This window comes from Streptomyces sp. ITFR-21, from assembly GCF_031844685.1.
In the GTDB taxonomy this organism is placed as follows: Bacteria; Actinomycetota; Actinomycetes; order Streptomycetales; family Streptomycetaceae; genus Actinacidiphila.
On record NZ_CP134605.1, the window covers coordinates 515,993 to 746,678 of the forward strand.

Genomic DNA, 230,686 nt, shown 5'->3' on the forward strand with positions numbered 1-230,686 from the left:
CGGACGCGTGGCAGCGGCACCTGGAGATCCACCTGGCGGGGCTCCGGTGCACCCGGCCGCCCAGCGCCCGCCCGGCGGTCAGCCGCGCGGAGCTGGCCCGGATCGACCACGGGCCGACCGGGCCCGAGGCGGCCCGCTGACCGTCCCACCCGGCCCAACGGCCCCCTGTACGGCCTCGTGTGGCAGTCCGCCACGCGAGGCCGCCAGTTTCCCGCCTGTCTCGATTTTCCCCGCAATTGGTCTAGACCCCAGCTGGCACAGCACGGCATAGTGGCACCCGCGCGCAAGATCCAACGGCCGGCCACCGCCCCCCGTGCCACGAAAGAGGTCCCGACTGTGCGAGTCCCCACCCTGCTCGGCCTGGCCGCCTGCGCCGCCGCCACCACCGGCGCGCTGGCCGTCGCACCCGCGCAGGCCGCGCAGCTGCCGTGCTTCCTGTCCGGCAGTGGCAACTCCGCGTCCGCCACCTGCTACAGCGGAGCGCCCTACACCTGGCGGCTGGTCGTCGACTGCCAGGACACCCGCACCATCAAGTGGCCGGTCACCGTGACCACGCTCTACGGCGCGTACATCACCGGTGACGGCACCGAGACGCTCTCCTGCGGCTCCTACCGGGCGCAGGGCCGTATCGAGGCCCGCTGACCGGGCACCGGCCGGTCACGACCTGACCGGCGCGTGCCCCCGCCGCGGCACCGCACCGGCGTTTTTTCCGGGCGCGGTGCCGCGCGTGTTCCCGTCGCCCGTCCGCCGAGCGGCGTCCCGGCCGCCGGCCGCTCAGCGCCTGGTGCCGCAGTTCGGGCAGAACGCGGCGCCCTCCGGCAGCGGTGTCGCGCACGACACGCAGTTCTGCTCCTGTGCCATCCGGTGGCCGCAGCCGGGGCAGAACGGTGTGCCGTGCGTCTCGGTACGGCACTGCGGGCAGACCAGCTGCCGGGGCGCGTTCACGTCGAACCGCCCGGCCGACTGCTGGCCGGCGTCGTACGCCCGCTGCGCCACCGCGTCGTTCAGGCCGCGCTGCTGGGCGGCCAGCGCCTCGGCCGCGGTGTCCGGGGCGCAGTTCAGGCAGATGCCCTGGCCCGCGTTCCAGCAGCGGTTGCAGACGTAGTGGGTGCACCGCGGGCAGCGGTTGAAGTGGCCCTGCGCGTTGCTGATCGCCCGCTGGAACGAGGCGTCGCGGGCGCTGCCGTAGCCCATGCCGGCCAGCCCGTCGGCCGCGCTCGACACCCCGTACCCGGTCCGGCCGAGCACGCTCCAGGCCGCGTTGACCCCCTTGTCGACCCAACTCGCCGCCCGGCCACTGGTGTACGCCTCGAACGGCGACCGCCAGGTGTCGTAGCACCGCCCGCAGGAGAACTCGAACTGGAAGCCCGCCCCCGTGCCGTGCTCCTGACACAGATCGCGGTAGTTGTTGCTGAAGTAGATCTCCGCACTCATTGCACGCCTCCCCGAGCGCCGCGCGGTACGGCCCCCTGCCGCACCGTCCTCTCACCGGAAGTGAACGCCGCGGGCGCCCGGCCGGTTCTGCCCGCCACCGGCGTGCCGGCCGGGCGAGAAACACCCTCCCATACCGGTTGGGGGGCGTGTCGCTTGCCCCCCCTGGGGGATGGTCAGGGGTCGAAGGGAGCCGGCGGAACGCCGGGGCGAGCAGCGGAACCCCCTCGGGGAGGGCCCCATGGACACCGCCACCACTCCCCCGGCCGTCGCCCGCTGCCTGCTGGCCGCCGACAGGCAGGACGCGCGGGCCTGCGCCGGCTGCTCACGCCGGACGGCACCGTACTGGACGAGGGGCAGACCTACCGGGGCCGGGACGAGATCGCCGCCCGGCGCACCGCGGTGGCCGACCGCTGGACGCACACCAGCACCGTGACGGGCGTCGAGGAGCCCGGCGCGGACGGCGAGTACCGGCCGCGGGTGCACGTGGCCGGGGACTTCCCGGGCGGGCAGGCCGACCTGCGCTTCGGTTTCACGCTGCGCGACGGCCTCATCGCGGCACTGCGGATCGTAGGAGCGGCGCCGCGCACCCCGGCAGCGGCGGCTTGCGCCCCCGACCGGCCATGATGGCGCGCAAGGGGGCGGCCGACGACAGGAAGGAGGTGGACCGGATGGCCGCACGGGTGCCGATCGGGGCGTTCCCGGTAATGACCGGGCTGAGCAGGAAGACCCTGCGGCACTACCACGAGGCGGGGCTGCTGGAGCCGGCCTCGATCAACCCCTCGCCGGGATACGGGCACTACGACACCTCGCAGGTGCGCACCGCCGGGATCATCCGTTGCTTCCAAGCGCTCGACATGCCGGTGGCGGAGGTCAGGGCGGTCCTGGCGGCGCCGGACGCCGTCACCCGCGACGCGGTCATCGCGGCGCACCTGCGCCGGATGGAGGCCCGGCTGGACCAGACCCGGCGGGCGGTCGGCGCGCTGCGCGGCCTGTTCGACCCGGGCGCCGCGTACCGGCCCGCGGTCGCGGTGGAGTTCCGTTCGGTTCCGGTGCTGCGGGCCGCCGCGATCAGCGCGTCGGTACGGCACGACGAGGTCGGCAGCCGGTGGCGTACGGCGATGGAGGAGCCGTACGCGGCGGTACGGGCGGCGGGCGCCGTCCCCGCCGGGCCGCCGGGCGGCCTCTACGCCACCGAACTGTTCGCGGACGACGCGGGCGCCGCCACCTTCTACCTGCCGGTCGGCGCCGACCTGCCCTCCTCCGGCCGGGTGGCGACGGAAGAACTGCCGGCCGCCGACCTGGCCGTCACCGTGCACGAGGGGTCCCACGAGGACGTCGGAGGCACCTACGCCGAGCTCGGGACCTTCGTCGCCGAGCGGCTCATCGCGGTGGACGGGCCGGTGCGCGAGCGCTACCTGGTGGGCGGACCGGACACGCCGGAGGACGGCCGGCGTACCGGGATCTGCTGGCCGGTACTGCGCGCGCCGGCTGAGCGTGGCTCGGCCGGCTTCACGGGGCGCCGTACGGCCGCCGGAGTCGGCCAGCCGTACGGGGACGGGTACGGGGTCGCGGGGTCAGCCCTGGCGGGCCTTGTTGCGCGGTTCCTTGCGGTTGATCACGTAGACCTTGCCGCGGCGGCGCACTACCTGGGCCCCCGGGCGGTTCTTCAGCGACCGAAGCGACTTACGGACCTTCATTCGGGGCACCTTTCCGCTCGTATTTGTCTTTTACGCACGTCAACCGCTACGGATCCCCGTTCATTCCGGGCGCCGCTGGGGCCGCGCCCTCGAGTCGCTCGGCGAGGACCCGTATCCGGCCGGGCAGCCGGGCGCCGCGGACATCCAGGGCATCCAGAGCCAGGGCCCGATGGCCCAGGTGAAGCACTACGCGGTGTACAACCAGGAGACCAACCGCAACAACGCCTCGGACAACGCGATCATCTCCGACCGGGCCGAACGGGAGATCTACACCCAGGCGTTCGAGGCGGCGATCCAGCAGGGCCAGGCCGACTCGGCGAGGTGCTCGTACTTCGCCGTCAACGGCCCCTTCGCCTGTGAGAACCGGCCGCCGCAGAACGGCACCCTCAAGGGTGACCTGGGCTTCACCGGTTTCATCACCTCGGACTGGGGTGCCGCCCACTCCACCGTCGCGTCCGCCGACAACGGCCTGGACTTGGAGATGCCGGGCCAGGACTACTACGGCACGGCGCTGACCAACGCGGTCAGCAGCGGACAGGTCCCGCAGGCGACCCTCAACGACCACGTCCGGCGGATCCTGGTGTCGATGTTCCGCCAGGGCCTGTTCGACTACGCCAACACCGGCAATCTCGACGCGGTCCTCACCTCGCCCGCGCACGCTGCGGTCGCGCAGCAGGTCGCCGAGGAGGGCAGCGTGCTGCTGAAGAACGCGGGCCCGGTGCTGCCGGTGGCCTCCTCGGTGCACTCGCTCGCGGTGATCGGCGACGACGCGGGAACCGACGCGATGACGCGGGGCGGCGGCAGTTCGCACCCGGTGCTGCCCCGCGCCGGCTGGACGGCGACCGCCTCGGCGACCGGCGGCGGTGACGTGCCGGCCCGCATGCTGGACGGCGACGCCGGCACCCGCTGGAGCACCGGCACCCCGATGGCCAACGGCCAGACGGTGACGGTGGACATGGGCGCCTAGCACTCGATCAGCCGGATCACCATGGACCCGGCGGCCAGCACCAACGACTACGCCGACGGGTACTCGGTGGCGCTGTCCGCGGACGGGGTCACCTGGACGGCCCCGGTGGCGACCGGTACCGGGACCTCGGCCCTGGTCACGGCGTCGTTCACCGCGCCGCCGGCCCGGTTCATCCGGGTGACCCAGACCGGCAGTTCGACGTCGTGGTGGTCGATCGCGGAGTTCGACGCGTTCAGCTGACACAGCGTCGGCTCGACTGCGAGCAGGCGGTTCAGCGGCGGCCCGGGGCCTTCGGGGTGCGGGCCGCCGTGCGTTCGACCGCGCTCGCGACGGCGGCCGGCGCCGCGCGTCCGGTTCCCACTGCCGCCGGTAGGGGGGTACGTCCGCGTACCGTCCCGCGGCGAGGTCGACGAGGGTTGCCGGCGGCCGGCTGGGCGACGGGCGGTGGGCCGGGCCGGGACGCTCGGGGACACGCGGGGGATCCGTACGGGCGCCGGCGCCCGGCCACCTGATCGTCAACGCCGCTCATGCCGGGTAGGGATCATGAACTGGCCTGACGGCCGCGGATGATCTTAGTCTCGGTGCATGCCCTACGTTCTCGTCGCCGCCCTGGCGGGTCTCGGTACCGGTCTGTCCCTCATCGTCGTCATCGGCGCCCAGAACGCGTTCGTGCTACGGCAGGGCATCCGGCGCGAGCATGTGGCGGCCGTGGTGGCGATCTGCGCGGCCTCGGACGCGGTGCTGATCACGGTGGGCGTCAGCGGGGTCGGCCGGGTGGTGAAGCAATGGCCGTCGGCGCTGACCGTGAGCGCGCTCGTCGGCGGCGCCTTCCTGGTCTGCTACGGCCTGCTCGCCGCCCGCCGCGCGCTGCGCCCGGGTGCCCTGACCGCGGACAGCCCCGACGGTCCGGCGGGACCCGGCGGCAGCGCCGGCGGCTCCCTGCGCGCCGCGGTGCTCACTTGTCTCGCGATGACCTGGCTCAACCCGGGCGTCTATCTCGACACCGTGCTGCTGCTGGGTTCCGTCTCGACCGGTTACGGGGGCGCCCGCTGGACCTTCGGCCTCGGCGCGGCCACCGGCAGCGTGCTCTGGTTCACCGCGCTCGGCTACGGCGCCCGGCTGCTGCGCGGCCCCTTCGGCCGGCCGGGTTCCTGGCGGATCCTGGACGCGGTGATCGCCTGCACGATGATCACGCTGGGCGTGGTGATGGCCGCTCGGGCCTGACCGGGCGGCCGGCGCGGGACCCGTTCAGACCGCCGGGCGGCCGGCGGCCACCGGCCGGAACCCGATCACGGCGGCGTCGTCGCGGCGCTCGCTGACCGCGGCCAGCAGCTGGGCGCACAGCGTGGCGAGGGAGACCCCGCAGTCCCGGGCGGCGCGGGCCTGCACGGCGAGGTCAGCCATGCCGTCGGCGAGGTCGGTGCCGGGGATCTCGATGAGGCCGTCGGTGTAGAGCAGCAGGGTGTCGCCGATCCCCAGCTCCTGGTGCCAGGTGTGGCGGCGTTCGGCGGGCGCGACGCACAGCGGCAGGTCGGGGCCGTGGCCTTCGAGGTACCGGGGCGGGCCGGCCGCGGGCAGCAGCAGCGGCGGAGGGTGGCCGGCGTTGGACCAGGCGGCGTGCCAGCCGCCGTCGGGCGCCGGGACCAGGCGGGCGTGCACGGCGGTGACCAGGGGCGCGATGGACAGGCCGTCCGCCACCCGGTCAAGCTGGGCCAGGCTCTCGGCGGGGTCGGCCGGGCGGGAGCGGTCGAAGGCGATGACCCGCAGCATGCTGCGCAACTGGCTCATCGAGGTGGCGGCCTCCAGGTCGTGGCCGGCGATGTCGCCGATGGTGAGGGTGACCGAGCCGTCGGGCAGCAGCAGCGCGTCGTACCAGTCGCCGCCGACCTCGGCGGTCCTGCTGGCCGGCTGGTAGTGCGCGGCCATCTCCGCGCCGGGCACCTCGGGCGGGTGGGTGAGCAGGGCCCGCTGGAGGGTGAGGGCGGTGCGCCGGGTGCGCTGGAGCTCCATGGCCTGGCGCAGCGGTTCGCGCACCTCGTGCAGGACCTCGACGAGCAGTTCCACGTCCGCGGGGCCCGGCGGCGGACTGTCCTGGCAGCCGGCCGCGCAGGCGAAGGCGACCACCGTGGAGTCGATGAGGATCGGCACCAGGGCGAGGCTGGTGGCCCGAGCCTCGCGCAGCCACTGCGTCGACACGTCCGGTACGGCTCCGGCCGGCGGCTCCCCGCCGGGGAAGACCAGCAGCTCGGGCCGGCCGCTGTCGATCACCCGCCGGGCCAGCGGTCCCACCGGGCGCATCTCGCCGCTGAGCGGGGGCAGCGGCGGCAGTCCCGGCCGGGCGTTGGAGGCGACCCGCCTGACGGTCAGCGTCCCGTCGGGGGCGGTGGTGCCGGTCAGCTCGGGGCTCGGCAGCATGAACACCGCGCAGGTGTCGGTCAGCTCCGGCACCACCGCGGCGGCGACCGCGGCGAGCGCCTGCGGCACGTCATGGGCGGCGGTCACGGTGGCGACCCGGGCCAGCAGCCGTTCGCGGAGCCGGTTGTGCCACTGGTCCTCGACGTCGGTGGAGGAGCCGATCCACTCCTCGGTCACCCCGTCGCGCACCACCGGCACCGCGCGCGACTGGACGTGCCGGTACTCGCCGGAGACGGTCCGCATCCGGGAGGTGCACACGAAGAAGGTCGGCGGGTCCTCGGCCGCCTCCTTCCAGGTCCGCACCAGCCGGCCCCGGTCGTGCGGGTGGACGGCGGCCAGCCACTCGGCGTCGATCACCGGCCGCCACGCCGTGCCGGTGAACTCCTCGAAGCCGCCGACCAGCTCGGTGATCTCTCCGTTCGGCTTCATCAGCCAGATGATCTGCGGGACGGCGGACATCAGCGCCTCGTAGCGCTGGAGGGCGCGGTGCCGCTCCTGGGACTGCTCCTCGGCCCGCCGGGCGGCCTCCACCTGGGGGGTGGTGTCGACGGCGATGGCCAGCACGCCGGAGCCGTAGCGGGAGACGACCGGCGAGCAGCTGTAGACGAAGTGGCGGCGGCCGGGGGCGCCGGGGTGGGTGCCCTCGGTGGTCCTGGGGCTGGTGGCCTGGCGGGCGGTGTGGTCGCGGAAGACGCCTTCCAGCATGCGTATGAAGCGGGCCGCCCTGGGCTCGTGGAAGACCTCGGCCGCGGGGGCGCCCAGCCGGCGCGGGCCGAACAGCCGGGTGAAGGCGTCGTTGTAGTAGACCAGCCGGTGGTCGGGGCCCGCGGTGAGCACGACGGCGACGATGGCCCGGTCGAACACCTCGGGTTCGAACTCGGACATGTTCGCCTGGCTGCCGCTCGGACTCATCCTCCGATCATCGCGTGCCCGGCCCGACCGGGCGCGCCGAACGTCCTGAAATCCACTCAAGTGACCAAATCGGTGCGATTGTCCGCTCAGCAGGCCGCGAGAGCGCTCTCCCGACGGCGCTACGGTCACCGGCAGCCACCGGCGACCGCCCGGTACCACCGCGGCGCCTGTCAGGCGGAGGCGCGCAGGACCAGCCGGGTCGGGGTCACGATCGAGGACAGCGCGGGCACCCCGAGCGGGTCGGCCGCCGGTCGCAGTGCCCGCAGCAGCAGCCGGGCCATCAGCCGGCCCATCTCCTCGATGTCCTGCCGGACCGTGGTCAGTGGCGGGTCGGTCCACTCCGCTATGGACACCATGTCGTCGAAGCCCACCACGGCCACGTCGTCCGGCACCCGGCGGCCGGTGCCGCGCAGCACCCGCAGCGCGCCGGAGGCCATCACGTCGGAGGCGGCGAAGACCGCGTCGAGGTCGGGAAAGCGCTCCAGCAGCTCGGTCATCGCGCGGGCGCCGCCCTCCGGGGTGAAGTCGCCCTCGGCGATCAGGGCCGGCGCGGTGTCCGGGAACACGTCCCGGAAGCCGTCCAGCCGGTCCACCGAGGCCGGCTGGTCGAGCGGCCCGGCGATGTGCGCGATCCGGCGGCGGCCGAGGCCCTGCAGATGCCGTACCGCGTCCCGCGCGCCGCCGCGGTTGTCGCAGTCGACGTAGAGGGTCCGGCGGCCGGTGCGGTGCTCCGCCCAGGTGGGCCGGCCGCCGACGACGATCGGCACCTCGGCGCCCCTGGCGAGCGCGGTGAGCGAGTCGTCGGTGTGCAGCGAGAAGATCAGCGCGCCGTCCACGTGCCCGCCGGACAGGTAGCGGCCGACCCGTTCGTAGTCCGAGGTGCCGTTGCTCAGCAGCAGCACCAACTGGTTGTCGTAGGTGCTCAGTTCACGGCTGATGCCGCGGATCTGGCGGGCGAAGAAGGGGTCGGTGAAGAACCGGGCCTCGGGTTCGGCGACGATCACCGCGATGGCGTCGTTGTGCCGGGTGACCAGAGTGCGGGCGGCCTGGTTGGGGACGTAGCCGAGCTCGTCCACCGCCTGGCGGACCCGCTCCACCAGCGGGCCGCGCACCCCCGCTCCGCCGTTGACCACTCGCGAGGCGGTGGCTCTCGACACCCCCGCCAGGGCCGCGACGGCCTCCAGCGTGGGACGGGACACGGGGCTCGGCTGGGACAACGCGGGCCTCCTTCACGCCGGGCGCGGACCACGGGCGGAACACGGCGCCGGACACAGGGCGGAACACGGGCGCGGCAGGACACGGAGCGGATCTGGGCACAGCGTAACCGCTCCCATCCTTACGTGAGAGCGCTCTCCGGGACCCGGTGGAAAAGCCGGCCGGCCGAAGCGGTGTGGCGGCGGCCGGGGCGGGCAGGCGATAGACGGCCGCGAAAGTCGCCAGCACGGCGCGACGAAGACCCGCCCGCCCGCCCACCGCGGCCGCCATCGCAGGTCAGGCGGGTGCTGCCCAGCCAGTGGCAGCCGACAGGAGAACGTACGGGCGGACGCCGTACGGACATCGCGTACGGACACATGGCCGACCGAGCGAGGAAGTCGCGGACATGAGCCAGATCCCCACCATCACCCTCAACAACGGCACCGCCATCCCGCAGCTGGGGTTCGGGGTGTTCCAGATCGAGCCGGCCGACACCGGGGCGGCGGTGCTCGCCGCCCTGGAAACCGGTTACCGGCACATCGACACCGCGGAGATGTACGGCAACGAGAAGGAGGTGGGGCAGGCCGTCCGGGAGTTCGGGGTGGCCCGGGACGAGGTGTTCGTCACCAGCAAGCTCGACAACGGGTACCACGCCTACGGTGACGCGCTCGCCGCCTTCGCCCGCACGCTGGACGATCTGGACCTGGAGTACCTGGACCTGTTCCTGGTCCACTGGCCGCTGCCCGGCGTGGGCGACTTCACCGAGACCTGGAAGGCGCTGGAGGAGGTCTACCGCTCCGGCCGGGTCAAGGCGATCGGCGTGTCCAACTTCAACCCGCACCACCTGGAGCGGCTGTTCCAGAAGACCGAGGTGGTCCCCGCGGTCAACCAGATCGAGGTGCACCCGTACCTCACCCAGGACGGTGTGCGGGCCTTCGGCGCCGAGCACGGCATCGCCACCGAGGCGTGGTCCCCGATCGCCCAGGGCAAGGTGCTCGGCGACCCGGTGATCGCCGCCGTGGCCGAGCGGGTGGGCCGGACCCCGGCCCAGGTCACCCTGCGCTGGCACATCCAGCGCGGCGACATCGTCTTCCCCAAGTCGGTGACCCGGGAGCGGATCGAGGAGAACTTCCGGCTCTTCGACTTCGAGCTGACCGCCGACGACCTGGTGGCGATCACCTCCCTCGACCGCGGCGAGCGCACCGGCCCGGACCCGGACACGCTCGACTACGTGCCCGGCTGAGGCGCCTCACGCGAGCGGGGGCCCGGCGGCAGTCGCCGCCGGGCCCCCGCCGTGCCGGGTGCCGCGGGAACTCAGCGCCGGTGCCGGCGGACCGCCTCGCCGACCGCGGCGGCGGCGCCGACCAGGACCGCCGCGGCGGGCAGCGGATGGCGGGCGGCGAGGGTCTGGTACGAACGCGGCGCGGACCGGTCGTCGAAGCCGCCGTGCGCGCCGTGGTCGGTGCCCGCCTCGTCGTCCACCGGGTGCCAGAGGTTGTCCGGGCGGCCGTCGTCGGCGACATCGGCCGTCTGCTGGGAGTCGTAGCCGGTGCGGGCCAGGTAGCGGTCGAGCAGTCCGGCGGCGACCTTGTTGCCGAGGATGGTCGCCACCGTGGACGCCCCGACGTAGTACTGCTTGCGCTGCGGGTGCGCGGCGGCGTGCGCGACCGCGCGGGCGGCCACCTCGGGCTGGTAGATCGGCGGGACGGGCTGGGGGTCGCGGGGCAGCCGGGACCGCACCCAGGAGAACTGCGGGGTGTTGACGGCCGGCATCTGCACCAGGGTGATCCGCACCGCGCTGTGGTCGTGCATCAGCTCGGTGCGGACCGCCTCGGTAAAGCCGTTGACGGCGTGCTTGGCACCGCAGTAGGCGGACTGCAGCGGGATCGAGCGGGAGCCGAGCGCGGAGCCGACCTGGACCACGGTGCCGTGGTCACGCGGGCGCATCCGGCTCAGCGCGGCGCGGGTGCCGTTGACGAAGCCCAGGTAGGAGACGGCGGTGACGCGGTCGAAGTCCTCCGGCGCGATCTCGGCGAAGGGCGCGAAGACCGAGGTGAAGGCGACGTTGACCCAGACGTCGATGGGTCCGAACGCCTCCTGCGCCGCGTCGGCCGCGGCCTCGACCTGCCGGTGGTCGGCGACGTCGGTCGGTACGGCCAGGGCCCGGCCGCCCAGCTCCTCGACCTCGGCCGCTGCGGCGTCCAGCCCGGCGTGGCCGCGGGCCAGCAGGGCCACGCGGTCGCCCTGTTCGGCGAACAGCCTGGCGCTGGCCCGGCCGATCCCCGCGCTGGCGCCGGTGATGACGACGGTCCGGTTCATGATGGCGGTGCCCTTCTTCTGCTCTGCCCGGGGGGCGGGGTTGTCGGTTCCGCTCAGGGGCCCGGGGCCCCGCAGGACCCGGCCGTCGGCCCGGTTTCCGCGGGACGCCGAACGGCCCCGGATGCGGTGCGCCTGCCCGCGCCGGCCCCGGTGAATCAGCCGTCCGGCGGGTATCGGGGCGCAGGTCCGCGCCGCGGCCGGGCCTTCCGGCGGCGCCGGGGCGGATCACCTCGCCGGAGGGGTTGCGGGCACCGGCGAGGAGCGGGTTCTCGATCCGGACAAACCGGCCGGTCAGGGCCTGTCGGGTGGATCTCCGCGGGTGGCGGAGCGGGTCCGGTGCATGCGGCTACGAGGCCGAGGCGGCAGGCGGCGAAGGTGTGTCGCCGGCCGGCGAAGCCGCGACGGACGTGCGGGCCGGGCCCCGCGACGCCGCGCGGATCCACCCGGCGGACTTCAGGCCCCCGCGCCGGGCCGGTCGTCGCGGTGGTGGCGACCGGGCAGCAGCTCCTGCACCTTCGCCTTGAGGCCCTGCCGGACCATGCCCGCGCGGTCGCTGTCGCCGTGCAGTACGGCCGAGGCGACGGCCTCGGCCTGGTCGAGGCCGGCGTGCGGCGGGATCGGCGGCACCGCGGGATCGGTGCGTAAGTCGATGACGAACGGCCGGTCGGCGGCCAGCGCCTGCTGCCAGGCGTCCCGTACCCCGCCGGGCTCCTCGACGCGGACACCGCCGAGGCCGACGGAGCGGGCGAAGTCGGCGTAGCGCACGTCGGGGATCGACTGCGACGGCAGGAACTGCGGGGCACCGGCCATCGCCCGCATCTCCCAGGTGACCTGGTTGAGGTCCTGGTTGTTCAGGACGGCGACGACCAGCCGCGGATCCTGCCAGCCGCGCCAGTACTTGGCGGCGGTGACGAGTTCGGCCATGCCGTTCATCTGCATGGCGCCGTCGCCGACGAGGGCGATGGCGGGCCGGTCGGAGTGCGCGAACTTGGCGCCGATGACGTACGGGACGCCGGGTCCCATGGTGGCCAGCGTCCCGGACAGCGAGCCGCGCATGGCGCCGCGCATCCGCAGGTGGCGGGCGTACCAGTTGGCGGACGACCCGGAGTCGGCGGCCAGCATGACGTTCTCCGGCAGGAGTTCGTCCAGGGAGTGCACCACGTACTCGGGGTTGATCGGGTCGGCGTCCACCGCGGCGCGGCGCTGCATGACCTCCCACCAGCGGGCCGTGTTCCTCTCCACGGTCCTGCGCCAGTCGCCGTGCTGCTTCGCCTTCAGCAGCGGCAGCAGCCGCTTGAGGGTGCCGGCCGCGTCGCCGACCAGGTTGACCTCGAAGGGGTAACGCATGCCGATCATGAACGGGTCGTTGTCGATCTGCACCGCGCGGGCCTGGCCGAACTCCGGCAGGAACTGCGTGTAGGGGAAACTCGATCCGATCACCAGCAGCGTGTCGCAGTCGCGCATCATCTCGTACGAGGGGCGGGTGCCGAGCAGGCCGACGGAGCCGGTGACGTAGGGCAGGTCGTCGGGGAGCACGTCCTTGCCGAGCAGTGCCTTGGCGACCCCGGCGCCGAGGGTGTCGGCGAGCTGCTCCACCTCCGCGCGGGCGCCCCGGGCGCCCTGGCCGAGCAGGATCGCCACCTTCGCACCGGAGTTGAGGACCTCGGCGGCGCGGGCGACGTCGCCGTCGGCGGGCACCGGGGCGTAGTCGGCCAGGCCGAGGCTGGAGGGGACCATCTTGAAGGCGTGCGTCGGCGGGGTGTAGTCGAGTTCCTGCACGTCGGCGGGGATGATGACGGCGGTGACGGTGCGCTTGGCGTAGGCGGTGCGCATCGCCCGGTCGATGACGTTGGGCAGTTGCTCGGGGACGGTCACCATCTCGCAGTAGTCGGAGGCGACGTCCTTGAACAGGCTGAGCAGGTCCACCTCCTGCTGGTAGCTGCCGCCCATGGCACTGCGGTTGGTCTGGCCGACGATGGCGACGACCGGCACGTGGTCGAGCTTGGCGTCGTACAGGCCGTTGAGCAGGTGGATCGCGCCGGGACCGGAGGTCGCCGCGCAGACGCCGACCCGGCCGGAGAACTTCGCGTAGCCGACGGCCTCGAAGGCGGCCATCTCCTCGTGCCGGGCCTGGATGAACTCCGGCCTGTTCTCGGCGCGGCCCCAGGCGGCGAGCAGGCCGTTGATGCCGTCGCCGGGATAGCCGAAGACGTGCTCCACGTCCCATTCGCGCAGCCGCTGCAGTACGTGGTCGGACACCTTGACGGACACAGGGGTTCCTCTCTCGCGGACGGTACGGGCGCCGGTCCCCGGGTCGGTCCGGCGGGCGGGGCTCGGTTCGGGTACGGCGGTGGACGAGCGCGTATGCGGCGCCCGCGGCGGTGGCCGCGGCGGCGAGCGCGGTCCCGGCGGCCGGCCGGGACGGTCGGGTGAGGGCGCGGCGGGCGGGCGGCGGCCTTCTCCTGGTGGTCGTCGGGCGGGCCGCCGCCGTAGCCGGTCGGCCCGTAGCCGGTCCGGGCGGGCCGGGCCGCCGCGCTCCGGCGGCGGTCCTGCCACCTCGCGGCCCGCCCCGGTGCCGCAGGCGGTGCGCGGCGGGGCGGCCGTCAGCGTCCGAGTGCCTTGCTGAGCTGGGCCTTGGACATGGTGGAGCGGCCCTTGATACCGCGCTGCCGGGCCTCGTTGTAGAGCTGGTCCCGCGTCGGACCCTGCGCGCCGGAGTGCGAGCGCTGTCCGCCGCGCCGGGACGAGGGCATGTCGCGCGTCGAGGTGCGGCTGGCGGCCTTGGACTCGCCGGAGCGGGCGCGCTCTTTGTTGACGGTGCGCGAGGCGATCTCCTTGGCGCGCTTGTCCGACTCACCGCGGTCCTTGGCGCTGTCCTTGATGTGCTCGTACTGCCGTTCGCGCTTGGCGTTCGATCCGCTGGGCATGGTGCCCGCCTTCCTGAACTCGTTCGGCCGGTGTGCTCGTCGCCGTGCCCGCCGCAGGCGGTGCGCCGGCCTCCGGCTCCCTGCCGTCGAAGGGCGCCTGCCCGGCCGCGGCGCGGGCACGCACGCCGTTCCAGTGTCGGCACCCGGTGACCGCCGGCGCCCGCTCCGCTGGTCCGTTCGGTGGCCGCCGGGCGTGGTCCGCGGCTACGTCGGGCGCATTATGGACCTTGTGGTCCAGAGTCGTGTTACGGTTTTTCTGAACCGCACGGTCCACTATGGAAGAGGTCCACGGCATGACCGCACGACTGCAGGGCAGGACCGCGCTCGTCACGGGCGCGACGAGCAACATCGGGCAGGCGATCGCCGTCGCCTTCGGGGCGGAGGGCGCGCACGTGGTGGTCTCCGGCCGCAGCACGGCCCGCGGCGCCGAGGTGGTGGCCGGCATCAGGGCGGCGGGCGGCAGGGCCGACTTCGTCGCCGCCGACCTCGACGGCGGCGCGGCGGCCAGTACCGCGCTCGCCGCGGAGGCCGCCCGGGTACTCGGCGGCCGGATCGACGTCCTGGTCAACAACGCGGGCATCTTCCCCGGGGACGTCACCACGGCCACCGACGAGGCCACCTTCGACCAGGTGTACGCGGTCAACGTGAAGGCCCCCTTCTTCCTGACCGCGGCCGTCGCCCCGGCGATGGTGGAGGCCGGCGGCGGCGCGATCGTCAACCTCGGTTCGTGGGTCGCCCGGCTCGGCCTGCCGGTCGGCGCGCTCTACAGCTCCACCAAGGGCGCGGTCGAGACCCTGACCAGGGCGTGGGCGGCCGAGTTCGGCCCGTCCGGGGTGCGGGTCAACGCGATCTCGCCCGGCGTCATCCGCTCCCCCGCGCTCGGCGACCGGCCGCACCCGGCCGAGGTGATGATGAGGGGCACCCCGGCCGGCACCACTGGCTCGCCCGAGGCGATCGCGCAGGCGGCGGTCTATCTCGCCAGCGACGAGGCGGCGTTCGTGCACGGCACGGTGCTGGACGTGGACGGCGGCCGGGTCGGGGTCGCGGTGGTCAGCGGGACGTGAGCCCGGCCCGGCGGGGCGGGCGGCGCGGCCGGCGGCGCGCGGTCCCTGGCGTACGACCGACGGCGTACGGGCGACGGCGCAGCCGCCGGGCCCGTACCCTTGGACCGGGAAGTCCAGTCGTTAGGGAGGCGGAAGCGTGCCGCAGGGGCTGACGAGCAAGGGCGCCGCCACCCGGCAGCGCATCATCGACGGCGCGGCGGTGCTGATGCGGCAGTCGGGCGGCGGCGTGTCGCTGGACGAGATCCGCGAGGCGACCAGTACCAGCAAGAGCCAGCTCTTCCACTACTTCCCGGACGGCCGGGAGCAGCTGGTGCTCGCGGTCGCCTCCCACGAGGCCGACCAGATCCTGGCCGACCAGCAGCCGTACCTGGACGATCTGACCTCCTGGCGGTCCTGGCACGCCTGGCGGAACACCGTGGTGGCCCACTACAAGCGGCAGGGCCGCCAGTGCCCGCTGCGGGTGCTGCTCGGGCAGCTCGACCCGGAGGACACCGGCGGCCAGAGCGTGCAGGCCCGGCTGATGGACAGCTGGCACGGCAAACTGGCGGCCGGGGTGCGGCATATGCAGGATCAGGACCTGATGACCCGCGGGCTGGCCGCCGACCGCGCCGCCGACGTGCTGCTGGCCGCGGTCCAGGGGGGCGCCGTCGTCCTGATCGTCACCGGCAGCACCGGTTCGCTGGAAGCCGCCGTCGACCTGACGCTGGACCAGCTGCGCGTGCACCCGTAGCCGCCGGTTAGGGTGGACCGACAGGTTGCCCCCGGACGCAGGCCCGGGGCCGTCGCTCCGGAGGGGTACGTGACACACGGTCGGCTGGTCCGCGGCGCGGGTGTGCCGGCCGCGCTGCTCACCGTCGCCGCGGCGATCACCCTGGCGCTGCTGACCACCAGCGGCTCGGCGGTCGAGAGCCGCCCCCGGCCGCCGTTCCCGGTCCGGGTGATGCCGCTGGGCGACTCGATCACCTGGGGTCAGGGCAGCACCGGTGACGCCGGCTACCGCAAGCCGCTGTGGCGGCTGGTGGCCGGGCAGTCCCGGTACGCCGTGCGGTTCGTCGGCTCCGAGCGCAACGGCGATCTGCCGGAGCCGGCCAACGAGGGGCACCGCGGCTGGACGATCGGCCAGGTCCGGGGCAGGGTCGACGGCTGGCTGGCGGTGTCGCGGCCCGATGTCGTCCTGCTGCACCTGGGCATCAACGACCTGCGCCACAACGTGGACGTCGCCCGCGCACCGGACCGGCTGGCCGAGCTGGTCGACCGGATCTACGCCGACCGGCCGGGCGTCTCGGTGGTGTATATGGGCCTGCTGCCGGTCGCCTCGCACCAGCGGACCCCGCTCACCACGCGGCTGCGCGCCGAGGTCGCCGCGTTCGACCGGCGGGCCGCCGCTCTCCAGGCCGCCGAGCGGCGGCGCGGTCGCGCCTTCTGGTACGTCACCCCGCCCGACCTCACCGTCGCCGAGATGAGCGACGGCGTGCACCCCGACGACGCGGGCTACCGGCGGATGGCCGAGGCGTTCTTCCCGGTGCTCGGCAAGGCGGTGGCCGAGCGGATGAGCCGGCCGGCGCCCTCCCCCTCCCCGCCCGCCGCCTCCGCGCCCGGCCCGCCCGCCGCCCCCTCCGCCGGGGCGAAGGCCGCCAGGGCGAAGGCCGTCGGCGCGGGGGCCGGCTGACCGGCCGGCACTCAACCGGGCGCCGGCAGCTCGCCCGATCCGCGTACCACCAGCCGGGTGAGCAGCACCACGTCCCGGGGCGCCGAACGGTCGCCGGCTATCCGGGAGAAGACCAGGTCCGCCGCGGTGCCGCCGAGCGCCGCCGGGTCCTGGCTGACCACGGTCAGCGGTGGGCTGAGCCGTTCGGCCAGCGGCAGGTCGTCGAAGCCGACGACCGCGATCCGCGCGGGGTGGTCGAGTCCGTCGAGCACCCCGAGGGTGATCAGGTCGTTGCTGGTGAACACGGCGGTCGGCGGCTGCGGCAGTTCGCGCAGCTCGGCCAGCGCGGCGCCGGCCGCGGCGCGCGAGCGCAGGCCGTGCCGGACCAGCGGTTGGTCCTCGGGTATGCCGTGTGCGGCGAGCGCGGCGAGATAGCCCGTGTAGCGCTCCCTTTGCGTCCATATCTCGTACCGGTCGCCGAGGTAGGCGATCCGGCGGTGGCCCCGGTCGAGCAGGTGGGTGACGGCGCGCTGGGCGCCGGCCCGGTTGTCGACGGTGACGGTGTCCACGTCCAGGCCCTCGGCGGGGCGGTCCACGCACACCACCCGGGTGCCGGCCGCCATGGGCTGTTCGAGGAAGCCGTGGCCGCCGACGGTGGGCACGATGATCAGGCCGTCCACCTGGCGGGCGGTGAAGGCGGCGATGACCTCGCGCTCGCGGCGGGGCTCGTCGTTGGTGCTGGCGACCAGCACCACATAGCCGCGGCGGTGTGCCTCGTCCTCCACCGAGCGGGCCAGCAGGGCGTAGAACGGGTTGGCGAGGTCGTCGACGACCAGGCCGATGGTGGCGGTGCCCGGGCGCTTCTGCCGCAAGTGGCGGGCGTTGTCGTTGCGCTGGTAGCCGAGCCGGCGGACCGCCTGCTCGACCTTCGCGGCGGTGCCGGGGCTCACTGCGGCCTCACCCGAGACGACCCGGGAGACGGTCATCGGGCTGACGCCCGCGGCGCGGGCCACGTCCTTCATCGTCGGGCGCCTCACGGGCCTCCTCGTCCTCCTGCCGGGCCGCGGCGGGGGCCGGCCGCCCCCTCGCACCGATGATGGCAGGCGGGCCCGGCGGGCGGGGCGCCGGCGACGTGCACGGCGGACCGGGTGCGGTACGGGCGACATGACGGGGGTGTGGGCGGGTCTTGCGGCGTCCGGCGGCGGCAGCGCCGCTACGCTGCGGAGCGGCCGCCCGACCGGCCGGCGCCGCCCGCGGTATGTGCCGGCGGCCTGGTCCGGACCCTTGACATCCGTCAGGTACACATCAAAACTGCTCCCTTGCCTGGTAACGTTCACACGCTTCGCGAGCCCGTGCCCCCCTCAGCCCCCCGGCGCCTGGACGACGCGGGGGCCTTCCGCGAGAAGGTGGTTCCTCCGTGCTTCCTGCCGTGTTCCGCTCCCGAACCGCGGGCGCCGTCAGCGCCCTGTTACTGGCCGCGCTCGGTGTCGGCGGCCTCGCCCAGGCCCCGGCCCACGCCGCCGCGCCCCACCCGGCGCCGGCCCGCGCCGCCTCGGCCCCGGCCCTTACCCAGTACGCCGACCCGTTCGTCGGCACCGACGACAGCTCCGCGCCGAACCCGGTGCCCGGCGGCGCGGGCGGCAGTACGTACCCGGGCGCGGTGGTGCCCTTCGGCGGGGTGCAGTTCAGCCCGGACACACCGACCGGCTCGCCCTCCGGCTACCGCTACTCCGACACCTCCATCGAGGACTTCAGCCTCACCCACTTCGACGGCGCCGGCTGCCCCAACGACGAGGACCTGCCGCTGCTGCCGATCACCGGCGGTGTCGGCACCTCGCCCGGCAGCGACTGGACCGCGTACGCGTCGCCGTACACCAAGGCCAACGAGACGGCGGTGCCCGGCTACTACCAAAACCGGCTGGACAGGTACGCCACCGGCGTGGAGCTGACCGCCACCACCCGCACCGGCATGGGGCGGCTGACCTACCCGTCGTCCACCTCGGCCGGGCTGCTGATCAACACCAGCCGCAGCGCCACCGGGAACCGCGCCGGCTCGGTGCAGGTCAACGGCTCCGAGATCACCGGCAGCGTCACCGCCGGCGGCTTCTGCGGCTCGTCGAAGACGTACCCGATCTACTTCGACATCCGCTTCGACCGCGCCCCGACCGCCCACGGCACCTGGAACGGCGGCACGGTCAGCGCGAACTCGGCGAGCACCAGCGGGACCAACACCGGCGCCTGGGTCACCTTCGACACCACCGGCTCGGCGACCGTGCAGTTCAAGGTCGGCCTGAGCTACGTGAGCACGGCGGGCGCGCAGGCCAACCTGACGGCGGAGAACAGCGGCTGGGACTTCGGCGCGGTCCGCAGCGCCGCCGACGGCGCGTGGAACGCGATCCTCAACCGCGCGCAGGTGAGCGGCGGTTCGACCACCGACCTGAAGAAGTTCTACACCGCGCTCTACCACGTCTTCCAGAGCCCCAACATCTCCAGCGACGTCAGCGGCGACTACCGCGGCTTCGACAACGCGGTGCACAACTCCTCCCGCCCGGTCTACCAGAACTACTCCGGATGGGACATCTACCGCTCCTGGGCGGCGCTGATCGCGCTGATCGCGCCGGCGGAGGCGAGCGACATCGCCAACTCGATGGTGCTGGACGGCCAGCAGGGCGGCCTGCTGCCCAAGTGGTCGCAGCAGACCAACGAGGACTTCGTGATGACCGGCGACCCCGGCCCGATCATCGTCAGCAGCCTCTACGCCTTCGGCACCCGCGGCTTCGACACCGCCGCCGCCCTGTCGCTGATGGAAAAGGCGTCCAACGGCGGTACGACGCAGGGCTCCCCGATCCGCGGCAACCAGTCCTCGTACACCGCTCTGCACTACCTCAGCGGCGCCCCCTCGGACTCGCTGGAGTACTCGGCCTCCGACTTCGCGGTGGCGCAGTTCGCCAAGGCGCTCGGCGACACCGCCGGTTACAGTACGCACATGACGCGCGCCCAGTGGTGGCGCAACACCTACGGCGCCGAGTCCGGCTACGTCCAACCGCGCAACTCCGACGGCAGCTGGGTCTGGCCGCTGGACCCGGCCGGCCAGAGCAACTTCACCGAGGGCAACGCCGCCCAGTACACCTGGATGGTGCCCTACGACTACGCCGACCTGATCAACGACATGGGCGGCCGGCACACCGCGGTCCAGCGGCTGGACCACCACTTCACCCAGGTCAACGCCGGCCAGACGCTGCCGTACTACTACATCGGCAACGAGCCCGAGCACGGCGTGCCGTGGGCCTACGACTTCGCCCGCAACCCGGCCGGCGCCTCCGACGCGGTCCGCAAGGTGATGTCCGAGTCCTACACCACCGGGGCCGGCGGCCTGCCCGGCAACGACGACCTGGGCGCGACCTCCGCCTGGTACGTGTGGGCGGCCCTCGGCCTGTACCCGGTGACTCCCGGCGCGGACACCCTCGCGGTCAGCGGCCCGCAGTTCCCCTCGGTGCTGCTCCAGCGGCCCGGCGGGAACATCACGGTCAACGCGGCGGGCAGCGGCACCTACGTCCAGGGCCTCACCGTCAACGGCACGGCCACCAGCCACAGTTACCTGCGCTACCCGGACGTGGCGGCCGGCGCCACGCTCGACTTCACCATGGGCGCCACCCCCGGCACCGCCTGGGGCACCGGCGCCTCCGACGTGCCGCCCTCCTTCCAGGACGGCGCCACCGCCGTGCCGGCCGCCCCCGAGCCGGGGACCGACCTCGCCCAGGGCCGGCCGGTGACCGGATCGGCGAGCTGCGCCACCGCCGAGTCCGCGGACAAGGCGGTGGACGGGTCGCTGAGGAACAACAGCAAGTGGTGCTCCAAGACGGCGAACGCCACCCTCCAGGTCGACCTGGGCTCGGCGCAGACCGTCTCGTCCTTCGTCGTCGAGCACGCGGGCCTCGGCGGCGAGAACACCGGCTGGAACACCGGTGCCTTCCAGATCCAGACCAGCACCGACGCCGCCACCTGGACGACCGCGGCGACGGTCGCCGGGTCGCGCTCCAGCCGCACGTACAACACGGCGTCCCCGCGGCAGGCCCGCTACGTCCGGCTGGTGGTCTCGCAGCCGGCCAACGCCGCGGGCACCGGCTCCGACGCCGCCCGGATCTACGAACTGGAGGTCTACGGCGGCGGCCAGAGCGATCTGGCGCTCGGCCGGGCCGCCACCGGCTCCGACCCGTGCGGCAGCACCGAGACCGCGGACAAGGCGGTCAACGGCAGCTACTCCGGCGGCACCGGCGACAAGTGGTGCTCCAAGGCGGCGGGCACCAAGACGCTGACCGTCGACCTCGGCGCCTCGCACACCCTGTCGTCGCTGACCGTCCGGCACTCCGGCGCCGGCGGCGAGGACCCGGCGTGGGACACCAGGGACTTCGACCTGGCGGTGTCCCCCGACGGCACCGCCTGGACCACGGTCGCCCAGGTCCGCGGCAACACCGCCGACAGCACCACCAGCCAGGTGGGCGCGAACGCCCGCTGGGTGCGGCTGTCGGTGATCACACCGACGCAGAACGGCGATCCGGCGGCGCGGATCTACGAGTTGGAGGTCTACGGAAGCTGAACCGGCCGGCGGCGGCCGTTTCCCCGGGGTGCCGGGTGGGATTGCCGCCGCCTGGTCGGGCCGCAGGGCTCACTGCACCCGCTGCCCCTTGCCGAGGGCGATCACGCCACCCGGCGAGACGGTGTAGAGCTGGCCGTCGCGGTCGGGGTTGACGCCGATGGTGGCGCCCGGCGGCACGTCCACGTTCTTGTCCAGCACCGCGCCCCTGACGATGGCGCCGCGCCCGACCCGTACGTTGTCGTGCAGCACCGAGCCCTGGACGACCGCGCCGACGTCGATCACCACGCCGGGTGACAGCACCGAGCGGGTGACCTGCCCGCGGATCACGCAGCCGGGGCTGACCACCGACTCCCCCACGATGCCGCCGGCCGCGATCTTGGCCGGCGGCATGCTGTTCTGGTGGGTGTAGATCGGCCAGCGCCGGTTGTACAGGCTGAAGGCGGGCTGGTCGGAGATCAGGTCCATGTGCGCCTCGTAGTAGGCGTCCAGGGTGCCGACGTCCCGCCAGTAGCCGTGGTCGCGGCTGGTCTCCCCCGGTACGTGGTTGGTGTCGAAGTCGTAGACCTGCGCGACACCCTTGGCGGTGAGCCGGGGCAGGATGCTGCCGCCCATGTCGTGCACGGACTGCGGGTCCTCGGCGTCCTCGTGCAGCGCGTCCAGCAGCGTCTTGGTGGTGAACAGGTAGTTGCCCATGGAGGCGAAGACACGCCCGGGGTCGTCGGGCAGCCCCGGCGGGTCGGCGGGCTTTTCCAGGAAGCGCTCCACCGCGACGCCGTCGCTGGCCGGGGTGATGACGCCGAACGCGGCGGCGTCCGCCTTGGGCACCTTGATGCCGGCCACCGTGACGCCCGCGCCGTGCTCGATGTGCTGGGCGAGCATCTGCCGGGGGTCCATCCGGTAGACGTGGTCGGCGCCGAACACCGCGACGTAGTCGGGCTGTTCGTCGTGGATGAGGTTGAGCGACTGCAAAATCGCGTCGGCGCTGCCGAGGTACCAGCGCGGGCCGAGCCGCTGCTGGGCCGGCACCGGGGTGACGTAGTTGCCCAGCAGACTCGACATCCGCCAGGTGGTCGTCACGTGCCGGTCCAGGGAGTGCGACTTGTACTGGGTCAGTACGCAGATCCGCAGGATGTCGCCGTTGACGAGGTTGGACAGCACGAAGTCCACGAGCCGGTAGGTGCCGCCGAACGTCACCGCCGGCTTGGCCCGGTCGGCGGTGAGCGGCATCAGCCGCTTTCCCGCACCACCGGCCAGCACTATGCCCAGCACCGAAGGTCCACCACGCATCGAAGCCCCCTCAGATCGTGTCCGCTCGCCGGTGTCCGGCGGTCGCCGCCCGGTTGCCCTCGCCCGCCCGTCGGCCGGGCCCCGCCGTCCGGCCGGGGCTCAGCCGTCCTTCAGCACCGTCTGGTAGAGCTCTGTGGTGCGCCGGGCGACGGTGTCCCAGCCGAACTCGGTCACCGCGCGCTCCCGGCCGGCCTCACCCATCCGGGCGGCCGTCGCCGGGTCGCCGACCAGCCGGTCGATCGCCTCGGCCAGCCCGGTCTCGAACTCCTCGGGACGGCTCTCCCGGTAGGGCACCAGCAGCCCGGTCCGGCCGTCGTCCACCACCTCAGGGATGCCGCCGACCGCGGAGGCGACCACGGCGGTCCCGCAGGCCATCGCCTCCAGGTTGACGATGCCGAGCGGCTCGTACACCGAAGGGCAGACGAACAGCGCCGCGTGGGTGAGCAGCTGGACGACGGCCGGGCGGGGCAGCATCGCCGGGATCCAGTGCACCCCGTCGCGTACGGCGCTCAGTTCGTCGAACAGGGCGCGGAACTCGCGGTCCAGGGCCGGGGTGTCGGGGGCGCCGGCGCACAGCACCAGCTGGGCGGCCGGGTCGATCCGGCGGGCGGCGCGCAGCAGGTGCGGTACGCCCTTCTGCCGGGTGATCCGGCCGACGAAGAGCACATACGGGCGGTCCGGGTCGATACCGATCCGGTCCAAGACGTCGGTGCGCGGGTCGGGGCGGTAGGTGGCGGTGTCGATGCCGTTGCGGATCACGTGGACCCGGTCGGGGTCGAGCGCCGGGTAGCTGGCCAGGATGTCGCGGCGCATGCCGTCGGAGACGGCGACCACCCCGTCCGCGGACTCCATCGCGGTGCGCTCGGCCCAGCTCGACAGGGCGTAGCCGCCGCCGAGCTGCTCGGCCTTCCAGGGGCGCAGCGGCTCCAGGGAGTGCGCGGTCAGTATGTGCGGGATGCCGTAGAGCAGCTTGCCTATGTGGCCGGCGAGGTTGGCATACCAGGTATGGGAGTGCAGCAGCTCGCGGCCCTCCAGGGCGGCGGCGATCGACAGGTCGACGGCGAAGGTGCGCAGCGCGTCGTTGGCACCGTCCAGGGAGGAGGGCGCGCGATGCCGGATCACCGCGTCATCGGCGCCCTTTCCCCAGCTGTGCACTTCGAGGTCCACCAGAGCGCGCAGCTCGCGGGCGAGGAACTCCACATGGACCCCGGCTCCGCCGTACACGTCGGGCGGATACTCCCGGGTCAGCAGCCCCACCTTCACCGCGCCCTCCCATCCCTTCGGCAACCGCATCGGTCAACCGCGGTCGTTTCTTGCTTTCCCCGTTCGGGGAAGGCATATCACGCCGAGGCGGCCGAATCCCGGTCAGGGGGTGATCGGGTTGTTACGAGGTGACCAGGTCGAACTGTTCCCAGGCGCCGATGGCGGCCCGGTTGGCGATCAGCGGCTGGTCCCCGGCGTTCTCCGCGGTCACGTACAGGTTGTCGGCGCGGGCCCGCAGGCTGACCACGGTGCCGCCGGGGGGCGTGGTGTCGCCGCCGATGGTGGTGGTGGTGGTGACGGGTGGGGTGGGACGGGTGGCGGTCAGCGCGATCTGGCCCTTGAGCATCCGCCCGCCGTCACCGGCCAGCCGCAGGTAGTAGTCCGAGGAGCACGCCGTACCGTCCTCGTCCAACGCCGAAAACCCCGAATTCGTCGGCACCCACGCCAACGACTCCGCCGTCTTCGCGATCTGGTTCCCCTCGTTGAACTCGTTGAACTCGTCGAACATCGGGATATAAACGCCCTGCACCCCGCCCGCACCATTCTGCTGCAACCACAGGAAACGCGTGTCCACCGTCTGCTGGTCGTACGACGAGAACAGGTCCGCCGGCTGCCCGTTCCCCAGACTCGCGTACCCCGTGTGATACGTCCGCGCGTAGTCCCGCACGTCCGGCCACGCCACAATCCCCGTGTTCGACGGCGACGGCGCCTGACCCGCGTTCGCCGACCAGTGCCACCACGCATATACCGGTGCACCGTCACCGACCGCCGCCAACCACCCCTGACACCCCACCGACACCTTCCCCACCACATCCCCCGGACCACTCACCGCCGCAACACCCCCCACAGCAGACGCAGGTACGGCCACACCCAACGCAGCCAACCCCACAGCAGCCGACCCACCGGCCGCCGTGCCCAAGAACGAACGACGTGACACACCCATGGAAAGCTCCGATGTTCAACAGCTGAACTCAGCGTCCCCGTGGCAGGCCATGGGTGATCGGCAACGGCATGGCGAAGGCTCCGCCTGATCTGCGCAGGCTTGCGGTGGGGGAGGCGTGCACCGGCTCGCGGTGACGCCTCGCTGAGCACTTCCGCATAAGCGGTTGAGGTCTGCGAGGATTCAACTGCTGAAAGAAACATGCCGTCAAGGGCCTGGACCAACGAGGCTCTTTGTCCTCGATGCGGTGGTTTCCCGCACCGAGTACCGCATGAGACCACCCATGACGGGCGCGAAAGATCGGATGACCTGCTTCACTGCTTGTGCGCGACAGGCGCCGGGCGGCCCCCGACCGGCCGGTTCGTGATTCGGCCACGATCCACCGGGGGGCACGGCCCGCCGCCCGGGTCGGCGGCCCGGCCGCGTCGCGCACCCGCTGGGACACCGGTGCACCCGGTGGTGCCTGGGACGCGGCGGCGCCCCGGCGGCCCCCGGCGGACGTACCGGTGTCAAGCACATACCCGGCCGCCAGGTGGCAATACGGCCGTTCTCACGACTTCGGGCCGTCCCGGGATTGACGCTTTATGGACGGCTGCAACGTACCCGACCGGGCACACGTAGGAGAGACAAGAGCGTGACGACCACCCCCCACGCCACCGCCCCCGTTCCACTGCGGACCGGACAGCGGCTGGCTCTGACCCTGGCAAGAGAAGAGATGATGCAGGACTACCACCGATGGGAGACCGACCCGGCGACCATCGTCGGTTTCGGTGCCCGCTGGCCGGTGTCCTGGGAGGTGTTCCGGGCCCGCTTCCGCGGCGTCCACACCTCCTCCCACTACCAGCTCTTCGAAGTGATCACGACGGCGGGCGCGACTCCGGTCGGCACCACCTCCCTCAACGTGGACCAGTCGGTCAACAGCGCCGAGTTCACCTTGGTGATCGCTCCGGAGCACCGCGGCCTGGGTTACGCGGCCGAGGCCACCGCACTCACTCTCGACTGGGCGTTCACCATCGCGTCACTGAACGCGGTGTGGCTGCAGGTGCTGGCTCCGCACACCCTTGCCGTGAACGCCTATCTCAAGGCCGGCTTCCGTACCGCGGGACGGTTGCGGGATGCCGCGCTGTGGCATGGCAAGCGCGTCGACAAGCTCCTGCTGGACTGCCTGCCCGACGACCTGGCAGCAGAGAGGAGGTGATCCGAGATGTCCTGCCCCGACGTGAACTGCCGCAAGGGCGGCTGCACCACCGAGCCCGGCCGTAACCGGCCCGCTGGTGACAGCACCCCCGGAAAAGCCTGAACCACCCCCGGCCCACCGGCCGGATGTCCCGCACCGAAGGCCGCGGCGCGCGCCGGACGCGCGCCGCGGCCTTCACCGCCCCCGGGAGGGGAGGCACCGGCTCACGGCGTAGTGTGCCTACGCCGTACGCGGTAGCCGCGCGCAGAGGTCACCCGTGCGGCGACCGCACCGGCCGGCGGGGTGCTCGCGCAGGTCATCCGCCGTGCCCGGCGTCCGCGGCGGCTCGGCCGCGGGTCCGGGCGGGCGGCTGCGAGGAAATCCGGGACGGAAGAGGCATACGTCCGGACGGCCAGGGCAGGCGGGCGGCGAACAGTCGGATGAGTGCGAGGCGATGACGTGACCGCAATGGTTCAGCAGTCGGAAGACACGGACGCCACGGCGACGGGCGAGCGGCAGTCGGGTGCGTCACAGGACGCGACCGGTGGGCTGCCGTGGATCGACGACGCGACGAGCGTGGCGCCCCAGGACGCCCGGGTGTTGTCGAAGCTCTTCTTCGACCGCCTCCAGGAGCTGGAGGAGGGCACCCACGCCTACAGTTACGCGCGCAGCACCCTGATCGAGATGAATCTGGCGCTGGTGCACTTCGCGGCGGGCCGCTACCGCAACCGCCCCGCCACCGACCACGAGGAGATCGTCCAGGTCGGCACGATCGGTCTGATCAAGGCGATCGACCGGTTCGACCTGTCCCGTGAGACGGAGTTCACCACTTTCGCCATCCCCTACATCGTCGGCGAGATGAAGCGGTTCTTCCGCGACACCTCCTGGGCGGTGCACGTGCCGCGGCGGCTGCAGGAGCTGCGGGTCGAGCTGAGCAAGGCCAGGGAGCAGCTGTCGCTGCTGCTGGACCGCGACCCGACCGTCGCCGAGCTGGCCGCGCACCTCGACCTGAGCGAGGGCGACGTGATCGAGGGCCTGGTGGCGTCCAACGGCTACACCGCGGGCTCGCTGGACACCCCCTACAGCGACGCGGACAGCGGTTCCGACGGTGAGGGCCGCACCCTGGCCGACACCTTCGGGGCGTGCGACCCGGCGCTGGAGCTGGTGGAGGACTTCAACAGCCTGGCCCCGCTGCTCTCGCAGCTGCCGGCGCGCGACCGCCTGCTGCTGCAGATGCGGTTCGGCGAGGAGATGACGCAGGCGCAGATCGGCGAGGAGCTGGGCTACTCGCAGATGCACGTGTCGCGGCTGCTCGGCAGGACGCTCAACAAGCTGCGGGCGGGACTGCTCGCCCAGTCCTGAGGTCCGGCGCCGCGCACGGCGGCCGGACCCGCACGACGGCACACCACCTTCCCCCTGACCCGAACCGACTGTTCGGATCCGACGGCCGTGGCCCGGAATCCCTTCCGGGCCACGGCCGTCGTCCGTCGTTCCCGCCACACGGTCAGGGGGTGGTCACGTCCGCGCCGGTCAGTGTCACATCGGCCGGCCGGCCTCGCGCGGCAGCCGCTTGCCCGGCAGCCGCTTGCCCGGGAGCCGGGCGGCCACCATGGTGGAGCCGCCGCCTTCGCCCGCGCCGTACGTGTGTCCCGGTCGGGCGGCGGTACGCATCCCGGAGAAAACCGGAAGGAAGACGCCGTGCAGACCCCCTTTCAGACCACGTTCCGCGAGGCGCGCGACACCCTCGTCCCCGATCCGGCCGGGCCGCACGGTCCGCTGCCGCCGCTGCTGTTGGGGCTGACGGTGGTCACCGGTCTGGTGGACGCCTTCAGCTATCTGTCGCTGGGCCATGTCTTCGTCGCCAACATGACCGGAAACGTCGTCTTCATGGCGTTCTCGCTGGCCGGCGCGAGCGGCTTCTCGGTACTGGCGTCCGTGCTGTCGCTGCTGTCGTTCACGGCCGGGGCGGCGGCCGGCGGGGTGCTCGCACAGCGGGTGACCGCGCACCGGGCCCGACTGCTGCTCGGGGCGACCGTGGCCCAGGTGGTGCTGGTGCTGGCCGGCTGGGTGATGAGCCGGCTGGTCGACCTGCCGGCCGGCGGCGGCGACCGGTGGACGCTGATCCTGCTGCTGGGACTGGCGATGGGCCTGCAGAACGCGGTGGTACGCCGGTTGGCGGTACCTGATCTGACCACGACCGTGCTGACCTTGACCATCACCGGCATCGCGGCGGACGCGCGGTTCGCGGGCGGCGCGTCGAGCAGGTCCGGGCGGCGGCTGCTGTCGGCGCTGGCGATGTTCCTGGGGGCGCTGGCCGGGGCCGCGCTGATCGGCCACGGCCACGCGGATCTGCCGCTGCTGCTGGGCGCGGTGGCGCTGGCCGCGGTGGCGGCGGGCCTGCTGCCGCACCGGCGGTCGGCGGCGGCCTGGACCGGGTGAGGCGCCCGGCTCTCTCCGCTCCCCCGCTTCCCCGCCCGGCCGGCGGGGACCGGGACCCGCGGCTCTTTCGTGACGGAATGTGACCGGGCGGCGTACGGCGGACGCGCGCCGGGGCCGGGGCAGGCGTGCCGGCCCCGGCCCGGCTTCCTGGCCTCCTTACGGGCGTTTCTTTCGGCCGTGCGGGACAACCGGCGCCGCCGGGGGAAGAAGGAGAGGGGCACGCCTCCGTGCCCGCCACGCTCCGACCGACTACGAGGTGTGAGGTCCCGCCGTGCGCCAGCCGAGCATCCCTCCTGAGCCGAGGACCCCCCGCACCGCCCCGGCCGCCGCGCTCTCCGGTCCGGCGGCCGCGCGCGCGGCGGCCCGCCGCCCGGTGCTCTGCGCGGTCGCCCTCGGCGTGCTGGTCGCCGTCGCCGCCTGCGGTAACGGCGGGGGGACGACATCGGCGACCTCCACCCCCGCCGCGCCCTCCTCGTCGGCCACCGCAGGCGGCACCCCCACCACGACGGGCTCGACCACCACCGCCTCCGATACCGCCGCCCCGTCCCCTTCGGCCTCCGCGTCCGGTGGCGCGACGCCGGTGCCGCCCGTACCGACCGCCTCCGGATCCGGCTCCACCGAGCCCGCGGCGAACTGCGTGGACCGGGCGGTGGCCGCCATGTCGCGGGCCCAGCAGGTCGGGCAGCTGTTCATGACGGCGGTGACCACCTCGGGCCTGACGTCCGCCGAGGCCACCGCGATCACCCGGGGCCGGGTCGGCGCGGTCATCCTGATCAGGCACACCGCCGGGGGAACCGCCGCGGTCAAGCCGGTGGCCGAGCGGGTGCAGACGCTGGCCCCGCGGCTGGAGGGCGGCGTCACGGTACGGATGCTGGTCTCCACCGACCAGGAGGGCGGCCGGGTCCAGGTACTCAACGGGCCGGGCTTCTCGGCGATCCCGAGCGCGGTGTCCCAGGGGACGTGGTCGGCGTCCCGGCTGCGAAGCAGCGCGGCCGGCTGGGGGCGGCAGCTGGCCGCCGCCGGGGCCAACATGAACCTCGCGCCGGTCGGCGACACGGTGCCGCCCGGCCTGAAGGACGTCAACGCGCCCATCGGCAGGCTGGACCGCGAGTTCGGCGACGACCCGGCGACCGTGGCCTCGCACAGCACCGCCTTCCTGCGCGGCATGCTCCAGGCCGGGGTGATCCCGACCGTCAAGCACTTCCCGGGCCTCGGCCGGGTGACCGGCAACACCGACCTCACCGCGGACGTGGTGGACGGCACCACCACCCGCACCGACCCCTTCCTGCGGCCGTTCCGCGACGCGGTGCACGCCGGGGTGCCGTTCGTGATGGTCTCCTCGGCCGTCTACACCCGTATCGACCCCGGACACCAGGCGGTCTTCTCCACCGCGGTGATCCGCGGCCTGCTGCGCGGCTCGCTCGGCTTCAAGGGCGCGGTCATCTCCGACGACCTCGGCCAGGCCGTCGCGGTCAGCGACCACACCCCGGCCCAGCGGGCGCTGGACTTCATCGGGGCCGGCGGCAACATGGTGCTCACCGTCAAACCGGGCGACATCGCGCCGATGACGGCCGCGGTGCTCGGCCGGATGGCGGACAACGCGGCCTTCCGCAAGGACGTGGCCGACAGCGTACGGCGGGTGCTGACCGCTAAGCGGAACGCGGGACTGCTGACCTGCGGCTGACGGCGAGGGACCGCGGCGGGCGGAGGCGGGCGGGCAGAGGCGGGCGGGCGGCGTGGCCGCCGCAGGCCGGTGACGGCAGGTGGCGGCCCGGCGCGACTGGCTGCCCGCGCACCTGGTCTACGAGCGGATGGGCGCCGCCTACGACACCTTCGGTGACGCGGACGGCGCGATCAACGGCACCGTCGCGCTGGGCCCGGAGGCGGTCCACGACCCGGCTTCACCGGCTTCCACCGGCTGGAGTAGGGGCTGTGGCACGGGGAGTGCGCGAAGGCGCTGCGCGCCCCCGCCGACCGGCTGGCCAAGGACACCGGCGCGCTGCGGGACGGCTGGTCCGACCAGCGGATGGACCCGGCCGACATGGGTCTGCGGGCGCACGAGATCATCGAGAACGCCGAGCAGTTCGAGCTGACCGGCCGCACCGACTACGGCAGCGGTACCAACCTGGCCACCGCGAGTGCCAACATCGACGGCACCCGGCAGATCCTGGCCGAGCTCACCTCCCTGCTGGTGCCGCGCGACGCCGGCCTGGCGCAGCTCGACGCCTCGCTGGACCGCGCCCAGCAGGACCTGGACGCACGGCACCACGGCGGGACCTGGACCCCGCTGGCCGAACTGACGCGCGCCCAGCGCGAGCGGGTCAACGCCGACTTCGGCGATCTGCTGGAACGACTCGCCCCGGTGGCGGCGATCTTCGAGGTACGGAGGACGGCATGACCGACACGCACGAGCCGACCGGCACCGGCGACCTGCGACGGCGCGGGTTCCTGCGCGGCGCCGCGCTGGGTGTGGGCGCGGTCGGCGCGGTGGCCGGCGGCGCGGCGCCGCTGGCCGGCGGTACCGCCTCCGCCAGCGCCCCCGCGCCGTCCGCGCGGCGCGGCGCCGACTTCCACGGGCCCCACCAGGCCGGTATCGCCGAACCGGTGACGCGGTCCACCGCGTTCCTGTCCTTCGACGTGACCGCGGCCGACCGGCGGGAGCTCACCGAGCTGCTGCACACGGTCACCGACCGGGCCCGTTTCCTGGCCACCGGCGGCACGCCCGCGCAGCTCGGCATCACCGACTCCCCGTCGGACAACCGCCAACGGGGCCGTCCGCCCGGCCTCGTGACCGCGCCCTGACGGCGCGGTGGGCCCCCGCCCGCGGGTGGGACCCCACGCACCCGCACGGCCGAGGGGCCGCCCCGGCAACCGCGGGGGCGGCCCTTCGGATGACCGCCCGTCACACCGGTCCCACCCGGCCGTCGTGCTCTTGCGTTCACGATCTGAAGACATGCCAACGCCCAGCCGGACGGCACGACCTCTTTGCCGGAATTGGTGAAGCTTCTCCGTTTCCCGGATCCCGCCTTGTGCACAACTCTTGACATGGATGAAACACAGGGAGAAACATCACGGTGTGCATGGGGAGAGCGCTCTCACTCGGCAACCGGAGTGTGCTCGCCCACAGTTCATCATGATCACGGCATCTCGCCGTTCCACCGGTCACGGCGGAACGGTTATCCACTTCTGCCCCCACCTGTGGAACCAGGAGAGTTGCTCATGCTCGCTCCCCCCACCGACTCGGCGGCACCGAGACCCTCGGTGCTGACGGGCCGGCGAAACGTCGTAGCGGCAGTGCTCACGGCGCTCGTCGCCTCGCTGCTGCTCTTCGTGCCGATGCGCTCGGCGCACGCGGCCGACACCCTGCTCTCGCAGGGCAAGACCGCGACCGCCTCCTCCGCCGAGAACGCCGGCACCCCGGCGTCCGCGGCGGTCGACGGCGACAACGGCACCCGCTGGTCCAGCGCCGCCGCCGACCCCCAGTGGCTCCAGGTCGACCTCGGCGCCACCGCGCACATCGGTTCCGTCACCCTCAACTGGGAGGCGGCGTACGCGAAGTCGTTCCAGATCCAGACGTCCGCCGACGGCACGAACTGGACCGGCATCTACTCCACCACGACCGGCACCGGTGGAAACCAGACGGTTTCCGTAAACGGTTCCGGGCGTTATGTCCGTCTCTACGGGACGGTCCGCGCCACCCAGTACGGCTACTCCCTCTGGGAGTTCCAGGTGTTCGGCACCGTCGACGGCAGCACCACGCCGCCGGCCGCGGGCACCCTGCTCTCGCAGGGCAAGACCGCCAGCGCATCCTCCACCGAGAACGCCGGCACCCCGGCGTCCGCGGCGGTCGACGGCGACAACGGCACCCGCTGGTCCAGCGCCGCCGCCGACCCCCAGTGGCTCCAGGTCGACCTCGGCGCCACCGACACCATCAGCCAGGTGGTGCTCAACTGGGAGGCCGCGTACGGGAAGTCGTTCCAGATCCAGACGTCCACCGACGGCACGAACTGGACCAGCGTCTACTCCACCACAGCCGGCACCGGCGGCGTCCAGACCCTCAACGTGACCGGCTCCGGCCGCTACGTGCGGGTCTACGGCACAGCTCGCGGCACCGGGTACGGCTACTCGCTGTGGGAGTTCCAGGTCTTCGGCACCGCGGGCAGCGGTGACACCGGCGGCACCGGGCCGACCAGCCCGCCCACCGGCCCGATCCAGGGCGGCGGCGACCTCGGCCCGAACGTCAAGGTCTTCGACCCGTCCACCCCGAACATCCAGGCCCAGCTGGACCAGATCTTCGCCCAGCAGGAGTCCAACCAGTTCGGCACCCAGCGCTACCAGGTCTTCTTCAAGCCGGGCACCTACGACGGCCTGAACGACCAGGTCGGCTTCTACACCTCGGTGTCGGGCCTCGGCAAGAACCCGGACGACGTCCAGATCAACGGTGACATCACCGTGGACGCCGGCTGGTTCAACGGCAACGCCACCCAGAACTTCTGGCGTTCGGTGGAGAACCTGGCCATCAAGCCGGTCAGCGGCACCGACCGGTGGGCGGTCGCACAGGCGGCCCCGTTCCGCCGGATCCACGTCGAGGGCGGCCTGAACCTGGCGCCGAACGGCTACGGCTGGGCGAGCGGCGGCTACATCGCCGACAGCAAGATCGACGGCACCGTCGGCCCGTACTCGCAGCAGCAGTGGTACACCCGCGACAGCTCCATCGGCGGCTGGGTCAACGGCGTGTGGAACATGGTGTTCTCGGGTGTCCAGGGCGCTCCGGCGCAGGGCTTCCCGAACCCGGTCTACACGACGCTGAACACCACCCCCGAGTCGCGTGACAAGCCGTACCTGTACCTGGACGGCAACAACTACTCGGTGTTCGTGCCGAACCTGCGCACCAACGCCAGCGGCGTCGACTGGCCCAACACTCCGGGCACCTCGATCCCGCTGACCCAGTTCTACGTGGCGCACCCCGGTGACTCCGCGGCGACCATCAACGCCGCGCTCGCCCAGGGGCTCAACCTGCTGCTCACCCCGGGCATCTACCACGTGGACCAGGCGATCAACGTCACCCGCGCCAACACCGTCGTCCTCGGCCTCGGCTACGCCACGGTCATCCCGGACAACGGCGTGGACGCGGTGAAGGTCGCCGACGTGGACGGCGTCAAGCTGGCCGGCTTCCTGATCGACGCCGGTGCCGGCAACTCGGCCCAGCTGCTCCAGGTCGGCGCGCCCGGTTCGAACGCGAGCCACGCGGGCAACCCGACCACCATCCAGGACGTGTTCGCCCGGATCGGCGGCGCGGGCCCGGGTCAGGCCCAGACGGCGTTCGAGGTCAACAGCAACGACGTCATCATCGACCACACCTGGCTGTGGCGCGCCGACCACGGCGCGGGGGTGGGCTGGACCACCAACCCGTCGGACTACGGTCTGCGGGTGAACGGCAACAACGTTCTGGCCACCGGTCTGTTCGTCGAACACTTCGAGAAGTACGACGTGGAGTGGGCGGGACAGAACGGCAAGACGATCTTCTTCCAGAACGAGATCGCCTACGACGCGCCCAACCAGGCGGCCATCCAGAACGGCAGCATCCGCGGGTTCGCGGCCTACAAGGTGGACGACAACGTCACCACCCACGAAGGCTGGGGACTCGGCAGCTACTGCAACTTCACCGCGGACCCGACGATCATCCAGGACCACGGGTTCGAGGCACCGACCACCGCGGGCGTGAAGTTCCACGACCTCTTGGTGGTCTCGCTCGGCGGGATGGGCCAATACGCCCATGTCATCAACGACACCGGCCCCGGCACCTCGGGCACCGGCACGACCCCGTCGACGGTGACGTCGTACCCGTAAACGGCTGACGGCGGCGGCGCGGTGACGCGCCGCCGGCAGGGCCGGGTAGTACCAGCATGAGGGGCCGTCGCCCTGCCAAGGGCGGCGGCCCCTCGGCATGTCCGGACCAGGAGGCTGATTCGGGATCGTACATAAACCACGGGGATGCGGTGCTCATGACCCACCGCGGCAGCCGGGTTCAGGCACGGTCGTGGTGGTCAACAGCGGTTCCGCGGTGACCATGCCGTGGGCCAACGGCGTCCGCGGCATCATCGAGAACTGGTACCCCGGCCAAGAAGACGGCACCGCCATCGCCCGACTCCTCCACGGCGACGTCAACTTCCCCGGCAAACCCCCCGTACCCCTCCCACAGAGCCTGAACGACATCCCCGCCCACACCACCCCCCAGTGGCCCGGCCAGAACAACACCGTCCAACACACCGAAGGCCGCAACATCGGCTACCGCTGGTACGACAGCCAGAACAAAACCCCGCTCCACCCCTTCGGCTACAAACTCTCCTCCACGACCTTCGACTACCCCGCTCTGACCGTCTGCCAGCCGGACACGAACGGAAACGTCACCGCCGCCTTCGACATACAGAACACCGGCACCAAAACCGGCACCGAAATCACCCAGGCCTACCCAGGACAACCGGCCACCACCGGCAAACCACCCAAAAACCTACGAGACCTCCAACGCGCCACCCGCAACCCCGGCCGAACCCGGCACATCACCCTCACCCTCAACGCCCGCAGCCTCCAGTACTGGAACAACGGCCGGACCAACGCCACCGGCACCGACACCGTCTCCACCGGCTCCTCCTCCCGCGACATCCGACTCACCGGCACCACCACGATCCCCACAAGCGGGGGCATGACGCCGCCCGGCCAGACCACCCCGATCACCTTGCGGGCGCACGCCAACAACCAGTACGTGACGGCCGAGAACGCGGGCGCCGCCGCGCTGATCGCCAACCGCACGGCGATCGGCCCCTGGGAAAAGTCCGACCCGATCCACGACTGACGGTCCACGCACAGCCGGCCCCCTCCCCGTACCGCGGTGGCCCCGTCCCCCCGGACAGGGCCACCGCCCCTGGCACGTACAAGAGTTGTACGGGAGGCAGGCGCCCGGCGCACGGCCCGCGCTCCGCGGCGGGCGGGAAGGTGGTGCCTAGGGCCGGTCGGCCGGGCGGTCCATGCCCTCGGCGGAGCGGGCCGCGAGGACGGCCGGGGCGCCGGCGGGGTGGACGGGCGGGTCGAAGTAGCAGCGGATCGCGGTGCCGTCAGGGCCGGTGTACTGGCGTACCAGGTCGGCGAGCTGGTGGACCATCAGCAGGCCGCGGCCGCCCGGCCGGCCGGGCGGGGGGACTTCGCGGCCGGCCAGCGGGTCGCCGATCCGGCCGCCGTCGCGGACCTCGCAGGCCAGCCGGCCGTCCTCGGCCCACAGCCGGATCACGCCCGAACCACCGCCGTGCAGCACGCTGTTGGTGGTCAGTTCGGAGACCGCGAGCGCCACGTCGTCCAGCCGGGTCCCCCGCAGCCCCAGCCCGCCCGCCACCCGCACCGCGAACTCCCGGGCGCCGCGCAGCCCTTCCCGGTCGAAGGTGAGGCGGTCGGCGTACGGCGGTACGGCCAGCGGGGTGTTGTAGGACGCGGCAGCCCGCTCGGGCGCGTACCCGGCGCTGGTCCGCTCCCGGCCGCCCTCGATCACCGCCGGGTGGGTGGCGCGGGCGTCGGCGAGCGCGCGGGCGGTGAGCCGCTCGGCGTCGTAAGGGCACAGGATGGTGACCGGGCAGCCGTGGAAAGCGGCGTTGGTGAGTGCTTCGTGCTGGACGCAGGCGGGGTATTCGAGGTCGGTGCGGCCGGGCCACACCGGCTCCCCGACGATCCGTATCCGGCGGCCCGGCGGCTGGGCGTCGCAGAAGGCCCGCAGCACACCGGGGATGATCCGGCCGGGGTTGCGGCCCGCCGCGGCCATGTCGGTGAAGCGCACACCGGCCGCGTCGGCGCCCAGTGCGGCGCGCAGCAGCGCCAGCCGGTCAGGCGGTACCGCCGCCGCGACGGGTTCCCCGACGGCCAGTCCGGCGCGGACGAAGGCGGTGGTTCCGGCCAGGTACTCGGCGTCGCCCCGGTAGAAGAGCGCCGGATGAGCGAAGGCAGCGGTCATCGCGTCCCCGCGACGGCGGCGACCGCCGCTGTACCCCGTGTGTCCCCGGTCACCACTGCGTCGGCCCCTTTCGGACATGTGTGCTGACGCCGCCAGTATGCGCCTGCCCCTGACCACGTCGACGCCGGGGACCGACGCCGCGGTTGCGGCACCGTGACGGCGCCGTCACGGTCCCGGGCGCCGTGGCCGCGCCGGCGCCGCGGCCCGCGCCCCTCCGCGCCGGTCCAGGACCCCCGCCGCCGACCGCCGCCCCGGCCGCTCACCGCTCACGGCTCACGGCTCACAGCTCACAGCTCGGCGATGGCCAGGAACGCGGCGGCGAGGCTCTCGCTGTCCTCGCGGGTGACCGCGCGGTCGATCGCGGGGACGAGGTCGCGGCGCTCGTGCGACAGGTACTGGTACATCGTGGTGAGCGCGCCGTCCACGGTCAGGGTGCGGGTGTCCTCGGGGTGGCGGTCCATGAGGGCCCGGTCCAGGATGCTCTGGATCAGGTCGCCCTCCTGCCGGTCGCGCTCGACGAGACCCACGGCGACGTCGTGCCGGAGCAGCACCTTGCGGACCGTAACCTCCTTGGCGGCGCAGTGCCGGGCGAAGGTGTCGGCGAGCGGCCGCAGCTCCTCCGGTTCGACGGTGCCGCGCATCCGCACGTCCTCGACCATGGCCAGCAGCATTCCGCCGGAGGTGGTCAGGCTCGCGCCGAGGCCGGTCGGCACCCGCTCCCCGTTGCGGCCGTAGACGGCCTCGGGGGCGGCCGCCGCGCCGGGGTCGTCCCGGTGCCGGCGGTGCGGCCAGGGGAAGGTCCGCCCGCGCGGACGGTCCGCCGGCCCCGCGGCCGGCCTCTCCTCCCGCTCCGCAGGTCCCGCCCGCTCCGCCTGTTCCCGCCGCTCCGGCCGGCCCGGCTGCTCCGGCCGACCCGCGGCCGGGTCCGCCGACCGCTTCCCGTCCGCCGACCGCTTCCGACCGGCCGGCCCGGCCTCGTCGGCCGGATCCAGCCGCCGCGCGCCGCCCGGCCGCTCGCAGCGGTCCCGCAGGCGGCCCCTCAGCCTGCCCCGGCCGCTCCGGCCCGGCTCGTCGCGTTCGCTCGCTGCTGCCATCGCACCGGCTCCTTCCGTACTCGTCCGCGGGTGCGGTCCCGTGGGGCGGCTGCCCCGGGGACGCGCCCCCGCCGTCCGTGCCCGCCGTCACTGCCGGTCGCCGTCAGTGCCAGTCGTCCTCCCCGGCTCCCGGCTCGTCCGGGTCGCCGACGACGTGAACCGCGGCCTCCTCCGCGGAGGCGGCGCCGCCGTCGATGCCGATGTCCTCGCCGCTCACCCCGTCCAGCCTCTGGTGGGCGCCCTCGTCGGGGCCCACCAGCCGGCCGGAGCGGCGGTCGCCGACCTCGCCGTCGAGCAGTTCGCCGTCGCTGTCGCTGCTGTCGCCGAGGTCGTCGCCCTCGTACGGCTGCTCGTCGGGGATCTCCCGCCGCAGCCTGTCGTCGAGGGACTCGCCGCTGTGCTGCTCGTCGGCGGTGGTGCCGGTGTCCTCGACGCCGAGCGGCCGTTCCGGCGGCGAGTAGCCCTCGTCGAGGACGTCGTCCACACCGCGGTCGTCCAGCGTGTCCTCCGGTTCCAGCGGCCCGGCGTCCTCGCGGATCTCGCTGTCGTCCGGCTGGTAGACGTCGTCGCCCATGCCGAAGTCGGCGGACCGGTTCATGTCCTCACCCCCACTTCCCGCAGTACCGCCCGGTTGAAGGCGTCCAGGTCGTCGGGCTTCCGACTGGTGATCAGCGTGTTGGGCCCGTTGTCGCAGACCACGACCTGCCGGTCCGTCCAGTCGCCGCCCGCGTTGCGGATGTCGGTGCGCAGACTGGGCCAGGACGTGAGGCTGCGGCCGCGCACCACGTCGGCCTCGATCAGGGTCCACGGCGCGTGGCAGATCGCCGCGACCGGCTTGCCCGCCTCGAAGAAGGCGCGGGCGAAGGCCACCGCCTTCGGGTCGGTGCGCAGCGCGTCGGGGTTGGCGACGCCGCCGGGCAGCACCAGCAGGTCGAAGTCCTCGGCCGCGGCCCCGTCCACGGTCAGGTCCACCGGGAAGGTGTCGCCCTTGTCCAGGTGGTTGAACGCCTGGACCGTGCCGGACGCGGTGGACACCAGTCGCGGGGTCGCACCGGTCGCGGCGAGGGACTGCCAGGGGGAGGTGAGTTCGATCTGCTCGACGCCCTCCGGCGCCACCAGGAATGCGGTTCGCACGGACGATCACGTCCTCTCGCGTGTCGATCGGTCGTTCGGAGCAGGGCCGGACCCGCCAGGGATTCCCGGCCCTCCCCCGCTACGGGCGGCGCCTACCCGGGCCGCCTTACCGAAAACGGGCCCGGTGGATCACCCCTGTCGTCCATCATCTGCCGTCCGCCGGGACTTCGCCCGGCCGGACGGACACGGCCCGGCGGACACGGCCCGGCGGACACAGCCCGGCGGAGACGGCCGGGGAACGCGGCGCAGAGGGTCGCGAGGGCGGTACGGCCGCGAGGGCGCCGGCCGGCCGACGACGGGTACGGGGCCGGCCGGCGCCCGGCTCAGCTGTCCTCGGGGTTGCTGCGGTGCCTGGCCCACAGCGGCAGGGCGAACCAGCACAGCGCGAACCAGCCGACCATCGCGCCGACCAGCCACGCCGCCCAGGTGTCACGGACGGCCACCCGCAGCACCAGCAGCAGCGACGACGCCATGGTGCACAGCAGCAGCACCAGGCCGAGCACGGTCAGCCGGGACGCCAGCACGACCGTCTCCGGCTTCAGCCGGCGGCCGGTGAGCAGCCGGTGCATGGCCACCGGGCCGATCAGGGCGCCCGTGGTGGCCGCACCCAGCAGCACCGTGACGGTGTAGAGGTGCCGGTCGGTGCCGGACAGGTCGGTGAAGCGCTGCTGGAAGACCACGGTCAGCAGGAAGCCGAAGAGGATCTGCACCCCGGTCTGGGCCACCCGCAGCTCCTGGAGCAGGTCGCCCCACCGCCGGTCGGCGCGCTCCTCGGAGGTCTCGTGGCGGCCGGCGTCCTTCCACCGGTGCGAGGCACCCCCGTCGTCGCCGTGCTCCGTCATCGTCGCCGCGCTCCCTCCGGGACGCCGGGAACGGCGTCGGGTGTCCGCGGTCCGGGCGCGATCAGGTCCAGCAGCGCGTCCGGCCCGCCCGCGGCCAGGGCGCGCCGCTGCCGGGCGGCCCCGGTGCCGTCGGTCAGCAGCCGCTCCACCCCGGCGCCGATCCGTTCGGTGTCGCCGAGTTCGGCGAGCGCCGGGCCGATGTGGCCGAGCAGGGCGCCCACCACGTCGGCCGCCGGGGCGGGGGTGCCCTGCCGGGGGTCCACCAGGCCGTCGGCCAGGCCGTGGCGCGCGGCGTGCCACCCGGCCGCATACAGGACGCTACTCGGCGGGTCCAGCGGGCGCGCGCCGCGCCGCGACTCGCGCAGCGCGGTCGCCACCAGGGCGCGGGCGATCCCGGCCAGGGTGACCGCGCTGTCGACGTCGAGCTGGACGTCGGGGGTGCGGACCTCCAGCGTCGGGAACTCCTCGGACAGCCGGGCGTGCCAGTAGAGCTGGTGCCGGTCCCGGATCACGCCGGTGGCCAGCAGCGCGCCGACCCGGCGCTCGTACTCCACACCATCGGCGAAGAAGGGCGGCGAGCCGCTGACCGGCCAGCGGCCGAAGACCACCGTGCGCCAGCTGGCGAAGCCGGTGTCGCGGCCGTCCCAGAACGGCGAGTTGGCGCCGAGGGCGACCAGCACCGGCAGCCAGGGCCGGAGCCGGCCGAGCGCGGAGGCGCCCGCCGAGCGGTCGGGTACCGCCACATGGACGTGCATGCCGCAGATGAGCTGCTCGTCCACCAGCCGGCCCGCGTCGACCCGCATCTCGCGGTAGCGCCGGGTAGGGGTGACCGGCACCAAGGTGCCGTCGCTCAGCGGGGCGCCCCCCGTGGCGGCGAGTCGGCAGCCGGCCCGGTCGGCGGCGGCGCCGACCGCCTGCCGGAAGCGCGCCAAATGGCCGGTCACCTCGTCCAGGCCGGTGCACACCGGGGTGGCGACCTCGATCTGGGCCAGCAGCAGCTCGTTGTCCACTTCGTCCCGGCCGAGCACGGGTTCGAGGTCGGCGGCGGCCTGCACCTGCGCGGCGCGCGGCGCGGGCAGTCCGGTCTCGCGGTCGAGCAGCAGGTACTCCTCTTCGACGCCGAGGGTGGCGGTCGGGATCGTCGTCATGCGGGTGGCCTACCCCGGATCCCCGGCGCCACCGGGCTGGCGGCGCCCGCCCTGCCGCAGGCGGCAGGCATGACCGGCGGCGGCAACGGGCACCCGTCTGTGCGTATATCCGCCGGAGCCGGGAGAAAAGGACCGCACCGTGGGCTCAGCGCAGACCTCACCGTCCCAGCCGCAGGACCCCGGTCCGCCGACCGGTCCGCGGGACCGGCCGCGAGGCGGCCGGGACCGCCGCTGGCCGGCCCTCGCGGTCTGCCTGACCGCGAGCTTCATGACGCTCCTCGACGTGAGCATCGTCAACGTCGCGCTGCCGTCGATCAGGACCGGTATCGGCGCGTCGCAGAGCGGTCTGCAGTGGGTGCTGTCGGGTTACGCGCTGACCTTCGGTCTGGCGCTGGTGCCGGCCGGACGGCTGGGCGACGTACGGGGCCGGCGGCCGGTCTTCCTGACGGGTCTGGTGCTGTTCACCGCGACCAGCGCGCTGGCGGGCGCGGCGCAGAACGAGACGTGGCTGGTCGTCGCGCGGCTGCTGCAGGGCGCGGCCGGCGGCGTCCTGGTGCCGCAGGTGTCGGGCTTCATCCAGCAGATGTTCCGCGGCGCCCAGCGCGGCCGGGCGTTCGGCCTGCTCGGCGCGACCATCGGGGTCTCCACCGCGGTCGGCCCGCTGCTCGGCGGCCTGCTGATCCAGGCGTTCGGCACCCATGAGGGCTGGCGCTGGGTGTTCTACGTGAACCTGCCGATCGGTCTGGCGGCGCTGCCGGTGGCGCACCGGCTGCTGCCGGCCCCGCCGCGGCCGGAGCCGGGCCGACAGCGGGCCCGCAGCGACCTGGACCCGGTCGGGGTGCTGCTGCTGGGCGCGGGCACCGTCGTGCTGCTGCTGCCGTTCGTGCAGGAGCAGCAGTGGCCCGGTCCGCAGAAGTGGCTGCTGGTGCCGGCCGCGCTGCTGGTCCTGGCCGGCTTCGTGAGGTGGGAGCGGCGGTACGCGCGCGGGCACGAGCCGCTGGTGGACCTGGCGCTGTTCCGGCAGCGGTCGTACGCGTTCGGGGTGCTGCTGTCGCTGCTGTACTTCGCGGGTTTCACCGCGGTCTTCTTCATCCTGACGCTGTACCTGCAGAACGGGAAGGGGTACACCGCGCTGGAGGCGGGCCTGTCGATCATGCCGTTCGCCCTGGGGTCCGGTGGGGCGGCGGCGGTGGGCGGCCGGGTGGTGACCAGGATCGGCCGGCCGCTGGTGGCGGCGGGGCTGGTGATGGTCGTCGTCGGGCTGCTGGGCGCCGCGCTCGCGGTCCATCTGGACGCCGCCCGTTCGGTGGGCTTCGTGACGGCGGCCCCGCTGCTGCTGGCCGGGCTCGGCAGCGGCCTGGTCATCTCGCCGAACCAGACGCTGACCCTGGCCGAGGTGCCGGTGGCGCGGGCGGGCAGTGCGGGCGGGGTGCTGCAGACCGCGCAGCGGATCGGGTCGGCGGCCGGCATCGCGGCGGTCGGGTCGGTCTTCTTCAGCCGGGTCGACGGCTCGCACGCCGACTGGTCCGGCGGCTTCCAGCTGGGTCTGCTGACCGCCGCCGGGCTGGCGCTGCTGGCCCTGGCCGTGGCGCTGGCGGACGTCTTCACCGCCCGCCCGGACACCCCGCGGGGCGGGGCGCGGGGGCCGGGCGCCGGGCGGCGCTGAGGGCCCGCTACGCCACCCCGCGCGGCCGGAACTGGACACTGATCCGGCCGCCGACGTCCGCCCGGGTCTTGGGGACCGCGTGGTCCCAGGTGCGCTGGCAGGAGCCGCCCATGACGATCAGGTCGCCGTGGCCGAGCGGTGTGCGGACGGTCGCCGGGCCGCCGCCGCGCGGGCGCAGCAGCAGCGGGCGGGGCTCGCCGAGGGACACGATGGCGACCATCGTGTCCTGGGCGCCGCCGCGGCCGATGCGGTCGCCGTGCCAGGCGACGCTGTCCCGGCCGTCGCGGTAGTAGCACAGGCCGGCCGACACGAAGGGTTCGCCGAGTTCGGCCGCGTAGTGGGCGCAGAGCCGGGCGCGGGCCTCGGTGAGGACGGGGTCCGGCAGCGCGGCGCCCGGGGCGTAGTGGGCGAGCAGGCGCGGTACGGCGACGACGTTGTCGTACATCCGGCGCTCCTCGGCCCGCCAGGGCACCTCGGCGGCCAGCCGGTCGAAGAGGGCGTCGGCGCCGCTCAGCCAGCCGGGGAGGGTGTCGATCCACGCGCCGCGGCCGAGTTCGGTGCGGCGCAGCCCGTCCAGGGTGCCGAGCGCGGGGGCCCCGGTGCCGAAGAGGGACGCTTGCTGGTGGTGCATGAGTGCCACCTTACCGCACGGCTCGTACATTCGTTCGAATAACCGTCGGACAGGGGGCACGACCGGGCGGCGCGCCGCAGGATGGAGCCATGCTCTTCGCCGACGTCGCCCGGGTGTCCCGGGAGATCGCACGGACCTCCGCGCGGTCCCGCAAGACCGTGCTGCTCGCCGAGTTCTTCCGGGCCGTCGAGCCGGCCGACGTGCACGTCGCCATCGCGTACCTGGCCGGCCGGCTGCCGCAGGGCCGGCTCGGCGTCGGCTGGGCCGCGCTGCGCGACCGTCCCGCGCCCGCCGCGCAGCCGGCGCTGACCGTGGCGGCGGTGGACGAGGCGCTGACCGCCGTGCGCCGGGCGGCCGGCGGCGGCTCCCAGGCCACCCGCAGGACGCTGCTCCGGGAGCTGTTCGGCGCGGCGACCGGGCCGGAGCAGGAGTACCTGCTGGGGCTGCTCACCGGCGAGGTGCGGCAGGGCGCGCTGGACGCGGCGGCCGTGGCGGGGCTGGCCGCGGCCACCGACGCGCCCCCGGCGGACGTGCGCCGCGCGGTGATGCTGGCCGGCGCCCTGGAGCCCGTGGCGGTCGCGCTGCTGGCCGGAGGGGCGGCGGCACTGGACGACTTCGCGCTGACGGTGGGCACCCCGCTGCTGCCGATGCTGGCGGGCAGCGCCAAGAGCGTGGCGGAGGCGGTCGCCAAAGCGGGCCGCTGCGCGGTCGAGGAGAAGCTCGACGGGATCCGGGTGCAGGTGCACCGCGACGGCGCCGGGGTGCGGATCTTCACCAGGACGCTGGACGAGGTGACCGCCCGGCTGCCGGAGATCGTCGAGGCCGCCGCCGCGCTGCCCGCCGAGCGCTTCGTCGTCGACGGCGAGGTGCTGGCCTTCGACGGCGCCGGCCGCCCCCGGCCCTTCCAGGAGACCGCGGGCCGGGTCGGCTCCCGGGTGGACGTGACGGCGGCGGCCAGCGCCATGCCCGTGCACGCGGTCTTCTTCGACGTCCTCGCCGTGGACGGCCGCGAGCTGCTGGATCAGCCCTACGACGTCCGGCACGCGGCGCTGGCGGCCCTGATGCCGGCCGAGCTGCGGGTGCGGCGGTCCGTCGTCACCGACCCCGCGGACCCGGCGCAGCTCGCCGCCGCCGAGGACTTCTTCACCGCCACCTTGGACCGCGGCCACGAGGGCGTCGTCGTCAAGGCCGCCGGCAGCGGGTACGCCGCCGGGCGGCGCGGCGCCGCGTGGCTGAAGGTCAAGCCGGTGCACACCCTGGACCTGGTGGTGCTGGCCGTGGAGCGCGGGCACGGCAGACGCGCCGGCCGGCTGTCCAACCTGCACCTGGGCGCACGCGACGAGGACGGCTCGTTCGTGATGCTCGGCAAGACCTTCAAGGGCCTCACCGACGCGCTGCTGGACTGGCAGACCGAGCGGCTGGGCGCGCTGGCGGTCGACGACGACGGGTACACGGTGACAGTCCGCCCCGAACTGGTGGTGGAGATCGCCTACGACGGGGTGCAGACCTCGCCGCGCTACCCGGCCGGGCTGACCCTGCGGTTCGCCCGGGTGGTCCGCTACCGCGAGGACAAGACCGCCGCGGAGGCGGACACCGTGGCGGCGGTCCGGGCGGCGCACACCGGAGGCTGACCGCCGGGGCGACCCGAAGGCGGTTGCCCGCGGGCCTTGCCGGGTACCCGAAGGGTCGACCTGCGACAGGAGGCGAATCCCATGGCCCCGACACAGCGCGACGTGGTGCGGACCCTGCTGGACGACCACGGACACACGTACGCCGAGGAAGCGGGCATCACGCTCAAGGACACCCCGCAGCCGCTGTACCGGCTGCTGGTGCTGGCGAGCCTGCTCAGCGCGCCGATCCGGACCGGTGTGGCGGTGGCCGCGGCGCGGGAGCTGGACCGGGCGGGCCTGCGCGACCCGCGGCGGATGGCCGGCGCCACCTGGCAGGAGCGCGTCGACGCGCTCGGCCGCGGCGGCTACCGGCGCTACGACGAGCGCACCGCGGCCCAGCTCGGACAGGGCGCGGAGCTCACCGCCGAGCGCTACGGCGGCGATCTGCGGAGGCTGCGCGAGCGGGCCGCCGGGGACCTCACCGAGATGCGCCGCGAGCTGCGGGAGTTCCCGGGGGTCGGCCCGGCCGGCGCGGACATCTTCCTGCGCGAGGCCCAGTCGGTGTGGCCGGAGGCCGCCCCCTACCTGGACTCCAAGGCACTGGATGGCGCCCGCCGGCTGGACCTGCCCGACGCCCCCGCCGCGCTGACCCGGCTGGCGGACGGCGCCGAGCCCGCGATCCTGGCAGCGGCCCTGGTCAGGGTGACGCTGGACAAGGGCGCGGCGGGGAAGGTCCTGGAGCACGCCGGCCGCTGAGCGCGGCCCGCCGCCGGACCCGGGCGGCCCCCGGAGTCCGGGGGGCGGCTACATCTGGGCGCCGACCGCCACCAGCAGCACCGCGGGACCCACGGTGAGCCAGGTCAGGTAGTCCCCGAGCAGGCCCGAGTGCAGCCGCCGGAGCGGGACGACCAGCCGCCGGTCGCCCGCGACGGACAGCGCGGTCCCGGCGGTGGCGGCCGGGCTCAGCAGGCTGAGGCCCAGCAGCCACAGCCCGGTGTGGGCGATGGTGGAGAAGGCCAGCAGCCGCTTGAGGTGCCGCTGCTGCCAGCACATCACCGCCCCGGTGAGCGCGGTCAGCACGCTGAGCGCGGCCATGGTGCGGGTGAAGTCCGCCGCCGGTACGCCGCCGGGGCCGCCGAAGACGGAGAGGTAGACGCGGGCGACGCCGTACCCGCCCAGCTCCACCATCACCCCGGACATCAGCATGCACACCGGGGTCGGCGCCACCGCGTGCGCGTCGGGCAGCCAGAAGTGGAACGGCACGGTCGCGGACTTCACCAGCATGCTGGCCATGACGAGCACGAAGGCGGTGACAGTGAGCGCGTCGGCCCGGTGCCCGGCCAGCGCCGCGCCGGTCTGGGTCATGCCCAGCTCGCCGGTGCGCGCGTACAGCAGGCCGATGCCGAGCAGCGAGACGTACGCGGCCAGCGAGTTGACCACGCCGAAGGTCAGCGCGCCGTGCAGCGGGCGGGGGTCCTCGATGCGGTAGCCGGTCAGCGCGTACGCCACGACACCCATCAGCTCGCAGAACACGAAGGCGTTGAACAGGTCGCCGGTGAGCGCGAATCCGCACATGCCGGCCTCGAAGAGCAGCAGCAGCGCGGGGAAGGTGCCGCGGTGGCCGGCCGGCGGCTCGTCGAAGTACCGCCAGGAATAGCCGAGTACGGCCAGCATCAGGGCGGCGACCAGCAGCGCGAGGCCGATGCCGAACCGGTCGCCGACCAGGACGACGCCGACGCCGTGCCCGTCGTGCAGGGCCCAGCCCCCGGCCCAGGACACCACCCCCTGGTCGCCCTCCTCCGCGCGCCCACAGCAGGCCGAGGTTCGCGGCGGTCAGCGCGGCGAACGCGGTCGCCAGGGCGTCGTTGGCGCCGCGCGGCAGCAGCTTGCCGCCCACCACCAGCAGCGCGGCGCCGATCAGCGGGACGGCGACGGTCAGCGGGAGCAGGTCCGCCGTCGTCGGCACGGGCGCCCCTCAGCCCCTCAGCTCGGTGAGCTCTTCGGGGTCCACGGTCCCGGCGCGCTTGCGGATCTGGATCACCAGACTGAGCAGCAGCGCGGTCACGGTGGCGCCGACCACGATGTCGGTGAGCACCAGCGCCTGCACCACCGGGTCGACCACCGGGGTGCCGACCGGGATGTCGGAGAAGACCGGCGCGGTGGCGCCGCGCCGGTAGCCGACGCCGAGCAGCAGCACGTACCTGGAGGACTGGGCGACGGCCAGGGAGCCGACGGCGTGCACCAGGTTGCGGCTGGTGACCATTCCGTAGACGCCGACCAGGAAGATCCAGCCGGCCGCGAGGAAGGGCAGTACGGTCACGGGCCGGCCTCCGGGTCCGGGCTCGGCCGGTCGTCACCGGGCGAGACGATCTCGACCGCCTGGTCGAGGAACCGGGCGATCAGCACGATCACGCCGGAGGCGACCTCGATCCCGACGGCGGCGTTCACCAGCGGCACCAGCCCGGCGGACGACAGCTGGTTGAAGGTGCCGAGCGGCAGCACGTCGCGCAGGTAGGCGGCGCCCGCGACGAGTCCGGCCAGGCCCAGCGCGCGGAAGGCGCCGGCGCCCACCGCGTCCAGCGCGGAGAAGACGGCGAGCGGCCGGACCCGGCGTCGAGGGCCAGGGCGAGGCAGACCAGCGGCACCCCCAGGCTGCTGGCCGGCGCCAGCGCGTGCAGCCGCGTGTACGGGGTGGGCGGCGTGACCACCGCGACCGTTGCCAGCAGCAGGGCGGCCCCGCCGCACACCAGCAGGGCCAGCGCGGCCTCGTGGCGTACCCCCATGTCAGCCCCGCCCCCGTTCCTGCGCGCGGCGCCACGCGCACAGGGTGCGGCCGCCGCCGCCCAGGCAGCGGGCGAAGACGAGAGCCGCGCCCACCCCGCATCCGGGCCTGCGCCCGGTTATACCGGGCGGTCCCGGCCGGGTCCGCGTCCCGGCCGGGACACGCCGGCCCGTGCCACTCCGATGCCACGGGCAGCGTCTGTCCCGGACTCCGCCGCCGAAACGCACCGGCTCCGGCGGCTCACCGCCCGCCCGGCCGCCGGGCCGCGCGGGGGGCGCTCGACGGTTGCCGGGCCGCGCTCACCGGTTGTCGAGCCGGAGCCGCGCCTCCTGTTCCTGGTCGCCCGCCGCCGTGCCGACGACCTGTACCGCGAACGCCTCGGCCAGGCTCTCCCGCAGTCGGTCCACCGCCCGGTAGCCGCCCTGGGCGGTGACGGTGACCGGCTCGGACAGCCGGGCCGGTCCGGGCAGGCCGATGGTCCGGGAGACGTCGTAGGTCGCGGTCCACACGGTGGGCAGGCCGCTCTTGTCGTCCGCGGGCTCGTGGTCCAGGGCCCGGTCGGACGGGAAGCTGGCGCTCAGCGCGGTGAGGACGGTCTGCGCGTCCTCCTTGGCGCAGCTGTCGAGGGTGACCGCCACCTGGGCGGCGGGGTCTGCTGTCTGGTCCTGCGCGGTGGTCACGATGGTTCCTTCCGGAAGGCACAAGGGGAGGGGCCGGGGGTGGGACGGGTGGGGGGCGAGGGGGCGGGAGCGGTCACAGGGCGTCCCGCAGGGCGGGCAGCAGCGTCGTCTCCGCCCACCGGATGAACGGCTCCTGCTGGTCGCCGCCGACCTGGATGAGGGCGATCTCGTCGAACCCGGCGGCGGCGTACGGCCGTACCGCCTCGACGAAGGCGTCCACGTCGTCGCCGCAGGGGATGGAGGCGGCGACGTCCCGCGGGGTGACGGACGCGGTGGCGCCGGCGAAGGAGGCGGGGCCGGGCAGTTCGGAGTTGACCTTCCAGCCGCCGCCGAACCAGCGGAACTGGTCGTGCGCGCGGGCCACGGCGGCGCCGTGGTCGGTGCCGTAGCTGACCGGGAGCTGGCCCACCCGGGGTTTGCCCGTCCCTCCGTACCGGTCGAACGCCTCGATCAGCTCGGCCGCGGGCTGCACCGCGATCACCAGGTCGGCCTCCCGGCCGGCCAGCGCGCAGGACCGGTCGCCGGAAACGGCGACCCCGATCGGCGGCGGGATGTCGGGCAGGTCCCACAGTCGGGCGCCGCGGACGTCGAAGTGCCGGCCGCGGCGGGTCAGCTCCTCGCCGCCGAAGAGCGCGCGGATGATGGCGACGGCCTCCTCCAGCTTCTCCAGCCGGACCGAGGCGGCCGGCCAGCCGCCGCCGACCACGTGCTCGTTGAGGTTCTCACCCGAGCCGAGGCCGAGCCGGAACCTCCCCTCGGACAGCAGCTGCACGGTGGCGGCCTTCTGCGCGACCACGGCCGGGTGGTAGCGGGTCGTCGGGCAGGTCACGTACGTCATCAGCGGGATGCGGGTGGTGGCCTGGGCGGCGGCGCCGAGCACACTCCACGCGTAGGGGGCGTGGCCCTGCGAGGCCAGCCAGGGGAAGTAGTGGTCCGAGGTCACGGAGAAGTCGAAGCCGGCCCGTTCGGCGGCGACCACATGGTCGACGAGGTCGCGGGGTCCGGACTGCTCGGTCATCATCGTGTACCCGATTCGCACCATGGTGAGCGCATTTCCGGTTCGGGCCGGGCAAAACCCGGGGTTGCTGCGAACGGGGGTGCCGATCCGCCCGGGTGCGGGCCGACCGGGTGACGCGGGTCCGGCAGAATCGGGGGATGCCCCGGAAGTCTTCGCGTACCCCAGGTCCCGCCCCGCACTCCCGTGCCGGCGCCCCCTGCCCCTGCGGGCTCGGCGCGCCCTACGGCGAGTGCTGCGGCCCCTTCCACTCGGGGCGGGCCGCCGCGCCGACCGCGGAGCGGCTGATGCGGTCGCGGTACAGCGCCTTCGCGGTGGGGGACGCCGGGTACCTGCTGCGTACCTGGTCGGCGGGAACCCGGTTGGGATCGCTGGACCTGGACCCGCGGGTGCGCTGGACCGGCCTGGAGATCCTGGGCACGACCGGCGGCAGCGCCTTCCACCGCGAGGGCACGGTGGAGTTCGTGGCGCGCTGCCGGGTGGGCGCCGAGACCGCCGAGCAGCGGGAGAACAGCGCCTTCGTCCGCGAGGACGGCCGGTGGGTCTACGTCGGCGGGGCGGGCTGAGCGGGAGGCGCGCTCAGGCGACCGGGTCGCGGGCGTCGTAGCGCGGGAAGCCGCGCTGGAACAGGCCGATCAGGGTGATCGCGAGGACGCAGGCCAGGCCGCCGCCGACCACGGCGGCGGTCGGCGTGAACAGGTCGGCGGCCGAACCGGCCAGGAAGTCGCCGAGCCGCGGGCCGCCGACCACGACGACGAGGAAGACGCCTTGGAGCCGCCCGCGCATGTCGTCGGGGGCCGCGGCCTGGAGCATGGTGTTGCGGAAGACCATGGAGACGGTGTCGGCGCAGCCGGCCAGCGCGAGGAACAGCAGCCCCAGCCAGAGGTCGCGGGTGAGGCCGAAGACCGCGACGGCGGCGCCCCAGGACCCGATGGCGACCAGGACCGCGAGCCCCTGGTGGTGGACCCGGCCGAGCCAGCCGGAGAAGACGCTGCCGAGCAGCGCCCCGACGGCGGGCGCCGCGGCGAGCAGCCCGACCGTGCGGGTGTCGCCGCCGAACCACAGGCCGGCCACCGCGGGGAAGAGCACCCGGGGCTGGGCCAGCACCATGGCGGCGAGGTCGGAGACGAAGGTGGTGCGCAGGTTGGGGCGGGCGCCCAGGTAGCGGAGCCCTTCGACGACCGAGGGCCGGCGCCGTACCGCGGGCGCCCCGGGCCCGGCACCGGCGGCGGGCCGGGCCTCGGGCAGCATCGCCGGCAGCCGCCACATCGCGTACAGCGAGGCGGTGAACGCCGCGGCGTCGATCAGATAGGCGGCCTGGTAGCCCCAGAAGCCGACGAAGACGCCGCCCAGCATGGGGCCGGCCATCTGCCCGACGCCGCCGGCCAGCGAGGCCAGCGCGTTGGCGGCGGGCAGCTGCTCGGGCGGCAGCAGGCGGGGGATCATCGAGGACCGGGCCGGGGCGTTCATCGCGAAGAAGACCGCCTGGAGGGCGACGATCGCGTACAGCACCGCCACCGACCTGAGGTCGGCCACCGCCACCAGGGCGAGCGCGAGGGACAGCAGCGTCAGCGCGGTCGAGGTGGCCAGTCCGAGCCGGCGCCGGTCCACCACGTCCGCGACGGCCCCGCCGTACAGCCCGAAGGCGATCAGCGGGACGAGGGAGAACAGCCCCACCAGGCCGACGTAGAAGCTGGAGCCGGTGATCGCGTAGACCTGGAGCGAGACGGCCATGGCGGTCATCTGCTGGCCGATGTACGAGACGGTGTTGCCGAACCACAGCCGGCGGAAGTCGGCGTGCTCCCGCAGCGGGGAGACGTCGGCGAGCACGCGCGGGAGCCGGGACCCCCGTCGCGCGGACCGCGCCGGGGGCACCGGATCGGGTATGCGGGAGCCGGATGGCGCGGGGTCCCCGCGGCGGTCCTTGTCACTGTCGAGCACGGGGAACCTCACTGTCGGGCTCGGGGAACCGTAGCAATCGCGCCACGCCGCACCGCGTCCGGGGGCGTATCCGCTGGGTGCGCGGCCCGCGGCCAGGCGGGTGAGTCGTCCGTAAACCGGCTGGTGACGGCCCGCGCCCGGGCATAGGCTGGCCGGGACGAGCAGGCTCCAGGGGAAGTACCGGGCCCCGTAGCCCGTCCCGGAACGAGTCGCACCTCGGCCACGCTTCCGGCGCAGAACCGGCGCCACCGCGTCCGCACCGCCCGAAGTAGACAAGCCCCCGGGCAACGGCGCCCCGCCCAAGGCCGTGCCAGGGGGTCCCCTGTGCCGAAGGCCGGGGGGAGCATCCGGCCAACGCGACGTAAGGAGTGTGCGGTGTCAGCAGATCCGCTCAAGCGCCAGGACAAGACCGCGGAACGAGGCGGCGACGGAGCCTCGCTGTTCGGCGAGGAGCATCCTTTCGACACCTGGGCGCGCAGCGCGCCGATCCGGCTCGCCGGATACGAGGACGACCCGTCGGAGACGCACATCCTGCGCAGTATCGATTAGTCACCCCGCAATTAGTCACCCCGCAATTAGTCACCCCGCGATCGGACACCCCGCGGTCAGGTATCCGCGGTCGGACACCCCGCCCGGCCGGGCCGGCACACCGTCGTGCCGGCGGACCGGAGCGGCCCCGGATCGGCGCAGCCGCCGGGCGGCGGAGTGAGGCGCGGCGCGGCGCACGCAGCGGGCCCGCCCGGACGCATGGCTTCCGGGCGGGCCGTTTTCCCCGCCGCGTTCTCAGGTGCACCACGCATGCATCGGAGCGGACCGGGCAGACGCGCCTCGACTTCGCCGAACACCAGAGGAGTACGACGATGCTGATGGCCCACCCCACCGTGCTGCGCACCCTGGTGGACCGCTACGAGGCGCTGCGCGCGCTCGCCGACCGGACCGTCATCGGTGGCACGGACGGCGGCGAGGAAGGCGGCGGGGGCGTCGACCCGCGCGTGGAGCAGCAGTTGCAGGACACGGTGTACACCCTGTGCGTGTCGACCGGGACCCGGGAGATCGGCCCGGCACTGGCCGCCGCCCGCGCGCACATCGACCGCGCCGCGTTCGGCGGGGATTCCGCGCTGGAGCGCGGCGTGGCCGCCTGACCGGGCGGCGCCGGTACATGGCGGGAGCCGTCAGGACGTTTGCCCGGGGCGGTCGTTGTCGCGGGTCCGCAGCGTCGGCCGGTGGAAGGCGCGGTGTCCTGCGGTGCCGGGGACGGCGGCGCCCGGCACGCTCACCGGAGTCTCGCGGAACGCCGTTCCCCGGGCGCGGGATTCCGGCGGAAGCGCCGGTCGGAGCCGTTTCGGGCGGCCCTGCGGCAGTCGGCCGGGTGGTCACCCGTTGGGATGAACTCCGCTGTCGGCATGTCCTGATCGGCCCTCCCAGGCGTTGTTCCGGTTGCGGACGTACGGTCCGCGAGTGAATTCCGGAAGGCAGGGAGCGTATGAACAGGGTCGCCCGAAAGGGGCTCGTCACGGCCATGGTCGCCGGGGGCGTGCTGGCCTCGGCGGGATATGCCCAGGCGGATGCCACGGCCGGCGGTGACACGGTGGGGTCGCCCGGGGTGCTGTCCGGCAACGCGGTCCAGGTGCCGGTGGAGATCCCGGTGAACGCCTGTGGGAACAGCATCAATGTGGTCGGCCTGCTCAACCCGGCCTTCGGCAACAGCTGCGCCAACGTGTCGGCGTCCCCGGTCACCCCGGCGCCCGCGCGGCCCGGCGGCTCCGCGGCGGCCGGCTACGGACACCCGGCCGCACAGTCCGGGTCCGCCGCCGTCGACCCCGGCGGCCCGCGCAGGGCGGGTTCGTCCCCGGCCGGCGCCCTGAGCTCCGGCGGCGGCGCGCGGGCGGCGGGCAGCGCCGACGGCTCGGCGGGCATCCTGTCCGGGAACGGTCTGGGACTGCCGATCCACCTCCCGGCCAACCTGTCGGGAAACTCCGTCGACGTGGTCGGCATCGGCAACCCCGTCTTCGGCAACACCGCGGTGAACGGGCAGACTCCGCCGCCGGCCGCCAGCACACCGGCGCCGCCCCCGCACCAGCCGATCCCGGCGCCGCCCGCCGACACCGCGCGACCGCCCCGGTCGCCGGCCCCGGCCCCGATCCCGGCCCAGTCGCTGGCGCACACCGGCTCCGACGGCGTCGGCTGGACGGCCGCGGGCGGCGCCGGTCTGCTGCTCGGCGGCTCGCTGCTCTACCGCAGGTTCCGCCCCGGCCGCGGCTGACGGCGCGGGGTCAGCGCGGCGCACGGCGCGGGCGGGTGTGAACGGAGTGGTGCGGCGCGGCCGTTGCGGCGGCGCTCAACCGGTCAAGCCGTTATCCGTACCGCTCCCACCTGCGGCGACACCGACCGGGCCGGATACCGCGGGGCATCCGGGCTCTAGGGTGTATGCGTACACATGAGCGTACCGGCGCGAGGACGCGTGGCAGCGTGTCTCTGCGACCGGCGCGTCCGTGTGCCGCCGTACCGATGAGATCGCCGTCTGTGTCGCGAAGACGTGATGCGAGGAGCCCCGCAATGGCGTTGCCGGAAGGCACGCTCAGCCACCGCTACCGTGGCGAGCACCCCGTCCGTACCCTCCGATACCTCTTCCATCCCGACCGCGGCCGGGTCGCGCTCGCCGTGCTCGCGTTCCTCGGCAAGCACACGCCGGTGTGGCTGCTGCCGCTGATCACCGCCAACGTCGTGGACGTCGTGGTCCAGCACCGGCCGATATCCGTCCTGTGGTGGAACTCCGCGATCCTGCTGGTCATCCTTCTGCTCAACCTGCCGCTGCACCTGGCCTACGTACGCTGCATGCAGGGCTCGATCCGCCGTACCGGCACCCGGCTGCGCACCGCGCTGTGCCAGCGCATGCAGCAGCTGTCCATCGGCTACCACTCCCGGGTCAGCGCCGGGGTGCTGCAGGCCAAGGTGATCAGGGACGTCGAGAGCATAGAGACCGCCGCCCAGCAGACCGCCGACAACGGGCTCGCCGCCATCGCCACCCTGTCCGGCGGGCTGGTGGTGATCGGTATCCAGGCCCCGGCGTTCCTGCCGGTCTTCCTGGTCGTGGTGCCGGCCTCGGCGATGCTGGTGGTCAAGCTGCGCCAGCGGCTGCGGGACCACAACGAGTCGTTCCGCCAGCAGGTGGAGGTGCTGTCGTCCCGGGTCAGCGAGATGACCACGCTGATCCCGATCACCCGGGCGCACGGCCTGGAGAACACCGCGCTGCACCGGGTGGACCGGACGCTGGGTGAGGTGCTGCACGCCGGGCTGCGGCTGGACCGGCTCAACGGCTGGTTCGGCTCGATCGCCTGGATCCTGCTCAACGCCATCGGTGTGGCCTGCCTGTCCGGCTCGGCGCTGGTGGCCTACTACGGCTGGCTGAACGTCACACCGGGCACCGTGGTGATGCTCAGCGCCTACTTCTCCAGCCTCACCGCGTCGGTCACCACGCTGCTCACCCTGACCCCGCAGATCGGCAAGGGCCTGGAGTCGGTGCGGTCCATCGGCGAGGTGCTCCAGGCGCCCGACTTGGAGCAGAACGACTGCAAGGCCGAGGTGACCGGCGTGGTCGGCCGGTTCGAGTTCCGGGGCGTCGGCCACACCTACCCGGAGAGCGAACTGCCGTCCCTGGTCGGCTTCGACCTCGACGTCCGGCCCGGCGAGACGATCGCGCTGGTCGGCGGGTCGGGCGCGGGCAAGTCCACGGTGCTCAACCTGGTGATCGGCTTCCTGCGGCCCACCGAGGGGCGGATACTGCTCGACGGTGTCGACATGGAGACCCTGGACCTGCGCGGTTACCGCAGTTGGCTGTCGGTCGTGCCGCAGGAGTCGATCCTGTTCGAGGGCAGCATCCGGGAGAACGTCACCTACGGCATGACGGACGTGCCTGAGGAGGCGGTCCGTGCCGCGCTGCGCGACGCCAACGCGCTGGAGTTCATCGACCGGCTGCCGCTCGGCCTGGACACGGTGGTCGGGGAGCGCGGCGCGCGGCTGTCCGGCGGGCAGAAGCAGCGGCTGGCCATCGCCAGGGCGCTGATCCGCGATCCGCGGGTGCTGGTCCTGGACGAGGCGACCTCGGCGCTGGACTCCCGCTCCGAGGCGCTGGTCCAGCAGGCGCTGACCCGGCTGGTCCGCGGCCGTACCGTCTTCGTCGTCGCGCACCGGTTGTCCACGATACGGAACGCGGACCGGATCGTGGTCCTGAACGAGGGCCGGATCGAGGAGATCGGCTCGCACGCGGAGCTGCTGCGCAGCGGCGGCGCGTACGCGGGTCTGCAGGCCGCGCAACTGGCCTGACGGGCGGCCTGCCCCGCGGCGCCGCCCGGCCGGTCGTCGGCCGGCCGGGCGGCGCCGCGGGGTACACGGCCGCGCGGGAGGCCCGCGGTCAGCCCTTCAGCGCCTCGGAGACGATCGACTGCGCCTCCTGCTGGACCTTCGCCAGGTGGTCCGCGCCGAGGAAGGACTCGGCGTAGACCTTGTAGACGTCCTCGGTGCCCGACGGGCGGGCGGCGAACCAGGCGTTGTCGGTGCAGACCTTGATGCCGCCGAGCGCGGCGCCGTTGCCGGGCGCCTCGGTCAGCACCGCGGTGACCCGCTCCCCCGCCAGCTCCTCGGCGGGCACCTGACCGGGCGACAGCTTCGCCAGGACCGCCTTCTGCTCGCGGTCGGCCGGCGCGTCGATCCGGGCGTACGCGGGCGCGCCGAACTCGGCGGTGAGGCCGGCGTAGTGCTCGGAGGGGGTGCGGCCGGTGACCGCGGTGATCTCGGCCGCGAGCAGCGCCAGCAGGATGCCGTCCTTGTCGGTGGTCCACACGCCGCCGTCGCGCCGCAGGAAGGACGCGCCGGCCGACTCCTCGCCGCCGAAGGCCAGGGTGCCGCCGAGCAGCCCGTCGACGAACCACTTGAAGCCGACCGGCACCTCGGTGAGGGTGCGGCCGAGCCCGGCGACCACCTTGTCGATCATCGAGGACGACACCAGGGTCTTGCCGACGGCCAGGTCCCGGCCCCACTGCTCGCGGTGCCCGACCAGGTAGGAGATGGCCACCGCGAGGTAGTGGTTGGGGTTCATCAGGCCGCCGTCGGGGGTGACGATGCCGTGCCGGTCGGCGTCCGCGTCGTTGCCGGTCGCGATGCCGTACTCGTCCTTGCGGGCGATCAGCGACGCCATCGCGTACGGCGACGAGCAGTCCATCCGGATCCTGCCGTCCCAGTCCAGCGTCATGAAGCGCCAGGTGGGATCGGCGTAGGGGTTGACCACCGTCAGGTCCAGCCCGTGTGCCTCGGCGATCCGGCCCCAGTAGCCCACCGAGGCGCCGCCGAGCGGGTCGGCGCCGATGGTGAGGCCGCTCGCGCGCACCGCCGCCAGGTCGAGCACCGACGGCAGGTCGTCCACGTAGCTGCCGAGGAAGTCGTAGCGGCCGGTGGTGTCGGCGGCCAGTGCCCTGCGGTACGGGATCCGGTGGACGCCCTTCAGGCCGTCGGCGATCAGCGCGTTGGCGCGGTCCTGGATCCAGCCGGTGGCGTCGGAGCCGGCCGGGCCGCCGGTCGGCGGGTTGTACTTGAAGCCGCCGTCGGCGGGCGGGTTGTGCGAGGGGGTGACGACCACGCCGTCGGCGAGGTCCGCGCCGCGGCCCCGGTTGTGGGTGAGGATGGCGTGCGAGACGGCCGGGGTCGGGGTCCAGCCGTCGGCCTGGTCGATCAGCACGGTGACGCCGTTGGCGGCGAAGACCTCCAGGGCGGTGACCCGGGCGGGTTCGGACAGCGCGTGCGTGTCGGCGCCGAGGAAGAGCGGCCCGGTGGTGTGCTGCCCGGCCCGGTACTCGCAGATCGCCTGGCTGGTGGCGGCGATGTGGTCCTCGTTGAAGGCGGTGGCCAGCGCCGAGCCCCGGTGCCCCGAGGTGCCGAAGGCCACCTTCTGGGCGGGCTCGCCCGGGTCGGGGTGCAGAGCGTAGTAGGCGGTGACCAGTCGGGCGACGTCCACCAGGTCGTCCGGCCGGGCCGGTGTTCCGGCACGCTCGTGCGGCATCCGCGTCTCCTTGTGTCTGCGTGTGCGGGTCTGTGGTGCGACTGTGGTCGGTACGTGTGCGCGCGTGGCTGTCCGGCTGCGGGGCCGCCGGATCCGCGCCGTGCGGTCGGTTCGTCTTGTGCGTTCCCCATTTTCACGCGTCGGCGCCTTTCGCGGTGGGGGGTGCGGGGGTGTGGCGACGTTAGGGTGGTCACGCTTCGACGGCGGCGGACGTCCGGCCCGTCGTTCGGGAGAGGCGGAGGCGATGACCACGGCTGAACCGCCCGCCGCCGCGGGCGTGCGGCTGGCGTCGCCGGCGGGCCGGTGGGTGCTGGCCTGTTCGGTGCTGGGCTCCGGCATGGCGATGCTGGACGGCACCGTCGTCAACATCGCGCTCCCCCGGCTGGGCGAGGACCTGGGCGCGTCGCTGGCGGACCTGCAGTGGACCGTCAACGGCTATCTGCTGACGCTGGCCGGGCTGATCCTGCTCGGCGGCGGCCTCGGCGACCGCTACGGACGGCGGCGGGTGTTCGTCACCGGGGTGGTCTGGTTCGCGCTGGCGTCCGCGCTGTGCGGGATCGCGCAGGACAGCGCGACGCTGATCGCCGCGCGGGCGCTGCAGGGCGTGGGCGGCGCGCTGCTGACACCGGGGTCGCTGGCGCTGGTGCAGTCGTCGTTCCGGCAGGAGGACCGGGCCAAGGCGGTGGGCGCCTGGTCGGGACTCGGCGGGGTGGCGGGCGCGGTGGGCCCCTTCCTGGGCGGCTATCTGGTGGACGGGCCCGGCTGGCGGTGGATCTTCCTGATCAACGTGCCGATCGCCGCGGTCGTGGTGGCCGTCGCGGTGCGGCATGTGCCGGAGAGCCGGGACCGCAACGCCGCCGGCTCCTTCGACGTGGCCGGCGCGGCGCTGGCCGCGCTGTGCCTGGCCGGGATCACCTACGCGCTGATCGCCGCCTCCGGGCACGTCTCGCTGCTCACGGTGGTCGCGCCGGCGCTCGCGGGAGTGGTCTGCGGGGTGGTGTTCGTACGGGTGGAGGGCCGGCGGGCGCGCCCGATGCTGCCGCTGTCGGTGTTCGCCTCCCGGCTGTTCACCTCGATGAACCTGGTGACGCTGTGTCTGTACGCGGCGATCGGCGGGGTGTTCTTCGTGCTGCCGGTGCAGTTGCAGATCGCGGCCGGCTACAGCGCGCTGCGGGCCGGGATCGCCACCTTGCCGGTGACGGTGCTGATGCTGCTGCTGTCGGCGCCGGCCGGCGCGCTGGCGCAGCGGATCGGGCCGCGACCGCTGCTGACGGCGGGCCCGCTGCTGACCGGGGCCGGGCTGCTGCTGCTCACCCGGGTCTCGCCGGGCTCGTCGTCCTACGTCGCGGACGTGCTGCCCGCGGTGGTGGTGCAGGGCCTGGGGATGAGCATGTTCGTGGCGCCGCTGACCGCGACCGTGCTGGCTTCGGTGGAGGTGGACCACTCCGGGGTCGCCAGCGGCGTCAACAACGCCGCCGCCCGGGTCGCGCAGCTGCTGGCGGTGGCCGCGCTCCCGTTGGCGATCGGGCTGTCGGACCAGGCGTACCGGTCGCCGCACGCGGTGGACACCGCCTTCAGCAAGGCGATGTGGATCTGCGCCGGGCTGTGCGGGCTCGCCTCGCTGCTGGCGGCGCTGCTGGTGCCGTCGGGGGCGCTGCCGGGCGTCGGCGACGAGGCGGCGCCGCGGGCCAGGCCGGAGTGCCGGACCCACTGCGGGTTCTCCGCGCCGCCGCTGGAGCCGGGGACGCGGCGGCCGGCGCGCTGAGCGGGCGCCTCAGGGGGCCGGCTCCCCCTCCCGCGGGCCGGGCTCGGTGAGCAGCTGCTCCAGTACCGGCAGCGCGGCCCGCAGGGTGCGGCTCTGGTCGGGGGTGAGCCGGGACATCCGGCGGCTGAGCAGTTCGGAGCGCTCACGGCGGATCCGTACCAGCAGGTCGGTGCCGGCCGGGGCGATGCTGACCAGCCAGGAACGGCCGTCGGAGGGGTCGGGGTCCTTGCGGATCAGCCCGGCGGCGGCCAGCGGGTGGACGGTTCGGGTCAGCGAGGGCGCCGCGACCTGCTCGTACGCGGCCAGCTCGCCGAGCCGCAGCGGGCCGTGCTCCTCGATCCTGGCGAGCGCGGAGAGCTGGGCGAAGGTGAGGTTGAGGTCGCCGCCGGACGCCTGGGCCATCTGCCGGTACAGCCGGGCGATGAGCAGCCGCAGCCGGGCCACGTCGCGCGACGAGGGGGCCGGGCCGTCGGCGGGGAGGGAGCCGGCGGCGGGGTCGGCGGGGGGCGGTGGCGGCGCGGCGGAAGGCGTCCCGTGGCCGTCGGCCTCGGCGGTCATGACGGGGCGCCTCCCTGGTGCTGTGCTGTGCTGTGCTGTGCCGTGCTGCGCCGTGCTGTGCTGCGCCGCGTGCCGCGGTCAGTTCTCGGCGGCGGTGCTGCCGGCCGGCGTGGTCGCCGCGCCGGCGGTGCCGGTGACCGGGATGCCGGCCGCCGCCGGACCGGTGGCCGTACCCGTACCCGTCGTCGTCCCGCGGTCGGGGCGGCTGCGGATCAAGGACGCGCCTGCCGCGACCAAGGACATCACGATCGCCAGGCCGAACACCACCACAAGGCCGTCGTGGAAGGGCCCGGAGATCAGGTGCGGGAAGAACTCCCGGCCGGTGAGGGTGTGCGCGTCGGCGGTCGGCAGCTTGTCGAGCAGGTCGGGGCCGAGCAGCTGCTGGATCGGGTTGTAGCCCAGGAACGCCGCGAACAGGGTACCGACCGGTGGCAGCGTGGCGACCTGGTGGGCGTTGGCCGCGGGTACGCCCTGCGCCATGAGGCCGGTGCTGAGCGTGTTGGGCAGTGAGCGGGCCAGGCCGGCCACCATCAGCGAGAAGAACACGCCGATGGAGAGCACCATGCCGGCGTTCTGGAAGGTGGCCCGCATGCCGGAGGCGGCGCCCCGGGCCTCGGCCGGCACGCTCGCCATGATGATCGAGGTGTTGGGCGCGGCGAACAGGCCGCCGCCGAGGCCGTTGAGGCAGATCACCACCGCGAAGACCCAGTAGTTGAAGTCGGTGGGCAGCAGCAGCAGGCCGCCGAAGGACGCGGCCATCACCACGAAGCCGGCGGCGGCGAACAGCCGGGCCCCGTACCGGTCGGAGAGGTAGCCGGCGATCGGGCCGGCGGCGAGGAAGCCGATGGTCAGCGGCAGCAGGTAGATGCCCGCCCACAGCGGGGTGTCGTCGTAGTTGTAGCCGTGCAGCGGCAGCCAGATGCCCTGGAGCCAGATGATCAGCATGAACTGCAGGCCGCCGCGGGCGATCGAGCCCAGCAGGGTGGCCGCGTTGCCGCCGGCGAAGGTCCTGCTGCGGAACAGCTGGAGCGGGAACATCGGCTCGGCGACCTTGGACTCGACCACACAGAACACAACGAGCGTGGCGGCGCCGCCGATCAGCCCGGCCAGCACCCAGGGGTTGGTCCACCCCATGGTGTGGCCGCCGTAGGGCTGGATGCCGTAGGTGATGCCGGCCAGCAGCGCGGTGAGGCCGACGGCGAAGGTGATGTTGCCCCACCAGTCCATCCTGGCCGGCCGGCGGACGCCGGTGTCGTGCAGCGAGCGGTAGGCCCAGACGGTGCCGATCAGGCCGATGGGCACGTGGACCCAGAAGATGGAGCGCCAGTTCCACTCGGCGAGCAGGCCGCCGAGGACCAGGCCGATGAAGGAGCCGGCGATGCCGGCCACCATGTTGACGCCCAGGGCCATGCCGCGCTGGCGGGCCGGGAACGCGTCGGTGATGATCGCCGCCGAGTTGGCCATCAGCATGGAGCCGCCGACGGCCTGGGCGACGCGCCAGCCGATCAGCCACAGCGCGCCGCCGCCGCCGTGCATCGGGTCGACGGACAGGATCACCGAGGTGATCGTGAAGATCAGGAAGCCGGAGTTGTAGATCTTGACCCGGCCGAGGATGTCGCCGAGGCGGCCGAGGGTGACCACCAGGACGGCGGTGACGAGCATGTAGCCCATCAGCATCCACAGCAGGTAGCTGACGTTGCCGGGCTGCAGCGGGTCGAGCCGGATGCCGGTGAAGATCGCGGGCAGCGAGATCAGCACGATGGAGGAGTTGATCGTGGCGATCAGCATGCCCAGTGTCGTGTTGGACAGTGCCACCCACTTGTAGTGCGGATGGTCCGCGTCGATACGCGGTGTCCGCCGCGGTATTCGTGTCGCGTCGTCGGTCGCCATGGGACGGGTCACACCACCAGGAGGAGAGTTACTTAACTTAGGTTAAGTAACTCTAACATCGCGGATCCGCCCGCCGCAGTCCGGGCACGGAGGCACGAAGGGCGCGCGGCCGGGGCCGCGCGCCCTTCATCTCGCTCCAGGGGTGCCGTGGGGAGTCCGCCGCGCCGGCGCCACCGGCTCAGCGGCGGCGCGCCTCCGCCGGGCCGCCTCCGCCGGGCCGCCTCCGCCGGGCCGGTGCCGCCGGGCCGGTGCCGCCAGGTCAGCGGCGGCGCAGCAGCAGGCCGCGGACGAAGGCGGCCTGGCCGACGTGCTGGAGGTCGTCGCCGATCACGCTGATCAGGCGGACACCGAGGGTCACCGGCGGGTTCCAGCGCTTGTCGACGATCCGGTCCAGGTCCGCTTCGGCCAGCTCGGCCACATAGCCGAGGGTGCGGTCGTGGACGGCGTCGTAGTAGCCGGTGAGCAGGTCCGGCCCGACCCGGACCGCGGCGACGTCGTCCGACCCGTGGCCGAATCCGGTGGACGCGGCGGGGAAGGGCAGGGCGAAGCGGTCGGACCAGCCCTGCGAGGTCCACACCTGGTCGTGGCCGGCCACCTCGGCGACGTGGTCGTCCTGGATCCGGGTGAGGTGCCAGACCAGCCAGCCGATCGAGTTGGCGTCGGGGTCGACGCGCTCGGCGAGTTCACCGGCGGTCAGCCCCTCGACGGCGCCGTGCACCTCCTCCCGGATCCGGCCGAAGGCGTCGGTGAGAAGTTCCGCGCTGTTCATGGAGCTCCTTGGCAGGCGTTGCGGTGCCGCCGCGTCCGGGCCGGTGCGGTCCGGCGGGCGGCCTGATGCCGGCATTCTCCCCGGTCCACCACCCCCTCCACCGCTTCCCCCGCACACCCGGCCGAGCTCAGCCGACGCCGGCTGCTCGCGCTCGGCGCGGGCGCCGGACACCCCGGAAAGCACCGGTCCCGGGCGGGTGCGAACTCCCGGCCCGGGACCGGTTCGTAGGTCCGGCCGCCGCCGGCCTCCGGTGTCAGCCGACCGTCAGGACGGCAGCGTCCACTGCTGGTTGGTGCTGCCGAAGCAGTCCCAGATCTGCAGCCGGGTGCCGTTGGCCGAGCTGGGCCCGGTCGCGTCCAGGCAACGGCCGGAGGCGTCGTTGATCAGCGTGCTGCCGGACTTGTGCCACTTCTGGGCACCGGTCCCGTTGCAGTCGTACAGCTGGATCGTGGTGCCGTTGGCGGTGCCCGCCGCGGTCACGTCCAGGCACTTGCCGAGCGCCTGCAGCGAACCGTCGGAGACCACCGTCCAGTTCTGCGCGGTGGTGCCGTTGCAGTCGTACAGCTGGATGGCCGTGCCGTTGGCGGTGCCCGCCGCGGCGACGTCCACGCACTTGTCGGCGTAACCGGAGTGGATCGGGCCGGTGGCGCCGCTCGGCGCGGGCGGCGGGGTGGTGGTGCCGCCGGTGATGCCGTTGGTGATGCTGGAGAACTGGTACTGCGACTGCGAGGTGCCGCTGCACGAGTCCTGCGCCGAACCGCCGTTGCTGGCGCAGGCCTTGTCCCGGCCGAGCGACCAGAAGGAGAGCTCCTGGATGCCGTTGGTCTTGGCGAAGTTCGTCAGGTCCGTGGCGTCGGAGGTGGAGAACACCTCGCTGGAGGTGTCGTTCACGCCGATCATCGGCGTGTTGCCCTCCATCGCCCACAGCTGCGCCGAGGTCTTGGTGTTCCAGATCTGGCCGAGCTGGGTGTGCAGGCCCTGGGCGGCGCTGATGGCGGCGTTGCCCATGTCCATCGCCGAGCCGTAGTCCATCGTCATGATGTTGACGAGGTTCACGTTCAGCCCGTGGCTCTTGGCGTTGTTCAGGAGGCTGAGCGAGTTGGACTCCAGGCCGCTCGGGTCGACCGGCAGGGTGTAGTCGACGTCGAGCCGCTTGCCGGCCGCCGCGTACTGCTGCTGCAGGTCGGCCAGCGCCTGGTTGCGGCGGTCGTTGGCGGTGGTGTTGTTGAGCGCGCTGCCCTCGATGTCGAAGTCCAGCCGGGTCAGGTTCAGCCCGTCGATGACCCGCTTGTACTGGGTCTCCAGCGCCGAGACGGACGTACAGGAGATGCCGATCTCCGTGCCGGAGGCGCCGCCGAACGAGGCGATGACGTCGCCGCCGCCGGACCGCAGGCTGTTGATCGCCGACGTCCAGCCGGAGTCGGTGATCGAGGTGTCACCGTTGAAGGTGGCGTTGCAGCCGCCGCCGTCGATGACGAAGGCGAGGGTGAAGTACTTCAGCCCGGTGGCGTTCTTGACCGTGGCCAGCGCCGACGGGGAGTTCCACACCTCGGCGTAGGGCGCCGAGTAGTGGGCCGGGAAGCCGGGGCCGGGGTTGGCGGCGGCGTGCGCGTTGCCGCCGGCGGCCAGCAGGACGCCGGCGGCCAGCGTCGGGGCGGCAATGAGGGCGCCGAGCGCCTTGAGCCGGAGACGCGGTTTTCTCATGGGGGGAGGGGCCTTCCGGTTGCGGGCAGCCTTGCCCGTCGCATTCAGATGAATGAACGGGGGACGACGACGTGACTGAGGTCGCCCGAGGCGACGGTAGGACTAGACCAATACCGAGTCAAGACCCCGCGTTCGGCAACTGAACGCACCCGCCGCCGCGTTGTTCTGTGATGTTCTGTTGTTTCCCCTGTAACGCACGGGGTGCGCCCGCGTTCAGCAATCGAACGCGGGCGCACCTCAGGCACTGCGCATTTCTGTGTTCACTTCCGCGCGGTCATGTGCCGGCGATCGCGCCTCAGTTGTTGACGCTGATGGTGAAGTTGGGTGTGGTGTTCTGGATGTCCACCGCGTTGTCGCTCTCGTGCAGTCCGTTGAAGGTCACGGCACCGACGGCCGGCCCCTGGCCCGCCTCGGGCTGCGGGTTGGCCCAGACACCGAAGCCGGACTTGGCGTCGTAGGCGTCACCGCTCTTGTGGGCGCCGCTGATGTTGATGTTGGTGAAGACCGTGTCCTGGATCGGGTTGAGCGAACTGCCGCCGTTCCACTTGGTCTGGAACATGATCCCGGAGTAGGTCGGGTCGCTGATGTCGACGTTGCTGATCCGCAGGCCCTGGAGCTTGAACTCCGCGGAGTAGACCCACAGGCCGGGGAACGTCTGGCCGCCCCAGAAGTGACCGCCGTCGCGGACCAGCGAGATGTTGTTGAACGTGGTCTGCGGGGTGGCGTCAAAGCCGTTCGCCGGGATGCCGCCGAACGCCAGCGAGCCGATGGTGATGCCCGAGTACGTCAGCGTGTCCGCGATGTACAGGTTGCTGAAGGTGTTGCCTCCGCCGCCGTACACCGCCAGACCCGCGGCACGCCACGTGGTCTGCACCGACAGGTTCTGGAAGGTGTTGTTGACTTCCTGCTCCGAGGTGTGGTCCGTGGCGGGGAACAGCGCGAAGCTGTCGTCACCGGTGGTCTTGGCCTCGTCGTTGCTGATCAGGTTGCCGCTGCTGCCGTTGGTCAGGTTCAGGCCGTCGGCGAAGGTGTCGCGGATGCGGAGGTTGGTGAACGTCGAGTTGTCGACGTTGGTGCCCCAGACTCCGCAGATGGTGTGCTCGACCCACAGGTTGTCGATCGTGAGGTTCCCGATGCCGGTGATGTCGAACACCTTGCCGGGACCGTCGATACGGCTGGTGTAGTTACCGAAGAAGCCGAATCCGGTGAAGGAGGAGCCGCCGGAGCCGGACTGCAGCGAGAAGCCGCCGTCGGTGTTCTCCTGGGTCTGCGGGGTGTAGAACCGGGTGAACCAGGGACCGGCGCCGACCACCTTGAGCGCCCGCCCGTAAACGGTGAACTTGTTGGCCGTCTGGTAGTCACCGGCGGGCAGGTAGACCCCGAGCTTGGTGGTGTCCTGCCGCGCGGTGTCCAGCGCGTTCTGCACGTCCTGCTGGGTGAACCCGGCCGGGACCACGTACTTGGTCGGGTCCGGGTTGGCGATCGCGGTCGCCTGCTCCAGGTTGACGTAGTCGATGTTGTAGTAGGCCGCGGTGTTGGCCGCGTCCTTCTCCAGCTTGATGGTGTGGCCGGCCGGGACGGTGGTGCCGAGCAGCACGTTGGCCTCGTCGTAGATGTGGCGGGGGGCGCCGGATCCGGCCGAGTTTCCCGGGCTGGTCTCGTCGCCGTACAGCCACTCGTACTTCGGGGTGAGGCTGATCGCCTTCAGGAACGTACCGTCGACGTATACGTTCAGCGTCGAGTCGGTGCCGTCCGGGATGTTGAAGCGGGTGACCAGCGTGTTGGTGCTGGCGCGGGTGGTGAAGGACACGGACGCGCCGTTGGCCGCCAGGTGCACGGCCTTGCGGCCGGACGCCTCACCGGCGGGGTCGCCGATGGTGCGGTTCGGGCCGAGCACGGTCGCTCCGCCGCCGAGCACGCCGTCCTCGGCCTCGTAGGTGTCGTAGGGGAAGTTCGCCCCACGGCCCACGAAGAAGGACTGGTTGCCCGTGTTGTTGGCCTGCTTGGTGGACACCTCGTTGGTGTCGACCGCGACGACCGTGCGGACGGTGTACTTGCCGTTCACCGCGGTCCAGCTGCCCAGGCCGACCGGGGCGCTGGTGGCTCCGGGCGCGAGGGTTCCGGTGTAGGTGCCGGTCAGCGTCTTGACGACGCTGCCGCTTGTGGCGTCGAGCACCGACAGCGTGATGCCGTGGGCGCCGGCCGCCGAGGCGACGGTGCCCTGGTTCTTGACCGCCACCGTGAAGGTGACGGTGTTGCCCGCCGACGGGTTGCCCGGCGACCAGGCCGTCACCGGCACCAGGTCGGAGGTGTCGACCGGACGGACCACCAGGCCGGTGGGGTTGGTGTAGCTGTTGTTGGTCTCGTTCTGCTCGACGACCGCGTTGGCCTCGTCGACCTTGGCCGTCAGCTGGTACGTCGCCGCGTCCTTGGCGCCGATGTTCAGCGAGGCGGTCGCGGTGGCGCCGGCGGCGAGGGCCGCGACGTTGGCGCTGCCCACCTTGACGGTGCCGAGGTAGAAGTTGACGCTGGTGGCCGCCGCCGCGTTGGTGCCGATGTTCTTCACCGTCGCGTTGAGCGTGATCGGGTCGGTCTCGACCGGCGACGCGGGGGACGCCGTCAGCGCGCTGACCGTCAGGTCCGGGTTGGGTCCGGGCACACCGATGACCTGGACCTCGGCCGCCTGGCCGCCGCCCGCACCGGAGTTGTTGCTGAACGTCAGCCGCACGTCGGCGACCCGGCCGGAGACCGGGATGGTGACCGAGTTGCCGGTGGCCGGGTCGAAGCTGTACTGGGTGGCCGGCGACAGCTGGGTGAAGGTGCCGGCGCTCTGCTCCCGGCCGTCGACCGCGATGGTCTGGGTACGGGGGCCCCAGGCGCTGCTCGGGTTGAGCTTGACCACGATGGAGCTGGTGTCCACGTTGGCACCCAGCTGGACGGTCAGCGTGCTGGTGCCGGTGCCCTCCCAGTAGGTGGTCACGTCGTCGTCGTCGGCGTTGGCCGCGACGAACTGCAGCACCGTGGAGGAGGCGGTGATCGGCTTGCCGACCGCCTGGTTGGTGCCCCCGGTGGGCGGCGTGCTGCCGTTGCGGGTCACCGTGTTGCTGTTGCCCGACTCGTTGCCCGCCGCGTCCTTGGCCCGGACGAAGTAGGAGACGGTCGCGGTGTCCGGCTGGCTGTCGGTGTACGTCAGCACGTTGCCGGCGACGGTGGTGCGCAGCGCGCCGTTGGCGAACACCTCGTAGCCGGTGACCGCCGTGTTGTCGCTCGCCGCGTTCCAGGTCAGCTTGATCTGACCGGAGGCCGGCAGGGTGTAGGCCAGACCGGTCGGCGCGGTCGGCGCCTGCGTGTCACCGGAGGCACCGGTGCGGGTCACGCTGTTGCTGGCCGCCGACTGGTTGCCTGCCGCGTCCTTCGCCTTGACGGTGTAGGTGACCGTCGCGGTGTCCGGCTGGCTGTCGGTGTACGTCAGCACGTTGCCGGCGACCGAGGTGCGCAGGGTGCCGTTGGCGTAGATGTCGTAGCCGGTGACGGCCGTGTCGTCGGTCGCCGCGCTCCAGGTCAGCTTGATCTGGCCGGAAGCCGGCTGCGTGTAGGCCAGGTTGGCCGGCGCGCTCGGCGCGGTGACGTCACCGGTGGTCGGCCCGTACACCTCGAACTCGGAGATCTGGCCGGCCGGCCAGCCCGTGTTCCCGGTGATGTTGAGCCGCACGTAGCGGGTCGTGACGGTGTTGAAGGGGATGGTCACGGTGTTCGCGGAGGACGGGTCGAAGACGTAGCCCGCCGACGCGACGATGGTGGTGAAGTTGTTCCCGTCGGTGCTGCCCTGGACGGAAAGGGTCTGCGTGCGGGTCGCCCACGCGGTGGCCGGCGGCAGCTTCAGCACCACCTGGTTGACCGGCACGGCGCTGCCGAGGTCCACCCGGAGGGTCTGCGGGAAGGCGTTGTTGGTGCTCTCCCAGTAGGTGTTGGCGTTGCCGTCGACCGTGTTGCCCGAGGTGTAGACGTCGGCGTGGCCGGAGTCCAGGGTCGGGCGGTTCGCGGCGAGGTTGACGGTCGAGGCGGCGGCGGCCTGGACGGTCAGCTCGGACAGCTGGGCGGCCTTCGCGGCGGAGTTGGCCGTCACGTTGGCCCGTACGAACCGGGCCTGGGTCGCCGGGAAGGAGATCTTGACCGTGTTGCCCGACGCCGGCTTGAAGAAGTACGTCGCCGAACTGGTCAGGGTTTCGAAGCTCGTTCCGTCCGCGCTCGCCTGGAGCGAGAGGGTCTCGGAACGGGCACTCCACGCGGCCGGCACCTTGAGCTGCACCTGGTCGATGCGGGTGGTCTTGCCCAGGTCCACCTGGGCCCACTGCGGGAGGCTGCTGCCCGAGCTCTGCCAGTAGGAGCTCTGGTTGCCGTCGTTGAGGTGGGCGGCGGTGTTGCCGCCGTCCGTGCTACTGGCCGAAACCGCCTTGTCGGTTGCCAGGTCCGATCCCCCCGCGGCTATCGCGGGCACGGCCTGAACGCCGAGGAACAGCAGACTGGCCGCGATCACCCCCGCGGTCAGCTTCGGTGCGGAGCGCTTCAATCTCATAGCGTCCCTCTATGTCGTGGTCCGGATGATCAGGAGACGAACTGCTCGACAATCTGGAACGTGCGGGTTGAGCAGATGAAGTTGCGCTCTTCCCATACGGATCCATCGCTGTTCTGCTCATAATTTGCGCGCGTGTTGGCAGAGTGTTACAGACGGGCTACGGCGCCGTCTACGCCTCGGAAGGCAACGATTCATGTCCCGGCAAGGGAAGTCGCGGCGTCGGGCGGCTCGACCGGCGCGTTCTGCGCGCAGTGGCGGAAAACGGGCGGCGGCCCGGCACGGGGTGCCGGGTGCCGGGTGCCGGTACCGGGTGCCGGGGCCGGGTGCCGGGGCCGGGTGCGTGGCCGGGTGCGTGGCCGGGCCGGCGCTGGGCCGGCGCCGGATCACCTGAGCCGGTGGTGCGGGCGGAGCACCGGGTGGCGGCCCGGCGGGGGCGGGGGCGGGCGCGGGTCTACCGGAAGGCGTCCCGGACCGGGGGCGCGGCACGCCGGTAGACCCGGCTGCCGGTCAGCCGGCGCCTGAGCATCTGGAGCCGGGGGTGGCGGTCGTTCATCTCGCCGCCGTAGCGGTCCAGCTCCTCCACCAGGCGCTCGGACCGCTTCTCCACCGTCAGCTCGTCCAGGATCCGGTCCACCTCGGCCAGCAGCGCCCCGTGCAGCTGCCACTGCCGGGGGTGCCGCTGGACACCGGCCAGCAGCAGGTCGGCGGTGCGGTTCCGGCTGGCCGCGCTCTCGGTCAGCGCGCTGGCCAGCCGCTTCTCCGCCTCCTCGGCGTTGGCCGCCACCTGAGTGGTGATCAGCTCGGCGAAGCTCTGGATCGCGTCGGCCACATGGCCGAGCAGGTTCTCCAGCTCCGCCGCCACCTCGTCCGGGAAGAGCTCCTCCTCGGTCCGGTGCTTGGCGAGGTCGGTGAGCGTACGGGAGAGCACCCGCATCACCACCGCGCAGATCTCCAGGGTGTCGAGTCCGGTGCGCAGCACGATCCGGGAGAGCAGGCCCTCGCGGACCCGCGGGTTCCAGCGCAGGCTGTCCTCGGCCTGCCGCAGCGAGGCGTCGACCTCGACGATGGCGTGGTCCACCCGGCGCGCCTCGTGCAGCCGGTCCGCCGCCTCCGCCACCGTCAGGTGCCCGCCGACCTCACCGGCCATGTCCCGGAACAGCCGGGCCATCCGGCGGGCCAGCGAGTCGATCGAGCCGCCGGCCGACTGGACCCACACCGGCGGTGCGAACAGCAGGTTGAACAGCAGCCCGACGGCGGCGCCGATCAGCGTCTCGTCCACCCGGTCCCACGCGGTGTGGGCCACCTGGCCGACGCCGAGCACCAGCATCGCGCTGATCGCCACCTCCACCACGAACTCGCCGACCCGTACCACCCGGCCGACCAGCAGCGCGGTGAAGATGGTCAGGCCCAGGCTCCACCAGCTCAGGCCGACCAGCGCACTGAAGCCGATGGCGATCAGCACCCCGACCACCACCGAGTTCACCCGGCGGATGCCGGTGGTGAGGGTGGAGTAGAGCGTCACCTGGACCACCAGCAGGGCGGTCAGCGGCGCGGTCAGCGGGGCCGGCTGCGGGGTGAGCCAGACCGCCACCTGGTAGGCGATGACAGCGGCCGCGGTGGACCGCAGGATTTGGACGGCGGCCGGTTCGGTGCTCCACCGGACCAGCTTGACCATGGGTTCTGGTACGTCGGGCATCTCATGCCCTTTCCCGTTCTCGGCGATCCGGCCCGCTCCGGCGCACAGCGGGCCGCGGCACACCGCCCGCGGCGACCCACACCCGCCGGCGCCACACTGTTCACTCCCGCACCACGCTGCGCACAGCCTAGAGTCGACGCGCACGGGAAGAGGCGGTGGCGCGGCGCGTCCTGGCGGGTTCCCCCATTCACTCCCGGGCACCGCGCCGACGTGCCCGCCGCCCGACTGTGTGATGGGCTTTCTCCCGTCCGCCCCTTGCCGCCCCGTCCGCCCCCGGCTGCCCGCCGTCCGGCCGCACCCGTACGCCCGTACACCGTCACCGGTTACGTCACCGGTTACGTCCCCGCCCGTCCGTCTGGGCCGTACGACCCCGGCCGTCCGCCGCCCATCGCCTGCCGCTTCCGTCCGCCGCCGTCGCCCGTCCGCCGCCGTGCCGCCCGCTCGGGCCGCGCGCCGCGCCCACCCATCGGAGTCGCACATGCCGCCGCACCGCCGCCGTCAGCCCGGGGCCGTAGGACCCGTCCCCGGTTCCTCCCCCGGGCCGGCCGCAGGGCCCGGTCGCGCGGAGCCGGCCGGCGGGTCCGGCGCCGGGCTCGGCGGCGGGGCCGCCCGCCGGCGCGGAGCCCGCCCGGCGCTCCGCCGCCGGCTGACCGCCGCGACCGCCTCGCTCGCCTCCGCCGCGCTGGCGGCCTGCGGCCTCGCCGGAGGCGCCGTGCTGGCCGGCGCACGACCGGCCGCCGCGCTCGACAACGGCCTGGCCCGTACCCCGCAGATGGGCTTCAACAACTGGAACTCCACGCACTGCCGCGCGGAGTTCGACGAGTCGATGGTCGAGAACATCGCCGACCTCTTCGTCACCCAGGGCCTCAAGGCGGCCGGCTACACCTACGTCAACATCGACGACTGCTGGGCGCTGCCCACCCGCGACGCGCGGGGCGACCTGGTGCCGGACCCGGTCCGCTTCCCGCACGGCATCAGGGCCGTCGCCGACCACGTCCACGCCAAGGGCCTGAAGTTCGGCCTGTACTCCAGCGCCGGCACCAAGACCTGCGACGGCCACGGCTTCCCCGGCGGTCTCGGCCACGAGCAGCGGGACGCGGACCTGTGGGCGTCCTGGGGTGTGGACTATCTGAAGTACGACAACTGCAACAACACCGGCACCGACGCCCGCGCCCGCTACCGGGCGATGGGCGACGCCCTGGAAGCCACCGGCCGCCCGATCCTCTTCAGCGTCTGCGAGTGGGGCACCGCCCAGCCGTGGGACTGGGCGCCGGCGGTCGGCAACTCCTGGCGTACCACGTACGACATCGCCGACTCCTGGTCGAGCATGATCGGCATCGTCCACCAGAACCAGCCGCTCGCCCCCTACGCCGGGCCCGGCGCCTGGAACGACCCGGACATGCTGGAGGTCGGCAACGGCGGTATGACCGACACCGAGTACCGCACCCACTTCAGCCTCTGGTCGCAGATGGCCGCACCGCTGCTGATCGGCAGCGACCTGCGCGGCGCGAGCGCCGCGACGCTGGCGATCCTGAAGAACACCGACGTGATCGCGGTCGACCAGGACCCGCTGGGCAGGCAGGGCACCGTCGTGTCCGCCGCCGGCGGACTGGTCGTCATGTCCAAGCCGCTCGCCGACGGCAGCCGCGCGGTGACCCTCACCAACGAGACCTCGGCCACCGCGACCGTGGCCACCACCGCGCGGGACACCGGCCTCGGCGACGCCGACTCGTACACCCTCAAGGACCTCTGGTCCGGTGCCGCCACCACGACGGGCGGCCCGATCGGCGCGGCCGTGCCCGCCCACGGCACCGTCATGTACCGCGTGACGCCACGACGCCCCGACGCCTTGAAAGCGCTCCCACGGTTTGCGGTACTCGGCGCCGGGAGCCGGCCGGAGCACCGCGGGAGCATCGCCGCGGCGCCGGCCGAGGCGGTCGAGGAGCGGGATCCGGCAGGTTAGACCGGGGTGTGCCCGGCCACCAGCGCACTGGCCAGCCGGGACAGCTGGGAGCGCCGCGCCTCGCCGAGGTGCGCGGTGAGCTCCTGGATCCGCCGGCCGGCGTCCGCCGCGCCCGCGCGGGCCAGTTCACTTCCCTGCTCGGTCAGCGACACCCGTGCGACACGTCCGTCGTGGGGCGCGGGGGCGCGGCGGACCAGGCCGCGGCGCTCGGCCCGGGTGACCAGCCCGGTCATGCTGGACTTGTCGAGTCCCAGATGCCGGGCGAGTTCCCGCATCCCGGGCTCGCGGTCGCGCAGCGCGCCGAGCAGGCGGAGCTGGACGACCGACAGTCCGTGGTCCGCGGCGACACCGCCCAGTACGGCCTGCACCAGGAACGACAGCCGGGCCAGGCTGTCGACGATCCCCAGGTCGGGGGGCGGCGCCGGGTCGGGCGCCGGCGCCCGCTCCCCGGCGCCCGGCACGCGCGGCGTCCCCTCTTCGGTGGCGTCCGGGCGCCGCGCGGCCGAGTGGGCGGCGGACGCTGGGTGCTGGGGCATGCCCTGATCGTACGTGCCGTTGGTACGTGGCACCAACTAATTTAGTTGGTGCCACGTACCAATGCTGGTGGTCGAGCCGTCCGGGCCGGTCCGCCGTGCCGAAGGGGTCGCCATGCACGCCGCCGCCATCCGCTCGTTCGACCGTCCGCCGCGCTACGAGGAGTTCGCCACGCCGCAGCCGGCGGGCGGACAGGTCCTGGTGGACATGCTCGCCGCCGGTCTGCACCCCCGGGTCCGACGCGCGCCGCTTCGCGCGGCACCCGCCCGTCCCGCCCGCTCGCGTCCGCCCCTCGGACAAGCGTCAAGCTCTTGCATACAGCAGCCAATACCATAACTCACTTACCCACCCAAAGCGTTCGTGCATTCTTCGGTTGTCGACAGCGCCGGCACCACCCGGTGAATCAATGATGCGAATCCTGTTCACTTTCTTGACGTGTCAGCAACAGCGCCGTAATCATCGCACCATCCAGAGAGCGCTCTCTCAATCGGCGACGACACCCAGGAGACGCCGTGACTGGCATCCCCCCACGCCTGTCCCTCAGACACCCCCGACCGCTGATCCTCGCCTGCGTAGCGGCGCTGATCGCCACCATCGCCCTGGTGGCCCTGCAGACCCCGGCCCGCGCGGCGGGCACGCCGCTCTCCCAGGGCAAGACGGCCACCGCCTCCTCCACCGAGAACGCCGGCACGCCCGCCTCGTCGGCGGTGGACGGCGACAACGGCACCCGCTGGTCCAGCGCCGCGGCCGACCCCCAGTGGCTCCAGGTCGACCTCGGCGCCACCTCCACGATCACCCAGGTGACCCTCAGCTGGGAGGCCGCGTACGCGAAGGCGTACCAGATCCAGACCTCCGGTGACGGCCAGAACTGGACGACGGCGTACTCCACGACGACCGGCGCCGGCGGCACCGAGAACCTCACCGTAAACGGTTCCGGGCGTTATGTCCGTATCTACACGACCCAGCGCGCCACCCAATGGGGCGTGTCCCTCTGGGAGTTCCAGGTGTACGGCTCGACCGGCACCGGCACCGCGGCCTGCTCCACCGCCAACGCCGCGCTGAACAAGCCCGCCACCGCGTCCTCCACCGAGAACGCCGGCACCCCGGCCTCGTCCGCGGTCGACGGCGACAACGGCACCCGCTGGTCCAGCGCCGCCGCCGACCCGCAGTGGGTCCAGGTCGACCTCGGCTCCTCGCAGAACATCTGCGGGGTGAACCTGGTCTGGGAGGCCGCGTACGCGAAGGCGTACCAGGTCCAGGTCTCCGCCGACGGCCAGAACTGGACGACGGCGTACTCGACCACCACCGGCCCCGGCGGCACCGAGCTGATCACGCTGACCGGCACCGGCCGCTACATCCGGGTGTACGGCACCCAGCGCGCCACCCAGTACGGCTACTCGCTGTGGGAGTTCCAGGTCTTCACCGGCGGCAACGGCGGTACCACCACCGGCGGCGGTACCGGGGGCACCACCACCCCGCCGCCCGCAGGCGGCGAGACCCTGCTGTCGTACAACAAGCCCGCCACCGCCTCGACCTTCCAGGACGCCAACAGCTGCGTCGGCTGCACCCCGGCCAAGGCGTTCGACGAGGACCCGGCGACCCGCTGGGCCACCAGTGACTCCAACGGCTGGGTGGACCCGGGCTGGATCTCGGTGGACCTCGGCGCGACCGCGCACATCACCAAGGTCGTCCTCCAGTGGGACCCGGCCTACGCCGTGGCATACCAGATCCAGACCTCGCCCGACAACACCAACTGGACGAGCGTCTACTCCACCACCACCGGCAAGGGCTTCAAGGAGACCCTGACGGTGGACGGCAACGGCCGCTACGTGCGGATGTACGGCACCGCCCGCAGCAACGGCTACGGCTACTCGCTGTGGACCTTCGACGTCTACGGCACCGGCGGCAACCCCACCGCGCCGCCCGCCCTGCCGCCGAACCCGGGCAACCCCGAACACCTGGTGTGGAGCGACGAGTTCAACGGCGCGGCCGGTACCAAGCCGGACACCGGCAAGTGGACCCAGGACACCGGCGCCGGCCAGAACGGCGAGCTGGAGACCTACACCAACGGTGACAACACCACCATGGACGGCAACGGCAACCTGGTCATCGAGGCCAGGAAGGAAGCCAACGGCCAGTACACCTCGGGCCGGATCAACACCTCGGACCACTTCAACTTCACCTACGGCCACGTCGAGGCGCGGATCAAGGTGAGCGGAACGCAGGGTCTGTGGCCCGCCTTCTGGATGCTGGGCTCGAACTTCAAGACCGGTACGCCGTGGCCCAACTCCGGTGAGATCGACATCATGGAGCACGTCGGCAAGGTCCCCGACGCGGTGTACTCCACCCTCCACGCCCCGGCGTACAACGGCGGCAACGGCTACGGATCGCCGTACACCCTCGCCGGAGGCGACTTCGCGAACGACTTCCACACCTACGCGGTGGACTGGGACTCCAGCCACATGACGTTCTCGGTGGACGGCCACGCGTTCTTCACCGCGGACAAGGCGACGGTGGAGTCGACGAGGGGCCCGTGGGTGTACGACCACCCGTTCTACATCATCCTGAACAACGCGGTCGGCGGTGACTGGCCCGGCGCTCCGGACGCCACCACGGTCTTCCCGCAGCGGATGCTGGTCGACTACGTGCGCGTGTCGCAGTAGAAAGGCGAACTCGAAGATGCTGCATTCGTGGCTCGTCCCTCCACGGCTCAGGGAACGGAGCGCCGCCCGCAGAAGGCGGCACACCACCGCCAACCGGTCCCGGGTCGCCGCGCTCGTCGGTTTCGTGCTGGTCGCGGCGCTCGCCCTGGTCGCCACACCGCACCTGGCCGGCGCCGCCGATCCGGTACTGCTCTCGCAGGGCAAGCCCGCCACCGCCTCCTCCGCCGAGAACGCCGGCACCCCGGCCTCGGCGGCGGTGGACGGTGACCCGGGCACCCGCTGGTCGAGTGCCTTCAGCGACCCGCAGTGGGTCCAGGTCGACCTCGGCTCCAGCCAGTCGATCTCCGAGGTCGTGCTGACCTGGGAGGCGGCCTACGCGACGGCCTTCCAGATCCAGACCTCGGCCGACGGGCAGAACTGGACCTCCGTCTACTCCACCACCACCGGGACCGGCGGCACCCAGACGCTGAACGTCACCGGCACCGGCCGCTACGTGCGGGTGTACGGCACCGCGCGGGCGACCGCGTACGGCTACTCCCTGTGGGAGTTCCAGGTGTACGGAGGTTCGGGCACCACGCCCACGGTCTGCGGTACGACGACCGCCGCCGTCGGCAAGCCCGCCACCGCGTCGTCCACCGAGAACGCCGGCACCCCGGCGTCCGCGGCCTTCGACGGCAACACCGGCACCCGCTGGTCCAGCGCCGCCGCCGACCCCCAGTGGCTCCAGGTCGACCTCGGCACCTCGCAGTCGATCTGCGGGGTGACCCTCAACTGGGAGACCGCGTACGGCAAGGCGTTCCAGGTCCAGACCTCGGGCGACGGCCAGAACTGGACCACGGTCTACTCCACGACCGCGGGAACGGGTGGCACCGAGACGCACGACTTCACCGCCACCGGCCGTTACGTACGGATGTACGGCACCGTCCGGGGCACCGCGTACGGCTACTCGCTGTGGGAGTTCACCGTTCTCACGCCGGGCGGCACCACCACCACGCCGCCGCCGGGCGGCGGCGACGGCAACTGCCCGTGGGTGAACTCGACCGCGCCGGTCGCCACCCGCGTCTCGCAGGTGCTGGCGCAGATGACCCAGGCGCAGAAGATCCAGATGCTGCACGGCAACGGCGGCACCCAGCCGTACATCGGCGACATGGACGCGATCCCGTCGCTGTGCATTCCGGCGATGGGCTTCCAGGACGGGCCGAGCGGCGTCGGTGACGGCCTCGGCGGCGTCACCCAGCTGCCCGCGGCGGTCTCCTCCGCGGCGACGTGGGACACCGCGCTGCAGAAGAGCTACGGAACGGTGGCCGGGGCCGAGTTCAAGGGGAAGGGCGCCGATGTGGCGCTCGGCCCGACGATGAACATCGTCCGCGACCCGCGCTGGGGCCGGGCCTTCGAGACCTACAGCGAAGACCCGTATCTGAGCGCCCAGATGGCCACCGCGAGCATCCAGGGCATCCAGAGCCAGGGCGTGATGGCGCAGGCCAAGCATGTGGCGGTCTACAACCAGGAGACCAACCGCAACGGCCCGGCGGACAACGCCGTCGTCGACAACCGCACCTTGCAGGAGATCTATCTGCCGGCCTTCCAGGCGGCGGTGAGCAAGGGCGCGTCGGCGTCGGTGATGTGCGCCTACAGCACCGTCAACGGCGTGTACGCCTGCCAGAACGCGTACCTGCTGAACAACGCCCTGTACCAGCAGGCCGGGTTCGGCGGCTTCGTCACCAGTGACTGGGGCGGCGCGCACTCCACGGTGGACTCGGCGAACAACGGCATGACCATCGAGATGCCGAACGGCTACTTCTACGCCGACTTCCTCAACCAGGCGCTCGCCAACGGCACGGTGAGCCAGGCGACGCTCAACACCATGGTGAGCCGGGTGCTGACGCAGATGTTCGCGTTCGGCCTGTTCGACCACGCCAAGACCGGTGACCGCAACGCCGTGGTGACCTCCGCCGCCCACCAGGCGACGGCCCGTCAGGTCGCCGAGCAGGGCAGCGTGCTGCTGAAGAACACCGGCATCCTGCCGCTGTCCACCAGCACCACGAAGACCATCGCGCTGCTCGGTCCGGACGGCGGGGCCGGTGTCCGCAGTGTCGGCGGCGGCAGTGCCACGGCGACGAGTTCGGGTACCGTCTCGCCGCTGACCGCGCTGCAGAACCGGCTGGGCACGGCGGGCAGCGTCACGTACAACGACGGCACCGACGTCAACGCGGCCGTCACCGCGGCGCGCAACGCCAACGTGGCGATCGTGTGCGTGGGTTACGGCGAGGACGAGGGCACCGACCTCACCAGCATCGACCTGCCGAACAACCAGAACCAGCTGATCCAGCAGGTAGCCGCCGCCAACCCGAACACGATCGTGGTGCTGAACACCGGCTCCGCGGTCACCATGCCCTGGCTCTCCTCGGTCAAGGGCGTACTGGAGGAGTGGTACGGCGGGCAGGAGGTCGGCAACTCGCTTGCCGCGCTGCTGTTCGGCGACGTCAACCCGTCGGGCAAGCTGCCGGTCACCTTCCCGGGCAGCCTGAACGACGTGCCGGCGCACACCACCGCCCAGTGGCCGGGCAACGGCACCAACGTGCAGTACAGCGAGGGCCTGAAGGTCGGCTACCGCTGGTACGACGCGCAGAACATCACTCCGCTGTTCCCGTTCGGGTTCGGCCTGTCGTACACCTCGTTCTCCTTCTCCGGCCTCCAGGTCGGGGCGCTGGACGGGAGCGGAAACGCCACGGTGAGCGCGACCGTCACCAACACCGGCAGCAAGGAGGGTGCCGAGATCGCGCAGCTGTACGTGGGTGACCCGGCGTCCACCGGTGAACCCGCCAAGCAGCTCAAGGGGTTCCAGCGGGTCGACCTCCAGCCGGGGGCGAGTGCGCAGGTGACCTTCCCGGTGACCGCGCACGACCTGGCGTACTGGAACACCAGCGGCAACAACTGGACGACTCCGGCGGGCAGTTACCAGATCCTGGTCGGTGACTCCTCGCGCAACCTGCCGCTGACCGGGACGCTGAACGTGGCGACCGCGATGACCGCGAAGACCGTTGACGCGGCGGGCACCGCCGCCGCCTCGGTGACCGTGGACAACCCGCACGGCATGAGCAGCCTGGCCGGCAGGGCGGTCCGGCTGCCCGTCACCGCGAAGGCGTCGGCCGCGGGTCAGCAGCTGACCTTCACCGCGACCGGGTTGCCGGCGGGGCTGTCCATCAGCCCGTCCGGGGTCATCTCCGGTACGGCGGGGACCGCCGGGACCAGCACGGTGAGCGTGACCGCCGCCAACGGCCACGGTGCCAGCGACACGGCCAGTTTCGTCTGGACGGTCACCTGAGGGTGAGGTGACCGTGCCGGACGGCCGGTGACGTGGTGTGCGGGTCGGCCGCCGGCCCGCACACCGCTCGGATGTCCGCCTTCCCGTGGGTGATGACGGCTCGCCACGGGAAGGCGGACGCATGTCCGGGGGAAAGTCCACCGGCCGTCGGAGCGCCGCCGCCCCGGCCCCCTGTTGTCAGGGGCGCGTCAGACTCGTACAGTGACGCGCGTAGCTTCCGGCACCTCCGCACCGTCCGGCTCCCCTCTCACTTCTGGACGTGACATGACGCGACGCCGTCGTACGCTCATCGCCGCCTGCGTGCTGGCCGTTCCGCTGGCCAGCGCGCTGCTCCCCGCCGCCGCGGCCGACGTCCCGCCCGAGCACGCCGTCGTGGTGTGCCAGAGCGCAAGCTTCTACGCCAACTACGACAGCGCGAGCGGCCCGACCGGGCTCAAGCGCGTGCTCGGCTACGGCAACAAGATCGGCCACACCCCCGGCTCGCACCCGGTCTACAACGGATGGGCCGCCAGCTTCGACTACGGGCCCAACGACTGGGGCTACCTGCGGATCGAGTGCATCGGCGGATACAACTCCTGGTGATCCCGCCCGGGTCCGCCCCGCCGCACCCCATCCCGCCAGCCCCTTCCCGCCAGCCCCTTCCCGCCAGGCCCCTTCCCGGCACGCTCCGTCCTGACCAAGGGAGTCGACCCATGCTGCGTACCGCATCCGTCAGTGCCGTCTGCGCCGTGCTGACCGCCTCCGCGCTACTGGCCGTGGCCGGCCCGGCCGAGGCGGCGGGCGGCACCGTCGGCGTCCGGGAGACCGTCTGTGCCCAGGACCTGTACGTCCGCACCGAACCGGTCGGCGCCTGGATGGGCACGCTCTACCAGGGCGAGACCTTCCTGGTGGAGGAGGTCGACGGCTCCTGGGTGTACGGCTTCGCCTACGGCCGGATCAACCGGCATGGGTGGGTGCAGAATGGCTGGTTCTGCTGAGTCCGCGACTCCGCCGGGAAGCGCTCTCCCCCGGCGGTCAGCGGCCGTACCAGACGGTGGTGACGTTGCAGAAGGCCCGGATGCCGTGGCCGGACAGCTCGCGCCCGTAGCCGGAGCGCTTGACGCCGCCGAACGGCAGCGCCGGGTGCGAGGCGGTCATGCCGTTGAAGTAGACGCCGCCGGCCGCCAGGTCGCGTACGAAACGCTCCTGTTCGGCCACGTCCCGGGTCCAGACGTTGGAACTCAAGCCGAAAGGCGTGTCGTTGGCGAGCGAGAGCGCCGCGTCCAGGTCCGGCACCCGGTAGAGGGCGGCGACCGGGCCGAACGCCTCCTCGTGGTGGATCCGCATCGCCTCGGTGATCCCGGTCAGTACCGTCGGCTCGTAGAACCAGCCGTCGGGCAGTGCCTTGGGGCGGCGGGCGCCGCACAGCGCCTCGGCGCCCTTGGCGAGCGCGTCCTCGACCAGTTCCTCCAGGTCGGCGCGGCCCTGTTCGGTGGACAGCGGGCCGATGTCGGTGGAGTGGTCCAGCGGGTCGCCGACCACCAGCGCGCTCATCGCCCGGCGGAAGGCCCCGGCGAACTCGTCGTAGACGTCGTCGTGCACGATGAAGCGCTTGGCGGCGATGCAGGACTGCCCGTTGTTCTGCACCCGGGCGGTGACCGCGGTGTGCACCGCGTGGTCCAACTCCTCGCGGGCGGACGGCATCACCACGAAAGGGTCGCTGCCGCCGAGTTCCAGCACGGTGGGCTTGACCTCGCCGCCGGCGACCGCGGCGACCGCCCGCCCGGCGCCCTCGCTGCCGGTGAGGGTCGCGGCGGCCACCCGGGGGTCGCGCAGCACCGCCTCGATCGCGCCGGAGCCGATCAGCAGGGTCTGGAAGCAGCCCTCGGGGAAGCCCGCCCGGTGGAAGAGGCCGCCGAGGTACAGCGCAGTCTGCGGGACGTTGGAGGCGTGCTTGAGCAGTCCGACGTTGCCGGCCATCAGCGCGGGCGCGGCGAACCTGACCACCTGCCAGAGCGGGAAGTTCCACGGCATCACCGCGAGCACCACGCCGAGCGGCCGGTAGCGGACGTACGCGCGGTGGGCGCCGCTGTCGGCGACATCGGCCTCGTCGGGGTGCTCGTCGGCCAGCAGCCGCTCGCCGGCCGCCGCGTACCAGCGCATCGCCTTGGCGCACTTGGCGGCCTCGGCCTTGGCGGCGGACAGTGTCTTGCCCATCTCAAGGGTCATCACCCGGGCGATCCCGTCCCGCTCCTTGTCGAGCAGGTCGGCGGCGGCGGTGAGCAGCCGGGCACGCGTGGCGAAGTCGGTGTGGCGATAGCCCTGGAAAGCGCTCTCCGCGCGGGCGACACGCTCCTCGACGCCGTCCGCCCCGAGCTCGTCGAAGGTCCGCAGGGTCTTTCCGGTCGCCGGGTTCACGGTGGCGATGGGCATGCTCTGTTCCTCCTCGTACCGGGGCCGGGCCGGCGGGCGCTCCCGCGGCGCGCCGCCGGACGCCGGTCCGGCGTTTGCGCGGGGCACCCGGCGTGGCCGCCTGCCCGGGTCCCGCGGATCCATGCCGCTCCCGGCCCATCGTGCCCCGCCGGTCCCGGTCCCGCGACCGTTCGCCGCCCATGCGGGTACTCCGCGCGGCCCGCACGCCCCTTGCCGCCCGCTGAGGGCCCCTTACCGCCCCACGAGCCGGCGGTTGCCGCCCGGCGGGTCGGGGGACGGGACGGGTGACCGAACCGCCGGTGGCCCCGGAACCCGGCCGCCGGATCCGACCGGAAGCGTTCACCGGGCGGCAACCCCGGTCACATCACCGCCCGCTTCTACGCGCGCAGAATCACCCCTCACGTCCGTGTTTTCCCCTCTCGTAGTCCCCTACTGACCGCCCCCACCTGGAGGTTGACGGATGTCTGACCCCCGTATGCCCCGAAGCCGCGTGCTCATCGGCGCGGCTGCCGCCCTGGGCACGCTCGCCCTGGGCGCCGCCGGTATCGCCGCCGGCAGCGCGCAGGCGGCCCCGGCCGCTCCGGCCGCCGCCACGACGCACCGCGTGCTCTTCGACAACACCAAGGCCGAGACGGCCGGAAACGCCGACTGGATCATCAGCACCAGCCAGCCCGACCCGCTCGGGCAGGACTCCAGCCCGAACGCGGAGACCGACTGGACCGGCGCCCTGTCCTCCTGGGGCGTGGCGCTGCAGAAGGCCGGCGGCTACCAGCTCAACACCCTGCCGTCGGGCAAGACCGTCACCTACGGCGCCACCGGCGCGCAGGACCTGAGCAACTTCGACACCTTCGTGCTGACCGAGCCCAACGTGAAGCTCAGCAGCGCGGAGAAGACCGCCGTTATGAAGTTCGTGCAGAACGGCGGCGGCCTGTTCCTGATCTCCGACCACAACAACAGCGACCGGAACAACGACGGCTGCGACTCGCCGTGCGTCATCAACGACCTGCTGACCAACAACGGGGTGGACAACACCGACCCGTTCGGCTTCTCCGTCGACCTGCTCGACATCAGCACCGACAACCCCCGGGCGATCAGCAGCAGTTCGGACCCGGTGCTGCACGGCCCGTTCGGCAACGTCACCGGCAGCATCCTGCGGGACGGCACCACCTTCACCCTCAAGCCGAACGACAACCCGAACGTCAAGGGCCTGCTGTACCACGCCGGCGGCTCCGGCAACTCCGGCGCCTTCTTCGTCACCAGCACCTTCGGCAACGGCCGGGTGGCGATCTGGGGTGACAGCTCGCCGGTCGACGACGGCACCGGCCAGTCCGGCAACACCCTCTACGACGGCTGGAACGACCCGGCGGGGACCGACGCGGCGCTCGCCCTGAACGCCACCGCGTGGCTGGCCGGCAGCGGCAGCGGCGGCACCACCGGCGGGACCACCACGGGCGGTTCGACGACGGGCGGCGGCGGTGGCAGCTGCACCGACCAACAACTGCTGGCCAACCCCGGCTTCGAGTCCGGCAACACGTCCTGGTCCGCCTCCGGCGGCGTGATCGGCAACGCCACCAAGGAAGCGGCGCGCAGCGGTTCCTACAAGGCGTGGCTGGACGGCTACGGCACCGCCACCACCGACACCCTCTCGCAGTCCGTCGCGATCCCGTCCGGCTGCTCGGCGAACCTCAGCTTCTGGCTGCACATCGACACCGCCGAGACCGGCTCGACCGCCTACGACACCCTCAAGGCACAGGTGCTGAACTCCTCGGGCACCGTGCTCAGCACCCTGGCCACCTACTCCAACGTCAACGCCGCCTCCGGCTACAGCCAGCGCAGCTTCGACCTGAGCGGCTACGCCGGGCAGACGGTGACCATCAAGTTCACCGGCGTCGAGGGCTCCAAGCTGCAAACGTCGTTCGTGATCGACGACACGGCGCTCGACGTCAGCTGACCGCGGGTCCTTCCCGCCGGCCCGGACCGGCCTCAGCCGGTCCGGGCACGGGCGTGCCGGCCGCCGGGCCGAACTCGCACCACACCGCCTTGCCGTCGCCGCGCGGCTCGACACCCCAGCTCACCGCCATCGCGTCAATCATCAGCAGACCGCGGCCCGAGGTGGCCGCCTCGCCCGGAGAGCGGCGGCGGGGCCACACGCTGGAGCGGTCCTGCACCGACAGCCGCACCCGGCGGACCGGCTCGGGCAGCACCTCCAAAGTGAGCACGGCGCCGCCCTCGGTGTGCAGCAGGACGTTCACCAGCAGCTCGCCCGCGGCGAGTTCGACGTCGTCGGCGAGTTCGGACAGCCGCCAGTCGGTGAGCGCCTGCCGCAGCGCGGCGCGCGCCTCCGCCAGTCCCTCGGGGTCGGCCTGGTGCACGTACTGGTGGATCCGCGGGGCGCATTCGGTGCCCGGGTCGGGGGTCCGGCGCAGGATCAGCAGAGCCACGTCGTCGTCCGAACCCCAGCGCCGCCACAGGGTATCCGCGATGTCGTCGGCCAACTCCTCGGCGCGGCGTGGTCCGTGGTGCACCGCGTCGGCGAGGGCCGCCATGCCGACGCCGATGTCCGTACCGCGCTCCTCGACCAGGCCGTCGGTGCAGAACACCAGGGTCTCGCCCGGGACCAGGTCGAGCCGGGTCTCGGGGAACTCCTGGAGGTCGAACGTGGTGGCGAGTCCCAGCGGCAGGCCGCCGCGCACGTTGGGCCAGCCGGTGCGGCCGTCGATGTGCCGGATCAGCGGCCCCAGGTGCCCGGCGCGGGCCGCCCGTATGGTGCCGTTGGTCAGGTCGAGTTCGGCGTAGCCGCAGGTGGCGAAGCGCTCGGTGTCGAGTTCGGCGAGGAAGCGGGAGGCGCGGGCCAGCACCGTGGACGGTGGGTGGCCCTCGGCCGCGTAGGCCCGCAGCGCGATCCGCAGCTGGCCCATGACGGCGGCGGCGTGCGTGTCGTGCCCCTGGACGTCGCCGACCACCAGGCCGACCCGGTTCTGCGGCAGCGCCACCACGTCGTACCAGTCGCCGCCGACCTCCCGGCCGCTCCAGGCGGCGTGGTAGCGGACCGCGATCTCGACGCTGTCGAACCGCGGGATGTGCCGGGGCAGCATCGTCGACTGGAGCCCGGTGGCGAACTCCCGCTCCCGGTCGAAGAGGATGGCCCGTTGCAGCGACTGGGCGAGGATGCCGGCCAGCGCGCCGACCAGCTCCCGCTCCGCGTGGCCGAAGTCCGCGCGGTCCCGGTAGAACAGCGCGAGGCCGCCGATGGAGCGGGCCTGGGCGATCAGCGGCACGAAGGCGGCCGACGCCGTACCGATCGGCTGCTGGTAGGGGCCCAGCAGCGGGAAGCGCTCGGCGAGCCCGGGGTAGTCGCGGGTGAAGTACGGCCGCTGGGTCCGCACCGCCTCGGCGAGCGGCAGATGCTCGGCCAGCCGGCGCGGCGGGAGGGCGTCCACGGCGATCGTCGGCGAGCCGCTGGACGCGACGAACCTCAGGGCGGTCCCCTCGACCAGTGCCAGGACCAGGCCGTCGGCGCCGAAGCGCTCCAGGCCGCCGGCCCCGGTGAGCACCGCCGTGACGTCCTCCACGGTGACCGCGTGCGACAGCGCCTCGGTGGTGCGCCGGACGACGGCGGGCAGGTTGCGCTGTCCGGCACCGCGGTCCTCGGCGGGCTCGGGCGCCTCGGCCAGCTCCTCCGTGGCGTCCCTGACGAAGCCGACCACCCGGTAGGCGTTGCCGCCGGAGTCCCGCAGGATGGTGCCCTGGGTGTGCGTCCACTGCTTGACGCCGTCCCGCCGGGTCACCTGGAAGTAGCCGCCGTAGCTGGGCCGGCCGGACTGCAGGGCCTCCCGCAGGGCGGCGTCCAGCCGGACGCCCTCCTCCGGGGTGACGCGCAGCACCAGCGACTCGGGGCGCCGGTCGAACTCCTCGGGGCGCAGGTCGAAGACGTCAAGCCCGGCCCGGTCCAGGTCGAAGGTGCCGGCGTCCAGATCCCAGTCGAAGCTGCCCAGACCGCTGAGCGCCAGCCGCTCCCCCGGCCCGAGCCGGGACGGCGCGAACCGAGGGCGTGACGCGGAACCCGCCACGCGCGGGTCGTACGGGCCGGCCCCGGGCCGGCGGTCAGCTGCCATGCGCCTGCTCCGGAGTCGGATCCGCGGTCATGGACACACGTCGTGGAGCCATCACGGCCATTATCTCCCCGATGTCGTGATTGTCCCGATGCGCCGGGGTGAACGGGGGCCGGGGCCGGGCAGCCGGCGGATGGCGGATGGCGGATGGCGGGCAGGGGATACGGCGAGCGGTCCGGGCATGGGCGCGGGCCGAGCGGGTACGCGTGGGGTCCGAACGGGGACGAGCCGCGTTCCCGTACGCACCCCGGGAGTGTCCGATGACCGAGCCCTACCCTGACCCCTTCCCGGCGCCGGTGCCCCCGGCGCACCCCGGGGAGCCGGTGCCGGGGCCCGACCCCGTACCCGCGCCCGAGCCGCGTCCCGTGCCGGAACCGGCGCCCGACCCGGTGCCGCCGACGCCGGGGCCCGAGCCCTCCCCGCCCGCTCCGGGCCCCGGCCCGGTGCCGCCGGTGCCGGTGCCGGACCCCGTCCCGGCACCGGCACCGCTGCGCTGAACCCCCGGCCGGACCCGGCCCCGGTGGGCCGGGCCGGGGCCGGACCGGTAGTGTGCCGGGTCCGGAGGCGGCGCGCGGCACGACCGCCGGACCGCCTCCTCCGGCAGGACGGCGCCGCTCCCCCGGGAAGCGGACCGCCCGGGGGTGCCGGGTGGCGGGCGGCTTCGCCGGGCGCGTGGCGTCCCCTTGGCGGGGATCATCCTGGTAGCGGCGGTAGAGCCCGCGGGACGCGCGGGCGCGAGGGTTCGGCGGGGAAGTGTGGGTCCGGAGATGAGGGACAGGGACGCGGGACCGGGGGCGCCGGGCGACGCCGCGGGGCGGGGCGGGCGGATCGGCGGTCCCGGCGGGAGCACGGCCGGCGCCGTCGTCCCACCGCGGGAGCCCGGTCAGGAGCCGCCGGACGTGATCGAGGTGGTGTTCCCCGTCGTGGGCCCCGGCTCATGGCACGGCTCAGGTTCCGGCTCGCAGGACGGCGCGCCGACCGGTCCCGGCACCGGCCCGGTGTCCGGCGCTTCCAGCGCCGGCGGAGTCGTGGTGGTGCGGGCCGTGCCGGCAACGGCGACGGCCGCCGCGGCGGAACGCCGGCCGCTGTGCGAGCGCCCGCTGGTGATCGGCGGTGTGGCCACCGTCGTGGTGGCCCTGTCGACGGCGCTGGCCTGGCAGATCTGGCCGTAGCCGCGCGGCTCGCCCGGTCGGCGCGACGACTTTCCGCGCATGGGAAATATGCCCACCGCATCATCGATGCCGCTAATCGGATACATGCTCGACTATTCACCCTTTAGAGTGAACATCATTGTTTGCCGCGCATATGACTATCCGAAAATCCGCAGGTAGAGCGCTCTCCAGGCCGCCGATGGCCATTCCATCACCTCGGCACCTCCCCGAATCGGTCACAGAACCTGCGCGGATTCCCGCACGATGGTCCCCGGAATCGCGCCCCCCATGGGCCGCGACAGCGGAGGGCGGTACGTCGTTTCCGGCGTTGGGCCGCCTTCCGGGGGAGGAATGACTTGATGGGCAGAGCTTTACGTGCTGCCGCCGCCGGAGCGGCGGCAGCACTGATGTCCCTGGGCCTGGCCCCGGCGGTGGCGAACGCCGCCACCACCCCGCGGATCGACCTGCGGGTCCTGGTGGTGGACGACGGCGGCCCGGCCACCGCGGCCATCGCCGCGGAACTCGGCAGCGCGGGCACCCCGTACACCACCGTGGACCTCGGCGACGCCGGCCGGCCGGCGATCACCGCGGACTTTCTGAGCGACACGGTCTCGGGCCGGCCGCGGGCCAGGTTCCAGTCGGTGGTGCTGCCGAACGACAACCCGTTCGGCGCGGGCTCCGCCGAGATGGCCGCCCTCGCGGCGTACGAGACGACCTTCGGCATCCGGCAGGTCGACGCGTACACCTACGCGCAGCCGTCCGTCGGTCTCGACTACGCCCAGAACGGCGGCTACACCGGCCCGCTGGACGGCGACACCGGCCAGGTCACCGCCCAGGGCACCGCGGGCCCGTTCGGCTACCTCGGCGGCCCGGTGCCGTTCGAGGACAACGCGGCGGACCAGGCGGAGAGTTACGGCTACCTCGCGACGCCGCTGGCCCAGCAGGTGGCCGGCGCATCCTTCACCACCCTGGTGGACGCGCCCGTTCCCGGTACCGACCGGCGCGGGGTGCTCGTCGGCCAGTACGCGCACGACGGCCGCAGCGAACTGGTGCTGACCTTCGTCTACAACCAGTACCAGGAGCAGTTCCGGCTGCTGGCCCGCGGCATCGTGGAGTGGATGACCCAGGGCATCCATCTGGGCGCCGACCGCAACTACTTCGAGGTGCAGGTCGACGACGTCTTCCTCTCCGACGACCGGTGGGACGCCGGGCTGAACTGCACTCCGGGGGACGTGGACTGCCCGCCGGGCACCGGTGACGACACCGACCCGATCCGGATGACGCCGGCCGACGCGGCGTACGCCGAGCAGTGGTCGCGGGCACACGGCTTCACCTTCGACTTCGTGTTCAACGGCGGTGGCAGCGAGGACTGGAAGACCGACCACGAGACCACCGACGACCCGCTGGCGGACCGGCTGCTCGCCGACAAGAGCACGTACCGCTGGGTGAACCACACCTATCTGCACCCCTTCGTGGGCTGTGTCCAGGACGTCACCGTGGTGCCGTGGCGCTGCACGACCGACGCGAGCGGGCACGTCCAGTGGGTGAGCAAGTCCGACATCGTCTCCACCGTGCAGGACAACCGGACCTGGGCGGCGCAGCACGGACTGTCGCTGAACGACCAGGAGTTGGTGACCGGCGAGCACTCCGGACTCACGTCCCTGCCGCAGCAGCCGGACGACAACCCGAACCTGTCGCCGGCGCTCACCCAGCTCGGGGTGAAGTACCTGGCCAGTGACGCCTCCAGGGAGCCGGACCAGCGGACGGCCGGCCCGGCGGTCACCGTGCCGCGCCACCCGATGAACGTCTTCTACAACGCGGGCAGCGCGGCCGAGGAGACCGACGAGTACAACTGGATCTACACCGACGCCGTACAGGGCGGCAGCGGGGTGTGCGCGACGTCCGGCACCTCCACCTGCCTGAACGCCCCGCTGGACCCGGCGACCGGCTACCAGTCGTACATCGTGCCGCTGGAGGCCCGGATCGACCTCGGGCACGTGCTCGGCAACGACCCGCGGCCGCACTTCCTGCACCAGTCGAACCTGTCGGAGGACCGGATCGCGTACCCGGTGCTGGAGCGGATCCTCGCCGACTACGCGGCGCTGTTCGCCGCCGACACCCCCCTGGTGAACCTGCGGACCGCCGACATCGGCACCGAACTCCGGCGCCGGGCGGCCTGGGACACCGCCGTCCGGGCCGGCACGGCCACCGGCTACCGGATCGGCGACACCGTGACGATCAGCGCGCCGGCCGGAACGCAGGTCAGCGCGACGGTGCCGACCGGCACCCGGCAGGCCCAACTGCTCGGCTCCACCCCCTTCGGCGACTCCTACGCGGGCGCGGTGAGCGGCTGGACCGTGCCGGGACTGCTGCAGAGCGCGGTGTCGCTGACGCTGCCGTCGGGGACGCCGTCGGCCCTGCTGCACCTGGACGTGTCGCTCGGCCCGATCACCGTGCGCCTCGCCGTCGGCCGGCTGCCGGTGCCCAGCGGGGCCGCCACCCCCGTCCCGGCCGGCCCCGGCGACAGCCGGAGCTGAGTCGCCGGCGGGCGGGGCTCATCCGGCTGCACCGGCCGCCCCGCCCGCCGCAGGCGGCTCCACAACGGCACCTGATACGTCGAGGGGGGACTCCATTTCCATGCACGCAGTCCTGGGCGGGCCGCCGACGCCTGTCGCGCGGGTCACGATGCTGACCGAAGGAACGTATCCGCACAGTCCCGGCGGGGTGAGCGTCTGGTGCGACCAGCTCGTCCAGGGCATGCCCGACGTCGACTTCCGGGTACTGGCGGTCACCGGCACCGGCCAAGAACAGCCGGTGTGGCCGCTGCCGGCGCAGGTGAGCGGAGTGGAGACGGTGGCGCTGTGGGGCGCGGAGCCGGCCGGCCGGGCGCCGCGCGGCCGGGACGCCAGAGAACTGCTCGCCGCCTGGGAGGGGTTGCTGCTGGCGCTGCTCGCCGAGGAGCCCGGCGAAGACGGGGACGGGGAGGACGGGGACAGGGGCGGCGGGACCACCGAAGCGGCCCCGGCGGCCGGGGAGGGCGCCGGGTCCGGCGGCGGAACCCGCGACGAGCGGGCCGAGTTCGGCACGCAGCTGTACACGCTGGCCGAATGGGCCGACAGCGGCGCGCTGTTCGCCGCGCTGCGGACCGAGGAGGCGGTACGGGTACTGGCCCGGCTGTGGCGGCGGCCCGGCACCACGGTCGCGGCGGCGGCGCCCACCCATCACGACGCGCTGACCGCGACCGACCTGCTGGAACACCTGCTGCGCCCGCTGGGCGCGGCGCCGGCGCCGGCGCCCGGCGGGGTCTCGCACGCGGTCAGCGGGGGTCTGGCGGCGCTGCCGGGACTGGTCGCCCACCAGCGCCACGGCACCCCGCTGCTGCTCACCGAGCACGGCGTCTACCAGCGCGAACGCTATCTCGGCTACCGGACGGGACCGTACCGCTGGCCGGTGAAGGCGCTGCTGCTCGGCTTCTTCCGGCTGCTGTCCCGCGAGACGTACCGGACGAGCGCGCTGATCACCCCCGGCAACCGCTACAACCGGCGCTGGGAGGAGCACGGCGGGGCCGCGCCGGACCGGATCCGCACCGTCTACAACGGGGTCGACCCGGGGGCGTTCCCGCCCGCCGGGCCGGAGCCGCTGACCCCGACGCTGACCTGGGCCGGGCGGATCGACCCGATCAAGGACCTGGAGACGCTGATCCGGGCGTTCGCGCTGGTGCGGGAGGAGATACCCGCGGCGCGGCTGCGGATCTTCGGCGGCACCCCGCGCGGCGGCGAGGCGTACCGCGAGCGGTGCGAGGCGCTGGCCGGGGCGCTCGGCGCGGGCGAGGCGGTCACCTTCGAGGGGCGGGTGGACGACATCCGCACCGCGTACGCGGCCGGGCAGGTGGTGATGCTCTCCAGTATCAGCGAGGGGTTCCCGTTCACCCTGATCGAGGCCATGTCGTGCGGGCGCTGCACGGTGTCCACCGACGTGGGCGGGGTACGGGAGGCGGTGGGCGACACCGGCCTGGTCGTACCGCCGCGCGATCCGGCGGCGATGGCTCGGGCCGCGCTGGAACTGCTGCGCGACCCCGGCCGGCGGGCAGCGCTCGGCGAGGCCGCCCGGCTGCGGGTGATCGAACGGTTCACGCTGCGGCGGACGATCGACGCGTTCCGGGAGATCTACCGGGAGCTCGGGGCGGCGCCGCGCCGCCCCGAACGGGTCGGCGGCGGCCCGGCCCGGATGCCGCGTGCCTGGCAGCCGGCGCGGTCGGCGGGCGCCGCGCCACAGGCGGCACGGGACGGGTTGTGCGCGGCGAAGGACGGCCGGTGAGCGGGCCGCTCGCGCTGGTCGCGCCGGGCATCCTGGCGGGCACGGACGGCGGCTCCGGCTCGCTGGCCGGGCTATCGCGCCGGACGGGACCGCTGCGGGACCGGCCGCGGGACGCCTCGCAGGCCCGGTCGCCGGAGAGTGAACTGACCGCGCTCGCCGAAGGGCTGGCGGAGCAGATCGCCACGGCCGTCCACCCCGACGAGGTGGCGGCGCTGCTGGAGTCCGAGGGGCTGACCGACGAGCGGATCACCGGCCAACTGGGGCACCGGGACCTGTTCGCGCTGTCCGTCACGCTCTTCGGCCGGGTGCCCCGCCGCTTCCCCGAGCCGCCGCCGGCCGCCGACCCGTGGCGGCCGGACACCCTCCGGTGTGCCCTGCACGGCCTGACCTTCGCGCTCCCGGGCATCGCCTACGTCCTCGGCGGCCGGTGGGCCGACGGTCCCGACGGGCCGTTCGGGGTGAGCCGGGCGGTCGCCGCGTGGGGTGCGGCGGCGCTCGTCGGCTGGGGCTGGAACCAGGCGCTGGCCCACCACGCCCACCTGCTCCTGCTCGCCGGCCGCGAGCGCCAGGCCGCCGGCGCGCTGCTGGCCGGCGCGGCGGCCGGGGCGCTGCTGTCCACGGCGGCGGCGACGGCGGTGGCGGGCTTCGGTCTCCCCGGCACCCTCCTCTTCGCCACCGGGCAGTCCTGCTACGTGGCCGCCGCCACGGTCCTGCTGGTCCTCGCCCGGGAGCGCACTCTGCTGACCGTCCTGCTCCCCCTGCCGCTGACCGCCGTCGCCGGCGGCAACGCCCTGCCCCCGGCCCTGATCACCGCCTCCCTGACCGTGACCGCGGCGGCGGCCATGGCCCTCGCCGCCCACGCGGCCCTGCGAACGGCCTCGCCGCCGGCGCCCGCCGCCCGACCCGCGCGGGACCGCCGGGACCGCCGGGACCGCCGGGACCGCCGCCTGTGGACCCTCCTCCGGCGCAGGACCCAGCACGCCGGGAGGTCGGCCCGCCCGGCCCCGGCGGTACCCGGCACCGGCCGCGGCCGACGCCCCACCCCCCGTACACCGGCCGGCGGGCTCCGCCGCGTTCTGCGGGCCTGCCGGTCGCACGGCGGGGTGGCGTGGGTCCGCTCGGCGCCGCAGGCGGTCGCGGGGGTGGCGGGCGGGGTGCTGGTGGTCGCGGCGGGGCTGGCCGGGGAGTTCGTGGGGGCACTCACCGTGGGGATGGGGGTCGGGGAATGGCTGCTGTTCCGGTTCCGCGGCGGAGCGCTGAGGGCGCTGCGCCGCACCGGGGTCGGAGAGCGGCTGCCGGGCCGGGTCTGGCGGGTGCTGGGCGGCTGCCTGGCCGGGTACGGGGCCTCGCTCGCGGGGCTCGCCGCGGTGGAGAGCGCCGTGCTGCCGGGCGCGGCGGCCTGGACCGTACCGCACCTGGCCGTACTGCTGGCCCTGGGCTGCCTGCTGTGGCTGGCGCTGCTCCTCCAGTCGTGCGGCAGGCCGTGGACCGGGGCGCTTCTGCTCCTGGGCGCGGCCGGCGCCGCCGGCGTCCTGCTCGCGGCCCGCGCCGCCGCCCCCGCGGCGACGATCGGCCTGGTCTGCGGCACCGCCGCGGCCACCGCGCTGGCCGTCTCGCTGAACCTCACCGCCCGGGTGACCACCCACCGCTGACGACCCGTCAGCCTGCTTCCTAGGAGACCCGCTTGTCCAGCACCGCCCCCGTCGCAGTGACCGGCGCCGAAGGCTTCATCGGCTCGCACCTGGTGGAGGCCCTGGTCGCCGACGGCCACCGGGTGCGCGCCATGGTCCAGTACAACTCCTTCTCCTCGCACGGCTGGCTGGAGGTGCTGCCGCCCGACGTGCTGGACCACGTCGAGATCGTCCTCGGCGACGTCCGCGACCCCGGCTCGGTACGCGAGGTGGTGGCCGGCAGCGAGACCGTCTACCACCTGGCCGCGCTGATCGCGATCCCCTACTCCTACCGGGCGCCGCGCAGTTACGTGGACACCAATGTGTCCGGGACGCTCAACGTCCTGGAAGCGGTACGGGAGTCGGGCGCCGCCCGCCTGGTGCACACCTCGACCAGCGAGACCTACGGCACCGCGCAGACCGTGCCGATCACCGAGGACCACCCGATCGTCACGCAGTCGCCGTACGCGGCCTCCAAGGCAGGCGGCGACCGGCTCGCGGACAGCTACCACGCGAGCTTCGGCACGCCCGTGGTGACGCTGCGGCCGTTCAACACCTTCGGGCCGCGGCAGTCGATGCGCGCGGTGATCCCCACCGTGATCGGCCAGGTCGCCGCCGGGCAGCGCGAGGTGACGCTGGGCGACCTGCGGCCCACCCGGGACTTCACCTTCGTCCGGGACACGGTGGCCGCCTTCCTCGCGGTGGGCACCGCGCCGGCGGCCGACGTGGTCGGCCGCACCTTCAACGCCGGTACCGGCGGCGAGATCGCGATCGGCGACCTCGTGCTGCTGATCGGCAAGCTGATGGACGCCGACCTCGCGGTCCGCGAGGACCCGCAGCGGCTGCGGCCGGCCGGCTCCGAGGTGATGCGGCTGGTCTGCGACGCCTCCCGGCTGCGCGCGGCGACCGGCTGGGCGCCGGCCCACACCTTGAAGGAAGGGCTCGCGCACACCGTGGAGTTCTTCCGCGACCCGGCCAACCTGGCCCGCTACAAAACCTCTTCCTACAACGTCTGAGGACACCGGGGCGCGCCTGACCGACCGTCGGCCGCCCGCGTCCGCCCGTTCCGCACACCTTCGGCCTCTTGGGGGAATCCACCATGCACGCAGTCATCCTCGCCGGCGGCAAAGGCGTCCGGCTCCGGCCGTACACGACCGCGCTTCCCAAACCGCTGGTGCCGATCGGCGACAGCCACGCGATCCTGGAGATCGTGCTGCGGCAGCTCGCGGGCGCCGGGTTCCGCCGCTGCACCGTCGCGATCGGGCACCTGGGCAACATCATCCGGGCCTACGTCGGCGACGGCACCCAGTGGGGGCTCGACGTCGACTACGTGACCGAGGAGAGCCCGCTCGGCACGATGGGCCCGCTGCTCACCATGCTCGGCCGGCTCCCCGAGCACTTCCTGGTGATGAACGGCGACATCCTGACCGACCTGGACTTCGGCGCGGTACTGGACGGGCACGTCCACTCGCAGGCACCGATGACCATCGCCACCTACCCGCGCACGGTCAGCATCGACTTCGGCGTGCTCACCACCGAAGACGGCAAGGTGGTGGCCTTCGCCGAGAAGCCGAGCATGGACTACCGGGTGTCGATGGGTGTCTACGGCCTCACCCGCGACACGCTCGCCGGGTACCCGGCGGGCCTCCCGCTGGGCTTCGACGAGGTGGTGCTCGACCTGCTGGCGGCGGGCCGGCCGCCGCGCGCCCACGAGTTCGAGGGCTACTGGCTGGACATCGGCCGCCCCGACGACTACGACCGCGCCAACGCCGAGTTCGGCGACCTGCGCGGCCTGCTCCTCAAGGGGGCGTGACAGCGGGTGAGGCGGATCCTGGTACTGGGCGGCGGCGGCTTCCTCGGCGCGGCGGTCCTGGCCCGGCTGGGCCGGCCGGCAGCCGCTGCCCCCGACGCACGGGCCGCCCCCGGCGGCGGCCCGCGGGTGCGGCTGCTGCGCGGAGAGCGCTCCCCCGGCTTCGACCTGCTGGCGGACCTCGCCGTCGTACCGGTCGACGTGCTGGCCGGGCGGCTCGCCGAGCTGTCGCCCGACGTGGTGGTCAACTGCGCCGGGGCGGTGGCGGGCGCGGCGAGCGAGGTGTGCGCGGTCGACGCGCGCGGGCCGGCCGCCCTGGCGGAGGCGATGGCACTGGCGGTCCCCTCGGCCCGGCTGGTGCACCTGGGGTCGGCGGCGGAGTACGGGCCGGCGGAGGGGAAGGCGCTCTCCGAGAGCGCACCGGCCCGGCCCACCGGGGTGTACGGCACGGCGAAGCTCGCGGGCACGCTCGCGGTGACCGGTTCCGGGCTCGACTCCGTGGTGCTGCGGGTGTTCAACCCGGTGGGGGCGGGCGCCCCGGTCACCGGGCTGCCCGGAAGGCTCGCCGCCGCCTTCCGGGACACGCCGCCGCACGGCACCGTGCGGACCGGCAGCCTAACCGGGTACCGTGACTTCGTGGACGTGCGCGACGTGGCCGAGGCGGTGGCACTGGCCGCCGTCGCGGCCGGCCCCCTCCCCCCGGTGGTCAACATCGGTTCGGGCCGCGGGGTGCGGGCCCGCACCCTCGCCGAGACGCTCGCGGCCATCGCGGGATTCGGCGGACGTATCGAGGAGTCGGGCCCGGGATCGGCCAACTCAGCCCCCCTGGACTGGAGCCAGGCCGACATCACACTGGCCGCCCGCGCCCTCGGCTGGCTCCCGGCCCGTACGCTGCGCGACGCGCTCACGTCGCTGTGGCAGGCCACCGCCACGCCCGCGCCCGCGGGGTCCGCGAGCCGGGTCCCCGGAGGCGGCGGGGGCTCCCGGTCGTCCGCCGCCGCGCGGAACTCCCCGTGAGCGGCGCCGGCGATCCCGCCGGGGGCACGCTGCTGGTGCCGCTCTACGTCCATCCCGCCGTCGACCCGGCGGCGTGGCGGGCGTTGGAGGCGCTCGGCCCGCGGCTCTACGGTGTCGTGGTGAACGCGGCCGACGGACCCGGCCCCCGGGTGGACGGCGTCATGGCGCAGGCCGCAAGCAGACTGCGCGGGGCCGGGATCCGGCTGCTCGGGTACGTCGACACCCGCTACGGAAAGCGGCCGCCGGTGGCGGCGCTGCGGGACCTGCGGCGGCACCGGGTCTGGTACGGCGTCGACGGGGTGTTCTTCGACCAGGTGTCGGCCGGGCCCGAACAGCTGCCGTACTACCGGCGGTTGGGGTGGGCCGCCCGGCGCTGCGGAGCGCGGGCCGTCGTCCTCAACCCGGGGGTGCACCCCCATCCGGGATACGCGGCCCTCGCCGACGTGCTGGTCACCTTCGAGGGCAGCTGGGAGCGGTACGCCGAGGTCCGGGTGCCGGGGTGGACGGCGGGCCTGCGCCCGGCGCGCCTGTGCCACCTGGTGTACGACGTCCCGCCCGGTGAGGGCGTCACGGTGGCCCGTACGGCCGCCCGGCTCGGCGCCGGAGTGCACTGCGCCGTACCGGACGGGCCGCCCAACCCGTGGCGCCATGTGCCGGGCGGCGCCGCGTGAGCCGCCGCGTGAGCCGCCGCTCGGTCGGGGCGCCGCTCGCCCCGGCCCGGGCGCTGGCCGTCTGCGGACTGCTGCTGCTCGCGGGCTGCTCTGCCCCCGGCTCCGGTGACAACGCCGGGGCGGGCCCGCCGCCCGCCCCGGCCACCGCGCCCGGGTCCAACCGCGGCACCGCCTCCGCATCCGCGTCCTCGCCCGTCTCCACGCCCGGCTCCGGGCCCGCCTCCGCCCCCGGCTCCGCGTCGGCCCCGGTCGCCGCGGCGCCGGCCCGGTGGCAGCCGCGCCCGGGCACGCCCTGGCAGTGGCAGCTCAGCGGCACCGTGGACACCTCGGTCCAGGTGCCGGTCTACGACATCGACGGCTTCGAGAACGGCGCCGACGTCGTACGGCGGCTGCATGCCGCCGGGCGCAAGGTGATCTGCTATGTCAACGTCGGCGGGTGGGAGTCCTTCCGGCCGGACGCGAAGGACTTCCCGGCCGCGCTGCTCGGCAAGGGCGACGGCTGGCCGGGTGAGCGCTGGCTGGACATCCGCCGCACCGCTGTCCTGCGCCCGCTGCTCGCGGCCCGCTTCGACATGTGCCGGGCCAAGGGCTTCGACGCGGTGGAACCCGACCTCGCCGACGGCTACGCCAACGACACGGGCTTCCCGCTGACGGCCGGTCAGCAGCTCGCCTTCAACCGGATGGTCGCGGACCTGGCCCACCGGCGCGGGCTCGCGGTGGGCCTGAAGAACGACGTCGACCAGGTCGGGGAGCTGGTCGACGACTTCGACTTCTCGGTGGACGAGCAGTGCGCCGAGTTCGACGAGTGCGACGCGCTGACGCCCTTCGTAGCCGCCGACAAGGCGGTGTTCCACGTCGAGTACGAGCTGAGGACGGATCAGTTCTGCTTGGACAGCCGGAGGTTGCGGCTCAGCTCGATGCTCAAGCATCTGAGCCTGGACGCGTGGCGGCGACCCTGCTGAACGCGCCCCTGCCGAGTGCGGACCGGCTGCCGGCCGACAGCCGGCGGATCCCGAAGGCCGGGCGTCCGCGCCCGGTGAGCGGCCGCGGGGCATACTGCGGCACATGCTCCGCCTCGACACCGCGGCCGGCCCGGACCGGTTCGCCCGGAACCGGCTCATGACCGGCCGGCCGCTGCTGATCGTGGACGGCGCGAACGTCGTCGGTTCCGTACCGGACGGCTGGTGGCGCGATCGGCGCGGCGCGGCCGAGCGGTTGCGGGACGCGCTGGTGCCGCTGGCGGGCGGCGGTCTGGCCGCGGACAGCGGCGCCGCCGCGTGGGCGGTGGGCGTGCCGCTGGAGGTCGTGCTGGTGGTGGAGGGCGCCGCCCGCGGGATCGGCCCGGTGCCGGGGGTACGGGTGGAGTCCGCGCCGGGCAGCGGTGACGACCTGATCGCGGAGCTCGCCGCCCGGGCCCGTACCGCCGACCCGGACGGCCACTGCCTGGTGGTGACGGCGGACCGGGAGCTGCGCCGCCGGGTGGCGGCGGCGGGAGCGTCGTACGCCGGTCCGCGCTCGGTCCGCCGCGGCTGATCCCGGGCCCGGCGGAATCCGCCGCCGGACGCCGCCTGGAGCAGCGCCTCCAGGGGGAAACCATGGAGTACGTCACAGCCGTCGTCATGCTGCCGCTGACCACGTGCGGCAGCGGCGGGTCCCGCCCGCCGCCCCGTCCCCGAGCGGCACGTCGGCCGCCGGCACGACGAGCGCTCCGGGCGCCACCGCCACCGGGGTCCCCGCGGACGACGCGGACCCGGTGGACGGCGCGTCGTTCTGCGCGTTCCTCACCGAGGAGGCGCCCAAGCTCAAGGCCGCCGGATCCACCGCCGGCGCGGAGGCGGAACTCGCGATCGACCTCGCCGGCTGGATCGAGGAGCACCCGGAGCGGAAGCCGCGGACGGGGGCGGACCTCGACGCCGCCTCGGAGCCGACCTGCCCGAAGGTGCGTGCCTCAGTGGTCGCCTCGGTGGGCGCGGGGAGTTTCCAGGAGTCGCCGGGCTGACCGGCGGTACCCCGGCCGGGCCCGGTCAGTGCCGGGGCTCGGCCGCGCGGGGGGTCTGGGGCTCGGGCTGCTCCGCGGCGTCGGGCGCGGGAACGTGGAAGGGGTCGGCGGAGGGGCGGGCGCCCGGTGCGCGGACGGGTTCGACGTGCTCCGGATCGGAGAAGAGCTGTTCGGTCATGGGTCCCCCATCGGGTGAAGTGCTGGTGGCGGCCGGCCGGCGGACCGCCGGCGGCATGGGCCGTACTCACAGTGTGCCCTCTCCCGGTGATCCGCGGGTTCGCCCCGCCGCTGCTTCTTCGCCCGGCCGGCCGGGCCGCCACTGCTTGGGCCGGATATGCGGCGGTACGGGAGCGGGGCCGGTGGCGGGCGTCACGTACCGGCCGGCGGCCCGCGCGGTGGACGGGCCGCGGTCCCCCGGTCCGCGCTGCCCCGGTCCGGTCCCGGCCCGGCGGTGCGGCGGCGGCCGACCGCGGTGTCCGAAACCCGCCAGCGGTCCCGCTCGGGCGCTGCGCATACGGGACAGGTGACGCAGCAGGGGGACAGCAGGTACGAGGCGGTGCGGAGCCGGGACGCGCGCTTCGACGGGGTGTTCTTCTTCGCCGTCGCCACCACCGGGATCTACTGCCGGCCGAGCTGTCCCGCGGTCACCCCGGCCCGGCGGAACGTACCGTTCTTCACGGCGGCGGCGGGCGCGCAGGCGGCCGGTTTCCGGGCCTGCCGGCGGTGCCGTCCGGACGCGGTGCCGGGCTCGGCGGACTGGAACGCGCGGGCCGATGTCGTCGGGCCGGCGGTGCGGCTGATCGGGGACGGCGTCGTCGACCGGGAGGGCGTGGCCGGGCTGGCCGCGCGGCTCGGCTACAGCACGCGGCAGGTGCAGCGCAGCGCCAGCTCAACGCCGAACTGGACGCCGGACCGGTCGCGTTGGCTCGGGCGCAGCGCGGGTACTGCTGCAGACCACGTTGATGCGAACCGCTCCCGGCACCCTGCGGCGCCCTGACCCGCCTCTTCCCGCAGCCCTCGGCGCTGGCCGGCGCCGACCTGGACGGCCTCGGCCTGTCCGCGGACCGGCGCGCCGCGCTCCGTACCGTCGCCGCCGCTCTCGCCGACGGTGCCGTCCGACTGACCCGGGCGCCGACCGCGATGTGGCCGAGCGCGCCCTGCTGGCCCTGCCCGGGGTCACCCCCTGGACCGCCGGCTACATCCGGATGCGCGCCCTGGGCGACCCCGATGTGCTGCTCGCCCGCCCGGCCCCGGAAACGGCGGCGGCCTAACGCCCCTGGAGCAGCTACGCCACGCACTACCGGTGGGCCGCGGCGGCGCCCGGAGACGATACGGCGGAGGCCGCCTGCGGCGCCGACGCCGCCGGCCGCCCGCCGGTGTGAGCGCGGGACGCTCGCGGTCCGGCTACGAACGGCCCCCGCTGCTGCGGGAGGTGCGGCGCCGGTGCTCCTCCTCGAAGAGTTCGAGGAACCGGCGGGCGCTCGCGTCGGGTTCGGCGAGGTCGTCCTCGTGGGCGCTGCGGGACTGCTCCGGCAGACGCGAGTCGGTGGGGAGCGGGTCGAGGTCCGAGGGGCGGGGGCCCTCGGGTCCGTCCGGGCCGACCCGGACCAGGCGTTCGACCCGGACGATACGGAAGTGGCGGCCGGCCACGTCGAGTTCGTCGGGCTGCTCGGCGTCGAGGCGGTCGGCGGCGCGCTTGTAGACCTCGTGCTCCTCGGGGGTGAGGTCCTGCTGCCAGGGGACGAGGACCCGCAGGTGGACGGCGAGGCCGTCGCGGGCGTCGCGCGGGGCGGCGGCGGTGCCCGTGGAGTGGGGGCGCCAGCGCCCGCCCTCGCGTTCGGCGGTCATGAAGGTGGCGGGCAGCAGGACCGTACCGGGGTGGGTGCGGGCGGCGGTCCGGGAGTCGTCGTAGACGTCGCTGGGCACGGTGTCGTTCTTGCGCAGGGCGGCGAGGAGTTCGGCCTCGATGGCGCCTTCCGACGTGCCGGGCGGGGCCGGGTCGATGACCAGTCCCGCAGCCGGGTCGGGGGTGGCCACCGGGTCGCCGGTACGGCCGGGGCCGGGCGCCGGGTCCGGGTCGGTGGCGCGCGGCGGCTCGGGGCCGTCGGGGCCCATCCGGATGAAGCGCTCGGCCCGCACCACCCGGAACCGCTCGCCGCGGACGGTCAGTTCGTCGGGGGCGTCGTCCTGGTCGAGCAGGTCGCCGGCCGCGAGGTACTCGGCGCGGGCGGCGCTGCCGGCCGGCTCCGCCCCGGCGAGCGCGCGGAAGTGGGAGCCGAGGCTGTCGCGGGCGTCCTGCGGCGCGAGGCCGGAGAAGTACGGCTGCAGCTCCCAGCCGCCCTCAGCGCGTTCGCGGGCCACTCCGAAGACCGGGCCGCCCGCCAGCAGGGTGGACGGATAGGTCTTGCGGGCCTTCCACGCCTCCACGTCGGCGAGCGCCGCGACCGGGGACCCCGGTTCCGGCGCGGGGTCGAGGACGGGGTCCGGCGCACGGTCCGACGTGGGATCCGGCGCGGGATCGGGCGCGGAGTCCGGAGTGGGGTCCGGTGCGCTCCGATAAGCGGAATCGTCGCCGTACGGATTCATGCCTCCAGCATGCCCATTCGACACGCCGATGGGGAGGGGTTCGGGGAAAGGCGCCCTCTTGACAGCCCGATCGCGCTACCCGCGTCCACCGGCCAGTAGACCCGCCGCCGGGCCCCGCGGCACGGACGGCCGCGGTCCCGTCGCGGCCTCATCCGGCAGCCGCCGCCAGCATCCGGCCGATGCCCTCCGGGGAGAGCAGGTGCTGCACGGCGAGCCGGCGCGCGCCCTCGACACCCGCCCGCCGGCCGAGCACGGTGGTCTCGATGGCGACGGTCCTGGTGGCCAGCGGCAGCGCCCGGCGGTAGACGGCGGCGCGGATGTCGGCGAGCAGGTCGTCGTGGAGGCTGGCGATGCTGCCGCCGAGGACGATGGTGTCGGGGTTGTAGAAGCTGACCAGCGAGGCCAGTACCTCCCCGATCCGCCGGGCCGCCAGCCGTACCTGCCGGCGGGCCAGCGGATCGCCGGCCGCGACCAGCCGCACCACGTCGGCGGCGCGCTCGGCGGGAAGTCCCGCCTCGCGCAGGGTGGCGGCGACGGCCGCGCCGGAGGCGACCGCCTCGACGCAGCCGGTGTTGCCGCAGTGGCACAGCACGTGGTCGTGGCCCGGCACCGGGATGTGACCGATGTCACCGGCCGCGCCCGACGCGCCGCGGTGCACCACGCCGCCCGAGACGATGCCGCAGCCGATCCCGGTACCCACCTTGACGTACAGCAGGTGCGCGGTCGCCGGGCGGTGGCCGTACTCCCCCAGCGCCATCATGTTGACGTCGTTGTCGACGAGGACGGGCGCGTCGTACCGGCCGGCGAAGAAGTCGGGAACGCGGTAGCCGTCCCAGCCGCGCATGATCGGCGGGCGCACAACCGTACCGGTGCTCGCCTCGACCGGCCCCGGCACGCCGATACTGATCGCCCGCACGTGCGCCGCGGGGTGTCCGGCGGCGGCCAGCAGCCGGCCCAGCTGCCCGTGCAGACCGGTGAGCACGGCGTGCGGCCCGTCGTTGATGTCAAGGTCGGCGGTGGCCTCGGCCAGTACGGTGCCGCCGAGTTCGAAGACCGCGACGGTGCTGTGCGTGGCGCCGAGATCCACCGCGCACACCACGGCGGCGTGCGAGGCGAGTTGCAGGGTGAGCGGCGGCCGGCCCCGGTCGGTGGCCACGGTGCCGGTCTCCACCAGCAGGCCGCGCTCGATCAGCAGGTCCACCCGCTGCGCGACGGCCGCGCGGGACAGCCCGGTGGCGGTGGCGAGTTGGCTGCGGCGGGTGGCGCCGCCGGCCACCAGGCCGGCGAGCTCGCTGAGCGCGGCCAGCTGCCGGTCGGCTGCGGGCCGCGCCGCCGGGGAAGTACCTGCTGGTGCCGTCACCCGTCGCGCCCGCCTTCCGTCGCCGCCCGCGGCGGGCCCCGCGCCGACCGCTCGCGCCGATCACCCGCGTATTTATGACAGAACATAGCGGAAACATTGCCATTGTCAACCGAAACAACGGTGGATAGCGTTTTCTCCAGGCCGAAAGGGAGGGCATTCGTGAGTCGGATCTCCGCGGGCTCCGCCGGTTCGGCGAGTCCGCCGCCGCTGCGTACGGCGATCGCCGGCACCGGCATGATCGGGCGGGTGCACCTCGACGCGGTACGCCGCACCGGCGCGCCGGTGGTCGGCGTCAGCGCGTCCTCCCCGGCCCGGGCCAAGGAGGCGGCGGCCGAACTCGGCGTGGCACGGGCCTTCGACACCTCGCAGGAACTGGTCACCAGCGACGACGTGGACGTGGTGCACATCTGCACGCCCAACGACGCGCACGCCGCGCTGGCCGCGCTGGCGCTGCGGGCGGGCAAGCACGTGGTGTGTGAGAAGCCGCTGACCACGGACGCGCGTACCGCCGCGGAGCTGGCGGCGCTCGCCGCGGCGAGCGGCCGGGTGGCCGCGGTGCCCTTCGTCTACCGCTACCACCCGATGGCCGCCGAGGCCAGGGCCCGGGTGCTGGACGGCCGGGCCGGCGACATCCGGCTGCTGCACGGCCACTACCTCCAGGACTGGCTGTCCGAGCCGGGCGACACCAACTGGCGGGTGGACGTGGCGGTTGGCGGGCCGTCCCGGGCCTTCGCCGACATCGGCTCGCACTGGTGCGACCTGGTCGAGTGGGTGACCGGCCACCGGATCGCCGAGCTGACCGCGGTCAGCCAGACCGTGCACCGGGACGGTGGCCGGCCGGCCACCGAGGACGTGGTGCAGCTGCTGCTGCGTACCGACCGGGGCGCCACCGGGGCGCTGACGGTCTCGCAGATCTCGCCGGGACGGAAGAACCGGCTGTGGTTCGAGGTGGACGGCAGCCGTACCGCGCTCGCCTTCGACCAGGAGAACCCGGAGTCGCTGTTCGTCGGCAGCCGCGGTGAGAACGCGGCGGTGCTGCGCGACCCGGCGGCCCTGTCCCCGGCCGCGGCCCGGCTGTCGACGGTGCCCGGCGGCCACCCGATGGGCTACCTCGACTGCTTCGCCGCGTTCGTCCGCGACGTGCACGCCGGGATCCGCGCGGCGGAGGCGGCCGCAGCGGCGGAGGCGGCCGCAGCGGCGGGCACGGCCGGTCCGGCAGCGGCGGCGGACGCCCCGGGCAGCGCGGACGCCGCGGACCCGCCGGATCCGACCGCCGCCCGCAGCCCCGTCGACAGCCCCTTCCCCACCTTCGGCGACGCCGCCCGCATGGTGCGCCTGACCGAGGCCGTGCTGGCCTCGGCCGCGGACCGGTCCTGGAAAGAGGTCTCCTGATGAAACTGGGCTTCCTGACCGCCTGCCTGCCGCAGCTCCCGCTGGAGGAGATCGCCGCGTGGGGCGCCGGGCACGGCTACGAGGCGCTGGAGGTGGCCACCTGGCCGTCCACCGGCTCCCGGGACTTCGAGGCGAGCCACATCGACGTGCTGGGCCTGACCGAGCAGCGGGCCGACGAGGTGCGGACCCTGTTCGACAAGCACGGTTTGACGCTGTCCGCGCTCGCCTACTACGAGAACAACCTGCACCCCGACGAGGCCCGCAGGTCCGAGATCGCCGCCCACGTACGGGCCAACGTCGACGCCGCCCGGCTGCTCGGCGTGGACTACGTCGGGACCTTCATCGGCCGCCACACGGGCCTGTCGGTCAAGGAGAACCTGGCGCTGGCCGCCCGCGAACTGCCCCCGCTGGTGGAGTACGCGGGCGAGCGCGGGGTGCGGATCATCATCGAGAACTGCGTCATGGAGGGCTGGCACCCGGACGGGTACCCCGGCAACCTCGCCTACTCCCCCGAGCTGTGGGAGTGGATGTTCGACCTCGGCTTCTACCTCAACTACGACCCCTCGCACCTGCTGTGGCTCGGCATCGACCCGGTGGCCGCGCTCAAGCCCTACGTCGACCGCATTCCGCACGCGCAGGCCAAGGACGCTCAGCTGGACCCGCGGGCCAGGGACCGCTACGGGTCCTTCGGCCGGGCGGTGGCCCGTGAGGACGGCTGGGACAGCGGCTGGTGGCGCTACCGGGTACCCGGCCTCGGCGACGTGGACTGGCGGCGGATCGTCGACACGCTCTACGAAGGCGGGTTCACCGGCACGCTGTCCGTGGAGCACGAGGACCCGGTGTGGAGCGGCGACGTCCGACGCGTCACCCAGGGGCTGGAGATCGCCCACCGCACACTGCGCCCGCTCATCGTCGGCTGACGTGCGGCACCGGACCCGGCAGGGACCCGGCGTCCGACCGGACGGCCGCCGTACCACCACGACGTCAGCACTTCAGGACTTCCAGGAGGCACCGCTCCGATGGCCGCACCGCTGAGCATTCAGCTCTACACCCTCCGGGACAAGATCGCCGCCGACCGCGACGGCAGCCTCGCCCGGCTGGCCGAGATCGGCTACCGCTCGGTCGAGGCGTACGACCCGACCACCGACCCGGCCGGATTCCGCAGGACCGCCGACGCGTTGGGCATCGGCGTCGTCAGCACCCACGCGTACGCCCTGTTCGACAAGGACGCCGGCGAGGTGTTCGACGCGGTCGCCACCATCGGCACCGGGCAGGCGATCATCCCGGGCGGCATCGCGCACGAGGAGTTCACCACCCTCGACGGGCTGCGGCGTACCGCCGACCTGCTCAACGGCTTCGCCGTCAAGGCTGCCGGGCGCGGACTGCGGATCGGCTACCACAACCACTGGTGGGAGCTGGAGCCGCGGTTCGAGGGGCGGACCGCGCTGGAGGTGCTGGCCGACCTGCTGGCGCCGGAGGTGTTCCTGGAGGTCGACACCTACTGGGCGCAGGTCGGCGGCGCGGACGTGCCGCGGCTGCTCGGCGCGCTCGGCGACCGGGTGACCGCCCTGCACGTCAAGGACGGCCCGGGGGTGAAGGACGAGCCGCACACCGCGGTCGGCAAGGGGGTGATCGACGTGCCGTCGATCCTGGCGGCGGCGCCGGACGCGGTGCGGATCGTCGAACTCGACTCCTGCGCCACCGACGTCTTCGAGGCCGTCGCGGAGAGCCACAGGTATCTGACCGCGCTGGAGGACCGCTCATGAGCGTCGCACCACGGGGGCGGGGGCCGGTCGGCGTCGCGCTGGTCGGCGCCGGGGTGATCAGCACGCAGTACCTGACCGCGCTGTCCGCCTTCCCCGACGTCCGGGTGCTGGCGGTGGCGGACCTCGACGTGGACCGGGCCCGCGCGGCGGCCGAGGAGTACGGGGTGCCAGCGGCCGGCGACGTGGCCTCGGTGCTGACGATCCCCGAGGTGGAGATCGTCGTCAACCTGACCGTTCCGGCGGCGCACGCCGAGGTGGCCACGGCCGCGCTGCGGGCGGGCAAGCACGTCTACGGCGAGAAGCCGCTGGCGCTCGCCCCCTCGGACGGGGCGAAGATCCTGGCCGAGGCGCAGTCGCGGGGACTGCGGGTCGGCAACGCGCCGGACACCTTCCTGGGCGCCGGACTCCAGTCGGCGGCGCGGGCGCTGGCCGCGGGGGTGATCGGCGAGCCGGTGAGCGCGACCGCGGTCACCCAGGGCCCCGGGCCCGAACGCTGGCACCCCAGCCCGGAGTTCCTCTACCAGTACGGTGCCGGGCCGCTCTTCGACATCGGGCCGTACTACCTCACGGCGCTGGTCGCGCTGTTCGGGCCGGTGGCGCGGGTGGCGGCGACGGCCCGGCGGGCGAGGGACCGGCGGGTGATCGGCTCCGGGCCGCGGGCGGGCACCGGCTTCGCGGTGGACGTGCCCACCCATGTGCACGCGCTGCTGGACTTCGCGGGCGGACCGAGCGCGTCGGCGACGTTCAGCTTCGACTCGTCGGTGCCGCGCCGCGTGATCGAGATCACCGGCACCGAGGGCACCCTCTCACTGCCGGACCCCAACACCTTCGGGGGGCCGCTGCGGGTACGGGCACTCGCCGACGAGGAGTGGCGGGAGCTGCCGGTGACCGGTACCACCGCGGGGCGCGGGATCGGTGTGCTGGACCTGGCGCGGGCGCTGCGCGGTGGCACCGGGCACCGGGCGTCGGGTGAACTGGCCCAGCACGTGCTGGACCTGATGACCGGCGTGACGGACTCCGCCGAGCGGCACGGCTTTGTGGAGCTCGACTCGAGCGCGCCGGAGGTGCGGACGCTTCCGGCCGACTGGGACCCGGTGGCAGCGACGCTGGCCTGACCCGGCGCCGCCGCCACCGAAAACCGGGCCCGCGGCCCCCGGTTGCCCGGCCGGCCCACCCGTGGGGGGATGGGTCGGCCGGGTGGGGTTTTTGCGGCCGACCCCCTTTTTTTGCCGCCGCTTCGCTCCCGGGCCACCTCCTTTTGCCGCCGGTTCGCCTCCGGGCCCACCTCCTTTTGCCGCCGGTTCGCCTCCGGGCGCTTCGGTCCGGTGTCGACGGGGCGCCCATAGGTGGGTGCCGTCCAGCGCTACGGCACCGCCCATCCCCCTTTTTTTGCCGCCGGTTCGCCTCCGGGCGCTTCGGTCCGGTGTCGACGGGGCGCCCATAGGTGGGTGCCGTCCAGCGCTACGGCACCGCCCATCCCCCTTTTTTTGCCGCCGGTTCGCCTCCGGGCGCTTGGGTCCGGTGTCGACGGTCGACCGTGCTCACTCGCTCGTACCTCGCTCACTGCGCGCGCTCTCCCTTTCGACACCGGCGCGCCCTTCGGCTCACCGGCTACCCGGCCGAACGTCGGGCGCCAGGTGGACGTGGGGGCGGACCCTACGGCGCCAGATGGACGCGGGGGCGGACCCTACGGCGTGAGGTGGGCCCGGCGGCCGACCGTACGGCGCCACGCAGGGCAACCCAGCCCCCGAGCCTGGGCCCCCTTAGGTGCCCTGACGCCCGACGGCACCCGCCAAAGGGGCACCCTCACGCTGCCGGGCACCCGCCCACGGCACCGATACCGCCTGGGGTTCGCCGGTAGCCGGCGAGCCGAAGGGCGCGCCGGCGTCGAAAGGGACGAGGAGAAGGAAGCGACGAAGGAGCGACCGTACGACGAGGACCGTCGACACCGGACCCAAGCGCCCGGAGGCGAGAAGGCGGCAAAAAAGAACTCCCGGAGGCGAGAAGGCGGCAAGCAAGGCCTGGGCGGCCCCTCTGTCCTGGGTGAGTACTGCCCCTGCCTGTGTTAGGGGAAGCTCACCAGGTCCGTCACCTGATGACCGTTGTTGACCGCGGCTCCGGTGTTGTTGATGACATGGCTGATGGTGCCGGTACCGCCGAGCGAGACGGTCACCATGTCGTGGAACGTGACCCCCGCGTTCTGCGGCACCTCGAAGGAGTGCGCCGCGACCACCGCCGGGTTGCTGGAGAAGTAGCAGTAGCTGCCGAGCCCCCACGCCTCATGGCTGGTGACGCTGTCGGCGACCTTGTAGGCGGGGTAGCCCTGCGAGGAACCGTTCATCCAGGACGCCTGGTTGGGCGGGTCGTAGGGCATCTCGTTCTGGAAGAAGTACGTCCTGCCGCCGTTGCCGTTCCAGATCACCTGGGTCTGCTGGTAGTGCTCGACGAACAGGCCGTACGCCGTGACGTTCTGGCCGTTGACGATCACCCCGTTGGCCGCGGTGTTGGTGGTCCAGCCGACCGTGCCGCCGTTGCCGTGGTCGGCCCGCCAGGCCCAGGTGTGGTCGATGACCGTGTTGTTGCTGTTGACGATCAGCGACTGGGTGGCCTTGCCGACGGTGGCGCCGCCGATCCGGAAGAAGACGTCGGACAGGCTGGTCGGGTCGGCCGCGTGGTTGGCGGACGAGCCGGCCGGGCCGATCTGCATCAGCGACTGGGAGTTGGTGGTGCCCGCGTCGATCAGCAGGCCGGCCAGCTTGATGCCGTCCACGTCCGAGGTGCTGATCGCCGTGATGCCGTTGTCCGGCACCAGCGTGGCCAGGCCCAGGCCCAGCACCACGGTGTCCGGGCGGGTGATGTCCAGCGTCTGGTTGAGGTGGTAGACGCCCGGGGTGACCAGCAGGTTCTTGCCGGCCGCGAGGGCGGCGTTGATGGTGGCCGCGGTGTCACCCTGCTTGGCCACGTAGAACTGGCTGATGGGCAGCGACTGCCCGGCCGCGGTCTTGCCGCTCCAGGTGGTGCCGGCCGCGTTGGACTGCAACGCCGGGACGAACACCTGGTAGTTGCCGCCGCCGTCCACGTACAGGAACGGGTTCTCCCGGTTGACCGGGGCCGAACCGACCGTGGTGTACGGCGGGTTGGGGAAGGAGTTGCCCGGGGCACCCTGGTCGCCGACGTAGACCATGTTCCAGTTGGAGCCGCTCCAGGAGCCCATCTGGGTGGTCTTGGTCAGGAACTGCTGCTGCGAGCCGGACTGGATCTGCCCGTCCACCTTGGTGTCGGAGATGAAGCCGCCACTGGACCAGCCGCCGTCGTCCAGCTGGAGGTTGCCGCGCACGTGCACCCGGCGGAACGGCGCCGCCTGCGAGACCGCCCAGCGGTCGCTGCCGCCGCTCGGGGTGATCGACAGGTTCTCCGCGTCGCGCCAGAAGTTCTGGGTGGCGTTGCCCTGGAACCAGTCTGCCTCGGCGTGCACCGCGCCGTTGATGGTCACGTCGTCGGGGTTCAGGCCCAGGCCCGCGACCTCGGTGTAGAAGCCGACGTTGACGTCCGCGCTGTAGGTGCCGGGCTTGAACAGCACCGCGTAGCGCTGGCTGCCGAACTGGTTGGTCTCCTGCTGGCTGAAGATCGAGTTCAGCCGGGACTGGACGGTGGCCGCGGGCATCGACGGGTCGAAGACGACCACGTTGGGGCCGAGGTCCGGGTTGCCGCCGGAGGGCGGCGGGGTGGTGGTGCCGCCCCCGGTGCTGCCGCTGACGTTGAAGGACTGCGCGGCGGTGCCGTTGCAGGTGTACTGCTGGAGCTGGACGCTGTCCGCGGTGGAGGCGGCCGGCACGTCCAGGCACTTGCCGCTGCTGCGGTTGACGAAGTGGAACGAGCCGGCGGCCTCGGCGACGGGCTGCCACTGCTGGTTGGCGCCGCTGCCGTAGAGCCACAGCTGGGTGAGGGCGCCGTCGGCGGCGGAGACGTCGGTCTCGTCCCAGACCTGGTTCGGCGCGCCGGCCGCGCCGACCCGGTAGTAGCCGCTGTCGGTGGCGGTGAACTGCCAGGACTGGGCGGCGGAGCCGTTGCAGGTGTACTGCTGCACGGCGGTCCCGTTGGCGGTGGACGCGGCACGGGCGTCGACGCACTTGCCGCTGCCCACGTTGGTGACGGTGGCCGGCGCGGTGGGGATGGTGGCGGCGCCCGCGCCCGAGGCGGAGAACAGCGCGATACAGGCGGAAACCGGCAGCGCCACGGCCGCCACGATGGCGGCGGTGACGCGTCTGCGGTTGCCTGGGGGGCGGATGAGCGTGCCGGACACTGCGGGTACCGGGGTCACACGTGTCTCCTCAGTCGCGTTGTGGGGTCGCGATGCGGTCTGGACGCTAGGCGCCGCCCGCCGGAGGAGTCAATACACATCAAAAAATAAGTCGTGAACTATGCATCGGTCAGGCGTCGATGGTGTTGGTCGCGAGCAGCCCGATGACGACGAGGCCGATGACGATCCGGTAGATCACGAAGGAGTTGAAGGAGTGCTTGGCGACGAAGCGCAGCAGCCAGGCGATGGAGGCGTAGGCGACGACGAAGGACACCAGGGTGCCGACGGCGAGCGCGGGCACGCCGACGCCCCCGCTGGTGGCGTCCTTCAGCTCGTACAGTCCGGCGCCGGTGAGGGCGGGCAGACCGAGGAAGAACGACAGGCGGGTCGCGGCCATCCGGTCCAGGTCGCGGATCAGGGCGGCGGAGATGGTGGCACCGGACCGGGAGAAGCCGGGGAAGAGCAGGGCGAGGATCTGCGAGGTGCCGACCACCATCGCGTCGGCGAACGTCACCTGCTCCTCACCGCGCTTGAAGCGCGCCATCTGTTCGGCGCACCACATGACGACGCTGCCGCCGATGAGGGAGAAGGCGACCACCCACAGCGAGCCGAGCGGCCCGTCGATGAGCGGCTTGGCGGCCAGGCCGACGACCACGATCGGGATGGTGGCGTAGATCACCCACCAGGTGAACTTGTAGTCGTGGTTGTCACGCTCCCGCTTGTCGGTCAGTCCGCGCAGCCAGGCGCCGACGAACCGGGTGATGTCCTGGAAGAAGTAGACAAAGACGGCGGCGATGGCGCCCACCTGGATCACCGCGGTGAAGGCGACCACCGAGTCGTCCTTGACCGGGATGTTCATCAGTCCCTCGGCCATCTTGAGATGGCCGGTGGAGGAGACCGGCAGGAACTCGGTCACTCCCTCCACGATGCCGAGAATGACGGCCTGGCCGACGCCGATGGCACTCATGGGTGGTCCCGTCCCCTGGTCTTCCGATGGAGGAACCGGGCGTGCCCTCGTACGGGCACGCCCGGTCCACTCCGACTACATTTGTGTAGACGCTCGGTCAGACTCTAGAGGACGCGCGCGGCGCCCGCTAAGCCGGGGCGGTCGTCAGGCGATCGAGAAGTCGTCGCCGTAGACCGCGCCCTGGCCGTACCAGCCGTGCAGGTAGACCGTCACCGTACCGGTGGAGCCGGTGGTGAAGGGCACCGTGAGCTTGGTCCAGGAGCTGCCCGAGGCCCAGGTGCTGGCGGTGGCGCCGCCGGAGACGCCGGCGTACGCGTAAGGGCCCTGCACCCAGGCGGTCAGCGTATAGGAGTGGTTCGCCTGGAGCGCCACCGACTGGTCGCACTCCCCGGTCTGCGAGGAGGAGGGCACCACGTGCAGCGCGTGGCTGCCGGCGTGCGCCGGGCTGGCGACCACGCCGCCGCCGGGCTGGCAGGTCCACGGCGTCAGGCTGCCGGTCTCGAAGCCGCCGTTCACCACGCTCCCGCTCGGATTGCCGGTCCCGCCGGTGACGGTCAGCGCGTACGTCGCCGCGTGGGATCCGGAGCCCGCCGAACCGTTCACCGAGAGGCTGTACGTGCCGGGGGCCGCGGCCGAGGTGGTGGTGACCGACAGGGTGGCGGTGCCGCCCGCGGTGACCGAGCCGGGGCTGACCGAGGCGGTGACGCCCGCCGGGGCGCCGCTCACCGACAGGGCCACCGACTGGGCGGAGCCGGCGGCGACGGCGGTGTGCACGGTGGAGGTGGCGGAGCCGCCGGGCGCGACCGACCCGGAGGACGGGGACAGCGACACCGAGAAGTCGTTGGCCGGCGGGGGCGTGGTGGTGCCACCGCTGAACGGTTCGAAGATGTGGCTGAACTGCCAGGTGGTCTGCGGGGTGCCGGAGCAGGAGTCGGAGCCCCCGGTGCCGTTGCAGTTGCCGTTGTCCCGTTGCAGGGCCCAGAAGGAGAGGGTGTTGACGCCCTTGCTGACCGCCCAGTTGTAGACGGTGGTGGCGTTGGCGGTGGTGAAGGTCTCGGCGGGCCCGTAGTCGTCGATACCGGGCATCTCGATGATGCCGGTCATACCCCACAGCTGGGCGTCGGTCTTCGACGGGTAGAGCTGGGCCAGCTGGTTGTGCAGCCCGGTGATCGCGGTCTGGGTGTCGGTCGCCATGTCGTGCGTGGCGCCGTCGTAGTAGTCGAACGTCATGAGGTTCACGACGTTGAGGTTGACGCCGTTGGACACCGCGTTCTGCAGCACCGCCAGACCGCTGCCGGAGCCGACCGAGCCGCTGGTCAGGCCACTGGTGGTGGTCGGCAGGGTGTAGGAGAACTGCAGCGGGCGGCCGTTGGCGGCCGCCCAGTCCTGGACGATCTTGACCGCCTTGTTGCGGCGGTCGATGCCGGCCGCGTTGGTCAGCGAGTTGTCCTCGATGTCCAGGTCGATCCGGCTGATGTCGTAGGTGGTGACGACGCTCTCGTACGCGGCGGCTATGGAGTTGACGTTGGTGCAGCTGTCCGCGATCTCGGTACCGCTGTTGTCGGCCGCGTAACCGCCGAAGGACGGGATGACGTCGCCGCCGCCGGCCTGGATGGTGTCGATGTCGGCGCCGAAGTGGGACTGGCTGATGGACAGCGAGGTGTCGCCGTTCCAGTACGGCGTGCAGGAGCCGACGGACGGGGTCTGGACGAAGGCCATCGTCAGGTACTTGTTGCCCGAGGCGGTGGCCAGCCCGGACAGGCTGTCGCCGTTGTACGCCTCGAAGTAGGGGGCGAAGACGTGGGCGGGCAGTGCGGTGGCCGCCTGGGCGGCGCCGGCGCCGGTGAGGGCGAGGCCGGCCGCCGCGGCGACCGTGGCGAGGCCGGTGATCAAGGCGCGGATGGGTCTGCGAACGGGTCCGGTCATGGACCGCGCTCCCTTCGACATGGGGGGACGCATTTTGGTCTGGACCAATATGTTGGTCTGTACCACCCAACTGTCAAGAGCCCTTACAGATAATCGGGTTGGCCGCCGCGCGGGGGGTGCCCCCGGTCGTAGCCCGTCGTTCCGGCGCCGCCCGGCCGCGGTCGCCGCCGCGCCGGGAAGGGCGCGGCGGGGAGGGGTGGGCGCGGTGAGACCCGTCGCGGGGCCCGGCCCGCTCAGCGCGGCCGGGCCGCCGCCGCGAGCGCCGGTACGAACCGGGCGGCGTCCGGCGTGCCGACGCCGGTGGCCAGGTCGTAGCCGCGCACCGCGGTGTAGCCGGGCACGCCGTCATAGGTGGTGTCGGTGCCGTCGTCGACGTCCACGATCCCGGTGGACCCGACATCCCCCTCGGCCAGCGCGTACAGCGCGGTGTGGATGTCGCCCAGCCGGCGGCCGGCGAACTGGTCGGCCAGCGCGACGATGCCGGCGAAGAGCGGGCTGGACTCGCTGGTACCGCCGTAGACCTCCCAGCCGGCGGCGGTCGGGTCGTAGCTGGAGTACACCCACGCGCCGCCGTCGACGGCCGCGCTCATCGAGATGTCCGGGGTGCCCCGGCGGTCGCCGACGACGTTGCGCACCCCGTCCTGGTACGCGGGGCGGGGGAAGACGTTCGACCGGCCGCCGCCGCCCGCCCCGTAGTCGTTGTACACGCTGTCCGGCGCGGTGCGGTCGCCCTCGGCGTCCAGGTGCAGCCGGGTGCCGCCGACCGAGGTGACCAGCGGGTCGGCGGACGGCCAGGAGTTCACCGGGTACGGGTAGTCGGTGCGGCCGTCCTCGGCCGCGTCGGTGGCCCCGCCGTCCCCGGAGGAGGCCAGGACCGTCACCCCGCGCCGCCGCGCGTCCTCGAAGGCGTACCGCAGCCGCCGGATGCTGGAGAAGTCCCCCTGCCCGAAGCCGGGGAAGGTGTTCTCGGTGGCCCCGAAGCTCTGCGTGACGACATCGCCGACACCGTGGTCGATCAGGTACTTCTCGGCGTCCATCATCTCCGGCAGCCCGGTGACACCCTCGGTCTCGGCGACGCCGGTCTCCACCAGCACGATGCGGGCGCCGGGCGCGACGGCGTGCGCCATCTCCACGTCCAGCGTGCTCTCCCCGGCCCAGCTGGTGTGGTCGTTGTCGGCCGGGTCGAAGGCCGGCACGTCGCCCCACTTGACCACCTGCACCGTGGTACTGGGCAGGCCGAACTGCTTGCTGTACACGTCCAGGTCGTGCTGGATCGTCGGCGAGCCGAACGAGTCCACGACCACGACGGTCCGGCCCCTGCCGGTGATCCCGGCCCGGTACAGCGGGTCCAGGCCGTACGCCCGGCGGTACTGCAGGGGCGTGTAGCAGCTGATGCCCCAGGTCGCCCGGCACTGCTCGTCGCTCAGCGGTTCGTCGGCGCCCTTGACGAGCCGGTGTCCGGCGACGGCCGGCACCGGCCGGACCGCGGGCCCGGCGGCGGCAGGCGCGGGGGCCGCGGGGGTGGCGGCGGCGGTGGCGGTCCCGGTGAACGGGGCGGCGATCAGGGCGGCGGCGGTCAGGGCCGCGGCCCCGGCCGCCGCGGTCACGGCGCATGGCCGCGGACGAGGTGTGCGCATGGACTCTCCTTGGGTGGGGAGCACTCCTCCCGCGGACTGCGACCGCGCGGAGCAGCTGACCGGATCACATCGACAGATGTGCCCGGGGGAGAGGCGTACGTCGTCCACCGCCGCGTGCCGTACCCGATCGGCCGATCCGCTGCTGTTTCGTGGTCATGACATGACGACGGGCCGGGAGCTCCTCAGGACACGATGTCCTTGGTGCGGAAGCCGCGGAAGGCGAGCGCGGTGAGCACCACCGCGTACGAGACCGAGACCGAGGCGCCCTGGACCATCCCGGTCCACTCCACGGTCGGCTGGATGGCGTCCAGCCAGGAGAACTGCCAGTGCGCGGGCAGCACGTCGCGCCACGAACCGAGCGCGGTCACCGCGTCCAGCACGTTGCCGACGATGGTCAGCCCGACCGCGCCACCGACCGCGCCCAGCGGTGCGTCGGTGATGGTGGACAGCCAGAACGCCAGCGCCGCGGTGACCAGCTGGCCGACGAAGACATACGCCACCGCGACCGCCAGCCGGGGCAGCGCGCCGCCCGATCCCAGCGCCCCGCCGGCCGGCAGTTCCAGATCGCCCCAGCCGTACGCCACGGTGCCGGCCGCCAGCGCCACGGCCGGCAGCAGCACCAGGGCGACCGCGCTGAAGCCGAGCGCCACGGTCAGCTTGACCGCCAGCAGCCGGGCCCGCGGCACCGGCGCCGCCAGCAGGTAACGCAGGCTGGACCAGCCGGCCTCCGAGGCCACGGTGTCCCCGCAGAACAGCGCCACCGGCACCACCAGGACGAAGCCCGCCGAGACGAACAGGCAGGTGGCGGCGAAGTTAACGCCCGAGGCGGTGGCGGTGTCGATCAGTGTCGGGCCGGCCGCGCCGCTGTCGTGCGGGGTGCCGCCGATCGCGAAGGCCGCCATCAGGATGAACGGCAGCGCGGCGAGCAGTACGCCGACGATGATCGTGCGGCGCCTGCGCAGCTGGCGGCGGGCCTCCACGCGCAGCCGCAGGGTGCGGCCGGGCCGGTAGCCGGGCGCGGTGGCGGCGGGCGGCGCGGCGGGGCCGGGCGCGGGTACGGGGGTGGCGGCGCTCATGCCGAGCCTCCGATCAGGGTCAGGAAGGCGTCCTCCAGGCGGCGGTGCGGGCCGATCCGGTCCACCGGCACCTCCAACCGGACGAGTTCGGCCACCAGCTGCGGCGCGGTCATCCCGTCGAGCACCGCGAGCAGCCCGTCGTCCTCACGGACCGCCCCGGCCACGCCGGGCAGCGCGGCCACCTGGTCCACCACCAGCTGCGAGACCCCGCCGGCGACGCCGACCAGCACGGTGTCGGCGGAGCCGATGATCTCGGCGACCGGACCGGTACTGATCAGCCGGCCGCGGTCCATCACCACCAGATGCGTACAGGTCTGCTCGACCTCGGCCAGCAGGTGGCTGGAGACGATGACGGTACGGCCCGCGGCCGCGTACCGGATCAGCACCTCCCGCATCTCGCGGATCTGCGGCGGGTCCAGGCCGTTGGTGGGCTCGTCCAGGATCAGCAGGTCGGGCAGCCCGAGCATGGCCTGGGCGATGGCGAGCCGCTGCCGCATGCCCTGCGAGTACGTGCGCACCGCGCGGCCGAGCGCGTCGCCGAGCCCGGCGATCTCCAGTGCCCGCGCCAGGTGCGCGTCCTGCGCGGGCCGCCCGGTGGCCTGCCAGTACAGGTCGAGGTTGGCACGGCCGGTCAGGTGCGGGAGGAACCCGGCGCCCTCCACGAACGCGCCGACCCGGGAGAGCACCGGCGCGCCCGGCCGGACCGCCTCGCCGAAGATCCTGATCTCGCCCTCGTCGGGCCGGATCAGGCCCATCAGCATCCGCAGGGTGGTGGTCTTGCCGGCGCCGTTGGGGCCGAGCAGGCCGAGCACCTGGCCGGGCTCGACCCGGAAGGACAGCTCGCGCACGGCGTAGCGGTCGGCGGACTTGGCGTACCGCTTGCTGAGCCCGGAGATCACCAGCGGCACCGCCGCCAGCGCCGGGTCGGCGGGCCGCGGCCGGGCCCGGCGGCGGCCGGTGAGCAGCAGCGCCGCCGCGATCAGCAGCGCGAGCGGCGGCAGCGCCCAGACCCACCAAAGCAGCGGGGGCGTGGCGGCGCTGAGCCCGGTGTCGGTGGGCAGGGTCAGCCGGGGGTCGGCGAGCGCGACGGACAGGGCCGCGGGCGCGGCCGGGGAGGCGTAGCCGAGGTCGGTGGTGGACAGCACCAGGCGCAGCCGGTGTCCGGCGGCGAACCGGTGGTCCACCGCGGCGAGGTGGACGCGTACGGCGGTGCCCTCGGCCGAACCGGCGATCCGCACCGGGGCGGCGAGCCGGGCCGGCAGCGTCTGGGCGCCGTCCGGGCCCACGTCGTAGAGCTTGGCGAAGAGCACCGCGTCGGGGGCGGTGGTGGCGACCTTCACCGTGACGGAGGGCGCCCCGGTGAGGGTGACGGCGTGCGTGAGCCGGTCCGACTGGAACGCCGCGAACTGGCCGGGGTAGTCGACGGACAGCCCCGCGCCGAGGTCGGCGAGCCCGCTGAGGGCGCCGGCGCCCGGTACCGCGGAGATCGCGGGCGGCGCGCCGCCCGGCGGGTTGCCGATCCGCTGCTCGGGCCCGGCCAGCGGGATCCGCTCCGCCGCGGTGCCGTCGAGTCCCGGGTAGCCGCCGCCGGTCGCGCCGCGCAGCACCACGCTGCCGTCGGTGGAGTTCAGGCCGCCGGTGCGGGTGACACGGAAGGCCGGTCCGGTACCGGTGCCGGTGTCGCCCTTGAGGTAGTGGTCGAACCACGCGGTGACCCGGCGGTCGATCCGGGCGTCCTCGGTGTCGCCGCCGTCGTGGCCGCCGGCGATCCAGTCCACCGCCACCGGAGCGCCGTTGGCCCTGATCGCCTTCGCCATCGCGTCGGACTGGGCGAGGGTGAACAGCGAGTCCGTCTGGCCCTGGACGATCAGCGCGGGCACCTTGATCCGGGCGGCGACCGCGGCGGGGCTGAGCGCCGCAAGCCGGTCGCGGGCGGCGGCGTCGGGCCGCCCGGCCTGGGCGACCCGCTGGTAGAGGGCGCAGACGGCCGGCTCGAACCGGCCGCACAGCGGGTCGCCCGCGGCGGCGGGCGGCGGGGTGCCGGCGGCCGGACCGGTGCCGGTGCCGGTGCCGGTGTTCGCGGCGGGCGGCGCCGCGGGGGTCGCCGGCGCGGCGCCGCCGTCCGCGCCCTCTCCGGCGGTCCGGCCGGTGGGCGGCGCGGCGGCACCGGTGAAGAAGATGCCGGCCCACAGCTTCTTGTAGACGTCGTCCGGGAAGAGCGCGTCGGCCAGGTTCCAGTACGTCTCCCGGGGCGCTATGGCGTCCACCCGGTGGTCGTAGCCGGCCGCGAGCAGCGAGACCGCGCCGCCGTAGGAGATACCGGAGACGCCCACCCGCGGGTCGCCGGGGGCGTCGAGGCGCACCTCGGGACGGGTGGCGAGCCAGTCGATCAGCTTGCTGACGTCGGCCACCTCGCCCCCGGGGGCGTTGAGTCCGATCCGGCCGCCGGAGTGACCGAAACCACGGGCGGTCCAGGTCAGGACGGCGTAGCCGTGCCGGGCGAGGTCCTCGGCCTGGCCGCGTTCGTCGTCCTTGCTGCCGCCGAAGCCGTGGCCGAGCAGCACCGCGGGCCTGCGGCCGGTGCCGCCGGCGGTGAAGTAGGAGGTGTCCAGGCGCACTCCGCCGGCGCCGGTGAGCACGGCGTCGCCGCGGTGCACGGCCGGCCCGCCCGCGGCGGTCGCGCTGCCGACCGCGGCCGAGCCCGCGGCCAGCAGCGCGAGCGCCGCCGCCCCGGCCAACCACCGCTTGCGCCGCGGCCATCGAAGATCCATCCCCCGATCCTAGGGTCTGCCGTGGGGATCCGCGGGGGTGGCGGAGCGTGGTGCGGTGCGGCCGCCCGGCGGATGAGGGAACCGGCATGGTACGTCGCCGACCGGCGGGAAGGCGGCGGACGTGCGGGCCGGGGCTCACGACGCCGCCCGGATCCGCCCGACGACCGACCCTGGACGCCGGGCGGCACGGGGTGGCGGGGGGTCGGCGTTTCCCCGGCTTTTCCCGGGCGCCGGGCGCGGGTCCGCGATCGGCGGCGGACACCGGTTCCGGACTTTCCCCGGGGCATCCGTCGAGCCGCTCGACAGGCGCGATGACGGGGGGCGTATCGGCCGTCAGGGAAACGGCCGCGGCGCGGTTCGGCGGTTGTTCGCCGGTGTGTTCGGCGCGATGTCCGCCGGGCGGCTTACGGCGAGATGACGGGGCCCGTACGCGTCCGGGACGAGCCCCTCCGGGGGTGTTCCGGCCGGCCAGCGGTGCGTTCGCGCCGACCGCGCCGACCACACCGGACGCGGTCGCCGGCAACTGGGCGGCGGGCAGCGCGCGGCGGACAGCGGAATGCGGGACACGGCCGGGTCGTCGGTGCCCGGCGGTAGAGTCCACGGCGTGGCGAAGGCGCTCTCGGCAGCTCAGCGCAAGGCGGTGACCGGTTCGGAGCCGGGCACCGGCCGGTTGTCGGCGCGCCCCGAGGTCTGTACGGCGCTGGTGGCGGCGGGACTCGCGGTGCCGCACGGGCGCGGCGGCCACCACGCGTACTACCTCAGCTCCGAAGGACGGCGGCTGCGGGCCGAGTTGGCGGCCACCCGGGCGGGCTCCGCCGCGGGCGTGGAACCGGCACCGGCCGCGGCACCGGCGCGCGGCGGCTTCACGGCGGACGACGGCACCGGCGGGGCGCCACCGGGCGGTGCGGCGCGGCGGGCGGCGGAGGTCGCGACGGCCTGGGAGGGACTGCGGCAGATCCGGGCGGTGCTGCTCGACGGCGTGACGGACGTACCGGCGCCCTGGGAGCGCGAACGGCCGGTGCACGCCGTGGCGTTGGCGCTGGAGGCGGCGGGCTGCCCGCCGGCCCGGCCGGACACGGCGGGCTACCGGGTGACCCCCGCGGTCGAGCCCGGCATGGCCGAGGTCACCTGGTCCGCGCCCGGCCCGGCGCCGGCGGCGCTCGCCACGTGCGCGTCCCTGCTGGGCTCCTGCGGCTGGCAGTGCACCCAGCACCGCACCCGCGAAGGACGCCCCTTCCTCGTCGCCTCCCCCCGGCGCTGACGCCGCTCGCACCCCGCGCCGCACCGGCCACCCGCACCGGCCACCCGCACCGGCCACCCGGCCCGGCCACCCGGCCCGCCTACCGGCCCGCGCCCGCGGCCACCGCGGATCCCGAACACCCCGCCGTCCGCCGCAGGTCGGCCCGCCGGCCTCGCCGGCTTCCGTCCCTGGTACGGGTGGTGGACCGGCCCGGTGGCCCGGAACACGATGACCGTCTTACGTCTCGGATATTGCGAAGAATTATCGCTGTTTTGCACAGACTCATGGACTTACTGCGACCGCGCTCGTAGTCTCTCCACGCCCGGCCGGGTGCTCCCCCCTTCCCCTCACCCCCGACCGCAAGGACGTGTGCCTGTGTCGCACTCACCTCGCAGTGATGCCCTCAGCGATGCCAGAAGTCTCCGTTCGCACCGCCATACCAGGCGGCGCGGTTTCGCCGCCATCGTGTCCTTCGCCGTCGCCGCGGCGGCAGCGCTGACCGCTGTGACGCTGGCGGGCGCCCCCACCGCCAGCGCCGCCGGGGTGCCCGCGCCCTCGCCGATCGGCATTTCGGGCCGCGGCGCCAACGTGCCGTTCACCGAGCTGGAGGCGGAGTACGCCAATACCAACGGCACGCTGATCGGACCGGACCGGCTCTACGGCCACCTGCCCTCCGAGGCGTCCGGCCGACAGGCCGTCACCCTCGACGCGGTCGGCCAGTACGTCGAGTTCACGCTGACCAAGCCGGCCAACGCGGTGTCGCTGCGCTACAGCCTGCCGGACACCGCCGACGGCAAGGGCCGCGACGCCACCCTGGGCGTGCTGGCCAACGGCACCTCGGTCAAGACGCTGCCGGTCACCTCGCGGTACAGCTGGTACTACGGCGGCTACCCGTTCAACAACAACCCGGGTGACACCAACCCGCACCACTTCTACGACGAGGCGCGGACCCAGCTCGGCAGCACCTACCCGGCGGGCACCAAGATCCGCTTCCAGGTGACCTCGACCGCGCAGTCCCCGACCTTCACCATCGACCTGGCCGACTTCGAGCAGGTGGGCTCGGCGATCGCGCAGCCCGCCGGATCGATCAACGCTGTCACCGACTACGGGGTGGACCCGACCGGTGCCACCGACTCCACCGCCAAGCTGCAGGCGGCGGTCAACGCGGGCCAGGCGCAGGGCAAGGTCGTATACGTTCCACAGGGCATCTACACCCTGTACAGCCACGTGATCGTGGACGGAGTGACCGTCCAGGGCGCGGGCCCCTGGTACACGGTCTTCGGCGGTCGCGACCCGGTGAACCGGTCCAACGCGGCGGGCTTCTACGGCAAGTACGTCGGCCAGGGCGGCCCCAGCCAGAACGTCCAGCTCAAGGACTTCGCGATCATCGGTGACATCACCGAGCGCAACGACAACGACCAGGTCAACGGTATCGGCGGCGCGCTGTCGAACTCGACCGTGGACGACCTGTGGATCCAGCACGTCAAGGTCGGCGCCTGGATGGACGGTCCGATGGACCACTTCACCATCAAGAACAGCCGCATCCTGGACACCACGGCCGACGGTGTGAACTTCCACATCGGCGTGACCAACTCGACGGTGACCAACACGTTCGTCCGCAACGTCGGAGACGACGGTCTGGCCTCGTGGCCGGAGAACCAGCCGAACGTGAACGACAGCTTCGACCACAACACCGTCGTGCTGCCGATCCTGGCGAACAACATCGTCACGTACGGTGGCAAGGACTTCAACATCTCCGACAACGTGATGGCCGACACCATCACCAACGGCGGCGGCCTGCACATCGCCAACCGCTACCCCGGCGTCAGCGCCGGCCAGGGCACCGCGGTCGCGGGCACCATCACCGCCGCCCGCAACACCCTGATCCGGGCCGGCAACAGTGACTTCAACTGGCAGTTCGGCGTCGGCGCCATCTGGTTCGACGGGCTCCAGGGCCAGGTCAACGCCAACATCCAGATCAGCGACACGGACATCCTCGACAGCTCCTACGAGGCGATCCAGTCGATCGAGACCGGTGTCACCGGCGTCACGATGAAGAACGTCAACATCGACGGCGCGGGCACCTACGCCATCCAGGCGCAGGCCGCGGCGAACATGACCTTCATCAACGTCAAGGCCAAGAACATCGGCCAGGCGGCCACCCCGATCCACAACTGCGTCGGCACCTCCCTGCAGATCACCGACGGCGGCGGCAACTCCGGCTGGAACGTGGGCCAGACCTGCACCGGCACCTGGCCGACGCCGATCTGGACCAACGGCGGCGTGCCCACCGGCGGCAGCGGCGGCACGACCGGTGGCGGCACCACCACGCCTCCCACCACTCCCCCGACCACTCCCCCGACCACCCCCCCGACGACGCCTCCGACCACGCCGGCCAGTGGCAACCTGGCACAGGGTCGTCCGGCTTCGGCGTCGTCGTCGGTGCAGAACTACGCCGCGGGCAACGCGGTGGACGGCAACGCCGCCACCTACTGGGAGTCCGACGGCAACGCCTTCCCGCAGACACTGACCGTCGACCTCGGGTCCACCCAGCCCATCGGCAAGGTCACCCTCAAACTCCCGCCGTCCACCGACTGGGCCACCCGCACCGAAACACTCGGCGTCCTCGGCTCCACCGACAACAACACCTGGGCCACCCTCAAAGCCTCCGGCGGCGTCACCTTCAACCCCGCCTCCGGCAACACCGCCACACTGACCTTCACCACCGCCAACGCCCGCTACGTACGCCTCAACATCACCGCCAACACCGGCTGGACCGCAGCCCAGCTCTCCGAGTTCGAGGTCTACGCGGCCACCGGCGGCTCCACCACTCCTCCCCCCACCACTCCTCCCCCCACCACCCCGCCCCCCGGCAACCCGAACCTGGCACAGGGCCACCCGGCGAGCGACACCGGCCACTCCGACGTCTACACCGCGTCGAACGCCGTGGACGGCAACGCCGCCACGTACTGGGAGAGCACCAACAACGCCTTCCCACAGTCGCTGACCGTCGACCTCGGCTCCGCCAAGACCGTCGGCCGGCTGGTGCTGAAGCTGCCCGCCGGCTGGGGCACCCGCACCGAGACGCTCAGCGTCCTCGGCTCGACCGACAACAGCACCTACAGCACACTGAAGGCGTCGGCCGGTTACACCTTCGACCCGAGCAGCGGTGACAGCGTCACCGTCACGCTGACCCCGGCCTCCGCCCGGTACCTCCGGCTCACCTTCACCGGGAACACCGGATGGCCCGCCGGCCAGCTGTCCGAACTGGAGGCGTACGCCTCCTGACCGCCTCCTGACCACCGTTCGCCGCGCGCCGGGGTGACGATCTAGAGTCGATCACCATGGACTACCGTCACCTCGGCCGCAGCGGCCTGGTCATCAGCGAGATCGCCTACGGAAACTGGCTCACCCACGGCTCCCAGGTGGAGGAGGACGCGGCCACCGCCTGTGTGGCCGCGGCGCTGGAAGCGGGCATCACCACCTTCGACACCGCCGACGTCTACGCCCAGACCCGCGCCGAGTCGGTTCTCGGCAAAGCATTGAAGGGTGAGCGCCGCGAAGGGCTGGAGATCTTCACCAAGGTCTACTGGCCCACCGGCCCCGGTCGCAACGACCGGGGCCTTTCGCGCAAGCACATCACGGAGTCCGTCAACGGCTCGCTGCGGCGGCTCCAGACCGACTACGTCGACCTCTACCAGGCGCACCGCTACGACCGCTTCACACCGCTGGAGGAGACGATGGAGGCGTTCGCCGACATCGTGCACAGCGGAAAGGCGCTCTACATCGGCGTCTCGGAGTGGACCGCGGACCAGATCCGGCGAGCCCACGCCCTGGCCCGCGAGCTGCACATCCCGCTGGTCTCCAACCAGCCGCAGTACTCGGCTCTTTGGCGGGTCATCGAGGGCGAGGTCATCCCCGCCTGCGAGGAACTGGGGCTGGGACAGGTCGTCTTCTCCCCGATCGCGCAGGGCGTGCTGACCGGCAAGTACCGTCCCGGCCGGCAGCCGCCGGCGGGCTCGCGGGCCACCGACGACAAGGGCGGCGCCGACATGATCAGCCGCTGGATGCGCGACGAGGTGCTGGAGCAGGTGCAGCAGCTGCAGCCGCTGGCCGCCGAGGCTGGTCTGACCCTGGCGCAGCTGGCCGTGGCATGGGTGCTGCAGAACCCGAACGTGTCCGCGGCGATCGTCGGCGCCTCCCGCCCGGAGCAGGTCGCGGAGAACGCCAAGGCGGCCGGGGTGCGTCTGGAGGCGGATCTGCTGGCCCGGATCGAGAAGGTCCTGGAGCCGGTCGCGGTCACCGATCCCAAGCGGGTGCACGAGAACGTGCCGACCCGGCGTCCGTAGGCGCGGGGTGCCCCGTACGGCGGCGGCCGGGGTCCGGTGGCCCAGGCCGCTGCTCCCGGCCGGCCTCGCCGCCGCCCTCGGGGCGCTGGCCTGGCTGGTGCTGGCACGGCATGGCGTCCCCTACGCCTTCGACAGCGGTCCGCACCGCTGGGCCGTCGCGCACCGGCCGCCCGCGGCGGTGACCGCGGCCAGGATCGTCACCGGTGCCGGCACCGGCCCGTACCCGCCCCTGGCGGCGGCGCTCGGCGGATGGCTGGCCGGCGGCCGGAGCACGGTGCGGCGCCGGACCCGGTCGACGGTACTGGCGGTGCTCGTCCTGGTCGTCGGCCAGGGGCTGCGCACTTCGCTGATGGCCGCCGCGCACCGGGCCCGGCCGCCCGTCGCGGACTGGGCGGCGCAGACCTCGGGGTACTCCTTCCCGTCCGGCCACACGGCTTCCGCCGCGATGGCCGCCGGGCTGCTCGCGTGGGGACTGCGCCGGGTCCTGCCGCGCGGGCCGGGCGGCGTCGCCGCGGCGGTGTGCGCGGCCGTCGCGGTGGCCGTGGGGTGCTCGCGGGTGTACCTGGGCGTGCACTGGCCGAGCGACGTGCTCGGCGGCTGGCTGCTGGCCGCGGGTTGGCTCGCCGTCACCCTGCCGCCGCTGACCGCCTACCTGGACGCGGGCGGCGGCCCCGGCGGCGAGCCCGCCGGCCCGGCGGACGGCGGCTCCTAGAGTCCGCAGCGCCCCCGCTACGGTGCCGGAGGCGCCGCGGCGGCCCACGACGAGGACGCCAGCCCACCGCCTCGCGACCCGGGGAGCCCCTCCCCCGGACGAAGCGGCGGGGAGCACCGCACGGCGCCGCCCGCCCTCCGGGCGGGCGGCGCCGTGCGACGGACAGGCCCTAGACCGACACGCCGTGGGCCCGCAGGTAGTGCAGCGGGTCGATGTCGTCGCCGTATTCGGGCCCGGTGCGTATCTCGAAGTGCAGATGGGGTCCGGTGGCGTTGCCGGTCGCGCCGGAGCGGCCGATCCGCTGGCCCTCGGTGACACGCTGGCCGGCCTTCACCGAGATCTGCGACAGGTGCCCGTACTGGCTGTAGTCGCCGTCGGCGTGCCGGATGACGATCTGGTAGCCGTACGAACCGCCCCAGCCCGCGGTGACGACCGTGCCGGCCGCGATCGAGTGCACCGCGGTGCCGGTGGAGACCAGGAAGTCGACGCCGGTGTGGTAGCCGCTGGCCCAGCTGCTGCCCCCGGTGTGGTAGTGCGTGCCGATCGGGGCGTGCTCGACCGGCAGCCGGTAGCCGCCGTGCTTGGGCGCGGCGACCGGTTTGGCCTGCCGCTCCAGCGTGCGGGTGCCGCCGGCCGGCTTGGCGGCGGGCTTGGGGGCCGCCTTCGGCGCGGCCTTGGGAACCGCCTTGACCGGCGCGGTCAGCGCGAGGTGCTGGCCGGGGAAGATCAGGTCGGGGTCGTCGCCGACGACGGTGCGGTTGGCCGCGTACAGCTCCGGCCAGCCGCCGCGCACCTGCTCGTCCGCGGCGATGCCGGACAGCGTGTCGCCGGCCCCGACCGTGTAGCGCTCGTGTCCGGCGGCGGGACGGGCGGGCGCCGGCTTGCCGGCGGCCTTGACCGGCACGGCCTCGGCGAGGTGCTGGGGAGCCACCGGCCCGGCCTTGGGCTTCGGCTTGGACACCGGTACCCGCACGATGTGCGAGGCGGAGGCCGCCTGGCGGGTGAGCCCGGCCTCCACCGAGCAGACCGGCCAGGCGCCGGGGCCCTGGCTGCGCAGCACCTTCTCGGCGATCGCGATCTGCTGGTTCTTCGACGCAAGGTCCGCGCGCGGCGCGTAGACCGTGCCGCCGAAGGACTTCCAGGTACCGGCGTTGAACTGCAGGCCGCCGTAGAAGCCGTTGCCGGTGTTGATGTTCCAGTCTCCGGAGGACTCACAACTGGCCACCTTGTCCCAGACGTTGCCGGCGGCGGCGTGCGCGGTGCTGAGTCCGATCAGTGGCAGGGCGAGTCCCGCACCGCCCGCCGTGACCGTCAGCGAGGCTTGGGACACCCGGTTCGGGCGGTAACGACGATGGCGTCCGCGTAAGGGCATGGCAGCAGTCCTCTCCGGTGGCCGGCCGCGCCAAAGATAGGCCCCCGCCGACCCCGCCACAAGAGCGCCCGCAACCCTACAGCCCGCCCCGGGGCGATGACGTGCGGGAACGGGGTGCCCTTTTTTGTCTTTCGCCGGCGCGCCCTTCGGCTCGCCGGCTACCGGCGAACCCCAGGCGGTATCGGTGCCGTGGGTGGGTGCCCGGCAGCGTGAGGGTGCCCCTTTGGCGGGTGCCGTCGGGCGTCAGGGCACCTAAGGGGGCCCAGGCTCGGGGGCTGGGTTGCCCTGCGTGGCGCCGTACGGTCGGCCGCCGGGCCCACCTCACGCCGTAGGGTCCGCCCCCACGTCCACCTGACGCCCGACGTTCGGCCGGGTAGCCGGTGAGCCGAAGGGCGCGCCGGTGTCGAAAGGGAGAGCGCGCGCAGTGAGCGAGGTACGAGCGAGTGAGCACGGTCGACCGTCGACACCGGACCCAAGCGCCCGGAGGCGAACCGGCGGCAAAAAAGGGGGATGGGCGGTGCCGTAGCGCTGGACGGCACCCACCTATGGGCGCCCCGTCGACACCGGACCCAAGCGCCCGGAGGCGAACCGGCGGCAAAAGGAGGTGGGCCCGGAGGCGAAGCGGCGGCAAAAGGAGGTGGGCCCGGAGGCGAACCGGCGACAAAAGGAGGTGGACGGCAAAAAAGGGAATCTCCCGGGCCCCCCGGCGTTGAAGGTGGGGTGAGTTCCGTACTGGGCGACACACCGTTCTCCGTCCTCGACCGGTCCCGTGTCCGCGAGGGCGAGGACGCTCCGCGGGCGCTGCGCGACACGGTGGACTTCGCCCGGGAGGCGGAGGCGCTGGGGTACCACCGGTTCTGGGTCTCCGAGCACCACGGCGTGCCCGGGGTCGCGGGGTCGGCCCCCACCGTGCTGGCCGCCGCGGTGGCCGCGGCGACCAGCCGGATCCGGGTCGGCACCGGCGGGGTGATGCTGCCGAACCACCGGCCGCTGGTGGTCGCCGAGCAGTTCGGGGTGCTGGAGGCGCTTTTCCCGGGCCGGATCGACATGGGCCTGGGCCGCTCGGTCGGCTTCACCGACGGCGTCCGCAAGGCGCTGGGCCGCGGCAGGGAGGCGGGCCGCGAGTTCGACGGGCAGCTGACCGAGCTGCTGGGCTGGTTCGACGGCACCCAGCGGACGTATCCGCAGGTGCGCGCGCTGCCCGCCGAGGGGCTGCGGCCGGCGCCCTTCCTGCTGGCCGTCGGGCGGGGCGCCGAACTGGCCGCGGCGCACGGGCTGCCGCTGGTGATCGGCGGTGTGCACGGCGAGGACGCGCTGCTGCGGGCGGTGGACCGCTACCGCGGCGCCTTCCGCCCGTCCTCCTGGGCCGCCGAGCCCTACGTGGTGCTGTCCGGTACGGTCGCGGTCGCCGCGGACGGCGAACGGGCCCGCCGGCTGCTGGTGTCCGAGGCGTGGTCGACCGCCTACTCCCGCACCCACGGGGTGTTCCCGCCGCTGGCGCCGGCGGAATCGATCGCCGCGCGTGCCATGACCGGGCCGGAGCGGGAGCGCTTCGACGCGGCGATGACGGGGCAGCTGCACGGCACGCCGGAGGACGTGGCCAAGGCGCTGGAGTCGCTGCTCACCCGGAGCGCGGCCGACGAGTTCCTGGTGACGACGAGCACCTACGACCGCGCTGAGCTGCTCGATTCGTACCGGCTGCTGGCCGGGATGCGCGGCGGAGGTGCTGGGTAGGGTCGCCTGATGACTCAACGACTGCGCGGCGGGTTCGACGTGCGCTGGCACGCGGGATGGCCGTCGGCCAAGCACGATCCGGCGCCGGAGATCCAGGTGCACGCCTATGACGAGAGCACGCTGATCCTGAGGCAGAGCATGTCGGTGCACTTCGAGGCGCCGTTCATGTTCCTGCTGCTGGGCGAGGAACGGGCGCTGCTGCTGGACACCGGGGCCACCGCGGACCCGGCGTACTTCCCGCTGCGGCGAGTGGTCGACGAGGCGGTGGCACAGTGGCTGGAGTGGCATCCGCACCCGGCGTACGGGCTGGTGGTCGCGCACACCCACGGCCACCGGGACCACATCGCGGGCGACCCGCAGTTCGCGGACCGGCCGCACACGGTGACGGTCGGCCCCGGGTTGGACGCGGTGACCGCGTTCTTCGGGCTGCGTCGCTGGCCGGAGGGCACCGCCTCGGTGGACCTCGGCGGCCGGGTGCTGGACGTCATCCCCGGCCCCGGGCACGAGCCGGCCGCCGCGGTCTTCCACGACCGGCGCACCGGGCTGCTGTTCACCGGGGACACCCTCTACCCGGGGCGGCTGCACGTCCGCGACCTGGCGGCGTACACCGCGACCGTGGACCGGCTGCTGACCTTCTGCGAGCGCCACCCGGTCACCCAGCTGCTGGGCTGCCACATAGAGATGACCGGAACGCCCGGCGACGACTACCCGCGGGGCACCACCCACCAGCCCGACGAGCCGCCGCTGCAGATGCACCCCGGTCATCTGCGCGCCCTGCGCCGGGCGCTGACCGAGACGGCCGGCCGGCCCGGTGTACACCGCTACGCGGACTTCCTGCTGCACATCGAGGAGTGACGGCTCGCCGGCGGGCGGGGCGGCGGCCCGCCGCGGCCGGGCGGGCGTGATGACGGGCCGTCGGGTCCCGGGGGTTCCGCCGTCACCCGGAGGCGGGCGGCCCTCATCCGGATGGGCCCCGCCGCCGTGCCGGGTGTGCGGGGACGTTCCTAACGTGAGCGGCATGACTGCTTTCCGTCCTCCGCCCCGCCCGGCCCGTGTACGTACCCGCGTCACCCGCGTCGTGCGCTCGGGCGGCGCGGTCGTCGCGGCCTGCTGTCTGACGGCGCTGTCCGCCGTGTCCGCGCTGCCCGCCGCGGCCGTCTCCGGTGACGGCCGCGGCCCGGCGTCGGCCGCGTCGGCGGTCGGCGGTCCGCTGCTGGCCCGGCCCGGCGTGCAGGTACGGCCGCGGGCCGGGGTGCCCGCGCTGCCGGCCGGGCTGTCGGCGCTGTCCTGGACGGTTTCCGACGCCCGTACCGGACAGGTGCTCGCGGCCAAGGACGCCCACCGGCGGCTGCCGCCGGCCTCCACCCTGAAGACGCTGTTCGCGGTCACCGTGCTGCCCCGCTTCCCGCGGGAGGCCACCCACCGGGTCACCGACGCCGACCTGGCCGGCGTCGGCGAGGGCAGCAGCCTGGTCGGTGTCCAGCCCGGACAGACGTACACGGTCGCCGACCTGTGGCGCGGGGTGTTCCTCAGCTCCGGCAACGACGCCGTGCACGTCCTGGCGAACATGAACGGCTCGGTGCCGAAGACGGTGGCGCAGATGCAGGCCAGGGCGAGGATGCTGGGCGCCGACGACACGCACGTGGTCTCCCCCGACGGCTATGACCGGCCGGGCCAGGTGTCCTCGGCGTACGACCTGGCGGTCTTCGCCCGAGCCGGGCTGGCCGACGCCGACTTCGCCGACTACGCCTCGACGGCCGAGGCGCAGTTCCCCGGCGGCTACGACGCGCATGGCACGTATGTGCGGTCCTTCGGCATCCGCAACACCAACCGGCTGCTGACCGGAGCCGACGGGGTGGGGGCGTACCCGGGGGTCATCGGGGTGAAGAACGGTTACACCACGAACGCCGGCAACACACTGGTCGCGGCGGCCCGGCACGGCGACCGTACGCTGATCACCACCGTGATGAACCCGCAGTCCGGTGTGCCGCAGGCGGTCTACCGCGAGGCGGGCGAGCTGCTCGACTGGGGTTTCGCGGCGGCCGGCCGCACCGCCTCCGTCGGCACCCTCAACGCCGCCCGCCCGGCGGCGCTCCAGGGCTCCCCGGCGCACGCCCCGGCCGCGCCGCGCGGCGGCGCGCCCGCGGCGGCCACGCCCTCGGTGCCCTCCTCGGCGCACACCGACTCCGCCGCGGAGTCCCCGACCGCCTGGTACGTGGGCGGCGCGCTGGCCCTGGCGGCGGCGGTGTCGGTGCTGCTGCTGCGCCGGCGCTCGACGGCCAGGCCGCGATGAGCACCGCGCCGCGAGCCGCGGCGCCGGGCGGCGGACCGCTGTGCCTGGTGACCGGGGCCACCGGTTACATCGGCGGCCGGCTCGTCCCCGAACTGCTCGCGGCCGGCCACCGGGTGCGGTGCGCCGCCCGTTCGCCGGGCAAGCTCCGCGACCACCCGTGGGCGGCCGAGGTAGAGACGGTCCGCGCCGACGCGCTGGACGCCGACTCGACGGCGCGGGCGATGCGGGGCGTCGACGTGGCGTACTACCTGGTGCACGGGCTGGGCGGTGGCAGCAACTTCGAGCGGACCGACCGCGAGGCGGCCCGGGTCTTCGCCGCGCAGGCGCGGGCGGCGGGCGTCCGGCGGATCGTCTACCTCGGCGGTCTGACCCCCGCCGCGGTCCCCGCCGAACGGCTCTCGCCGCACCTGCGGTCCCGTACCGAGGTGGGCCGGGTACTGCTGGACTCCGGGGTGCCGACCGCGGTCCTGCGGGCCGCGGTCATCATCGGCTCCGGCTCGGCGTCGTTCGAGATGCTGCGCTACCTCACCGAGCGGCTGCCGGTCATGGTCACCCCGGGCTGGGTCCGCACCCGGGTCCAGCCGGTCGCCGTACGGGACGTGCTGCGCTACCTGGTCGGCAGCGCGCGGCTGCCCGCCGAGGTCAGCCGCACCTTCGACATCGGCGGTCCTGACGTGGTGACGTACCGCGACATGATGCGGCGTTACGCGGCGGTCGCCGGCCTCAACCGGCGGCTGATCGTGCCGGTCCCGATCCTCACCCCCGCGCTGTCCAGCCACTGGGTGGGCCTGGTCACCCCCGTCCCGGCGTCCATCGCCCGCCCGCTGGCCGAGTCGCTGCGGCACGAGGTGGTGTGCGCCGAGCACGACATCGCCCGCTACGTGCCCGACCCGCCGGGCGCTCCCGTCGGTCTCGACCGGGCCCTCACGCTGGCGCTGCACCGGGTCAGGGACGCCCAGGTCGCCACCCGCTGGTCGTCGGCGTCGGTGCCCGGCGTGCCGAGCGACCCGCTGCCGACCGACCCGGACTGGGCCGGCGGGAGCCTGTACTGCGATGTACGGGAGCTGCACGTCCGGGTCCGCCCGCAGGCGCTGTGGCAGGTGGTGGAGGGCGTCGGCGGCGAGCACGGCTGGTACTCCTTCCCGCTGGCCTGGGCGGTACGCGGCCGGCTGGACCGGCTGGTCGGCGGGGTCGGCCTGCGCCGGGGCCGCCGGGACGCCCGGCATCTGCGGGTCGGCGACTCGCTGGACTTCTGGCGGGTGGAGGAGATCCGGCCCGGCCGGCTGCTGCGGCTGCGTGCGGAGATGCGGCTGCCGGGCCTGGCCTGGCTGGAGATGGCGGTCGAACCGGGCGACGTCCCGGGCCGCGCTTACTACCGCCAGCGCGCCCTGTTCCACCCGCGCGGGCTGCTCGGCCACGCCTACTGGTGGGGCGTCTCCCCCTTCCACGCGGTGGTCTTCGGCGGCATGGCCCGCAACATCGCGGCAGCGGCGGTCCGCCGGGACCTGTCCGCCCAGCCGGCGTCCACGGCCCGCCGCACACCGCCCGGCTGACCACCGGCGGCTGGCGCCGGGTACGGGGGCGGTGACGGCCGCGCTGTACGCGTCGCAGGTCTGGCCCGAGGGTCTGCCCCGCCAGGTGTCCGCCTCCTTCGAACCGCCGGAGCGGCGGCTGCTGCTCAACACGGACCGTGGTCTCGCACGGCGGCGGGCAGGACGGCGACGAACCGGACCTGCTGGCCGTGGATCCGCTGGAGTTCGAGGAGCTGGTCGCCGAGCTGTCCCGGGCGATGGGCATGCAGGCGGTCACCACCGTGCGGTCCGGCGACGGCAGGGTGGACGTGGACGCGCTCGACCCGGACCCGATCCACGGCGGGAAGATCGCGGTACAGGTCAAGCGTTACCGCAGGACGGTGCCGCCGACGGCGGTGCGCGACCTGTACGGCACCGTGCGGAGCATCGGCGCCGACAAGGGCGTGCAGGTCACCACCTCGGGCTTCGGCCGCAGCTCCTACGTCTTCGTCAGCGGCAAGCCGATGACGCTGGTGTCCGGCACGGAACTGGTGGACCTGCTGCACCGGTACGGGTTGCGCGAGCGGCCGGGTACGGCCGCGGGGGACGCGGCCGCGACAGACGAGGGCCGGGCGCCGGCGCCGGGGACACCGATGACCACGGCGGGGCGGACGACGCCGACGCGAGCGTGCCGGGTATGTGGTGGGGCGGCGCGGTACGGCTCGACGTGTGTGCGCTGGTGTGCGCTGGTGTGCACGGGTGGCCGGGCGCTTGGTGACGACCACTTCGTCTTCTACGACAACCCGGCCACGCCCGACGGGACGGTACGGATGATGCCCGCGCTCGGCGAGGACAAGGCTGCGGTCTGGGTGAGCTTCGACCGCCTGCCGGCTCGGGCGGACCGGGTGGTGCTGGTCGCCGCGATCGACCCGGAGGCGGATCCGGACGCAGACCTGTCCGGCTTCACCGACGCCCGGATCCGGCTGACCGACCCGGCGGGCGCCGAGGCGGACCGGCTGGAGGTGTCCGACGGGCGGCCCGGCGAGACCGCGCTGCTGCTCGGCTCGTTCCGCCGGCGGTCCGACGGGAACTGGGCCTCCGTGGCCGGTGGCACGGGATATCAGGGCCAGGAGGGACAGCTCAACCCGGTGCGGGGGCATGGCATCGAGGTGGAGTGAGACGGCCCCGGTCGTCGGCGTGCTAGGATTACGTTAGGGACGTACGGTCCGCGCCCATCAGTGGCGCCGGTCCCTGTTTTCCCCGGGGGTCTGTTTCGATCCCCTTGCTCGAACCCTCCCGTGCGCACCGGTGTTCCGGTGACTTCTCGCGGTACGTGGAGCGTGTTGTGTCCGCTCGCGCCGCATCTTCCTCGCGTGTGCTGTTCTCCGTGTTCCGCCCCTGTTCCTCCCGGCCCTGCCCGGCGTTCGCCGGCCGGCCGGAGGCCTCCGTCCTCGAAAGGACGACGATTCATGACCGACATTCTCGAACGCCCGCGGGTGCAGCGGGATCCGGCGCCTACCCGGGTGTCCGGCGTACTGGAGGTGAGCGGCGGCCAGTCCGGCCGGCTGCGTGGCTCCGGGTGGTCCGCCGCACCCGATGACGTCCAGGTGTCCGCGACGCAGATCCGCAAGGCGGGCCTGCGTAAGGGGGACCTGGTGGAAGGGGTGGCCGACCGGCCCGGCGCCCTCGGTGAGGTCCTGCTCGTCAACGGGCTGCCGCCGGGCGGGTGGCGGCCGCACTTCGCGGACCTGACCCCGCTGCACCCGCGGCAGCCGCTGCGGCTGGAGAGCGCGCTGCTCAAGGGCTCAAGTGCCGCCGCCGGCCGGATCATCGACCTGATGGCGCCGGTCGGCAAGGGCCAGCGCGGGCTGATCGTGGCGCCGCCCAAGGCCGGCAAGACGATGCTCCTGCAGAGCGTCGCGGCGGCCGTCGCCGCCAACCACCCCGAGTGCCACCTGATGGTGGTGCTGCTGGACGAGCGGCCCGAGGAGGTCACCGACATGCGGCGCAGCGTGCGCGGCGAGGTGATCTCCTCGACCTTCGACCAGCCGGCCAAGCAGCACATCGCGGTCGCCGAACTGGCCGTGGAGCGGGCCAAGCGGCTGGTGGAGCTGGGGCAGGACGTGGTGATCCTGCTGGACTCGCTGACCCGGCTGTGCCGGGCGTACAACACGGCCGCGGCCGGCGGGGGCCGTACGCTGTCCGGCGGTGTGGACGCGGCGGCGCTGCTCGGCCCTAAGCGGCTGTTCGGCGCGGCCCGGCGCACCGAGGAGGGCGGCTCGCTCACCATCCTGGCCACCGCCCTGGTGGACACCGGTTCGCGGGCCGACACCTTCTTCTACGAGGAGCTCAAGGGCACCGGGAACATGGAGCTGCACCTGGACCGGTCGCTCGCCGAGCGGCGGGTGTTCCCCGCCGTCGACCTGCTGACCTCCGGCACACGCCGCGAGGAACTGCTGCTCCCGGCCGCCGAGTTGTCGGTGGTACGCGGTCTGCGGCGGGCCCTGCACGGGCGCGACGCGCAGTCCGGCCTCGGGGTGCTGCTGGAGCGTATCCGGCAGACCCCGGACAACGCGGCCTTCCTGCGGCAGGTCCAGGGGACGCTGCCGGCCTGAGCCGGACCCGGCGGGCCGCCCGGCGCCGCGGTGGTCGCCGGCCCGCCCGGGAGCGTGCCGCGGGGCGTCGAACCCGCCGGCCCCCGCCCGGCGCCGCACGCGATGATCCGGGATGGACGAGGACGCGATGGAGCGGGACTTCCTGCGGGACGGATTCGTCAGGATCGAGGGTGCCTTTCCGGCGGGGGCCCCGCCTGCCGCCGGGCGGTGCTCAGAACGTCCCCGGCGCGCCGCCGATCCGCGGGTCCAGGGTCCGGCTGAGGCGGTACGCCACCGCCCGGAACCCGAAGGCGGGCCAGTGGCCGGCGGCCGACGGGGACGCGGAGGGCCAGCGTGCCGCCATGTAGCGGTGGCCGTTGTCGTACGCCCAGGCCAGCGCGGTGGCCAGCAGTACCCGGCTGATGCCCTCGCCGCGGGCGGCGGGCGCCACGTACGCCTCGGCCAGCTCCACGCAGGACTCGGGTACCACCGGGTCGGCGACGGCCGGGTGCAGCAGCACCATGCCGATCTCCTCGCCCCGGCGGGAGGCGATCCAGGCGCCGCAGCGGGGGTCGGCGAGCGTGTCGGCGTACCGCAGCCGCAGGGCGGCGAGGCCGGCCTCGGGCTGCGGCTGGAAGATCGCGGCCTCGCGCTGCCGGCGGGAGGACTCGGCGGCCATCCGGCCGATCTGCGGCAGATCGCCGGGGCCGGCCCGGCGGATGCCGAGTCCGTCGACGCCGCGGGGCTGCCGGCCGCGCGGTTTGACGGCCATCAGGCCGTGCACCGTTTCGCGGCCGAAGCCGAGGTCGGACCAGGGCGCGGTGGCGGTCTCGCCGGCCGGCACCCACGCGTAGTGCACCAGGCGGCGGTCGGCGACGAGCCGGGCGGCGACTGTGACATAGAGCGCGCGCAGCACCTCGCTCTCCCGGCCGGACGGCAGCGCGTGGCCGCCGTGCGGGACGAGCGCGGAGCGCGGGTGGGTGTGCAGCGCGGCCGGGTCGTCGGCGCTGAGGTCGACCGGGATCGCGGCGAGGTGGCCGATCAGGTTGCCGTCGCCGTCCACGGCGCGGCAGCCCTCGAACCCGGCGGCGGTGTGGAGCTTGCCCAGCAGCTCCTCGCCGCGGACCGGCCCGTCGGCCAGCCACGACCGCTGGGACAGCGGGCGGCGGGCGCGGGCGAACCAGCGGTCGTACCGCTGTGCGGCCTCGGGTATGTGCTCGGTGGTCAGCGGCGCGACGGCGACAGTCATGGTGCTCGTGGACGCTAGCGGGGGGCGCGGCCCCACGGCAAGGCGGGGCCGCAGCGGTACGGGTCCGGCGGCGGGCGGCCGCGGGTTCAGCCGGTCCAGGCGGGGTGCCGGGGGTCGTCGGCGCGTACCAGGGCATCGGCGGTCTCTTCGGGCAGCGCCTCGCGGGCGTACCGGTCGTAGGCGGGCAGTGTCCAGTGCTGCTCCGCGGGGGTGCGGCGCTCCAGCGCGGCCCAGGAGAGCCGCAGGTGCACGGTCAGGTCGAGCGGCAGCCCCTGGCCGAGCAGGAGCGGGCCGTCCAGCACCAGGACGCCGCCGGGGGGCAGGTCGACGTACTCGGCGCGGGTGGCGCGGTCCGTGGCGGGGTCGCGCAGTGACGGCAGGGCGCGTCCGGTGCCGCCGGGGCCCAGCGGTTCGAGCACCTCGCGGCGCAGCGCGCCGGTGTCCAGCCAGAGCCGGTAGTACGCGTCGGCGTCCCGGTGGCCGTACTCCAGCCGCAGCGAGGCGGGCCGGAGGAAGCTCTCGGCGCGGACCCGGAGCGCGGGGTGGCCGAGGGCGGGCAGCGCGGCGGCGAGGGCGTCGGCCAGCTCCGCGGTGCCGGCCGCCGGGGCGCCGTCCACCGCGACCCGCCACCAGGGTCCGGGCGGCGGGGCGGTCGCGACGCGGTCCGCCAGTGCCTGCGCCAGGCGGGGCCAGCTGATCGGGGTGAGCTGCACACCGCCCATCCTGCCCGAGGCGGGCCGGGCGGGCGAAGGGGGCCCGCCCAGGGCTGTCCGGGGGTATCTGCTCACCCTTTCGGAGGGGTTGTCCCGCGGCCCGGGGGGGCGGCCGGAAACGGCCGCGGCCGCTGCCGGGGGGCGGGCGGGAGCCGCGCCGACGCCTGTCGGGCGGGGCCCGCCGCCGCGCCCGCGGGATGGAGCCGGCCACGGATCACCCGTTTGCCAGTGAGCGCGATCCGCTACCTTTTGTGAGCCTGGGAGAACTGAAGGTGACCGTCCCCATCACCCAGGAGAAGAGCCCCATGATTCTTTCCATCTCCGGCGTCGTTCTTCTCGGCGTCATCTGCTTCCTGTTCTTCCGCAAGGACGGCCTGAAGGTGTCGCACGGGCTGGTGTGCACCCTTTTCGGCTTCTACCTCGCGGGCTCCGCGATCGCCCCGAGCATCAAGGCGAGCGGCCAGAGCCTGGCCAGCCTGATCGGCGGGCTCAGGATCTAGGGACCTGTCGTCGGGCTGTGCGGGTGGCGGAGCGGGGTCCGGTGCGGTGCGGTACGAGGCCGAGGCCGAGGAGGGAGGCGACGCGGTGTGTCGCCGACCGGCGGGAACGCGGCGGATCCGCGCACCGGGCCGCGCGGCACCGGCGCGGACCTCCGCGCCGGGCACCGCGGCGCCGCGGAGATCCCCACGGCAGGCCCTCGGGTCCGAGACACGGCGCCGTCCGCCCGCGGGGCGGGACCCGCGGCCTCCGGTGCTCCCCCCGCCCGCCCGCACCGGGCCCGCACCCCTCCCCCGGCCCGCCCGGCCCCGGACCCGTCCCGCGGCGAACAGCAGGGCCCCCGCCCGTCCCCACCCCCGAAGCACCCGATGGAGCACCCGTGGCCAGGCGTCCCCTTCCCAGCATCCTCAGCAGCCGGCCGGCGCTTGTCCGCGGCCGCGACCTGGCGCGTACCGCGGCCGACGGCGCGACCGACGTGCTCCACCCGGTCATCACCATCGCCAAGGGCATGCGCCGGCAGGCCGCCTGGGCGGGCGGCTGGTGGGGCCGGACCCCGAAGGAGCAGCGCGCGCCCGCACTGCTGCTGGCGGCGGCCGGCGTCGTCATCGTGGCGATGATGCCGTACGGGCCGGTCCTCGGCGTGGTCGCGCTGACGGCGTCCGCGGCGTGGCTGGGCCGGGACCGCGCCGGCGCGGCGCCCGCCGGGCCCAGCCAGGCGGAGGCGGTGCGGCTCCAGTCGCTGTACGAGGCGCTGGTGCCGTACCTGTCCGACGCCGCGGACCCCGCGCCGCTCTACACGCACGACGGCAGCTGGGACAGGGCGTTCGGCGCGCACGAGTTCCGGGACGGCCGGCTGGTGCGGCTGCGCCTGCGGTATCCGGCGTACTTCACCGACGGCGAGGCGGACTCCCGGGCCCGGGTGGAGCAGTTGCTGCACGCGAAGGCCGGGCGGGGCCGGGAGTACCGCTTCGACTGGAACGAGGAGGAGAACCACCTCACCCTCACCGCGCTGCCGCCGCTGCCGACCGACGTGGTCGCGCAGCGGTTCGTCACGTCTCCGGGTGAGACGGTGCTCGGGTTCACCGGCGCCGACGCCGTGCAGCGGACCGTGCCGGTCACCGCGGGCGGGCGCACGCAGGACGCGCCGCCGGTGGTGTGGCGGACGGGGGCGCGCTCCACCGAGCCGCACCTGCTGGCCCTGGGCCAGCCCGGCACCGGGACGACCAGCCTGCTGCGGTCGATCGCGCTCCAGGCGTTGGTACACGGGGACGTCGTGGTGATCGACGGCAGCGGTACGGGCGAGTACGCGTGCCTGGCCGGGCGTCCCGGGGTGCTGGCCGTCGAGGACGGGCTGCTCGGCGCCGCCGCGACCCTGGAGTGGGCCGCGCACGAGACCGAGCGGCGGCTGATCACCGTCAACCGGTCGCGGCAGTCCGGTACCGCGGTGCCCGACGACGTACGGCGGCCGCTGTGGATCCTGGTCGACCGGCCGACCGCGCTCACCCAGCTGGCGATGGCGGAGGGCCGGCCCGATCCGCAGGCCCTGCTGGACGTGCCGCTGCGGCACGGGCGGACGGCGAACGTCGCGGTCGCGGTGGCCGACCGGCTCGACGCCACGGAGACGCTGGCGCCGGCGGTCATCGCGCAGACCCGGGCGCGGGTGGTGCTCGGCCCGCTGGCGCCCGACCACGTCGCGGCGGTGCTCGGCGCCGCGCAGCGCACCACGCCCGCCTCCGACGTGCCCCCGGGCCGCGGCTACGCCCGGCTCGGTACGGGGCCGGTGCTCCGCCTCCAGGTCCCGGCGACGCCCGACCCCTACGACGAGGAGACCTCTCCGGCCGAACGCGACGCCGTACTGGCGCTGCTGCCGGGCGCTCCGCCGGCTTCCGGCCCGGTCCCCGAGCCGACCGCGGCGCCGGGCCGCGAGCCGGTCGTCCTCGGCAAGGACGCGGTCGTGCGTACCGTCGCCGACCTGGAACCGGGCTGAGCCGACCGGGGCGGACCGGGGCCGGCGCCGCGGGCCGCCCGCGGCGGCGCCGGCGCCGGGGTCAGGCCACGAAGAGGCCGGCGCCCTCGGTGTCGGCGGCGCCGCCGGAGCGGACGAGGTCGGCGGCGCGGGCCAGGCGGGCCGCGGCCTCGGTGGCGCGGGCGCCGCTGACCGTGAACGGGATCCGGACGAAGGACTCGAAGGCGCCGTCGACGCCGAAGCGGGGGCCGGAGGGGACCCGGACGCCGAGCCGCTCGCCTGCCACGGCCAGCCGGGAGCCGGAGACGTCACCGGTGCGCACCCACATGGTCATGCCGCCGCGCGGCACCGTGAAGTCCCAGTCGGGCACGTGCAGCCGGAGCGCCGCCGCCAGGTCGTCCCGGCACTGCGCGGCCCGGCGGCGGCGGGCCGCGAGCGCCTGCTCCCAGCCGCCGCCGCGCAGCAGCCACGCCACCACCAGCTGGTCGATCACCGGCGAGCCCAGGTCGAGATAGGCGCGGGCCGAGACCAGCCGCCGGACCACGTCGGGGGTGCTGCGCACCCAGCCGATCCGCAGCCCCGCCCACACCGCCTTGCTCGCGGAACCGACCGTCATCACCGTGCCGCCGCGGTCGAAGGCCGCCATCGGCCGTACCCCCGACTCCGCGCCGTCCAGCACCAGTTCGGTCATCGTCTCGTCGACCACCAGCACCGTGCCGGCCGCCCGCGCCGCCTCCACCAGCTCGCGCCGCTCGTCGTCGCCGACCAGCGTGCCGGTCGGGTTGTGGAAGTCCGGCATGACGTACGCCATCGGCGGCGCGGCGTCCCGCAGCACCCGCCGCCAGGTGTCCATCTCCCAGCCGCCCAGGTGCTCGCGCAGCGCCACCGGCACCAGCCGGGACCCGGTCTCCCGGAACAGCTCCAGCACGTTGGCGTAGCTGGGCGACTCCACCGCGACCCGCTCCCCGAGGCCGACCAGCCGCCGGGTGACCGCGCCGATCGCGCCCATCGCGCCGGTGGTCACCATGATCTGCTCGGGCATCGTGGGCACCCCGCGGGCGGTGTACCGGTCGGCGATGGCCTCGCGCAGCACCGGGAGCCCGGCCGGGAAGTCGCCGTGGGTGGCCGCGTACGCGGGGAGCTCGGCGAGCGCGCCCTCCATCGCCCGGGTCAGCCACGGCTCCGGCGCCGGCAGCGAGGCGGTGCCGAGGTCGATCGAGGAGCCCGCCGCGTCCGGCGGCAGCGGCTCCAGGCTGCGGGAGGGCAGTACATGCCCCTCGGGGATCGCGGTCCAGCTGCCGGCGCCGCGCCGGGACCGGGCGAAGCCCTCGGTGCGCAGCGCCTCGTACGCCGCCGCGACGGTGGTCCTGCTGACGCCGAGGGCGAGTGCCAGTTCCCGCTCGGCGGGCAGCCGGGCCGCCACCTGCACGCGGCCCTCCAGCACCAGCAGCCGTACGCCGTCGGCCAGCCCTCGGTAGGCGGGCAGTTTCCTGCCACCACCGCCGGTCCTCGGCAGCGGTCGGAGCAGCCGGGCCAGGTGCGCCGCACCCACCGACGCAGTCCACTGCGACATCGAGATCAGTCCACCTTCCGACGATTGGCCGCGGACGGAGCGCGTGTACAGGCCACAGACTGCCACGGCCCCGGTCGGGTCACCAGGGGGTTCGGGTCCCGTCTCCAGTGTCGGCCGGTGCCGCCGGAGGCGCGTCGCCGTCCACGCGGTCGCCGCCACCGCCGTGTCCACCGCCGTGTCCGCCGCCGTGCCCGCCGCCGTGCCCAGCCGGTCCGACGCCCGCCGGGCGCAATTCGATCTCCGGCGGGTTCCGCGCCCGGCGGCCGGGGTAGGAGTCGCATCGGCGCGCCGGGCGATCACGGGCGCCCGTTCGATGCGGGGCGATTTAGCCCCGGATGGTGCGGACGGGTAGTGTACGCGGTTGGCCCTGCGGCTTGACCGTTACTGCAAGGAAAAGATTGCGACGACACCGGATGACTTCTCCGCCCAGGTGTGACAAACCGGGCACCGGCGGGTACAAACAGGGCTGACACGACGGGCGACGCATATCCCGCAACGGGAATCTTCACCGCCGACCGGACGTTGACCGGATGACGACGACAGCGACACCTGTCCTGTGGGCGACCAAGCCCGGGAGGCACGATTCATGAGTGAGCGAGCTCTCCGCGGCACGCGACTCGGGGCCACCAGCTACGAGACCGACCGCGGTATCGATCTGGCCCCGCGCCAGACCGTTGAGTACGCATGCCGGAACGGCCATCGCTTTGAGATGCCGTTCTCGGTTGAGGCCGAGATTCCGCCGGAGTGGGAATGCCGCGCCTGCGGCCAGACCGCGCTCCTGGTGGACGGAGAGGGCCCGGAGGAAAAGGCGGTCAAACCGGCGCGCACGCACTGGGACATGCTCATGGAACGGCGGACGCTGGAGGAGCTGGAGGAGGTGCTGGCCGAGCGGCTGGCCGTCCTGCGCTCCGGAGCGATGAACATCGCGGTGCATCCGCGGGACAACCGCAAGAGCGCCTGACCCCAGGCCCCGGTGCCCGACACCAGCGGGGCTTCCCCCGGACCGGATCCGGGGAAGGCCCCCCGACACTTCCCGCCCGGCGCGGGAGCGCGAAAGACGCTCCCGCGCCGGGCGTTTTTCTGCCCGCTCAGCGCTTGTCGTCGGGGTCGACGACCTCGCCCTGGATGACCTTGCCGTCGGGGCGGTGGATCCGGGACCGCTCGTCGGCCTCCCGCGCCTGCTGGAACAGGTCGCCGATGGAGCCGGGGTCGCCCGCCGACGCGACCCGGCGCAGCAGCAGCCGGTCCAGACCCCTGCCGGTCAGTTTGCGGGTCGGCGGGAAGAGCAGCAGCAGCGCCACCGCGTCCGAGACGAACCCCGGGATGATCAGCAGCACGCCGCCGAGCATGTGCAGCCCGGCCCGGCTGCCGGCGGCGGGCAGCGCCGGGGCGCCTTCTGCCGGGGGCGCGCCCGGCGTCCCCGGCTGCTGCAGGGTCGCCGTCAGGTTCCGCCACGCGCTGCGCCCGGCCCGCTTCACCGCCGCCGCGCCCAGCACGAGCCCGGCGAGCAGGCACAGCAGCACGACGAATCCGCCGGCCGCGTCCGCCACCACGACCAGCAGCCAGATCTCCAGCGCCGCCCAGACCGCGAGGGCCAGCGGCACCGCGGTACGGGCGCGCGAACGCCGCCGCGCGGGCCGGTTGGCCTGCTGCTGACGGGCCGGGGGCGGTGAACTCGAGGTCATGGGTCCAGTGTGCCGCAGTCGGCCAAGAGACGGTAAAGCGCGGGGGCGTACGGCCGGTCCGCGGTGGACGCGGACGGCCGGCGGCGGCCACGATGACGGCGTGACCCACACCCCCGGCGGCCGGGACGAGCCGACTCCGCCCGACCCCGGTCCGCCCGCCGTCCGCGGTGAGCTCACCGAGCGGCTGGCCAGGATCGAGGCCCTGCTGCTCACCCCGGCCCGGGGCGGGCTCACCGGGGCCGAGCACCGGTTCGAGCCGGCCTGGCGGCGGGCCACCCGGGGGGAGACCCGGTGGGCGTCCTCGGCGGCGGTGCTGCTGGTGGCGGTGGTGCAGCTGACGCTGCCCGCCCGGCTCTCGGTGCAGCCGCGGCCTTTGATGCCGGCCGTCGAGGTGGCGCTGCTGGTCTGCCTGGTCGCGCTCAGCCCGTACCGGATCGAGCGCCGCTCCCCGCTGTACCGGGGGCTGGGCCTGGTGCTGACCTTCACCGTCGGCGGCGCCAACGCGTACTCGGTGGTCCGGCTGGTGGACGGCCTGGTGCGCGGCACCGAGGGCGGCTCGGCGGGCCGGCTGCTGCTGACCGGCGGGACCGTCTGGCTGATCAACATGGTGATCTTCGGGCTGGGGTACTGGGAGCTGGACCGCGGCGGTCCGGCGGCCCGCGCGCACGGCGAGCGCCCGGCCCCGGACTTCCTCTTCGTCCAGATGCAGTCCCCCGAGCTGGCCCCCGAGCACTGGGAGCCGGCCTTCCTGGACTACTTGTACCTGTCCTTCACCAATTCCACGGCCTTCAGCCCGACCGACGTGATGCCGATGACGCGGACCGCGAAGGTGTGGATGCTGGTGCAGTCCGCGGTGTCGCTGATCACCCTGGTACTGGTGGTGGCGCGGGCCGTCAACATCCTGGGCTGACGGCCGGCCCGCCCCGTACCGCCCGGCACCGGGCCCGCCGGAGCCCTGCGCGGTGGCGGCGCCCCTCAGACGCCGCGGCCGGTGATCCTGCCGGCCCTGGCGCCCACGCCCCAGGCGGTGATCCGCCACAGCGCCTCGACCACGATGTTGCGGCTCATCTTGCTGTCGCCGTGCTCCCGCTCCACGAAGGTGATCGGCACCTCGACGACGTGGAAGCCGGCCTTGACCGCGCGCCAGGCCAGGTCGACCTGGAAGCAGTAGCCGGCAGAGGCGACCTCGGCCATGCCGATGCCCTCCAGGGTCTCCCGGCGGAAGGCCCGGTAGCCGCCGGTGACGTCGCGGATCGGCACGTCCAGCATCAGCCGGGAGTACGTGCTGCCGCCGCGGGAGAGCATCTCGCGGGACTTGGGCCAGTTCACCACCCGGCCGCCGGGGATCCAGCGGGAGCCGAGCACCAGGTCGGCGCCCTTCAGCGCGGTGAGCAGCCGGGGCAGCTCCTCGGGCTGGTGGGAGCCGTCGGCGTCCATCTCGACCAGCACCCCGTAGCCCTCGTCCAGGCCCCACTGGAAGCCGGCCAGGTAGGCGGCGCCGAGGCCCTCCTTGCCCCTGCGGTGCAGGACGTGCACCTGCTCGTCGGGGCCGGCCAGCTCGTCGGCGAGCTTGCCGGTGCCGTCCGGGCTGTTGTCGTCGGCGACCAGGACATGGGCCTGCGGCACCGACGCCCGGACACGCCTGACGATCGGCTTGATGTTCTCGGCCTCGTTGTACGTCGGGATGATGACGAGGACCTTGCCGAGCGGGCCGAAGCTCCGCTGCTCGCCGTCGTTCGCTGTCACTGCTGCCTTTGCCCCTTCACCATGCCTGTGCGGTCGCGCCTGCCGATCGCGACCGCGGCCGCGCAGGACAGGAGCCCCACCATAGCGAGAGTCCACTCGGGAACCGCACCGACGCGATCGGCGACGGTCCTGCCGTCGCGGAGCGGGAGGTCGGCGCTGAGCACCTGCCGGGTGAACTCGCGACTGCGCTGCTCGACCTTGCCGTCCGGGGCCACGATCGCGCTGATCCCGCTGGTCGCGGCGGTCACCACGGCCCGGCCGTGCTCCACGGCGCGCAGTCTGGACATGGCCAGCTGCTGCTCCGGCTGCCCGGTTCGGCCGTAGGTGGCGTTGTTGGTCTGGACGACGATCGCGCGGGCGCCGGCGTTCACGGTGTCGCGCACGATGCCGTCGTAGGCGACCTCGAAGCAGATGACGTCGCCGAGCCGGGCCGGCCCGATCTGCAGGACGCCGGTGGTTTGGCCCGGGTAGAAGTCGCGCGGGATCTCGTCCAGCCGGCTGATGACCTTGGTCAGTTCCTCGCGGAAGGGCACGTACTCGCCGAACGGCACGGGGTGCTGCTTGGTGTAGTGGGCGCCGGGCCCGGTGACCGGGTCCCAGACGATGCCCTCGTTCTGCACGTGGTCCTTGTCCGGGCCGTCCACCAGCGCGCCGACCAGGACGGGGACGCCGACCGCCTGCACGGCCCGGGTGATCCTGTCGTACGCGGCCGGGTTGGAGAACGGGTCGAGGTCGGAGGAGTTCTCCGGCCACAGCACCAGGTCCGGCTTGGGCACCCGGCCGGCCTTGATGTCGGCGGCGAGCTTGAGGGTGGCGTCGACGTGGTTGTCGAGGATCATCATCGGCCGGCCGAGGAAGTCCAGTCCCGGCTGCTGGACGTTGCCCTGGACGACGGCGATGCGGACGTGGTCGGCGGCGCCGGTGGGCACCGGTACGAGCAGGCCGGCCAGCAGGACGCCCGCCGACAGCACGAGGGCGCCGGCGGCGCTCAGGGCGGTACGCAGGGCCCTGGGGCGCTCCCGTGGCAGCTCGGCCGCGGCGAGCGCCGCGGCGGCCAGCAGGGTGCCACTGAGGGCCACCGCGAAGGTCACCAGCGGAGCGCCGCCGAGGGCGGCGAGCGGGGTGTAGGGCGAGCCGGTGTTGGCGAAGGCGAGCCGGCCCCAGGGGAAGCCGCCGAAAGGCAGCCGGTCCCGGGCCAGTTCCTCGGTGACCCACAGGCACGCGGCCCACAGCGGCCCTCCGGGCAGCCTCCGGCTGAGCACCAGGCAGGCGCCGAGCGCGGCCAGGAACGCGGCCTCGATGGCGGACAGGCCGATCACCGCGTCCCAGCCGACCACGTTCAGCCAGGCCAGCAGCCAGACGAAGAAGGGGAACCCGAAGGCGAACCCGAGCCAGGCGCCCTGCCCGACGGTCCGGCCGCGCATCAGCAGCGACAGCGCCGCGACCGCGACGATCGACAGCGGCCAGACGTCGTACGGCGGGAACGCGAGGGTCAGCAGCAGCCCGGCGACGACCGCCACGGCCGTACGCGGCGCCGCCGCGCGGCACAGGGCGGCAAGGCGCCGGCGCCGCGGGGCCCGCGGCGCCGGCACGGGCCCCCCGGCGGGCCGCGCGAGCGGCGGCCCGGGGACCGCCGGGGGCGCCGCGGGCGCGGTTTCGGGACGCAGGCGCACGTTCGCGGCCTTCCTGCAGGTGGAGAGGTGGTGAAGGCGACCGTACCCCGTCATGTCCGAAGGATGGGTCGCGGGTGGGCAAAGCATCCCCCAGGTCGGCGGCCGCGGCGGGCGCGCCCGTCGGTTTCCGGCCGCCCGCGGCCGCGGGGCGCTCGGACGGCGGCGGGCGGGGGCGGCGGCGGGCGGCCGGACGGCGGCGGGCGGGGGCGGCCGGGCGGCGGTGTCCACGGGGCGGCGGGCGTGCGGAACGGGCCCGGATGCCCTTCGGGCCGACCTGGGGCCCGCTGGCTGCGAGTCGGTACCAAGGCCGTTGTCTACTGGGCGTCCGGGCCCTTTCCGGGTCACACCTGCCGATCGGGCGGCCCTCCCCCTCCGTTCCCTCGCGGGTGGAGGGGCCCACGGGCGGGCCGCGTTCCGTGTCGTGCCCGCTGGGCCTGGCTGCCAGTGGCGGCGTGCACGTGCGGCGCGGCGCCCCATGGCCCAGCGGTGGTCGACGCGGGCTGCGGAGTGCCCCCGGTCCGACGTCCTCGTGGTGGACTCGGCCGAACCTACCCGCCCCCGACCAGCAACTGTCAACACCCCTGTGACCTGCTGGCTTTCGCCAAATCAGCAGGTCAGTACCGACCACCGGCCGACCCGCGACACGCCGGTGCCCGGCCAGGGCGCACCGTTCGGCGGCATGGGGAAACCGCAGCTCACCCGTTCGGCCCCGGGTACACCGTCCGTCCGCCGACCACCGTACGCAACGCCGTGGGGAGTTCGCCGCCGGGTGTCACGTCGGGCAGGCCGGGGGTGCCGGAGCGCGGGTCGGTGGACCAGCCCGCGACCCGCTCGTCCGGGGCCTGTACGACCAGGTCGCCGACGCTCCAGACCGCGTAGTCGGCGGGCGCGCCGGGCACCAGGACGCCCGCGTCGTCCCGGCCGACGGCCCGCCAGCCGCCGCGGGTGTGGGCGTTGAAGGCGGCGCGGGCGGAGATCCGGTGCCCGGGGGTGCGGTGGAAGGTGGCGGCCCGCACCGCGCCCCACGGGTCGAGCGGGGTGACCGGGCTGTCCGAGCCGAGCACCAGCGGCACCCCGGCCCGGGTCATCGCGGCGAAGGGGTTGAGGGCCGCGGCCCGCCCGGCGCCGAGCCGGCGGGCGTACATGCCGTCCGGGCCGCCCCAGGCCGCGTCGAAGGCGGGCTGTACGGACGCGACGAGCCCGAACTCGGCGAAGGCGGCGATGGACCGCGCACTGATCAGCTCGGCGTGCTCCACCCTGTGCCGCAGCGCCCGTACCCGGTCCAGGCCGGCGGCCTCGGCGGCGGCCCGTACTCCGTCGACCACCGCGTCGACCGCCGCGTCGCCGATGGCGTGGAAGCCGGCCTGGACGCCCGCCCGGGTGCACAGTGTGAGGTGGCGGGCGATGGTCTCGGCGTCCAGGTGGGCGACGCCGGTGTGCGGGGCGTCGGCGTACGGCGCGTGCAGGCGGGCGGTGTGCGAGCCGATGGAGCCGTCCACGAACAGGTCGCCGCCGGCGCCGGTCGCCCCGAGGTCGCGGATCATGTCCAGGTCCTCCGGGCGCTGCCAGGGCTGCGCCCAGTAGCCGTGGACCCGGGGGCCCGCCTCGGCCGCGGCCAGGGCCAGCAGGCCGGTCAGGTCGTCCTCGCCGGAGATCTCGGGCCCGGCGCACTCGTGGACGGATCCGATGCCCTGGGCGGCGGCGTGGGCCAGCGCGGCGCGCTGCGCGGCCGTCCGCTGGGCGGGGGTGACGGCGGCGTAGGCGGCGCGGCGGACCGCGTGGTGGGCGTCGCGGGTCAGCGGGGCCAGCGGGTCGTGTCCGGGCAGCGCCTCGAGGCCGGGTACGAGGGCGGCCAGCGCGCTGCCGACCACCGCGGAGTGCACGTCGGTCCGGCTCAGGTAGACCGGCCGGCCGCCGGTCGCCCGGTCCAGTTCGGCGCGGGTCGGCGGGCGGCGCTCGGGCCAGCGGGTCTCGTCCCAGCCGTGGCCGAGCAGTACCCGGTCGGCGGGCCGGGCGGCGGCGTGGGCGGCGGTCCTGGCCAGTGCCTCGCCGAGCGAGCCGGCGTCGGTGAGGTCCAGCCCGGTCAGCGCCAGGCCGGTGGCGGTGGTGTGCACGTGCGCGTCGGTGAAGGCCGGGGTGACCAGGGCGCCGTCCAGTCGGACCACGGCGTCGACGCCGTCGGCGAAGGAGTCCGCGGCCCCTTCCGAGCCCACCCAGGCGACGGTGCCGCCGTCGACCACCATCGCGGTGGCGAAGGGGTCGGCGGGGCTGTGGACGAAGCCGCCGCGCAGCAGCACGGTGCCGCTGGGCGCGGGGCCCTGGGGGTGTTCGGTCGCGTCGGGAGTCCGCGTCGCGGAGGTGTCGTGCATGGGGTCCAGTCTCCCCCGGCGCCCGCCGCCCGCGGGGCGCGGGGGGTGCGGGTGCGGGTGCGGTACGGCGCGCGGGGGTCGTGCCTCGGCCGGGGGGAGCGGCCGTCAGACGCGCGGCGGCCTGGCCTCGTAGGCCGTGGAGAGCACCACCGTGGTGCGGGTGGAGACTCCGGCCAGGCTGCGGATGCGGCCCAGCAGGTGCTCCAGCTCGATGGGCGTGGCGACGCGGACCTTGAGGATGTAGTTCTCGTCGCCGGCCACGCTGTGGCACGCCTCGATCTCGGGCACGCCGGTGAGCCGGTCGGCGATGTCGTCGGGGGCGCTGGGGTCGAACGGCTTGACGGAGATGAACGCGGTGAGCGACAGGCCGATCGCCTCGGGGTCGATGAGCGCGGCGTAACCGCGGATCACCCCGCGCTGTTCGAGCCGCCGCACCCGCTGGTGCACCGCCGAGGTGGACAGGCCGGTGGCTTTGCCCAGGTCGGTGTAGCTCATCCGCCCGTCGGCGACGAGAAGTTCCACGATGTGCCGGTCCAGCTCCTCCACAGCGGACGACCTTACCCGTTGTGAGGGTCTCGGCGGCAGATGGACATCAGGTGGACATCAGCCGACGGAGGTAGGCGTTGCGGAACGTGCCCGCCGGATCGCACTCCTCGGCCATCGCCAGGAAGTCCGCCATCCGCGGGTAGGCGGCCCGGATCCGCTCCGGGTCGGTGGTGAAGAGCTTGCCCCAGTGCGGGCGCGCGTCCAGCGGGGCGAGGGCGGCCTCGACGGCGGCCAGCACCGGCGCGACGGCGGCCGGGTCCTTGATCCAGGTGAAGTGCAGTCCCACCGTGTCGCGGCCGTACGCGGGGCTGAGCCAGAGCCGGTCGGCGGCGATGGTGCGGATCTCGCAGATCTGGAGCACCGGGGCGATGGCCTCCCGCAGGCCGGCGAGGACTTCGAGGGCGGCTGCCGCCCCGGTCCGCGGCACCAGGTACTCGGACTGGAGCTCCTCACCGCTGCTGGGGGTGAAGTCGGGCCGGAAGTGCGGAAGCCGCTCGTACCAGGGGCCCGGCACGCCGTCCTGGGCCGTGCAGTGCACCGGGTCCACGCCGGGGACGGGGTGCAGCGGGCCGTCGGCGGGCCGGGTCTGCGGGATGTCGGCGGCGGGGGCGTCGGCGAGCTGTTTCAGCCAGACCTGGCCGAAGCGGGGGGCACGCCAGTCGGTGAACAGGCTGACGCTGTAGGCGGCGCCGGTGATGGCGTCGAAGTGCTCGACGGCGTGGTCGAGTCCGAGGCCGGTACGGACACGCTGCCGCATCCGGTACGCGGGCACGGTGTCGAGGGTGAGGTGGGTGACGACCCCGAGTGCGCCCAGCGACACCACCGTGCCGTCGAAGGTGTCGCCGTCGGAGTCGCGGCTGAAGGCGCGGGTGTCGCCGTCGGCGGTGACCAGTTCGACCGCCCGTACCGAGGTGGCGAGGCCGCCGTTGGCGTCGCCGGAGCCGTGGGTGCCGGTGGCGACCGAGCCGGCCACGGAGATGTGCGGCAGCGAGGCCATGTTGGGCAGCGCGCGTCCCGACGCGTCCAGCGTCCGGGCGAGTTCGGCGTAGCGGACGGCGGCGGCGACCCGTACGGTGCCGGCCGCGGTGTCCAGGTCGATCTCGGCGGGGAGCGCACCGAGATCGATCAGGTCGCCCTCGGTGTCGGCGATGTCGCTGAAGGAGTGGCCGCTGCCCAGGGCCTTGGCCTGACGGCTGCCGGCGACGAGGGCGCGCAGCGCGGCCAGATCAACCGGGCGGTGCACCCGGGCCGCGGCGAAGGTGAGGTTGCCCGCCCAGTTGGTTGGCATCGCCAGCCGCCTCCGTCCGTCGGCGCGGACCCGCCTGGCCTCGCCCGACGCCACCTTATCCGGCGCCGCGGCAAGGGCCCGTGCCGACTGCCGCGGGGCGTTGGGGGGTGCGTGGTCGCACAGTGGGGGCGCATGCGCCAGCTCGTCACCGTGATGTGATGAAGGCCACACCCTGTGCAACCGCGGTGCCTCCGGTGGCGTGATTACACGCGTAGCACGGCGGGAAGTGCTCGCTATGGCCACGAGCGGTGAAGCCGGGCCGGCCTGTCGAGGGCACCCATCCAAGGGGGAGACGCGTCATGCGTAACCATGTGCGCCGCAATGGCAGCGAGCGGACCCTGTCCGCCTTCGAGGAGGGCGGCGAACGCGAGTTCGCGCTCGCGCTGGCGGAGGAGGCCGACGACGACGAGGCGTTCGACGACGAGTCCGGCGGTGTCGTCCGGCTGGCCTGCCCGGACTGCGGGCGGCCGATCGCGGTCTTCGAGGACGAGGACAGCCTGCCGCAGCACGCCCTGTGCCCCACCCCCTGGAACCCCTTCGGCCTGACGGTCTGCGGCGGCTCGGGCCGCGCGGTCGCCGAGGCCCGGCCGGTGGACGGCCCGGAGCCGGTCGAGGAGCAGGAGCTGGCGGTGCTGCTGACCCTGCCCGCCGAACTCGACTGGCGCACCCAGCCGTTCTCGCACGTCGGCGGCCCCGGCTCGCGGCCGGTCCGGATCCCCGCGCCCGGTCTGGCGGCCTGAGCCCACCCGGTCACGCGTCGGGCGCGCCGGGCCCACCGGGCGCGCCGGCCACGCGGGCCACGCGGGCCACGGCAAGCGGCACGGTCGGCGACAGGCAAGCAGGCGGGCGGGCGGGTAAGTAGGCGGGCGGGCAGTGCGGTCAGCGGCAGGCGCCGCGGACCGTGCGGGGACCCCGGGCCGGCGTCCCCGCACGGACCCCGAACCAGCCCCGCACCGGCCCGGCACGGCCCGGTCGGTACCGGGAAGGCGCCCCGCGGGTCCCCCGGCCGGCGCCGGAGGGCCCGGCGGCCCGCCGAGGGCGGCGCACGGCGGGCGCGCGGCGGGCGCGCGGTGCGCGCGGGGGTCAGTCGCGGGACTCCGGGCCCGCGAGATGGCGGGCGATGACCATCCGCTGGATCTGGTTGGTGCCCTCCACGATCTGCAGCACCTTGGCCTCGCGCATGTAGCGCTCGACGGGGAAGTCCGCGGTGTAGCCGTAGCCGCCGAGGAGTTGGACGGCGTCGGTGGTGACCCGCATGGCGGTGTCGGTGCAGAAGAGCTTGGCCATCGCCGCCTGCCGGGTGAAGTCCTCGCCCGCGTCGCGCAGTCGGGCCGCCGTCAGATAGAGCGCGCGGCCCGCCTCGATTTGGGTGGCCATGTCGGCCAGGGTGAAGCGCAGGCCCTGGAAGTCGGCGATCGGCCGGCCGAACTGCCGCCGCTCCAGGGCGTAGCCGAGCGCGGCGTCCAGCGCCGCCTGCGCCAGACCGACGGCACACGCGGCGATGCCGAGCCGCCCGGAGTCCAGGGCGGCCAGCGCGATGGCGAAGCCGTGTCCCTCGTCGCCGATCCGCCGGGTGTCCGGCACCCGCACCCCGTCGAAGGTCACCTGCGCGGTCGGCGAGCCCTTCATGCCCATCTTCCGCTCGGGCGGCGCGGCGGTCAGCCCGGGTGTGTCGCCCGGTACGAGGTAGGCGGAGATGCCGTGCGCGCCCTGGCCGCCGCTGCGCGCCAGCACCGTGTAGAAGTCGGCGACGCCGCCGTGGGTGATCCACGCCTTGGTGCCGTCGACGGTCCAGGTGTCGCCGTCGCGGACCGCCCGGGTGCGCAGGTTCGCGGCGTCGGAGCCCGAGGCGGGCTCCGACAGGCAGTAGGCGCCGAGCAGGCCGCCGCCGAGCATCGCCGGCAGGTGGTCGGCGCGCTGCTCCTTGCTGCCGAAGGCGGCCAGCGCGTGGCAGGCCAGGGTGTGCACACTGACCCCGAGGGCGACGGTGAGCCGGGCCGCGGCCAGTTCTTCGAGCACCTGGAGGTACACCTCGTACGGCTGCCCGCCGCCGCCGTGCTCCTCCGGGTAGGGCAGGCCGAGCAGTCCTGCCCCGCCGATCAGCCGGAACGTCTCGCGCGGGAAGTGTCCGGCCTCCTCCTCGGCCGCCGCCGAGGGCGCGATCTCCCGCTGGGCGATCTCCCGGGTCAGGGCCAGCAGCGCGCCGGCCTCCTCGGTGGGCGGCCGGCGGAAAACGGGCTGCGGGCCTCGCGGGCCGTGGCCGTGCTGCGGCATTGCGGCACATCCTCCCTGTCGGGGGCGACGGCGGCACCGCTGTGGGTGAGGCGGAACCGTCCGGTGGGCGATACCCCATTCCCGATCCTCCCCTGCCGGGTCGCGGCAGACGGGTGATCCACGGGTCTGGCCGTTGGAGTATGCCCGATCGGCGCCTCTTCGTCACGACCGTCTCCGGCTGTCCCGGTCTGTTCCCGGCCACCGGCGGGCGCCGGTTCGGGAAAGCGGCGGGGACGGTGCGGAACGGCGTCGTACGCTTCGGACATGGAGAGTTTGGGGGACGCCGATCCGCGTTCGGTCGGCGGGTATCCGCTGTTCGCGCGGCTCGGCGCAGGGGGCATGGGCCAGGTGTATCTGGCACGGACACCGGCCGGGCGGGCGCTCGCGCTGAAGACCGTACGGTCGGAGTTCGGACTGGATCCGGCCTTCGGGGAGCGCTTCGCCCGGGAGATCCGGCACGCGGACCGGGTGCGCTCGCCGTGGACCGTGGCGGTGGTGGACTTCTCGCCGGCCGGCACCAGTCCGCAGTGGCTCGCCACCGAGTACGTGGCGGCGCCGTCGCTGGCGGAATGGGTGGGCGGGCACGGCCCGCTGCCGGAGGCGAGCCTGACCGCGCTCGCCGCCGAACTGTGCGAGGGGCTCCAGGCGGTGCACCAGGCCGGATTGGCGCACCGGGACGTCAAGCCGTCCAACGTGCTGCTGCCGGGCACCCGGCCGCTGCTGATCGACTTCGGCATCGCCCGCGCGGCTGAGGACTCGCGGCACACCCGCACCGGCGGGGTGATCGGCTCCCCCGGCTACATGGCGCCCGAGCAGGCCACCGCGGGCGTGTCGGCGGAGCCGGGCGACGTCTTCGCCCTGGGTGCGCTGCTGGTGTACGCGGCCACCGGCCGGGGCCCGTTCCACCGGTTCGGCGAGGAGCCGTCCGCACCGGCGCTGCTCTACCGGGTGGTCCACGAGGAGCCCGATCTGGCCGGGGTGCCCGCGGCGGTGCTGCCGCTGGTGCGGGCCTGCCTGGTGAAGGAGCCCGGGGAGCGCCCGACCGCGCGCGCCGCCGCCGGGCTGCTGCCCGAGGCGGACCGGGCGGCCGGCGGCTGGGCGGCCCGCAGGCCGCCGGAGCTGGCGGCCGAGCTGCGGGCCCTCGAGGCCGAGATGAAGGCGGCGCTCGGGGAGGCGCCCGCGGCCGGGGCCGAGAGGCCCGCCGCCACCGCGCCGCTCACCGCCCCGACCGGCTCCACCTCGCGGAGCGCCGCCGGGACCGCGCTCGGCCCGTCCCCGTACGCCCCCGCCGGCACCCGCCCGGCGGCGGCGTACCACCCGGCCTACCAGAGCGGGACGGCCGCCCCTCTGCGGCGGCCGAACGGCGGCGGCTGGGGCGCGGCGCCCCGGCCCGCGCCGCAGCCCGCGCCGCAGCCCAGGCCGCGGCCGGCGGGCGTCGGACGCAAAGTCCCGCTGGTCGCGGCGGCCGTGGGCGCCGCGGTGGTGCTGGTCCTGGCCGGCCTGCTGATCCGTCATCTGCGCCACCCCGGCACCGGCGACGACGCCGCCTCCGGCGGCGGCAGCGGCACGCCGTCCACCTCCGCGCCGGCGAGCGGCGGCACGGACGCCGACGCACTGCCCGCCTCCTGGGTCGGCACCTGGCTCGGCAACGGCCCCGGCGACCCGCAGGGTTCGCTGCTGTCCCCGCGTACCGACAGCTTCAAGGTCACCTTGACGCTGCGGGCGGGCAGGCGCGGCGAGATCGTCGGGCAGCAGGTCAGCGACGTCCACGACGTGGACACCGGCGCGAACGACGGGTGCACCGAGTCGCTGGAGCTGTCCCAGGTCAACGGGGACACCATGGTGTTCGCGGCGCGCTCGCCGCACCCCACCGACCCGTCCGCCACCGATTCCTGCCCGACCGGCAACAGCTACACGGTGACCATGGTCGGCGGCGTGCTGCGGCTCGACCCCGGTTCGCAGTCCGCCGGTTCGCCGAGCACCTTCGCCAAACTCTGACCGGCCCGCCGCCCCCGGAAGGTCCGCCGCCCGGGGGCGGTCAGCCGCCTGGGGGCGGTCAGCCGATCCGCAGGCCCGCCCAGAGCGCGACCGTGGCCGCCACCAGCGTCGGCGGCACGGTCAGCAGGCCCAGCCGGGTGAAGGTGCGCAGCGACGCGTCCGTGCCGTGGTCCTGGAGCACTCGCCGCCACAGCAGGGTGGCCAGCGAGCCGGCGTAGGTCAGGTTGGGGCCGAGGTTGACGCCGACGAGGACGGCCAGGACCGGGCCGGGGCCGCCGCCCTCGACCAGCGGGAGCAGCGCCAGCACCGCGGGCAGGTTGTTGATCAGGTTGGCGAGTAGGGCGGCGAGCGCGGCGACGCCGAGCAGGGCGGGCAGTCCGTCGCCGTCGGGCAGCACCCGCCCGGCGCCGTCGGCGAGCCCGTTGTCGACCACCGCCTTGACGACGACGCCGAGGGCCAGCACGAACAGGCAGAACAGCGGTCCGGCCGCCGCCACCAGCCCGGCGGCGGTGGTCCGGCGGCGGCGCAGCGCCCGGCCGGCCAGGACCAGCGCGCCCGCCAGCGCCGCCCAGGCGGGGTTGAGGCCGGCGAACGAGGTGACCGCGAAGCCGGCCAGCGTCAGCGCCAGCACGACGAGGGTGAACACCGGTACGGCGGGCGGCTCGCCCGGCTCCGGCGGGTGCCCGGTGACCGCGAGGTCGGCGGCGAAGTACCGTCGGAGGACCGCGTACTCGATGGCGACGGCCAGCAGCCACGGCACCGCCATCAGCGCCGCGAAGCGGGTGAAGGACACCCCGGCGGCGGTGAACGCCAGCAGGTTCGTCAGGTTGGACACCGGCAGCAGCAGCGACGCGGAGTTCGACAGGTGCGCGGTGGCGTAGACCGGGGGCCGCGGCCGGGCGCCGGCCCTGGCCGCGGTGGCGATGATCACCGGGGTGAGCAGCACCACGGTGGCGTCCAGGCTCAGTACCGCGGTGACCAGGGCGGCCACGACGAACACGCCGGCCAGCAGCCGCCGCGGCTCGCCCTGGCAGGCGCGGGCCACCGCGTCGCCGGCCGCGGTGAACAGCCCGTCGTCGGCGCAGAGTCCGGCCAGCACCAGCACGGCGGCGAGGAAGCCGACGACGGGCGCCAGCTGCCGGGTCTGCGCCCAGGCGTCCGAGCGGCCCACCGCGCCGACCGCGACGAGCAGTCCGGCGGCCGGTACGGCGGCGAGCGCCTCCGGCAGGCCGCGCGGCCGCGCCACGGCGAAGGCGAGGACGGCGAGCAGGCAGGCGACGGACAGGACCTCGGCTGCGGCGGGGTTCAGCGGGACTCCAGAGTGCGGCTCGGAGGGCGAGCCCGGTCACCGGGCCGCCCGCGCGTACCGGGGAATTCCATCACGCCGCCCGCCGCCGGCCGCCCTTCGGGCGCCGGACCGGTCAGCCGGCGTCGGCCAGGGTGAGGGCGTGCAGCAGTTCGGGCGGGCCGGGGCGGCCGTAGTACCAGCCCTGCCCGGTGTCGCAGCCCAGCGCCCGCAGGTGCTCGGCCTGGTGGCGGGTCTCCACGCCCTCGACGGTGACGGTGAGGTCCAGCGCGTGGGCCATCGACACGATGCCCTCGACGATCTTCAGGTCGACCGGGTCGGCGGGCTGCTCGCGCATGCCGAGGGTGAAGGCGCGGTCGAGCTTGAGCACGCTCAGCGGCAGCCAGCGCAGCGCGGACAGGTTGGAGTAGCCGGTGCCGAAGTCGTCCAGGGCTATCGACACCCCGAGGTCGGCGATCCGGCGCAGCGGCCTGAGCTGTTCCTCGTCGGCGCCGATCAGCGCGCTCTCGGTGACCTCGAGGCACAGCGACTCGGGGGCCAGTCCCGTCTCGTCCAGCACCCGGGCGACCTCGACCACTAGGTTCGGGTGGTGCAGCTGGATCGGCGAGAGGTTGACGTTGACCCGCGGGGCGCGGCCCCCCTCGTGCTGGCACTGCCATGCGCGGGCCTGCCGGGCGGCCTGCTCCAGCACCCAGCGGCCGAGCGGCACGATCTGCCCGGTGTGCTCGGCGAGCGGGATGAACTGGTCGGGGCCGAGCACGCCGTGCACCGGGTGACCCCAGCGGACCAGGGCCTCGGCGCCGCGGACGGCGCCGTCGTCCAGCCCGATCAGCGGCTGGTACTCGATGAAGAACTCCCCGCGCTCCAGGGCACTCGGCAGCCGGTTGGTCAGGCCGTGCCGGGTGATGGCGCGGGCGTCGGCGTCGGGGTCGGCGACCTCGTAGCGGTTGCCGCCCAGCTCCTTGGCGCGGTACATGGTGATGTCCGCACTGCGCAGCACGTCGGCGGCGGCGCGGTCGCCGACCGGGCCGTGCACGATGCCGATGCTGCCGTGCACGGTCAGTTCCCGTTTGTCGAGCGGCACCGGGGCGGCCAGCGCGTCGAGGATCCGGCCGGCCAGGTCGGTGACCTCGCGCAGGCTCGGCGGGTCGGTGTAGAGGGCGACGAACTCGTCGCCGCCGATGCGGGCGACGAGCTGGTCCGGTGAGGTGAGGCAGCCGCTCAGCCGCTCGGCGACGGCTACCAGCAGCCGGTCGCCGACCTCGTGGCCGAGGCTGTCGTTGACGGCCTTGAAGCCGTCCAGGTCCAGGTAGCAGACACCGATCCGGCTGGTGCCGCCGTTGTCGGCCAGCGCCTGGTCGAGCCGTTCGAAGAACAGCGCGCGGTTGGGCAGGCCGGTGAGCGCGTCGTGGGTGGCCTCGTGGCGCAGCCGGTCCAGCAGGCCGCGGCGTTCGGTGATGTCCTCCAGCAGGGCGAGCTGGTACTGCGGCCGGCCGGCGTCGTCGCGCAGCAGGGACACCCGGACGTTGGCCCACAGCACCGAGCCGTCGGCGCGCGGGTAGGCCTTCTCGGTGTGGTAGCCGTCGCGTGCGCCGCGGACGAGTTCGGCGTTGGGGACGTGGTTCCCCGCCCGGTCGTCGGCGTGCACCCAGTCGGTGACGTTGCGCCGCATGACGTGCGCCTGGCCGCCGAACATCCGGGCCAGCGCGTCGTTGACCTCCAGGATGCGGCCGTCGAGACCGGCGATGCCGATACCGATGGCGGCGCCCTCGAAAACCGCGCGGAACCGGGCCTCGCTCGCGGCCAGCGCGCGTTCGGCGTCGGTCTGCGCGGAGAGGGCGGCGCGGGAGAGCGACTCCTGTTCGCGCAGGGTGCGTTCGCGCAGCGCCTGGGAGAAGCCGACGGCGACCGCGTGCTGGAGGCGGGCGCAGCGGGCGCGGCTCTCGTCGAGCGGCAGGCCGGGCTCGGGCGGGCAGTAGAGCACCAGGTAGGCCTCGATGACGCCGAGGATATTGGGCAGCGACTCGGGGTCGGTGCAGTGCGCGGCGACCAGCGCGGTGCCGACCGGGACGGCGGCGCGCGGGTCGAAGCGCCGGGCCCGCAGCGCGTCGCGCAGGATCCGGGCCTGCGGCACCAGGTGGTCCTCGAACTCGGCGCGGGTCATGGAGGTCGCGGTGGCCGGGTAGATCGCCCGGCTCCAGATGGCGGCGAACCGGCGCAGGCTGTCGTCCTGGTCTGTCCCGCCGGCTCCGGTCTCCTGGTCGCCGTCGGCCGGTCCGCTGGTCACGCCTTCAGCCCCACACCGGCGAGGCCGTGGTGTACGGCGGGGTCGTCGTCGTCGCCGGGGGGCGTGTCGGGGCGCCAGAAGGGCAGCGGGACGATGCCGGGTTCGACGATCTCGAAGCCGTTGAAGAAAGGTTGCAGCTCGGCGGTGGAGCGCATGATCAGCGGGGTCGCGGTGCGCTGGTACGCCTGCTGTACGCCCTGCTGGCCGGCCGCCTTGGGTCCGCTCTCGTCCGTGGCGTGGGTGATGACGACGATGCTGCCGGGAGCCAGCGCGTCCCGCAGGGTGGCGATGATCTCGGCCGGGCGGTCCTCGTCGGGCAGGAAGTGCACGACGGCGATCAGCATCAGGGCCACCGGCCGGTCGAAGTCCAGCATCCGGCGGGTTTCGGCGTCGTCCAGCACCGACCGCGGGTCGCGCAGGTCGGCGCGGGCGATCGTGGCGCCCTCGTTGTCCTCCAGCACCGCGCGGCTGTGGGCGACGGCCACCGGGTCGTTGTCGACGTAGACCACGCGGGAGCCGGGGCTGGCGGCGTGGGCGACCTCGTGCACGTTGCCGAAGGTGGGGATGCCGGAGCCGATGTCCAGGAACTGGGTGATGCCGAGGTCCACCGCGAAGCGCACCGCGCGGCGCATCACCGCCCGGTTGGCCTGGCCGATTTTGGGGATTCCGGGAAGTGCCTGGAGCGCGACCCTGGCGGCTTCCCGGTCCACCTCGAAATTGTGCGAGCCACCGAGGAAGTAGTCGTAGATCCGCGAGACGCTGGGCACGGTGAGATCGATGCCCTGCGGGGCCCAGGAAGGACGGTCGGTCACGGTCGGTGTCTCCAGGTCATGAGGCTCAACGGACGCGTCTGAAGCGGAGGTTCGCCGAATGCAGGCCGCACCGGGCGAGGGACTGAGAATGCACGGTGCCGGGCACGAGGCTACTGATCACCTGTTCGGAGTGAAACACGAAACCGGAGACGCGGCGTCCCTTTTCGGCCAACAAACACCGGCATGCGCATATGCGAAAACGCGCATTGCAGGGACGCGCACAAGGCACGGCGGGCCCGCGGCTGCTGTTCGCCGCGGGCCCGCCGTCGATTTCAGGACAGTGTCAACAGTGCCGGGGGGCCGCCGGTCCGCCGTCCCCCGGCGGCCGTCGGCCGGGGGCGGGCGGGGACCGCCGGGGCCGCGGCCCCGGCGTCAGCAGGCGCCCTCGTCCTGCCACACGCCCCACTGCCCGGTGGTGCCGGGCTCCTCGTTGGTGGTCCACCACTTGGCCAGCCACTTGTGGCCGTTGTGGGCGACCTCGTTGCCGCCGACGTAGACCGCGGAGGCGGTCCACTGGGTGAGCGTGCCGCAGTTGCCGCCGGGCGGGGTGGTCGGCGGCTCGGTGGTCGGCGGCGTCGTGACCGGCGGGGTGGCGCCGGCGAACCGCACGCTGTACTTGGCGAAGTCCCAGGCGCCCTGGGCGACGCTGCTGCACGTACCGGAGGTGGTGCCGTTGTCCGGCGGGTTGCACTGCCGGTCGCGGTTGAGCGACCAGAAGGTGAAGCGGCCCATCCCGTGGCTGGTCGCGTAGTCCAGCACGGTCTGGAAGTCGGCCTGGTAGAAGTACTCGCCGGAGTCGCTGCGGCCGTTCATCCCGGAGAAGCCCTCGTGGGCGTACGCGGTCGCGGTGTCCCAGCCGAAGGTAGTCTTGAGCAGGCCGTTGAACGCGGTGAGCGCGCTGGTCTGGGAGGCGGCGCCGTTGAAGCCGCCGTCGAAGGGCATGATGGAGAAGTTGTTGGGCGTGAAGCCCTGCGACTTGGCCTCGTTGAGCATCTGCTGCCCGAACCAGCCGGTGCCGGCCGCGGTGCCGGCGGTGGTGACCGAGATGTAGATGCCGGGGTTGTTCTGCTGGAGGATCTTGGCCGCGCCGATCTCGTGCGCGACCGCGGCGGTGTTCTCGTACTCCGGCTCCTCCAGGTCGAAGTCGATCGCCTTGAGCTGGTACTTGTTGACCACCTGCTGGTACGCCGCGGCCGTCGAGGCCGCGTCGGAGCACGCCTGGCCCAGCTTGGTGCCGCCGTAGCCGCCGATGGAGACGGACACGTCGCCGCCCTTGGCCCGGATCGCGGAGATCACGCCGCCCACCGCGGTGTCGGAGGACACCGCGCCGGTACCGCCCCAGGTGGGGCTACAGCCGCCGCCGTTGGGCGCGAGGATGAAGGCGAGCTGGAAGGCCTTCAGCCCGGTGGCGTCCATGATCTGGCCGGCGTCCGGCGGGTTGTTGTCCAGCGGCATCAGGTAGGGCGCGGCGGCGTACCAGCTGCTGCTCAGCGCGTTCGCCGCCGTCGTGGCACCGCTGGCCTGCCCGGCGCCGAGCGCCTGGACCGTGCCGAGTCCCGCGACGGCGAGCACGGCGGCGGCGACACCCGTCCCGAGCGCTTTGAGTCGTCTCACGTCGGACCTCTTCGTTGTAGGGGGAGGGAGCAGCAGAATCCTGCCCATGGCGTGCACCCGTCAATGATTTGGTCCAGACCTTTAGAGCAATCCACAAATTGGTCTCTACCACTTGGCACCCACCAGGCCGCCCCTCACCAGGAGAAGTCCCTTGTCACGGTGCGGGCGGTCCGGCCGGGGACCGGACCGCCCGGGCGGGGACCGGACCGCCCGGGCGGGCGGGCGCGGTCAGACGACGCCCACCGAGGCGAGGGCGCGGCGCTGGGCCGGGGACGGCTTGGCGGGGAAGTAGAGGTAGCAGATCCCGCCGGTACCGCTGGAGACGCCGCCGGAGGCGTTGATCCGCTTGGTCCGCAGCCAGACGGTCTCGAACTGCGCCCGCCGGTAGACGTTGCGGACCGCGGCGTCGTCGGCGCTCGCCGGGTCGTTGGCCACCACGTCGCCGTCGGCCGTGAAGCCGACGACGCACATCAGGTGCCCCGACGTGCCGTACCCCGCGCCGTCCAGCTCGCTCGCCAGGAAGGACTGGGAGGTGATCACCGGGATGCCGGCCCTGGTCAGCCGCTCGACCTCGTTCAGCGAGCGCAGCCGGGTGACCACGCCCTGCAGGTCCGGGTAGGTGGCCGCGTAGGCGGCGTTGAAGGGCCAGTTGCCGCAGCCCTCGTACTGGTAGTCGTACGTGTGGCGGGCGGCCTGGTCGACCTGCGGGTCGGCGTAGGCGGGGTCCACCCAGGCCAGGTCGGCCGCGGACGGCCCGCGGCCCCAGTACTCGACGACCATGGTGGACGAGGTGGGGCTGCACCACGCCTCGCCGCCGTTGTCGTACTGCGGGTACTCGCCCTTGTGGATCTCCTGCGAGTAGCGTGGCACCGGCAGTTCGGTCCCGGCACCGGCGCCCGGCACCGAGGCGGGCACCGTGTAGCGGTCGGGGATGTCGGAGGCCATCGCGCCCAGCCGCCACACCGTCGGGGTGAGCCGGCTGCCGGGCCGGCGCAGCAGCGTCAGCCGCAGCCGGTACGAGGCGAGCAGCGGGCCGGCGCCCGCGTCGTCGACGGCGAAGGTGTCGGTCCCGATACTGCTCCGGCCGTCGCTCTGGCCGTCGACCGAGGTGCGGCGGATGTCCTGCGGTCCGTCGCCCGCTGTCCAGCGGCCCATGACGTAGGCGGGGGTCGCGGTGCCGTCGGTGTACGTGCCGAGCAGCTCGACCTGGATCCAGGTGCCGGCCGGGGTGTCCGCGTTCCAGGAGGCGATCAGCTCGCTCGCGGGCCGCGGCACCCGGCGCGCCGGGGAGGTCCAGATCGCGGTCTCCCAGGTCGCCGTGGTGCCGGTGTGCGGGTCGGCGTAGTCGAAAGTGCCGGTCGCGCGGGCGATCCGCACACCGGGCCGCCGGCCGGGCACCGGGAGGGTGCCCTGGTGCGTGCCGAACAGCCAGTCGGGGTACGACGTCCAGCCGTGGTAGTCGACGGGGGCGGGGTCGGGCACGGGCCCGCCCGGGTGCCGCGGCCCGGGGGCGGCGGCGCCGGCGGGCGCGGGGGCGGCGTCCGCCGTGGACGCGGTGGCGGCGGCGGCGGCCACCGCGATGGCGGCGGTGAGTACGGTACGCCGGGGCGCGTTGTCGGTCATGGCGTGAGGTCCCTCGACTTCCCTCGACGTGAACGGGAAAGGCCCGCCCGCGCTTTCGCGGCACGCGGTGGCGGATGGCGACCACTATTGCCGTTCGCCCGGCCTTTCCACCAGAGTTCCCGGCCGTGCCCTGCTGTGATTACTGGTCTCGACCATTGGCGGTCAACCGGGGAGAACCACCAGGTCACGCCCAGTCAGATTGAGTCGTTCCCCGCCGTCCTCGGTACAAATCACGATGTCCTCCACCCGGGCGCCGAAAGTGCCGGGGAGATAGATGCCGGGTTCGACCGAAAAGGCCATCCCGGCCGCCAGCGGGCGGGTACTGCCCGCGACGATGTACGGCTCCTCGTGTGTTTCCATGCCGATGCCGTGGCCGGTGCGGTGGACGAAGTGCTCGCCGTAGCCCGCCGCGGTGATGAGGTCGCGGCCCACAGCGTCGAGTTCCTCGGCGGTGACGCCGGGCCGTACCGCCTCGGTCTGCGCGGTCTGGGCGCGCAGCAGCACGTCGTACAGCTCGCGGAAGGCTGCGGGGGGCTCGCCGACCGCGTAGGTGCGGGTGGAGTCCGAGCAGTAGCCGTCGGGGGTGGTGCCGCCGATGTCGACCACCACCGGGTCGCCCGCCCTGATCACCCGGTCGGAGACCTCATGGTGCGGGCTGGCGCCGTTCGGGCCCGAGCCGACGATCACGAAGTCCGCGGTCGCGTGGCCCGCGTCGAGGATGGCGGCGGCGACGTCCCGGGCGACCTCGCGCTCGGTGCGGCCGGGCCTGAGCCACTCGCCGATCCTGCGGTGCACCCGGTCGATCGCCGCGCCGGCCCGGCGCAGCGCGGCGACCTCGGCGGGGCTCTTGCGCATCCGCAGCACGGACAGCACGTCGCCGGCCAGGCCCGGCTGCGCGCCGGGCAGCGCGGCCTGGAACGCGAGCAGCTTCTCCGCCCACATGTGGTTGTCCACCGCGAACAGCCGGGTGTTCGGCGGCAGCCGGCGGGCGATCAGGCGGTAGGCGTCGTCGGTCTCGCCGAACCCGGTGATCTCGATCCCGAGGTTCCCGGCCGGCGACGCCTGCGCGGCCGGCTTCTCCAGCGCCGGCACCACCAGGAACGGGTCGCCCTCGGCGGGCACCACCAGGCAGGTCAGCCGCTCTGTCGCCAGGGCGTGGTACCCGGTCAGGTACCGCAGGTCGGCGCCGGGCGTGACCAGCAGCGCGTCGAGCCCGGCGGCAGCGGCGGCGCGGCGGGCGAGGGCGAGGCGTTCGGCCGTGAAGAGGTCCGCTGCGCGGGGCTCGGTCTGTGTCACGCTGCTCACGGTAATCCTCTTTCCCCCGCCACCGCCCCCCGTCCACCGTCCGGCGCTCGCCCTCCCGGGGGCGGGTCGCCGTTCGCGAGGGCGCACGCGGCGTCCGCCGGACCGCGGCCGCCCTGGCGGGCGCGGCCCACCGCCCGGCGCCCGGACCACGACAGCGGCGGCCCTTCCGGGCCGGCGCCCGGGTCCGGCCCCGTCGCGGCCGGCCGCGCGGTTCCCCCGCCCCTGCTCGGCCGCCGGCGGCAGGACCACCCCAGGACCCCGGGGACGCCCTCGCGCCAGGACCGTACGCCCCCAGGGGCGCGGGGAACTGCGAGTGCCAGTCCCCAGTCGTCGACCCCGCAGTTGTACGCCCCCAGGGGCGCGGGGAACCGCGCGCACCACCCACCGCCGGCCAGTGACCCGGACACGAGGCAACAACCCCACCGCGACCGGCCACGCCGCCCGCCGCGGGGGCTAGACAGGACCGGTCCGGCGCCGGGAGGCGCGCAGGCGGGGGGAGGGAGGGGGACGTAGGGTCGGGGGGTATGGAGGAGTTGACGATCGCGCGGCTCGCCACCCTGCTGCCCGTGCTCGCGCCGTCCTGCGGCGCCGTGCGGCTGGTCGGTGTGGACGGCCACGCGGGGGCCGGGAAGACGACGCTGGCGCGGCGGCTCGCGGCGGAGCTGGGGGGCGCTCCGGTGGTGCACACCGACGACCTCGCCACGCACGAGGAACCGTTCGGCTGGGTGGACCGGCTGACCGGCCAGGTACTGCGGCCGCTGGCGGCGGGCGCCACCGCCCGGCACGAGGTGTACGACTGGGTGACCCGCCACTTCGTCGGCCGGCGGGAGGTCCCCGCCGCGCCGGTGGTGCTGCTGGAGGGCGTCGGCACCGGCCGCGCCGCCGTACGCCCGCACCTCGCGCTGCTGCTGTGGCTCGAGGTGGACGCCGACACCGCGCGGCAGCGCGGCCTGCGCCGCGACGGCCCGGAGCTGGCCCCCTTCTGGACCGGCTGGACCCGCGAGGAGGACGCCCACTTCGCCGCCGACCCGTCCCGGCCTTTCGCCGATCTGCTGGTCCACCAGACGGCCGACGGCTACCGGGCGGTGACCGGCGGTGCCGTACGCGCCGTCCCGGCCCTGCGCTCTCACCGTGCGTGACGACCCGGCGGCGGCCCGCATCGGTGGTCGGCCAGGAAGCGCGTAGGCCGCCCGACATCGCTTGACCACCCGGGTATCCAGCAATTACGTTTTCAACAAGCGGCCGGAAACGGCGGCTCAGCAGACGCGGAGCCCCCGGTTGTTCCCCCGTGACCGGGGGCTCCGCTTTGCCCGCGCGACCGCTGTGCCCCCCTTGCCCGCGCGCCCTCCTCACGTACCGTCACCACCCGGGCACCCGTACGTCCTGGCCCCCGCCGTCCCACCGCTTGTCCCGGCACCCTACGGAGTTCGCAGTTGCCCGGGTACGATGCCGAAAGGGGGGCGGCGCGGTGGCACGGGGGTGCTGCTGGCTGCCTCAACTCCCGCCCGCAGGCCAGGGCTTGGGGAGGGGTGGAGTCGGCGCGGGGGACGGATTGGTGGGGACTTGATGGACTTCGGCACCGACCGTCCGGGCTCCCCGGCCGATCTGGCCTGGCTGCGCGGGGTCGACGCGTACACCATGGGGGCCTACGTCCAGGCCGAGGCGCAGTTCAGGTCCGCGGTGCGGATGGACCCCGGTATGGCGGACGCCTGGCTGGGCCTGCACGCGCTGCGTGTCGACACCTCGACCGCGCTGCTCCAGATGTACCGGCACCGGGACCGCTTCGGCGAGCAGCGCGCGGCCCACCGCCGTACCCTCAACTCCTGGTACTGGCTGGGCTGGTGGGTGCAGCCGGTGCTGGAGACCAGCCGCGACCTGCTGCTGGCGCACGCCTCGCACTGGCTGGACGGCCGCCATGTGGCCGAGCTGGACCGGGCGTTGGCGGACTGCCCGCCGATCGACACCGACCCGCAGGTCCGCTTCCTGCACGCCTGCCGGTCTTATCTGGTCAAGGACTGGGAGCACCTGGTCCGGCACACGGAGCCGCTGCTCGGCGACCCCGTACTCGGCATCGAGGCGGGGCTGTTCGGCGGCATGGCCCGGGTCCGGCTGGAGATGTGCGGGCAGGCCGAGCCGCTGCTGGCCGCCGCCTTGATGCGCTGTCGCAGCGAGCAGCCGCAGCGCAAGGAGCTGCGGTACTGGCTGGCCCGCGCCTACGAGGGCACCGGCAGGACCGCCGCCGCGCTGCCGCTCTACCGGGCGGTGCACCGGGTCGATCCGGCCTTCATGGACACCGCCGCCCGGCTGGCCGCGATCCAGGAGGCCGACGACGGTCTGGACGAGGGCGCGGGACTCGCCGCGGTGTCGCTGGCCGGCACGGGCACCGGCCAGGCGGTCCCCGAGGGCGCCGACCTGGAACCGTCGGTGCTGGGCGACCCGGCGGGCGGCGTCGGCGCCGGCCCCGACCTGGACGACACGCTGATCGGGCCGGGCCCGCTGGAGGACGACATGCGCGACCGGACGCCGGGCCCGCCGGCCGGCACGCTGCCGCCGCAGCTGCCGCTCGGCGGCTCCGATCCGGTGCTGCTCGACCAGGCGCTGGCCGAACTCGACCGCATGGTGGGCCTGGAGCCGGTCAAGCGGCAGGTCAAGGCGCTGTCCGCGCAGCTGCGGATGGCCAGGCTGCGGGCCGGGCAGGGCCTGCCGGTGCAGCCGCCGAAACGGCACTTCGTGTTCTCCGGGCCCTCCGGCACCGGCAAGACCACCGTGGCCCGGATACTCGGCCGGGTCTTCTACGCCCTCGGACTGCTCGGCGGCGACCACCTGGTGGAGGCCCAACGCTCCGATCTGGTCGGCGAGTTCCTCGGCCAGACCGCGGTGAAGGCCAACGAGCTGATCGACTCCGCGCTCGGCGGCGTGCTGTTCGTGGACGAGGCGTACGCGCTGTCCAACTCCGGCTACAGCAAGGGCGACGCGTACGGCGACGAGGCCCTTCAGGTGCTGCTCAAGCGGGCTGAGGACAACCGGGACCGGCTGGTGGTGATCCTGGCGGGCTACCCGGAGGGGATGGACCGGCTACTGGCCACCAACCCCGGACTGAGCTCGCGCTTCACCACCCGGGTGGACTTCCCCAGCTACCGCCCGTCGGAGCTGACCCGGATCGGCGAGGTGCTGGCCGTGGAGAACGGCGACCGCTGGGACGAGGAGGCGCTGGAGGAGCTGCGCGCGATCAGCGGGCACGTGGTCGACCAGGGCTGGATCGACGAACTCGGCAACGGCAGGCTGCTGCGCACGCTGTACGAGAAGAGCTGCGCCTACCGCGACCTGCGGCTCTCGGAGTACCCGACGACGCCGGGCCGCGAGGAGCTCTCCACGCTGCGCCTGCCCGACCTGATGCAGGCCTATGGCGAGGTGCTCTCCGGCCGCGGCCCCGGGGTGCCCCCACAGGACCCCGCGGAATAGCCTTCCGGGCCCGGGGCGGTCCCCTCCGGCACGGCTGGCGGACGGGGCCGCCCCGGGCCGGCCGGCCGGTGGGGCCGGACCCGGGTCAGCGTTCGAAGGTGCCGGTCAGCCGGGCGCGGCCGAGGACGGGCGGGGTGACGGCGGGCCGGACGCCGCGCAACCAAAGCGCCGGGTTCCAGGTGGTCGGCCGCCGGGTCGGTCATGGCGTCGCACAGGCCGGGCGTCCGGTCATACCGTAAGGCTGAACTATCGATCAGCCTTACGGTATGTCGGATGGTACGGAACCGCCGTCGGCGAACACCCCGCGCCCGCTGGCGGGTGCGGGGTGTTCGCCGACGGCGGGGCCCGCCGCGGAGAAGAGCGGCGGGCTCAGCCCGAAGCGCGTGATCGGGTCACCTGACCAGCTCGCCCGGGTCCACCTCCGAACGCTCCCCCGAGGGCCCCGGCAGGGCACGGGCGCCGTTGGAGGCGCCCCCGGGGGCGGCCGCACCGTTCAGGACGCGGTCACCGCCGGAGGCGAGGGCCGGGGCGCGGTGGGCGGGGTCGCGGACCTCGCCGACCAGCATCTCCAGGACGTCCTCCAGCGCCACCAGCCCCAGCACCCGGCCCGTGCCGTCCGCGACCGCGGCCAGGTGGGAGGCGGCCCGCCGCATCGCGGTGAGCGCGTCGTCCAGCGGCAGGTCGGCGCGGAGCGTGGTGATCGGCCGCCACAGCCGCTGCGGCACCGGCCGGCCCGCGTCCTCCACGTCCAGGACGTCCTTGACGTGCAGGTAGCCGAGATAGCCGGGGCCCTCGGCGTCCGGTGCGGCGATCGGGAAGCGGGAGTAGCCGGTGCGTACCGTCAGCTCCTCGACCTCGCGGGGGGTCGCGCTGGGCGCCAGGGTGATCAGCTCGCCAGGGGTGAGCAGCACCTCCGTCACCGGGCGGGTGCCCAGTTCCAGCGCGTCCTCCAGGCGTTCCTGCTCGTCGGAGTCGAGCAGCCCCGCCTGCCGGGCGTCCTCGACCAGTACGGTCAGCTCGGCGCTGGTGAACACCGCGTCCACCTCGTCCTTGGGCTCGACCCGGAAGGCCCGCAGGATCATCCGGGCGCACGCCCCGAGCACCGCGATGACCGGGCGGAAGATCCGGGCGAAGCCGACCAGGCCGGGGCTGAGCCACAGCGCGGTCTTCTCCGGCGCGGCCATCGCCAGGTTCTTCGGCACCATCTCGCCGATCACCAGGTGCAGCGACACCACCAGCGCGAGCGCCAGCACGTAACCCACCGGGTGGACCAGCTCCTCCGGCATCCGCGCCGCCGAGAAGACGGGCTCCAGCAGGTGGGCGACGGTCGGTTCGGCGACCGCGCCGAGGGTCAGCGAGCAGACGGTGATGCCGAACTGGGCGGCGGCCATCATCTGCGGCAGGTGCTCCAGCCCGTACAGCACGGTACGGGCCCGGCGCTGCTCGGCGGCGAGCGGTTCGACCTGGCTGCGGCGGACCGAGACCAGCGCGAACTCGGCGCCGACGAAGAACCCGTTGCCGAGTACCAGCAGGACGGCGAACAGCAGTCGGAGTGCGCTCATCGCCCGTCCTCCTCCCCCGCGGCGGGACCGGTACGCACGATCCGCACCCGTTCCGCGCGGTGGTGGCCGACCTCCTCGACCCGCAGCCGCCAGCCGGGCAGCGCGACGGCGTCGCCGATCTCCGGGATGCGGGTCAGCAGGTCGGCGACGAGCCCGGCGACCGTCTCGTACGGCCCCTCGGGCGCGTGCAGGCCGATCCTGGCCAGGGTGTCGATCCGGCAGCCGCCGTCGGCGTCCCAGGTGGGCAGGCCGTTCTCGGCCGAGGCCTGGGCGAGTTCGGGCAGGTCGGCGGCGTCGTGCTCGTCGCGGACCTCGCCGACCAGCTCCTCGACGATGTCCTCCAGGGTGACCACGCCCGCGGTGCCCCCGTACTCGTCGACCACGACCGCTATCGGCTGCTGGCTGCGCAGCATCTCCAGCAGCAGCTGGCCGGGCAGCGTCTCGGGGACGAGCAGCGGGGCGACCGCGATCCGGCCGGCCGGGGTGCGGTCGCGCAGCTCGGCGGGGACGGCGAGGGCGTCCTTGAGGTGGACCATGCCGGTGATGTCGTCGAGCCGCTCCCGGTAGACGGGGAAGCGGGACAGGCCGGTGGCCCGGGTGAGGTTGAGTACGTCCGCCGCGGTGGCGGTGTCCTCCAGGGCGGCCACCCGCACCCGGGGGGTCATCACGTTCTCCGCGGTGAGGTGGCCCAGCGACAGGGTGCGGACGAACAGGTCGGCGGTGTCCTGTTCGATGGCGCCGGCCTGCGCCGAGTGCCGGGCCAGCGAGACCAGCTCACTGGGGGTACGGGCGGAGGCGAGTTCGTCGGCGGGCTCGACGCCGAGCATCCGCACCAGGCGGTTGGCGGTCCGGTTGAGGAGTTCGATCAGCGGGCGGAAGACGCGGGAGAAGACCTGCTGCGGTCCGGCGACCATCCGGGCGACGGCCAGCGGCCGGGAGACAGCCCAGTTCTTGGGGACCAGCTCGCCGATGACCATCTGTACGGCGGAGGCCACGACCATGCCGAGCACCACCGCCAGGGCGGGCGTGGCGCCGTCCGGTATCCCGGTGGCGGCGAGCGGGCCGGTCAGCAGGTCGGCGAGCGCGGGTTCGGCCAGCATGCCGACCACCAGGGAGGTGATGGTGATGCCGAGCTGGGTGCCGGAGAGCTGGAAGGAGAGTTTGCCGAGGGCCGCCACCACACTGCGGGCGCGGCGGTCGCCTTCGGCCGCGGCGCGTTCGGCGGCCGGCCGTTCCACCGTCACCAGGCCGAACTCGGCGGCGACGAAGAATCCGTTGGCGAGGATCAGGACGAGGGCCGCTGCGAGCAGCAGCAGTGAGGTGTTCATGATGCCGCCGCTCGCTCTGCCGGGGCGGTCGGGCCCGGGTCGGAAGGGGCGGCGCAGGTACTACCGGACGGTTCGTCCATCGGGCTGGGGAAGTCACTCCTCGATCGGTCGGGGCCCCGCGATCGGTGCGGCGGGGGAGGTGCGGGGCGGGCGCGGGGGGCGCCGTCGCTCCAGGGTAGTCATTGCGGCCCGTGTCGCGTAGGACGGTGTACGGCGTCGTCGGGTGTGGTCACGGAGTGCTTTCCCCGCGGTTCGCTGCGCAGTCCCGGTGGGCCGGTACGCGTCGCCGGTCCCCATTTCAGCGCGGCTCCGCGGGGCCGCCGCCGCGCGCCTCGCCGAGTTCCTCCACCAGGGTGCGCAGCAGCAGCGCGTCCCGCAGCGCCCGGCGCCTGGCGATGCCGGGCTGGATGCCCATCACCGGCAGGCTGGTGCCGTCGGCGAGGTCGAGGTGCACCCAGGCGTCGCCGTTGCGCAGGTGCACGGCCACCACCTCGGCCCAGTCCAGCCGGCGTTTCAGCGTGAGGTTGATCACGGTGAGCCCGCCGCGGTCGGCGACCGCCTTGGGCCGGCTGAGCAGGAGCAGGACCGCGCAGAACAGCGCCCCGGTCAGGCTCACCACGATCCGCTCGCCGGTGCTCCAGGGCGCGGCGCCGTCGTGCGGCATGGCCACCGCGACCGCGGTGAGCGCGGCGAAGAGCGCGGCGCCGAGACTGAGCAGCACCACCCGGGTGACGAGCGGCCGGAAGGTCACCGGCAGCTCGGCCCGGGTGGTTCGCGGGACGTCGTCGCGGCTCACAGCCGGGCGGCGTGGATGCCGGTGGTCAAGATGGCGCGGGCGCCGAGGTCGTACAGCTCGTCCATGATCCGCTGGGCGTCGGCGGTGGGGACCATGGCGCGGACCGCGACCCAGCCCTCGTGGTGCAGCGGCGAGACGGTGGGCGACTCCAGGCCGGGGGTCAGGGCGACCGCCCGCTCGACCTGCTCGACGCGGATGTCGTAGTCCATCATCACGTAGCGCCGGGCGACCAGGACGCCCTGCAGGCGGCGCAGGAACTGCTGCACCTTGGTGTCCTCGGCCCCGGCGCCGACCCGGCGGATGACGACGGCCTCGGACTCCATGATCGGCTCGCCGAAGGTCTCCAGACCGGCGTTGCGCAGCGAGGTACCGGTCTCCACCACGTCGGCGATGACCTCGGCGACGCCGAGCTTGATCGCGGTCTCCACGGCGCCGTCGAGGTGCACCACGGCGGCGTCCACGCCGTTGTCGGCGAGGTGCTTCTCGACCACGCCCTCGTAGGAGGTGGCGACCGTCATCCCGCCGAGGTCCTGCACGCTGCCGGCGGTGCCGGGCCTGGCCGCGTAGCGGAAGGTGGAGCGGGCGAAGCCGAGCTTGAGGATCTCCTCGGCGTTGGCCCCGGAGTCCAGCAGCAGGTCGCGGCCGGTGACGCCGATGTCGAGCCGGCCGGAGCTGACGTAGATGGCGATGTCGCGCGGGCGCAGGTAGAAGAACTCGACGTCGTTCTCCGCGTCGACCATCACCAGTTCCTTGGACTCCTTGCGCTGCCGGTACCCGGCCTCATGCAGCATGGCCGCCGCCGGTGCGGACAGTGAGCCCTTGTTGGGGACGGCGATGCGCAGCATGAGGACGGGTTCCTTCTGTGGGGCGGCGGTTGGAGGGGGGCCGGGAACGTGTCCGTTCCGGGGACTTCTTACAGGTGGGCGTACACGTCGTCCAGGGAGATGCCCCGGGCGACCATCATCACCTGAACGTGGTAGAGCAGTTGGGAGATCTCCTCGGCGGTGGCGGCGGCGCCCTCGTACTCGGCGGCCATCCACACCTCGGCGGCCTCCTCGACCACCTTCTTGCCGATCGCGTGCACGCCCTTGCCGACGAGTTCCGCCGTACGGGACGTGCCGGGGTCGCCGGTGGCGGCCTTGTGCTGGAGCTCGGTGAAGAGCTCCTCGAATGTCTTGTTGGCCATGGTGGTCCTAAGGGTACGGGGAACGGCCGGCCGCTCAGCGCCGAGGTTCGGCGGCCGAGCGCAGGACGGCGGCGGTGGCGACGGCCGCGGTGACCGCTTCGTGGCCCTTGTCCTCGGCGGAGCCGGGCAGTCCGGCCCGGTCCAGGGCCTGCTGCTCGGTGTCGCAGGTCAGTACGCCGAAGCCGACCGGGACGCCGGTGTCCACGCTGACCTGGGTCAGGCCCGCGGTGACGCCCTGCGAGACGTACTCGAAGTGCGGGGTGCCGCCGCGGATGATCACCCCGAGTGCCACGACCGCGTCGTAGCCGCGGCCGGCCAGCACCTTGGCGGCGACGGGCAGTTCGAAGCTGCCCGGCACCCGCAGCAGGGTCGGCTCCTCGATGCCGAGTTCGCGCAGGGCGCGGACGGCCCCGTCGACGAGGCCGTCCATCACCTGGGTGTGCCACTGGGCCGCGATCACCGCGACACGCAGACCGCCGCTGTTCTCCACGGTCAGCTCGGGGGCGCCCTTACCGCTCACTTCTCTCCTCGGTGCTCAGTGCTCAGTGCTTCGTGCTCGGTGCTTCGTGCTCGGTGCTCGGTGCCTGCGGGTGCGCGGGCGGGTGTTCAGCGGCCGGCCGGGTCGAGCCACGGCAGGTCGTGGCCCATCCGGTCGCGCTTGGTGCGCAGGTAGCGCAGATTGTGCTCCCCGGGGGTGACCGGCATCGGCTCGCTCCCCCGTACGTCCAGGCCGTACCGGATCAGGGCGCCGGTCTTGGCCGGGTTGTTGGTCATCAGCCGCAGTGAGCGGACCCCGAGGTCGGCGAGGATGCTCGCGGCGGCGCCGTAGTCGCGGGCGTCGGCGGGCAGGCCGAGTTCCAGGTTGGCGTCGAGGGTGTCGCGGCCGCGCTCCTGGAGCTCGTAGGCGCGCAGCTTGGACATCAGGCCGATGCCGCGCCCCTCGTGGCCGCGCAGGTACAGCACCACGCCGCGGCCGGCCTCGCTGACCTTGCGCAGCGCGGCCTGCAGCTGCGGGCCGCAGTCGCAGCGCTGCGAGCCGAAGACGTCGCCGGTCAGGCACTCGGAGTGCACCCGGACCAGGACGTCGTGGCCGTCGCCGATGTCGCCGGCCACCAGCGCGACGTGCTCCACGCCGTCATCGGCGGCGCGGTAGCCGTAGGCCCGGAAGTCGCCATGGACGGTGGGCAGCGCGGTGCTGGCCTCGCGGCGGACGGCGGGGGCCGGCGGCGTGGTGGTGCCGGTCTGCGGGCTCGCGGCGGGCTCGGTGGCGCGACGGTAGGCGATCAGGTCCTCGATGGAGATGATCGCCAGGCCGTGCTTGCGGGCGAACGGGAAGAGGTCCGGCAGCCGGGCCATGGTGCCGTCCTCGCGGGCGATCTCCACGATGGCGGCGGCGGGCCGCAGTCCGGCGAGCCGGGCCAGGTCCACCCCGGCCTCGGTGTGGCCGGGGCGGGCGAGCACCCCGCCGGACCGGGCGCGCAGCGGGAAGACGTGCCCGGGGCGGACGAAGTCGGTGGCGACGGCGCCGGGTTCGGTGAGCAGCCGGATGGTGGCGGCCCGGTCGGCGGCGGAGATCCCGGTGGTCACCCCGTGCGCGGCGCTCGCGTCCACCGACACGGCGAAGGCGGTCCGCATCGACTCGGTGTTGGCCTGGACCATCTGCGGCAGCTCCAGCCGGTCCAGTTCGGCTGGCTCCATGGGCACGCAGACCAGTCCGCGGCACTCGCTCATCATGAAGGCGACGATCTGCGGGGTGATCTTCTCGGCGGCGACCACCAGGTCGCCCTCGTTCTCCCGGTTCTCGTCGTCGACGACCACGACGGGCCGGCCGGCGGCGATGTCGGCGATGGCGCGTTCCACCGGGTCGAGCACCAGGTCGGTGTCGTCGTACCAGGAGTCGTGCCGGTCGTGCCCGTCGTGTCCCTCGCGTCCGTCATGTTCATCGTGCTCGTCCTGCAGTACGGTCACGGCGCTCATGCCGTCACTCCTTCCGCGACGGTGGTGGTGCGGTGGGTCTGGTCGCGGCCGGGGGCCGCGGGGGAGCCGCCGCGGGGGCGGACGGCTGTGGACGCCTCGCCGGCCGGCCGGTGCGCGGCGTTCACCGGGCACCGGCCCCGTCGGCGGCGTCGGGGTCCGGCAGCAGCATGCGCTCCACGTACTTGGCGATGACGTCGACTTCGAGGTTGACCGGGTCGCCGGGCTGCTTGATGCCGAGGGTGGTCAGCGCGAGGGTGGTGGGGATCAGGCTGACGGTGAAGTGGTCGGCTGCGGCGTCCACCACGGTGAGGCTGATGCCGTCGACCGTGATGGAGCCCTTCTCCACGACGTAGCGGGCGAGTCCGGCGGGCAGCGCGATCCTGACGATCTCCCAGTGCTCGGCCGGGACGCGCTCCAGTACGGTGCCGGTGCCGTCCACGTGGCCCTGGACGAGGTGACCGCCGAGCCGTCCGCCGAGCGCCATCGGGCGCTCCAGGTTGACCCGGGAGCCGGGGACGAGCGCGCCGAGGCTGGAGCGGTTCAGCGTCTCGGCCATCACGTCGGCGGTGAACGCGCCGTCCTCGTACTCGACCACGGTCAGACAGACGCCGTTGACGGCGATGGAGTCGCCGTGCTTGGCGTCCTCGGTGACGACGGGGCCGCGGACGGTGAAGCGGGAGGCGTCGCCGAGGTTCTCGACGGCGGTGATCTCACCCAGTTCTTCGACGATTCCGGTGAACACTTCAGCTCTCCTGAGTTGCGGTGGGGACGGCGGTGACGCGCAGGTCGGGACCGAGGCGCACGACATCGGTCACGTCGAGCCGCAACGCGTCCGCGATGGTCCTGATTCCTGCCCGGCCGAGGGCGGCGCGGCCGGAGCCGAGCAGGGCGGGGGCGAGGTAGCCGGTGACGGCGTCGACCGCGCCGGCCGCGACGAACGCCCCGGCGAGCGTCGGACCGCCCTCCAGCAGCACCGAGCGCACCCCGCGGCGGTGCAGTTCGGCCAGCAGGGCGGGGATGCGCAGTCCGCCGTCGTCGCCGGGCGGCAGCCGGACGGTGTCCACGCCGGGCAGGTGCGCGGTGTCGGCGTCCTCGGCGACGGCGATCAGGGTCGGGGCGGCGTCGTCCAGCACCCGGGCGCCGAGGGTGGTACGGGCCCGGGTGTCCACCACGACCCGCAGCGGCTGGACGGCCCCGTCGACGCCGCGGACGGCCAGGTGGGGGTCGTCGGCGAGCAGGGTGCCGGAGCCGACCACCACCGCGTCGGACTCGGCGCGCAGCCGGTGCACGTCGGCCCGCGCCTGCGGGGAGGTGATCCAGCGGCTGGAACCGTCGGCGGCGGCGATCCGGCCGTCGAGGGTGGCGGCGTACTTCCAGCGCACATGGGGGCGGCCCTTGCGGACCGCGGTGAGCCAGGCGGTGTTGACCGCCTCCGCCTCGGCGGCGAGCAGCCCGCTCGCCACGTCCACCCCCGCGGCCCGCAGCGTTTGCCCGCCGCCGGCCGCGACCGGGCTGGGGTCGGCGACCGCGTAGACGACCCGGGCGAGTCCGGCCGCGATCAGCGCCTGGGCGCAGGGGCCGGTACGGCCGGTGTGGTTGCAGGGTTCGAGGGTGACCAGCGCGGTGCCGCCCCGGGCGCGTTCCCCGGCGGCGAGCAGTGCGTGCACCTCGGCGTGCGGGCCGCCCGCCCGGCGGTGCCAGCCCTCGCCGGCGACGGCGCCGGACGGGTCCAGGATCACGCACCCGACGACGGGATTGGGCGCGGTGGCGCCGAGCGCGCGAGCCGACAGCGCGACGGCGCGGTACATCGCGTCGGTTTCCGTGGCGGTGGCCACCGGGTCCTCCTGCCTCTCCAGGCACGGACTCCGGGGCGTCGGGAGACTTCGGGCGGAACGCCGCTCCCCCGCACACCGGGACACCCGCGGCACACGCCTCACGCGTGGCCCGCCGGGCGGCGGCGTACCGTGGACAACGCCCGCCGCGCACTGCCTCCCATCCGGACTTTAACCGTCGGTCCAGGAGTTTCACCTGGTCAACCGGCCGCAGGCTGCGGTCGGGTCGCGGACTGTAACCGCCGGTTCGGAATTGCACCGACCCCGGAGTGCGCAAACGTCACTGATACGCCCCCGATTTTGCCACGCCGCAAAGGCTGTGGCCCGGCCATCGCCTGTGCGCTGCCTCACACGACGGCGATGTTTATCCCGCTTTTTCCCCATGTCTCCGCCCCGCGGGTGCCGCCCGGTCTCAGCCGGCCGGGGCGAACAGGACCTCCTGCGCCGCGTCCAGCGCCGTGACCACCGCGCCCCGCAGGATCGCCATGCCCTCCACCGCAGTGGTCAGGACCGTGGTGCGCAGCGGCGAGAGCCGGGCCAGTTGCTCGTCGACGAGGGCGGCGAGCAGCGGGCCGCCGCCCTGCCCCACCTCGCCGGCCAGGACGACCCGCCCGGGGTCGAGCACCGCGCAGATCGCCGCGGCACCGACCGCGATCCGCGCCGCCAGCTCCGCCAGGAACGGCCGGCCGGCGGGCCCCGCCGCAACTGCGGCCCGCACCGCCTCCCCGGCCGCCGCCGCGTCGCCCGCCGCCCCCGCCGCGAAGCCGTGTGCGCGGGCCAGCGCGCAGACCGCGCGGCTGCCGACCAGTCCGTGGTAGCCGTTGTCGCAGTCCGTCGCGGTCGGCAGCTCCCCGGTCAGGGACAGCGGCAGGAACCCCACCTCGCCGGCGCCGCCGGAGACCCCGCGCCGCAGCCGCCCGTCGAGCACGACCCCCGCGCCCACGCCGCCGCCGATCCACAGCAGCACGAAGGTGTCCGGCTCCCCCGCCGGGCGGCTCCGCTGCTCGGCCACCGCCGCCAGGTTGACCTCGTTCTCCAGCAGCACCGGCACCCCGAGCCGCTTGCGGACCTCGTCCACCAGGTCGCCGTGCCAGGCCGGCAGCGCCCCGGAGGAGCTGAGCCGCCCGGTGACCGGGTCGACCAGACCGGGGGCGCCGAAGACGACGGTGTGCAGCCCGGCGGCAGCGCCGGCCTTCCGCGCGGTGTCCTGGAGCAGCGCGATCCCGTCCTCGACGATCCGCTCCGGCGCCGCGTCCTCGGTTACCGGCAGCACCGCGCGGGCGGCCGGGCGGCCGAGCAGGTCGGCGATCTCCACCCCGATGCTCTCGATCCGCACGTCGAGCCCGGCGACATACGCCCGGCCGGCGACGATCCCGTAGACCCGCGCGTTGGGGCCGCGCCGGGCCTCACCCGCCTCGCCGACCACCTCGATCAGCCCGGACTCCTGGAGCCGCTCGACGAGGTCGGCCACGCTGGGCCGGGACATGCCGGTGAGTTCCTTCAGCTGCCCGGCGGTGAGCGGCCCTTCCTCCTGGAGCAGGCGCAGCGCGAGCCGGTCGTTGATGGCGCGGGCGGTACGCGGCGACGCGTTGCGCCCGGGGTGCGCGCGGGTCACGGTCATACGGCGATCCTTCCAGACCGGAAAACCCTTATCGTTCAGGTAGCCTTCCTGATAGTTTACCGGCCATGCAGAGCGCTGACGCCACCGGGCGCGCCCCCGCCTCCGCCCGCCGGGCCCACGTGACCATAGCCATGGCCTTCGCCGTGCACGGCGCGGCGAGCGGCACCTTCGCCACCCGGATCCCCTGGATCAAGGACCATCTGCATCTGAGCGCGGGCCAGTTGGGTCTGGCCCTGGTCTGCCCGGCGATCGGTTCCTCGCTGCTGATGCCGCTGGCCGGGCGGCTGATGCACCGCTTCGGCTCGCGGGCCGCGCTGCGGCTGCTGCTCGGCCTGTGGTGCGTGGTGCTCCCGCTGCCGGCGCTCGCCCCGGGGCTGCCCTGGCTCTGCCTCGCCCTGCTCGTCTTCGGCGCCAGCGCCGGGATGACGGACGTGGTGATGAACGCGCTGGGGGTCGCCGTCGAGGAGCGGAAGGGCAGGTCGATCATGTCGGGGCTGCACGGCATGTGGAGCCTGGGCACCCTGGTCGGCGCCGGTATCGGCGTGCCGGCCACCCACGCGGACCTCGACGCCCGCGTCCATCTGGGCGCGGTGGCGGCGCTGCTGCTGGCGGTCGCGCTGCTGGTGTGCCGCGCCGCCCCCGACGTACGGCCGGCCGCGGACGAGAAGGCCCCGCCGCGCTTCGCGCTGCCGCCGCGCGCCGCCCTGGTGATCGGCGGCATCGGCTTCTGCGGCACCTTCGCCGAGGGCGGCAGCTCCGACTGGTGCGCGGTGTACCTGCGGGACGTCACGCACGCCTCAGCGGCGACGGCCGCGCTGGCGTACGCCTGCTTCTCGGCCGCGATGGTGACCACCCGGCTGCTGGGCGACCTCGCGGTCCGGCGGCTGGGCCCGGTGGCCACCCTGCGCGCCGGCGGGGTGGTCGCGACCGCCGGCGGCACGCTGGTGGTGCTCTCGGACGCGCCGGTGACCGCGATCGCCGGTTTCGCACTGCTCGGCATCGGGGTCTCCACAGTGGTGCCGCTGTGCTTCGCGGCGGCCGGCCGGCGAGGCCCGGTGCCGAGCCAGGCGATCGCCGGGGTGGCGACGGTCACCTACACCTCGGGACTGATCGCCCCGGCCGCCATCGGCGGTATCGCCGGGGCGAGTTCGCTGACCGCGTCCTTCACCCTGGTCACGGTGCTGGCGCTGGGCCTGGTGCTGGGCGCGGGGGTGGTACGGGCGCCGGCCACGGCGGTCGCCGGCTCCCCGGCGCCCGCCGCGCTGCCGTCCCCCACGTCGGTGGACTGACGGCGGGTGGCGGGAGGACCAGAGGGTGGCGTCCCCGGGGCGCAGGCCCGCGGGTCGCTCGGTCGGCCGGTGGTCCGGACCTCGGCGGGAGAAGAGGTCCGGCGGGCACGCACGGGGGAATCGAGCCCGCCGGACCGTGCTCATTACGTTAGCGTCCCGTCGCGGTCCGTTGGGCCCGGCGGCCCCAATTCATGCCGCGGGAATACGCCATGGCACAGGCGCGCCGCCATCATCCTTACGCAGTACGGCAGTTGGGCGGCTCGCGGCACGTTTTTCGGCCCCGCCGGGCACCGGTTTCAGCCGACTGCCAAATTCTGCAGACCCACCACGTGCAGCAGCCGCAGCCGCTCGTGGGACTCGGTGCCCGGACGGGCGCTGTGCACGACCAGCCGCTGGTCGTGGTCGGCGCTCAGCAGCACCTCGCAGTCCAGCACCAGCTCGCCGACCACCGGGTGCAGGACGCGCTTGACGTCGGTACGCCACACCGCCACCTGGTGGTCCTCCCACAGCCGGGCGAACAGCGGGCTGGCCGCGCGCAGTTCGGCCGCCAGCGCGGCCGGCCGCGGATCGTCGGGCCGGGCGGCGAGCAGCGCCCGCAGCCCGGCCACGTGGTTGCGGGCCAGCCGCTCGTGGTCCTCGGCCGGGTACAGCGCGAGCGTCTGGGGTTCGGTGAACATCCGCCGGATGATGTTGCGGGCCAGCGGCGGGCGCGCCGAGATGTCGCCGAACAGCGCGGCGGCCATCAGGTTCTGCGCCAGGATGTCGCCGAAGTCGGTGATCACCTGGGCCGGGGTGTCGTGCAGCCGGTCCAGCACCAGCAGCAGCCCGGGGCGGACGTACCCGCTGCCCACCGCCTCCCGGGGCGGTTCCTCGCCCGACAGGTGGAACAGGTGGTTGCGCTCGTCCACGCTCAGCCGCAGCGCGCGGGCGATCGCGGCCAGCATCTGCCGTGAGGGGCGGGAGCCGCGGCCCTGCTCCAGCCGGGTGTAGTAGTCCACCGACATGCCGGCCAGCTGGGCCACCTCCTCCCGGCGCAGCCCCGGGGTGCGCCGTCTGGCGCCCTCGGCGAGGCCCACGTCGGCCGGGCTCAGACGGGTGCGGCAGCGGCGCAGGAAGTCGGCGAGTTCCGGTCGGTTCACACTCCCCAGGATGCGGCCGGGACGGCCGCCGGACCAGATCCCAGCCAGGGAGCGCCGCTCCCTGGATAAGGAGGTCTCTCCCGGTCACCCGTCCGGCGGCGGCAGGCTCTGACCGGCAGGCCAAGATCAGTACTAATCAGGGGTGAGGAGTACGCCATGAGGATTCTGGTCACCGGGGCGACCGGTCGGGTGGGCCGCAGGTTCGTACCGCGGCTGCTGGCGCGGGCGGCAGGCTCCGACACCGTACGGCTGCTGGTCCGCGACCCGGCGCGGGCCGAGCCGCTGGTCCGGCTGGGCGCGGAGGCGATGACGGGTGAGCTGCGCGAGCCGGCCGACGTCCGCCGGGCGCTCGCCGGTGCGGAGGCGGTGGTGAACCTGGCGGCGTCCTTCCCGGCGCCGGGGGTGCCGGACGAGGAGCTGTGGGCGGTCAACCACGAGGCGGCGCTCGCCCTCGCCCGAGCCGCGCTCGACGCCGGCGCCAGCCGCTTCGTCCAGGCCGGCACCGGCCTGGTGTACGGCGCCGGCCGCGGCAGACCCGCGGCCGGGGACGGCGGGCCGGTTCCCGGGACGCCGGCGTGGGACGCGTACGCGCGGTCCAAGCGCGCCGCCGAGGAGGGGCTGCTGGCGCTGCACCGCGCGTACGGCCTCGACGTCCGGATCGGCCGGCTGACGTACGTCCACGGCGAGGGCGGCCCGCACCCGGCCGCCGCGCTCCACCGGGCCGCCGGCCGGCCGGACCGCCGGCGGACGGCGTCGATCCGCCACGCGGACGTGCCGCAGGGCCTGCTGCGGCTGCTCTACGCGCCGGGGATCGGCGGCCGCGCGTACGACCTCGCCGACCACGCCCCGGCCACCGCCGTCGAGCCGTACCGGCTGAGCGGCGCCGGGATCCCGGCCGGCCCGTGGGACGGCGTGGTCTCCGCCGTCCGCGTCGGCGGCGCGCCGGGCCCGCGCCCGCGGTACCCGTGGGCGCGGGCGGTCGGGGACGCGGGCGTGCGCTGAGGAGCGGCACGTTCACCCTTTCCGGCGATCCGGCGGCGCGTGCCCCGGCCCGCGGGGCGGCGGGCGGGCCAGGCTGGGCGGATGACGACGGCAGGGCGGCCGGAACCGGCGGACGTGGGGCGGGTGCTCTCGCTGATGCGGGGGCTGGACTCGGCGCTCCCCCGCACCGACGGGGTGGCTGTCTTCAACCGGGTGTACCTGTCGGTCACCGAGGAGATGCGGCGGCGGCTGGCGGCGGGGGTGTTCGCCGACCCGTACGCGGCCGGTGAGCTGGCCGCGCGGTTCGCCGGCCGCTACCTGGCGGCGGTCGAGGACGACCGCGCGGGCCGCCGCCCGCCCGACTGCTGGCGCCCGCTGCTGCGGCTGCGCGGCCACCGCGGCATCCGTCCGGTCCAGTTCGCGCTGGCCGGGATCAACGCGCACGTCGGGCACGACCTGCCGCTGGCGGTGGTGGACACCTGCCGGGCGACGGGCCGTGCGCCGCAGGCGCTGGAGGGCGACTTCGACCGGGTGGGCGAGGTACTGACCGCGATCGAACGGCGGGTCAGGGAGGAGCTGATGCCGGGCCCCGACCTGCTGGAGGCGGCCGATCCGCTGACCCATGTGGTGGGCGTGTGGAGCCTGGAGCGGGCCAGGGAGGCGGCCTGGGCGGCGGCCCGGCTGCTGTGGGCGCTGCGCGGCGGCCACGACGCCTACGAGGAGTGCGTGACGCGGCTGGACGCGGGCGTCGGGCTGGTGGGGCGGTTCCTGCTCACCCCGCTGCGGGGGTGAGCGGGCCGCGGGGGCGGCCCGCCGGGGCCGGGCCCGGGGGCGGCCCGCCGCTCAGTCCTCGGGCAGCAGCACGGGCGCTATCTCGTCGTAGACGTCGCCGGGCCCGGGGTTGCCCGGGTCGGTCCCCCCGCCGAGGTGGTGCAGCACGCCCCAGACCGCGTTCAGCGCGGTCTGCACCGCGCCCTCGGCCCACCCGGCGGTCCAGGAGACGTCGTCGCCGGCCAGGAAGAGGCCCCGCCGGTCGGCGGGCAGGGTGTCCTGCATGAAGTGGGTGAACAGCCGCCGCTGGTAGCGGTAGTGGCCGGGCAGGTTGGCCTTGAACGCGCCCATGAAGTACGGCTCGTTCTCCCAGGAGACGGTGACCGGGTTGCCGATGATGTGCTTCCTGATGTCGACCCCCGGGTAGATCCCGCCGAGCGAGGTGAGCATCACCTCCATCCGCTCGTGCGCGCTCAGCGGCAGCCACTTCAGGCTGTCGTCGCACCAGGTGTAGGACAGGCAGATCGCGGCCGGCCGGTCGGGTCCGTCGTCCAGCAGGTACGTGCCGCGGGTCATCCGGTCGGTGAGCGTCATCGACATCAGGTCCCGGCCGGTGCGGGGGTCCCGGTCCCGCCAGAAGGGGCGGTCGACCGGCACGAACAGCTTGCTGGACTCCATGTAGTGGGTGCGTTCGACGGCCGTCCAGTGGTCGATCGGCAGGAGCGAGTCGTCGCAGGCGATCTTGGACAGCAGCATCCAGCTCTGCGCGGTGAAGACCACGGCCCGGTAGCCGCGCATGTCGCCGGAGGAGTCGGTGACGGTGATCCGGTTGCCCGCGGTGCGGTGCAGCGCGGTGACCGCCGGGCGCGGGGTGCCGCCGTGCAGGGAGCTCAGCGATGTGCCCGGCGGCCAGTGCAGCGGTTTGTCCGGCGCGCGCTCCCACAGCCGCAGCGGCAGCTGCCCGCTGCCGCCGACGATGCCGCGGTGGTCGTCGTCGGCGCCGGTGTAGACCACCCGCAGGATCTCCAGGATGGAGTTGGGGAAGTCGGTGTCCCAGCCGCCGGTGCCGAAGCCGACCTGCCCGAAGATCTCCCGGTGCCGGAAGGAGCGGAAGGCCGGGGAGTCGCACAGGAAGCCGTAGAAGGTCTGGTTGTCCAGTCTCTCGACCAGGCCGGACCAGATCGCCCGGATCCGGGGGACGTCCCTGGTCCGCACCGCCCGCTGCATCGCGGCGAAGTCGGCGCCTTCCTCCAGGCAGGTCCGCCAGGCGCGCATCACCTCGTGGAAGACCTCGGGCAGGTCGTCCACGGTGGTGGCGTAGTGCGTCTCGCCCTTGAGGTCGACCACGGTCGACGGGGTGCCGGGCGCCAGCGGGTTGGGGAACGGCCGGGTCTCCAGGCCGACCAGGTCCACGTAGTGCTGGAAGGCCGTGGAGGACGGCGGGAAGCGCATGGCGCCCATCTCGGCGGTCAGCCCCGGGTCGCAGCCGTCGAAGGTGACCGTCCGCAGCCGGCCGCCGATCCGGTCGGCCTCGTAGACGACCGGCCGCAGCCCGGTCCTCATCAGCTCGTACGCGGCCACCATCCCGGACAGTCCGCCGCCGATCACCGCGACCTCGGTGCCGTGCTCGGCCGCGGGCACGGCACCCAGGCCCGCCGGGTGCGCCAGGTAGTCGTCGTAGGCGAAGGGGAAGTCGGGGCCGAACATGGTCACCGGCGGCTGCGCCGCGGCCTCGGTGTGCTGCTCGTCGTGGACGGCGGTGGGCACGGACGTCATGGGGCGCTTCTCCAGGCGGACTCTTCGGTCGCTTCGGGTGCCTCGGGCCGGCGCACCAGCGAGCCGTACAGCTCGGGGCGGCGGTCGGACAGGTACGGGGTGTCGGCGCGGGCCGTCCGCAGCACCGCCGGGTCGGCGTCGGCGACCAGCAGCTCGGTGCCGGTGCCGGCCCGGGCCCGCACCACTCCGTCCGGCCCGGCCAGGCAGCTGAGCCCGGTGAAGTCGTAACCGCCCTCCGGGCCGCAGCGGTTGACGTAGGCGATGTGCATGCCGTTCTCGTACGCCCTGGCCGGCACCAGGGTCCGCGGCACGAACTCGTACGGCCGCATCAGCGCGGTGGGAACGGCCAGCAGCTCGGTGCCGGCCAGCGCGTGGGCCCGCACCGCCTCGGGGAACTCCAGGTCGTAGCAGATCAGCAGCCCGATCCGGACGCCGTCGAGGTCGGCCTGCACGACGGGCTCGGCGCCGGGGGTGAAGATGCCGCGCTCGTAGGCGCCGAACAGGTGCGCCTTGCGGTAGGCGGCGAGCGGGGCGCCGTCGGGGCCGACGAGGCGGGCGGTGTTGAACACGGCCGCGCCGGCCAGTTCCGGGCTCCCGTAGACGATGCCGATCCGGTGCCGGGCGGCGATCTCCCCGACCCGGCGTTCGGCCGCGCCGCCGGCGGTCTCGGCGAGTTCCGCGGTCCGTCCGCCGAGCGCGTACCCGGTCAGGAAGAGTTCGCTGGTGACCAGCAGCCGGGCGCCCTGCCCGGCGGCCCGGCCCGCGGCCTCGTCCAGCACGCCGAGGCTCTCCGCGACGCTGCCGGGAATTCCGCCGGGACCTTGCAGCAGCGCGGTGCGCAACGGCGCCATGGCACCTCTCTCTCCCCTTGTTCCGCGTCGTCATCACGCGCTGTTTCGCCTGGTCAGGCGGGGTCTACGAGCGTGCTCCGACGGTACGGCCGCCGACCCGGCGGCGGCAAGACGCGATCATTGCGGCCAGGCGGTCGATTCGTTGCGTCTTCGGGGCCGACCGCGGCGATTCGTTGCGCGGGGTGCCCGATGTGGTGGCAAAAGGGGCGCGCTCGGCAAGCCCGGCAGGCGGCGGCGGGGTGGGCACGGGACGGCCACGGCCGGCCCGCTGTCAGCGGGCCGGCCGTGGCCGGGGTACTGCCGGTACTGCCGCCGCGGCCGGTCGGCCTCAGCGGAAGCGGGGGTCGTCGCGGCCCTGGCCGGAGGCGGGGTCGGTGTCCGCGTCGGAGCTGAGGTCGGTCTCGATCCGCTCCTTGCGGACCCGGCCGTGCACCTTCTTCTGCTCGGTGTGCTCCTCGACGCGCATCCGGACCCGCTCCTTCGGGACCACCCGGGTGTCGATGACCGGCTGGTCCTCGTGCAGGACCACCTCGTGCTCGGACTCGGCGATCTCGGCGCCGGACAGCGCCGCGCCGCGGTTGGCCTCGGTGATCGGCTCGCGTTCGAGCCGAACCTCCTCGTGCCGGATCGGGATGGTCTCCTCGACCTCCTCGACCTCGACGAACTTGTGCAGCCGGGCCCGGCCGGCGGCGCGCCGCTCGACCTCGACGTGCATCTCCTCCTCCGAGCGGGTCATGGCGTCGTCCTCGATGCCGGCGGCCCGCTCGGCCGGGCCGGTGCGCCCGGCCGCGTAGCCCGCGGCCCCGGTGCCCGCCTCGCCGCCGGTCGTCCCGGCCCGCGGAGCGCTCTGCCGGCCCGCCGCGCCGGTGGCCGCCGCCTCGCCGTCGTCCGCCGCGCCGCCGCGGGCCTCCAGGCCGTAGTAGCGGTACAGGTGCCGCTCCTCCTCGACCGAGAGGTGTCCGCCCGAGTCGACGTCGACGTTCGGCGCTCCCTTGACCTGGTCCTTGTCGTACGGGATTTCGAGGTGGTCCTCGGTCATCCGGGCGGAACGCGTCGGCACGAATGTCTCGTTGTTGCCGAAGAAGCCGGTCTTGACAGTGACCCACTCCGGCTCGCCGGTGCGGTCGTCCAGATACATGTGCTTGGCGTCGCCGATCTTCTTTCCCTGAGAGTCATGAACCGGATGGCCCACGACCTGGGATATCTGGTCGCGCGTGATCATGTCGCCTCCTCGGGCTGCCGGGACCCATCTGGCCCCAAGGTTGCGACTAACCCCAGCAGGACAAACAAAACCCGCAAATAGCCGTGAATCAGACATTACCTGCCTGATGGCGCACGTCCCGCCGGTCCGCGCCCCGCTTGCCCGCCCCCGCCCGGTCAGTCCGGCGCGCCCGCCCCGTACCGCCGCAGCAGCGGTGACAGCACCAGCACGGACTTCGTCCGGGTGACGAACGGCTCCCCGGCGATCCGCTCCAGCACCTGCTCGAAATGCCGCACGTCGGCCGCGAAGACCTGCACCACCGCGTCCGCCTCCCCGGTCACGGTGGACGCCGACGCCACCTCGGGGTAGCGGGCCAGGCCCCGGCGGATGTCCGAGGGGGAGGTGTTGTGCCGGCAGTACAGCTCCACCAGGGCCTCGGTCTGCCAGCCGAGCGCCGCCGGGTCGACCCGCACCGTGAAGCCGGTGATCGCGCCGGCCGCCAGCAGCCGGTCCACCCGGCGCTTGACGGCGGGCGCGGACAGGCCCACCTCGGCACCGATGTCCGCGTACGAGCGGCGGGCGTCGGCGGCCAGCGCGTGCACGATGCGCTCGTCGAGCTCGTTCAGCGGCACGGCTACTGCCAGCTGACGTGCAGCGGCTGGCCCTCGGCGTAGCCGGCGGCGCTCTGCACCCCGACCACCGCCCGCTCGGCGAACTCCGCCAGCGTGGCGGCGCCCGCGTAGGTGCAGGAGCTGCGCACCCCGGCGACGATCGAGTCGATCAGGTCCTCCACCCCGGGCCTGGCCGGGTCCAGGAACATCCGCGAGGTGGAGATGCCCTCCTGGAAGAGCGCCTTGCGGGCGCGGTCGTACGCCGACTCCTCACTGGTGCGGTTGCGCACCGCGCGGGCCGAGGCCATGCCGAAGGACTCCTTGTAGAGCCGGCCGTCGGCCGCCTGCTGGAGATCGCCGGGCGACTCGTACGTACCGGCGAACCAGGAACCGATCATCACGTTGGACGCGCCCGCCGCCAGCGCCATCGCCACGTCGCGCGGATGCCGTACCCCGCCGTCCGCCCAGACGTGCTTGCCGTGCCGGCGCGCCTCGGCGGCGCACTCCAGCACCGCGGAGAACTGCGGGCGGCCGACGCCGGTCATCATGCGGGTGGTGCACATCGCGCCGGGGCCGACGCCGACCTTCACGATGTCCGCGCCGGCCTCGACCAGGTCCCGGACGCCCTCGGCGGCCACCACGTTGCCGGCCACCAGCGGCACCTGCGGGTCCAGGCCGCGGACGGCGCGGACCGCGTTCAGCATGGACTCCTGGTGGCCGTGCGCGGTGTCCACCACCAGGGTGTCCACCCCGGCGTCCAGCAGCTGCTTGGCCTTGCCCGCGACATCGCCGTTGATACCGACGGCGGCGGCGATCCGCAGCCGCCCGCGGGCGTCCACGGCGGGCTCGTACAAAGTGGCGCGCAGGGCGCCGGTCCTGGTCAGGATGCCGGCCAGCCGCCCGTCGGCGTCCACCGCGGGGGCGAGCCTGCGGTGGGCGTCCTCCAGCCGGTTGAAGGCGTCCCGCGGGTCGATGTCCGCGTCGAGCAGCAGCAGGTCCTTGGACATCACCTCGGACAGCTGGGTGAACCGGTCCACGCCGGTGAGGTCGGACTCGGTGACCACCCCGACCGGCCGCCCGTCGTCCACCACCACACCGGCGCCGTGCGCCCGCTTGGGCAGCAGGGACAGCGCGTCGGCGACGGTCTGGGCGGGCGCCAGCGTGATCGGGGTGTCCAGCACCAGGTGGCGCTGCTTGATCCAGCCGATCACGTCGCTGATGACGTCGATCGGGATGTCCTGCGGGATGACGACGAGGCCGCCGCGGCGGGCCACCGTCTCGGCCATCCGGCGGCCGGCGATGGCGGTCATGTTGGCCACGACCAGCGGGATGGTGGTGCCGGTCCCGTCGGGGGAACGCAGGTCCACGCCTTGGCGGGACCCGACCGCGCTGTGGCGGGGCACCATGAACACGTCGTCGTACGTCAGGTCGTACGCGGGCTGAACGTCATTGAGGAAGCGCATACCGACTCTCTCACCTGCGGTGCTGACATGGCGGCGGGCGGGGAGTCAGGACTGGGCCGGCACCGGACCAGGCTGCGGCTCCTCGTCCCATCATTCCTGATGCCGGCCGCTCACGGGGAGGGCCCGGCGATGTCTGTGTCTTCCGCTGAGCGGGCGGCGCCGCGCGCTGTGGCTTCCGCCGACGGAGCCGCCGGTGCCGAGCTCCCCCGGCTCCCCGGCCCCGGCTTCGTGGCCCCGGCTTCGTGGCCCCGTGGTCCCGCCGACCCCGTGTCCGGTGGCGGGGCCGGCCCCGCCACCGGCCGCCGGCCGGGCCGCCGTCAGCCCGGGGAGCCCGAGACGCCCTCCTCGCCGCCCTCCAGGACCACGGACAGCTCGGTGTCGGTGTCGCGCCAGAAGATCTCGGCGTCCCGCAGCACCTCCTTGACGATCCGCCATTCGCGGGGCATCGAGGACGCGTAGTTCTCCCAGTTGCGCAGCCGCAACTGCCGGTGGCCGGTCTCGGGGGGCCACCACGACAGGTCGGTGAGACAGTCCGCGAGGGCGTCCCAGTTGCGGCCGAACCAGTCGGGGAGGTGCAGGTCGGCACTGCAGCGGTCCATGAAGGACTGCCGGTCGCCGACACCGGCCAGGTCGAGCACGAGCATGCGCCGATGCTGTCACAGCCGCTCGGCGCGGCGGCGGCAGCGCGCCCCGCGGTCACCTGAAGTCCGGCGTCAGGACCCGTCCGGGTCGGCGCGGTCCAGCGCGGGGCGGGTGGGCGGCCGGGTGGTGTGCAGCAGGTGGTCGGCGGCGGCGATGTCGGTCACCAGGCTGGTGACCAGCCCCGAGCGCAGCACCGCGTCGATGGCGGCGGCCTTGCGCATACCGCCGGCGATGGCCAGGACCTCGGGGATCCGCCGCAGCCGGTCCGCCTCGATGGTGATGCACCGCTCGCCCAGATCGCGGCCGACCCGGCGGCCCTGGGCGTCGAACAGGTGCGAGGACATCTCGGCGGCGACGCCCAGTCCCGCGTAGTGCTCCCGCTCGGCGTCGGTGAGCACGTCGTGCACGGTGGAGATGCCGGCCTCCCAGGAGCCGACGGACACCACCGCGACGGTCACCTTGTCGAAGTAGCCCATGGCGGCGGCGATCTGGCTCTGGGCGCGCAGCGCGGCGGCGGTCGCCGGGTCGGCCAGCACCATCGGCGCGTACAGCGGGTGCGCCTCGCCGCCGGAGACCGCGGCGGCGGTGCGTACCGCCTCCACCGAGCCGCGCTCGGCGGTGCCGACGTCGTACACCCCCGTGAGCTGCACCACCGTGCAGGGCGCCAGCCGGTCCAGCGCGTTGGCCATGGTGATGATGGAACGGCCCCAGGCCAGTCCCAGCACATCGCCGTCGCTCACCAGTTCGCCGAGCAGGTCGGCGGCGACCGCGCCCAGGTTCTCCGGGTCGGGGGCGTCGGCCTGGTCGGCCGGGGTCTCCACCACCACGGCGTGCCGCAGTCCGTAGTGCGCGCGCAGGGCGTCGGAGCGTTCGGCGTCGAGCTCGGCGGGGACCCGGATCTCGATCCGCACCAGATCGCGTTCGAGGGCGGTCTCCAGCACCCGGGCCACCTTGAAGCGGCTGACCCCGAACTCCTCGGCGATCTGGATCTTCGACTTGCCCTCCAGGTAGAAGCGACGTGCCATCGCCGCCGCCTGGACCATCTCGCCAGGTCCCATACGCAGCTGTGCGCGGCCTGTGCTCACGTCGCCTCTCCCCGGTCGCCCATCTGATCCGCTCAGCGCTCATCCTCCCAGATCCCCGGAGTTACGGGCGCGTAGCTTCCGCCCGTACCGGACCTGTATCCGGGCCGTTCGCGGGCCCGTCGCGGGCCCGTCGCGGGGTGTTCCCCGACGGGCCGCCGGCCCGGGGGCGGCTCAGTGGGCGCAGGCCGCGGCGGCCTGATCGCGCAGGGAGCGTACCGCCGCCGCGGGGTCGTCGCTGCCGTAGACGGCCGACCCGGCGACGAACACGTCGGCGCCCGCCGCCGCGCACCGCTCGATGGTCTCCGCCGACACCCCGCCGTCGACCTGGAGCCACATCTGGAGCCCGTGGCGGTCGATCAGCGCCCGGGTACGGCGGATCTTGGGCAGCATGATGTCCAGGAACGCCTGTCCGCCGAAGCCGGGCTCCACCGTCATGATCAGCAGCATGTCGAGTTCGGGCAGCAGGTCCTCGTAGGGCTCGACCGGTGTGCCCGGCTTGAGCGCCATGGCCGCTCTGGCGCCCTTGGCGCGGATCTCCCGGGCGAGGCGGACCGGGGCGGCGGCGGCCTCCGCGTGGAAGGTGACCGACCCGGCGCCGGCCTCCACGTACGCGGGCGCCCAGCGGTCCGGCTGCTCGATCATCAGATGGCAGTCGAGCGGGATGCCGGTCGCCTTGGCCAGCGCCTCGACGACGGGGACGCCCAGCGTGAGGTTGGGCACGAAGTGGTTGTCCATCACGTCGACGTGGAGCCAGTCGGCTCCCTCCACCGCCCGCGCCTCCTCGGCGAGCCGGGCGAAGTCGGCGGACAGGATGCTGGGACTGATCTGCACGGTCATACCGTCAGCAAACCAGATTGCGGCCCGGGGAGTGAACCGCCCGCCAGCGCCGGGGGCGGGGGGCGGCAGGGCCGCCTGTCCGACCTGTCCGGACTGCGCGTCAGGACGCTGCACCGGAGGCCGAGGAAAAGGGGCCGCGGTCTGCCCGTGTCCTGCAACCCGTGGTCCGCGCGCACGGCTGGTACCGGCGGTCGCGCCTCCCCGCTCCTCCGTCCTGGAGGTCCGGATCATGTGTGGCGCGGACCCACAGGTGTGCCGCGGTCAGCCCGTGCGGCGCAGCAGGGCCAGGTACATCGCGTCGGTGCCGTGCACGTGCGGCCACAGCTGGATGTCCGGGCCGTCGCCGAGGGCCGGGACGCCCGGGAGCAGCGGGCGGGCGTCGACCGGTTCGGCGGCGGGGGCGTGGCCGCCGCGCAGGGTGTCGTCGACGACCGCGCGGGTCTCGGCCAGGTGCGGGGAGCAGGTGACGTAGCCGACCACGCCGCCCACCCGGACCGCCCGCAGCGCCTGCGCGAGCAGGTCGCGCTGGAGCCCGCCGAAACCGGCCACGTCCTCGGCGCGCCGCCGCCAGCGCGCTTCGGGGCGGCGGCGGAGCGCGCCGAGGCCGGTGCAGGGCACGTCGACCAGCACCCGGTCGAAGGAGCCGGGCGCCCAGACCGGGCGGGTGCCGTCGGCCACGACGACCTGGTACGGGCCGGGGTTGCCGGCCAGCGCGCGGCTCACCAGCCGGGCCCGGTGCGGCTGCTTCTCGGCGGCGACCAGCAGTGCGCCCCGGCGGGCGGCGAGCGCGGCCAGCAGCGCCGCCTTGCCGCCGGGGCCGGCGCAGCCGTCGAGCCAGCGGGCGTCGGGGCCCTCCAGCGGGGCCGCGGCCAGCGCGGCGGCCACCAGTTGGCTGCCCTCGTCCTGCACCCCGGCCAGGCCGTCCCGCACCGCCTCCACGGCGGCCGGGTCACCGCCTTCCGCGAGCCGCAGGGCGTACGGCGACCAGCGGCCCGGCTCGGTCGACCCGGCGGGCAGCGAGGCGGCGATCTGCTCCGGGGTGGACCGGCCGGGCCTGGCCACCAGCGTCACCTCCGGCCGCTCGTTGTCCGCGGCCAGCAGGTCCTCGATGCCGGCCCGGCCGCCGCCGAGCGCGTCCCACAGCGCGGCGACCACCCAGCGCGGGTGCGAGTGGACGACCGCGAGGTGGTCCTCGGGGTCCTCGTCGTAGGGCGGCGCGACCTGTTCCAGCCAGCCGTCCAGGTCGTGCGCGGCGACCTTGCGCAGCACCGCGTTGACGAACCGGGCCCGGCCGTCGCCCAGCACCGCACGGGCCAGTTCCACGCTCGCCGAGACCGCGGCGTGCGGGGGGATGCGGGTGCCGAGCAGCTGGTGCGCGCCGAGCGCGAGCACGTCGAGCACGGGCGGGTCCACCTCGCGCAGCGGCCGGTCCACGCAGGCGGCGATCACCGCGTCGTACGTGCCCTGGCGGCGCAGCGTCCCGTAGACGAGTTCAGTGGCGAGCGCGGCGTCCCGCCGGTCGAACGTCCGCCCCTTCTTGACCGCGTCTGCCGCGGCGGCCCGCAGCAGGCCCGGCAGGACGAGGTTGGCGTACGCGTCCCGCTCCTGAACGGCGCGCAGCGCCTCGAACGCGAGGATCCTGACAGGGTCGCGCTGCGGCCGGCGGTGCGGTCTGCCCTGCGGGCGGCGGGTGGGTGCCTCGGTCACGTGAAAGGTGCTCCGCTTTTTCTGTTGCGGTCCGTGGGTCACCGCCCAGCGTAACGGCCTCCGGCCCGGCACCGGTCCCGGCCGGCGGCCGGGGGGCGTGGCCGCAGCCCCCGGCCGGCGGCCGGGGGGCGTGGCCGCGGCCGCGGGGCGGGGCGCCGCGTCCGCTGGGCATGAGGCGCGGACGGCCGTGCGGGCCGATCCGTGTCCGGCCGGTGGGAACCCTGTGCGCGGGACGCCCCTTCCCCGGGGCGCGGGGATCGGGCCGCCCCCGTACGCAGCGGGTGGACACTTTCGGCACCTCCGGCAGTATCCGGTCCGCGGTCGCGTTCGACGGGGGACCCGAAGTCCCCCGTCCGGGCAGGGCCGTTCATGACTTCCCACGCGCGTACGCGCGTCAGCCCGACGGGGCCGCCGTCCGCGTGGGCCGCTGCTGCCGCACCTCGGAGGCATCGCCGCTGAGCACGGCCCATACGGACTTGCCGGACCGCGGCGTGTGCACACCCCAGTTGCCGCCGGTCAGCGCGTCCACCACGACCGGGCCCCGCCCGAACTCGTGCCACTCCGGCTTGTCCGCGTTCGCGTCGTGCACCTCGACCCGCACCCCGCCCGCCACCCGCAGGACCCACACCCGGATACCCGCGTACGCCGGAGAAGCCGCATGCATCAGCGCGTTGGTGACCAACTCACCCACCACCAGCCGGACATCATCCGCCAGCCCCGACAACCCCCAACCCGCCAGCACCCCCACCACAAACCCACGCGCCCTGCCCACCGACCGCGCCTCCCGCGCCACCCGCACATACCCACCCCGATTTCCCGTCACCGAAAGCTCCGACACCGGCAGCATCCCCAGCGTCTGGGCGAACACCACACACCCACACGGCCTCCCCACCCGGCCGCCGCACGGCGCTCACCGCCACACCGGCCCTTCGAGAGGCTTCCGAAAGCGGGAGTGAACGAGCAGGCCGCCCCCGTCCCCTACGGCCCCTCTCGCGCCACCTGGTGCAGCGGTAGCTCCCGGCCAACTACACGGGGCCCCGTCACCACCGCCGGGGCCCCGCAGGCAGGCACCGCGGCGTACGACATGCGGCCCGAGCACGCAGCGCGTGCCCCGCCCGCCGCATGAAGCCCGGTCACCGGCTGCGTCGTCACGAACGCCGTGTCGTTAGTAAGGTCGATCTTGAACGGAGTTCACGATACCGAGCGGATCGGAGATATCGGCCCAGCGCAGGTCTCCGTGGACGGTTTCCCACCGGCGAATCGAGACCGTGGCTCCTCCCCCACTGAAAGCGGCGTGTACGCGGAGGTCGACTCTTTCCTGGTCGACGCTGACGCGCCTGGTTGGTGTACCGGCCAGTTGCTGAAGGGCCGATCTGAGCTTTTGCCACCACCCGTCGTCCAGATCAAGAGGGCCGGGTGCCGCGTCGGTGGCCGGGCACGGTGATCTGGGCAACGGGGTCATGACTTCGGCGCGCTGCCGCCGCCATTCGCCCTCGGTCCACTCGTACATCCCGGGCAGGCGGGGCTTGGGCAACGTGTCGAGGGCGTCCGCGTCGGCGTTGCCGGTTAAGGCGTGGTCCCCTTGAGCCCACCCGAGCTCTTCGCAGACCACTCGCAGCCAGCAGCGACCGCGCGGCCCGTCGGCGGACGCCGCGATGGAACGATCGCGCCAGCCCAAGACGGGCTGACCGGACACTTCGAGGCCGAAATGTGCAGCGCCGCGAGAATCCGCGTAGCAGTGTTTGCAGGCCGGCTGACATTTCCCGGTGATCTCCCGCCAGGAAAACCGCAATTGCCGCATGCACGCCCTCCCGTAATGTGCGCTTGGCATACCGGCGGAGGAGAAATGCCCAGGTCCCCGTGCGTTCATACCCGCGGAGGCGCCGGACGAGCACGTCGGCCTGTATTCAACCTCCCTTGATGGCCGGCAGGTCACCTGTGCGGGGCTGGACGCTGCCCGGTGCGATGACCGGAAGGGCGCTGTCCGCGAACGTGGTGAGGAAGGAGCGGCCCAGGCAGGAACTCTCCCGCCCGGTGCAGTCGTCGAGTTGCGCGACCGGGACCCTGCCAGCTGGTGAGCGTGTATGCCCCAGTGGATCAGCCCAGCTGGGAGGGGGGGCGGGTGCCGCGGGACCAGTCGGGGGCGGGCATGGGGCGCTTGCCCTGGGGCTGGACGTGGCCGAGGCGGACCGCGTGGCTGCCGGTGCCGACGTGGACCGCGTTCTTGGTGACGGCGACCTCGCCGGGGGCGAGGTCGGTGCGGTCGGGGGCGAGGGCGACCGGGCCCAGCTTGAGGCGTTCGCCGGCCGCCACGGTCCACGCGCCGGGCGCGGGGGTGCAGCCGCGGATCAGCCGGTCGACCCGGAGCGCGGGGGCCGTCCAGTCGACGGCCGCGTCCTCCACGGTGAGCTTCGGGGCGAGGGTGACGCCGTCGGCCGGCTGCGGCCGGGGCACCAGATCGCCGGACTCGATGCCGTCCATGGTGGCGGCGAGCAGCCGGGCGCCGCTGTGCGCGAGCCGGTCCAGCAGGTCGCCGCTGGTGTCGGTGGGGCGGATCTCCTCGGTGATCACCCCGTACACCGGGCCGGAGTCGAGGCCCTGCTCGATCAGGAACGTGGACGCGCCGGTCACCTCGTCCCCGGCCATCACCGCGTACTGGACGGGCGCGGCGCCGCGCCACGCCGGCAGCAGCGAGAAGTGCAGGTTGACCCAGCCGTGTACCGGCACCTCCAGCGCGGCCTTGGGCAGCAGCGCCCCGTAGGCCACCACCGGGCAGCAGTCGGGGGCGATCTCCCGCAGCCGGGCCAGGAAGCCCTCCTCCCGGGGCCTGGCCGGCTTGAGCACCTCGATGCCGGCCTCGGCGGCACGCTCGGCGACCGGGCTGGCCAGCAGCTTGCGGCCGCGGCCGGCGGTCGCGTCGGGCCGGGTCACGACGGCGACGACCTCGTGCCGGTCGGAGGCGAGCAGGGCGTCCAGGGCGGGCAGGGCGGTCTCGGGGGTACCGGCGAAGACGAGCCTCATCGTGCGGGGTGTGCCTCTCGGTGGGCGGTACGTGGTGGTGCGTGGCGGTGATACGGGACCGACGGGCGGCGGGCCGGCCGGCCGGGTGCCGGTCGGCGCGGACGGGCCCGCGGACCGCGCGGGCCCCGCGTCACAGGCCGCGGCCGAAGGTGTCGTGCGGTGAGATCTTCACCCGCGGCGCCTGCTCCCCGGCCCACTCCGCCTCCCGGATCGCCCGCAGCGCGTCCTTGCGCCGCTCCGCGTCGAGCCGGTCGATGAAGATGATGCCGTCCAGGTGGTCGGTCTCGTGCTGGATGCAGCGGGCGAGCCGCTCGGTGCCCTCGATCGTGATGGGGTCGCCGTACATGTTGAAGCCTTTGGCGACGACGCCGAACGCCCGCTTGCAGTCGTACGTCAGGCCGGGCAGCGACAGGCAGCCCTCGGGTCCGTCCTGCTCCTCCTCGCTGAGGGTGAGGTCCGGGTTGATCAGATGGCCCAGCTCCCCTTCCACGAAGTAGGTGAACACCCGCAGGGACACGCCCAGTTGCGGGGCGGCCAGCCCGGCACCGGGTGCGGCCTGCATGGTCTCGGTCAGGTCCCGGACCAGGTTGCGCAGTTCCAGGTCGAAGGTGGTGACGGGCTGCGCCGTCAAGCGCAGCACCGGGTCGCCGAACAGGCGGATGGGCTTGACGGGCACGCGTAGCTCTCCTGGGGGATGCGGGTCACGGCCGGGCACGGGCTCGCGCCCGATACGCGGACGTCAATTCTAGAGCGTCCGCGGCGGAGTGCGCGCGCCTGTCGCGCGCCCCCCACCCGGCGGGCCGCGCCCCGAGTTGCGTGACTCCTTGGGGCGGTGACGCGTTGATCAGGAGAGTTTGACCGAAAACGGGTCGATGCGTGGCCTGCCCCCGCGCGGCCCGCCTCCTTGTTACCGCCGGTTGGAGAGGCTTGTTGATGCCCGACCACGCAACTCCTGACGCCCAGGCACGGGCAAGCCTGCACCTTCTGGTGCGGGACATCGAAAGGGTCCGCCGCCAGGTGGACGCGCTGCGGACCCTGACCGCACAGCTGGGCAATGTGTACCGGCCGCGCCGGGGCGGCCCCACCGCCGGATTCGTCGTCTACGGCCGGGCGCCCGCGCCCACCGTGCGGCTCGCCCAGGAGCTGCGCGACAGCGTGGAGACGCTGGTGGCGGCGGCGGTGGAGTTCGACCGCTCGCTCGGCTTCTCCTGGGACGCGGTGGGCTCCGCGCTCGGGGTCACCAAGCAGGCGGTGCACCGGCGTTACGGGGGCCGCCGTCCCGAGAGCGCCTCCGCCGACGAGCACACGGCCCACAACGGGGCCACCGTGCCCGCCGCGCGCTCCATGCCGTCGCTGCCGCTGGGCGTCCCCCGGGAGGAGACGCTGCCCGCGTCCGGCGCCTCGCTCCCCGGCCCCCGCAACGGCTGACCGACCGGCGCGCGACCCCCGCTCGGGGGCGGTGCGCGGTGTCGCCACGGCCGGGGGCGCGGTTTCCCGCGCCTCCGGGGTCCCGCTGTCCCGACCCCGGCGACAGCTCGGACAGCTCGGCGGCAGCTCGGCAGTGGCTCAGCGGCAGCTCAGCGGCAGGAGCGCCCGGGGCACGCGGCACGTCCGGGGTACGCGGTCACCGTGTGCGCCCGGGGCACGCGGCGCCGGGGACACCGGACCACGCCGTCACCGGGGCGCCGGGCACCCGGCACGCCGGCCACACACCGGGCCGCCCGAGCCCCCGGCGCGGCCGTCGGTCAGCCGATGTCCGGCGGGTCCATCCGGACGAACGTCGGTTCGGCGGCGCCCCGGGCGGCCCGCTGGACCTGTGCCTCCTTGAGGGCGGCGGCCAGCGCCGCGCCGGCGCCCGGCGGCACCCGCAGCAGCAGCCGCTCCCACTGCTCGCCGGGGGGCGGGGACAGGGCACCGGCCCGTCCGCGCGTGCCCGCCGGGGGCACGGCCAGCGGCACCGGGCCGAGCTGGTCCGTGCCGGCCGGCAGCCGTACCTGGTCCACGAACTCCGCCAGCGCCGCCGGCGAGCCGGTGACCGAGGCCATCCGCGCCACCGGCGGGAACCTCAGTTCGGTCCGCTCGGCCAGTTCCCGAACCGCGTGGCCGGCCGGGTCCCATCGGACGAGCGCCTGCACCGGGCGCAGCGAGGCCTCGGCGACCACCACGACCGTGCCGCCGTCCGCGGCCGGCCGCACCAGCGCCGCGGCCAGCGCCCAGCGGCGCAGCGCCTCCTCCCCGGCCCGCAGGTCCGGCCGGTTGAGCAGCGCCCAGCCGTCGAGCAGCAGCGCCGCCGCGTACCCCTCGTCGGCCACCGGTTCCGCGCCGGGGGTGGCGATGACCAGCGCCGGAGCGGTCCCGACGGTGGCGAGCACGGTGTCGCGTCCGGAGGTGCGGACCGGCACCCGGGGGAAGGCCCGGCCCAGTTCCTCCGCGGTGCGCCGGGCGCCGACCACCTGGGCGCGCAGCCGGAAGCCGCCGCACTCGGGGCAGTGCCAGTCCGCGGCGGGCCGGCCGCACCAGCCGCAGTGCGGGGTGCCCTGGCGGTCCCGCAGTTCCAGCGGGCCGGCGCAGGCGGCGCAGCGGGCCGCCGCCCGGCAGTGGTCGCAGGCGAGCCTGGGCACGTAGCCGCGGCGGGGCACCTGGACCAGGACCGGGCCGCGGGCGAGCGCATCCCGGGTGACCTGCCAGGCGAGCGAGGGCAGCCGGGCCGCTCTTGCGGCCTCGTCCCGGGCCTGGTCGGCGTCGCCGATGGTGCGGATCAGCGGCGCGGCGGCGCGGACCTCGTCGCGGCTCGCGGCCAGCGGCAGCGCCCAGCCGCTCTCGACCAGTTGGGCACCCTCCACAGTGCCGGTGATGCCGCCGAGCAGGTAGGCGGTGCGCTCCTCGCGGGCGCGCAGCAAGGTCACGTCGCGGGCGTGCGGCTGCGGCGCGTGCGGCTCGCTGTGGTTGGAGTCGCCGTCGTCCCACAGGGCGACGAGCCCGAGGTCGGCGACGGGCGCGAACATCGCGGCGCGGGTGCCGACCACCGCCCGGACCGTGCCGCGGCTGACCGCGAGCCAGCGCCGGTAGCGCTCCTCCGGTCCGGCGTCGGCGGTCAGCATCACGTGGTGTCCGGGGCCGATCAGCTCGGTGAGGGCGGTGTCCACCCGGGCGGCGGACCGCCCGTCGGGCAGTACGGCCAGGGCGCCGCGCCCGCCGGCCAGGGTCGTGGCGAGGGCCACCGCGAGTTCGCGCGGCCAGTGCGGTCCGGGCAGCGCGAGCCATACCGCTCGGGGGGTGTCGCCGCGGGCCAGCGCCTGGAGGTAGGCGGGGCCGGCGGCGTACCGGGTCCAGCTGCCGGGGTCCGGCGGCGGCGGGTCGGACGGCGGGACGGGCGACGGCTCCTTCTCGGCGCGGGCCATCCGGGGGGGCACGGCGAGCTGTACGACGTCGGCGAGCGCTCCGGCGTACCGGTCGGCAACGCGGCGGCACAGTGCCAGCAGCGGCGGGGTGAGCACCGGCTCGTCGGACAGCACTTGGGCGAGCGGGGCGAGCGGGCCCCGGTAGTCGCTGTCGGCGCGGCGTTCGACGACGAAGCCGTCGTGCAGGGTGCCGCCTTCCCTGCGTCCGCCGACCACCCGGGCCCCGAAGCGGACCCTGACCCGTACGCCGGGCCGGGCCTGCTCGTCCATGGCGGCGGGTACCGCGTAGTCGAAGAACTGGTCCAGGTGCAGCAGGCCCTTGTCGACCAGGACCCGGGCCACCGGCAGGCGCTCGGCGAGGGCGGCGCCGCGCCAGGTTCGGGGCTTGGCGCGGGTTCTGCGGACGGTCTCCCGGATGAGCGCGAGCTGTTCGCCCCCCGCCGCCTCCTGCCCGGGGGGCCGCCGGTCCTGCCCGTTCTCGCCGCTCATCCTCATGTCCTACCAGACGGCTCGGACACCGGCCGCCGCGCGCGCCTCGGCCCGGCCTCCCTGGCGGGGGGCCGGGCCGAGGTGTGCGGCGCGGGGCAGGGCGGGCTACAGGCCGGCGGCGGCGCGCAGCGCCTCCACCCGGTCGGTGCGCTCCCAGGTGAAGTCCGGCAGCTCACGGCCGAAGTGGCCGTAGGCGGCGGTCTGGGCGTAGATCGGGCGCAGCAGGTCGAGGTCGCGGATGATGGCCGCCGGACGCAGGTCGAAGACCTGGCCGATGGCCTGCTCGATCCTTTCCACGTCCACGTTGGCGGTGCCGAAGGTCTCCACGAACAGGCCGACCGGCTCGGCCTTGCCGATGGCGTAGGCGACCTGGACCTCGCAGCGGGTGGCGAGGCCGGCCGCGACCACGTTCTTGGCGACCCAGCGCATGGCGTAGGCGGCGGACCGGTCGACCTTGGAGGGGTCCTTGCCGGAGAAGGCGCCGCCGCCGTGGCGGGCCATGCCGCCGTAGGTGTCGATGATGATCTTGCGGCCGGTCAGTCCCGCGTCACCCATCGGGCCGCCGATCTCGAACCGCCCGGTCGGGTTGACCAGCAGCCGGTAGCCCTCGGTGTCGAGCTTGATGCCGTCCTCCAGCAGCGCCTTCAGCTCGACCTCGACCACGAACTCGCGGATGTCGGGGGTGAGCAGCGACTCCAGGTCGATGTCGGAGGCGTGCTGCGAGGACACCACCACGGTGTCCAGCCGGACCGCCTTGTCTCCGTCGTACTCGATGGTGACCTGGGTCTTGCCGTCCGGGCGCAGGTACGGGATCTGGCCGTTCTTGCGGACCTCGGTGAGGCGCTTGGACAGCCGGTGGGCGAGCGTGATCGGCAGCGGCATCAGCTCGGGCGTCTCGTCGGAGGCGTAGCCGAACATCAGGCCCTGGTCGCCGGCGCCCTGCCGGTTCAGCTCGTCGTCGTCGGAGACGGTGCCCGCGCGCTTCTCGTAGGCGGTGTCGACGCCCTGGGCGATGTCGGGCGACTGGGCTCCTATCGACACCGAGACACCGCAGGAGGCCCCGTCGAAGCCCTTCTTGCTGGAGTCGTAGCCGATGTCCAGGATCTTGTTGCGTACCAGGGTGGCGATGTCCGCGTACGCGGTCGTCGTCACCTCGCCCGCGATATGCACCTGGCCGGTGGTGATCAGCGTCTCGACGGCGACCCGCGAGTGCGGGTCGGCGGTGAGGAGCGCGTCGAGAATCGTGTCGCTGATCTGGTCAGCGATCTTGTCGGGGTGACCTTCGGTCACGGACTCCGAGGTGAACAGGCGGCGGGACACATCGCTCCCTGGGGTTGCAGCGGCTGCTGGCTGAAATCTTGGTGGACGGCGCGGGGCTGCGCCCGGCCTCCGCGGTCAGTTTATCCTCCGTGACGCCCGGCGGACCCGGCATCTCGTCCTTTGGATATGCCATGACCTGCGCCACCGTGTCCAGGTCCCGCGCGGAGCGGACGGCAAAGTACGCACAGGGCGTGTACCTGATTCAGGCCAGCCGGGTGACCACCAGATCCCACACCCGGTCGGCGAGCGCATCCTTCGGCCCCCGTGGGACCGGGGTCTCGCTGCCGTCGGCGCCCAGGACCACCGCCTCGTTCTCCTCGGTGCCGAACGCCTTGAGCTCCCCGACCTCGTTGACCACCAGCAGGTCGCAGCCCTTGCGGGCGAGTTTGGCGCGGCCGTTGGCGAGGACGTCGTCGGTCTCGGCGGCGAAGCCGACCACCAGCTGTCCGGGGCGCGGCCGGCCGGCCGACAGCTCGGCGAGAATGTCCGGATTGCGCACCAGCGCGAGCGGTGCCGGCTCCTCGCCGTCCTTCTTCTTGATCTTGCCGGTGGCGTAGGCGGCGGGTCGGAAGTCGGCGACGGCCGCGGCCATCACCACCACGTCGGCGTCGGCGGCGGCCTTGAGCACGGCCTCGCGGAGCTGCTCCGCGGTGCCCACCGCCGTCACGTCGGCGCCGGCCGGGTCGGGCAGGCCGGTGTTGGCGGCGAGCAGGGTGACGCGGGCGCCGCGGGCCACGGCGGTACGGGCCAGCGCGTAGCCCTGCTTGCCCGAGGAGCGGTTGCCGAGGTAGCGGACCGGGTCGAGCGGCTCGCGGGTGCCGCCGGCGCTGATCACCACGTGGCGTCCGGCGAGGTCCGGCAGGTCCTGGCCGCGGGCGAGCACCCGCCGGCAGACCTCGTAGATCTCGGCCGGTTCGGGCAGCCGGCCCTTGCCGGTGTCGGCGCCGGTGAGCCGGCCGACGGCGGGTTCGATGACGACGGCGCCGCGGCGGCGCAGGGTGGCCACGTTGTCCTGGGTGGCGGGGTGCTCCCACATCTCGGTGTGCATGGCGGGGGCGTAGACGACCGGGCAGCCGGCGGTGAGCAGGGTGTTGGTGAGCAGGTCGTCGGCGAGGCCGTGGGCGGCCCTGGCCAGGGTGTCGGCGGTGGCGGGGGCGACCACCACGAGGTCGGCGCCGCGGCCGATCCGCACGTGCGGCACCTGGTGCGCGTCGTCCCAGACCCGGGTGGCGACCGGGTGGCCGGACAGCGCGGCCCAGGTGGCCTCCCCGACGAAGTGCAGCGCCGCGTCGGTGGGCACCACCCGGACGTCGTGTCCGGACTCGGTGAACCGCCGCAGCAGCTCGCACGCCTTGTACGCGGCGATGCCGCCGCTGACGCCGAGTACCACCCGCGGCCCGCTCCGGGTGTCCGCGCCGTCGCTTCCGCTCATCGTCTCTCCCGCCGTCCCGTCCCGCCGGGGTCGACGACCGTCGCCCCGCGCGCTCACCCCATGACACACCACGGGCCCGGCGGTCGCTCCCGCCGGGCCCGTGGTGTGGCGTACGCCTCAGTTGGTGGGCGGTGCCTCGACGGCCTCGGAGGTCAGCAGGCCGGCGTTGATCTCGCGCAGCGCGATGGAGAGCGGCTTCTCGTGGACGTGGGTGTCCACCAGCGGCCCGACGTACTCCAGCAGGCCCTCGCCGAGCTGGGAGTAGTACGCGTTGATCTGCCGTGCGCGCTTGGCGGCGTAGATCACCAGGCTGTACTTGGAGTCGGTCGCTTCGAGCAGCTCATCAATCGGCGGGTTGATGATGCCCTCGGGTGTGGTGATGGAAGAGGACACGCTACCTACCCCTACTTGTGGATGACAGAAGATCGCGGTGTGCCGGACGGATCCGGGTGGACCACTCGGACCCCGTCCGGCCCGAATGGATCATGCAATCCCCATCAAGGCTAGCAGCTCGCGTGCTACGTCCTCGACGGAGGTGTTGACAAGCGTCACGTCGAACTCCGCTTCGGCGGCGAGTTCGACCCGCGCGACGGCCAGCCGCTCTCCGATCACCTCGGCCGTCTCGGTGCCGCGGCCGGTCAGCCGGCGGACCAGTTCGTCCCAGCTGGGCGGGGCGAGGAAGACCAGCTGCGCCTCGGGCATGGACTGCCGGACGAGCCGGGCGCCCTGGAGGTCGATCTCCAGCAGCACCGGCTCGCCCGCCGCGAGCTTGTCCAGTACGGCTCCGCGCGGGGTCCCGTAGCGGTTGCCGGCGAACTCGGCCCACTCCAGGAGTTCGCCGTTGGCGACGAGTTTGTCGAACTCGTCGCCGTCGACGAAGAAGTAGTGGACTCCGTGCTGTTCGCCGGGCCGCGGAGTGCGGGTGGTGGCGGAGACCGAGAGCCAGACCTCGGGGTGTGCCGCGCGCAGGTGGGCGACGACCGTGCTCTTGCCGACCCCGGAGGGGCCGGAGAGCACGGTCAGCCGCGGGTGTCTGACCGGGGGGGCCGGAGTGACCCCCTGCGAAGCGAGGGGGCGGGCCGCCCCCCGGGAGACTGCAGGACTCATGGAGCGATTATCCCCGGTTCCCCGGCGCGCCGGGACCACCGGAGGGCGGTCAGGCGGGGGTGCCGCCGAACTCGCGTTCCAGCGAGGCGATCTGGTTGGAACCGAGACCGCGGACCCGGCGGCTCTCGGAGATGCCGAGCCGCTCCATGATCTGCTTGGCGCGGACCTTGCCGACGCCGGGAAGGGATTCCAGGAGTGCGGAGACCTTCATCTTGCCGATGACGTCGTTCTCCTGGCCCTGCTTGATGACGTCGTGCAGGGATGCGCCGGAGTGCTTGAGCCGGTTCTTGACCTCGGCGCGCTCCCGGCGAGCCGCGGCGGCCTTTTCGAGCGCGGCAGCGCGCTGTTCAGGGGTAAGGGGCGGAAGAGCCACGCCTACGTCACCTCGGATGTAGAGCAATCGGATATGGACCGTCGTCAGCCCCGCAGTTGCGGGGAGACGCGCGGCGCGCCGCAACGGCGCGCTCCTGTCGGAGACTAGCGGTCCGAACGGCCCAAGTCAGCGAGAACAGACGAAAAGTCCTGGTCAGACTCGATCCGGCGGGATATTTGGGGCAAAGCGGAACAGGTTTCGGGGTCAATGAGCCAGGTGGTTGAATCCGGCCCTTTTTCTGGCCGTTTTCACATCGCATTACCAGTCAGTAATATCTTCACGTTTTCTACCGATCCGGCCGTTTGCGTGAGCGTCCTCGACCACCGCCCGCACCTGATCGGCATAAGCCGCCGTCGCATTCCGCAACGCCGCGGGATCCGGTCCGTGCCGCAGCACGTCGCGGCTGACGCTCGGCACGACATTGACCAGCGCGTCGCCGAACAGCCGGGGGAGATCGGCCGGGGTCGCCCCCTGGGCACCGATCCCGGGGGCCAGCAGCGGCCCGTTCACCGCCAGGCCGGCCCGCGCGTCGCCGAGGGTGGCGCCGACCACCGCGCCCACCGAGCCGAGCGGCTCGGCGCCGGCGTTCTCGGCCGCGATGTGGTCCAGCACCGCCTGGGCGACCGAGCCGCCGCCGGGCACGGTCGCCCGCTGCACCTCGGCACCCTCCGGGTTGGAGGTCAGCGCCAGGACGAAGACACCCGCACCGGAGATCCGCGCCGCCTCCAGCGCGGGCCGCAGCGAACCGAAGCCGAGGTACGGGCTGACCGTCACCGCGTCGCAGAACAGCGGCGCGTCCTTGTCGAGATACGCGGCGGCGTACGCGGCCATGGTGGACCCGATGTCGCCGCGCTTGGCGTCCATCAGCACCAGTGCGCCCGCCTGCCGGGCCCGCAGCACCGCCCGCTCCAGCACCGCGACACCGCGCGACCCGAAGCGCTCGAAGAACGCCGACTGCGGCTTGAGCACCGCGGTGGTCCCGGCCAGCGCCTCCACCACGGTCATGGTGAAGCGCTCCAGGCCCGCCACGTCGTCCGGCAGCCCCCAGTCGGTGAGCAGCGCGGGGTGCGGGTCGACGCCGACGCAGAGCCGGCCGCGGGTGTCGAGCGCGCGGCGCAGCCGGGCGCCGAAGGGCTCGGGGGCCGTGGTGGTCATACGCGCACCTCCTTGTGCTCGGCGCCGACCGCGTCGGCGAGGGTCGGGTACGGGCTCGCGGCCAGCCGGGCGGCCAGGCCCAGGTGCACCGCCCGCATCCAGAAGGGCCCGCGGTAGACGAACGCGCTGTAGCCCTGGACGAGGGTGGCGCCGGCCAGGATGCGCTGCCAGGCGTCCTCGGCGTCCTCGATACCGCCGACCCCGACCAGCACCAGGCGGTCGCCCACCCGGGCGTACAGCCGGCGCAGGACCTCCAGCGAGCGCCCCTTGAGCGGCGCGCCGGACAGGCCGCCGGCCTCCTGGACGAGGCGGGCCGGCGAGTGCAGGCCCAGGTCCTCGCGGGCGACCGTGGTGTTGGTGGCGACGATGCCGTCCAGGCCGAGCTCCACGGCGAGGTCGGCCACCGCGTCCACGTCCTCGTCGGCGAGGTCGGGGGCGATCTTCACCAGCAGCGGCACCCGCCGGCCGGCCACCGAGCGGTCGGCGGCCTCGCGGACCGCGGTGAGCAGCGGGCGCAGCGCGGCGGCGGCCTGGAGGTCGCGCAGCCCCGGGGTGTTCGGTGAGGAGACGTTGACCACCAGGTAGTCGGCGTGCCGGGCCAGCCGCTCGGTGGAGGCCGCGTAGTCCGCGACGACGTCCTCGTCGGTGGCGGTCCTGGTCCTGCCGATGTTGACGCCGACGGTGGTGGGGAAGACCTCCTTGCGGGCGGCCAGCCGGGCGGCGACCGCCGCCGCGCCGTCGTTGTTGAAGCCCATCCGGTTGATCAGCGCGCGGTCCGGGACCAGCCGGAACAGCCTTCTCCTCGGGTTGCCGGGCTGGGCCTGCCCGGTGACGGTGCCGATCTCGACGTGGTCGAAGCCGAGCATGGCCATCCCGTCGACGGCGGCGGCGTTCTTGTCGAAGCCGGCCGCCAGCCCGAACGGTCCGCGCATCCGCAGGCCCAGCGCCTCGGTCCGCAGCGAGGCGATCTGCGGTGCGAGCACCGCGGCCACCAGTGTCCGCAGGCCCGGTACGCGCACGGTCAGCCGGATCCAGCGGAACGCCACGTGGTGCGCGCGTTCGGCGTCCATACGCCGGAACACCACGCGGAAGAACAGGTCGTACATACCTTCGCCTCTCACTCTGCCCACCCCGCCCCGGGGTTGCGTTCACCTCCGGGCGGCGACCAGCCGCCCGCGCGGCCTGCGGTGCCCCTCCCCGGGGCCGGGGTCGCCCCCCGTGCCGGGCGGCCGCGGCTCCGGGCGGGCTACCGGGATCGCGCCGCGATCAACCGCTCCGCGTGCTCCTGCAGGGACCGCACTCCGATCTCCCCCCGCGTCAGCGCGTCGATGCCCTGGACCGCGGCGGCCAGCGCCTGGACCGTGGTCAGGCAGGGGATCCCGCGGGCGACGGCCGCCGTACGGATGTCGTAGCCGTCGAGCCGGCCGCCGGTACCGAAGGGCGTGTTGACGATGAGGTCGATCTCGCCCTCGTGGATCAGGGTCACCACGGTCGGCTCCCCGTCCGGTCCGACCCCCTCGCTCTGCTTGCGCACCACCCGCGCCTCGATGCCGTTGCGCCGCAGCACCTCCGCCGTGCCCGAGGTGGCCAGCAGCTCGAAGCCGTGCTCGATCAGCGCGCGGGCCGGGAAGATCAGCGCCCGCTTGTCGCGGTTGGCGACCGAGACGAACGCGCGGCCCTTGGTCGGCAGCGCCCCGTACGCCGCCGCCTGCGACTTGGCGTAGGCGGTGCCGAACGCCGCGTCGATGCCCATGACCTCACCGGTGGACCGCATCTCCGGACCCAGCACGGTGTCCACCCCGCGGCCCTGCACATCGCGGAACCGGCTCCAGGGCAGCACCGCCTCCTTGACCGAGATCGGCGCGTCCAGCGGCAGTTCACCGCCGTCGCCGGTGGCCGGCAGCAGGCCCTCGGCCCGCAGCCCGGCGACCGTGGCGCCCAGCGAGATCCGGGCGGCGGCCTTGGCCAGCGGCACCGCGGTCGCCTTGGAGGTAAACGGCACCGTCCGCGAGGCCCGCGGGTTGGCCTCCAGTACGTAGAGGACGTCGCCGGCCAGCGCGAACTGGATGTTGATCAGGCCGCGCACACCGACCCCGCGGGCGATGGCCTCGGTGGAGGCCCGCAGCCGCTTGACGTCGTGGCCGCCGAGCGTGATCGGGGGCAGCGCGCACGCCGAGTCGCCGGAGTGGATGCCGGCCTCCTCGATGTGCTCCATCACTCCGCCCAGGTACAGCTCCCGGCCGTCGTAGAGCGCGTCCACGTCGATCTCGATCGCGTCGTCGAGGAACCGGTCGACCAGCACCGGCCGGTCGGGGCCGATCTCGGTGGACTCGGCGATGTACGAGGACAGGCGCGCCTCGTCGTACACGATCTCCATGCCGCGCCCGCCGAGCACGTAGGAGGGGCGGACCAGGACCGGGTAGCCGATCTCGTCGGCGATGGCCCTGGCCTCGGGGAAGGAGACAGCGGTGCCGTGCTTGGGCGCGGGCAGGCCGGCCTCGGCGAGCACCCGGCCGAAGGCGCCGCGGTCCTCGGCCAGGTGGATGGCCTCGGGCGGGGTGCCGACCACCGGCACCCCGTTGTCCTTCAGCGCCTGCGCCAGGCCCAGCGGGGTCTGCCCGCCGAGCTGGACGATGACCCCGGCGACCGGTCCGGCCTGCTGCTCGGCGTGCACGATCTCCAGGACGTCCTCCAAGGTGAGCGGCTCGAAGTAGAGCCGGTCGGAGGTGTCGTAGTCGGTGGAGACGGTCTCCGGGTTGCAGTTGACCATCACCGTCTCGTAGCCGGCGTCGTGCAGCGCGAAGGAGGCGTGCACGCAGGAGTAGTCGAACTCGATGCCCTGGCCGATCCGGTTGGGGCCGGAGCCGAGGATGATCACCGCGGGCCTCTCGCGCGGCGCGACCTCGCTCTCCTCGTCGTAGGAGGAGTAGAAGTACGGGGTGCGGGCGGCGAACTCGGCGGCGCAGGTGTCGACCGTCTTGTACACCGGGCGGATGCCGAGCGCGTGCCGGACCTCGCGGACGACGTCCTCGCGCAGCCCGCGGATGCCGGCGATCTGGGCGTCGGAGAAGCCGTGCCGTTTGGCGTCGGTGAGCAGTGCCGGGTCCAGCCGGTCGGCGGCGGCCAGCTCGTCGGCGTACTCCTTGACCAGGAAGAGCTGGTCGACGAACCAGGGGTCGATCCGGGTGGCGTCGAAGACCTCGCCCGGGGTGGCGCCGGCCCGGATGGCGAGCATCACGGTGTTGATCCGGCCGTCGGTGGGGATCGCGGCCTTCGCCAGCAGGGCGGCCTTGTCGGCGGGGTCGACGGGGGCGGCGAAGTCGAACTGCGAGCCCTGCTTCTCCAGCGAGCGCAGCGCCTTGTTCAGCGCCTCGGTGAAGTTGCGCCCGATGGCCATGGCCTCGCCGACGGACTTCATGGTGGTGGTGAGGGTGGCGTCGGCGGCCGGGAACTTCTCGAAGGCGAACCGCGGCACCTTGACCACCACGTAGTCGAGGGCGGGTTCGAAGGACGCCGGGGTCTGCTCGGTGATGTCGTTGGGGATCTCGTCCAGGGTGTAGCCCACCGCGAGCCGGGCGGCGATCTTGGCGATCGGGAAACCGGTGGCCTTGGAGGCGAGCGCGGAGGAGCGGGAGACCCGGGGGTTCATCTCGATGACGATGACCCGGCCGTCCGCCGGGTCGACCGCGAACTGGATGTTGCAGCCGCCGGTGTCGACACCGACCTCGCGGATCACCGCGATGCCGATGTCGCGCAGGACCTGGTACTCGCGGTCGGTGAGGGTCATCGCGGGCGCGACGGTGATGGAGTCGCCGGTGTGCACGCCCATCGGGTCGAGGTTCTCGATGGAGCAGACGACCACCACGTTGTCGTGCTTGTCGCGCATCAGCTCCAGCTCGTACTCCTTCCAGCCGAGGATGGACTCCTCCAGGAGCACCTCGGTGGTGGGTGACAGGGTCAGGCCCTGGCCGGCGATCCGGCGCAGTTCCTCCTCGTCGTGCGCGAAGCCGGAGCCGGCGCCGCCCATGGTGAAGGACGGACGGACCACGACCGGGTAGCCGCCGAGGGTCGCGACGCCGGCCAGCACGTCGTCCATGGAGTGGCAGATCACCGAGCGGGCCGACTCGCCGTGGCCGGTCTTCTCCCGGACCGCGGCCACCACGCCCTTGAACAGGTCGCGGTCCTCGCCCTTGTGGATGGCCTCGACGTTGGCGCCGATCAGCTCGACCGCGTACTTGGTGAGCACGCCGTTGTCGTGCAGGGCGATGGCGGTGTTGAGCGCGGTCTGGCCGCCGAGGGTGGGCAGCAGCGCGTCGGGCCGCTCCTTGGCGATGATCTTCTCGACGAACTCGGGGGTGATCGGCTCCACGTAGGTGGCGTCGGCGATCTCCGGGTCGGTCATGATCGTGGCCGGGTTGGAGTTGACCAGGATCACCCGCAGGCCCTCGGCCTTGAGCACCCGGCACGCCTGGGTGCCGGAGTAGTCGAACTCGGCGGCCTGGCCGATGACGATCGGGCCGGAGCCGATGACCAGGACGGACTGGATATCGGTGCGCTTAGGCACGCTGGCCCTCCATGAGCTGGACGAAGCGGTCGAAGAGGTACGCGGCGTCGTGCGGGCCGGCGGCCGCCTCGGGGTGGTACTGGACGCTGAACGCGGGCCGGTCGAGCAGCCGCAGCCCCTCGACCACGTTGTCGTTGAGGCAGACGTGGCTGACCTCGGCGCGCCCGTACGGGGTGTCGCTGACCGTGTCGAGCGGGGCGTCGACGGCGAACCCGTGGTTGTGCGCGGTGACCTCGACCTTGCCGGTGGCGCGGTCCTGCACGGGCTGGTTGATGCCCCGGTGGCCGTACGGGAGCTTGTAGGTGCCGAAGCCGAGGGCGCGGCCGAGGAGCTGGTTGCCGAAGCAGATGCCGAACAGCGGGGTGCCGCGCTCCAGCACCGCCCGGACGACGGTGAGGTCGGCGGTGGCCGGGTCGCCGGGCCCGTTGGACAGGAACACCCCGTCGGGGCCGACCGCGTAGACCTCCTCGACGGTGGCGGCGGCCGGCAGGACGTGCACCTCGATGCCGCGCTGGGCCATCCGGTGCGGCGTCATGCCCTTGATGCCGAGGTCGAGGGCGGCGACGGTGAAGCGCTTGGGGCCGATCGCCGGGACGGTGTAGGCGCGCTCGGTCGCGACGTCGGCGGACAGGTCGGCGCCGGTCATCGCGGGCGCCCGCCGGACCCGGGCCAGCAGGGCGCCGTCCTCGGCCGCGGCGCCCGCGGAGCCGCCGCGCAGCGCCGGCCCGGAGAAGATGCCGGCCCGCATCGCGCCGCGTTCGCGCAGGTGGCGGGTGAGGGCGCGGGTGTCGACGCCGCTGATGCCGACGACGCCCTGGGCGGTGAGCTCCTCGTCCAGGGTGCGCCGGGACCGCCAGTTGGAGGGGGTGCGGGCCGGATCGCGGACGACGTACCCGGCCACCCAGATGCGGCCGGACTCGGCGTCCTCGTCGTTGACCCCGGTGTTGCCGATGTGCGGGGCCGTCATGACGACGACCTGGCGGTGGTACGAGGGGTCGGTCAGCGTCTCCTGGTAGCCGGTCATGCCGGTGGAGAAGACGGCCTCGCCGAAGGTCTCCCCCACCGCTCCGTAGGCACGGCCGCGGAAGACGCGGCCGTCCTCCAGTACGAGGACGGCGGGTGCGGTGGCCGCCCGGGTCGAGGTCGTCATCGTGCGCCTTCCTTGTCGTGCTGCTGGGTGCTGTCGGACCGGCCGCCGTCGCGCGGGCCGGCCGGCCGGCTGTCACTGAAGGCCACGGCCCGGTCGCCGCTGAGCGCGGTGATCCGCTCGGCCCACACGCCGTGGTCGGCGGCGTGCTCGGCGCGGAAGCCGGAGTCGACGAGGGTGCCGCCGTGCTCCCAGGTCACCACCAGCAGGCCGCCCTCGGTGAGGACCTTGCCGGCGATGGCCTTGTCGAGCCGGGCGCCGCGCAGCGCGGCGGTGGGCACGAAGAAGCCGGGCGCGCCGGTCCTGTCCACCTCCAGGCCGTCCTCGGTGAGAGCGAGGCGGACCTTGCTGCGGACGCCGAGGCCGTGCACGACGATCCGGTCGAGCCACTGCCCCGCGGTGGTGCTGCCGTGGTACCGGCCGTGCAGTTCCAGCAGCGGCGGCCCGGTCCGGTCCGGGGCCTGCGGCAGTTCGGGCAGGCCGCCCTGGAGGGTGCGGCGCCACTGCCAGCCCTGCCGCATCAGCCAGTAGACCAGCGCGACGACCAGTGCGAGTCCGACGATCCAGCCGATCCGGTCGGTCAGGTGGGTGACCTTGGCGGAGTGCTTGCCGGCGGCCTGCGAGGCGAGCACCGGCAGAGGGTTCGAAGGCATCACGTGAGCTTCCCGTCCATGACCGTGGCGTGGCCCCGCAGGAAGGTGGCGAGGACCCGGCCCGGCAGCTCGCGGCCCGCGTAGGGGGTGTTGCGGCTGCGGGAGGCGAAGCCCGCGGGGTTGACGACCCCACGGTATGCGGGGTCGAGCAGGACCAGGTTCGCGGGCTCGCCCTCGGCGATCGGGCGGCCGTGTCCGGCCAGCCGGCCGATGACGGCGGGCCGGGTCGACATCCGGTCCGCGACGCCCGCCCAGTCCAGCAGCCCGGTGTCGACCATGGCGTGCTGCACGACCGACAGGGCGGTCTCCAGGCCGACCATGCCCATGGCGGCGGAGGCCCACTCGCAGTCCTTGTCCTCGTGCGGGTGCGGGGCGTGGTCGGTGGCGACGCAGTCGATGGTGCCGTCGGCCAGCGCCTCGCGCAGCGCCAGCACGTCGTCCTGGGTGCGCAGCGGCGGGTTGACCTTGTAGACCGGGTCGTACGAGCGGACCAGCTCGTCGGTGAGCAGCAGGTGGTGCGGGGTGACCTCGGCGGTGACGTCCCAGCCCTTTGACTTGGCCCAGCGGACGATCTCCACCGACCCGGCGGTGGACAGGTGGCAGATGTGTACCCGGGAGCCGACGTGCGCGGCCAGCAGCACGTCCCGGGCGATGACCGACTCCTCGGCGACGGCGGGCCAGCCGGTCAGGCCCAGCTCGCCGGAGACGATGCCCTCGTTCATCTGGGCGCCCTCGGTCAGCCGCGGTTCCTGGGCGTGCTGGGCGACCACTCCGTCGAACGCCTTCACGTACTCCAGGGCGCGGCGCATGATCACCGCGTCGTCCACGCACTTGCCGTCGTCGGAGAAGACCCGCACCTGGGCGGCGGAGTCGGCCATCGCGCCCAGCTCGGCGAGCTGCCTGCCCTCCAGGCCGACGGTGACCGCGCCGACCGGCTGCACGTCGCAGTATCCGGACTCCCTGCCGAGCCGCCACACCTGCTCGACGACGCCGGCCGTGTCGGCCACCGGGAAGGTGTTGGCCATCGCGTGCACCGCGGTATAGCCGCCGACGGCGGCGGCGCGGGCGCCGGTCAGCACGGTCTCGGAGTCCTCCCGGCCGGGCTCGCGCAGGTGGGTGTGCAGGTCGACCAGGCCGGGCAGCAGGACCATCCCGCCGTCGGCCTCGACGACGGTGGTCGCGTCCCGGCCGGACAGTCCGGTGCCGATCGCGGCGACGGTGCCGCCGTCGAGCAGGACGTCCCGGGGCTCGCCGCCGAGGATCCGCGCGCCGCGGATGAGGATCGTGCTCATGGTTACTTGCTCTCCTGGGTGCGGGCGTGCTCGGTACCGGTGTGCTGGGTGCGGGCGTGCCGGGTGCGGGCGTGCTCGGCCCGGTCGTCCGGGTGACCGGTGTCCGTACGGGCGCCGTCCGCGCGGGAGGTGTCCGTACGGGAGGTGGCGATGGCCGGCTCGGATCCGCCGAGCAGCAGGTAGAGCACGGCCATCCGGGTGCTGACGCCGTTGGCGACCTGCTCGACGGCGGTGCAGCGCGGGGAGTCGGCGACCTCGGCGGTGATCTCCATGCCGCGGTTCATCGGGCCCGGGTGCATCACGATGGCGTGCTCGGGCAGCGCCGCCATCCGGCCGCCGTTGAGGCCGTAGCGGCGGGCGTACTCGCGTTCGGTGGGGAAGAAGGCGGCGTTCATCCGCTCCCGCTGGACCCGCAGCATCATCACCGCGTCGGACTCGGCGAGCACCGCGTCCAGGTCGTACGACACCTCGCACGGCCACCGCTCGACGCCGATCGGCAGCAGGGTGGGGGGCGCGACCAGCGTGACGTGGGCGCCGAGCGTGGTGAGCAGCAGCACGTTGGAGCGGGCGACCCGGCTGTGCAGGACGTCGCCGACGACGGTGATCCGGCGGCCGTCCAGGTCCTTGCCGACGCCGGACAGGTGGCGGCGCATGGTGAAGGCGTCCAGCAGCGCCTGGGTGGGGTGCTCGTGGGTGCCGTCGCCGGCGTTGACCACCGAGGAGTTGATCCAGCCGGAGGTGGCCAGCCGGTGCGGGGCGCCGGAGGAGAAGTGGCGGATGACCACCGCGTCGGCGCCCATCGCCTCCAGGGTCAGCGCGGTGTCCTTCAGGGACTCGCCCTTGGAGACCGAGGAGCCCTTGGCGGAGAAGTTGATGACGTCGGCGGACAGCCGCTTGGCGGCGGCCTCGAAGGAGATCCGGGTCCGGGTGGAGTCCTCGAAGAAGAGGTTGACCACGGTACGGCCGCGCAGGGTGGGCAGTTTCTTGATCGGGCGGTCGGCGACGCGGGCCATCTCCTCGGCGGTGTCGAGCACGAGGAGGGCGTCGTCACGGGTGAGGTCGGCGGCCGAGATCAGATGGCGCTTCACAGGGTCACTCCGGGGGTGCTGGGTGGGGCCGTGGGTGCGGTGGGGCGGCACGAGGGCGCGCGGAAGCGCCGGACCCGTCCCCGGGCCGGCGGGCAGTGCGCTACCGGTCCGCCGGGGGCCCCGCGGGCGGCTGGGTGCCCTTCGCGGCCCGGTCGGCCCGCTGGCCGAGCAGCACGCTGTCCCGGCCGTCCTCCTCGGTGAGCAGGACCTTGACGGTCTCGCGGAGCGAGGTGGGCAGGTTCTTGCCCACATAGTCGGCCCTGATCGGCAGCTCGCGGTGGCCTCGGTCGACGAGGACGGCGAGCTGGACCGCGCGGGGGCGGCCGATGTCGTTGAGCGCGTCGAGGGCGGCGCGGATGGTACGGCCGGAGAACAGCACGTCGTCGACCAGGACGACCAGGCGGCCGTCGATGCCGTCGCCGGGGATCTCGGTGCGCGCGAGCGCGCGCGGCGGGTGCAGCCGCAGGTCGTCGCGGTACATGGTGATGTCGAGCGAGCCGACGGCGGCGGTCCGCCCGGTGATCTCGGCGAGCTTGTCGGCGAGGCGGCGGCCCAGGAAGACGCCCCTGGTGGGGATGCCCAGCAGCACCACGTCGTCGGCGCCCTTGGCGCGTTCGACGATCTCGTGGGCGATGCGGGTGAGGACCCTGGCGATGTCCGGCGCTTCGAGCACCGGGCGGGCGGCGGACACGGACGCGGGCATGGTGGCGGTGGTGCGGTCTTCGGCCATCGGCCGGGGACCTCCTTCCCCGCCTCACGGGACGGGCGTTAAAGGACGTCAGAGGTACCTCACCACCGTATCAGGTGGGCTCCGGGTGACCGGGAGCAGCCCAGGTCAGAGACCAGTCGGCCCTCTTCGGCTTGACGAGCGCGGATTACGCTGCGTAACCTCACAGTGAGTCACCGAGTTGAGTCCCGGGAGCCATATGTCCAGCGATTACGCCAAGCAGCTCGGAGCGAAGCTCCGCGCCATCCGCACGCAGCAGGGGCTGTCTCTGCACGGTGTCGAGGAGAAGTCCCAGGGCCGCTGGAAGGCAGTGGTCGTGGGGTCCTACGAGCGCGGGGACCGCGCCGTGACCGTGCAGCGACTCGCCGAGCTCGCCGACTTCTACGGGGTGCCGGTCCAGGAACTGCTGCCCGGCACCACGCCCGGCGGCGCCGCCGAGCCGCCGCCGAAGCTGGTGCTCGACCTGGAGCGGCTGTCCCAGGTCCCGCCCGAGAAGGCCGGCCCGCTGCAGCGCTACGCGGCCACCATCCAGAGCCAGCGCGGTGACTACAACGGCAAGGTGCTCTCCATCCGCCAGGACGACCTGCGCACCCTCGCGGTGATCTACGACCAGTCCCCCTCGGTCCTGACCGAGCACCTGATCGCCTGGGGCGTCCTCGACGCGGACGCGCGCCGCGCGGTCCAGCACGAGGAGTCCTGACTCTCTTTCCCGCAGAAACGTCCCGCCGCCCGGTGCGAGGACCCCTCCAGGGGTCCCGGCACCGGGCGTCCCGTTTTCCCGGCCCCCGGGGCCTGTCAGGTGGATCCGCGCGGCCCCGCGGGTCCCGGCCCGCGCGGCCGCCGCGTTCCCGCCGCTCGACGACGCACCACGCCGCCTCCCTCCTCCGCCGTGCGGTCGCCCCCCTCCCGCGCACCCCGCACCGCCGCCCGCGCGGATCCACCCCGGCAGGCCCCGGCCGTCCCCGCGGGGCACGTACGCCCGGGGGCCCGCCGGGCGTGGGCGGCGGGCTCACGGGGTGGTGGAGAGGCGGGAGACCAGGGCGGGGAGGAGGTGGGTGGTGAGCCGCGGCGGGAGGGACTGCAGGAGGGTCGGCACGGGGGCGTCCGGGCGGGGAGGGCGCCGTCGGGCGCGATACCGGCGGCCTGCAGGACCAGCGCGGTCTCGGCGGGGCCGAGGGTGGCGGGGTCCAAAGCGGCCGCCAGCGTGAGGACGGCCGGGTCGGGGGTGGCCGGCCCGGCGGCGCGGGCGCGGTCGGTCGCCGCCGCCAGCTCGGTGAGGAGTTCGGCGATCCGCTCCGGCGCGGCGGCGGCGGCCGTCACCGTGAGGTGGACGTTGGGCGGCGAGCCGGCGAAGGGCCAGCTTCGTCCAGGCCGGCCAGCCCCGAGTCGTAGACGTACGCCATGGTCCGCCCGCCGCGCACCGGCAGGTCTCCGGCCCGCAGCGCGTCCAGCCGCTCCAGCACCGCCTCGGCGGACCCGGCCGCCGGCACTCCCCTGTGTCTCATGTGTCTCGGACATGCCGCGGAATCTGGGCCACGCGCCCGGACACGCACCAGGCCCGCAGCAGAGGGGTGCTCACGTTCTGCTGTCGGGCCTGGCCGACGGCGCCGCCGGCGACCGCCTACGACATGCCGCTCACCGCTTACCGCTTGAGGGTCGGCTTCAGTTCCAGCAGCCGGCCGAGCAGTCCGTTGACGAAGGACGGCGAGTCATCGGTGGAGAACTCCTTGGCGAGCTGCACCGCCTCGTCCAGCACCACCGCGTCCGGCACGTCGTCCTCCCAGAGCAGCTCGTACGTGCCGAGCCGCAGGACGTTGCGGTCCACCACCGGCATCCGGTCCAGCGTCCAGCCGACCGAGTAGCCGGCCAGCAGTTCGTCGATCCGCCGGGCGTGCGCCTCGTAGCCCTCGACCAGTTGCGTCGTGTACTCGGTGACCGGCGGCTGCCGGTCGTCGGTCCGGGCGAGCCTGATCCAGTCCGCCATGACGGACGTGGGGGTCGCACCCCGTTGCTCCGCCTCGAACAGAATCTGGAACGCGCGCTTTCGGGCCTTGTTCCGGGCAGCCACGGTTAGCTGTTCACCCGGCCGAGGTAGTCGCCCGTGCGGGTGTCGACCTTCACCTTTTCACCCGTGGTGATGAACAGCGGGACACCGATCTCGTGACCGGTCTCCAGCCGCGCGGGCTTGGAGCCGCCGGTGGAGCGGTCGCCCTGCACGCCGGGCTCGGTGTACTCGATGACCAGCTCGACGGAGGCGGGCAGTTCGATGTACAAGGGCGCGCCCTCGTACATGGCGACGACGGCCTCGAAGCCCTCCAGCAGGTAGTTGGCGGCGTCGCCCACCACCTCGGGGGTGACGTTGATCTGGTCGTACGTCTCGGTGTCCATGAAGACGAAGTCGCTGCCGTCCTTGTAGGAGAACTGCATGCCGCGCTTGTCGACGTTGGCGGTCTCCACCTTCAGGCCCGCGTTGAAGGTCTTGTCGACGACCTTCCCGGACAGCACGTGCTTGAGCTTGGTGCGCACGAAGGCGGGGCCCTTGCCGGGCTTGACGTGCTGGAATTCGACAACGGTCCAGAGCTGGTCGCCGTCGAGCTTGAGCACGAGGCCGTTCTTGAGGTCGTTCGTGGTGGCCACGGTTGCGGAATCTCCTGAAACTGCTGCTTCGGGACCAGGAATCCCGCGCCCGTCACAGGGCGAGCAGTTCCTTGGTCGTGATGGTGAGTAGCTCGGGCCCGCCGTCCGCCAGTGGACGTACGACGAGTGTGTCGTCGATCCGGACGCCGCCGCGGCCCGGAAGGTGGACTCCCGGTTCGACGGTGACCGGCACGCAAGCGTCCAGTTTACCCATGGCCGCAGGTGACAACCGAGGGTCCTCGTCGATTTCCAGTCCCACCCCGTGGCCGGACCAGGGGGCCAGGCCCTCGCCGTGGCCGGCCGCGAGCAGCGGCTGCCGGGTGGCCCGGTCGACGTCACGGCAGGCCACACCGGGTGCGAGCGCCTCCCGGCCGGCCCGCTGGGCGTCGAAGACCAGCTCGTAGAGCTCGATCTGCCAGGAGGCCGGCGCTGTTCCGATGACGAAGGTGCGGCCCACTTCGCAGCGGTAGCCCCGGTAGCGGGCGCCGAGCCGGACGGTGAGGAAGTCGCCCTCCTCCACCCGGCGGTCGGTCGGCACATGGCGGGCGGTGCCGGAGTTGGGGCCGGTGCCGACGGAGGTGGCGAAGGCCGGGCCCTCGGCGCCGTGGTCGACCAGCCGGCGCTCCAGCTCCAGCGCGAGGTGCCGCTCGGTACGGCCGACCAGGATGGACTCCAGCAGTTCGCCGAGCGCCTGGTCGGCGATCTCCGCCGCTATCCGCAGGGCGGCGATCTCGTGCTCGTCCTTGACCAGCCGCAGCTGCTCCACCGCGCCCCCGAGGTCGGCCAGCTGCAGCCCGCCGGCGGCCGAGCGCAGGGCCCGGTGCCGGGTCACGGTCAGGTGGTGCTCCTCGACGGCCAGCGAGTCCGCGTGCCGGCGCCCGGCCAGCTCGGCGGCGGCCACCGCGGCGTCTCCCTCCGGAGCGGACAGCACCACCGAGCGCAGGTCGTCCGGCGGTTCGGCGCCCTGCTCCCGGTCGTCCGGCGGCGGGCGCAGGTGCACCAGGGTGTCCTCCGGGCCCGGCCCGACCAGCAGCGCGCCGCCCTGCGGGGCGCAGCCGGTGAGGTACCGCACGTTGGCGGCACCGGTCACCAGGGCGGCGGCGACCCCGGCAGCCGCGCACCGGTCGCGCAGCCGGGCCCTGCGGGTCGTATGCACGTCGGCCATGCGGTGAGCCTACGGGGTGCGGCGCGCCGGGGCCCGGTGTTGTACGTCCGACCGTGGGGTCACCAGACCGGCGGCCCCTGGGCGGCGCGGGCGACCACCCGGTCCAGGGCCGCCGCCGCGGCCGGGACGTCCAGCTGGGAGTTGTCGATGATGGGCAGGCCCGAGCCGTACCAGCCGGCCATCCGGCCGTGGATCCGGGCGACCTCCTCGTCGGAGAGGCGCCGGTTGCCGGTGCGTTCGGCGTTGCGGGTCAGGACGACGTCCAGGCCGGGCAGCAGGACGACCGGGAGCAGGCCGGGGCCGACGTGGCGCTTCCAGCCGCCGAGGCCGACGGCGGGGCGGTCGGGGAAGACCGCGTCGTCGATGATGCAGGACACCGCGTTGGCCAGGAAGTTGCGGGCGGCGAAGCCGCAGGTGCGGCGGGCCAGCCGGTACTGGGCCTCGGAGTGCTCGTTCCACCCCGCCTGCGGGTCGGCGAACCCGGAGCGGACCCATTCCCGTACGTCGTCCAGGCTGATGTGCGCGGTCGGGGCGCCCCGGGTGTCCGCCCAGTGCCGGGCGATGGTGGTCTTGCCGGCGCCGGCCGCGCCGATCAGCAGGACGGCCACCGGGCCCTGCGGGCCGCCGCCGGGCTGCGCGGGCAGCTGGACGGGCGCGGGCGGCCCCAGCGGGAAGTGCCCGGTGCCGTTCGCGCCGGGCGGCGCGGTGCCGCCGGGGGGCGGCGGAGGGCCGGGACGCCCTGGCTGCGGCGCGCCCACAGGATGCTGCATCTCGCTGTGACTCCATCCCGTACCACCCCGTACCGGGGCCCCCGTCCCGACCCGCTGGTGACTCGCTGCTCGACACCGAACGGTACAGGTTTCCTACGGGTGTTGTCCGCAGGTCCCCGGCGGCCCCGGGGCATGACCGCCGGCGGCGACACACCGGGCGGCCGGGGCCGGACACCACGGCGCCAGCCCCCTCAGGCCGGTGACGACCCGCGACCCCGTCCCGGCCGGCCGCGCGGTTCCCCGCGCCGCTATGTGCCCACTCCCGGCGACGAGGGCCGCCCCTACCGCCGACGGCGACACACCAGGGGCGCGGGAAACCGCGCGCAACCGGTCACCGGCCGGTGATCAGGACACGACCGCAACAACACCCCCCCGCACCCCGGAAGCCTCAGCGCAGCTGACCCCGCACGTTGGCGACGAGCGCTCTGAGCACCGCGGTGGTGAGGGTCGGCGGGTAGGCGCGGACGGCGGCGGGCGGAGGTACCGGGTAGGACGCGTAGACCACCTCGGCCGACAGCAGTGTGTGCCCGACGGCCTCGGCGTCGTGGACGCTGGTGGTCACCGCGGTCTTGCTCCCGCCGGTGCGGGCGACCGAGACCGTGTCCACGCGGACGGCCGGGTACGCGGTGCCGGCCAGGTCGCGCACGGAGGTGCTGACGCGCATGCCGGCGCCGGCGTCGAGCGCCCCGGCGATGTCGTAGTGCGGGCAGCGGCGCGCCTCGCGGCGCAGGTCGTCGAAACCGGTGTAGGGCTCAGCGGCGCAGGTCACGGTGAAGGTGATCGTCAGACCGCTGGGGGACGGCGCGCGCGAGCGGTCACCGGCTCGCGGACCGGAACGGCGGCGGCCCCGCACGGCGGCGGCGACCCGCCACGGACCGCCACGGACCGCCACGGACCGCCGCGGGCCGCCGCGGGCCGCCGCGGTGAGGGCGTCCCCGGCGGCGGTGCGGGCCCTACAGGGTGGTCGGGAGTTGCTCGGACAGGGCGCGGAGGGCCAGGCGGTAGGAGCCGATGCCGAAGCCCGCGATCGTGCCGGAGGCGACCGCCGCCACCACCGAGGTGTGGCGGAACTCCTCGCGGGCGTAGGGGTTGGAGATGTGCACCTCGATCAGGGGCGCGGTGCGCTGCGCAGCGGCGTCGCGCAGCGCGTAGGAGTAGTGGGTGAAGGCACCCGGGTTGAGGACGACCGGGACCCGGCCGTCGGCGGCCTCGTGCAGCCAGCGGACCAGCTCGGCCTCGTCGTTGGTTTCGCGGACCTCGACGTCGAAGCCGAGTTCCGCGCCGACCTTGCCGCACTCCTCGACCAGCCCGGCGTACGAGGTGGCGCCGTACACGTCGGGCTCGCGCGAGCCCAGCCGGCCCAGGTTGGGGCCGTTGAGCACCAGGACCGGGCGGCTCACGCCGACACCTCCCCGTAGGCGGCGAGCAGGATCGCGGGGTCCGGGCCCTCCAGGACGGCCGGCCGGGCCAGGCCGTCCAGCACGATGAAGCGCAGCAGGTCGCCGCGCGACTTCTTGTCGAGCCTCATCGTCTCCAGCAGCCTGGGCCACTGGTCGCCGCGGTAGGTCAGCGGCAGGCCGACCGCCTCAAGGACGCTGCGGTGCCGCTCGGCGGTGGCGTCGTCCAGCCGGCCGGCCAGCCGGCCGAGTTCGGCGGCGAACACCATGCCGACCGAGACGGCCGCGCCGTGCCGCCAGTTGTAGCGCTCGTTCTTCTCGATGGCGTGCGCGAGCGTGTGGCCGTAGTTGAGGATCTCCCGCGGTCCGGACTCCTTGAGGTCGGCGGAGACCACCTCGGCCTTGACCCGGATGGCGCGCTCGATGAGTTCGGCGGTGTACGGGCCCTTGGGGTCGCGGGCGGCGGCCGGGTCGGACTCGATCAGGTCCAGGATCGCCGGGTCGGCGATGAAACCGGCCTTGATGACCTCGGCCAGGCCGCTGACGTAGTCGTTGACCGGCAGGGAGTCCAGGGCGGCCAGGTCGCACAGCACCCCGGCGGGCGGGTGGAAGGCGCCGACGAGGTTCTTGCCCTCCGCGGTGTTGATGCCGGTCTTGCCGCCGACCGCCGCGTCCACCATGCCGAGCACGGTGGTGGGCACCGCGATCCAGCGCACCCCGCGCAGCCAGCTCGCGGCGACGAAGCCCGCCAGGTCGGTGGTGGCGCCGCCGCCGACACCGACGATGACGTCGCTGCGGGTGAAGCCGGTCTGGCCGAGCGCCTTCCAGCAGTAGGCGGCGACCTCGGCGGTCTTGGCCTCCTCGGCGTTGGGCAGCTGTACGGCGATGGCCTGGTAGCCCTGCTCGGCCAGGTCCTCGCGGACGGCCTCGCCGGTGCCGGCCAGGGCCTCGGGGTGCAGTACGGCCACCCGCAGGGCCTTGGGGCCGATGAGGCCGGGCAGCTCGCCGAGCAGTTGGTGGCCGACGAGCACCTCGTACGGTTCGGTGCCCGCGGTGCCGCCGACCGGGATCCGGGTCGGGGGCACCGCCAGGGTGTTCTCGCTCATGCGTCCTTCAGTTGGAGTGCGTCGAGGACGGCGGTGGCCACGTCCTCGGGGGTGCGGTCGTCGGTGGCGACGACCGCGCGGGCGACCTCGGTGTAGAGCGGGCGGCGCAGGTCCATCAGCTCGCGCCAGCGCTGCCGGGGGTTGACGGCCAGCAGCGGGCGGGGGGCGTCCAGGCCCACCCGGTGCACCGCGGCGTGCAGCCCGACGTCGAGGAAGACCACCGGCAGGGCGGTGAGCAGCGCGCGGGTGCTCTCGTCCATGATGGCGCCGCCGCCGAGCGAGAGGACCCCGTCGTGGCCGGCGACCGCGGCGCGGACGGCGGCCCGCTCCAGCTCGCGGAAGTGCGGTTCGCCGTCGTCGAAGAAGATCTCCGGGATGGGCTTGCCCGCCGCCGACTCGATGTCGGCGTCGGTGTCCCGGTAGGTGCGGCGCAGGCGTTCGGCCAGCACCCGGCCGACCGTGGTCTTGCCGGCTCCCGGCGGGCCGACCAGGACGACGACGGGCGGTCCGCCCGCGACGGCGGTCACCGGATCGCCAGGTGGTCGAGGAAGTCGGAGACGTTGCGGCGGGTCTGGGCGACCGAGTCGCCGCCGAACTTCTCGGCGACCGCGTCGGCGAGTACCAGGGCGACCATGGCCTCGGCGACGATGCCGGCCGCGGGGACCGCGCACACGTCGGAGCGCTGGTGGTGGGCCTGGGCGGGTCCGCCGGTGGTGACGTCGATGGTGGCCAGCGCTCTGGGCACGGTGGCGATGGGTTTCATCGCGGCCCGCACCCGGAGCACCTCGCCGGTGGTGATGCCGCCCTCGGTGCCGCCGGAGTGGCCGGTGGAGCGGCGGACGCCGTCGGCGGTGGGCACGATCTCGTCGTGGGCCCGTGAGCCGGGCACCCGGGCGAGTTCGAAGCCGTCGCCGAGTTCGACACCCTTGATGGCCTGGATGCCCATCAGGGCGGCGGCCAGCCGGGCGTCGAGCCGCCGGTCCCAGTGCACGTGCGAGCCGAGGCCGACGGGCACCCCGTAGGCGAGGACCTCGACGACTCCGCCGAGGGTGTCGCCGTCCTTGTGGGCCTGGTCGATCTCGGCGACCATCGCCTCGCTGGCGTCGGCGTCGAGGCAGCGCACCGGGTCGGCATCGAGCCGCGCCTGGTCGGCGGGGACCGGGACGACCCCGTAGGGGGCCTTGGCGGCGGCCAGTTCCACCACGTGGGAGACGATCTCGATGCCCGCGGTCTCCTTGAGGTAGGAGCGGGCGACGGCGCCGAGCGCGACCCGGGCGGCGGTCTCGCGGGCACTGGCCCGCTCCAGCACCGGGCGGGCCTCGGGCAGGTCGTACTTCTGCATGCCGGCCAGGTCGGCGTGGCCGGGGCGGGGCCGGGTCAGCGGCGCGTTGCGGGCCAGGCCGGCCAGGATCTCCGGGGCCACCGGGTCGGCCGCCATGACCTGCTCCCACTTGGGCCACTCGGTGTTGCCGACCATGATCGCCACCGGGCTGCCCATGGTCAGCCCGTGCCGAACGCCGCCGAGGAAGGTGACCTCGTCCCGTTCGAACTTCATCCGGGCGCCGCGTCCGTAGCCGAGCCGGCGCCGCGCGAGGGCGTCCGCCACCAGATCGGTGGTGACGGGGATCCCTGAGGGCAGTCCCTCCAGCGTCGCGACGAGTGCGGGGCCGTGCGACTCCCCCGCGGTCAGCCAGCGCAACCTGCTCAACAGTGCTCCTTCGGCTCGGCAGCCGGGTCCCTCCGCCCGCGTGCGGGGTCCCGGTCCTTCCTGCGATCCTCCCATGCCCGCTCGCCCGTACCGGACCCCGTCCAGCGGGCGGACGTCAGTGCGCGGCGAGCGCGGCCTCGCCCGCGGCGCGCATGGCGGCCAGCGGCGCGGGGCGGTGGCCGGTGTGCTGTTCGACCTGGAGGACGGCCTGGTGGACCAGCAGGTCCAGGCCGCCGAGGAGGGTGCCGGAGCGGGCGGACCAGGCGGCGGCCAGCGCGGTCGGCCAGGGGTCGTACAGCACGTCGAAGAGCGTTCCGGGGTGCTGCGGCACGGCGGCGGCCAGGTGGTCGGCGGCCCCGGCCGGGGTGGTGGCGATCACCAGTGGCTGGGACAGCCCGGCGGCGGCGTCGGCCCAGTCGGCGGTGCGTACGGTGACGCCGAGCCGCTCCCCCCACTGCCGCATCTCGGCGGCACGGGCGGGGCCGCGGACGTAGGCGGTGACCTCGCCGGCGCAGATCCGGGCGAGGGCGGCCAGCGCGGAGGAGGCGGTGGCGCCGGCGCCGAGTACGGCGGCGGAGGGCACCGAGGTGACGCCGCGTTCGCGCAGTGCGGCGATCATGCCGGGGATGTCGGTGTTGTCGCCGCGGCGGCGGCCGTCGGCGCCGAACACCACGGTGTTGACCGCGGCCACGGCGGCGGCGGTGTCGCTGACCTCGTCCAGCAGCGGGATGACCGCCCGTTTGAGCGGCATGGTCAGCGACAGGCCCGCCCACTCGGCCGGGTCGAGTGCGCCGACGAAGCCGGGCAGCGCGGCCTCGTCCACCTCGAACCGGTCGTAGCGCCGGCCGGTGAGCCCGAGCGCGGCGTAGGCCGCCCGGTGCAGCACCGGGGACAGGGAGTGCGCGATGGGCGACCCGAGCACGGCCGCGCGGCGCGGGCCCGGGTTTCCGGTCGTTTCCACAGGTGGGGTCCTGGTCCTACTGGGGGTGGTACTGCTGCTTGAGCTTTTCGAAGTCGACGCTGTTGGTGGTGAACTGGGTGGTCTTCCCGTCCAGCGAGATGAAGTAGTACCAGTCCCCCGGGTCCGGATCCATCGCCGCCTTCAGTGCGTCGGTGCCCGGGTTGCCGATCGGGCCCGGCGGCAGGCCCCGGTACTTGTAGGTGTTGTACGGGTCGTCGAGGTTCTGGATCTTCTCGGTGCTGATGTTCGTGGCGTGCAGGTTCTTGATGTAGTTGTACGTCGAGTCGAACTGGAGCAGCCCGTAGGTCTGGGTGTTCGCCGGGTCCATCCGGTTGTAGACGACCTTGGCCATCTTGCGGAAGTCGTCGTCGGTCTTGCCCTCGGCCTGGATGAGGCTGGCGACGGTGAGCAGTTGCAGCGGGGACTTCAGGCCCTGCTGCCGCGCCTCGCCCGCCATGTCGAACCGCGCGTACTGCTGCTTGGCCTGGCCGACCATCTGCCGCAGCAGCGCTTCGGGCTTCATGCCCTTGGCGACGCTGTAGCGGGACGGGAACAGGAAGCCCTCCAGCGGGTCCTTGACCTTTGTGCTGGTGTCGGCCCACGCGGGCAGGCCGAGGTTCCTCACCCGGGCCCTGGCGGTCTTCCGGGTGGTGCCGGACGGCAGGCCGAGGCGCTTGTCGACCAGGGCGTAGATCTCCATGTCGCGGGTGCCCTCGGGGATGATCAGGGCGTTCTGCGACTTCGGGTCGAGCATCATCGTCACCGCTGCCGCGGCCGACATCTTCGCCTTCAGGACGTACACGCCGGCCTGGATGCCGCGGCTCTTGGTGTTCTGGTTGGCCGCCGACACGAAGGCGTCGACGCTCTTGACGACGCCGGCGTCCTTGAGGATGTTGCCGATGGTGGTGGCGGTGGCGCCGGTGGGGATCTCCACCTGGACGTCGGTGGCGGTCTGTCCCGAGTAGTCGGGGGCCGGGCCGAAGTGGCTCTGGTAGAAGGTGTAGCCGAAGTATCCGGCGCCGCCGAGGCCGCCGACCAGGACCACCGCGACGACCAGGCAGGCGCATCCGCTGCGGCGCTTCTTGCCGGCTTTGGGCTGCGATCTGCCCGCTCTGCGGCCGCCGGCGGTGGCGGGCGCGGATCCGTGGGCGTCGTCGTCATCGTCGTCGTGGCTGCGGTCGGCGAAGAAGGCGTGCTCGCGCGGGTCGGCTTCCTCCTGCCCGTCGTCCTCGTCGCCCCAGCCGGTGGCCCCGGGCGGCGTGGCACCGGCGGGGCGGGCGCCGGGCTGCTGCGGTCCGGCCCCGGGGTGCCGGCCCTGCTGGGGCTGTCCCTGTCCCGGCACGGGCTGGGCCGGCTGGCCGGGCAGGGGCTGGCCGGGCTGCTGCGGCACCTGCTGCTGGGGGTACTGCGGCTGCTGCGGCGGCGGGTAGCCGTTCTGCCCGTAGAAGTCGGGCTGCCCGTACGGGTCCTGAGGCGGCTGCTGACCGCCGTACGGGTCCTGCTGGCCGTAGCCGCCGCTCTGGTGCGAGCCGGTGTCGTACGGGTCGTAGCCCGCCTGCTGCGGGTACCCCTGCTGGGGGTACTGCGGCTGCTGGCCCTGCGGGTACTGCGGCGGCTGCTGCGGGTACTGCTGCTGGGGGTAGCCCTGCTGCGGGTACTGGGGCTGCTGGCCGTTCGCGTACGGGTCCTGCCAGCCCCCGTCCTGCTGCGGCTGCTGCTGGGGATGCTGCGGCTGAGGGTGCTGCGGCTGCTGCGGATAGCCGTGGCCCTGGTCGTACACGTCACCGAAGAGCGGGTCCTCGGGGTGCCACGGTTCGGAGCCGGGGCCCCGGCCATAGTCAGTCATCGATCCCCTTGGTGAGCGGGCGGCAACAGGCCTGCCGACCCTGCGAAACGGGCGGCACCCGAGGGGCGCCGCCGTGTCGCGCGGAACGTTACCGTATCGCGATCAGATGACTACTTCGACGCCTTCTCCCGGAGCTTCGCCCGACGCCCGTTCGGCCTCCAGCGCGCTCTGCAGAATAATGACCGCGGCGGCCTGGTCGATTACCGAGCGTCCTTTTTTCGCCTTCACACCGGACGCGCGCAGGCCCTGGGCGGCGGTGACGGTGGTCATCCGCTCGTCCACCAGCCGTACCGGCACCGGGACGATGACTTTCGCCACACTCCCGGCGAAGGCGCGGGCCTTGGCCGCCGCCGGCCCCTCGGTGCCGTTGAGCGACCTGGGCAGGCCCACGACGACCTCGATCGGCTCGTACTCCGCCACGATCGCGGCGATCCGGCGGAGCGCGACGGGGACGTCCCGGCCGGGCACGGTCTCCACCGGGGTGGCGAGGATCCCGTCGGGGTCGCAGGAGGCGACCCCGATCCGGGCCTCGCCGACATCGACGGCGATCCGGCGCCCGCGCCGGATGCCCGGCGGGCCGGCCGCCGGACCGGCCGGGTGCCCGCCGGGGTCCGCGGCGGGTTCCGGCACCGGTTCCGGCGGCCGCCCGGCGGGGCCGGGGCCCTGCGGCCCGGACGGCCGGCCCGGACCCCGGTGGGCGTACTTGTCCGTCACGCGGCCGCCGTCACGCCTTCTCGGCGACGAGCCGCCGTACGGCCTCGATCGCCTCCGGTACGGCCGCCGCGTTCTGGCCGCCGCCCTGCGCCACGTCGTCCTTGCCGCCGCCGCCGCCGCCGAGCGTCTTGGCCGCGGTGCGGACCAGCTCACCCGCCTTGACGCCGCGCCCGCGGGCGGCCTCGTTGGTGGCGATCACGGTCAGCGGGCGGTCGTTCACCACCGCGAACAGGGCGACCACGGCCGGGCGTCCGCCGGTGATCCGCTGCCGGACGTCCAGCACCAACCGGCGCAGGTCGTCGGCGCCGGTGCCGTCCGGGACCGACGCGGTGACCACGGCGACGCCCTTGACGTCGGCGGCGGACTCGGCGAGCCCCGCCGCGGCCTGGAGCACCTTCTCGGCGCGGAACCGGTCGATCTCCTTCTCCGCGTCCTTGAGCCTGGCGAGCATGCCGGCGATCTTGTCGGGCAGTTCGTCCGGGCGGCCCTTGACCAGCTCGGTGAGCTGCGCGACCACGGTGTGCTCACGGGCCAGGAAGTGGTACGCGTCCACGCCGACCAGCGCCTCGACCCGGCGTACGCCGGAGCCGATCGAGGACTCGCCGAGCAGCTTGACCAGCCCGAGCTGGGCGGTGTTGTTGACGTGGGTGCCGCCGCACAGCTCCTTGGAGAAGTCGCCGATGGTGACGACCCGGACGTGCTCGCCGTACTTCTCGCCGAACTCGGCGATGGCGCCCTGCTTCCTGGCCTCGCCGATCGGCATCACCTCGGCGGTGACGTCGAGTTCGCGGGCCAGCACCTCGTTGATCTTCTGCTCGACGTCGGTGAGGACGCCGGCCGGCACCGCGGCCGGGGAGCCGAAGTCGAAACGGAAGCGGCCGGGGGAGTTCTCCGAGCCGGCCTGCGCGGCGGTGGGGCCGAGGGCGTCGCGCAGCGCCTGGTGGGTGAGGTGGGTGGCGCTGTGCGCGCGGGCGATGGCGCGGCGGCGTACCAGGTCGATCCGGGCCTGCGCGGCGGCGCCCACGGTGACCTCGCCGACCTGGACGACGCCCTTGTGCACGCTGACGCCCGGCACCGGCTGCTGGACGTCGCGGACCTCGACGACCGCGCCGGAGTCCAGCCGGATACGGCCGGTGTCGGCGAGCTGGCCGCCGCCCTCGGCGTAGAACGGGGTACGGTCGAGCACGATCTCGACCTCGTCGCCTTCGGTGGCGGCGGGCGAGGGCAGGCCGTCGACCAGCAGGCCGACGACGGTGGCCTCGTTCTCGTTGCGGGTGTAGCCGGTGAACTCGGTGCCGCCGGAGCGGTCGGCGACCTCGCGGTACGCCGACAGGTCGGCGTGGCCGGTCTTCTTGGCGCGGGCGTCGGCCTTGGCCCGGTCCCGCTGCTCCTTCATCAGCCGCCGGAAGCCGTCCTCGTCCACGCTCAGGCCCTGTTCCGAGGCCATCTCCAGGGTGAGGTCGATCGGGAAGCCCCAGGTGTCGTGGAGCAGGAACGCCTGGTCGCCGGAGAGCACGCTGCCGCCGGCCGCCTTGGTCTCGGTGACGGCGGTGTCGAGGATGTTGGTGCCGGCCCTCAGCGTCTTGAGGAACGCGGCCTCCTCGGCCAGCGCCACGGTCTCGATCCGCTTGCGGTCGGTGAGCAGCTCCGGGTACTGCTCGCCCATGGTCTTCAGCACCACGTCGATGAGTTCGGCGGCGACCGGGTCGTGCGCGCCGAGCAGCCGCATGTTGCGGATGGCGCGGCGCATGATGCGGCGCAGGACGTAGCCGCGTCCCTCGTTGCCGGGGGTGACGCCGTCGCCGATGAGCATCATCGAGGTGCGCATGTGGTCGGCGACGACCCGCAGCGCGACATCGCTCTCGTGCGCCCGGCCGTAGGGGACGCCGCTGAGTTCGGTGGCCTTGTCGATGACGACGCGCAGGGTGTCGGTCTCGTACATGTTCTGCACGCCCTGCAGGATCATCGCCAGGCGTTCCAGGCCGAGGCCGGTGTCGATGTTCCTGGCGGGCAGGTCGCCGAGGATCGGGAAGTCCTCCTTGCCCTCGCCGGCGCCGCGCACGTACTGCATGAAGACCAGGTTCCAGATCTCCACGTAGCGCTCGTCGTTGACCGCCGGGCCGCCCTCGACGCCGAACTCGGGGCCGCGGTCGTAGTTGATCTCGGAGCACGGGCCGCAGGGTCCCGGCACGCCCATGGACCAGAAGTTGGGGCCCTTGCCGAGCCGCTGGATCCGCCCGGCGGGGACGCCGACGACGTCGCGCCAGATGGTCTCGGCCTCGTCATCCTCCTCGTAGACGGTGATCCAGAGGCGGTCGCCCTCCAGGCCGTAGCCGCCCTTGTCCTGGGGCGTGGTGAGCAGCTCCCAGGCGTACTTGATGGCGCCTTCCTTGAAGTACTCGCCGAAGGAGAAGTTGCCGCACATCTGGAAGAACGTGCCGTGCCGGGTGGTCTTGCCGACCTCTTCGATGTCCGGGGTGCGGACGCACTTCTGGACGCTGGTGGCGCGGCCGAAGGGCGGCTTGACCTCGCCGAGGAAGTACGGCTTGAACGGGACCATGCCAGCCGGGACCAGCAGCAGGGTCGGGTCGTCGGCGATGAGGGACGCCGACGGCACGACGGTGTGCCCGCGCTCCTCGAAGAAGCGCAGCCAGCGGCGGCGGATTTCTGCCGACTCCATCAGTGTTCGTCCTTCCGGTTTTCGTGGGCGCGGTGGGCGTCGTACGGGTCGGGTGCCCCGTGCGGGTCGTACGGGTCGCGCTGGTCGCGCGCGCTGTCGCGGGCGATGCCCCGGCGCGGCGCGGGCACGTCGGAATCGTGGGCGGTCAGCGCCCTGCGGCCCGGGGAGACCGCGGGCGCCGCCTTGCCGTGCAGGCCGAGGGCGTCGTGCAGTTCGCCCTCGCGCTGGGCCATGCCGGCCCGTACGTCGTGCGCGAACAGCCGCAGCCGGGCGCCGGTCTCCAGCGCGCGGTCGGCGGCGGTGGCGGCGAGGCCCTCGGGGCTGAGCCGGCGCAGCGCCCGGTTGACCTTGCGGGTGGCCCAGACACCGGTGGCGGCGCCGGTGAAGAACCAGAACAGGCGGCGAAACATAGAACCTCAGCCCTCAGTCCTCGGTGCGGTTGCGGCGGCGGCCGCGCCGGGCGGCGGGCACCACCTTGCCCTTGACGGTCCTGGCCCTGGCCCGGCCGGCGTCGCCGGCCTGCAGGCCGACCGCCCGGCGCACGCCGTAGCCGAAGGCGGCGACCTTCACCAGCGGGCCGCCGAGGGCGGAGGCGACGGTGGAGGAGAGCGCGGAGGCGTTGGCGGTCACCTCGGCGACGTCCGAGGTGATGGTGTCCACCCGGTCGAGCTGGGTGTGCGCGGTGCGCAGCGCCTCGGACGCCTCGCCGAGCAGCGGTACGGCCTGCTGGGTGATCCCGGCGACCAGCTCGGTGGTCCGCTGGAGCGTCCGGGCGAGCCGGGCCAGCGCGACGGCGAGGAAGGACACCAGGATCGCCCAGAAGACCGCCACGATGAGGCCGGCCACCTCTCCACCGGACACGCTGCCGCTCTCCTCGCCCTTGGCCGCTCCCGGCCGCTTCCCGCGGCCGTCCCACCGCGGCTTCCCGCCGCGGGATCCCACCATGCCGATGGGACTTCCGACCTTATCGCGCCGGGCCCGCGCACCCGTACCGCTCGGGCGCGCGGCTACCGTTCGGGTGCGTCGCGGCGGCGGGCGCCGTAGCAGATCAGCGGGCGGCGCGGACCGGCGTTGTACGTAGCGCGATCGAGCCAGTACGCTCCGTGCACCATGGACACGGCGGGCAACCTTCCGGCCGAGCTGACCGGCCTGGTCGGCCGCGGCGTCGAACTGGCCGAACTCTCGGAACTGCTGGCCGCCGGACGGCTGATCACGGTCACCGGGGCGGGCGGTGTGGGCAAGACCCGGCTGGCGCTGCGGGCCGCACGGCGGTTGCAGGACCGTTTCCGTGACGGGGTGTGGGTGGTCGAGCTGTCCGGCACGCGGAACGCGGCGCTGCTGGACCGTACGGTCGCCGACGCGCTGCGGCTGCCGGACCGCGCCGCCGGGCCGCCCCGGCCGGCCCTCGCCGGGCAGCTGGCCGACCGCGAACTGCTGCTGGTGCTGGACGGCTTCGACCTGGTGCACCGGCAGGCGGCGGCCCTGGTCGGGGAGTTGCTGCGCCGGGCTCCGGGCCTGCGGGTGCTGGCGGCCGGCCGCCGGCCGCTCGGCGTCACCGGGGAGCGGCTGCTGACGCTGGGCCCGCTGCCGGCGGCCGGGGACGCGGTGCGGCTGTTCGCCGAGCGGGCCGCCGCGGTGCTGCCCGGCTTCGCCGTCACCGAGGAGAACGCGGCGGCCGTCGCGGAGCTGTGCACCCGGCTCGACGGGCTGCCGCTGGCGCTGGAGCTGGCCGCGGTACGGCTGCGGGCGCTGTCCGTGGAGCAGTTGCTGGAAAGGCTGGACGACCGGTTCGGGCTGCTGACCGGCGGGGATCCCAGCGCCCCGGCCCGGCACCGGCAGCTGCGCACCACCATCGGCTGGAGCCACGAGCTGTGCACACCGGCCCAGCGGCTGCTGTGGGCACGGCTGTCAGTGTTCGCCGACGGCTTCGACCTCGACGCGGCGGAGTACGCGTGCGCGGGTGCCGAGCCGGCCGGGCCGGGGGTGGCGGAGACCCTCGCGGAACTGGTCGACCAGTCGGTGCTCAGCCGCGAGGAGGGGCCGGACGGCCAGGTCAGGTACCGGATGCTGGAGAGCGTTCGGGAGTACGGCGCCGGGTGGCTGGCCTCGCTGGGCGAGGAGTCGCGGGTGCGGCGGCGGCACCGCGACTGGTATCTCGGCCTCGCCACCTGGTGCGAGCTGGAGTGGTTCAGCCCGCGGCAGTCGGAGGTGGCCGCCCGGGTGACGGCGGACCTGCCGAACCTGCGGCTGGCCCTGGAGTTCAGCCTGGACGGGTTCGCGGGCGAGCCGCCGCGGGAGCCGGCGGTGGGCCAGTACCTGGCGGGCGCGCTGTGGTTCTGCTGGGTCGGCTGCGGGCGGCTCGGCGAGGGACGGCACTGGCTGGAGCGGGCGCTGGAGGTGTCCGACGCGCCGTCCGAGGCACGGGCGAAGGTGATGTGGGTGTTCGGGTACGTGGCGCTGCTCCAGGGCGACTCGGCGGCGGCGCTGGACGTGCTCCAGGAGTGCCGGCTGGAGGCGGTGGCGACCGGCAACGAGGCGGCCGAGGCGTACGCCGTGCACCAGCTGGGGAACCTGGCGCTGGTCTCGGACGACATGTCGCGCGCCGAGCGCTTCATCGGCGAGGCGCTGCGGCGCTACCGGCGGATCGGCGAGCTGAACAGCAATGTGCTGATGGGCCAGGTCGAGCTGGCGATGGCGGCGGCCTTCCGGGGTGACGTGCCGCACGCGGTGCGGCTGGCCGAGGAGGTGAGGGACGCCTGCCGGGACCACGGCGAGCGCTGGGCGCTGGCCTACGCGCTGTACGTGCTCGCGTACGCGGCATGGCTGGCCGGTGAGCCGGAGCGCGCCCGGCGGCTGGCGGAGGAGTCGCTGGCCATCGAGCACGCCTTCCACGACCTGGTCGGCGCGGTGCTGGTGCTGGAGCTGCTGGCGCTCATCACCGAGGGCGAGGGGGCGCCCTACGAGGCCGCGGTGCTCCAGGGTGCGGCCGGCCGGCTCTGGGAGTCGGTGGGCCTGCCGCTCTTCGGCTCGCGCTACTTCAACGCCCCGCACGCGGTCTGCGAGCGCCGCGTGCGCGCGGCGCTCGGCGACCCGGCCTACACCGCGGCCCTCCGCGACGGCGCCGCCCTCACCCTCGACCAGACCGTCCAGCGCGCCCTGGTCCCCACCCCTCCGACCCCCCGGGGGTGACCCCGCGACGGCGGCCCGGGCCCGAGGGGGCCGGGAGGGCGCCGCCGCGGCGGGAGGGCGGCCGAGGGCGGGGTCACCCCCCGGGGGGATCAGCGGGCGTAGTACTCGACGACGAGCTGCTCGTCGCAGATGACCGGGATCTCCTTGCGGTTGGGGTCCCGGTCCATCCGGAACGCCAGCGCCTGGAGGTTGACCTGGAGGTAGCGCGGGGTCTCGCCGTCACCGGCCCAGCCGCCCTCGCGGGCGACCGCGAACGGCGTCTTCTCCCGGGACCGCTCGCGGACCTGGACGACGTCCTCGGGGCGGACCCGGAAGGACGGCTTGTCGACCTTGCGGCCGTTGACCTCGATGTGGCCGTGCACGACCATCTGGCGGGACTGGTAGATGGTGCGGGCCAGCCCCGCGCGCAGCACGAGCGCGTCCAGGCGCCGTTCCAGCTCGATGATCAGCGCCTCGCCGGTGCGCTGGCCGGCGACCTTCTTGGCCCGGTCGTACGCGCGCCGCATCTGCCGCTCGCTGATGTCGTACTGCGCGCGCAGCCGCTGCTTCTCCAGCAACCGGGTCTTGTAGTCGCTGTTCTGCTTGCGGCCACGGCCGTGCTCCCCCGGCGGGTACGGGCGGGCCTCGAAGTACTTGACCGCTTTGGGGGTGAGCGCGATGCCCAGCGCCCGGGACTTCTTAACCTTGGGACGCGACTGATTCACGTGCGTCGAACCTCCGTGTAAATTAGGTAAGGCTTACCTTAACCGAGGAGTGCGCATGATTCGACCCGGGAACCCCGTGCCTGATGTGTCCAACCCGTCAGAGCATGGTCAGCCGCGTCCCGAAGTGGAGGAAGCGCCCCGGCAGCCCTCGGCCGCCGAACGCGCGCGCACTCTCATGGAGGGTAACCCGTCGCTCGCCCTGGCCATTCCGGGACGTGAGCCCGCCCCGGACACGCCGACGGCGCCGCTGCGGCACTCCGTCGGGCCGACCGGCGACGTGTTCCTGCTGTTCCCGCGGGACGCGCCCGCCGTCCGCGCGGTGCGCGCCGCTGTCGCGGA

190 protein-coding genes, 5 pseudogenes and 1 riboswitch (2 of these 196 cut by a window edge) are annotated in these 230,686 nt (G+C 73.9%); of the genes and pseudogenes, 77 read left to right on the plus strand and 118 right to left on the minus strand.

What is annotated here, in order from left to right:
• Window positions 1–140: the 3' end of a TetR/AcrR family transcriptional regulator gene (locus RLT57_RS02305; protein WP_311295682.1), read on the plus strand. It extends 505 nt beyond the left edge of the window; 140 of the gene's 645 nt are visible here — the last part of the coding sequence; the start codon falls outside the window, past its left edge; it ends in the stop codon at window positions 138–140.
• Window positions 141–336: 196 nt separating this feature from the next.
• Window positions 337–642 carry a hypothetical protein gene (locus RLT57_RS02310; RefSeq protein WP_311295683.1) on the plus strand — a complete coding sequence of 102 codons (306 nt, stop codon included), beginning with the start codon at window positions 337–339 and terminating at the stop codon, window positions 640–642.
• A gap of 132 nt (window positions 643–774) precedes the next feature.
• Here RLT57_RS02310 and RLT57_RS02315 read toward each other — a convergent pair whose 3' ends face one another.
• Window positions 775–1,434 carry a double zinc ribbon domain-containing protein gene (locus tag RLT57_RS02315; protein ID WP_311295684.1) on the minus strand — a complete coding sequence of 220 codons (660 nt, stop codon included), beginning with the start codon at window positions 1,432–1,434 and terminating at the stop codon, window positions 775–777.
• Between the two features lie 429 nt (window positions 1,435–1,863).
• Here RLT57_RS02315 and RLT57_RS02320 point away from each other — a divergent pair, with 429 nt between their 5' ends.
• Together RLT57_RS02320 and RLT57_RS33215 are read left to right on the plus strand one after the other, a co-directional pair.
• Window positions 1,864–2,058: a hypothetical protein gene (locus RLT57_RS02320; protein ID WP_311295685.1), complete on the plus strand. Its 195-nt coding sequence runs from the start codon at window positions 1,864–1,866 to the stop codon at window positions 2,056–2,058.
• An 80-nt stretch (window positions 2,059–2,138) separates the two neighbouring features.
• A pseudogene (locus RLT57_RS33215) lies at window positions 2,139–2,897 on the plus strand (MerR family transcriptional regulator); the annotation flags it as partial.
• Between the two features lie 111 nt (window positions 2,898–3,008).
• Here the strand turns inward: RLT57_RS33215 and ykgO are convergent.
• Window positions 3,009–3,131, minus strand: a complete 123-nt coding sequence (ykgO, locus tag RLT57_RS02330) for a type B 50S ribosomal protein L36 (RefSeq protein WP_311295687.1) — start codon at window positions 3,129–3,131, stop codon at window positions 3,009–3,011.
• Between the two features lie 52 nt (window positions 3,132–3,183).
• Here ykgO and RLT57_RS02335 point away from each other — a divergent pair, with 52 nt between their 5' ends.
• From RLT57_RS02335 to RLT57_RS02345, 3 genes are all read left to right on the plus strand, one after another.
• A complete protein-coding gene (locus RLT57_RS02335; protein WP_311300538.1) occupies window positions 3,184–4,098 on the plus strand; it encodes a glycoside hydrolase family 3 protein in 915 nt (304 codons plus the stop codon).
• Between the two features lie 15 nt (window positions 4,099–4,113).
• Window positions 4,114–4,338, plus strand: coding sequence for a discoidin domain-containing protein (locus RLT57_RS02340; protein WP_311300539.1), 225 nt, complete (start codon window positions 4,114–4,116; stop codon window positions 4,336–4,338).
• Between the two features lie 345 nt (window positions 4,339–4,683).
• Complete coding sequence (locus RLT57_RS02345; RefSeq protein WP_311295688.1) at window positions 4,684–5,322, plus strand: LysE/ArgO family amino acid transporter; 639 nt, start codon at window positions 4,684–4,686, stop codon at window positions 5,320–5,322.
• A gap of 24 nt (window positions 5,323–5,346) precedes the next feature.
• Here the strand turns inward: RLT57_RS02345 and RLT57_RS02350 are convergent, their stop codons facing one another.
• Entirely contained in the window at window positions 5,347–7,425 is a 2,079-nt protein-coding gene (locus RLT57_RS02350; protein WP_311295689.1) for a SpoIIE family protein phosphatase, read from the minus strand.
• 170 nt (window positions 7,426–7,595) lie between these two features.
• Window positions 7,596–8,642: a LacI family DNA-binding transcriptional regulator gene (locus RLT57_RS02355; RefSeq protein ID WP_311295690.1), complete on the minus strand. Its 1,047-nt coding sequence runs from the start codon at window positions 8,640–8,642 to the stop codon at window positions 7,596–7,598.
• A 383-nt stretch (window positions 8,643–9,025) separates the two neighbouring features.
• On the opposite strand from RLT57_RS02355, the gene RLT57_RS02360 reads away from it, so the two are divergent.
• A complete protein-coding gene (locus tag RLT57_RS02360) occupies window positions 9,026–9,862 on the plus strand; it encodes an aldo/keto reductase (protein ID WP_311295691.1) in 837 nt (278 codons plus the stop codon).
• A gap of 71 nt (window positions 9,863–9,933) precedes the next feature.
• On the opposite strand, the gene RLT57_RS02365 is transcribed toward RLT57_RS02360, so the two are convergent.
• The 3 genes from RLT57_RS02365 to RLT57_RS02375 all read right to left on the minus strand — a co-directional run bounded on the left by RLT57_RS02365 (window position 9,934) and on the right by RLT57_RS02375 (window position 13,865).
• The gene (locus RLT57_RS02365) at window positions 9,934–10,938 is read right to left on the minus strand and encodes an SDR family oxidoreductase (RefSeq protein ID WP_311295692.1); all 1,005 of its coding nucleotides are present in this window, start codon (window positions 10,936–10,938) and stop codon (window positions 9,934–9,936) included.
• Window positions 10,939–11,391: 453 nt separating this feature from the next.
• Window positions 11,392–13,209 (minus strand): thiamine pyrophosphate-requiring protein, encoded by a 1,818-nt coding sequence (locus tag RLT57_RS02370; RefSeq protein ID WP_311295693.1) that lies wholly within the window; start codon window positions 13,207–13,209, stop codon window positions 11,392–11,394.
• A 332-nt stretch (window positions 13,210–13,541) separates the two neighbouring features.
• Window positions 13,542–13,865, minus strand: a complete 324-nt coding sequence (locus RLT57_RS02375) for a plasmid stabilization protein (protein ID WP_311295694.1) — start codon at window positions 13,863–13,865, stop codon at window positions 13,542–13,544.
• 293 nt (window positions 13,866–14,158) lie between these two features.
• Between RLT57_RS02375 and RLT57_RS02380 the strand changes: the two genes are divergently transcribed.
• The 3 genes from RLT57_RS02380 (at window position 14,159) to RLT57_RS02390 (ending at window position 16,598) form a co-directional block, all read left to right on the plus strand.
• Window positions 14,159–14,929 (plus strand): SDR family NAD(P)-dependent oxidoreductase, encoded by a 771-nt coding sequence (locus tag RLT57_RS02380; protein WP_311295695.1) that lies wholly within the window; start codon window positions 14,159–14,161, stop codon window positions 14,927–14,929.
• 136 nt (window positions 14,930–15,065) lie between these two features.
• On the plus strand, window positions 15,066–15,659 hold the full coding sequence (locus tag RLT57_RS02385) for a TetR/AcrR family transcriptional regulator (RefSeq protein ID WP_311295696.1): 594 nt from the start codon (window positions 15,066–15,068) through the stop codon (window positions 15,657–15,659).
• Between the two features lie 69 nt (window positions 15,660–15,728).
• On the plus strand, window positions 15,729–16,598 hold the full coding sequence (locus RLT57_RS02390) for an SGNH/GDSL hydrolase family protein (protein ID WP_311295697.1): 870 nt from the start codon (window positions 15,729–15,731) through the stop codon (window positions 16,596–16,598).
• An 11-nt stretch (window positions 16,599–16,609) separates the two neighbouring features.
• Here RLT57_RS02390 and RLT57_RS02395 read toward each other — a convergent pair whose 3' ends face one another.
• Window positions 16,610–17,614, minus strand: a complete 1,005-nt coding sequence (locus tag RLT57_RS02395; RefSeq protein WP_311295698.1) for a LacI family DNA-binding transcriptional regulator — start codon at window positions 17,612–17,614, stop codon at window positions 16,610–16,612.
• Between the two features lie 380 nt (window positions 17,615–17,994).
• On the opposite strand from RLT57_RS02395, the gene RLT57_RS02400 reads away from it, so the two are divergent.
• Window positions 17,995–21,174, plus strand: a complete 3,180-nt coding sequence (locus tag RLT57_RS02400) for a GH92 family glycosyl hydrolase (RefSeq protein WP_311295699.1) — start codon at window positions 17,995–17,997, stop codon at window positions 21,172–21,174.
• A 69-nt stretch (window positions 21,175–21,243) separates the two neighbouring features.
• Here RLT57_RS02400 and glgC read toward each other — a convergent pair whose 3' ends face one another.
• The 3 genes from glgC to RLT57_RS33220 all read right to left on the minus strand — a co-directional run bounded on the left by glgC (window position 21,244) and on the right by RLT57_RS33220 (window position 24,406).
• Window positions 21,244–22,461 (minus strand): glucose-1-phosphate adenylyltransferase, encoded by a 1,218-nt coding sequence (gene glgC, locus RLT57_RS02405; RefSeq protein ID WP_311295700.1) that lies wholly within the window; start codon window positions 22,459–22,461, stop codon window positions 21,244–21,246.
• A gap of 99 nt (window positions 22,462–22,560) precedes the next feature.
• Window positions 22,561–23,724 (minus strand): glycogen synthase, encoded by a 1,164-nt coding sequence (gene glgA, locus RLT57_RS02410; protein ID WP_311300540.1) that lies wholly within the window; start codon window positions 23,722–23,724, stop codon window positions 22,561–22,563.
• A gap of 121 nt (window positions 23,725–23,845) precedes the next feature.
• Window positions 23,846–24,406 (minus strand): fascin domain-containing protein, encoded by a 561-nt coding sequence (locus tag RLT57_RS33220; protein ID WP_399127887.1) that lies wholly within the window; start codon window positions 24,404–24,406, stop codon window positions 23,846–23,848.
• 892 nt (window positions 24,407–25,298) lie between these two features.
• Here RLT57_RS33220 and RLT57_RS02420 point away from each other — a divergent pair.
• Together RLT57_RS02420 and RLT57_RS02425 are read left to right on the plus strand one after the other, a co-directional pair.
• Window positions 25,299–25,862 carry a GNAT family N-acetyltransferase gene (locus RLT57_RS02420; RefSeq protein ID WP_311295701.1) on the plus strand — a complete coding sequence of 188 codons (564 nt, stop codon included), beginning with the start codon at window positions 25,299–25,301 and terminating at the stop codon, window positions 25,860–25,862.
• A gap of 438 nt (window positions 25,863–26,300) precedes the next feature.
• Window positions 26,301–27,203, plus strand: coding sequence for an RNA polymerase sigma factor SigF (locus RLT57_RS02425; protein WP_399127889.1), 903 nt, complete (start codon window positions 26,301–26,303; stop codon window positions 27,201–27,203).
• 174 nt (window positions 27,204–27,377) lie between these two features.
• On the opposite strand, the gene RLT57_RS02430 is transcribed toward RLT57_RS02425, so the two are convergent.
• A complete protein-coding gene (locus RLT57_RS02430) occupies window positions 27,378–27,512 on the minus strand; it encodes a hypothetical protein (RefSeq protein ID WP_311295702.1) in 135 nt (44 codons plus the stop codon).
• A gap of 27 nt (window positions 27,513–27,539) precedes the next feature.
• On the opposite strand from RLT57_RS02430, the gene RLT57_RS02435 reads away from it, so the two are divergent.
• A complete protein-coding gene (locus RLT57_RS02435; RefSeq protein WP_311295703.1) occupies window positions 27,540–28,280 on the plus strand; it encodes a YoaK family protein in 741 nt (246 codons plus the stop codon).
• 249 nt (window positions 28,281–28,529) lie between these two features.
• Here RLT57_RS02435 and RLT57_RS02440 read toward each other — a convergent pair whose 3' ends face one another.
• Entirely contained in the window at window positions 28,530–28,973 is a 444-nt protein-coding gene (locus RLT57_RS02440) for a hypothetical protein (protein ID WP_311295704.1), read from the minus strand.
• Here RLT57_RS02440 and RLT57_RS02445 point away from each other — a divergent pair.
• The 5 genes from RLT57_RS02445 to RLT57_RS02465 all read left to right on the plus strand — a co-directional run bounded on the left by RLT57_RS02445 (window position 28,939) and on the right by RLT57_RS02465 (window position 35,133).
• On the plus strand, window positions 28,939–29,964 hold the full coding sequence (locus tag RLT57_RS02445; protein ID WP_311295705.1) for a glycoside hydrolase family 3 N-terminal domain-containing protein: 1,026 nt from the start codon (window positions 28,939–28,941) through the stop codon (window positions 29,962–29,964). The two genes, RLT57_RS02440 and RLT57_RS02445, sit on opposite strands and share 35 nt — an antisense overlap.
• Window positions 29,965–30,279: 315 nt before the next feature.
• Complete coding sequence (locus RLT57_RS02450; RefSeq protein WP_399129745.1) at window positions 30,280–30,678, plus strand: EfeM/EfeO family lipoprotein; 399 nt, start codon at window positions 30,280–30,282, stop codon at window positions 30,676–30,678.
• Window positions 30,675–31,082, plus strand: a complete 408-nt coding sequence (locus RLT57_RS02455) for a Dyp-type peroxidase domain-containing protein (protein ID WP_311295707.1) — start codon at window positions 30,675–30,677, stop codon at window positions 31,080–31,082. Before RLT57_RS02450 ends, RLT57_RS02455 begins: the two co-directional genes overlap by 4 nt.
• A 417-nt stretch (window positions 31,083–31,499) precedes the next feature.
• Window positions 31,500–34,130, plus strand: a complete 2,631-nt coding sequence (locus RLT57_RS02460; RefSeq protein WP_399127892.1) for a discoidin domain-containing protein — start codon at window positions 31,500–31,502, stop codon at window positions 34,128–34,130.
• A gap of 124 nt (window positions 34,131–34,254) precedes the next feature.
• Entirely contained in the window at window positions 34,255–35,133 is an 879-nt protein-coding gene (locus RLT57_RS02465; protein WP_311300543.1) for a glycoside hydrolase family 3 C-terminal domain-containing protein, read from the plus strand.
• A gap of 147 nt (window positions 35,134–35,280) precedes the next feature.
• Here the strand turns inward: RLT57_RS02465 and RLT57_RS02470 are convergent, their stop codons facing one another.
• From RLT57_RS02470 to RLT57_RS02495, 6 genes are all read right to left on the minus strand, one after another.
• Complete coding sequence (locus RLT57_RS02470; protein ID WP_311295708.1) at window positions 35,281–36,276, minus strand: anti-sigma factor RsbA family regulatory protein; 996 nt, start codon at window positions 36,274–36,276, stop codon at window positions 35,281–35,283.
• Between the two features lie 287 nt (window positions 36,277–36,563).
• Entirely contained in the window at window positions 36,564–37,370 is an 807-nt protein-coding gene (locus RLT57_RS02475; RefSeq protein WP_311295709.1) for a hypothetical protein, read from the minus strand.
• A gap of 103 nt (window positions 37,371–37,473) precedes the next feature.
• Entirely contained in the window at window positions 37,474–37,968 is a 495-nt protein-coding gene (locus tag RLT57_RS02480) for a DUF5709 domain-containing protein (RefSeq protein WP_311295710.1), read from the minus strand.
• Window positions 37,965–38,504, minus strand: a complete 540-nt coding sequence (locus tag RLT57_RS02485) for a type 1 glutamine amidotransferase domain-containing protein (protein WP_311295711.1) — start codon at window positions 38,502–38,504, stop codon at window positions 37,965–37,967. The genes RLT57_RS02480 and RLT57_RS02485 overlap by 4 nt, the downstream gene beginning before the upstream one ends.
• A 323-nt stretch (window positions 38,505–38,827) precedes the next feature.
• Window positions 38,828–39,346: a DUF6328 family protein gene (locus tag RLT57_RS02490; protein ID WP_311295712.1), complete on the minus strand. Its 519-nt coding sequence runs from the start codon at window positions 39,344–39,346 to the stop codon at window positions 38,828–38,830.
• Window positions 39,343–40,494, minus strand: a complete 1,152-nt coding sequence (locus RLT57_RS02495; RefSeq protein ID WP_311295713.1) for a carboxylate-amine ligase — start codon at window positions 40,492–40,494, stop codon at window positions 39,343–39,345. The genes RLT57_RS02490 and RLT57_RS02495 overlap by 4 nt, the downstream gene beginning before the upstream one ends.
• Before the next feature lie 268 nt (window positions 40,495–40,762).
• Here RLT57_RS02495 and RLT57_RS02500 point away from each other — a divergent pair, with 268 nt between their 5' ends.
• Window positions 40,763–42,160, plus strand: coding sequence for an MFS transporter (locus RLT57_RS02500; protein ID WP_399129747.1), 1,398 nt, complete (start codon window positions 40,763–40,765; stop codon window positions 42,158–42,160).
• Window positions 42,161–42,167: 7 nt separating this feature from the next.
• Here the strand turns inward: RLT57_RS02500 and RLT57_RS02505 are convergent, their stop codons facing one another.
• Window positions 42,168–42,791 (minus strand): alpha-ketoglutarate-dependent dioxygenase AlkB, encoded by a 624-nt coding sequence (locus tag RLT57_RS02505; protein ID WP_311295715.1) that lies wholly within the window; start codon window positions 42,789–42,791, stop codon window positions 42,168–42,170.
• Window positions 42,792–42,880: 89 nt separating this feature from the next.
• On the opposite strand from RLT57_RS02505, the gene RLT57_RS02510 reads away from it, so the two are divergent.
• Window positions 42,881–44,422: an ATP-dependent DNA ligase gene (locus RLT57_RS02510; protein ID WP_311295716.1), complete on the plus strand. Its 1,542-nt coding sequence runs from the start codon at window positions 42,881–42,883 to the stop codon at window positions 44,420–44,422.
• Window positions 44,423–44,503: 81 nt separating this feature from the next.
• A complete protein-coding gene (locus tag RLT57_RS02515) occupies window positions 44,504–45,157 on the plus strand; it encodes an endonuclease (protein WP_311295717.1) in 654 nt (217 codons plus the stop codon).
• Between the two features lie 165 nt (window positions 45,158–45,322).
• On the opposite strand, the pseudogene RLT57_RS02520 reads toward RLT57_RS02515, so the two are convergent.
• From RLT57_RS02520 to RLT57_RS02540, 6 genes and pseudogenes are all read right to left on the minus strand, one after another.
• Window positions 45,323–46,367, minus strand: a pseudogene (locus RLT57_RS02520) (complex I subunit 5 family protein); the annotation flags it as partial.
• Between the two features lie 9 nt (window positions 46,368–46,376).
• Entirely contained in the window at window positions 46,377–46,721 is a 345-nt protein-coding gene (locus RLT57_RS02525; protein ID WP_311295718.1) for a sodium:proton antiporter, read from the minus strand.
• Window positions 46,718–46,972, minus strand: coding sequence for a hypothetical protein (locus RLT57_RS02530; protein ID WP_399129981.1), 255 nt, complete (start codon window positions 46,970–46,972; stop codon window positions 46,718–46,720). The genes RLT57_RS02525 and RLT57_RS02530 overlap by 4 nt, the downstream gene beginning before the upstream one ends.
• A 92-nt stretch (window positions 46,973–47,064) precedes the next feature.
• A pseudogene (locus tag RLT57_RS33225) lies at window positions 47,065–47,184 on the minus strand (hypothetical protein); the annotation flags it as partial.
• 298 nt (window positions 47,185–47,482) lie between these two features.
• Window positions 47,483–47,863 carry a hypothetical protein gene (locus RLT57_RS02535; RefSeq protein WP_311295719.1) on the minus strand — a complete coding sequence of 127 codons (381 nt, stop codon included), beginning with the start codon at window positions 47,861–47,863 and terminating at the stop codon, window positions 47,483–47,485.
• Window positions 47,864–47,936: 73 nt separating this feature from the next.
• Entirely contained in the window at window positions 47,937–48,905 is a 969-nt protein-coding gene (locus RLT57_RS02540; protein WP_311295720.1) for an LLM class F420-dependent oxidoreductase, read from the minus strand.
• Between the two features lie 113 nt (window positions 48,906–49,018).
• Between RLT57_RS02540 and RLT57_RS02545 the strand changes: the two genes are divergently transcribed.
• Window positions 49,019–49,444 (plus strand): YchJ family protein, encoded by a 426-nt coding sequence (locus RLT57_RS02545; protein ID WP_311295721.1) that lies wholly within the window; start codon window positions 49,019–49,021, stop codon window positions 49,442–49,444.
• 13 nt (window positions 49,445–49,457) lie between these two features.
• Here RLT57_RS02545 and RLT57_RS02550 read toward each other — a convergent pair whose 3' ends face one another.
• Complete coding sequence (locus RLT57_RS02550) at window positions 49,458–50,765, minus strand: MFS transporter (protein ID WP_311300544.1); 1,308 nt, start codon at window positions 50,763–50,765, stop codon at window positions 49,458–49,460.
• Window positions 50,766–51,194: 429 nt separating this feature from the next.
• On the opposite strand from RLT57_RS02550, the gene RLT57_RS02555 reads away from it, so the two are divergent.
• The 4 genes from RLT57_RS02555 to RLT57_RS02570 all read left to right on the plus strand — a co-directional run bounded on the left by RLT57_RS02555 (window position 51,195) and on the right by RLT57_RS02570 (window position 55,142).
• Window positions 51,195–51,368 (plus strand): hypothetical protein, encoded by a 174-nt coding sequence (locus tag RLT57_RS02555; RefSeq protein ID WP_311295722.1) that lies wholly within the window; start codon window positions 51,195–51,197, stop codon window positions 51,366–51,368.
• 311 nt (window positions 51,369–51,679) lie between these two features.
• Window positions 51,680–51,961, plus strand: a complete 282-nt coding sequence (locus RLT57_RS02560; protein WP_311295723.1) for a DUF5133 domain-containing protein — start codon at window positions 51,680–51,682, stop codon at window positions 51,959–51,961.
• A 341-nt stretch (window positions 51,962–52,302) separates the two neighbouring features.
• Window positions 52,303–53,082 (plus strand): chaplin, encoded by a 780-nt coding sequence (locus tag RLT57_RS02565; protein ID WP_311295724.1) that lies wholly within the window; start codon window positions 52,303–52,305, stop codon window positions 53,080–53,082.
• Window positions 53,083–53,375: 293 nt separating this feature from the next.
• Window positions 53,376–55,142, plus strand: coding sequence for an ABC transporter ATP-binding protein (locus RLT57_RS02570; RefSeq protein WP_311295725.1), 1,767 nt, complete (start codon window positions 53,376–53,378; stop codon window positions 55,140–55,142).
• Between the two features lie 88 nt (window positions 55,143–55,230).
• Here RLT57_RS02570 and pgm read toward each other — a convergent pair whose 3' ends face one another.
• Window positions 55,231–56,871: a phosphoglucomutase (alpha-D-glucose-1,6-bisphosphate-dependent) gene (gene pgm, locus RLT57_RS02575; protein WP_311295726.1), complete on the minus strand. Its 1,641-nt coding sequence runs from the start codon at window positions 56,869–56,871 to the stop codon at window positions 55,231–55,233.
• Between the two features lie 244 nt (window positions 56,872–57,115).
• Here pgm and RLT57_RS02580 point away from each other — a divergent pair, with 244 nt between their 5' ends.
• Window positions 57,116–58,636, plus strand: a complete 1,521-nt coding sequence (locus RLT57_RS02580; protein WP_311295727.1) for an MFS transporter — start codon at window positions 57,116–57,118, stop codon at window positions 58,634–58,636.
• A gap of 9 nt (window positions 58,637–58,645) precedes the next feature.
• Here the strand turns inward: RLT57_RS02580 and RLT57_RS02585 are convergent, their stop codons facing one another.
• The 6 genes from RLT57_RS02585 to RLT57_RS02610 all read right to left on the minus strand — a co-directional run bounded on the left by RLT57_RS02585 (window position 58,646) and on the right by RLT57_RS02610 (window position 69,829).
• Window positions 58,646–59,194: a MarR family winged helix-turn-helix transcriptional regulator gene (locus RLT57_RS02585; protein WP_311295728.1), complete on the minus strand. Its 549-nt coding sequence runs from the start codon at window positions 59,192–59,194 to the stop codon at window positions 58,646–58,648.
• Between the two features lie 78 nt (window positions 59,195–59,272).
• Window positions 59,273–61,084 (minus strand): MFS transporter, encoded by a 1,812-nt coding sequence (locus tag RLT57_RS02590; protein WP_311295729.1) that lies wholly within the window; start codon window positions 61,082–61,084, stop codon window positions 59,273–59,275.
• 259 nt (window positions 61,085–61,343) lie between these two features.
• Window positions 61,344–61,853: a mycothiol transferase gene (locus tag RLT57_RS02595; protein ID WP_311295730.1), complete on the minus strand. Its 510-nt coding sequence runs from the start codon at window positions 61,851–61,853 to the stop codon at window positions 61,344–61,346.
• A 264-nt stretch (window positions 61,854–62,117) separates the two neighbouring features.
• Complete coding sequence (locus RLT57_RS02600) at window positions 62,118–63,557, minus strand: ricin-type beta-trefoil lectin domain protein (protein ID WP_311295731.1); 1,440 nt, start codon at window positions 63,555–63,557, stop codon at window positions 62,118–62,120.
• Between the two features lie 295 nt (window positions 63,558–63,852).
• Complete coding sequence (locus RLT57_RS02605) at window positions 63,853–68,133, minus strand: discoidin domain-containing protein (protein WP_311295732.1); 4,281 nt, start codon at window positions 68,131–68,133, stop codon at window positions 63,853–63,855.
• A gap of 451 nt (window positions 68,134–68,584) precedes the next feature.
• The gene (locus RLT57_RS02610; protein WP_311295733.1) at window positions 68,585–69,829 is read right to left on the minus strand and encodes an aromatic acid exporter family protein; all 1,245 of its coding nucleotides are present in this window, start codon (window positions 69,827–69,829) and stop codon (window positions 68,585–68,587) included.
• A 646-nt stretch (window positions 69,830–70,475) separates the two neighbouring features.
• Between RLT57_RS02610 and RLT57_RS02615 the strand changes: the two are divergent.
• Window positions 70,476–71,684 (plus strand): annotated as a pseudogene (locus RLT57_RS02615) (glycoside hydrolase family 27 protein); the annotation flags it as partial.
• Between the two features lie 104 nt (window positions 71,685–71,788).
• On the opposite strand, the gene RLT57_RS02620 reads toward RLT57_RS02615, so the two are convergent.
• Window positions 71,789–72,328: a MarR family winged helix-turn-helix transcriptional regulator gene (locus tag RLT57_RS02620; protein ID WP_311295734.1), complete on the minus strand. Its 540-nt coding sequence runs from the start codon at window positions 72,326–72,328 to the stop codon at window positions 71,789–71,791.
• 519 nt (window positions 72,329–72,847) lie between these two features.
• On the opposite strand from RLT57_RS02620, the gene RLT57_RS02625 reads away from it, so the two are divergent.
• The 4 genes from RLT57_RS02625 (at window position 72,848) to RLT57_RS02640 (ending at window position 79,291) form a co-directional block, all read left to right on the plus strand.
• Entirely contained in the window at window positions 72,848–74,989 is a 2,142-nt protein-coding gene (locus tag RLT57_RS02625) for a discoidin domain-containing protein (RefSeq protein ID WP_399129749.1), read from the plus strand.
• Window positions 74,990–75,005: 16 nt separating this feature from the next.
• The gene (locus RLT57_RS02630) at window positions 75,006–78,314 is read left to right on the plus strand and encodes a glycoside hydrolase family 3 C-terminal domain-containing protein (RefSeq protein WP_311295735.1); all 3,309 of its coding nucleotides are present in this window, start codon (window positions 75,006–75,008) and stop codon (window positions 78,312–78,314) included.
• A 264-nt stretch (window positions 78,315–78,578) separates the two neighbouring features.
• Window positions 78,579–78,896, plus strand: a complete 318-nt coding sequence (locus RLT57_RS02635; protein WP_311295736.1) for a hypothetical protein — start codon at window positions 78,579–78,581, stop codon at window positions 78,894–78,896.
• Between the two features lie 110 nt (window positions 78,897–79,006).
• The gene (locus tag RLT57_RS02640) at window positions 79,007–79,291 is read left to right on the plus strand and encodes a hypothetical protein (RefSeq protein ID WP_311295737.1); all 285 of its coding nucleotides are present in this window, start codon (window positions 79,007–79,009) and stop codon (window positions 79,289–79,291) included.
• A 37-nt stretch (window positions 79,292–79,328) separates the two neighbouring features.
• On the opposite strand, the gene RLT57_RS02645 is transcribed toward RLT57_RS02640, so the two are convergent.
• Window positions 79,329–80,726, minus strand: coding sequence for an NADP-dependent succinic semialdehyde dehydrogenase (locus RLT57_RS02645; protein ID WP_311295738.1), 1,398 nt, complete (start codon window positions 80,724–80,726; stop codon window positions 79,329–79,331).
• A 475-nt stretch (window positions 80,727–81,201) separates the two neighbouring features.
• Here RLT57_RS02645 and RLT57_RS02650 point away from each other — a divergent pair, with 475 nt between their 5' ends.
• Complete coding sequence (locus RLT57_RS02650; RefSeq protein ID WP_311295739.1) at window positions 81,202–82,677, plus strand: hydrolase; 1,476 nt, start codon at window positions 81,202–81,204, stop codon at window positions 82,675–82,677.
• On the opposite strand, the gene RLT57_RS02655 is transcribed toward RLT57_RS02650, so the two are convergent.
• On the minus strand, window positions 82,670–84,841 hold the full coding sequence (locus RLT57_RS02655) for a SpoIIE family protein phosphatase (protein ID WP_311295740.1): 2,172 nt from the start codon (window positions 84,839–84,841) through the stop codon (window positions 82,670–82,672). The genes RLT57_RS02650 and RLT57_RS02655 overlap by 8 nt on opposite strands.
• Before the next feature lie 896 nt (window positions 84,842–85,737).
• Between RLT57_RS02655 and RLT57_RS02660 the strand changes: the two genes are divergently transcribed.
• From RLT57_RS02660 to RLT57_RS02710, 11 genes are all read left to right on the plus strand, one after another.
• Window positions 85,738–86,010: a hypothetical protein gene (locus RLT57_RS02660; protein ID WP_311295741.1), complete on the plus strand. Its 273-nt coding sequence runs from the start codon at window positions 85,738–85,740 to the stop codon at window positions 86,008–86,010.
• Between the two features lie 338 nt (window positions 86,011–86,348).
• Entirely contained in the window at window positions 86,349–88,526 is a 2,178-nt protein-coding gene (locus RLT57_RS02665; protein WP_311295742.1) for a hypothetical protein, read from the plus strand.
• 100 nt (window positions 88,527–88,626) lie between these two features.
• Window positions 88,627–90,306 carry a GT4 family glycosyltransferase PelF gene (gene pelF, locus RLT57_RS02670; protein WP_311295743.1) on the plus strand — a complete coding sequence of 560 codons (1,680 nt, stop codon included), beginning with the start codon at window positions 88,627–88,629 and terminating at the stop codon, window positions 90,304–90,306.
• Window positions 90,303–91,958: a hypothetical protein gene (locus RLT57_RS02675; RefSeq protein WP_311295744.1), complete on the plus strand. Its 1,656-nt coding sequence runs from the start codon at window positions 90,303–90,305 to the stop codon at window positions 91,956–91,958. Before pelF ends, RLT57_RS02675 begins: the two co-directional genes overlap by 4 nt.
• A gap of 32 nt (window positions 91,959–91,990) precedes the next feature.
• Window positions 91,991–92,992, plus strand: coding sequence for a GDP-mannose 4,6-dehydratase (locus RLT57_RS02680; RefSeq protein WP_311295745.1), 1,002 nt, complete (start codon window positions 91,991–91,993; stop codon window positions 92,990–92,992).
• Between the two features lie 83 nt (window positions 92,993–93,075).
• Entirely contained in the window at window positions 93,076–93,789 is a 714-nt protein-coding gene (locus tag RLT57_RS02685) for a nucleotidyltransferase family protein (RefSeq protein ID WP_311295746.1), read from the plus strand.
• A 6-nt stretch (window positions 93,790–93,795) separates the two neighbouring features.
• On the plus strand, window positions 93,796–94,803 hold the full coding sequence (locus RLT57_RS02690) for an NAD-dependent epimerase/dehydratase family protein (RefSeq protein WP_311295747.1): 1,008 nt from the start codon (window positions 93,796–93,798) through the stop codon (window positions 94,801–94,803).
• Window positions 94,800–95,474 carry a spherulation-specific family 4 protein gene (locus RLT57_RS02695; RefSeq protein ID WP_311295748.1) on the plus strand — a complete coding sequence of 225 codons (675 nt, stop codon included), beginning with the start codon at window positions 94,800–94,802 and terminating at the stop codon, window positions 95,472–95,474. Before RLT57_RS02690 ends, RLT57_RS02695 begins: the two co-directional genes overlap by 4 nt.
• Window positions 95,475–95,482: 8 nt before the next feature.
• On the plus strand, window positions 95,483–96,436 hold the full coding sequence (locus tag RLT57_RS02700) for an endo alpha-1,4 polygalactosaminidase (RefSeq protein ID WP_311295749.1): 954 nt from the start codon (window positions 95,483–95,485) through the stop codon (window positions 96,434–96,436).
• Window positions 96,437–96,593: 157 nt separating this feature from the next.
• The gene (locus RLT57_RS02705) at window positions 96,594–97,007 is read left to right on the plus strand and encodes an NTP pyrophosphohydrolase (protein WP_311300546.1); all 414 of its coding nucleotides are present in this window, start codon (window positions 96,594–96,596) and stop codon (window positions 97,005–97,007) included.
• A 103-nt stretch (window positions 97,008–97,110) separates the two neighbouring features.
• On the plus strand, window positions 97,111–97,473 hold the full coding sequence (locus tag RLT57_RS02710; RefSeq protein ID WP_311295750.1) for a hypothetical protein: 363 nt from the start codon (window positions 97,111–97,113) through the stop codon (window positions 97,471–97,473).
• A gap of 25 nt (window positions 97,474–97,498) precedes the next feature.
• On the opposite strand, the gene RLT57_RS02715 is transcribed toward RLT57_RS02710, so the two are convergent.
• Window positions 97,499–97,651, minus strand: coding sequence for a hypothetical protein (locus RLT57_RS02715; protein ID WP_311295751.1), 153 nt, complete (start codon window positions 97,649–97,651; stop codon window positions 97,499–97,501).
• Between the two features lie 345 nt (window positions 97,652–97,996).
• Between RLT57_RS02715 and RLT57_RS33230 the strand changes: the two are divergent.
• A pseudogene (locus RLT57_RS33230) lies at window positions 97,997–98,427 on the plus strand (Ada metal-binding domain-containing protein); the annotation flags it as partial.
• A gap of 188 nt (window positions 98,428–98,615) precedes the next feature.
• Window positions 98,616–98,744 (plus strand): hypothetical protein, encoded by a 129-nt coding sequence (locus RLT57_RS33235; protein WP_399127907.1) that lies wholly within the window; start codon window positions 98,616–98,618, stop codon window positions 98,742–98,744.
• Between the two features lie 133 nt (window positions 98,745–98,877).
• Here the strand turns inward: RLT57_RS33235 and RLT57_RS02725 are convergent, their stop codons facing one another.
• Together RLT57_RS02725 and RLT57_RS02730 are read right to left on the minus strand one after the other, a co-directional pair.
• A complete protein-coding gene (locus tag RLT57_RS02725) occupies window positions 98,878–100,059 on the minus strand; it encodes a DUF5954 family protein (protein ID WP_311295752.1) in 1,182 nt (393 codons plus the stop codon).
• Window positions 100,060–100,207: 148 nt separating this feature from the next.
• A complete protein-coding gene (locus RLT57_RS02730; RefSeq protein WP_311295753.1) occupies window positions 100,208–101,419 on the minus strand; it encodes an ROK family transcriptional regulator in 1,212 nt (403 codons plus the stop codon).
• A gap of 159 nt (window positions 101,420–101,578) precedes the next feature.
• Here RLT57_RS02730 and RLT57_RS02735 point away from each other — a divergent pair, with 159 nt between their 5' ends.
• The 4 genes from RLT57_RS02735 to RLT57_RS02750 all read left to right on the plus strand — a co-directional run bounded on the left by RLT57_RS02735 (window position 101,579) and on the right by RLT57_RS02750 (window position 105,692).
• A complete protein-coding gene (locus RLT57_RS02735; protein ID WP_311295754.1) occupies window positions 101,579–102,811 on the plus strand; it encodes a Gfo/Idh/MocA family protein in 1,233 nt (410 codons plus the stop codon).
• A complete protein-coding gene (locus RLT57_RS02740) occupies window positions 102,811–103,731 on the plus strand; it encodes a sugar phosphate isomerase/epimerase family protein (RefSeq protein WP_311295755.1) in 921 nt (306 codons plus the stop codon). The genes RLT57_RS02735 and RLT57_RS02740 overlap by 1 nt, the downstream gene beginning before the upstream one ends.
• A 99-nt stretch (window positions 103,732–103,830) precedes the next feature.
• Entirely contained in the window at window positions 103,831–104,577 is a 747-nt protein-coding gene (locus RLT57_RS02745; RefSeq protein WP_311295756.1) for a sugar phosphate isomerase/epimerase family protein, read from the plus strand.
• Window positions 104,574–105,692, plus strand: a complete 1,119-nt coding sequence (locus tag RLT57_RS02750; protein ID WP_311295757.1) for a Gfo/Idh/MocA family protein — start codon at window positions 104,574–104,576, stop codon at window positions 105,690–105,692. Before RLT57_RS02745 ends, RLT57_RS02750 begins: the two co-directional genes overlap by 4 nt.
• Before the next feature lie 950 nt (window positions 105,693–106,642).
• Here RLT57_RS02750 and RLT57_RS02755 read toward each other — a convergent pair.
• The 6 genes from RLT57_RS02755 to RLT57_RS02780 form a co-directional block, all read right to left on the minus strand.
• Window positions 106,643–108,898: an RICIN domain-containing protein gene (locus tag RLT57_RS02755; protein ID WP_399127911.1), complete on the minus strand. Its 2,256-nt coding sequence runs from the start codon at window positions 108,896–108,898 to the stop codon at window positions 106,643–106,645.
• Between the two features lie 109 nt (window positions 108,899–109,007).
• Window positions 109,008–109,844, minus strand: coding sequence for an undecaprenyl-diphosphate phosphatase (locus RLT57_RS02760; protein WP_311295758.1), 837 nt, complete (start codon window positions 109,842–109,844; stop codon window positions 109,008–109,010).
• Window positions 109,845–109,988: 144 nt separating this feature from the next.
• A complete protein-coding gene (locus RLT57_RS02765; RefSeq protein WP_311295759.1) occupies window positions 109,989–111,770 on the minus strand; it encodes a carbohydrate binding domain-containing protein in 1,782 nt (593 codons plus the stop codon).
• Window positions 111,771–112,003: 233 nt separating this feature from the next.
• Entirely contained in the window at window positions 112,004–113,407 is a 1,404-nt protein-coding gene (locus RLT57_RS02770; RefSeq protein WP_311295760.1) for a S53 family peptidase, read from the minus strand.
• Between the two features lie 182 nt (window positions 113,408–113,589).
• Complete coding sequence (locus tag RLT57_RS02775) at window positions 113,590–114,483, minus strand: ABC transporter permease (RefSeq protein ID WP_311295761.1); 894 nt, start codon at window positions 114,481–114,483, stop codon at window positions 113,590–113,592.
• On the minus strand, window positions 114,480–117,254 hold the full coding sequence (locus RLT57_RS02780; RefSeq protein WP_311295762.1) for an alpha/beta fold hydrolase: 2,775 nt from the start codon (window positions 117,252–117,254) through the stop codon (window positions 114,480–114,482). Before RLT57_RS02780 ends, RLT57_RS02775 begins: the two co-directional genes overlap by 4 nt.
• A gap of 604 nt (window positions 117,255–117,858) precedes the next feature.
• On the opposite strand from RLT57_RS02780, the gene RLT57_RS02785 reads away from it, so the two are divergent.
• The 4 genes from RLT57_RS02785 to RLT57_RS02800 all read left to right on the plus strand — a co-directional run bounded on the left by RLT57_RS02785 (window position 117,859) and on the right by RLT57_RS02800 (window position 123,555).
• On the plus strand, window positions 117,859–118,515 hold the full coding sequence (locus RLT57_RS02785) for a hypothetical protein (protein ID WP_311295763.1): 657 nt from the start codon (window positions 117,859–117,861) through the stop codon (window positions 118,513–118,515).
• Between the two features lie 444 nt (window positions 118,516–118,959).
• Complete coding sequence (locus RLT57_RS02790; RefSeq protein WP_311295764.1) at window positions 118,960–121,782, plus strand: discoidin domain-containing protein; 2,823 nt, start codon at window positions 118,960–118,962, stop codon at window positions 121,780–121,782.
• 56 nt (window positions 121,783–121,838) lie between these two features.
• The gene (locus RLT57_RS02795; RefSeq protein WP_311295765.1) at window positions 121,839–122,843 is read left to right on the plus strand and encodes an aldo/keto reductase family protein; all 1,005 of its coding nucleotides are present in this window, start codon (window positions 121,839–121,841) and stop codon (window positions 122,841–122,843) included.
• 7 nt (window positions 122,844–122,850) lie between these two features.
• Window positions 122,851–123,555, plus strand: coding sequence for a phosphatase PAP2 family protein (locus RLT57_RS02800; RefSeq protein WP_311295766.1), 705 nt, complete (start codon window positions 122,851–122,853; stop codon window positions 123,553–123,555).
• Between the two features lie 169 nt (window positions 123,556–123,724).
• Here the strand turns inward: RLT57_RS02800 and RLT57_RS02805 are convergent, their stop codons facing one another.
• Entirely contained in the window at window positions 123,725–124,927 is a 1,203-nt protein-coding gene (locus tag RLT57_RS02805) for a transglycosylase family protein (protein ID WP_311295767.1), read from the minus strand.
• Between the two features lie 720 nt (window positions 124,928–125,647).
• Between RLT57_RS02805 and RLT57_RS02810 the strand changes: the two genes are divergently transcribed.
• From RLT57_RS02810 to rho, 6 genes are all read left to right on the plus strand, one after another.
• A complete protein-coding gene (locus RLT57_RS02810; RefSeq protein ID WP_311295768.1) occupies window positions 125,648–126,661 on the plus strand; it encodes an LLM class flavin-dependent oxidoreductase in 1,014 nt (337 codons plus the stop codon).
• 9 nt (window positions 126,662–126,670) lie between these two features.
• The gene (locus RLT57_RS02815; RefSeq protein ID WP_311295769.1) at window positions 126,671–127,516 is read left to right on the plus strand and encodes an MBL fold metallo-hydrolase; all 846 of its coding nucleotides are present in this window, start codon (window positions 126,671–126,673) and stop codon (window positions 127,514–127,516) included.
• 163 nt (window positions 127,517–127,679) lie between these two features.
• A complete protein-coding gene (locus RLT57_RS02820; RefSeq protein WP_311295770.1) occupies window positions 127,680–128,954 on the plus strand; it encodes a D-alanyl-D-alanine carboxypeptidase family protein in 1,275 nt (424 codons plus the stop codon).
• Entirely contained in the window at window positions 128,951–130,507 is a 1,557-nt protein-coding gene (locus RLT57_RS02825) for an SDR family oxidoreductase (protein ID WP_311295771.1), read from the plus strand. Before RLT57_RS02820 ends, RLT57_RS02825 begins: the two co-directional genes overlap by 4 nt.
• A gap of 137 nt (window positions 130,508–130,644) precedes the next feature.
• On the plus strand, window positions 130,645–131,643 hold the full coding sequence (locus RLT57_RS02830; protein WP_311295772.1) for a restriction endonuclease: 999 nt from the start codon (window positions 130,645–130,647) through the stop codon (window positions 131,641–131,643).
• A 291-nt stretch (window positions 131,644–131,934) separates the two neighbouring features.
• Window positions 131,935–133,080: a transcription termination factor Rho gene (gene rho, locus RLT57_RS02835; protein ID WP_311295773.1), complete on the plus strand. Its 1,146-nt coding sequence runs from the start codon at window positions 131,935–131,937 to the stop codon at window positions 133,078–133,080.
• A 211-nt stretch (window positions 133,081–133,291) separates the two neighbouring features.
• On the opposite strand, the gene RLT57_RS02840 is transcribed toward rho, so the two are convergent.
• Window positions 133,292–134,308 (minus strand): GNAT family N-acetyltransferase, encoded by a 1,017-nt coding sequence (locus RLT57_RS02840; protein ID WP_311295774.1) that lies wholly within the window; start codon window positions 134,306–134,308, stop codon window positions 133,292–133,294.
• An 86-nt stretch (window positions 134,309–134,394) separates the two neighbouring features.
• A complete protein-coding gene (locus RLT57_RS02845; protein ID WP_311295775.1) occupies window positions 134,395–135,021 on the minus strand; it encodes a uridine kinase in 627 nt (208 codons plus the stop codon).
• 305 nt (window positions 135,022–135,326) lie between these two features.
• Here RLT57_RS02845 and RLT57_RS02850 point away from each other — a divergent pair, with 305 nt between their 5' ends.
• A complete protein-coding gene (locus RLT57_RS02850; RefSeq protein WP_311300548.1) occupies window positions 135,327–135,521 on the plus strand; it encodes a hypothetical protein in 195 nt (64 codons plus the stop codon).
• A gap of 377 nt (window positions 135,522–135,898) precedes the next feature.
• Window positions 135,899–137,506 (plus strand): hypothetical protein, encoded by a 1,608-nt coding sequence (locus tag RLT57_RS02855; protein ID WP_311295776.1) that lies wholly within the window; start codon window positions 135,899–135,901, stop codon window positions 137,504–137,506.
• Between the two features lie 61 nt (window positions 137,507–137,567).
• On the opposite strand, the gene RLT57_RS02860 is transcribed toward RLT57_RS02855, so the two are convergent.
• A complete protein-coding gene (locus tag RLT57_RS02860; protein ID WP_311295777.1) occupies window positions 137,568–139,058 on the minus strand; it encodes a PLP-dependent aminotransferase family protein in 1,491 nt (496 codons plus the stop codon).
• A gap of 586 nt (window positions 139,059–139,644) precedes the next feature.
• On the opposite strand from RLT57_RS02860, the gene RLT57_RS02865 reads away from it, so the two are divergent.
• Window positions 139,645–140,019: an RNA polymerase-binding protein RbpA gene (locus RLT57_RS02865; protein WP_311295778.1), complete on the plus strand. Its 375-nt coding sequence runs from the start codon at window positions 139,645–139,647 to the stop codon at window positions 140,017–140,019.
• Window positions 140,020–140,146: 127 nt separating this feature from the next.
• Here RLT57_RS02865 and fxsA read toward each other — a convergent pair whose 3' ends face one another.
• Window positions 140,147–140,743 (minus strand): FxsA family membrane protein, encoded by a 597-nt coding sequence (gene fxsA / locus RLT57_RS02870; protein WP_311295779.1) that lies wholly within the window; start codon window positions 140,741–140,743, stop codon window positions 140,147–140,149.
• A 100-nt stretch (window positions 140,744–140,843) separates the two neighbouring features.
• Here fxsA and RLT57_RS02875 point away from each other — a divergent pair, with 100 nt between their 5' ends.
• Window positions 140,844–141,653, plus strand: coding sequence for a hypothetical protein (locus tag RLT57_RS02875; RefSeq protein WP_311295780.1), 810 nt, complete (start codon window positions 140,844–140,846; stop codon window positions 141,651–141,653).
• A gap of 65 nt (window positions 141,654–141,718) precedes the next feature.
• Here RLT57_RS02875 and RLT57_RS02880 read toward each other — a convergent pair whose 3' ends face one another.
• From RLT57_RS02880 to RLT57_RS02900, 5 genes are all read right to left on the minus strand, one after another.
• The gene (locus RLT57_RS02880) at window positions 141,719–142,489 is read right to left on the minus strand and encodes a polyprenol monophosphomannose synthase (RefSeq protein ID WP_311295781.1); all 771 of its coding nucleotides are present in this window, start codon (window positions 142,487–142,489) and stop codon (window positions 141,719–141,721) included.
• Complete coding sequence (gene lnt / locus RLT57_RS02885) at window positions 142,486–144,216, minus strand: apolipoprotein N-acyltransferase (protein WP_399127920.1); 1,731 nt, start codon at window positions 144,214–144,216, stop codon at window positions 142,486–142,488. Before lnt ends, RLT57_RS02880 begins: the two co-directional genes overlap by 4 nt.
• A gap of 641 nt (window positions 144,217–144,857) precedes the next feature.
• The gene (locus RLT57_RS02890) at window positions 144,858–146,531 is read right to left on the minus strand and encodes an amidohydrolase (RefSeq protein WP_311295783.1); all 1,674 of its coding nucleotides are present in this window, start codon (window positions 146,529–146,531) and stop codon (window positions 144,858–144,860) included.
• A 105-nt stretch (window positions 146,532–146,636) separates the two neighbouring features.
• Window positions 146,637–147,077, minus strand: coding sequence for an Lrp/AsnC family transcriptional regulator (locus tag RLT57_RS02895; protein WP_311295784.1), 441 nt, complete (start codon window positions 147,075–147,077; stop codon window positions 146,637–146,639).
• Between the two features lie 46 nt (window positions 147,078–147,123).
• Entirely contained in the window at window positions 147,124–148,365 is a 1,242-nt protein-coding gene (locus RLT57_RS02900; protein ID WP_311295785.1) for a D-arabinono-1,4-lactone oxidase, read from the minus strand.
• A gap of 299 nt (window positions 148,366–148,664) precedes the next feature.
• Between RLT57_RS02900 and RLT57_RS02905 the strand changes: the two genes are divergently transcribed.
• Entirely contained in the window at window positions 148,665–149,105 is a 441-nt protein-coding gene (locus RLT57_RS02905) for a hypothetical protein (RefSeq protein WP_311295786.1), read from the plus strand.
• A gap of 343 nt (window positions 149,106–149,448) precedes the next feature.
• Here RLT57_RS02905 and RLT57_RS02910 read toward each other — a convergent pair whose 3' ends face one another.
• A complete protein-coding gene (locus RLT57_RS02910) occupies window positions 149,449–150,639 on the minus strand; it encodes an acyl-CoA dehydrogenase family protein (RefSeq protein ID WP_311295787.1) in 1,191 nt (396 codons plus the stop codon).
• 264 nt (window positions 150,640–150,903) lie between these two features.
• Between RLT57_RS02910 and RLT57_RS02915 the strand changes: the two genes are divergently transcribed.
• A complete protein-coding gene (locus tag RLT57_RS02915) occupies window positions 150,904–152,637 on the plus strand; it encodes a serine/threonine-protein kinase (RefSeq protein WP_311295788.1) in 1,734 nt (577 codons plus the stop codon).
• Window positions 152,638–152,695: 58 nt separating this feature from the next.
• Here the strand turns inward: RLT57_RS02915 and RLT57_RS02920 are convergent, their stop codons facing one another.
• The 6 genes from RLT57_RS02920 to RLT57_RS02945 all read right to left on the minus strand — a co-directional run bounded on the left by RLT57_RS02920 (window position 152,696) and on the right by RLT57_RS02945 (window position 161,575).
• Window positions 152,696–153,946, minus strand: coding sequence for an SLC13 family permease (locus tag RLT57_RS02920; protein ID WP_311300549.1), 1,251 nt, complete (start codon window positions 153,944–153,946; stop codon window positions 152,696–152,698).
• A gap of 112 nt (window positions 153,947–154,058) precedes the next feature.
• Window positions 154,059–156,230: a putative bifunctional diguanylate cyclase/phosphodiesterase gene (locus RLT57_RS02925; RefSeq protein ID WP_311295789.1), complete on the minus strand. Its 2,172-nt coding sequence runs from the start codon at window positions 156,228–156,230 to the stop codon at window positions 154,059–154,061.
• Window positions 156,227–157,042 carry an SAM-dependent methyltransferase gene (locus RLT57_RS02930; protein WP_311295790.1) on the minus strand — a complete coding sequence of 272 codons (816 nt, stop codon included), beginning with the start codon at window positions 157,040–157,042 and terminating at the stop codon, window positions 156,227–156,229. The genes RLT57_RS02925 and RLT57_RS02930 overlap by 4 nt, the downstream gene beginning before the upstream one ends.
• A 372-nt stretch (window positions 157,043–157,414) precedes the next feature.
• On the minus strand, window positions 157,415–158,656 hold the full coding sequence (locus tag RLT57_RS02935; protein ID WP_311295791.1) for a carbohydrate-binding protein: 1,242 nt from the start codon (window positions 158,654–158,656) through the stop codon (window positions 157,415–157,417).
• A gap of 228 nt (window positions 158,657–158,884) precedes the next feature.
• On the minus strand, window positions 158,885–160,279 hold the full coding sequence (locus tag RLT57_RS02940) for a peptidase C39 family protein (RefSeq protein WP_311295792.1): 1,395 nt from the start codon (window positions 160,277–160,279) through the stop codon (window positions 158,885–158,887).
• Window positions 160,280–160,441: 162 nt separating this feature from the next.
• Window positions 160,442–161,575: a M24 family metallopeptidase gene (locus RLT57_RS02945; RefSeq protein WP_311295793.1), complete on the minus strand. Its 1,134-nt coding sequence runs from the start codon at window positions 161,573–161,575 to the stop codon at window positions 160,442–160,444.
• Between the two features lie 533 nt (window positions 161,576–162,108).
• Here RLT57_RS02945 and RLT57_RS02950 point away from each other — a divergent pair.
• The gene (locus RLT57_RS02950; protein ID WP_311295794.1) at window positions 162,109–162,723 is read left to right on the plus strand and encodes a uridine kinase family protein; all 615 of its coding nucleotides are present in this window, start codon (window positions 162,109–162,111) and stop codon (window positions 162,721–162,723) included.
• 427 nt (window positions 162,724–163,150) lie between these two features.
• Window positions 163,151–165,046: an AAA family ATPase gene (locus tag RLT57_RS02955; RefSeq protein ID WP_311295795.1), complete on the plus strand. Its 1,896-nt coding sequence runs from the start codon at window positions 163,151–163,153 to the stop codon at window positions 165,044–165,046.
• Window positions 165,047–165,438: 392 nt separating this feature from the next.
• On the opposite strand, the gene RLT57_RS02960 is transcribed toward RLT57_RS02955, so the two are convergent.
• From RLT57_RS02960 to RLT57_RS03005, 10 genes are all read right to left on the minus strand, one after another.
• Complete coding sequence (locus RLT57_RS02960) at window positions 165,439–166,608, minus strand: hemolysin family protein (RefSeq protein WP_311295796.1); 1,170 nt, start codon at window positions 166,606–166,608, stop codon at window positions 165,439–165,441.
• On the minus strand, window positions 166,605–167,936 hold the full coding sequence (locus tag RLT57_RS02965) for a hemolysin family protein (RefSeq protein WP_311295797.1): 1,332 nt from the start codon (window positions 167,934–167,936) through the stop codon (window positions 166,605–166,607). Before RLT57_RS02965 ends, RLT57_RS02960 begins: the two co-directional genes overlap by 4 nt.
• Window positions 167,937–168,234: 298 nt before the next feature.
• Window positions 168,235–168,732, minus strand: a complete 498-nt coding sequence (locus tag RLT57_RS02970) for a PH domain-containing protein (RefSeq protein ID WP_311295798.1) — start codon at window positions 168,730–168,732, stop codon at window positions 168,235–168,237.
• Window positions 168,729–169,577, minus strand: a complete 849-nt coding sequence (gene hisG / locus RLT57_RS02975) for an ATP phosphoribosyltransferase (protein WP_311295799.1) — start codon at window positions 169,575–169,577, stop codon at window positions 168,729–168,731. Before hisG ends, RLT57_RS02970 begins: the two co-directional genes overlap by 4 nt.
• Window positions 169,578–169,645: 68 nt before the next feature.
• A complete protein-coding gene (locus RLT57_RS02980) occupies window positions 169,646–169,918 on the minus strand; it encodes a phosphoribosyl-ATP diphosphatase (protein WP_311295800.1) in 273 nt (90 codons plus the stop codon).
• A gap of 34 nt (window positions 169,919–169,952) precedes the next feature.
• A complete protein-coding gene (ribH, locus tag RLT57_RS02985; protein WP_311295801.1) occupies window positions 169,953–170,438 on the minus strand; it encodes a 6,7-dimethyl-8-ribityllumazine synthase in 486 nt (161 codons plus the stop codon).
• Between the two features lie 86 nt (window positions 170,439–170,524).
• Window positions 170,525–171,895 carry a bifunctional 3,4-dihydroxy-2-butanone-4-phosphate synthase/GTP cyclohydrolase II gene (locus RLT57_RS02990; RefSeq protein WP_311295802.1) on the minus strand — a complete coding sequence of 457 codons (1,371 nt, stop codon included), beginning with the start codon at window positions 171,893–171,895 and terminating at the stop codon, window positions 170,525–170,527.
• Between the two features lie 121 nt (window positions 171,896–172,016).
• A complete protein-coding gene (locus RLT57_RS02995; RefSeq protein ID WP_311295803.1) occupies window positions 172,017–172,637 on the minus strand; it encodes a riboflavin synthase in 621 nt (206 codons plus the stop codon).
• A gap of 1 nt (window position 172,638) precedes the next feature.
• Complete coding sequence (gene ribD, locus RLT57_RS03000; RefSeq protein WP_311295804.1) at window positions 172,639–173,730, minus strand: bifunctional diaminohydroxyphosphoribosylaminopyrimidine deaminase/5-amino-6-(5-phosphoribosylamino)uracil reductase RibD; 1,092 nt, start codon at window positions 173,728–173,730, stop codon at window positions 172,639–172,641.
• Window positions 173,731–173,873: 143 nt separating this feature from the next.
• A riboswitch (FMN riboswitch) is annotated at window positions 173,874–174,004 on the minus strand.
• A gap of 135 nt (window positions 174,005–174,139) precedes the next feature.
• On the minus strand, window positions 174,140–175,348 hold the full coding sequence (locus tag RLT57_RS03005; RefSeq protein ID WP_311295805.1) for an ROK family transcriptional regulator: 1,209 nt from the start codon (window positions 175,346–175,348) through the stop codon (window positions 174,140–174,142).
• A 65-nt stretch (window positions 175,349–175,413) separates the two neighbouring features.
• Here RLT57_RS03005 and RLT57_RS03010 point away from each other — a divergent pair, with 65 nt between their 5' ends.
• Window positions 175,414–176,637, plus strand: a complete 1,224-nt coding sequence (locus RLT57_RS03010) for an MFS transporter (protein WP_311295806.1) — start codon at window positions 175,414–175,416, stop codon at window positions 176,635–176,637.
• Between the two features lie 296 nt (window positions 176,638–176,933).
• On the opposite strand, the gene RLT57_RS03015 is transcribed toward RLT57_RS03010, so the two are convergent.
• Entirely contained in the window at window positions 176,934–177,776 is an 843-nt protein-coding gene (locus tag RLT57_RS03015) for a helix-turn-helix domain-containing protein (protein ID WP_311295807.1), read from the minus strand.
• A gap of 156 nt (window positions 177,777–177,932) precedes the next feature.
• Here RLT57_RS03015 and RLT57_RS03020 point away from each other — a divergent pair, with 156 nt between their 5' ends.
• A complete protein-coding gene (locus tag RLT57_RS03020; protein WP_311295808.1) occupies window positions 177,933–178,778 on the plus strand; it encodes an NAD-dependent epimerase/dehydratase family protein in 846 nt (281 codons plus the stop codon).
• A gap of 81 nt (window positions 178,779–178,859) precedes the next feature.
• Window positions 178,860–179,549: a DUF5995 family protein gene (locus RLT57_RS03025; RefSeq protein WP_311295809.1), complete on the plus strand. Its 690-nt coding sequence runs from the start codon at window positions 178,860–178,862 to the stop codon at window positions 179,547–179,549.
• Between the two features lie 51 nt (window positions 179,550–179,600).
• Here RLT57_RS03025 and RLT57_RS03030 read toward each other — a convergent pair whose 3' ends face one another.
• The 13 genes from RLT57_RS03030 to def all read right to left on the minus strand — a co-directional run bounded on the left by RLT57_RS03030 (window position 179,601) and on the right by def (window position 193,398).
• A complete protein-coding gene (locus RLT57_RS03030; protein ID WP_311295810.1) occupies window positions 179,601–181,304 on the minus strand; it encodes a flavin monoamine oxidase family protein in 1,704 nt (567 codons plus the stop codon).
• Window positions 181,301–182,155, minus strand: coding sequence for a carbon-nitrogen hydrolase family protein (locus RLT57_RS03035; RefSeq protein ID WP_311295811.1), 855 nt, complete (start codon window positions 182,153–182,155; stop codon window positions 181,301–181,303). The genes RLT57_RS03030 and RLT57_RS03035 overlap by 4 nt, the downstream gene beginning before the upstream one ends.
• Before the next feature lie 328 nt (window positions 182,156–182,483).
• Complete coding sequence (locus tag RLT57_RS03040) at window positions 182,484–183,377, minus strand: PRC and DUF2382 domain-containing protein (protein ID WP_311295812.1); 894 nt, start codon at window positions 183,375–183,377, stop codon at window positions 182,484–182,486.
• A 155-nt stretch (window positions 183,378–183,532) separates the two neighbouring features.
• Window positions 183,533–183,988 (minus strand): Lrp/AsnC family transcriptional regulator, encoded by a 456-nt coding sequence (locus tag RLT57_RS03045; protein ID WP_311295813.1) that lies wholly within the window; start codon window positions 183,986–183,988, stop codon window positions 183,533–183,535.
• A 2-nt stretch (window positions 183,989–183,990) separates the two neighbouring features.
• Window positions 183,991–185,430, minus strand: a complete 1,440-nt coding sequence (locus RLT57_RS03050) for a GuaB1 family IMP dehydrogenase-related protein (RefSeq protein WP_311295814.1) — start codon at window positions 185,428–185,430, stop codon at window positions 183,991–183,993.
• 317 nt (window positions 185,431–185,747) lie between these two features.
• Entirely contained in the window at window positions 185,748–186,074 is a 327-nt protein-coding gene (locus RLT57_RS03055) for a barstar family protein (protein ID WP_311295815.1), read from the minus strand.
• Between the two features lie 69 nt (window positions 186,075–186,143).
• Window positions 186,144–187,157 carry a sugar-binding transcriptional regulator gene (locus RLT57_RS03060; RefSeq protein ID WP_311295816.1) on the minus strand — a complete coding sequence of 338 codons (1,014 nt, stop codon included), beginning with the start codon at window positions 187,155–187,157 and terminating at the stop codon, window positions 186,144–186,146.
• Window positions 187,158–187,328: 171 nt separating this feature from the next.
• Window positions 187,329–187,994 (minus strand): ribulose-phosphate 3-epimerase, encoded by a 666-nt coding sequence (gene rpe, locus RLT57_RS03065; RefSeq protein WP_311295817.1) that lies wholly within the window; start codon window positions 187,992–187,994, stop codon window positions 187,329–187,331.
• 261 nt (window positions 187,995–188,255) lie between these two features.
• Entirely contained in the window at window positions 188,256–189,701 is a 1,446-nt protein-coding gene (locus tag RLT57_RS03070) for an RsmB/NOP family class I SAM-dependent RNA methyltransferase (protein ID WP_311295818.1), read from the minus strand.
• A gap of 394 nt (window positions 189,702–190,095) precedes the next feature.
• Entirely contained in the window at window positions 190,096–190,473 is a 378-nt protein-coding gene (locus RLT57_RS03075; RefSeq protein ID WP_311295819.1) for an ATP-binding protein, read from the minus strand.
• 393 nt (window positions 190,474–190,866) lie between these two features.
• Window positions 190,867–191,502, minus strand: coding sequence for a hypothetical protein (locus tag RLT57_RS03080; RefSeq protein ID WP_311295820.1), 636 nt, complete (start codon window positions 191,500–191,502; stop codon window positions 190,867–190,869).
• A 296-nt stretch (window positions 191,503–191,798) separates the two neighbouring features.
• Window positions 191,799–192,722: a methionyl-tRNA formyltransferase gene (gene fmt, locus RLT57_RS03085; RefSeq protein WP_311295821.1), complete on the minus strand. Its 924-nt coding sequence runs from the start codon at window positions 192,720–192,722 to the stop codon at window positions 191,799–191,801.
• A gap of 130 nt (window positions 192,723–192,852) precedes the next feature.
• Complete coding sequence (gene def, locus RLT57_RS03090; RefSeq protein WP_311295822.1) at window positions 192,853–193,398, minus strand: peptide deformylase; 546 nt, start codon at window positions 193,396–193,398, stop codon at window positions 192,853–192,855.
• A 257-nt stretch (window positions 193,399–193,655) separates the two neighbouring features.
• Here def and RLT57_RS03095 point away from each other — a divergent pair, with 257 nt between their 5' ends.
• Window positions 193,656–194,150, plus strand: a complete 495-nt coding sequence (locus tag RLT57_RS03095; RefSeq protein WP_311295823.1) for a hypothetical protein — start codon at window positions 193,656–193,658, stop codon at window positions 194,148–194,150.
• Window positions 194,151–194,467: 317 nt separating this feature from the next.
• On the opposite strand, the gene RLT57_RS03100 is transcribed toward RLT57_RS03095, so the two are convergent.
• The 14 genes from RLT57_RS03100 to pyrR all read right to left on the minus strand — a co-directional run bounded on the left by RLT57_RS03100 (window position 194,468) and on the right by pyrR (window position 211,473).
• Window positions 194,468–196,612 carry a primosomal protein N' gene (locus tag RLT57_RS03100; protein ID WP_311295824.1) on the minus strand — a complete coding sequence of 715 codons (2,145 nt, stop codon included), beginning with the start codon at window positions 196,610–196,612 and terminating at the stop codon, window positions 194,468–194,470.
• A 105-nt stretch (window positions 196,613–196,717) separates the two neighbouring features.
• Window positions 196,718–197,932 (minus strand): methionine adenosyltransferase, encoded by a 1,215-nt coding sequence (gene metK, locus RLT57_RS03105; protein ID WP_311295825.1) that lies wholly within the window; start codon window positions 197,930–197,932, stop codon window positions 196,718–196,720.
• A 202-nt stretch (window positions 197,933–198,134) separates the two neighbouring features.
• The gene (gene coaBC, locus RLT57_RS03110; RefSeq protein ID WP_311295826.1) at window positions 198,135–199,364 is read right to left on the minus strand and encodes a bifunctional phosphopantothenoylcysteine decarboxylase/phosphopantothenate--cysteine ligase CoaBC; all 1,230 of its coding nucleotides are present in this window, start codon (window positions 199,362–199,364) and stop codon (window positions 198,135–198,137) included.
• Window positions 199,365–199,481: 117 nt separating this feature from the next.
• Entirely contained in the window at window positions 199,482–199,757 is a 276-nt protein-coding gene (gene rpoZ, locus RLT57_RS03115) for a DNA-directed RNA polymerase subunit omega (protein WP_311295827.1), read from the minus strand.
• A 90-nt stretch (window positions 199,758–199,847) separates the two neighbouring features.
• Window positions 199,848–200,471, minus strand: a complete 624-nt coding sequence (gmk, locus tag RLT57_RS03120; RefSeq protein ID WP_311295828.1) for a guanylate kinase — start codon at window positions 200,469–200,471, stop codon at window positions 199,848–199,850.
• A gap of 49 nt (window positions 200,472–200,520) precedes the next feature.
• On the minus strand, window positions 200,521–200,844 hold the full coding sequence (locus RLT57_RS03125; protein WP_311295829.1) for an integration host factor: 324 nt from the start codon (window positions 200,842–200,844) through the stop codon (window positions 200,521–200,523).
• 258 nt (window positions 200,845–201,102) lie between these two features.
• A complete protein-coding gene (pyrF, locus tag RLT57_RS03130; RefSeq protein ID WP_311295830.1) occupies window positions 201,103–201,999 on the minus strand; it encodes an orotidine-5'-phosphate decarboxylase in 897 nt (298 codons plus the stop codon).
• Entirely contained in the window at window positions 201,996–203,105 is a 1,110-nt protein-coding gene (locus RLT57_RS03135; protein WP_311300550.1) for a quinone-dependent dihydroorotate dehydrogenase, read from the minus strand. Before RLT57_RS03135 ends, pyrF begins: the two co-directional genes overlap by 4 nt.
• A 140-nt stretch (window positions 203,106–203,245) precedes the next feature.
• A complete protein-coding gene (gene carB / locus RLT57_RS03140; protein WP_311295831.1) occupies window positions 203,246–206,563 on the minus strand; it encodes a carbamoyl-phosphate synthase large subunit in 3,318 nt (1,105 codons plus the stop codon).
• Window positions 206,556–207,713 carry a glutamine-hydrolyzing carbamoyl-phosphate synthase small subunit gene (carA, locus tag RLT57_RS03145; RefSeq protein ID WP_311295832.1) on the minus strand — a complete coding sequence of 386 codons (1,158 nt, stop codon included), beginning with the start codon at window positions 207,711–207,713 and terminating at the stop codon, window positions 206,556–206,558. The genes carB and carA overlap by 8 nt, the downstream gene beginning before the upstream one ends.
• Window positions 207,710–208,363 carry a hypothetical protein gene (locus tag RLT57_RS03150; RefSeq protein ID WP_311295833.1) on the minus strand — a complete coding sequence of 218 codons (654 nt, stop codon included), beginning with the start codon at window positions 208,361–208,363 and terminating at the stop codon, window positions 207,710–207,712. The genes carA and RLT57_RS03150 overlap by 4 nt, the downstream gene beginning before the upstream one ends.
• Window positions 208,363–209,655, minus strand: a complete 1,293-nt coding sequence (locus RLT57_RS03155) for a dihydroorotase (RefSeq protein WP_311295834.1) — start codon at window positions 209,653–209,655, stop codon at window positions 208,363–208,365. The genes RLT57_RS03150 and RLT57_RS03155 overlap by 1 nt, the downstream gene beginning before the upstream one ends.
• Window positions 209,656–209,657: 2 nt before the next feature.
• Window positions 209,658–210,743 (minus strand): aspartate carbamoyltransferase catalytic subunit, encoded by a 1,086-nt coding sequence (locus RLT57_RS03160; protein ID WP_311295835.1) that lies wholly within the window; start codon window positions 210,741–210,743, stop codon window positions 209,658–209,660.
• Window positions 210,744–210,843: 100 nt separating this feature from the next.
• Window positions 210,844–211,473: a bifunctional pyr operon transcriptional regulator/uracil phosphoribosyltransferase PyrR gene (gene pyrR / locus RLT57_RS03165; RefSeq protein ID WP_399127939.1), complete on the minus strand. Its 630-nt coding sequence runs from the start codon at window positions 211,471–211,473 to the stop codon at window positions 210,844–210,846.
• Window positions 211,474–211,669: 196 nt separating this feature from the next.
• Between pyrR and bldD the strand changes: the two genes are divergently transcribed.
• Complete coding sequence (gene bldD / locus RLT57_RS03170; protein WP_311295836.1) at window positions 211,670–212,170, plus strand: transcriptional regulator BldD; 501 nt, start codon at window positions 211,670–211,672, stop codon at window positions 212,168–212,170.
• 616 nt (window positions 212,171–212,786) lie between these two features.
• Here the strand turns inward: bldD and RLT57_RS03175 are convergent.
• The 16 genes from RLT57_RS03175 to RLT57_RS03250 all read right to left on the minus strand — a co-directional run bounded on the left by RLT57_RS03175 (window position 212,787) and on the right by RLT57_RS03250 (window position 227,315).
• Window positions 212,787–212,975, minus strand: coding sequence for a hypothetical protein (locus RLT57_RS03175; protein WP_311295837.1), 189 nt, complete (start codon window positions 212,973–212,975; stop codon window positions 212,787–212,789).
• Window positions 212,976–213,112: 137 nt separating this feature from the next.
• Window positions 213,113–213,538, minus strand: a complete 426-nt coding sequence (nusB, locus tag RLT57_RS03180; protein ID WP_311295838.1) for a transcription antitermination factor NusB — start codon at window positions 213,536–213,538, stop codon at window positions 213,113–213,115.
• 2 nt (window positions 213,539–213,540) lie between these two features.
• The gene (gene efp / locus RLT57_RS03185; protein WP_311295839.1) at window positions 213,541–214,107 is read right to left on the minus strand and encodes an elongation factor P; all 567 of its coding nucleotides are present in this window, start codon (window positions 214,105–214,107) and stop codon (window positions 213,541–213,543) included.
• Between the two features lie 52 nt (window positions 214,108–214,159).
• A complete protein-coding gene (locus RLT57_RS03190; protein WP_311295840.1) occupies window positions 214,160–215,272 on the minus strand; it encodes an aminopeptidase P family protein in 1,113 nt (370 codons plus the stop codon).
• Window positions 215,273–215,331: 59 nt separating this feature from the next.
• Entirely contained in the window at window positions 215,332–216,042 is a 711-nt protein-coding gene (locus RLT57_RS03195) for an AAA family ATPase (RefSeq protein ID WP_311295841.1), read from the minus strand.
• 388 nt (window positions 216,043–216,430) lie between these two features.
• Window positions 216,431–216,811: a hypothetical protein gene (locus tag RLT57_RS03200; protein WP_311295842.1), complete on the minus strand. Its 381-nt coding sequence runs from the start codon at window positions 216,809–216,811 to the stop codon at window positions 216,431–216,433.
• Window positions 216,812–216,995: 184 nt separating this feature from the next.
• Window positions 216,996–217,442 carry a type II 3-dehydroquinate dehydratase gene (aroQ, locus tag RLT57_RS03205; RefSeq protein WP_311295843.1) on the minus strand — a complete coding sequence of 149 codons (447 nt, stop codon included), beginning with the start codon at window positions 217,440–217,442 and terminating at the stop codon, window positions 216,996–216,998.
• Window positions 217,439–218,545, minus strand: coding sequence for a 3-dehydroquinate synthase (aroB, locus tag RLT57_RS03210; RefSeq protein WP_311295844.1), 1,107 nt, complete (start codon window positions 218,543–218,545; stop codon window positions 217,439–217,441). The genes aroQ and aroB overlap by 4 nt, the downstream gene beginning before the upstream one ends.
• Window positions 218,542–219,072 carry a shikimate kinase gene (locus tag RLT57_RS03215; RefSeq protein ID WP_311295845.1) on the minus strand — a complete coding sequence of 177 codons (531 nt, stop codon included), beginning with the start codon at window positions 219,070–219,072 and terminating at the stop codon, window positions 218,542–218,544. Before RLT57_RS03215 ends, aroB begins: the two co-directional genes overlap by 4 nt.
• The gene (gene aroC, locus RLT57_RS03220; protein ID WP_311295846.1) at window positions 219,069–220,253 is read right to left on the minus strand and encodes a chorismate synthase; all 1,185 of its coding nucleotides are present in this window, start codon (window positions 220,251–220,253) and stop codon (window positions 219,069–219,071) included. The genes RLT57_RS03215 and aroC overlap by 4 nt, the downstream gene beginning before the upstream one ends.
• A gap of 115 nt (window positions 220,254–220,368) precedes the next feature.
• A complete protein-coding gene (locus tag RLT57_RS03225; RefSeq protein ID WP_311295847.1) occupies window positions 220,369–221,214 on the minus strand; it encodes a shikimate dehydrogenase in 846 nt (281 codons plus the stop codon).
• A 16-nt stretch (window positions 221,215–221,230) separates the two neighbouring features.
• Window positions 221,231–223,060: an endolytic transglycosylase MltG gene (mltG, locus tag RLT57_RS03230; protein ID WP_311295848.1), complete on the minus strand. Its 1,830-nt coding sequence runs from the start codon at window positions 223,058–223,060 to the stop codon at window positions 221,231–221,233.
• A gap of 102 nt (window positions 223,061–223,162) precedes the next feature.
• Window positions 223,163–223,627, minus strand: a complete 465-nt coding sequence (ruvX, locus tag RLT57_RS03235) for a Holliday junction resolvase RuvX (protein WP_311300552.1) — start codon at window positions 223,625–223,627, stop codon at window positions 223,163–223,165.
• 157 nt (window positions 223,628–223,784) lie between these two features.
• Window positions 223,785–226,454, minus strand: a complete 2,670-nt coding sequence (gene alaS, locus RLT57_RS03240) for an alanine--tRNA ligase (protein ID WP_311295849.1) — start codon at window positions 226,452–226,454, stop codon at window positions 223,785–223,787.
• Window positions 226,454–226,864, minus strand: coding sequence for a DUF6167 family protein (locus RLT57_RS03245; RefSeq protein ID WP_311295850.1), 411 nt, complete (start codon window positions 226,862–226,864; stop codon window positions 226,454–226,456). Before RLT57_RS03245 ends, alaS begins: the two co-directional genes overlap by 1 nt.
• A gap of 13 nt (window positions 226,865–226,877) precedes the next feature.
• A complete protein-coding gene (locus tag RLT57_RS03250) occupies window positions 226,878–227,315 on the minus strand; it encodes a DUF948 domain-containing protein (protein ID WP_311295851.1) in 438 nt (145 codons plus the stop codon).
• Between the two features lie 249 nt (window positions 227,316–227,564).
• Between RLT57_RS03250 and RLT57_RS03255 the strand changes: the two genes are divergently transcribed.
• On the plus strand, window positions 227,565–229,643 hold the full coding sequence (locus RLT57_RS03255; protein ID WP_311295852.1) for an ATP-binding protein: 2,079 nt from the start codon (window positions 227,565–227,567) through the stop codon (window positions 229,641–229,643).
• Between the two features lie 89 nt (window positions 229,644–229,732).
• Here RLT57_RS03255 and rpsD read toward each other — a convergent pair whose 3' ends face one another.
• Window positions 229,733–230,347: a 30S ribosomal protein S4 gene (gene rpsD / locus RLT57_RS03260; RefSeq protein WP_311295853.1), complete on the minus strand. Its 615-nt coding sequence runs from the start codon at window positions 230,345–230,347 to the stop codon at window positions 229,733–229,735.
• A gap of 175 nt (window positions 230,348–230,522) precedes the next feature.
• Here rpsD and RLT57_RS03265 point away from each other — a divergent pair, with 175 nt between their 5' ends.
• Window positions 230,523–230,686 carry the 5' portion of a DUF2470 domain-containing protein gene (locus tag RLT57_RS03265; RefSeq protein WP_311295854.1) on the plus strand. It continues 526 nt past the right edge of the window, so only the first 164 of its 690 coding nucleotides appear in the window; its start codon is at window positions 230,523–230,525; the stop codon falls past the right edge of the window.

Bases quoted from the DNA above. Each gene is read 5' to 3' on its own strand.
- RLT57_RS02345 (WP_311295688.1), top strand. From the start codon at position 4,684: ATGCCCTACGTTCTCGTCGCCGCCCTGGCGGGTCTCGGTACCGGTCTG.
- rpe (WP_311295817.1), bottom strand. From the start codon at position 187,994: ATGACCGTGCAGATCAGTCCCAGCATCCTGTCCGCCGACTTCGCCCGG.
- RLT57_RS02715 (WP_311295751.1), bottom strand. From the start codon at position 97,651: ATGACCGAACAGCTCTTCTCCGATCCGGAGCACGTCGAACCCGTCCGC.
- glgC (WP_311295700.1), bottom strand. From the start codon at position 22,461: ATGCGTGGTGGACCTTCGGTGCTGGGCATAGTGCTGGCCGGTGGTGCG.
- pyrR (WP_399127939.1), bottom strand. From the start codon at position 211,473: ATGGCCGAAGACCGCACCACCGCCACCATGCCCGCGTCCGTGTCCGCC.
- RLT57_RS03175 (WP_311295837.1), bottom strand. From the start codon at position 212,975: ATGAGACACAGGGGAGTGCCGGCGGCCGGGTCCGCCGAGGCGGTGCTG.
- RLT57_RS02495 (WP_311295713.1), bottom strand. From the start codon at position 40,494: ATGACGACGATCCCGACCGCCACCCTCGGCGTCGAAGAGGAGTACCTG.
- RLT57_RS03190 (WP_311295840.1), bottom strand. From the start codon at position 215,272: ATGGCCGACGTGCATACGACCCGCAGGGCCCGGCTGCGCGACCGGTGC.
- RLT57_RS02430 (WP_311295702.1), bottom strand. From the start codon at position 27,512: ATGCGTACCGCCGCCCGACCGGGACACACGTACGGCGCGGGCGAAGGC.
- RLT57_RS02705 (WP_311300546.1), top strand. From the start codon at position 96,594: ATGACCGGCCGGCCGCTGCTGATCGTGGACGGCGCGAACGTCGTCGGT.
- RLT57_RS02770 (WP_311295760.1), bottom strand. From the start codon at position 113,407: ATGCGCACACCTCGTCCGCGGCCATGCGCCGTGACCGCGGCGGCCGGG.
- RLT57_RS03025 (WP_311295809.1), top strand. From the start codon at position 178,860: ATGACGACGGCAGGGCGGCCGGAACCGGCGGACGTGGGGCGGGTGCTC.
- lnt (WP_399127920.1), bottom strand. From the start codon at position 144,216: ATGACGGGGTACGGTCGCCTTCACCACCTCTCCACCTGCAGGAAGGCC.
- RLT57_RS02610 (WP_311295733.1), bottom strand. From the start codon at position 69,829: ATGCCCGACGTACCAGAACCCATGGTCAAGCTGGTCCGGTGGAGCACC.
- RLT57_RS02815 (WP_311295769.1), top strand. From the start codon at position 126,671: ATGACTCAACGACTGCGCGGCGGGTTCGACGTGCGCTGGCACGCGGGA.
- RLT57_RS02560 (WP_311295723.1), top strand. From the start codon at position 51,680: ATGCTGATGGCCCACCCCACCGTGCTGCGCACCCTGGTGGACCGCTAC.
- RLT57_RS03005 (WP_311295805.1), bottom strand. From the start codon at position 175,348: ATGACCGTGACCCGCGCGCACCCCGGGCGCAACGCGTCGCCGCGTACC.
- RLT57_RS02605 (WP_311295732.1), bottom strand. From the start codon at position 68,133: ATGAGATTGAAGCGCTCCGCACCGAAGCTGACCGCGGGGGTGATCGCG.
- RLT57_RS02350 (WP_311295689.1), bottom strand. From the start codon at position 7,425: ATGAGTCCGAGCGGCAGCCAGGCGAACATGTCCGAGTTCGAACCCGAG.
- RLT57_RS02665 (WP_311295742.1), top strand. From the start codon at position 86,349: ATGGGCAGAGCTTTACGTGCTGCCGCCGCCGGAGCGGCGGCAGCACTG.
- RLT57_RS02860 (WP_311295777.1), bottom strand. From the start codon at position 139,058: ATGTCGCAGTGGACTGCGTCGGTGGGTGCGGCGCACCTGGCCCGGCTG.
- RLT57_RS03020 (WP_311295808.1), top strand. From the start codon at position 177,933: ATGAGGATTCTGGTCACCGGGGCGACCGGTCGGGTGGGCCGCAGGTTC.
- RLT57_RS02475 (WP_311295709.1), bottom strand. From the start codon at position 37,370: ATGGCAGCAGCGAGCGAACGCGACGAGCCGGGCCGGAGCGGCCGGGGC.
- RLT57_RS02455 (WP_311295707.1), top strand. From the start codon at position 30,675: ATGACCGACACGCACGAGCCGACCGGCACCGGCGACCTGCGACGGCGC.
- RLT57_RS02540 (WP_311295720.1), bottom strand. From the start codon at position 48,905: ATGGTGCGAATCGGGTACACGATGATGACCGAGCAGTCCGGACCCCGC.
- RLT57_RS02820 (WP_311295770.1), top strand. From the start codon at position 127,680: ATGACTGCTTTCCGTCCTCCGCCCCGCCCGGCCCGTGTACGTACCCGC.
- RLT57_RS03095 (WP_311295823.1), top strand. From the start codon at position 193,656: ATGCCCGACCACGCAACTCCTGACGCCCAGGCACGGGCAAGCCTGCAC.
- RLT57_RS02940 (WP_311295792.1), bottom strand. From the start codon at position 160,279: ATGACCGACAACGCGCCCCGGCGTACCGTACTCACCGCCGCCATCGCG.
- RLT57_RS03155 (WP_311295834.1), bottom strand. From the start codon at position 209,655: ATGAGCACGATCCTCATCCGCGGCGCGCGGATCCTCGGCGGCGAGCCC.
- RLT57_RS03080 (WP_311295820.1), bottom strand. From the start codon at position 191,502: ATGCGGCAATTGCGGTTTTCCTGGCGGGAGATCACCGGGAAATGTCAG.
- RLT57_RS03135 (WP_311300550.1), bottom strand. From the start codon at position 203,105: ATGTACGACCTGTTCTTCCGCGTGGTGTTCCGGCGTATGGACGCCGAA.
- RLT57_RS02775 (WP_311295761.1), bottom strand. From the start codon at position 114,483: ATGAGCGCCGCCACCCCCGTACCCGCGCCCGGCCCCGCCGCGCCGCCC.
- fmt (WP_311295821.1), bottom strand. From the start codon at position 192,722: ATGAGGCTCGTCTTCGCCGGTACCCCCGAGACCGCCCTGCCCGCCCTG.
- RLT57_RS02480 (WP_311295710.1), bottom strand. From the start codon at position 37,968: ATGAACCGGTCCGCCGACTTCGGCATGGGCGACGACGTCTACCAGCCG.
- gmk (WP_311295828.1), bottom strand. From the start codon at position 200,471: ATGAGTCCTGCAGTCTCCCGGGGGGCGGCCCGCCCCCTCGCTTCGCAG.
- RLT57_RS03195 (WP_311295841.1), bottom strand. From the start codon at position 216,042: ATGCAGCATCCTGTGGGCGCGCCGCAGCCAGGGCGTCCCGGCCCTCCG.
- RLT57_RS02780 (WP_311295762.1), bottom strand. From the start codon at position 117,254: ATGGATCTTCGATGGCCGCGGCGCAAGCGGTGGTTGGCCGGGGCGGCG.
- RLT57_RS02840 (WP_311295774.1), bottom strand. From the start codon at position 134,308: ATGACTGTCGCCGTCGCGCCGCTGACCACCGAGCACATACCCGAGGCC.
- RLT57_RS02950 (WP_311295794.1), top strand. From the start codon at position 162,109: ATGGAGGAGTTGACGATCGCGCGGCTCGCCACCCTGCTGCCCGTGCTC.
- RLT57_RS02685 (WP_311295746.1), top strand. From the start codon at position 93,076: ATGCACGCAGTCATCCTCGCCGGCGGCAAAGGCGTCCGGCTCCGGCCG.
- RLT57_RS02980 (WP_311295800.1), bottom strand. From the start codon at position 169,918: ATGGCCAACAAGACATTCGAGGAGCTCTTCACCGAGCTCCAGCACAAG.
- pgm (WP_311295726.1), bottom strand. From the start codon at position 56,871: ATGCCGCACGAGCGTGCCGGAACACCGGCCCGGCCGGACGACCTGGTG.
- fxsA (WP_311295779.1), bottom strand. From the start codon at position 140,743: ATGACCTCGAGTTCACCGCCCCCGGCCCGTCAGCAGCAGGCCAACCGG.
- RLT57_RS02865 (WP_311295778.1), top strand. From the start codon at position 139,645: ATGAGTGAGCGAGCTCTCCGCGGCACGCGACTCGGGGCCACCAGCTAC.
- RLT57_RS02570 (WP_311295725.1), top strand. From the start codon at position 53,376: ATGGCGTTGCCGGAAGGCACGCTCAGCCACCGCTACCGTGGCGAGCAC.
- RLT57_RS02590 (WP_311295729.1), bottom strand. From the start codon at position 61,084: ATGGCGACCGACGACGCGACACGAATACCGCGGCGGACACCGCGTATC.
- RLT57_RS02500 (WP_399129747.1), top strand. From the start codon at position 40,763: ATGACGCTCCTCGACGTGAGCATCGTCAACGTCGCGCTGCCGTCGATC.
- RLT57_RS02585 (WP_311295728.1), bottom strand. From the start codon at position 59,194: ATGACCGCCGAGGCCGACGGCCACGGGACGCCTTCCGCCGCGCCGCCA.
- carA (WP_311295832.1), bottom strand. From the start codon at position 207,713: ATGACGACCTCGACCCGGGCGGCCACCGCACCCGCCGTCCTCGTACTG.
- RLT57_RS02915 (WP_311295788.1), top strand. From the start codon at position 150,904: ATGGAGAGTTTGGGGGACGCCGATCCGCGTTCGGTCGGCGGGTATCCG.
- RLT57_RS03245 (WP_311295850.1), bottom strand. From the start codon at position 226,864: ATGTTTCGCCGCCTGTTCTGGTTCTTCACCGGCGCCGCCACCGGTGTC.
- RLT57_RS02910 (WP_311295787.1), bottom strand. From the start codon at position 150,639: ATGCCGCAGCACGGCCACGGCCCGCGAGGCCCGCAGCCCGTTTTCCGC.
- RLT57_RS02460 (WP_399127892.1), top strand. From the start codon at position 31,500: ATGCTCGCTCCCCCCACCGACTCGGCGGCACCGAGACCCTCGGTGCTG.
- RLT57_RS03010 (WP_311295806.1), top strand. From the start codon at position 175,414: ATGCAGAGCGCTGACGCCACCGGGCGCGCCCCCGCCTCCGCCCGCCGG.
- RLT57_RS02750 (WP_311295757.1), top strand. From the start codon at position 104,574: ATGAGCGTCGCACCACGGGGGCGGGGGCCGGTCGGCGTCGCGCTGGTC.
- RLT57_RS02825 (WP_311295771.1), top strand. From the start codon at position 128,951: ATGAGCACCGCGCCGCGAGCCGCGGCGCCGGGCGGCGGACCGCTGTGC.
- ykgO (WP_311295687.1), bottom strand. From the start codon at position 3,131: ATGAAGGTCCGTAAGTCGCTTCGGTCGCTGAAGAACCGCCCGGGGGCC.
- RLT57_RS02650 (WP_311295739.1), top strand. From the start codon at position 81,202: ATGCCCCGAAGCCGCGTGCTCATCGGCGCGGCTGCCGCCCTGGGCACG.
- pelF (WP_311295743.1), top strand. From the start codon at position 88,627: ATGCACGCAGTCCTGGGCGGGCCGCCGACGCCTGTCGCGCGGGTCACG.
- RLT57_RS02620 (WP_311295734.1), bottom strand. From the start codon at position 72,328: ATGCCCCAGCACCCAGCGTCCGCCGCCCACTCGGCCGCGCGGCGCCCG.
- RLT57_RS03035 (WP_311295811.1), bottom strand. From the start codon at position 182,155: ATGGCGCCGTTGCGCACCGCGCTGCTGCAAGGTCCCGGCGGAATTCCC.
- RLT57_RS02600 (WP_311295731.1), bottom strand. From the start codon at position 63,557: ATGAGAAAACCGCGTCTCCGGCTCAAGGCGCTCGGCGCCCTCATTGCC.
- RLT57_RS02760 (WP_311295758.1), bottom strand. From the start codon at position 109,844: ATGAGTGCCATCGGCGTCGGCCAGGCCGTCATTCTCGGCATCGTGGAG.
- RLT57_RS02315 (WP_311295684.1), bottom strand. From the start codon at position 1,434: ATGAGTGCGGAGATCTACTTCAGCAACAACTACCGCGATCTGTGTCAG.
- RLT57_RS02470 (WP_311295708.1), bottom strand. From the start codon at position 36,276: ATGACCGCTGCCTTCGCTCATCCGGCGCTCTTCTACCGGGGCGACGCC.
- mltG (WP_311295848.1), bottom strand. From the start codon at position 223,060: ATGACTGACTATGGCCGGGGCCCCGGCTCCGAACCGTGGCACCCCGAG.
- RLT57_RS02990 (WP_311295802.1), bottom strand. From the start codon at position 171,895: ATGAGCGCCGTGACCGTACTGCAGGACGAGCACGATGAACATGACGGA.
- RLT57_RS02490 (WP_311295712.1), bottom strand. From the start codon at position 39,346: ATGACGGAGCACGGCGACGACGGGGGTGCCTCGCACCGGTGGAAGGAC.
- RLT57_RS02795 (WP_311295765.1), top strand. From the start codon at position 121,839: ATGGACTACCGTCACCTCGGCCGCAGCGGCCTGGTCATCAGCGAGATC.
- RLT57_RS02595 (WP_311295730.1), bottom strand. From the start codon at position 61,853: ATGAACAGCGCGGAACTTCTCACCGACGCCTTCGGCCGGATCCGGGAG.
- RLT57_RS02965 (WP_311295797.1), bottom strand. From the start codon at position 167,936: ATGAACACCTCACTGCTGCTGCTCGCAGCGGCCCTCGTCCTGATCCTC.
- RLT57_RS02375 (WP_311295694.1), bottom strand. From the start codon at position 13,865: ATGCCCAGCGGATCGAACGCCAAGCGCGAACGGCAGTACGAGCACATC.
- RLT57_RS02365 (WP_311295692.1), bottom strand. From the start codon at position 10,938: ATGAACCGGACCGTCGTCATCACCGGCGCCAGCGCGGGGATCGGCCGG.
- alaS (WP_311295849.1), bottom strand. From the start codon at position 226,454: ATGGAGTCGGCAGAAATCCGCCGCCGCTGGCTGCGCTTCTTCGAGGAG.
- RLT57_RS02725 (WP_311295752.1), bottom strand. From the start codon at position 100,059: ATGAATCCGTACGGCGACGATTCCGCTTATCGGAGCGCACCGGACCCC.
- RLT57_RS02890 (WP_311295783.1), bottom strand. From the start codon at position 146,531: ATGCACGACACCTCCGCGACGCGGACTCCCGACGCGACCGAACACCCC.
- RLT57_RS02635 (WP_311295736.1), top strand. From the start codon at position 78,579: ATGACGCGACGCCGTCGTACGCTCATCGCCGCCTGCGTGCTGGCCGTT.
- RLT57_RS02740 (WP_311295755.1), top strand. From the start codon at position 102,811: ATGAAACTGGGCTTCCTGACCGCCTGCCTGCCGCAGCTCCCGCTGGAG.
- RLT57_RS03055 (WP_311295815.1), bottom strand. From the start codon at position 186,074: ATGCTCGTGCTCGACCTGGCCGGTGTCGGCGACCGGCAGTCCTTCATG.
- hisG (WP_311295799.1), bottom strand. From the start codon at position 169,577: ATGCTGCGCATCGCCGTCCCCAACAAGGGCTCACTGTCCGCACCGGCG.
- RLT57_RS02805 (WP_311295767.1), bottom strand. From the start codon at position 124,927: ATGCCCTTACGCGGACGCCATCGTCGTTACCGCCCGAACCGGGTGTCC.
- RLT57_RS02960 (WP_311295796.1), bottom strand. From the start codon at position 166,608: ATGAGCGCACTCCGACTGCTGTTCGCCGTCCTGCTGGTACTCGGCAAC.
- pyrF (WP_311295830.1), bottom strand. From the start codon at position 201,999: ATGACCACCACGGCCCCCGAGCCCTTCGGCGCCCGGCTGCGCCGCGCG.
- RLT57_RS02515 (WP_311295717.1), top strand. From the start codon at position 44,504: ATGGCCCCGACACAGCGCGACGTGGTGCGGACCCTGCTGGACGACCAC.
- RLT57_RS02565 (WP_311295724.1), top strand. From the start codon at position 52,303: ATGAACAGGGTCGCCCGAAAGGGGCTCGTCACGGCCATGGTCGCCGGG.
- RLT57_RS02580 (WP_311295727.1), top strand. From the start codon at position 57,116: ATGACCACGGCTGAACCGCCCGCCGCCGCGGGCGTGCGGCTGGCGTCG.
- RLT57_RS02505 (WP_311295715.1), bottom strand. From the start codon at position 42,791: ATGCACCACCAGCAAGCGTCCCTCTTCGGCACCGGGGCCCCCGCGCTC.
- RLT57_RS03100 (WP_311295824.1), bottom strand. From the start codon at position 196,612: ATGAGCGGCGAGAACGGGCAGGACCGGCGGCCCCCCGGGCAGGAGGCG.
- RLT57_RS02905 (WP_311295786.1), top strand. From the start codon at position 148,665: ATGCGTAACCATGTGCGCCGCAATGGCAGCGAGCGGACCCTGTCCGCC.
- RLT57_RS02955 (WP_311295795.1), top strand. From the start codon at position 163,151: ATGGACTTCGGCACCGACCGTCCGGGCTCCCCGGCCGATCTGGCCTGG.
- bldD (WP_311295836.1), top strand. From the start codon at position 211,670: ATGTCCAGCGATTACGCCAAGCAGCTCGGAGCGAAGCTCCGCGCCATC.
- RLT57_RS02360 (WP_311295691.1), top strand. From the start codon at position 9,026: ATGAGCCAGATCCCCACCATCACCCTCAACAACGGCACCGCCATCCCG.
- RLT57_RS02850 (WP_311300548.1), top strand. From the start codon at position 135,327: ATGATTCTTTCCATCTCCGGCGTCGTTCTTCTCGGCGTCATCTGCTTC.
- aroB (WP_311295844.1), bottom strand. From the start codon at position 218,545: ATGAGCGAGAACACCCTGGCGGTGCCCCCGACCCGGATCCCGGTCGGC.
- rho (WP_311295773.1), top strand. From the start codon at position 131,935: ATGACCGACATTCTCGAACGCCCGCGGGTGCAGCGGGATCCGGCGCCT.
- RLT57_RS03050 (WP_311295814.1), bottom strand. From the start codon at position 185,430: ATGCGCTTCCTCAATGACGTTCAGCCCGCGTACGACCTGACGTACGAC.
- RLT57_RS02655 (WP_311295740.1), bottom strand. From the start codon at position 84,841: ATGGCAGCTGACCGCCGGCCCGGGGCCGGCCCGTACGACCCGCGCGTG.
- RLT57_RS03030 (WP_311295810.1), bottom strand. From the start codon at position 181,304: ATGACGTCCGTGCCCACCGCCGTCCACGACGAGCAGCACACCGAGGCC.
- RLT57_RS02640 (WP_311295737.1), top strand. From the start codon at position 79,007: ATGCTGCGTACCGCATCCGTCAGTGCCGTCTGCGCCGTGCTGACCGCC.
- RLT57_RS02440 (WP_311295704.1), bottom strand. From the start codon at position 28,973: ATGAACAGCTGCCCGACCTGCTGGGCCCGCGACATGGCGGCCACCGCC.
- RLT57_RS02745 (WP_311295756.1), top strand. From the start codon at position 103,831: ATGGCCGCACCGCTGAGCATTCAGCTCTACACCCTCCGGGACAAGATC.
- coaBC (WP_311295826.1), bottom strand. From the start codon at position 199,364: ATGAGCGGAAGCGACGGCGCGGACACCCGGAGCGGGCCGCGGGTGGTA.
- RLT57_RS03255 (WP_311295852.1), top strand. From the start codon at position 227,565: ATGGACACGGCGGGCAACCTTCCGGCCGAGCTGACCGGCCTGGTCGGC.
- RLT57_RS02445 (WP_311295705.1), top strand. From the start codon at position 28,939: ATGTCGCGGGCCCAGCAGGTCGGGCAGCTGTTCATGACGGCGGTGACC.
- RLT57_RS02630 (WP_311295735.1), top strand. From the start codon at position 75,006: ATGCTGCATTCGTGGCTCGTCCCTCCACGGCTCAGGGAACGGAGCGCC.
- RLT57_RS03150 (WP_311295833.1), bottom strand. From the start codon at position 208,363: ATGCCTTCGAACCCTCTGCCGGTGCTCGCCTCGCAGGCCGCCGGCAAG.
- RLT57_RS02510 (WP_311295716.1), top strand. From the start codon at position 42,881: ATGCTCTTCGCCGACGTCGCCCGGGTGTCCCGGGAGATCGCACGGACC.
- RLT57_RS03040 (WP_311295812.1), bottom strand. From the start codon at position 183,377: ATGATCACGCGCGACCAGATATCCCAGGTCGTGGGCCATCCGGTTCAT.
- RLT57_RS02900 (WP_311295785.1), bottom strand. From the start codon at position 148,365: ATGCCAACCAACTGGGCGGGCAACCTCACCTTCGCCGCGGCCCGGGTG.
- RLT57_RS02645 (WP_311295738.1), bottom strand. From the start codon at position 80,726: ATGCCCATCGCCACCGTGAACCCGGCGACCGGAAAGACCCTGCGGACC.
- RLT57_RS02380 (WP_311295695.1), top strand. From the start codon at position 14,159: ATGACCGCACGACTGCAGGGCAGGACCGCGCTCGTCACGGGCGCGACG.
- RLT57_RS02545 (WP_311295721.1), top strand. From the start codon at position 49,019: ATGCCCCGGAAGTCTTCGCGTACCCCAGGTCCCGCCCCGCACTCCCGT.
- RLT57_RS02765 (WP_311295759.1), bottom strand. From the start codon at position 111,770: ATGACCGGACCCGTTCGCAGACCCATCCGCGCCTTGATCACCGGCCTC.